At 41.3% G+C, this 190,098-nt stretch carries 179 protein-coding genes, 2 tRNA genes and 2 pseudogenes (1 of these 183 running past the window's edge); 14 read left to right on the forward strand and 169 right to left on the reverse strand.

Annotated features, from left to right (window positions below):
* From DWY07_RS08625 to DWY07_RS08635, 3 genes are all read right to left on the reverse strand, one after another.
* Positions 1 to 27, reverse strand: the 5' end (the start) of a protein-coding gene (locus tag DWY07_RS08625; protein WP_117822711.1) for a tubulin-like doman-containing protein. It extends 2,547 nt beyond the left edge of the window; only the first 27 of its 2,574 coding nucleotides appear in the window; it begins with the start codon at positions 25 to 27; its stop codon lies off the left edge, out of view.
* Positions 28 to 404: 377 nt separating this feature from the next.
* Positions 405 to 2,057 (reverse strand): alpha-amylase family glycosyl hydrolase, encoded by a 1,653-nt coding sequence (locus DWY07_RS08630; RefSeq protein ID WP_117822714.1) that lies wholly within the window; start codon positions 2,055 to 2,057, stop codon positions 405 to 407.
* A gap of 120 nt (positions 2,058 to 2,177) precedes the next feature.
* Complete coding sequence (locus tag DWY07_RS08635) at positions 2,178 to 3,086, reverse strand: LysR family transcriptional regulator (protein ID WP_117822716.1); 909 nt, start codon at positions 3,084 to 3,086, stop codon at positions 2,178 to 2,180.
* A 282-nt stretch (positions 3,087 to 3,368) separates the two neighbouring features.
* Between DWY07_RS08635 and DWY07_RS08640 the strand changes: the two genes are divergently transcribed.
* On the forward strand, positions 3,369 to 4,070 hold the full coding sequence (locus DWY07_RS08640; protein WP_226801001.1) for a DUF6198 family protein: 702 nt from the start codon (positions 3,369 to 3,371) through the stop codon (positions 4,068 to 4,070).
* A 113-nt stretch (positions 4,071 to 4,183) separates the two neighbouring features.
* Here DWY07_RS08640 and DWY07_RS08645 read toward each other — a convergent pair whose 3' ends face one another.
* The 13 genes from DWY07_RS08645 to DWY07_RS08710 all read right to left on the reverse strand — a co-directional run bounded on the left by DWY07_RS08645 (position 4,184) and on the right by DWY07_RS08710 (position 24,319).
* Complete coding sequence (locus DWY07_RS08645; RefSeq protein ID WP_117822718.1) at positions 4,184 to 11,824, reverse strand: fibronectin type III domain-containing protein; 7,641 nt, start codon at positions 11,822 to 11,824, stop codon at positions 4,184 to 4,186.
* 516 nt (positions 11,825 to 12,340) lie between these two features.
* On the reverse strand, positions 12,341 to 13,243 hold the full coding sequence (locus DWY07_RS08650; protein ID WP_117822720.1) for an SGNH/GDSL hydrolase family protein: 903 nt from the start codon (positions 13,241 to 13,243) through the stop codon (positions 12,341 to 12,343).
* Positions 13,244 to 13,291: 48 nt separating this feature from the next.
* On the reverse strand, positions 13,292 to 14,236 hold the full coding sequence (locus DWY07_RS08655) for a cation diffusion facilitator family transporter (protein ID WP_117822722.1): 945 nt from the start codon (positions 14,234 to 14,236) through the stop codon (positions 13,292 to 13,294).
* A gap of 209 nt (positions 14,237 to 14,445) precedes the next feature.
* A complete protein-coding gene (locus DWY07_RS08660) occupies positions 14,446 to 16,290 on the reverse strand; it encodes a recombinase family protein (RefSeq protein ID WP_242997329.1) in 1,845 nt (614 codons plus the stop codon).
* A 45-nt stretch (positions 16,291 to 16,335) separates the two neighbouring features.
* On the reverse strand, positions 16,336 to 16,473 hold the full coding sequence (locus tag DWY07_RS13210; RefSeq protein ID WP_158563395.1) for a hypothetical protein: 138 nt from the start codon (positions 16,471 to 16,473) through the stop codon (positions 16,336 to 16,338).
* Positions 16,466 to 16,831, reverse strand: a complete 366-nt coding sequence (locus DWY07_RS08665; protein WP_025577701.1) for a type II toxin-antitoxin system PemK/MazF family toxin — start codon at positions 16,829 to 16,831, stop codon at positions 16,466 to 16,468. The genes DWY07_RS13210 and DWY07_RS08665 overlap by 8 nt, the downstream gene beginning before the upstream one ends.
* A 590-nt stretch (positions 16,832 to 17,421) precedes the next feature.
* Positions 17,422 to 17,898, reverse strand: a complete 477-nt coding sequence (locus DWY07_RS08675; protein ID WP_025577699.1) for a sigma-70 family RNA polymerase sigma factor — start codon at positions 17,896 to 17,898, stop codon at positions 17,422 to 17,424.
* A gap of 490 nt (positions 17,899 to 18,388) precedes the next feature.
* A complete protein-coding gene (locus tag DWY07_RS08685) occupies positions 18,389 to 18,559 on the reverse strand; it encodes a cysteine-rich KTR domain-containing protein (RefSeq protein ID WP_011527997.1) in 171 nt (56 codons plus the stop codon).
* A 104-nt stretch (positions 18,560 to 18,663) separates the two neighbouring features.
* Positions 18,664 to 19,680 (reverse strand): HAMP domain-containing sensor histidine kinase, encoded by a 1,017-nt coding sequence (locus DWY07_RS08690; RefSeq protein ID WP_025577697.1) that lies wholly within the window; start codon positions 19,678 to 19,680, stop codon positions 18,664 to 18,666.
* A 2-nt stretch (positions 19,681 to 19,682) separates the two neighbouring features.
* Complete coding sequence (locus tag DWY07_RS08695) at positions 19,683 to 20,348, reverse strand: response regulator transcription factor (RefSeq protein ID WP_025577695.1); 666 nt, start codon at positions 20,346 to 20,348, stop codon at positions 19,683 to 19,685.
* Between the two features lie 82 nt (positions 20,349 to 20,430).
* Positions 20,431 to 22,992, reverse strand: a complete 2,562-nt coding sequence (locus DWY07_RS08700; protein WP_025577694.1) for an ABC transporter permease — start codon at positions 22,990 to 22,992, stop codon at positions 20,431 to 20,433.
* Positions 22,982 to 23,668, reverse strand: coding sequence for an ABC transporter ATP-binding protein (locus DWY07_RS08705; protein WP_117822724.1), 687 nt, complete (start codon positions 23,666 to 23,668; stop codon positions 22,982 to 22,984). Before DWY07_RS08705 ends, DWY07_RS08700 begins: the two co-directional genes overlap by 11 nt.
* Positions 23,669 to 23,788: 120 nt before the next feature.
* Positions 23,789 to 24,319, reverse strand: coding sequence for a PadR family transcriptional regulator (locus tag DWY07_RS08710; protein ID WP_009320282.1), 531 nt, complete (start codon positions 24,317 to 24,319; stop codon positions 23,789 to 23,791).
* 128 nt (positions 24,320 to 24,447) lie between these two features.
* Between DWY07_RS08710 and DWY07_RS08715 the strand changes: the two genes are divergently transcribed.
* Positions 24,448 to 25,839: an MATE family efflux transporter gene (locus DWY07_RS08715; RefSeq protein WP_025577690.1), complete on the forward strand. Its 1,392-nt coding sequence runs from the start codon at positions 24,448 to 24,450 to the stop codon at positions 25,837 to 25,839.
* Positions 25,840 to 25,893: 54 nt separating this feature from the next.
* On the opposite strand, the gene DWY07_RS08720 is transcribed toward DWY07_RS08715, so the two are convergent.
* The 3 genes from DWY07_RS08720 to DWY07_RS08730 are packed head-to-tail and all read right to left on the reverse strand — an operon-like array spanning position 25,894 to position 28,008.
* A complete protein-coding gene (locus DWY07_RS08720; protein ID WP_081703188.1) occupies positions 25,894 to 26,088 on the reverse strand; it encodes a cysteine-rich KTR domain-containing protein in 195 nt (64 codons plus the stop codon).
* A gap of 1 nt (position 26,089) precedes the next feature.
* The gene (locus DWY07_RS08725) at positions 26,090 to 27,139 is read right to left on the reverse strand and encodes an acyl-CoA--6-aminopenicillanic acid acyl-transferase (RefSeq protein WP_025577688.1); all 1,050 of its coding nucleotides are present in this window, start codon (positions 27,137 to 27,139) and stop codon (positions 26,090 to 26,092) included.
* A gap of 2 nt (positions 27,140 to 27,141) precedes the next feature.
* Positions 27,142 to 28,008: an AraC family transcriptional regulator gene (locus DWY07_RS08730; RefSeq protein WP_025577687.1), complete on the reverse strand. Its 867-nt coding sequence runs from the start codon at positions 28,006 to 28,008 to the stop codon at positions 27,142 to 27,144.
* Positions 28,009 to 28,256: 248 nt separating this feature from the next.
* On the opposite strand from DWY07_RS08730, the gene DWY07_RS08735 reads away from it, so the two are divergent.
* Positions 28,257 to 28,616: a helix-turn-helix transcriptional regulator gene (locus DWY07_RS08735; RefSeq protein WP_025577685.1), complete on the forward strand. Its 360-nt coding sequence runs from the start codon at positions 28,257 to 28,259 to the stop codon at positions 28,614 to 28,616.
* A 26-nt stretch (positions 28,617 to 28,642) separates the two neighbouring features.
* On the opposite strand, the gene DWY07_RS08740 is transcribed toward DWY07_RS08735, so the two are convergent.
* The 73 genes from DWY07_RS08740 to DWY07_RS09115 all read right to left on the reverse strand — a co-directional run bounded on the left by DWY07_RS08740 (position 28,643) and on the right by DWY07_RS09115 (position 102,315).
* Positions 28,643 to 30,418 carry a lysozyme family protein gene (locus DWY07_RS08740; protein WP_117822726.1) on the reverse strand — a complete coding sequence of 592 codons (1,776 nt, stop codon included), beginning with the start codon at positions 30,416 to 30,418 and terminating at the stop codon, positions 28,643 to 28,645.
* 35 nt (positions 30,419 to 30,453) lie between these two features.
* Positions 30,454 to 31,227 carry a class B sortase gene (gene srtB / locus DWY07_RS08745; protein ID WP_117822728.1) on the reverse strand — a complete coding sequence of 258 codons (774 nt, stop codon included), beginning with the start codon at positions 31,225 to 31,227 and terminating at the stop codon, positions 30,454 to 30,456.
* A gap of 14 nt (positions 31,228 to 31,241) precedes the next feature.
* Entirely contained in the window at positions 31,242 to 31,646 is a 405-nt protein-coding gene (locus tag DWY07_RS08750; RefSeq protein ID WP_015560136.1) for a DUF6075 family protein, read from the reverse strand.
* Between the two features lie 15 nt (positions 31,647 to 31,661).
* Positions 31,662 to 33,995: a VirB4-like conjugal transfer ATPase, CD1110 family gene (locus DWY07_RS08755; RefSeq protein ID WP_117822730.1), complete on the reverse strand. Its 2,334-nt coding sequence runs from the start codon at positions 33,993 to 33,995 to the stop codon at positions 31,662 to 31,664.
* Positions 33,979 to 34,431, reverse strand: coding sequence for a PrgI family protein (locus DWY07_RS08760; RefSeq protein WP_117822732.1), 453 nt, complete (start codon positions 34,429 to 34,431; stop codon positions 33,979 to 33,981). The genes DWY07_RS08755 and DWY07_RS08760 overlap by 17 nt, the downstream gene beginning before the upstream one ends.
* 14 nt (positions 34,432 to 34,445) lie before the next feature.
* Positions 34,446 to 35,282, reverse strand: a complete 837-nt coding sequence (locus DWY07_RS08765; protein WP_008703427.1) for a hypothetical protein — start codon at positions 35,280 to 35,282, stop codon at positions 34,446 to 34,448.
* 91 nt (positions 35,283 to 35,373) lie between these two features.
* Complete coding sequence (locus DWY07_RS08770; RefSeq protein WP_008703428.1) at positions 35,374 to 35,730, reverse strand: glutamyl-tRNA amidotransferase subunit A; 357 nt, start codon at positions 35,728 to 35,730, stop codon at positions 35,374 to 35,376.
* A 14-nt stretch (positions 35,731 to 35,744) separates the two neighbouring features.
* Positions 35,745 to 37,535, reverse strand: coding sequence for a VirD4-like conjugal transfer protein, CD1115 family (locus DWY07_RS08775; RefSeq protein ID WP_025577674.1), 1,791 nt, complete (start codon positions 37,533 to 37,535; stop codon positions 35,745 to 35,747).
* On the reverse strand, positions 37,522 to 37,719 hold the full coding sequence (locus DWY07_RS08780) for a hypothetical protein (RefSeq protein WP_025577673.1): 198 nt from the start codon (positions 37,717 to 37,719) through the stop codon (positions 37,522 to 37,524). The genes DWY07_RS08775 and DWY07_RS08780 overlap by 14 nt, the downstream gene beginning before the upstream one ends.
* Positions 37,720 to 37,734: 15 nt before the next feature.
* Positions 37,735 to 38,598 (reverse strand): hypothetical protein, encoded by an 864-nt coding sequence (locus DWY07_RS08785; RefSeq protein WP_025577671.1) that lies wholly within the window; start codon positions 38,596 to 38,598, stop codon positions 37,735 to 37,737.
* Between the two features lie 6 nt (positions 38,599 to 38,604).
* Positions 38,605 to 39,417, reverse strand: coding sequence for a PcfB family protein (locus tag DWY07_RS08790; RefSeq protein WP_029676847.1), 813 nt, complete (start codon positions 39,415 to 39,417; stop codon positions 38,605 to 38,607).
* Positions 39,359 to 40,765 carry a relaxase/mobilization nuclease domain-containing protein gene (locus tag DWY07_RS08795; RefSeq protein WP_025577665.1) on the reverse strand — a complete coding sequence of 469 codons (1,407 nt, stop codon included), beginning with the start codon at positions 40,763 to 40,765 and terminating at the stop codon, positions 39,359 to 39,361. Before DWY07_RS08795 ends, DWY07_RS08790 begins: the two co-directional genes overlap by 59 nt.
* Complete coding sequence (locus DWY07_RS08800; protein ID WP_008703437.1) at positions 40,765 to 41,094, reverse strand: ribbon-helix-helix protein, CopG family; 330 nt, start codon at positions 41,092 to 41,094, stop codon at positions 40,765 to 40,767. Before DWY07_RS08800 ends, DWY07_RS08795 begins: the two co-directional genes overlap by 1 nt.
* Positions 41,054 to 41,206: a DUF3789 domain-containing protein gene (locus tag DWY07_RS08805; RefSeq protein ID WP_081703190.1), complete on the reverse strand. Its 153-nt coding sequence runs from the start codon at positions 41,204 to 41,206 to the stop codon at positions 41,054 to 41,056. The genes DWY07_RS08800 and DWY07_RS08805 overlap by 41 nt, the downstream gene beginning before the upstream one ends.
* A gap of 91 nt (positions 41,207 to 41,297) precedes the next feature.
* A complete protein-coding gene (locus DWY07_RS08810; RefSeq protein WP_025577661.1) occupies positions 41,298 to 41,591 on the reverse strand; it encodes a hypothetical protein in 294 nt (97 codons plus the stop codon).
* Positions 41,592 to 41,665: 74 nt separating this feature from the next.
* Complete coding sequence (locus tag DWY07_RS08815) at positions 41,666 to 42,655, reverse strand: DUF3991 and TOPRIM domain-containing protein (protein WP_025577659.1); 990 nt, start codon at positions 42,653 to 42,655, stop codon at positions 41,666 to 41,668.
* An 84-nt stretch (positions 42,656 to 42,739) separates the two neighbouring features.
* On the reverse strand, positions 42,740 to 43,327 hold the full coding sequence (locus tag DWY07_RS08820; RefSeq protein ID WP_015560128.1) for a proteasome subunit: 588 nt from the start codon (positions 43,325 to 43,327) through the stop codon (positions 42,740 to 42,742).
* 112 nt (positions 43,328 to 43,439) lie between these two features.
* On the reverse strand, positions 43,440 to 43,787 hold the full coding sequence (locus DWY07_RS08825; RefSeq protein ID WP_029676846.1) for a DUF6664 family protein: 348 nt from the start codon (positions 43,785 to 43,787) through the stop codon (positions 43,440 to 43,442).
* Between the two features lie 59 nt (positions 43,788 to 43,846).
* On the reverse strand, positions 43,847 to 50,359 hold the full coding sequence (locus DWY07_RS08830) for an LPD25 domain-containing protein (protein WP_347465440.1): 6,513 nt from the start codon (positions 50,357 to 50,359) through the stop codon (positions 43,847 to 43,849).
* A gap of 59 nt (positions 50,360 to 50,418) precedes the next feature.
* Positions 50,419 to 50,871 carry a TnpV protein gene (locus DWY07_RS13390; protein WP_347465399.1) on the reverse strand — a complete coding sequence of 151 codons (453 nt, stop codon included), beginning with the start codon at positions 50,869 to 50,871 and terminating at the stop codon, positions 50,419 to 50,421.
* A 786-nt stretch (positions 50,872 to 51,657) separates the two neighbouring features.
* Positions 51,658 to 51,864 (reverse strand): hypothetical protein, encoded by a 207-nt coding sequence (locus DWY07_RS08835; protein WP_006857236.1) that lies wholly within the window; start codon positions 51,862 to 51,864, stop codon positions 51,658 to 51,660.
* Between the two features lie 14 nt (positions 51,865 to 51,878).
* Positions 51,879 to 52,586 (reverse strand): hypothetical protein, encoded by a 708-nt coding sequence (locus tag DWY07_RS08840; RefSeq protein ID WP_117822736.1) that lies wholly within the window; start codon positions 52,584 to 52,586, stop codon positions 51,879 to 51,881.
* 128 nt (positions 52,587 to 52,714) lie between these two features.
* A complete protein-coding gene (locus tag DWY07_RS08850; protein ID WP_006857235.1) occupies positions 52,715 to 53,011 on the reverse strand; it encodes a hypothetical protein in 297 nt (98 codons plus the stop codon).
* Complete coding sequence (locus DWY07_RS08855; protein WP_055232873.1) at positions 52,998 to 53,300, reverse strand: hypothetical protein; 303 nt, start codon at positions 53,298 to 53,300, stop codon at positions 52,998 to 53,000. The genes DWY07_RS08850 and DWY07_RS08855 overlap by 14 nt, the downstream gene beginning before the upstream one ends.
* 145 nt (positions 53,301 to 53,445) lie before the next feature.
* The gene (locus DWY07_RS08860) at positions 53,446 to 57,588 is read right to left on the reverse strand and encodes a SpaA isopeptide-forming pilin-related protein (protein ID WP_117822740.1); all 4,143 of its coding nucleotides are present in this window, start codon (positions 57,586 to 57,588) and stop codon (positions 53,446 to 53,448) included.
* A 189-nt stretch (positions 57,589 to 57,777) separates the two neighbouring features.
* A complete protein-coding gene (locus DWY07_RS08865) occupies positions 57,778 to 58,725 on the reverse strand; it encodes a ParB/RepB/Spo0J family partition protein (RefSeq protein ID WP_117822742.1) in 948 nt (315 codons plus the stop codon).
* Positions 58,679 to 59,506, reverse strand: coding sequence for an AAA family ATPase (locus DWY07_RS08870; protein ID WP_025577641.1), 828 nt, complete (start codon positions 59,504 to 59,506; stop codon positions 58,679 to 58,681). Before DWY07_RS08870 ends, DWY07_RS08865 begins: the two co-directional genes overlap by 47 nt.
* Positions 59,507 to 59,631: 125 nt before the next feature.
* Positions 59,632 to 59,811 carry a hypothetical protein gene (locus DWY07_RS08875; protein WP_025577639.1) on the reverse strand — a complete coding sequence of 60 codons (180 nt, stop codon included), beginning with the start codon at positions 59,809 to 59,811 and terminating at the stop codon, positions 59,632 to 59,634.
* Between the two features lie 252 nt (positions 59,812 to 60,063).
* Complete coding sequence (ppdK, locus tag DWY07_RS08880; protein WP_117822744.1) at positions 60,064 to 62,700, reverse strand: pyruvate, phosphate dikinase; 2,637 nt, start codon at positions 62,698 to 62,700, stop codon at positions 60,064 to 60,066.
* A 279-nt stretch (positions 62,701 to 62,979) separates the two neighbouring features.
* On the reverse strand, positions 62,980 to 64,377 hold the full coding sequence (locus tag DWY07_RS08885) for a glycine--tRNA ligase (RefSeq protein WP_117822746.1): 1,398 nt from the start codon (positions 64,375 to 64,377) through the stop codon (positions 62,980 to 62,982).
* A gap of 65 nt (positions 64,378 to 64,442) precedes the next feature.
* Positions 64,443 to 65,186 carry a DNA repair protein RecO gene (gene recO / locus DWY07_RS08890; RefSeq protein WP_117822748.1) on the reverse strand — a complete coding sequence of 248 codons (744 nt, stop codon included), beginning with the start codon at positions 65,184 to 65,186 and terminating at the stop codon, positions 64,443 to 64,445.
* Positions 65,183 to 66,088 carry a GTPase Era gene (gene era, locus DWY07_RS08895; protein ID WP_117822750.1) on the reverse strand — a complete coding sequence of 302 codons (906 nt, stop codon included), beginning with the start codon at positions 66,086 to 66,088 and terminating at the stop codon, positions 65,183 to 65,185. Before era ends, recO begins: the two co-directional genes overlap by 4 nt.
* 121 nt (positions 66,089 to 66,209) lie before the next feature.
* Complete coding sequence (locus DWY07_RS08900) at positions 66,210 to 69,140, reverse strand: insulinase family protein (protein ID WP_117822752.1); 2,931 nt, start codon at positions 69,138 to 69,140, stop codon at positions 66,210 to 66,212.
* Between the two features lie 13 nt (positions 69,141 to 69,153).
* Positions 69,154 to 69,570 (reverse strand): cytidine deaminase, encoded by a 417-nt coding sequence (locus DWY07_RS08905; protein WP_021943733.1) that lies wholly within the window; start codon positions 69,568 to 69,570, stop codon positions 69,154 to 69,156.
* Between the two features lie 340 nt (positions 69,571 to 69,910).
* A complete protein-coding gene (locus tag DWY07_RS08910; RefSeq protein WP_173783589.1) occupies positions 69,911 to 71,470 on the reverse strand; it encodes a histidine kinase dimerization/phospho-acceptor domain-containing protein in 1,560 nt (519 codons plus the stop codon).
* On the reverse strand, positions 71,448 to 72,152 hold the full coding sequence (locus tag DWY07_RS08915) for a response regulator transcription factor (protein ID WP_117807659.1): 705 nt from the start codon (positions 72,150 to 72,152) through the stop codon (positions 71,448 to 71,450). Before DWY07_RS08915 ends, DWY07_RS08910 begins: the two co-directional genes overlap by 23 nt.
* Positions 72,153 to 72,259: 107 nt before the next feature.
* Positions 72,260 to 73,525 carry a glycerate kinase gene (locus DWY07_RS08920; protein WP_226801000.1) on the reverse strand — a complete coding sequence of 422 codons (1,266 nt, stop codon included), beginning with the start codon at positions 73,523 to 73,525 and terminating at the stop codon, positions 72,260 to 72,262.
* 33 nt (positions 73,526 to 73,558) lie between these two features.
* Entirely contained in the window at positions 73,559 to 74,122 is a 564-nt protein-coding gene (locus tag DWY07_RS08925; RefSeq protein ID WP_117807660.1) for a rhomboid family intramembrane serine protease, read from the reverse strand.
* A 295-nt stretch (positions 74,123 to 74,417) separates the two neighbouring features.
* Positions 74,418 to 75,770, reverse strand: a complete 1,353-nt coding sequence (locus tag DWY07_RS08930) for a putrescine aminotransferase (protein ID WP_008402829.1) — start codon at positions 75,768 to 75,770, stop codon at positions 74,418 to 74,420.
* A gap of 435 nt (positions 75,771 to 76,205) precedes the next feature.
* Positions 76,206 to 77,684: an aldehyde dehydrogenase family protein gene (locus tag DWY07_RS08935; protein ID WP_117822756.1), complete on the reverse strand. Its 1,479-nt coding sequence runs from the start codon at positions 77,682 to 77,684 to the stop codon at positions 76,206 to 76,208.
* Between the two features lie 51 nt (positions 77,685 to 77,735).
* Positions 77,736 to 78,800 (reverse strand): spermidine/putrescine ABC transporter substrate-binding protein, encoded by a 1,065-nt coding sequence (locus DWY07_RS08940; RefSeq protein WP_117807662.1) that lies wholly within the window; start codon positions 78,798 to 78,800, stop codon positions 77,736 to 77,738.
* Between the two features lie 74 nt (positions 78,801 to 78,874).
* Positions 78,875 to 79,675, reverse strand: coding sequence for an ABC transporter permease (locus DWY07_RS08945; protein ID WP_117807663.1), 801 nt, complete (start codon positions 79,673 to 79,675; stop codon positions 78,875 to 78,877).
* A 3-nt stretch (positions 79,676 to 79,678) separates the two neighbouring features.
* On the reverse strand, positions 79,679 to 80,545 hold the full coding sequence (locus DWY07_RS08950) for an ABC transporter permease (RefSeq protein WP_117822758.1): 867 nt from the start codon (positions 80,543 to 80,545) through the stop codon (positions 79,679 to 79,681).
* A 13-nt stretch (positions 80,546 to 80,558) separates the two neighbouring features.
* On the reverse strand, positions 80,559 to 81,695 hold the full coding sequence (locus DWY07_RS08955) for an ABC transporter ATP-binding protein (RefSeq protein WP_117807664.1): 1,137 nt from the start codon (positions 81,693 to 81,695) through the stop codon (positions 80,559 to 80,561).
* 27 nt (positions 81,696 to 81,722) lie between these two features.
* On the reverse strand, positions 81,723 to 82,070 hold the full coding sequence (locus DWY07_RS08960) for a P-II family nitrogen regulator (RefSeq protein WP_008402823.1): 348 nt from the start codon (positions 82,068 to 82,070) through the stop codon (positions 81,723 to 81,725).
* 157 nt (positions 82,071 to 82,227) lie between these two features.
* Entirely contained in the window at positions 82,228 to 82,977 is a 750-nt protein-coding gene (locus DWY07_RS08965; protein WP_117807665.1) for a helix-turn-helix transcriptional regulator, read from the reverse strand.
* A 180-nt stretch (positions 82,978 to 83,157) separates the two neighbouring features.
* Positions 83,158 to 83,889, reverse strand: coding sequence for a hypothetical protein (locus DWY07_RS08970; protein WP_117807666.1), 732 nt, complete (start codon positions 83,887 to 83,889; stop codon positions 83,158 to 83,160).
* Between the two features lie 144 nt (positions 83,890 to 84,033).
* The gene (locus DWY07_RS08975) at positions 84,034 to 85,257 is read right to left on the reverse strand and encodes an ATP-binding protein (protein WP_173783587.1); all 1,224 of its coding nucleotides are present in this window, start codon (positions 85,255 to 85,257) and stop codon (positions 84,034 to 84,036) included.
* Between the two features lie 75 nt (positions 85,258 to 85,332).
* Entirely contained in the window at positions 85,333 to 85,743 is a 411-nt protein-coding gene (locus tag DWY07_RS08980; protein ID WP_117807668.1) for a peptide deformylase, read from the reverse strand.
* 20 nt (positions 85,744 to 85,763) lie between these two features.
* Positions 85,764 to 86,426, reverse strand: a complete 663-nt coding sequence (locus DWY07_RS08985) for an alpha/beta hydrolase (protein ID WP_117807669.1) — start codon at positions 86,424 to 86,426, stop codon at positions 85,764 to 85,766.
* A 71-nt stretch (positions 86,427 to 86,497) separates the two neighbouring features.
* Positions 86,498 to 87,256: an EFR1 family ferrodoxin gene (locus DWY07_RS08990; RefSeq protein WP_117807670.1), complete on the reverse strand. Its 759-nt coding sequence runs from the start codon at positions 87,254 to 87,256 to the stop codon at positions 86,498 to 86,500.
* 74 nt (positions 87,257 to 87,330) lie between these two features.
* Positions 87,331 to 87,840 (reverse strand): hypothetical protein, encoded by a 510-nt coding sequence (locus DWY07_RS08995; protein ID WP_117807671.1) that lies wholly within the window; start codon positions 87,838 to 87,840, stop codon positions 87,331 to 87,333.
* Between the two features lie 80 nt (positions 87,841 to 87,920).
* Positions 87,921 to 88,358 (reverse strand): GNAT family N-acetyltransferase, encoded by a 438-nt coding sequence (locus DWY07_RS09000; protein WP_117807672.1) that lies wholly within the window; start codon positions 88,356 to 88,358, stop codon positions 87,921 to 87,923.
* A 56-nt stretch (positions 88,359 to 88,414) separates the two neighbouring features.
* Positions 88,415 to 88,867, reverse strand: coding sequence for a GNAT family N-acetyltransferase (locus DWY07_RS09005; protein WP_117807673.1), 453 nt, complete (start codon positions 88,865 to 88,867; stop codon positions 88,415 to 88,417).
* 29 nt (positions 88,868 to 88,896) lie between these two features.
* On the reverse strand, positions 88,897 to 89,217 hold the full coding sequence (locus DWY07_RS13395; RefSeq protein WP_242996030.1) for a DUF4143 domain-containing protein: 321 nt from the start codon (positions 89,215 to 89,217) through the stop codon (positions 88,897 to 88,899).
* 19 nt (positions 89,218 to 89,236) lie between these two features.
* Positions 89,237 to 89,458, reverse strand: coding sequence for a DUF4143 domain-containing protein (locus DWY07_RS13400; RefSeq protein WP_117807675.1), 222 nt, complete (start codon positions 89,456 to 89,458; stop codon positions 89,237 to 89,239).
* Positions 89,459 to 89,526: 68 nt separating this feature from the next.
* Positions 89,527 to 90,351 (reverse strand): YwqG family protein, encoded by an 825-nt coding sequence (locus DWY07_RS09020; protein WP_117822760.1) that lies wholly within the window; start codon positions 90,349 to 90,351, stop codon positions 89,527 to 89,529.
* Positions 90,352 to 90,387: 36 nt separating this feature from the next.
* The gene (locus tag DWY07_RS09025; RefSeq protein ID WP_117807677.1) at positions 90,388 to 90,624 is read right to left on the reverse strand and encodes a hypothetical protein; all 237 of its coding nucleotides are present in this window, start codon (positions 90,622 to 90,624) and stop codon (positions 90,388 to 90,390) included.
* Entirely contained in the window at positions 90,612 to 91,178 is a 567-nt protein-coding gene (locus DWY07_RS09030; RefSeq protein WP_117807678.1) for a DUF3990 domain-containing protein, read from the reverse strand. Before DWY07_RS09030 ends, DWY07_RS09025 begins: the two co-directional genes overlap by 13 nt.
* Positions 91,171 to 91,395 (reverse strand): DUF3791 domain-containing protein, encoded by a 225-nt coding sequence (locus DWY07_RS09035; protein WP_117807679.1) that lies wholly within the window; start codon positions 91,393 to 91,395, stop codon positions 91,171 to 91,173. Before DWY07_RS09035 ends, DWY07_RS09030 begins: the two co-directional genes overlap by 8 nt.
* 550 nt (positions 91,396 to 91,945) lie before the next feature.
* On the reverse strand, positions 91,946 to 92,743 hold the full coding sequence (locus DWY07_RS09045; RefSeq protein ID WP_021943277.1) for a PfkB family carbohydrate kinase: 798 nt from the start codon (positions 92,741 to 92,743) through the stop codon (positions 91,946 to 91,948).
* 82 nt (positions 92,744 to 92,825) lie between these two features.
* Positions 92,826 to 93,065, reverse strand: a complete 240-nt coding sequence (locus DWY07_RS09050) for a hypothetical protein (protein ID WP_226801116.1) — start codon at positions 93,063 to 93,065, stop codon at positions 92,826 to 92,828.
* Between the two features lie 51 nt (positions 93,066 to 93,116).
* Positions 93,117 to 93,545, reverse strand: coding sequence for a PPC domain-containing DNA-binding protein (locus DWY07_RS09055; RefSeq protein WP_117822762.1), 429 nt, complete (start codon positions 93,543 to 93,545; stop codon positions 93,117 to 93,119).
* A gap of 100 nt (positions 93,546 to 93,645) precedes the next feature.
* Entirely contained in the window at positions 93,646 to 94,062 is a 417-nt protein-coding gene (locus DWY07_RS09065; RefSeq protein WP_117807683.1) for a GNAT family N-acetyltransferase, read from the reverse strand.
* A gap of 199 nt (positions 94,063 to 94,261) precedes the next feature.
* Complete coding sequence (locus DWY07_RS09075; RefSeq protein WP_117807684.1) at positions 94,262 to 94,726, reverse strand: GNAT family N-acetyltransferase; 465 nt, start codon at positions 94,724 to 94,726, stop codon at positions 94,262 to 94,264.
* A 137-nt stretch (positions 94,727 to 94,863) separates the two neighbouring features.
* Positions 94,864 to 96,264, reverse strand: coding sequence for an MATE family efflux transporter (locus tag DWY07_RS09080; protein WP_330584409.1), 1,401 nt, complete (start codon positions 96,262 to 96,264; stop codon positions 94,864 to 94,866).
* A gap of 6 nt (positions 96,265 to 96,270) precedes the next feature.
* Positions 96,271 to 97,140: an AraC family transcriptional regulator gene (locus tag DWY07_RS09085; RefSeq protein ID WP_117807686.1), complete on the reverse strand. Its 870-nt coding sequence runs from the start codon at positions 97,138 to 97,140 to the stop codon at positions 96,271 to 96,273.
* An 8-nt stretch (positions 97,141 to 97,148) separates the two neighbouring features.
* A complete protein-coding gene (locus DWY07_RS09090) occupies positions 97,149 to 98,468 on the reverse strand; it encodes an MATE family efflux transporter (protein WP_330584408.1) in 1,320 nt (439 codons plus the stop codon).
* Positions 98,469 to 98,665: 197 nt separating this feature from the next.
* Positions 98,666 to 99,358, reverse strand: coding sequence for a TMEM165/GDT1 family protein (locus DWY07_RS09095; protein ID WP_117822766.1), 693 nt, complete (start codon positions 99,356 to 99,358; stop codon positions 98,666 to 98,668).
* 15 nt (positions 99,359 to 99,373) lie between these two features.
* Complete coding sequence (locus DWY07_RS09100) at positions 99,374 to 100,375, reverse strand: calcium/sodium antiporter (RefSeq protein WP_117822768.1); 1,002 nt, start codon at positions 100,373 to 100,375, stop codon at positions 99,374 to 99,376.
* A 312-nt stretch (positions 100,376 to 100,687) separates the two neighbouring features.
* Complete coding sequence (locus DWY07_RS09105) at positions 100,688 to 101,560, reverse strand: acyl-CoA thioester hydrolase/BAAT C-terminal domain-containing protein (protein WP_117822770.1); 873 nt, start codon at positions 101,558 to 101,560, stop codon at positions 100,688 to 100,690.
* A 23-nt stretch (positions 101,561 to 101,583) separates the two neighbouring features.
* Positions 101,584 to 101,943 (reverse strand): hypothetical protein, encoded by a 360-nt coding sequence (locus DWY07_RS09110; protein ID WP_226801115.1) that lies wholly within the window; start codon positions 101,941 to 101,943, stop codon positions 101,584 to 101,586.
* Positions 101,944 to 102,129: 186 nt separating this feature from the next.
* Positions 102,130 to 102,315 carry a hypothetical protein gene (locus DWY07_RS09115; protein WP_117807690.1) on the reverse strand — a complete coding sequence of 62 codons (186 nt, stop codon included), beginning with the start codon at positions 102,313 to 102,315 and terminating at the stop codon, positions 102,130 to 102,132.
* A 153-nt stretch (positions 102,316 to 102,468) separates the two neighbouring features.
* Here DWY07_RS09115 and DWY07_RS09120 point away from each other — a divergent pair, with 153 nt between their 5' ends.
* The gene (locus DWY07_RS09120) at positions 102,469 to 102,993 is read left to right on the forward strand and encodes a hypothetical protein (protein ID WP_117822772.1); all 525 of its coding nucleotides are present in this window, start codon (positions 102,469 to 102,471) and stop codon (positions 102,991 to 102,993) included.
* 37 nt (positions 102,994 to 103,030) lie between these two features.
* On the opposite strand, the gene DWY07_RS13405 is transcribed toward DWY07_RS09120, so the two are convergent.
* The 7 genes and pseudogenes from DWY07_RS13405 to DWY07_RS09150 all read right to left on the reverse strand — a co-directional run bounded on the left by DWY07_RS13405 (position 103,031) and on the right by DWY07_RS09150 (position 110,702).
* Entirely contained in the window at positions 103,031 to 105,754 is a 2,724-nt protein-coding gene (locus DWY07_RS13405; RefSeq protein WP_226801114.1) for a leucine-rich repeat protein, read from the reverse strand.
* 176 nt (positions 105,755 to 105,930) lie between these two features.
* Positions 105,931 to 106,233, reverse strand: a complete 303-nt coding sequence (locus tag DWY07_RS09130) for a hypothetical protein (RefSeq protein WP_117822774.1) — start codon at positions 106,231 to 106,233, stop codon at positions 105,931 to 105,933.
* A 249-nt stretch (positions 106,234 to 106,482) separates the two neighbouring features.
* Positions 106,483 to 106,965: an Ig-like domain-containing protein gene (locus DWY07_RS13590; protein WP_347465442.1), complete on the reverse strand. Its 483-nt coding sequence runs from the start codon at positions 106,963 to 106,965 to the stop codon at positions 106,483 to 106,485.
* 153 nt (positions 106,966 to 107,118) lie between these two features.
* A pseudogene (locus DWY07_RS13595) lies at positions 107,119 to 107,244 on the reverse strand (InlB B-repeat-containing protein); the annotation flags it as partial.
* Positions 107,245 to 107,260: 16 nt separating this feature from the next.
* Positions 107,261 to 108,430: an InlB B-repeat-containing protein gene (locus tag DWY07_RS09140; protein WP_117822778.1), complete on the reverse strand. Its 1,170-nt coding sequence runs from the start codon at positions 108,428 to 108,430 to the stop codon at positions 107,261 to 107,263.
* Between the two features lie 317 nt (positions 108,431 to 108,747).
* Positions 108,748 to 110,379 (reverse strand): chaperonin GroEL, encoded by a 1,632-nt coding sequence (gene groL, locus DWY07_RS09145; RefSeq protein WP_117807695.1) that lies wholly within the window; start codon positions 110,377 to 110,379, stop codon positions 108,748 to 108,750.
* 35 nt (positions 110,380 to 110,414) lie between these two features.
* On the reverse strand, positions 110,415 to 110,702 hold the full coding sequence (locus tag DWY07_RS09150; protein ID WP_117822870.1) for a co-chaperone GroES: 288 nt from the start codon (positions 110,700 to 110,702) through the stop codon (positions 110,415 to 110,417).
* A gap of 347 nt (positions 110,703 to 111,049) precedes the next feature.
* Between DWY07_RS09150 and DWY07_RS09155 the strand changes: the two genes are divergently transcribed.
* Positions 111,050 to 111,769, forward strand: coding sequence for a DUF6062 family protein (locus DWY07_RS09155; RefSeq protein ID WP_044946144.1), 720 nt, complete (start codon positions 111,050 to 111,052; stop codon positions 111,767 to 111,769).
* Between the two features lie 240 nt (positions 111,770 to 112,009).
* Here the strand turns inward: DWY07_RS09155 and DWY07_RS09160 are convergent, their stop codons facing one another.
* Both DWY07_RS09160 and DWY07_RS09165 read right to left on the reverse strand, forming a co-directional pair.
* On the reverse strand, positions 112,010 to 112,624 hold the full coding sequence (locus tag DWY07_RS09160; protein ID WP_117822780.1) for a hypothetical protein: 615 nt from the start codon (positions 112,622 to 112,624) through the stop codon (positions 112,010 to 112,012).
* A gap of 19 nt (positions 112,625 to 112,643) precedes the next feature.
* Positions 112,644 to 114,308, reverse strand: a complete 1,665-nt coding sequence (locus DWY07_RS09165) for a glutamine--tRNA ligase/YqeY domain fusion protein (RefSeq protein WP_117822782.1) — start codon at positions 114,306 to 114,308, stop codon at positions 112,644 to 112,646.
* A 171-nt stretch (positions 114,309 to 114,479) separates the two neighbouring features.
* On the opposite strand from DWY07_RS09165, the gene DWY07_RS09170 reads away from it, so the two are divergent.
* A tRNA-Thr gene (locus DWY07_RS09170) sits at positions 114,480 to 114,552 on the forward strand.
* A 5-nt stretch (positions 114,553 to 114,557) separates the two neighbouring features.
* Here the strand turns inward: DWY07_RS09170 and DWY07_RS13600 are convergent.
* The 17 genes from DWY07_RS13600 to DWY07_RS09255 all read right to left on the reverse strand — a co-directional run bounded on the left by DWY07_RS13600 (position 114,558) and on the right by DWY07_RS09255 (position 133,912).
* Positions 114,558 to 115,508 (reverse strand): cysteine-rich small domain-containing protein, encoded by a 951-nt coding sequence (locus tag DWY07_RS13600; RefSeq protein ID WP_117822784.1) that lies wholly within the window; start codon positions 115,506 to 115,508, stop codon positions 114,558 to 114,560.
* A 30-nt stretch (positions 115,509 to 115,538) separates the two neighbouring features.
* A complete protein-coding gene (locus tag DWY07_RS09180) occupies positions 115,539 to 116,813 on the reverse strand; it encodes a ComEC/Rec2 family competence protein (protein WP_117822786.1) in 1,275 nt (424 codons plus the stop codon).
* A 25-nt stretch (positions 116,814 to 116,838) separates the two neighbouring features.
* A complete protein-coding gene (locus DWY07_RS09185) occupies positions 116,839 to 117,441 on the reverse strand; it encodes a sigma-70 family RNA polymerase sigma factor (RefSeq protein ID WP_021943261.1) in 603 nt (200 codons plus the stop codon).
* 15 nt (positions 117,442 to 117,456) lie between these two features.
* Positions 117,457 to 118,212, reverse strand: a complete 756-nt coding sequence (gene rlmB / locus DWY07_RS09190; RefSeq protein ID WP_008401609.1) for a 23S rRNA (guanosine(2251)-2'-O)-methyltransferase RlmB — start codon at positions 118,210 to 118,212, stop codon at positions 117,457 to 117,459.
* A gap of 15 nt (positions 118,213 to 118,227) precedes the next feature.
* Positions 118,228 to 118,686, reverse strand: coding sequence for a ribonuclease III domain-containing protein (locus tag DWY07_RS09195; RefSeq protein ID WP_008401608.1), 459 nt, complete (start codon positions 118,684 to 118,686; stop codon positions 118,228 to 118,230).
* Entirely contained in the window at positions 118,671 to 120,077 is a 1,407-nt protein-coding gene (gene cysS, locus DWY07_RS09200; protein WP_117822788.1) for a cysteine--tRNA ligase, read from the reverse strand. The genes DWY07_RS09195 and cysS overlap by 16 nt, the downstream gene beginning before the upstream one ends.
* Positions 120,078 to 120,202: 125 nt before the next feature.
* Positions 120,203 to 120,274: transfer RNA gene (locus DWY07_RS09205), tRNA-Glu, on the reverse strand.
* Between the two features lie 425 nt (positions 120,275 to 120,699).
* On the reverse strand, positions 120,700 to 125,244 hold the full coding sequence (locus DWY07_RS09210) for a PolC-type DNA polymerase III (RefSeq protein ID WP_117822790.1): 4,545 nt from the start codon (positions 125,242 to 125,244) through the stop codon (positions 120,700 to 120,702).
* Between the two features lie 3 nt (positions 125,245 to 125,247).
* Positions 125,248 to 126,306, reverse strand: a complete 1,059-nt coding sequence (ispG, locus tag DWY07_RS09215) for a flavodoxin-dependent (E)-4-hydroxy-3-methylbut-2-enyl-diphosphate synthase (protein ID WP_008401604.1) — start codon at positions 126,304 to 126,306, stop codon at positions 125,248 to 125,250.
* Between the two features lie 16 nt (positions 126,307 to 126,322).
* Positions 126,323 to 127,420 carry a M50 family metallopeptidase gene (locus DWY07_RS09220; protein ID WP_021943257.1) on the reverse strand — a complete coding sequence of 366 codons (1,098 nt, stop codon included), beginning with the start codon at positions 127,418 to 127,420 and terminating at the stop codon, positions 126,323 to 126,325.
* Positions 127,421 to 127,423: 3 nt separating this feature from the next.
* Positions 127,424 to 128,566, reverse strand: a complete 1,143-nt coding sequence (locus DWY07_RS09225; RefSeq protein WP_117822791.1) for a 1-deoxy-D-xylulose-5-phosphate reductoisomerase — start codon at positions 128,564 to 128,566, stop codon at positions 127,424 to 127,426.
* A 141-nt stretch (positions 128,567 to 128,707) separates the two neighbouring features.
* Positions 128,708 to 129,505, reverse strand: a complete 798-nt coding sequence (locus DWY07_RS09230) for a phosphatidate cytidylyltransferase (protein ID WP_008401601.1) — start codon at positions 129,503 to 129,505, stop codon at positions 128,708 to 128,710.
* A gap of 12 nt (positions 129,506 to 129,517) precedes the next feature.
* The gene (locus DWY07_RS09235; protein WP_117822793.1) at positions 129,518 to 130,246 is read right to left on the reverse strand and encodes an isoprenyl transferase; all 729 of its coding nucleotides are present in this window, start codon (positions 130,244 to 130,246) and stop codon (positions 129,518 to 129,520) included.
* Between the two features lie 12 nt (positions 130,247 to 130,258).
* Complete coding sequence (frr, locus tag DWY07_RS09240; RefSeq protein WP_021943254.1) at positions 130,259 to 130,804, reverse strand: ribosome recycling factor; 546 nt, start codon at positions 130,802 to 130,804, stop codon at positions 130,259 to 130,261.
* A 23-nt stretch (positions 130,805 to 130,827) separates the two neighbouring features.
* A complete protein-coding gene (pyrH, locus tag DWY07_RS09245) occupies positions 130,828 to 131,529 on the reverse strand; it encodes a UMP kinase (RefSeq protein ID WP_021943253.1) in 702 nt (233 codons plus the stop codon).
* 193 nt (positions 131,530 to 131,722) lie between these two features.
* Positions 131,723 to 132,940, reverse strand: coding sequence for an LCP family protein (locus DWY07_RS09250; RefSeq protein WP_021943252.1), 1,218 nt, complete (start codon positions 132,938 to 132,940; stop codon positions 131,723 to 131,725).
* Between the two features lie 162 nt (positions 132,941 to 133,102).
* Positions 133,103 to 133,912 carry a Cof-type HAD-IIB family hydrolase gene (locus DWY07_RS09255; protein ID WP_117807706.1) on the reverse strand — a complete coding sequence of 270 codons (810 nt, stop codon included), beginning with the start codon at positions 133,910 to 133,912 and terminating at the stop codon, positions 133,103 to 133,105.
* Positions 133,913 to 134,091: 179 nt separating this feature from the next.
* Between DWY07_RS09255 and DWY07_RS09260 the strand changes: the two genes are divergently transcribed.
* Positions 134,092 to 134,505: a 23S rRNA (pseudouridine(1915)-N(3))-methyltransferase RlmH gene (locus DWY07_RS09260; protein ID WP_117822795.1), complete on the forward strand. Its 414-nt coding sequence runs from the start codon at positions 134,092 to 134,094 to the stop codon at positions 134,503 to 134,505.
* On the opposite strand, the gene DWY07_RS09265 is transcribed toward DWY07_RS09260, so the two are convergent.
* Both DWY07_RS09265 and DWY07_RS13415 read right to left on the reverse strand, forming a co-directional pair.
* A complete protein-coding gene (locus tag DWY07_RS09265) occupies positions 134,489 to 134,944 on the reverse strand; it encodes a 23S rRNA (pseudouridine(1915)-N(3))-methyltransferase RlmH (protein WP_117807708.1) in 456 nt (151 codons plus the stop codon). The two genes, DWY07_RS09260 and DWY07_RS09265, sit on opposite strands and share 17 nt — an antisense overlap.
* A gap of 16 nt (positions 134,945 to 134,960) precedes the next feature.
* Positions 134,961 to 136,409 (reverse strand): hypothetical protein, encoded by a 1,449-nt coding sequence (locus tag DWY07_RS13415; RefSeq protein WP_242997331.1) that lies wholly within the window; start codon positions 136,407 to 136,409, stop codon positions 134,961 to 134,963.
* Positions 136,410 to 136,686: 277 nt separating this feature from the next.
* On the opposite strand from DWY07_RS13415, the gene DWY07_RS09275 reads away from it, so the two are divergent.
* The gene (locus tag DWY07_RS09275; RefSeq protein ID WP_117807710.1) at positions 136,687 to 138,684 is read left to right on the forward strand and encodes a Na/Pi cotransporter family protein; all 1,998 of its coding nucleotides are present in this window, start codon (positions 136,687 to 136,689) and stop codon (positions 138,682 to 138,684) included.
* Between the two features lie 166 nt (positions 138,685 to 138,850).
* Here the strand turns inward: DWY07_RS09275 and DWY07_RS09280 are convergent, their stop codons facing one another.
* The 16 genes from DWY07_RS09280 to glgA all read right to left on the reverse strand — a co-directional run bounded on the left by DWY07_RS09280 (position 138,851) and on the right by glgA (position 156,978).
* Positions 138,851 to 139,498: a thiamine diphosphokinase gene (locus tag DWY07_RS09280; protein ID WP_117807711.1), complete on the reverse strand. Its 648-nt coding sequence runs from the start codon at positions 139,496 to 139,498 to the stop codon at positions 138,851 to 138,853.
* A 58-nt stretch (positions 139,499 to 139,556) separates the two neighbouring features.
* Positions 139,557 to 140,216: a ribulose-phosphate 3-epimerase gene (gene rpe / locus DWY07_RS09285; RefSeq protein ID WP_117784975.1), complete on the reverse strand. Its 660-nt coding sequence runs from the start codon at positions 140,214 to 140,216 to the stop codon at positions 139,557 to 139,559.
* On the reverse strand, positions 140,216 to 141,094 hold the full coding sequence (gene rsgA / locus DWY07_RS09290; RefSeq protein ID WP_117822797.1) for a ribosome small subunit-dependent GTPase A: 879 nt from the start codon (positions 141,092 to 141,094) through the stop codon (positions 140,216 to 140,218). The genes rpe and rsgA overlap by 1 nt, the downstream gene beginning before the upstream one ends.
* A gap of 8 nt (positions 141,095 to 141,102) precedes the next feature.
* On the reverse strand, positions 141,103 to 143,328 hold the full coding sequence (gene pknB / locus DWY07_RS09295; protein WP_117822799.1) for a Stk1 family PASTA domain-containing Ser/Thr kinase: 2,226 nt from the start codon (positions 143,326 to 143,328) through the stop codon (positions 141,103 to 141,105).
* A gap of 14 nt (positions 143,329 to 143,342) precedes the next feature.
* The gene (locus tag DWY07_RS09300) at positions 143,343 to 144,065 is read right to left on the reverse strand and encodes a Stp1/IreP family PP2C-type Ser/Thr phosphatase (protein WP_117822801.1); all 723 of its coding nucleotides are present in this window, start codon (positions 144,063 to 144,065) and stop codon (positions 143,343 to 143,345) included.
* A gap of 14 nt (positions 144,066 to 144,079) precedes the next feature.
* Complete coding sequence (gene rlmN / locus DWY07_RS09305; protein ID WP_226801112.1) at positions 144,080 to 145,144, reverse strand: 23S rRNA (adenine(2503)-C(2))-methyltransferase RlmN; 1,065 nt, start codon at positions 145,142 to 145,144, stop codon at positions 144,080 to 144,082.
* A 70-nt stretch (positions 145,145 to 145,214) separates the two neighbouring features.
* Complete coding sequence (gene rsmB, locus DWY07_RS09310) at positions 145,215 to 146,564, reverse strand: 16S rRNA (cytosine(967)-C(5))-methyltransferase RsmB (RefSeq protein ID WP_117822805.1); 1,350 nt, start codon at positions 146,562 to 146,564, stop codon at positions 145,215 to 145,217.
* Positions 146,557 to 147,510 carry a methionyl-tRNA formyltransferase gene (gene fmt / locus DWY07_RS09315; protein ID WP_117822807.1) on the reverse strand — a complete coding sequence of 318 codons (954 nt, stop codon included), beginning with the start codon at positions 147,508 to 147,510 and terminating at the stop codon, positions 146,557 to 146,559. The genes rsmB and fmt overlap by 8 nt, the downstream gene beginning before the upstream one ends.
* Before the next feature lie 40 nt (positions 147,511 to 147,550).
* Positions 147,551 to 148,012, reverse strand: a complete 462-nt coding sequence (def, locus tag DWY07_RS09320; RefSeq protein ID WP_117822809.1) for a peptide deformylase — start codon at positions 148,010 to 148,012, stop codon at positions 147,551 to 147,553.
* 14 nt (positions 148,013 to 148,026) lie between these two features.
* Complete coding sequence (gene priA / locus DWY07_RS09325; protein ID WP_117822811.1) at positions 148,027 to 150,279, reverse strand: primosomal protein N'; 2,253 nt, start codon at positions 150,277 to 150,279, stop codon at positions 148,027 to 148,029.
* Positions 150,236 to 151,735, reverse strand: a complete 1,500-nt coding sequence (locus tag DWY07_RS09330) for a UDP-N-acetylmuramoyl-L-alanyl-D-glutamate--2,6-diaminopimelate ligase (protein WP_117807719.1) — start codon at positions 151,733 to 151,735, stop codon at positions 150,236 to 150,238. The genes priA and DWY07_RS09330 overlap by 44 nt, the downstream gene beginning before the upstream one ends.
* A gap of 62 nt (positions 151,736 to 151,797) precedes the next feature.
* Positions 151,798 to 152,040, reverse strand: coding sequence for a DNA-directed RNA polymerase subunit omega (gene rpoZ, locus DWY07_RS09335; protein ID WP_021943235.1), 243 nt, complete (start codon positions 152,038 to 152,040; stop codon positions 151,798 to 151,800).
* Between the two features lie 29 nt (positions 152,041 to 152,069).
* Entirely contained in the window at positions 152,070 to 152,690 is a 621-nt protein-coding gene (gene gmk / locus DWY07_RS09340) for a guanylate kinase (RefSeq protein WP_021943234.1), read from the reverse strand.
* A gap of 6 nt (positions 152,691 to 152,696) precedes the next feature.
* Positions 152,697 to 153,575: a YicC/YloC family endoribonuclease gene (locus tag DWY07_RS09345; RefSeq protein WP_117822813.1), complete on the reverse strand. Its 879-nt coding sequence runs from the start codon at positions 153,573 to 153,575 to the stop codon at positions 152,697 to 152,699.
* Between the two features lie 69 nt (positions 153,576 to 153,644).
* The gene (locus tag DWY07_RS09350; RefSeq protein ID WP_117822814.1) at positions 153,645 to 155,393 is read right to left on the reverse strand and encodes an NFACT RNA binding domain-containing protein; all 1,749 of its coding nucleotides are present in this window, start codon (positions 155,391 to 155,393) and stop codon (positions 153,645 to 153,647) included.
* 148 nt (positions 155,394 to 155,541) lie between these two features.
* On the reverse strand, positions 155,542 to 156,978 hold the full coding sequence (gene glgA, locus DWY07_RS09355) for a glycogen synthase GlgA (protein WP_021943231.1): 1,437 nt from the start codon (positions 156,976 to 156,978) through the stop codon (positions 155,542 to 155,544).
* A 230-nt stretch (positions 156,979 to 157,208) separates the two neighbouring features.
* Here glgA and DWY07_RS09360 point away from each other — a divergent pair, with 230 nt between their 5' ends.
* Positions 157,209 to 157,523 carry a DUF1292 domain-containing protein gene (locus DWY07_RS09360; protein ID WP_021943230.1) on the forward strand — a complete coding sequence of 105 codons (315 nt, stop codon included), beginning with the start codon at positions 157,209 to 157,211 and terminating at the stop codon, positions 157,521 to 157,523.
* On the opposite strand, the gene DWY07_RS09365 is transcribed toward DWY07_RS09360, so the two are convergent.
* From DWY07_RS09365 to DWY07_RS09455, 21 genes are all read right to left on the reverse strand, one after another.
* A complete protein-coding gene (locus DWY07_RS09365; RefSeq protein WP_117807722.1) occupies positions 157,520 to 159,538 on the reverse strand; it encodes an ATP-dependent helicase in 2,019 nt (672 codons plus the stop codon). The genes DWY07_RS09360 and DWY07_RS09365 overlap by 4 nt on opposite strands.
* A gap of 105 nt (positions 159,539 to 159,643) precedes the next feature.
* The gene (locus tag DWY07_RS09370; protein ID WP_021943228.1) at positions 159,644 to 160,147 is read right to left on the reverse strand and encodes an SEC-C metal-binding domain-containing protein; all 504 of its coding nucleotides are present in this window, start codon (positions 160,145 to 160,147) and stop codon (positions 159,644 to 159,646) included.
* 54 nt (positions 160,148 to 160,201) lie between these two features.
* Positions 160,202 to 160,450, reverse strand: coding sequence for a hypothetical protein (locus tag DWY07_RS09375; RefSeq protein ID WP_117822816.1), 249 nt, complete (start codon positions 160,448 to 160,450; stop codon positions 160,202 to 160,204).
* Positions 160,450 to 161,766 (reverse strand): replication-associated recombination protein A, encoded by a 1,317-nt coding sequence (locus DWY07_RS09380; protein ID WP_117822818.1) that lies wholly within the window; start codon positions 161,764 to 161,766, stop codon positions 160,450 to 160,452. Before DWY07_RS09380 ends, DWY07_RS09375 begins: the two co-directional genes overlap by 1 nt.
* Before the next feature lie 11 nt (positions 161,767 to 161,777).
* Positions 161,778 to 162,170 (reverse strand): response regulator, encoded by a 393-nt coding sequence (locus DWY07_RS09385; RefSeq protein WP_021943225.1) that lies wholly within the window; start codon positions 162,168 to 162,170, stop codon positions 161,778 to 161,780.
* A gap of 18 nt (positions 162,171 to 162,188) precedes the next feature.
* The gene (locus tag DWY07_RS09390) at positions 162,189 to 162,776 is read right to left on the reverse strand and encodes a TetR/AcrR family transcriptional regulator (protein ID WP_117807723.1); all 588 of its coding nucleotides are present in this window, start codon (positions 162,774 to 162,776) and stop codon (positions 162,189 to 162,191) included.
* A 184-nt stretch (positions 162,777 to 162,960) separates the two neighbouring features.
* On the reverse strand, positions 162,961 to 163,872 hold the full coding sequence (locus tag DWY07_RS09395) for a DUF5688 family protein (protein ID WP_117822820.1): 912 nt from the start codon (positions 163,870 to 163,872) through the stop codon (positions 162,961 to 162,963).
* 306 nt (positions 163,873 to 164,178) lie between these two features.
* Positions 164,179 to 165,237: a histidinol-phosphate transaminase gene (gene hisC / locus DWY07_RS09400; RefSeq protein ID WP_117822822.1), complete on the reverse strand. Its 1,059-nt coding sequence runs from the start codon at positions 165,235 to 165,237 to the stop codon at positions 164,179 to 164,181.
* Positions 165,238 to 165,344: 107 nt separating this feature from the next.
* Positions 165,345 to 165,674, reverse strand: a complete 330-nt coding sequence (locus DWY07_RS09405; protein WP_117822824.1) for a hypothetical protein — start codon at positions 165,672 to 165,674, stop codon at positions 165,345 to 165,347.
* A 128-nt stretch (positions 165,675 to 165,802) separates the two neighbouring features.
* On the reverse strand, positions 165,803 to 167,152 hold the full coding sequence (locus tag DWY07_RS09410) for an MATE family efflux transporter (RefSeq protein WP_117822826.1): 1,350 nt from the start codon (positions 167,150 to 167,152) through the stop codon (positions 165,803 to 165,805).
* 65 nt (positions 167,153 to 167,217) lie between these two features.
* Positions 167,218 to 167,682 carry a CatB-related O-acetyltransferase gene (locus DWY07_RS09415; protein WP_117822828.1) on the reverse strand — a complete coding sequence of 155 codons (465 nt, stop codon included), beginning with the start codon at positions 167,680 to 167,682 and terminating at the stop codon, positions 167,218 to 167,220.
* Positions 167,683 to 167,766: 84 nt separating this feature from the next.
* A complete protein-coding gene (locus DWY07_RS09420; protein ID WP_117822830.1) occupies positions 167,767 to 168,390 on the reverse strand; it encodes a TetR/AcrR family transcriptional regulator in 624 nt (207 codons plus the stop codon).
* Between the two features lie 84 nt (positions 168,391 to 168,474).
* The gene (locus tag DWY07_RS13420; protein WP_226801111.1) at positions 168,475 to 168,750 is read right to left on the reverse strand and encodes a hypothetical protein; all 276 of its coding nucleotides are present in this window, start codon (positions 168,748 to 168,750) and stop codon (positions 168,475 to 168,477) included.
* A complete protein-coding gene (locus DWY07_RS13425; RefSeq protein WP_242997332.1) occupies positions 168,747 to 168,920 on the reverse strand; it encodes a helix-turn-helix domain-containing protein in 174 nt (57 codons plus the stop codon). Before DWY07_RS13425 ends, DWY07_RS13420 begins: the two co-directional genes overlap by 4 nt.
* Positions 168,921 to 169,127: 207 nt before the next feature.
* Complete coding sequence (locus DWY07_RS09430) at positions 169,128 to 169,985, reverse strand: DUF6591 domain-containing protein (RefSeq protein ID WP_117822832.1); 858 nt, start codon at positions 169,983 to 169,985, stop codon at positions 169,128 to 169,130.
* Positions 169,975 to 170,343 carry a MerR family transcriptional regulator gene (locus DWY07_RS09435; protein WP_161117288.1) on the reverse strand — a complete coding sequence of 123 codons (369 nt, stop codon included), beginning with the start codon at positions 170,341 to 170,343 and terminating at the stop codon, positions 169,975 to 169,977. The genes DWY07_RS09430 and DWY07_RS09435 overlap by 11 nt, the downstream gene beginning before the upstream one ends.
* Positions 170,344 to 170,455: 112 nt before the next feature.
* Complete coding sequence (locus DWY07_RS13215; RefSeq protein WP_173784089.1) at positions 170,456 to 170,623, reverse strand: hypothetical protein; 168 nt, start codon at positions 170,621 to 170,623, stop codon at positions 170,456 to 170,458.
* Between the two features lie 235 nt (positions 170,624 to 170,858).
* The gene (locus DWY07_RS09440; protein ID WP_147340247.1) at positions 170,859 to 171,143 is read right to left on the reverse strand and encodes a hypothetical protein; all 285 of its coding nucleotides are present in this window, start codon (positions 171,141 to 171,143) and stop codon (positions 170,859 to 170,861) included.
* Between the two features lie 126 nt (positions 171,144 to 171,269).
* Complete coding sequence (locus DWY07_RS13430; protein WP_226801109.1) at positions 171,270 to 171,737, reverse strand: DUF2829 domain-containing protein; 468 nt, start codon at positions 171,735 to 171,737, stop codon at positions 171,270 to 171,272.
* Positions 171,738 to 171,817: 80 nt separating this feature from the next.
* Complete coding sequence (locus DWY07_RS09450) at positions 171,818 to 172,024, reverse strand: hypothetical protein (protein WP_117822836.1); 207 nt, start codon at positions 172,022 to 172,024, stop codon at positions 171,818 to 171,820.
* Positions 172,021 to 172,926 carry a hypothetical protein gene (locus tag DWY07_RS09455; RefSeq protein ID WP_173784088.1) on the reverse strand — a complete coding sequence of 302 codons (906 nt, stop codon included), beginning with the start codon at positions 172,924 to 172,926 and terminating at the stop codon, positions 172,021 to 172,023. The genes DWY07_RS09450 and DWY07_RS09455 overlap by 4 nt, the downstream gene beginning before the upstream one ends.
* 63 nt (positions 172,927 to 172,989) lie before the next feature.
* Here DWY07_RS09455 and DWY07_RS13220 point away from each other — a divergent pair, with 63 nt between their 5' ends.
* Positions 172,990 to 173,280: a tyrosine-type recombinase/integrase gene (locus DWY07_RS13220; protein ID WP_173784087.1), complete on the forward strand. Its 291-nt coding sequence runs from the start codon at positions 172,990 to 172,992 to the stop codon at positions 173,278 to 173,280.
* A gap of 557 nt (positions 173,281 to 173,837) precedes the next feature.
* Here the strand turns inward: DWY07_RS13220 and DWY07_RS09465 are convergent.
* Positions 173,838 to 174,260, reverse strand: coding sequence for a nucleotidyl transferase AbiEii/AbiGii toxin family protein (locus DWY07_RS09465; RefSeq protein WP_021943448.1), 423 nt, complete (start codon positions 174,258 to 174,260; stop codon positions 173,838 to 173,840).
* A 26-nt stretch (positions 174,261 to 174,286) separates the two neighbouring features.
* Here DWY07_RS09465 and DWY07_RS09470 point away from each other — a divergent pair.
* Positions 174,287 to 174,523: pseudogene (locus tag DWY07_RS09470) on the forward strand (tyrosine-type recombinase/integrase); the annotation flags it as partial.
* 132 nt (positions 174,524 to 174,655) lie between these two features.
* Here the strand turns inward: DWY07_RS09470 and DWY07_RS09475 are convergent.
* From DWY07_RS09475 to DWY07_RS09500, 5 genes are all read right to left on the reverse strand, one after another.
* The gene (locus DWY07_RS09475; protein ID WP_021943450.1) at positions 174,656 to 176,065 is read right to left on the reverse strand and encodes an ATP-binding protein; all 1,410 of its coding nucleotides are present in this window, start codon (positions 176,063 to 176,065) and stop codon (positions 174,656 to 174,658) included.
* Between the two features lie 130 nt (positions 176,066 to 176,195).
* Positions 176,196 to 176,702, reverse strand: coding sequence for a hypothetical protein (locus tag DWY07_RS09480; RefSeq protein WP_021943451.1), 507 nt, complete (start codon positions 176,700 to 176,702; stop codon positions 176,196 to 176,198).
* Between the two features lie 488 nt (positions 176,703 to 177,190).
* Complete coding sequence (locus tag DWY07_RS09490; RefSeq protein WP_117822842.1) at positions 177,191 to 177,376, reverse strand: hypothetical protein; 186 nt, start codon at positions 177,374 to 177,376, stop codon at positions 177,191 to 177,193.
* A 383-nt stretch (positions 177,377 to 177,759) separates the two neighbouring features.
* Positions 177,760 to 178,770, reverse strand: a complete 1,011-nt coding sequence (locus DWY07_RS09495; RefSeq protein ID WP_008401547.1) for a GGGtGRT protein — start codon at positions 178,768 to 178,770, stop codon at positions 177,760 to 177,762.
* 20 nt (positions 178,771 to 178,790) lie between these two features.
* On the reverse strand, positions 178,791 to 179,498 hold the full coding sequence (locus DWY07_RS09500) for a nitrogen-fixing protein NifU (protein ID WP_008401546.1): 708 nt from the start codon (positions 179,496 to 179,498) through the stop codon (positions 178,791 to 178,793).
* A gap of 251 nt (positions 179,499 to 179,749) precedes the next feature.
* Between DWY07_RS09500 and DWY07_RS09505 the strand changes: the two genes are divergently transcribed.
* Positions 179,750 to 180,622, forward strand: a complete 873-nt coding sequence (locus DWY07_RS09505) for a PHP domain-containing protein (protein WP_008401545.1) — start codon at positions 179,750 to 179,752, stop codon at positions 180,620 to 180,622.
* Positions 180,623 to 180,710: 88 nt separating this feature from the next.
* Here DWY07_RS09505 and yajC read toward each other — a convergent pair whose 3' ends face one another.
* On the reverse strand, positions 180,711 to 181,067 hold the full coding sequence (gene yajC / locus DWY07_RS09510) for a preprotein translocase subunit YajC (RefSeq protein WP_008401544.1): 357 nt from the start codon (positions 181,065 to 181,067) through the stop codon (positions 180,711 to 180,713).
* A gap of 12 nt (positions 181,068 to 181,079) precedes the next feature.
* Positions 181,080 to 182,213: a tRNA guanosine(34) transglycosylase Tgt gene (tgt, locus tag DWY07_RS09515; protein ID WP_008401543.1), complete on the reverse strand. Its 1,134-nt coding sequence runs from the start codon at positions 182,211 to 182,213 to the stop codon at positions 181,080 to 181,082.
* Between the two features lie 334 nt (positions 182,214 to 182,547).
* Here tgt and DWY07_RS09520 point away from each other — a divergent pair, with 334 nt between their 5' ends.
* Together DWY07_RS09520 and DWY07_RS09525 are read left to right on the forward strand one after the other, a co-directional pair.
* Positions 182,548 to 183,909 carry an SLC13 family permease gene (locus DWY07_RS09520; protein WP_117807737.1) on the forward strand — a complete coding sequence of 454 codons (1,362 nt, stop codon included), beginning with the start codon at positions 182,548 to 182,550 and terminating at the stop codon, positions 183,907 to 183,909.
* A gap of 33 nt (positions 183,910 to 183,942) precedes the next feature.
* Positions 183,943 to 184,539, forward strand: a complete 597-nt coding sequence (locus DWY07_RS09525) for a cytidylate kinase-like family protein (RefSeq protein ID WP_117807739.1) — start codon at positions 183,943 to 183,945, stop codon at positions 184,537 to 184,539.
* A 59-nt stretch (positions 184,540 to 184,598) separates the two neighbouring features.
* On the opposite strand, the gene DWY07_RS09530 is transcribed toward DWY07_RS09525, so the two are convergent.
* The 4 genes from DWY07_RS09530 to proA are packed head-to-tail and all read right to left on the reverse strand — an operon-like array spanning position 184,599 to position 189,625.
* Positions 184,599 to 185,834 carry a phenylacetate--CoA ligase gene (locus DWY07_RS09530; protein WP_117807740.1) on the reverse strand — a complete coding sequence of 412 codons (1,236 nt, stop codon included), beginning with the start codon at positions 185,832 to 185,834 and terminating at the stop codon, positions 184,599 to 184,601.
* 37 nt (positions 185,835 to 185,871) lie between these two features.
* Positions 185,872 to 186,444, reverse strand: coding sequence for an indolepyruvate oxidoreductase subunit beta (locus tag DWY07_RS09535; protein WP_117807742.1), 573 nt, complete (start codon positions 186,442 to 186,444; stop codon positions 185,872 to 185,874).
* Positions 186,444 to 188,312, reverse strand: coding sequence for an indolepyruvate ferredoxin oxidoreductase subunit alpha (gene iorA / locus DWY07_RS09540; RefSeq protein ID WP_117807744.1), 1,869 nt, complete (start codon positions 188,310 to 188,312; stop codon positions 186,444 to 186,446). The genes DWY07_RS09535 and iorA overlap by 1 nt, the downstream gene beginning before the upstream one ends.
* Positions 188,313 to 188,350: 38 nt before the next feature.
* The gene (gene proA, locus DWY07_RS09545) at positions 188,351 to 189,625 is read right to left on the reverse strand and encodes a glutamate-5-semialdehyde dehydrogenase (RefSeq protein WP_117822844.1); all 1,275 of its coding nucleotides are present in this window, start codon (positions 189,623 to 189,625) and stop codon (positions 188,351 to 188,353) included.
* Between the last annotated feature and the right edge of the window lie 473 nt (positions 189,626 to 190,098).

Below are 190,098 nucleotides of genomic sequence, written 5' to 3' on the forward strand. Positions count from 1 at the left end.
TTCTTTTTGCGTATCAATAAGTATCATATACAATCTCCTTAATTATAACCATTCCCCCGGCACAGAAGCGGTTTCCGTCAATTCTGTGCAGTCTCGTTACAAATATACTAACATATATATTTATGCTAACACTATTTTATGTGATTTTCAACAAAAAACTGCATATTTTTTAGAGGTTTTGCATTCTTTTTTCTATGCAATCTTAATATTCTACGCATAGTTCTTATTCTTTATGCATAAATTTTTGCGACAAAAAAGTCCATCAGACTTGCTCATTCAGAAAACAAGTCTGATGGACTTTTTCTGTCTATAAATTTCTCTAATAAAATATTATACAAAATACTTAATACCATCTTCTCATAGTAATTTTCATTACTATAAGTAAAATGTAGGCAAATTATATATTATTCATTGGTTAAATATACGACAACACCCTTGTTTGCCGGAAGGTCTACGATCAGCTTCCCATCGCGGATCTCAAGGCTTTCTCCGCCTGTACAGTCACCGCCTGCGGCTACAGAGTTTCTCTCCTGCTTATGCATTGTCTGTTCAAATTCACCGATCACACGATGCATGTTATTCATGGTATCATTCAGATTTCCAAACAGATTCCATACTGCCTGGCCGAAGTCTGCGCCTGTTTCCAGTGCTTCTAATGCCTTACGGATATCTTCTGCCTTATAGCGGATTTCACCGGAGGCTCCGACCAACTGACCGGCTTTATCAAGCAACTCATTTCGTGCATTTCCCCATGCCTTTGCTGTTGCATCATCGGTACAGGTATCCTCCTGCGCTTCTGCTGTCTGATCAATCGTCAGGAGGTTGACTGCTTTATTTGCACCAATCGGCAGATTAATCTCCATGTGTGCACCGTTATCTGCATTATTCAATGCCGTTACAACCGCACGTCCATCCAGGCATCTTGCAAATGCAAACTGTCCGGTCGTCAGATACAATTCCCGGTAGTCTCCATAGGTCAGTTCCGGAAATCTCTGTTTCAGATGTCCAAGCGTTGTATATAATGCAGGAAGCTCATCTTTTTCATCAAAATCAGCCAGATTCAGATCCGGACGCAGATTCCAGTCTGAACCATTCTCCTTATTGCCCGGTATACCGAATTCAGAACCGTAATAGATCGATGGAATTCCCGGTACGGTATATACAAGGATCGCTACATTGTACATATGCGCCTTGTTATTTAATTTACTGTAAATTCTTGCTACATCGTGGTTATCACAGAAAGTATATAACTTCTTGTCGCCTACAATGCCATTTAAACGCTTGATCGTATGCGCAATCTCAAAATAATTATGATCGTTATGTCCGGAATATAAGCCCTTATGCAGTTCATAATTTGTTACGGAATGGAGCATATCGTTATTTGCCCATCTCGAATAATCTCCATGAATAACCTCGCCCATCAGCCAGAAATCCGGTTTCACACCATTGCAGAAGGAACGTAATTCTTTCATAAAGCCAAAATCAAGTACATCCGCAGCATCCAGACGAATTCCATCAATATCAAATTCTTCAACCCAGAACTTTACGGTTTCAAGATGATAATTCCTCACTTCCGGATTCCAGAGGTTTAATTTCGCAAGCAGATTATATCCGCCCCAGTTATCATAGGAAAATCCATCGTTATATTCGTTATTACCCCAGAAATTCACATTACAGTACCAGTCCTTGTACCTGGAATTCTCCCGGTTCTTCTTTATATCCTGAAATGCAAAAAAATCTCTGCCTGTATGATTAAAAACACCATCTACGATGACCTTTACATCATTTGCATGACAGTTCTTTACGAACTGCTTGAAGTCATCATTTGTTCCAAGTCGTCTGTCTACCAGGCGATAATCGGTTGTATCATATCCATGAGAACCGGATTCAAATAACGGTCCTATATAAATCGCATTGCATCCAATCCGCTTCGCATGCTCCGCCCATTCATTTAACTTGTCAAAATGCGCTCCTGTCTCTCCATTGTTATCATGTGGACATCCACACAATCCAAGTGGGTAAATATGATAAAATACTGCGCTGTCATACCATGCCATAGTCTTTATCTCCTTTTATCATTTTTGTATACATATTGCAAAAAGCCATACATATCACTCATGTAAAATTATACCACAAACCTGTCGTATACGCGAAACTTTTATGCAAATTCCGATTTTCTATATATTCCATATAAATTTATCTTCCTGCATTTCATTTTTTTCCGACACATAATCATAAAAACGCTGTACACAGGGAGGCTTATAAGCAGTCGCGTCACAGACCATATAATACATCCGGTCTGCCCGGGGCTTTCTTAGCTTCAGGATTTTTACCGTAAGCCGTTCTAAGAGCTTCATATAAGGAACAACAGCAATTCCAAAGTTATGCGCTACAAGGCCGGCAATTACTTCATCTTCTTCTGTCTCATAAGCAATCTGCGGTGTCTCACCTATCAAGCTATATAATTCGTTTATCACATCCCGCATACCAGAACCTTCCGCAAAATAAATCTGCGGATATTTTAATGTGTCCGCAAGATCTACATTTTTCTCTTCTGCGAGCGGGTGTTCCTCCGGGGTGATCACGACAAGATCCTGTCTGCCAACCGGAAGAACAGACAGACCGCTTTCATCCACCGGTCTGGAACAGAATATAATATCGTACTGTTTCTCCTTCAGTCCATTTATTAACTCATGTGTTGTTCCTGTATGAAATGAAAACTGAACCGTTTCATCCTGTAACCTTTTCCTATAATCATCAGCCAGTCCCGGAACAAAGTCCATACCAAGCGGTCGGACAAACCCTAATCTTATGACACCTTCTCCATGTGCTGCCTTCTGCATCAGGCGGATGCCCTGATCAAGCGTCCGGATCGTATTCTCCGCATAGACCAGAAATTCTTCTCCATACCTCGTAAGTACAGTGTTACGTCCTGTCTTTTCAAATAATAATACCCCAAGTTCTTCTTCTAACTGGTGAATCGCATGGCTTAAGCTCGGCTGTGTGATGTTCAGATTCTTTGCTGCCTTCGTGTACTGCTGTTCCTTTGCCAGTTCCACGAAATACCGTATGTAAAATAAATTCATTCGTTTACCTCTTTCTATCTGACTTTTGATGTTCGATCCATTTTCCCTGTTCTCGTACAAAATTATTTATATCTCTCATTTCTCTCTATTATACTCGCAAATCATATATAGACAATATCTATAGAATTATAAAAACTATTTATTTGTTATCATTTGCATGGAGTGCTACAATACGGAACCGTGAAAGATAAATAAAATGAAGTAAATACACTTACATATGATATCAAAATCTTCTATTACAGATATCTATGATAAGCGCAAATGAAAGGATGTCACTTTAAAATGAATACATATGCACAAAAACAGATCATTCCTGAAACGGACGCTCATATGACACAACGGATCATGTATGGAGAGATCGCCCTGATCGTTGCCGTATGCATAAACAGCTTTGCAGTCGTTCTGATGTTATATTCCGGTGCAGGAATTTCTGCGATTTCCAGTGTTCCTTACGCCTTTTCCGAGGTGCTCCCAAAGCTCAGCTTAGGTACTTGGACCTACATCTTTCAGGGACTTCTGGTTCTCACCCTGATGATTTTACGGAAGAAATTTGTCCCTCAATATCTGTGCAGTTTTATCGTTGGTTTTTTCTTCGGGAAACTGCTTGATGTCCATGAAATGTGGATCAACATTCTTCCAACCGCTATCGGATACCGGATTCTTTATTTTATAATTAGTTATGTGCTGATCTGTATCGGTATCGCACTTTCCAACCGTTGCGGTCTGCCAATCGTTCCTACCGACCTTTTTCCACGCGAGCTGTCGCAGATCATAAAGAAGAAATATTCAATCGTTAAGATTTCTTTTGACGTTATCTGTCTGCTTACAACTGCCTGTATGACAGGCTTCTTTCTCGGTCATATCAAAGGTCTTGGGATCGGAACTATATTGGCAGCTTTTACAATGGGAAAAGGTATTGCTATCGCCGGACAGATCATTGATAAATATATGATCTTTGTCACCTATCTGTCCAGAAAGAAATAGATTTTTATATAAATATTTTGAACAAAAATAAAATTCCATGAATGGGATAACAGGGAGCCGGAAAGCTCCTGTGTTACCCCACCATGGAATTTTTTTAACTTAAATTTGCAGTTTTATTTTACTGTGACCTTCACCCGTTTATTTACTCCATTTAATGCAGTAACATAGATATAACAGGTTCCTTTTTTCTTTGCACGGATCGTACCCTTTGCCGTTACAACAGCAACCGCTTTATTGGTACTGCTGTAGCGAAGTTTAGCACCATGCCCTTTGGATAACAGTTTCTTTTTGTTATCCTGTAAGATAAGCTTAGTTGTTATCTTTGCTGTTTTACCTTTCTTTAAGGTATACTCTGTCTTCTTGCACTGAATCTTCTTTACATTTGTATATGTCTTGTTCTTCGGCCCTGCGATATGAAGTGTCAGTCCTGTAGCAATATACTGCTTCTTCCCATTCACAATACGATATGCCTTGACACGGACTCTGTATGACTGTTTCCGGTTCAGCTTCTTGCCTTTATACTTACTCAGTACTGTTGCGTTCTTCTTTGCACCTGAAATCTTCTTAACAACAGTCAGCTTCTTTCTGTTACATGGAGCTGCATAGACATCATATCCCTGTGCCCCCTTAACAGCTTTCCAGGTCAGTTGAATTTCCTTCTGTGTCCATGCAACCTTCTGTTTGCTGGAAAGTGTCTGTGAATTCTTCTCGATCTGCTTCCTGGTCAGTTTCTCTACAACCGGTTTTTCCGGTTCTGCCGGAGGCTCCGGCGTCTTAACAACCGTTACAGTGATCTTAATCGGTACATTCTGCAACAGCTTCTCATCAACGGTACATACCAGTTTGCTCAGATCTGTATTGTTCGTCCGGACATCTGCTGTGATATCTGTACCATTCATACTCCATGCATTGATCTCGTAGCCAGCGATCACCGATGCTGTCATTGTAACCGTGCTGTCCCGGTATACTTCAAGGCTGCCTGATCCGGAGGATACATTCTGCACAAGATCATTCTGTTTTTTACGATCCACATGAACAGCTATTGTTCCTGCCTTTGCTCCATCTGCCGATACCAGCTCATACTGAAACTCAGCTTTTGGAATCTCCTTATAAGTAACTGTCACCTCTACATTCTTCTCAAAGCCTGTATCTGGTGCCTGAATCCTGATCTGCTTATTGTCTGTATTTTCTATATCAGAAACCGTCATATCACTGTAAGCTGCACCATCCATCATTACTGTGATCTGATCCACTTCATATCCAGTCTTCGGTACTGCTGTCATAACAATATCTTCTATACGGTATCTGTCGATATAACCGCCGGATACAACATCATTACATCCCACTGTTCCCTTGCTGTCACAGCTATATGTGACAGTTGGCCGATCAAGCAGAACGAGTACAACACGCATGGATTTGTTTACACTGTTAAATGAACTTTCCTTCGCATCCTTTCCGGTTGCGATCGTCTGTTCTTCTGAACCGATAAACAACTTCCACGCAGAGATCTGATACTGCTCCGGTACATCTGCTTTCATAACAACCGGCAGATTCTTTACGATCTTTGTATCATTGCTGATCTGCACTGAATCGCTCCATGCCGTAACAACATCATCTACCTGCTGTCCCTGTTCATTTACCGCTTCAAAATGAAGTGTTTCCATCTGGAACATATTGACAACCAACTTGATCTTCATGTTCTTCTGGACGTTGGATACTACATACTGATCTCCTCCGGTTGCTGCAACTGTATAATGTATATCATCTGTATAGATTCTCCATTCTGATACCGTAACTGATTCCGGAAGATCTGCCGTAAGGGTTACTGTTGATCCCTTTGCCGCCTTACCATCCTGAACCTGTTCTGAGACATTGATCTTACAGCCTGCAACCGATGTATCTGGATCTTCTGCGATCACTTCTGTCTCAAATAAATATGTCTCTACCGGTTCAAATTCAACGGCCACAACAGTATCTGTCTCCACATTATCGAGTGTGATCTCTGTTCCGGCAAAGATACTTCCGTCAGTATTTTTCTGGATCTTTGCTGAACCACCATGAGAAACCGTCCACTGTTTTACGACATAATTCTCATCTGGAACCGCCTGAAGCAGGATACTCTTTCCCGTAAGGACGGTCTCACCTGTATCGATCTTGCTTCCATAGCTTCCGGCCTTTACATAATATGCCTGAAGACTTCCGTTTTCCGGCTGATCGTAATTCAACTGGTAGGTCTTTGCTGCAAAGGATACACTGACATGAACACTGCTGCTCAATGCTGAAATAATCAATGTATCTCCATTTACCATATAATCAGTTCCGAGAACCAGATCATTTCCATCACTTCCTGTTACCTTCCATGCTTTGACCTTATAATTATCCTTTGGAATTGCTTTAAAGGATACCTTGCTCTGATCTGCTAATCCGGCTCCGGATGCAAATGGCTCTTTGGAGTCTCCACAATATCCTTTTATCGTTCCCTTGCCATCAGACTCATATCGGACTGTATACTGGTTCGATACGATCTGATATTTTCCTCTGTTCAGAGTGACGTTATATTTCTTCAGGAATTCTTTTACCAAATCTATATACTCACTGTCTTCTTCGGTTCCAACTGTAAGCCATGCGATTCCGGTCTGGTAAACACCTGCTGTCGAATTTTCATCTAACTTCGGCTCAGCCTCTATTGTCATCAAATCCGACAGTTTATATTTAGCTGCATCTGAATCCAGGATACCGGATTCTGTGTCATCACCCGAATATTTTACAACAACATCTGACAGGCTTAATACTTTATCTGCCGTGTCATCCTCTGATATACCATCCTTTGATGGAGCAGTAATAACGATCGGCCGTTTGCTTACGGTAAGCATCTTCATCGCATATGATTTGGCCTGACTGGTACCGTTCTGTCTGGTTATCGTCGCAACAAATGTATGCTGTCCCGGCCATTTTGGAGTAAATGTATTGCTGGCTATATTTTCCGTTACAACCTTATCATCTCCATCCACATAGGATACCTGATAAGATACAGAAGCATCTGCTGCAAGCGGTTCTGTCGTTATATTGCCGGATGTATCGTTTTCCCGTTTTCCCTGTCTGACTTCTAACTTAATGGTATTGCCATATTCCGCATTGTTTCCGGAAAGAACGTATACCGTATTATCCGTACGATCTACTACATAATAAACAGTCTGTGTATCAGTAGGATATAATGATGTATTTCCGCCATAAGATACAGTCACCGTATAATCTCCGGCTTCTTCCGGATTCCATACAACAGAAGCATTACCATTCTTATCTACATCGGTTGATATATCACGAATAGAACCGGTCCGGTTATTGAAGAAGTTTACATTTACAATTCCTGTTTTATCGATATTGACAGAAGATGTAACTGCCTCTGCAACATGGATCTGAACCGTTGTCTGATCTCCCTTTATGATATCTTCAACCTGTGTATCATATGTTTCATTTACGGTAACAACCTCACCAGGGGTAACACCATACTGCTTAGATGCTCCACTTCCCATAAGAGAAAAGGCATCATCCGTAGCGATCTTTAATTCATTAAATGTTGTAATGATCTGCTCCTGCTGGTTCTCATCTGTTACCGTCTGCTCAGTCTTGTAATAATAGGTCTCATCCGCAGTCCGATCTGCTTCGGCGGATTTTGAATACATGATATAAGCATTATTTCCTTCGTATGCCTCCGGCCAGTACAGATACCAGGTTGTTCCATCAACCTCGATATACTGCTGATTTGTAGTGCCAGCAGATTCTTCTTTATATCCGGCATAAGCAGGCACATAGGACTGAACAGTACCGGCATACGCTTTTGCTGTAATTGCTCCATCTGTACCCTGTTCCAACTGATACCACTGTGTAACTGCTTCTGACATAGCATCTGTGCTGTACAACAATATCTCACCATCGGCTGTTACTGCTGTATATGCATAATAAGTCTTGCCCGCTGCAGTCTCTGTCACCTGTTCTGTCACAGGCTTTATTGTATCTGCATCAACTCCATTCCAGAGAGCGGCTGCATCACCGGTTGTTCCACTCTGGAATACATTTGGTATTACTTCATTTAATTTCACCTTTGCAGTTGCTGTTCCTGCTGTCTCATTATATCCTTCCAGTACATACCATTCATTTGTCTGGCTGTCAAAATAGATAAATTCCGGTATTACTGCATCCGGATATACAGCGGATACCACTGCACCATTCTTATACTGGACAAATGTCTCCTTCTGTGTTCCGATTGTAACCGCTACAGTCTTCGATACCGTACGTTCATTCGTAACCGTCCGTGTCTGTGTGTACTGTCCAAATGCTGTATTAGTTCCCTTATTTGCACTATCGGACTGTGTATTGCTGATCGTTGCTGTCACCATACTGTCAGCCCTTCCGACATGCAGGATGCCGGGTGCTCCATATGCGTATAACCGCACACCCTTTATCAGCTCAGAAAGAACGCATCGATAAGAATTGCCATCCATATCCTCTGTGATACCATTTAACTTCAATGTACTTCCATTTATACCGGAAGCTTCTTTGTCCGTCAGGTTTACCCAATTGACCGAACCTGCTTTTCGAACCTGCCATGCATAGGACAGACCGCCTTTTGCATTTGCAGATGGAAGTGCATCGATCACAAAGCTTGCATTACCGCCGACAACAACTCTCTGTACACTTGTCATGCTTAAGATATCCGGTTTCTCACTGTCAGCCAGTGTATGAACGGATACCTCCGGTGTGTATTCGGAGTATACAGTCTCACCTCCGCTGTTTGTTCCAACTGAACGAAGTGCAAATTCATATTCCGTCGATGGTTTCAATCCATCATAGGTGTAAGAAGCACTGTCACCGCTGATCGTATCTAACAGACTGTATTTATTGGTTGTGATACCATCATTAAATACCTGATAGATCTCATATTTCTCTGCCTTCTTATAACCACTTTCCCATGCAAGCGTTACGGAATCTGCAGTCACGGTATCCACACTGATATCTTCCGGTGGAGATGGCGGCTGTTCGACATTTTTTACAACAAAGCCAAGGATTGGAACATTGCTGTCGCCAAGTTTTGCCTGCCAGATACCAAATTTTGTACTGAAGCTGTACTGGGAATCCGTCGCCGGCGGGTAAGCTACCACGCCTTCCTTCGATACTGATGAATAATCAAATGTTGTCTTACCGGAGCCCCAGCCACCGCCAAGCTTGACACCACCGCCATAATTCATCTTCACCACTTTGGCATCTATCTCACCTTCTACACCAAGTGTCAGTTCGAAGCTGTTCGTCTGGGTCATTGTCTTACTGCTCTGTGTACTATCCGTGATATTCATCGCTACCGTTGTCTGGTCATTGACCTTATTATTGATCTCTACCCAGTTCGGATAGCCAACAAACCCCTTCATTCCAAGTGAACTGGTCGCATAGGTATCCGGACATCCCGGCGTACTGGACAGAATATCCTTCGTGATCACCTTATTCTGCAGAGTTTCATCGCTTGCTGCAAACCGATTAAAGGAATCTACATCCATGGTCGAATAGACCGGCTGCTGCTGCACTCCGACCTCCATGGTATACGACGCACTTCCGTCGGCCGGCGTGATGACGTATTCATACAAAATAACCGGTGTTCGATAAAGCACTACCTGATTCTTCGTACCATCATTTTCAAAACTGATCGAATACTCATGGGAAAGCTCATCCTCGTATGACCACTCCCAGTCATGGGTATAGGACGCCTCCGTATGGAACTGCAATGCTGAAGAACCGATGGAAAATGATGCATATGCTCCAATGGATGCCATCTTCGTTTTACTGGTTACCGTTCCTTTTCCAGATACTTTACCGTATAAGGTTTCTCCGATATTTCCATTATAATAATTATCCTGAAGCTCGCCAAAATATGGAGCAGCCTGTAATACAGCCAGAATATCTACATTACTGTATGTATATTTCTTGCTCTTAAAGGTAAATACATCCGTATCTTTATCCGCATCAACTGCTGCGATCGCCAGACATGGGAAATCACTCATGCCGACATGCCGCACCAGCTCGTTTGAAGTCGAATCAAAATAACTGCCCGGTGTACAGATACCGGTCGATGAATCCTTGTTCTGTTCCTTACCGGACATGTTCACCCGGTAAAAGTACCGGTTAAAGCTCTGTTGCTTATATCCGGTGGTATATAAGACCTGTTCAATTCCCAGATCATTTTCATCAAAGTTTCCTGCCACACAGCCATCTACCCAGGTATCGGATATGATATAACCGCCGATTCCTTTATCACTGCTCTGACATACCTTGGCTGTATAGTCCTTTTTCCATGATTCATTTTCAAACTTCCAGAAAACACCATCTAAGAAAACCTGCTCCGCATCATTTCTTCCGTTTACTGCCGCACAGGTCAATGCAGGAAGCGGATGCACATTATCATCTTTATCAAAGCCTGCATTTACAAAATTACACATATCCATTACATTTCCGCCGGATGGAATTAATGTCTCCACCTCTTCATTTGGATCGTATTTCAATGTTACCAGCATATACTTTTTATTGGAACCGGATTTATCTCCATCCGGGCCATCATTATCACTGTATACACCGGCAACTACAACTTCCGGGAAGCCATCAAAATCAATATCACCTGCTGCTACAGATGCGTAACGCATATATACACTGCATGTATCCTTATCCATTACATACTTATTCATCTGCTGTGGTTTCTTGTTCTCTACCTTATAACAGGCAAATACAGAGCTTCTCTGCTGCAGCTTCTTTCCATCACTGTCATCATGGATATTCGAATAGGAACCAACCAGAAGGATCTCATCTTTGCCATCCCGGTTGATATCCGAAGTTTCTATCGACATGTTGATCGTTGCTCTTGCCGTCTTTCCATTATTGGTAAATTTACCTGCCATATCCGCTCCGGTATTTCCCATAAAATTACGAACCGGAATATTATCACTGATCGGCGATAAGGTGATTCCATCGAGGATCATTATATACGGATCTCCACGTTTTGGAACATAGACTGCGATATCTTCATCTCCATCACCATCAAAATCTCCTGCCTTTAATGTAAAATAATTCTTATAGGCACTGTATTTTTCCAACTGATTATCCCGAAGCCAGTCATTATCATCACCCGATCCAAGGCTGAAGGTCTTTCTTAATTCCTGACCTTTACCGGATGCACTGTATCTTGCTACAACAAGCTGCGGATCTTTTCCCAGTGATGCGCCAACAAGTGCAACCATATTATCACGGCCGGTTCCATACGGATCATAACCGTCTACATTTACATACTTGACATCAGCTGCGCCGGATGCTGTACGGCTCTGCATAAATCCATTGTTGTTCCGTTTCGAATCCGGTCCAACATAATAGCCCTTGATATCCGAGCTTTTCGTATAGTTATACGTCTCAGCATTTCGGTTCTTTCCACTGGATCGATACCATAAAAATGCTTCCATCTTTTCATTAAATGCAGAATAGCCGGAACCATATGGATTTTCACCGTCATTTGCATTAAATGAACTTGGTGTCGTCAGATTAAATCCATATTTATCCTTTCCGCTGTTATCTGCATTTGAGGTATCTGCCTGCGTGACCGCCTGCCCCGGCGGCTCATCCGCAAGAACTCTGACCGGATTTCCAACCCCAGGAAACATACCGATCACCATCGAAATTGAAAGCATTGCTGCCATCCATTTCTTTCCCCAATTTCTGTTCATGTTCTCACCATCCCTTTCTTACATAAACGTTATTCTTGTTTCTGAATGCTGTCTCTGCATCCAAACCTCCAGTTACATAATAATTATATCGAAATTTTTTCTAAAAAGAAAGAAAAATAGATGCATTTTATAAATATATTCATCTTACAAACACAATATGTGTATTTATTCTGACAATTTGCGTTAGTTTATTAGAAGCGAATACAATTTAAAACGCATAATGTTATGCAAATATTGTTGGATCAAATCATAAATTATACCCCTCTTGCTTCAAAAAAAGACATTTTCATATGATATCCTTATAAAAATATATCCCAAATTCCGGACATATCTTAAACTGTAACATCATACGAAAATGTCTTATTCTGTACTCTAAATATTCTATTTGTTTTTAATTCATTAAACTTGCTGTTCTATTATGAATAAATGCTATTCTATTTCCATTTTACCTGGTAAATAAATGCTGCCTTCTGATCGCATCTTACTTTGTAAGTAAATACTGTGTCTGATTACATCTTACTTTGTAAACAATGCTTCTACAAACACATCTGCGATTAACTGCTGTCCCACTGCAGTCGGATGATCATCTGGATCTATATAATTTTCTGCATTCTGATTATTAAGCACAATATCATTTGAGGAAGCAAATGCTTCATAGCAATCTGCCAGTACAATATTCTTTTCTTTACATACTGTACGAATGATTGTATTTGCCTGACTGATCTTTTCTTCTGCATACTGGCCGATATTGACCGTTATCCCTCCTGCCGATATTTCATAATCCATATTACGATATGGATTATATAATGTCATGATTGCAATCCGGCAATCCGGCGAAGCCTTACGGATCAGATCTATACTATCTGAAAGATTATTATAAAACCGATTCAGATTATCTTCCGCAGACCGGTCTGCCTCCTCAAAGTCCCGGACAAATGTCTTTTTATTAATTTTTTTCCAAAGCAAAGAATCATCTCCTGCACCGGAATATCCATAAAAATAATCTTCATACTGCATAACAAAGAATTCAAACGGAAGAAGTGCATCATTCGTACCAATGCAAAATGTCACATAATCAGCATGGTCTAACAGATCTACCTTGCCTTTCTTGATATTTTGCCACATGTCGCCACTGAGCTGACCATTTACACCTTGATTACATTCGACAACCTGCATCCCCTGTTGTTTCATATAAGCAGCAATCCTTGCAGAAAATCGTTCATTCTCAGCATGTTCTAATGAATATCCATATGTAATCGAATCTCCCAATGCAACATATATAACAGAATCATCCGATACCTGCTCATCTAACTGCAACAATTTTGCATTATTCTTTGTACGACCATGCAATCCCCAGACGATTGCAATAACACATGCCCCGGCTACTGTGATCAGTCCGGCAGCCTTCCATTTCTTCATATCGATCACCTCTGTCTTATATAATAACTTTAAGCCTTTCGTATTATCCTAATCCGGTATAATCTCTATATATACCTGATCGTATTTGTATTTCAGTTCTTGCTTGATCTCATCCCGGACACGATGCAGAATGCTGATATGTATAACGTCTGTTTTATTTCCAATATATACTTCAACCCAAAGCTTCCGTCCGGTCTGGATAACATCTAAGAATGTAACCTCATAGGGATAATCATTCATATGTTTATCCACGATTCCACGTATCTGATTTAAGACATCTTCCTCCGGCGCAAATAAAATCAGATTTTTAATGCTCTGGAAAATCTCCTTTACCGGTTCTTTTATAAGGAGCAGTGCCATAATTACAGCTACTGCAGGATCAATATATGGCGTCAGAAACCGAAATCTCGTTGTAAACAATATCATCTGAACTGCAAATGCTACGGCTACTCCCATACTGCTTATAACATCAAGCTTCCACATATAAAGCTCAGCTTTGATCGTCGTAGACTCATACTTTTTACTGTAATGACCAAGCAACAGATACATGCCTGCACAGCCAAGACATACAAGCAATTCAAATATAGCAATACTGCCGGCATCAACTTCATGTCCACCATGTAATAACAGCTTTATATTTTCAACCATTAGATTGCAGGTAAGTGCTAATAATACACTGTACTTTACCAGTAAAAACAACGATTCTACCTGCGCATATCCATATGGATGCTTCTCTGTCACCGGTTTATAAAGCAGGGGCACAAGCACCAGAAACGGTCCGATCATCACTAAATCCGCTGCATCAAACAAACAATCAGTCCACAAAGAATGGGAATGGGTAAACCATGCCATCACACCTTCCGCTACTATAAACAATACACTTCCAAAAAATGATAGTTGTAATATTCTCTTTTCAATCGTCAGTTTCTCTTTCTTTTCCCTACGTTCTTTCTTTACACTGTTCACTTTTTTCGCACTATTATCTGTCTTCATCTGTTTTCTCTTTCTTGTTTTCTCTTTCTTGTTTTCATCTTTTTCTATTCTTTAATCTCACAACTACCACTATAACACAAAAATCCCGCCCGGCATACACCAAATGGAATTCTTTGTACCGTTCACAATTATATGCAAACATATAATTTTAATTATTAACTGACAAAAAGCCCCTGTTACTGCAATATAACAGTAACAGAGACTTTTTATTATTGACTATTATAATTCACGTTTTCGTGCAGTCTATTATTTGTTAGCGATTGCAGCCTGTGCAGATAGGTAAAAATATGGGGGTTTTTAATGAAATGAGCATTGTCCTCATTCTTTTCCCTATGTACCGAGGAAATCTTTTCGATTTCCTCCAATTTGATAATGCAGTTTTTCTTTCTGCCTTCCGCTGTAAAGGTTGCTTTCACATCTGCTGTCCCATTCAGATTAACATACCAATCAAATGTAGTATCCGATGTCGGTGTTATCAGATATACAAACTGATTGACAACATCGTGGCTGATAGTGCTACCACTAAAATCAATAAAGCTGTTCAGAGTGGAACGGATACCCTCTATATCCAATCCTTTCGGATTGCTTTTTTCCTGTGGAATTTCATCAAGTGCTTTTTGAAGTTTCTTGATTTCTTCATCGACAGGACTTCTCATTGCTTGATACTCGTCCTTGGAAATCTCTCCATCAGCTCTCATAGCAATCAAGTTAGTCAGTCTGCTATTTGCCTTATCCAATTTCGCCTGTATCGTTACCGTATCGGATTGAGTTTCGTTAGATTTTTCTTCCTTATAATAATACTTAATAAGGTCTAACGCAATCAGTACAGACTCTTTTCTCTCCGTCCAGAGATGCTCTAACAAAGCTTTTGCCATAAAATCGAGTTTCCAATCGGTTATCATTCTGCTGTCACAATATCCCTCAGTATCTAAACCGATTTCAGCTCTTTTCCGTTTAATTCCGTTGTTAAGCTGATTGTAGCATTGATAACCGTAAGAGGTTTTTCCGTCCAATTTCGTATGCCATTTATTTTTACGGTATGATGAGCCGCAGGAACAACGTAGCTTATTGACCCATATATCTCGTGAATCACGCTTACTATGTGTGTTTTTCCCTGCCGATACACATACCGGTTTTACTCTACTTTCCCTTATCGCCTGTGCTTTATCCCATATCTCTTGAGAAATAATAGAAGGGAAATCACCCTCAACATATTCATAAGTGGACATATCAAGATTGTTTATTCGCTTCTGCTCTAAAAAGTTATTGCTTCTGGATTTGTTGTAACACTTTGTTCCTGTGTAAGTGGCATTTTTAATCGCTCTCATAATATTTGAAACGCTCCACTTTATAAGTCCAGAAGCTGTTTTCCTTTTTCGCTCCGTCAAAATCTTTGCGATTTTCATCGAGCCATAACCTTGCAGATACAAATCATATATCATTCTGACCGTTTCTGCCTGTTCCTCATTGATAACATAGGTATCTCCAACACGGTCATAACCTAAAATATTACCGTTTCCATAGAGAACACCATTATCACGGCTGATTTTCTGACCTGCTTTTACACGCTCGGAAGTCTTGCGACTTTCTTCCTGTGCCAATGTTGCCATAAGAGATAGCCGCAGTTCTCCATCTCCGTCCATTGTCCAAATATTATCGTCGATAAAAAACACCTCAACGCCTATGCCTTTTAACTCTCTTGTAACAACAAGGGTATCCACAACATTTCGTGCAAAACGGCATACCTCTCTGGTAACAATTAAATCAAATTTACCTTGCTTGGCATCTTCAATCATTTTCAAAAAGGCAGGGCGTTTTTTTGCCTGTGTTCCCGTGATACCTTCATCAATATATCGTTCACAGACCGTCCAGTTCGGATGATATTTTACTTGGTCATCATACCATTGTAACTGATTTTCCAATGCAGATAACTGTGCTTCGTGTTCTGTTGAAACACGACCATAAATAGCAACTTTTCTGGCTCTGTTTCTGTCAAACAGAGAATAATCTGTGAGCTTAAATCTGTAATTATATTCATTTACTGCTGTGTTCATTAAGCATACCTCCAATTCATTTTTCTGAATATATTGTACTGATTATCAAGCCGCCTGTGAAATGTGCGAATTTGCGTGTTTCACGATATTTGTATATGTGGCTTGATTTATCATTCCTTTTTCAAGAAGTATCTCAATGAGTTTCAGAGCCGCTACATTTTTATCTACCTTAATTTCATTCATTATTGACCTCCCTCAAAGAAATACTAATGGCAAGAGCTTTATCGGCTCTTGCCATTATGACTGTGGATAGCATACCAACATATTTACGCAGGCGTTGTTTGTCTATGGTGCGGATTTGTTCAAACAGGATAATTGAGTTCTTATCCAAACCTTCAAAATCATTGATTAAAGTGTGTGTCGGCAATTTTGCTTTAGTGTGTATTCGGCTTGTGATGGGTGCGACAATGACCGTAGGGCTATGCTTATTGCCGACATCGTTTGAAATGATAAGTACAGGTCTTGTTCCGCCTTGCTCCGAGCCGATAACAGGATTTAGATTTGCGTAGTAAATATCTCCACGCTTGATTTTTCTTTCCATTATGTTTGACCTCCCAGATTTATTTAGGCAGGTATGTTCTGCCTATGTAGGCAGCCAAACAAAAGGAAGTATTTAAGGTCGGGAGAGTATAAGCAAAATTTCTGTTCCTATGACTACCTTTTATCTGGCTTTATGATAGGAGCATTTCAATTTGTCCTCGACACCCCGAAATGCTATGGGAAGTCGCCAAACGGTCAGTAGCGAACTGACACCACGGGAGTTCCACCCCTCTGACGGTCTGCCAGAGCCGCCCTCATTGCCTGCGACGGTTTGATCACGCTCGGACTGTGACTGGACGGGAGTACCATTATTCTCTTTGTGGGTTATGGCGAAATCGGAAGCAATCCGATATTTTCAGTCGGTAATGAATGAGATCACCCCCTTTCATCGCTCGCTGCTTCTTAACAGGTCTTGGCGTACCGCTGCACACGCTTATGCTCATCACAATCACAAAGAGGAAGTATTTGGCGAATGGATATTCGGTTGTCAAGGATCACTCCCGTTTTCGCCACACAAAGCAAAACAGGTGGAAGGAATTTAATCCCTCTCACCTGTTTGCTCACTTAAAAGCGGTTTCGTATAGGCTAAAATTAAAATTTTTCAAAAAGTTTTTTTAACTTCTTTAGTGCAATGTCAACGCTTCCTTTAACCGCCATTTTGGTGCATCCCTCCAACTTGGCAATCTGCTCATAGGACAACTCTCCGAAAAAGTACAACAGCAGCCTGCGTCTTTGTGTTTCGGGCAGTTTTGATATTGCCTTATGTAGCAGTTCGTATTCGATGCACCTTGAAACGGTTTCCTCAAGACTTTCTTCCTTATAAAAAACTCGGTCATTCAAGGAGTTTTCTGTCAACTCGGAGTGTTCAATGTGCCTGCTCACCCGATTAAGATAGGAAATATCCTCAAGCTCAAAACGGTTAAACAGGTCATACAGCACTTTCTCTATTTCAATATTTTGCATAACACCCCGCCCATCTTTAAAAGAGAGGTAATATCTGCCCTCTACAATCATCAGCGTATAAGGGTTATGCTTGTCCTTTTTTCGGTTAGGATGTTTTTCATTCATTCTTTGTTCCTCCAATCAATCTGAATTTTTGAAATTTCAGATTGATCGGCGGTGAACGACACCCTACGCCACAAACAGGCTTACGACTTAATTCAACAAAAAACGACAAAAGAAAAACCGCAAAGGCTGTCAAACCCTTACGGTTATAAGAAATAACAATTCTATTATATAGATATTTAACATCTACTTTTGGAACATAATTTCCCCAAATGGAGATAAGAATTTTTTTAACAGATTATTCTCATCTCTATCGAACGGTATGTAAATAACTGCTGCTTAAAATCAGCAGCACAGTGTTATCAGACCAACACATAAGAAATCCCTCCAAACTTGAAACAGGTCTGGAGGGATAAAATAGCCATCTGAGCATGACAAAATTGCCCACCAAAACACCGTTTTTTTTATTTGGCGGACTTGTCAAATTCTATATTCATGTAAAAAAAGAGCCGATGACTTATGAGGTTATCTCACAAGTTCATCGGCTCTGCGTCTATGCGTCTGGCTCTTTGATGACGGTTATATGTAATTTCTTTGCATTTATTAAAGTTTCTTTCTTACATTTCGGACAGTAAAGAGGATAATTCTTTAAAACAGTATCTTCTCTAACTCTATCACGGGTTTTGTTGCCACAAATCGGGCAAATTATCCATTCTGAAATCATAAATTATCCATCTCCATTTATCATGTTTTATTTAATCTTTCTATTTTATATTTACTATCTTGACAAATTCATATCGTACACTTATCTGGAATTACTATTATTCTCTAAACTTTTTTCAAGAATAAAGAAAATATCGTACCTTTTTCATCGGATGCCACCTTGATATACCCGTTCTGCTTATTCACAATATCACGGGTAAGATATAAACCGATCCCTACACCGTCAACTCCTGCTGACTGCTTTCCACGGTAAAATCTGCCGAAGATTTTTGCCTGTTCTTCTTCAGGAATGCCAATTCCGTTATCGGATACATCCAATCGCAAATACGATGGATATTCGGTGATTTTCAAGTCCACAACTCCTCCGCTTGGTGTATATTTCACAGCATTGTCAAGTACATTGGTAACAGCTTCTGCCGTCCAGTTAAAATCAAGCAGGGCTTCAAAGGTCTGCCCACAATCAAAGGTAATCGTAATATTTTTATCCCTTGCTTTGGCATAAACCGTTTTTACCGCTTGCATAACAATATCATTTAAACTGCTTTGTTCAGGTTTTAATCGGATAATGCCACTTTCCAAACGGGACATTTTAATCAAACTGTTTGTCAAAAAAGTCAGCTTTTCAAGGGACATCTGCAAGGTGGCAATATATTCCCTTCTCTCCTCATCGGATAACCCTGTATCACCTAATAACTGTGCAAAGGTGTTTGCCGCTGCTACGGGCGTTTTAATTTGATGCGAAATATCGGAGATTAAAGTTTTAATCTGTTCTTTCTCCTGTGTCAGCATTTGATTCTGTGCCTTTAAAATATTGCGGAGTTTTAGAAGTTGATGCTGCAGCCGTGCGGTCAGGGTATCCTCAGCTTCTGAAAAGACCGTCCGTTCCTGCTGTTCTACCAATGCTTCAATGAGCAGCGTAATCTCCTCTAACAGATTATCATTATAGCGGTTGTGCAGAAAGTCCAGCAGGAACAACAGACCCCCAAAAAATACAAATGCAAAAGAGATAAAAAGCGTACGGAAAAGGATGTCCTCCATAAAAAAGAACACACCAACAGATACCACCGCTGTAGCAGTACCTATAATTAAAATCAGTTTTCTATAAATCACAAAATGCTTCATCGTCATTCTCCAAAAGAGTAGCCCATGCCAAAAACTGTTACAATGTATTCCTGCTTTTCATCATTCAGTTTCTGCCTTAGCCGCTTAATATTCACACGCACGGTATTATCATCAACAAAGTTTCCATCTATATCCCAAAGCTGTTCCAAAAGCATTGCCTTTGTAACAACCCTTCCCCTGTTTTCCATTAGATAAAGGAGCAATTTGTATTCTGTTGAGGTCAAATGTATTTCCTGTCCCTTCATCAAAACAAGACACTTTTCTTTATCTAACTCTAAATCTCTGTATTTCATACGAAATTTTCCTACGCCACTTCGTTTTAGAACTGCCAATACTTTTTTCCGTAAAACTTCGATAGAAAAAGGCTTTGATATATAATCATCACAACCCACGCCAAACCCTTCCAACATATCTTCTTCCGTATCATTAGCAGTTAGAAATAATACGGGTGTTTCCGATGTTTCACGAATTTTTTCACAAAATTCCAAACCATTGCCGTCAGGCAGGTTAATATCAAGCAGAAACAAATCATACTTTTGTTTTTGGTATTGCTTCAATGCTTCCAAATACCCATAGACTGCTGTGACCATATGCTCGTCTTTTTTTAGGGCGATAGAAATACCCTTGCTCAGAATTTTGTCATCTTCAAGTAGAAAAATATTTGCCATAGCCGCAAAACGCACCACCTTCCTCAATATACAAAATTGCAGGAACAGACGCAGCAATGCTGCGTCCGTCCCACAACCTCATTTAACTATCAAAATTGTGCAGTCTTTCAATGACCGTTTCATCAGAAGTTGCCTTGTAAACAATGGCAGGAACGCTTAAGCAAATTACAAAGATTGCTGCGATCAAACCGATGACAAGTGCAACAGGGTATTTAAATACTGCATAGTTTGCCATATGCGGAACTGCATCTGCCACCAACATTAGGAACGCATTACCAAAAGTCATAATCAGCAGAGTAGAAATCAGAGCATAAATACCGCCTTCTAAGGTCAATATCTTCCTGATCTGCTTTTTCGTTGTTCCGATACTTTCCATAATGGCAAATTCATTTTTCCTTGCCACCACACCCGTCAACATAACATTTACAAAGTTAATCAAGCCGATGACAATGAGCAGAATTGCAGCACCGTTTCCCAGCAAGCTCAAAGAGTAGTTCATCTGGTTATATAGTTCTTTCTGATTCACGGAAGATTTCAGCTGCCACTCCGATGTGGTCAAGGTACTGTTGATCGCCTGTAATTCGCTGTCAATTCGCTCTAAATCGTTGAAATTCTTAATGTCAACGCCGATTGCGGAAATTATTGGTTCTTTTGTCAGGCGTTCCATACCCGCTTCGCTGACAAAGATAACATCTGGCACCATATTTATTTCTTTGCGTCTGCCAATACCTTCTGAAAGAGTATTATCATAATCGTCATAGTAAAAAGCTCCGCCAATTTTGAAATCAGTTGCCTTGCCGTCTGTACTGTCGGCAGTTAGTGTCAATGTTTCACCCACTAAAGCGGTATTAGGAGCGTTATATTCGGTATCTTTTCCTGCAATCGCTGTTTCGCCACGCTTAAATGCTTCCATGTCAATAGGCGTATCAGGATGCTCTGCATTGTATTCTTCCAGTACCCTGTCGTCTGGAAGCGTTGTAATATAGCAGCCATAGTCACCAGATTCAGCGTACCCTTTCAGTGTTTCTATCGTCTGTTCATAGGACTGCCCCTTTGCTTTATATTTGCTGTCCTCATATTTGATTTTCATAAAGCCTTCTAAATCGTTTTCATTAAAGTCAATACCTGCCCAGACTGTTTTTTGAACATCTATATTTTTAATACCGTCAAGCTGCTTGATTTGTTCTACAAAGTGTTCGTCAAACTGCGGTACTTCTTTATTGAGCTGTTCATACTGCTCAAACTGAATATCAGTGTATTCAAAGTTATAGTCCATATATTCCTTAATAAAGTTCTCAGCCGACATACTGCTTATAACCCCATTTACGCCTAAAATCATAGTAATTCCCATAAACAAGGACATAAACACAAGGGCAGCACGCTTTTTGTCACGGAATACATTATGAAATGCCATCACATGCAGCTTGCCACCATTGGTGGAATTTCTGCTTTTTGTTTTCTTCGGTGCAAAATTCTGAAACTTCAATGCTTCTATTGGCGAAATTTTTGCAGCCGCTTTTGCGGGAGCATTGCAGGCAATCCAAACGGTTACTGCTGAAAAGATTACGGACAAAATATAGATAGATGGATGGAAAAACACTTCGGCATCCATCATCGACTTGCCCTGTTCAAAACCCTCGTTCAACACAAATGGAACAATTCCAAAGGAAACAGCGGTGGCTAACAAAATACCAATCGGGATACCAATGCAAGCAAACTTAACTGCCTGATTTTTTACCAGTGATTTAATCTGTTTTTGCGTTGTTCCAAGCGTTTTCATCAAACCGTAAAAACGGGTATCATTTGAAATGGATATATACAAAACATTGTAAATAAGGAGATACCCGCTGCCAATAATAAAGAATACCAATAGGATTACCATTGCAATCACTGAACCGCTTGATGATTTCATGGAAACCGCACCGCCGAAAGATTGATTTTCGTTAAGCTCCACATCTTTTTGAATACGATAAAAATCATCAGGCATTTTATTCAACGACAAAGAAAGAACGCCGTCCTCTGCCATTGTATAGCCTGCATTTTTGCAATACGCTTCGGAAACAAAGCCCATTCCCGTGCCTGTATAGGAATGAAACCATCCGCTTAAAGTGAAATTTTTTTCCTGCTGACCGTTTTTATCATAATAGGACAGAGGGATTTCCATATTCAGCTTCGGCTCTTTCATTCCAAGCTGTGAAAGAGCATCCTTTGACAGCATAATTTCATTTTCATTTGAGGGATATTTCCCTTCTATATCTTTGATTGTTTCTTTATAGTGTTTATCCCATTCAGTAGTGTCGTAATACGAAAGTGCGATAGAAAGATCACGCCCCTCATCGTTCTTCTCGGCAACCGAGCCGACCATATACTGCGTACCGACGGTTTTAACATATTCCAAATTCTTAATCTGCTGTTCCTGCTTTTCTGTCGGCATCGCAAGGGAAGCATTAGCGGTCGTGCCTGCGGTACGCACCTGCATTAACTTCATATTTTCCATATAGTTAATGCCCAAACTAAACACGGTAGTAATCATAAATGTAGTGAGAACGATCGCAAACACCGCAAACAGGTTACGAATACGGTTTGCTTTCATCATTCCCTTTTCTACTCGCTTAACTGCTTTTTTATTTCGGTTAGCGTGCATATCTGACACCTCCCGAAACAACCTTGCCATCCTCAATGCGGATTGTGCGGTCTGCCATTTGAGCGATTTCCTCATTGTGCGTGATCATAATGGTGGTTTGGTGGAACTGACGGCTAATCGACTGCATCAGCAAAATAACATCCATACTTGTTTTTGAGTCCAAATTTCCAGTCGGCTCATCGGCAAGGATAATGGCAGGCTTTGTCGCAAGGGCACGGGCAATCGCAACCCTCTGCTGCTGACCACCTGAAAGACTATTCGGCATATTCTTAAGCTTTTGTTCCAAGCCAAGAGTATGGATAATCTCTTTTACAAATCTTGTATCGGTCTTGCCACCATCGATCTCAATAGGGTACACAATGTTCTCATACACATTAAGAACAGGAAGCAGATTATAATTCTGAAAAACAAAGCCAATGTTTCGACGCCTAAAAATCGTCAGTTCCTCGTCTTTCATTTTCAACAGTTCTTTTCCTCGGATAGTAACACTACCAGAAGTAGGACGGTCTAACCCACCAATCATGTTGAGTAGTGTAGATTTACCGCTGCCCGATGTACCGATAACAGCAACAAATTCGCCTTCCTCTACGGAAATGGATACCCCATCCAAAGCATGGACTTCGTTTTCTCCGCTTCCGTATATCTTTCGTAAATCTTTTGTTTCAAGTATTGCCATATTAAAACCTCCAAATTTCTGTTTTTATTTTGTAAATTCAGTATAGCAACCACTTCTTACAATCTCATTACAATCCAAACTAAAAAATAACAGCATTTCTTTTGTTCCTACCATGCACTTTTACGAATTGATTTCTTTTTTTAATGAAGCAATCCACTCCTCTATTGCCTCTGCCAATGTGTATTGTTGCCGTAAAACTGCCATACCCGTAACAGGAATATCTTCTTTACTCTTTTTCAAAGCAATATTTTCTTCCAGATATTTTTTCAATACCTCCATACTGCTCTCAATATTATCCAGACATTCTTGCTGTCTTTCTCTGGACATACTGTCCAGATTTACAATGACAGCATTAAAATCCAAAAAAATGTTTATCGGCTTACAGGATATTTCAAGCATCAATTTTTCAAACTGCTGTTTCCCTTTTTCAGTTAAAGAATACACTGATTTTTCTGGCATTTTACCCTCTTTTTCTATATGACTTGAAATATATCCTTTTTCCTCCAACTGGATAACCTTTTTATAAATAGACGGGGTACTAATTTTTACCCATTTTGAAATATTGCGGTACTCTACCAACTTTTGAAGGTCATACGCACTCAGAGGTTCTTTCTTTAACATTCCCAAAACAATTAAGTCAATGGTCGCCATATCAATTTCCTCCTTTACTCTCTTGACAACTACTATAAATTATAGTAGAATACCACTTGCGTTTCAACTGCTATAATTTATAGTAGTATATTTTATTCTATTTGTCAAGTGAAAGGAGAAAGAACACTATGGACAATCAAAACAGAAAATTGGAGTTATTGGGCAATGCTCCAATTCCAAAAGCCCTTTTAGCTATGGGTATTCCAACAATGATTGGTATGCTCATCAACGCCTTGTACAATCTTGTTGATGCCTATTTTGTAGGTGGCTTAGGCGAAAGTCAAATGGCTGCCATCTCGGTTGTGTATCCTCTCGGTCAAGTAGTCGTCGGCTTAGGATTACTTTTTGGCAATGGGGCAGCATCCTACATTTCTCGACTGTTAGGACAAAGAAATAAGGATCAGGCAAACAAAGTGGCAAGCACTGCACTATATAGCAGTCTTGTTGTCGGTGCAATTATGATTGTTTTATCAATCCTCTTTTTGAACCCCATTCTAAGACTTTTAGGTGCAACAGAAAGTGTCCTTCCTTATGCGGCTACCTATGCCGGTATTTACATTGTTTCTTGCATTTTCAATGTTTTTAATGTCACAATGAACAATATCGTGACAAGTGAAGGAGCAGCAAAAACTACAATGTGTGCCTTGTTGTTAGGTGCAGTCCTCAATATCGGGTTAGATCCATTATTTATATACACTTTTAATTTTGGTGTTGCAGGAGCTGCTATTGCCACAGCAATTTCTCAGGTAGTATCTACTCTTGTGTATCTGTTTTATATTTTCAGACAAAAAAGTGCTTTTCAGTTTAGAATAAAGGACTGTACCTTTTCTAAAGAAATTCTATCTGAAATTTTCAAAATTGGCGTTCCGACACTTGTATTTCAATTATTAACAAGTATTTCTATCTCTCTAATAAACAATGCCGCTGGTAATTACGGCGATTCAGCCATAGCGGGAATGGGCGTTGTTACCCGTCTTATATCTATGGGCAGCTTAACAGTATTTGGTTTTATCAAAGGTTTTCAACCGATTGCAGGTTACAGTTATGGGGCGAAAAAATTTGATCGTCTGCGTACTGCAATCAAAATTTCCATCTTATGGTCAACTATTTTTTGTGTGATCGTAGGTTTATTATTCAGTCTGTTTTCTACGACCATTGTTTCACAGTTTACAACTGGAAACACAGAAATGATTCACATTGGAGCTTCCTCTTTAAGAGTAAACGGTATTACATTTATGCTGTTTGGATACTACACGGTATATTCCTCTTTATTCCTTGCTCTTGGAAAAGGAAAAGAAGGGTTTATTCTTGGAGCTTGCCGACAAGGTATCTGCTTCATTCCCGTTATCTTAATTTTTCCATTTATATGGGGATTAAACGGTATTTTATATGCACAGCCGATTGCCGATGTTCTCTCTGCACTTATTACAGTATTTATGGCAATCCCTTTGCATAGAAGTTTAGCTGTTGCCGAACAGAAAATGAAGATAACAGCTTCTATCCCCTGTGACAGGCAATAAAATCAAGCATAAAAGTAGTAACAGAGCCGATGAACTGTGAAAGCTTTCTCAAGTTCATCGGCTCTGCGTCTGTGCGTCTGGCTCTTTGATGACGGTTACTTGTAAATTCTCGACTTCAATTAAAGTTTCCTGTCTACATTTCGGGCAGTAAAGAGGATAGTTTTTCAAAACTGTGTCTTCTCTGATTTTGTTTCGGGTTTTGTTCCCACAAAGAGGACATAAAATCCATTGGGAATTTATACTCAGCATATTATCCTCGCCTTATAAGGTCATGTAACCGATTATCTGTAACAAATTTCTTTTTTCTGGGGTCACCCTCTGCACGATAGATTACTAAGCTGTCTAAATCAAATATTGAACTCCAAACTGTTTCAAAATCTGGCTCATCATCATATTGGCACATAAACCCATAATCACCTTTTAAGAGATGTTCGGTAGTTTCAATGTATTCATCTTTTATGCGTTCCGAAGAAAAGCTGTCTAATACTGTCCTGTAACGCCTGTGCGAGTCATAATCATTTCCTTTTGCATCGTCATATGGTTTCATCTCATCAGATGTAAAACTATTAACAGTACAAACAATACTGCCATTTTCAAAAATTTCTGCCGCCCGAACTTTTTTGAGAATTGGCGTACATTCAACCACTACCATATTGCCTTTTTTATCTGCAAGTAAAATATTGCAGTTAGAAGATACTGGCAAGCCCATAAGAAGGGAAACCGCCTGTTCGGTATTATCTGCCTTTTCAAGCAAATATCTTACAATAAAGCAAGAATTGAAACCTGCTTTTATCTTTTCAAGGTCGGTCATTACAAAAGTCATTGCTACAGCAAATCCGTGTTCATTCACTCCTTCTTCGCCGTTAATGAAAGAGGAAGTAGTGATATTGAACCTGTTTCCATTTTTCGGTGCATAGATTTCACTTTTGCTTCCTTCACGCAGATAAGGTGGTAAGTCATTATTTCTACCGTATATTGTTCTGCCATTGCTTGAATATGCAAAAGCAGTACAGCCCCTAACCTCAACGGGGATGTTGTTCTCCAAGTTATACATACAGCAGCCCATACACAACATCCAAGAAATGAAGTGTAGATAATCTGTGCCAATGGCGTCACTTACGCCTCTTACTTCCTCACATATCTCTGGGAAAAACTTTCTTAAAATTTCTTCGCTTTGTTTCCCGTGTTCCAATTGAAAATTATCCAACTGGAGTGGAAAGGAAATATGAGCTTTTTGAAATATGTTTCCTCTTTTTACGCCCATCTGATAATGGTCGCCTTTTAATCTTAAATGATACATACTTAAATCTCCTTTGCTTTTTTGATTGCAATCCACACCTCGGAATGTCCTTTGGATGGCTGTCCTTTGCAGACTGGATATATTTCAACATCTGGAAGTCCTGCATATTCATAACCAGAAAACGGTAGAAATTCTGTCAAAAATCTGCGAAAAACACTCTGCACATCTTCCTTAAATACTCCGTCGTTTTCAAAAACAACCCACATACCCTCTGGTATCATGTATTCTACCATTCCCTCTGGCACGGGAATGTTGCTCGAAACAGCGATATAATAATATATATCCTCTGGATTATTATAAACGCTGACTCCTAAAATGCCGTCTGGATTTTTGTTTGATAGCTCTGCTAATTTGGAGATACTGCCATCCAATACTGCCTTTTTCCAGAACGCAGGAACATTCCGCATATTTTCCTCTGCATCTTCAACAAGAGGTATTCTAATTCCTATAATGCGAATACTTTTCTTTTCTTCAATGTGATATGCCATTGCACTGCCTCCCAAAACTATTATAGAAAATTGGATTGATGGATATGCACACAAGGTACATCCCATACTTTTTGCCGCTATAGGTGCTATCCCGTGTACGCTTTGAAAAGCACGGTTAAAGGATGTTGGAGATGAATACCCGTATTTGTGAGCAACATCAATAACCTTATTATCTGTTCTTTGTAACTCAAATGCAGCCTGTGTCATTTTACGGCGGCGTATGTACTCTGATAGTGACACTCCTGATACATAAGAAAAAATCCGTTGAAAATAATATGTTGAACAACAAGCTATATGAGCTGCTTCATCATAGGATATTTCCTTGTCTAAGTTTTCCTCTATGTAATCAATGGCTGCTCCAAGTCTTTTCAACCATTCCATTTACTTACCTCCTCATATATAAGCATACAAGAATACGAGCATATTTTCCTCGCTTTTCATGTCCGCTTTTGTAAACTTATCTATAGTTTATCCGAATAAAAAATTAGTTTCAAGTATGTCAAGCGTGCTTTAATCTCTTGTTACAAGAGATTAAACTTCCTATGCCAAGAGATTTCACATTGTTTAACTGGAAGCCGCATCTCTGTAAAATATAAGAGTAAAATTTTCAGAGAATAGGTGGTGAGCTAATGGACGAAAGGAACAATAATTTTGACTTCGATTTTACTCCGATAGGACAGGCTATCAAAAAAGCCCGTGAAGCCAGAGGGATGACAAGGGAGCAACTATCTGGAATAATCGGCTATGCTCCCAGACATATTCAGTCTATCGAAAACGAGGGGCAGTATCCAAGTATCGAGCTATTTATCCAACTTATTACGATGTTCGATGTGTCGGTTGACGAGTACATATTCCCAGATAATGAGGTCAAGAAAAGTTCCGTCCGCAGACGCTTAGACGCACAGCTCGACAATTTAGACGATAAAGAACTGTCCGTTATAGAAGCAACTGTTATCGGACTATGTAAGGCAAAAGAGCCAGAGGAATAAACCTCTGGTTTTTCTTTTGCCCATTCTTAATAGGCAGGAACGCCGTAGCCATAGATGGAGCTGCTTCCAACCGTATATTGCTTTTGCCTGCAAGCGTCGCCAGAGTTACCCTCCACGGTGTAAACGACACCGTTTTCGCATTTCTCTACAATTCCTACATGGTCAGTTTCTCCATCGCCTTCCCAATCAAAAAAGATAATATCGCCCGCCTGCGGGTCGTAGTTTCTGTCTTGCCATTGTCCGTTACCCTTAAACCAATTTGAGCCGTCCACGCAGCCAGAAAATTTAGGGATAATCCCGCTCTCAATATATCCGCATTGGTCGGCACACCATGACACAAAGCAGGCACACCATTCCACACGCCCATCAAAGCCATACCAACTCCAATAAGGCTGACCGCCCTCATTGCCGAGCTGTGTCAAAGCGACTTCCACAATCGCCTGGTTACCGCCGCTTGTGAATGCCCGCCCGTATGGATAATACCGCAGCACATGGGCGGGATACTGCGTGTCGCCATAGCTGTCCCAACCTAACCGTGCCGCCTGCATGGTGGAGAACTCTACCGCATTGGCATAGGAATAGCCGCCATAGTTGGTCTTAGCCCACGAGATATATCCATTGCCGAAATTGTAACCCTGCAAGGCAAGTTTGATATGCTCCATATCAATCGGATTTTCCACCTCGGCAGAGATAAGGGCAGCCTTTAATTCCTGCACCCCGCACTCAATCGAATATTCTGGGTCTTGTATCCCATTCGGCTCGTGTGGATACCTTGTGTTAAAGCTGCCTTCCGCCGCCTGCATCGGGTCAAGTCCACGCCCGCCAGATTCCTGCATCATTACTGCCTTGATAAGCTCCACATATTCGGGAATACCATACTGTTTGGCATATTTCTGTATCAAAGGCTCATAGGCTTCCACCTCTGCACTGACAGGGGTATAGGCGTTGCTCCCGCTTCCGCCGCCAAACAGGGAAACAGCACAGCCGAGCAGGACAACAATGAGAATAATCACAACTGTAATCCAACCACCTGCAATTAAAGCGGAAATCAGAGCTTTTGTTCCTGCAATAATCGCCTTGACCGCAGCTATGGTGGCTCTGACCGTCGCTTTGGTTGCTTCGGCGGTTGCCTTTGCGGTGGCTTTTGCCGCCTGTGCCGCCTTTTGAACAGTTTTCGCAGAAGCCTTTGCCGCTGCCTGTGCTGTTTTTACCGAGGTTTCCGTCGTTTTGATTGCCGCCTTAGAAGTTGCCTGTGCGGTTTTAATTCCCTTTTCGGTTGTCTTGACCGTTCCCTTAGCAGTTGCTTTCACCGCTTTTTCTGTATTTCGGGCTGTGGTCTTAATCATTTTTTGCCCCTGCTGTCGGGTCTTTATCAACTGCGATTTTGCTGTCTGGGAAACATCGGGGGCAGAAGAACGGCTTGCAGCCCCGTGACGGATCTGCAAGCCGTGTTGTTCTGACATATTCTGTGCTGCTTTCTGTTCTGCGGCTTTGACAGCCCGACTTTTCTTGAAATCGCTTATTTTATCTTTTGCCTTACCGATATTCTTCTGCGTTGTCTTGACTGCCTTTTGCCCCTGCTTATTGAACTGGTGGATACCTTCGTCTTTTACACGGTCTGCCGCATAAGAAATCCTATCCGCAGCATATTCTGTGGCAGAGTTTTCATCAGCGTAATATCCCTGTTCCGCTTTTTCCTTTATCCCTACATAGGCAGACTTCATACGCTCACTGGCTATGGCGGCTTTATCTATGGTCTTTATCGTGCCTTTAACCGCATCTCTGGTTTTAATATCAGCCATAGAAAACCTCCTTTCCCAGAGAATTTGCGTTCAAATCAGCCGACCATTTTTGCCACTACAACGAGCCTGCCGTTCTGTGCGGAGTATTCGCAGGTGGAAAGGGTAATGAGCCTGTCGCCGTATTCAGCGGTCACACCTGTATCATACAAAGCAAGTTCCTTGCACTTCCCGACATAGGAATTAAATTCTTCCTCATTCTCTGCATCAACAAAGTCGTAGTATCGAAAGCCATCAGAACTGTACGCCACAGTCTTAAATACAGCGACGATTTCATACTCTGCCTGCTCTGTAAGGGTATCAAACTGAACACTCTTGTGTTCCTCATAAAAGCTCTTGGACTTGTAATCCTCCAATGCTCCAAACATCTTGCCACCCTTGATGTGATGACCGTAGATAACCAGATTGTCACTTTCGGCAATATCACAATTCTCCTGCACATAAGGCGTACCTAAGTCGCTGTACTCTTTTTCAAAATTGTGCTTCAGATAGAAATTCGGATTGTTCCTGCTCTGCATCACAGGATAATTGATTGTCGTGCCGGCAATGGAAATCCAACCGACCATATCCTCATTCTGTAAATACAATTCCTGATACTTGGCAAGCACATCTTCTCCCTCGCTAATGGGGATATCGTCTGGCATGGTTTCCTCCGTGGAAGCTTGCTCTACTATTTTGGCAATCTCCTCAAAGGCTTCCGTCTGTTCGTCCACCTGTGCATAGTGATGGTAAATACGGAAGCCGCAAAAAGCCGCCGTACCTAACAGGCACACGGCGGCGGCAACACAGATAATAGATTTATAATTCTTCATAGGCTTTTCCTTTCTTATCTTGAAATTTCCGTCTGTTTTCTGGGAGCAGGAAGCTCCCTGCAATATTCGGGGTATCTGACCTTGATACCCTCCATAAAGTAGGGAGCAAACTCACAGCAAAACAACTCCTCTGGCGTGAAATACCGTTCCCGCCCTTCCTCTGCATACCCGTTCCAAAGGTTAAAAGCAAGATGGCAGACCTTGACTGTTCCGCTTGTCTGCCAGCCGCCGTGCATACCCTCTGGCTCGATGCAGTCCTCCTTGAAATTGAACATCTGGTTGATGTTCGCCCTCGTTTCCGAAGCGATACCCATCACATAGAAAAATGCCCTGTGATAACAGTCGTTCACTCTGCATTTCATCATATTTTCCAGAAAGAAATCACGGTGAGCCGTATCACGGAATTTAATATCAGCCATAAAAGACCTCCTTTCTTAGACCTCACCGAACTTGGTCGTCATCAACTTGTAAAGCTCGGTATTGCGTGGGAACTTGTTTACAAACGGCACAAGGGAGCTGCCAACTTTGAGTAATCCCTGTCCTGCACCGACATTCGTGATATAACTCATCTGAAGGTCGGAGATATTAAGGAGCTTGGCAAGCTCAAGTCTGTCCGTAGATGCTTGGTTAAGCATAATGATAAATTCGCTGTTAGCAAGCATCGTCCTTGCCGTATGGCTCTGCAAAAGGTCGTCTACATTCTGCGTAATACCCGTACAGTACGCACCGTATTTACGCACACGCTTCCAGAGGGTAAAGAGGAAGTTTGCAGAGTATTCGTGCTGAAAGAGCAAATAGATTTCATCAATGAAAATAAAGGTATTTCTGCCTTTGGCTCTGTTCTGCGTGATACGATTTAAGATACTGTCAAGCACCACAAGCATACCGATAGGCTGTAATTGCTTACCCAAATCCAGAATGTCATAGCAGATAAGGCGGCTGTGGGTATCCACATTGGTATGCTTGGCAAAGGTGTTGAGAGAGCCATCTGTAAATAATTCGATAGCAAGGGCGATTTCCTGTGCTTCTGGCTCATTCTGCTTTAACAGCTCCTCACGGAAGTCCTGCAAGGTGGGCGGCGTTCCCATATAGTTGCCCTGCTGATAGTAGCGGTACACGCTTGCCGTACATCGGTCAATAATGGATTTCTGCTTTGCTCCCAAGTTCGTGCCGCCAATGAGCTGTTCGCAAAGGGATAAAATAAACTCGGATTTCAGAATGACAGGATTTGCACCGTCACCGTAATCGGAGTTCATATCCATAGCATTGATGTGATTTTCACTTGTCGCAGAGATATGAATAACCTCTCCCTGCATTGCTTTAACAAGCGGGGAATATTCACGCTCTGGGTCAATGATGATTATATCGGCATTAGGGTCGGTCAGAATGATATTCGTCATTTCTTCCTTTGCAGTAAAAGATTTTCCTGCACCCGACACACCGAGAATAAAGGAATTGCCGTTAAGAAGCTGCCTGCGGTTGGCGATAATCATATTTTTGCTGATGACATTCTGACCGTAATACACACCATTTTCGTGGTAGATTTCCTGCACTCGGAATGGGATAAACACTGCAAGGCTCTCTGTTGTGAGGGTACGCAGGGCATCTATCTTCCGTACACCAAATGGCAGAGCTGTATTCAATCCGTCCATCTGCTGATATTTCAGCACCGCAAACTGGCACAAATGCTTTCTTGCGGTAGTCAAGAGAGCTTCTGTATCATTGTCGAGCTGCTCTTTGGAATCTGCCGTATGCACCATCGTCAGCACGGCAAACATCATTCTCTGGTCACGGGTCGTCAAATCGTCCAGAAATTCCTTGCTTTCTTTTCTCTGCTGTTCCAAATCATATGGGATAACGGCAGAAAAATTGTTGTTCTGGTTCTGCTTCCTCTGCCAATTCGTAATGTTAGTTTCCACACCAAGCAGACGGTTTTCCACCTCCCGCACGGCTTCATCTGTGGGAACGGGGATAATGTCAACGGACAGCATCATATTCCTGTTCAACTCACAAAGCTCCGCCACCATACTGTCCTTGATATATGCCGCATACTCTCTGAGAAAAATCACACGCCCATATCTGTCACCCATTCTGAAGCAGTCGCTCTCAAATTCAAAGGTATCAGGGCAGATAAAATCCTTGAAATCGTGACCTTTCCGCATCGTCTGGGTAATATCGAAGTGGAACGCTGTTTCTTCTCCTGTACGGTAGAAGTCGTGGAAGATACGCAGCTTGTCGCCTGCGTCCAGTTCCACACACTTCGACCCCAGACGGTTAAAGTGGGCGATAAGGTCAGCACCCACACGGGCAAAGTAGTTTCGGGCTTCCTCGATATTCTTCTTGCAGACAGATACGGTTACATACTTATCCTGTACGATGGAATTAGCCCCTGTCGCCTTATCCAAAAGCATTTTGTTGTATTCCTTGCGGTACTTATCCAGACCGTCATCAGCCATTGGGATTAAAATGGTCTGTTCAAAATCAGCTTTGTTCAAGCGACGGTTGTTGATAGTGATTTTCGTGGTCGCACCGCTGTCAAGGGAATTAAGAAGCTCCGAGTATTCAAGGAACATTGCTTCCTTATCCTCACGGCTTGCCACGGCATAGTTTATATCCTCAAACTTAAAGGTCTTTGCGTACTTGTTCCTGCCTACAAGAAATATGCCGTCCTCCCAGATTGTCTTAATCTGGATAACATTTTGTACCGACTTCGGCACAACAAACTTTTCCCTGTCCTGCTTGAACAGATTTTTAAGAGTTCTCAGCATTGTTTACCTCCTTGCTGCATTTCGCTTTTTTCTTTTTCGATTTCTTTGGTTTTGGTGTCCTGCCTTTCTGCTTTTTCCGTACTGTCGTCAACCCTTTTTCATAGGCTTCAATGGTTGGCTTCACCGTTTCATAATAAAGATTATCTGGCAGGAACATCAGCTTTTTCGGCATCAGAAATTCTGATTTAAGCCACGCCCAGACAAACTGCTCTGCGGTCATACCGTTGTATTTGATAAAGCCCATAGCCGCAAAGGGGAATGCACCTAAGATACAAACCCAACTGAGTGTTTCCGTTCCAAACCGTGAACGGAGAAGAAAATACAAACCCATCGCCACGCCGCAGGCAAGGACAGAAAAAATGAACTGTCTGAGTGACAGTCCAAAAAACATACTCTCCGTATAATTACGGATTTCCTTATTTATCTTTACTTCCAATCATAGCACCTCCCTTACAAGCCCATCATTTCTCTTACAACACGGTCTGCCATTTTGACCGCACCGACAAGGACGAGCATATTGAATACAAGTTCCCCGATATAGCTCCATACCATTGTAACCGCCGCCGCATCGGGATTGACCACAGGCGGAGAAGAAGCAAATAGGGAAAAGATAATGCAGGCAAGCACGATAACCGCACCTTCAAGGCATACAGCGGCATAGCTCTTAATGAAGCTCTTGCCGACGCTTTGGCTCGGCTCTCCCGCAAAAGCGGAAAGGGGTACGGGTGCTATGGCAGTATAGATATACAGCTTGAAAAACCTGCCATATACCGACATAATCATTATGAATGACAGCACCGTAATAAACAGTCCGCCTATCAGCGTGACCGCCCATAGCGGGATACTCTCAAAAAATCCGCAATCTTCAACGGCTGTCACGATTTCCTGCGGCAACACCGTCTGCTGTGCCGAGCCAAATCCTGCGGCATTCATAATCGTGGAAATCATACCCTGCACAATCTTAAACAGTGCCATCATCAGTTCTAATCCGTAGGTCACTGCACCTTTGGCAATGGCAAAGCGGATAAACAGCTTCAAAGCCTGCTCTGGTCGCTTGACTTCTGCAAAATTTCCGCAGGTACGCATCACACCCACAACAAAGAACAGCACGAGCAGGGCAAGTCCAATAGCCTGCACCGCACCGTGAATATCCACGATGACATTCCATATCGTGCCTCCCTTAAAGTTCTCTGGGGATTGGGTAATGAGCTGCCATATCTCGGCTAATTTCTCATTCCAAGTGTTTAGGGCGTTCTCTAAATTCTGTACCACCCAGTTATCAGACATTTGACCACCTCCTTGATGATATTAGATAACGGGAGCGAGTTCCGCACTCGGCGGATCTGCTCCCGTTATCTTTTTGTGTCAGTCTGTTATCTTAGCCTGTGATAAGAGTCAAGATTTCTTTTGCGAAGGTAATGACAACGCCGCCTGCAAGGGTCAAAAATCCGTTAGCTCTCTGGGACGGGTCATGGGATTTGAGGGAAAGACCAATCTGCACGATACCAAAGCCGAGCATAATCATACCAACAGCCCTCACCAGACCGAAAATGAAATCGGACAGATTGTTGACTACCTGAATGGGGTCATTGGCAGCAAAGGCGGTTACGGAAGTACCAAGCACAAAGGTCATTGCCATAACAGCCATACAGTAATATCGGAAGCCTTTCTTAACCTTTTTAGTCATCGGCAGCTTCGTGGTTTTCTTGTTCTCGTTCTTCTTAAAAAGTTTCATAGGGTAAATCCTCCTTATAAATTGAATATTTCTTCCAAGTCCTCATCGGACAGAAGCTCATAGGAAGTGCTGACAGCTTTCACGCTCACGGCGTTATCTGGAATATCACTGTCAAACACAAGGGTTGCGACAGCCTGCGTAGGCTCTCCGTGGATATACGGCGGTTGCCCTCCGTCAGCCGTCAGCTTCACATTCGGGTGCTTCAAAATGTCATACTTGAAGTCCATAACGGGGCGTTCTCCACGCACAAAAAGAAGTGCGTAACGGTTATCAAGCATACGCACTTCGTCTGGGGTCATCAGCTCACGCCCCGAAATCTGATAATTTGTTGAATAGTTACCACTCCGCCCAGAGCTTTTCCCGTAGGTGTTGGTATCAATGGTTTCCTTGCCCAAAAGCTCTGACACATATTTGTGGGTGCTTTGCTCGTTGCCGCCCAGATACAGAAACTCATCGCAGTTGCCGACAATGCTTTCCCATTGCTTTTCAAAAAGGGCTTTGAGCTGTGCCAGATTTTGCAGGATAATGGATACCGATACCCCTCTGGAACGCATAACGGACAGGATTTTATCAAAGTCGTCGGGCAATGAAACATTCGCAAATTCGTCCATTATGAAATGGCAATGCACAGGCAGGCTTCCGCCGTACTTGTGGTCTGCTAGATAAAAAAGCTGCTGAAAGAGTTGGGTATAAAGGATACTGACAAGGAAGTTAAAACTCGTGTCGTTGTCTGGTATCAGAGCGAACAGAGCGACCTTCTTTTCGCCCAGACTTGGCAGGTTAAGCTCATCGGTGGCAGTAAGCCCTGCAAGGCTCTCCAGATTGAATTTTTCAAGCCTTGCGGCAAGAGTTATCTGGATACTCTTTAAGGTCTTTGCACTACCAGAGTGGTAATCCCTGTAATACTTGAGGGCGATATGCTCTGGGTTTACCATTTCCAGACGGTCAAACAGCTCGTCTAGAGGGCTTACATAGCTGTCATCGTCCTCTCGGACTTCGCCTGCACGGAGCAGCTCCATAACCATCGGGAAATTCTGTTCGTCTGGCGGTGCTTCATATTTCAGATAGAACACCAGAGCCAGAAGCAGCATACTCGCCGCCGTATCCCAGAACGGGTCTTGCGACTGTGAGCCTTTCGGCGTGGTCGCCTTAAACAAGTTTGTTACCAACCTCTGAACATCGTTATCGTTCCGCAGATAGACAAAGGGATTGTAACAATGGCTGCGGTGCATATTGATAAGGTCAAGCACACGCACCTCATAGCCTTTGTTTTCCAACAGACCGCCGATGTCACGGACGATTTCGCCCTTTGGGTCGAGTATTACAAAAGATGTGTTGCACTGCATAGCATTTGGCTTGCAGAAAAACCTCGTTTTTCCCGCACCAGAACCGCCGCAGACTAAAATATTCAGATTCCTGCGGTGCTTTTTCCCGTCCAACCCGATACGGACATTCTGGGTCAAAAGCTTATTAGCTGACGGGTCTTTATCTCGGTACTTCTTATTCAAAGCACCTGCGTTGCCCCATTTCGCAGAGCCGTGTTCCTCACGCCTGCGGTAATTCCTGCGTGTAGAGAAATAAACGCCGATGCCCATAGCGTAGGCAAGTAAAAAAATGAGGACAGTCTTTACGCTGTCCTCACATACCATTATTTCAAACGGATTGCCCATCGCCACAGGCAGACCTCGGATAATCTCTACAAGACCACCGCTGACATAGGGTGCTGTCAGCAGGGCAAGCCATACGACAGGAAGTATGCCGCAGACAGAAAGGATTAGGCTCGTTTTCTGGTCATCGTTCCTCATTGCACCTGCAATGCACGACCTTAACCTTTTTTGTCGGAGCGTGTGCCACCTTGCTTATCAGCTCGTCAACAGGCTCGGTGGGGCGTTCCTCCTGTAACTGCCTTGTACGCAGGGTGTTTAAGGCGTTGATGACGATATTCTTATCGTACTTATCAAGTGCGATATGGTATCGTTTCTCTCTCATAGTCTGCACCTCCGATTAGCGTTCCTGCTCTTTGTTCTTTGCAGGCTTGTTCTTCTCCATACTCTTATACATATCGCTCTGGATTTCGCCCAGAACATCACGCATCGTGCCAAGCTCTCCTTTGAATGCCTGTGTATCCATTTCCGCATACTCTCTGGGAAGTCTGGAAAAGTCAAAACCTCTGGTATCCACGCCATAACGGGAGCTTACCATATAGGCAACGCAGAAGGATTTGAAATCGGAAGCATCACGGCTCTCGTTGTGCTTAAAGTCATAGACCGCCGCCGACACTTCTTTTGCCATACTCACGAACAGCACTTCCTCGGAAAGCCCCTTCTTGACAAAAATGGTCTGCTGAGAGCTGTCATAATAGGCAGGCAGTTCAAGCTCACCGACAGGAACACAGGGTACAGGGCTTGCATCAATCAGAGCCGACACAAGCTCACGCATGGATTTCGGCTCCTGTTCCTGCTGCCTGTCCTTTGCCGAGGTTTCGGAAATATCATAAACCACTTTGGCATTGTAAGAGACGCCCTTTGTCCCGTCCTCACGGGTGTATTCCTTGCTCGGCTCAAGGATAATGATTTTCTGTGCGTCCTTGTTCACATAGACACGGTTCGCTTTCCATTTGCTGTACTCTTTAAGCTGCGTTGCTTCGGGCATCTGTGCTGATACCAGAATAGCGTTAGCCACGGAGTAACGGTCAAAGCGACCCTGCACATCAAGATACTGACGGAAGCTGTCGCCGCTTGCCACCATTTCAGAGCAGGTATTGTCAATCAGCTCATAGGCTTCTTTCCGCTGTGCCTGCTTTGCGGCAGCCCATTCCTCTTTATCAAAAGGTCTGTTGCCGCCGCTGAATACATCGTAAATACTCATAGCTGTTTACCTCGTTTCTTTGGATTTTGGTTTCTTTTTCTTTCTTGTGGGCTGTTTATGCTCCGTTTTCCTGTTAGCACTTTTCGCCCTGTCGGAAGCACCGCTTTTGTCCAGGTCGGAAGTGCCAATCTCTGCTTCCTGCTCCTTGCGGCTCTCCTTGATTTTCCGCAGTTCCTCTCTGACAGAAGGTTTCTCCTTAGTCATAGTAGCCCCCTCTGCGGACTTCTTTGGCTGCTCTAAGGTAGGCTCGGACTGAGGGGATTTTTCTGTCTTTGCCACCGAGGGGTTTGGGGCGTTTTCCTCCTTCTGGACAGGCTTGCCCATAAGCTCGTCAAGCAGCTTGTCTTTCTCCGCCTTTTCTTGCACACCAATATCTGGCTCTGGCTGACCGTCCTTTGCATCTTTGGATTTCTCGGCTTCCGTCACAATAGAAGCGGTATCCACCGAAGCAAGATTAAAGCGTTCCACGATACGACTGATTTTCGATGCGTCCTCGGCACGGGCGATGACATCGACCTCCGCATTGGGGTCTTTGTTTTTCCTGTCCGTGAGGACACAGTAAAGCACACCGTATTTTTTCGCTTCCTGCGTGAACTTCTTTAAGTCGCCGTTTTTGACGGTAAAGACTTTCAGCTCCTTACCAGAACGGAGCATACTCGTCAGCCTTGCTTTGCCTTTGGTTTTCTTTTCTTCTTTGAGAATGGAATACAACAGGATAGCGATGTTCTTCGCACCTGCACCTGTAATTTTGGCAGCGACCTCAAAGCCCTCCAAGCTCATTCGGACGATTTGTTCTGCCGCTTCGCCGCCTGTGTTCATTCTTCATCAGCTCCTTTCTTTGCTGTTCGTGTTCGTCTGCCCGTATCGTCTGCAATTTTTCCTTGAGGGTATCACTACGGGCGGCGATGCCCTCGCACAGTCTGACCTCCTTTCGGATAATTTTCAGCCGCCCCGAAATATCGGAAAGCTCTGCCTTGACCGCTTCCTTTTCTTCGCCGCTTGTCCTGCGGGATTTGGAGTAAAGCTCCTTTCGCTTCTGAAGCAGGGCAGACATCTCCGTTTCCAGAGAGCCTTTATATGAACAAAGCTGCTCCGCCGTATCAATGTGATTGCGGCAAAGCAGCCTTGTTTCCTGTGTGATGGCTTCCATCTTCATAAGGTCGTCCTTTAAGAGATAATGAAGCCGTGCATAATTTTGTTTTCTGCCTTTTGGCAGGATACCGAGCTTGTAGCAGTAATGGAGATACAGCCCACGCAAGCCGCCGATTTTCCTGGCATTCTTCAATGAGCCTTTGACCCGATAGACCTTGACCTGTGGCTCTGAGAAGCTCTGGAATTTGACAGCATAGGAATTTTCGCTGATACGCTCCATAATCCTGTCATTGGTGTATTCCTCTCCGAGCTTATAAAGCCGCTTGGGTCTTTGCCAGCCCTTGCCTATAATCGTCCAATACTTGCGGTTGGGGTCAAAGTTTATGCGATAGCCCATTTCTGCCAACTGGCGGTCAAAGTCTTTCAGCGTAAATGATTTGCTGATAGCTTCATCCACCGCCTGTCTGGCAACATTATCCCTCGTGGGTCGCCCCTGCTTTTCGGCTTGGTAAAGGGCGTAGGGCTTTTTCTTACCGCTTGGGTGTTCGATGACAGACAGAGCATACTCACGGCAAAGCTCATCGGAACGCTGACGGAGCAGCCGCAGATTTGCTTTGTTGTCGTGGTAGTGCATACCGTCCGCAAAAGAAACAGAGTTCACGACAAAGTGATTATGCAGGCAATCGGTATTTAGGTGAGTGGCAACGATGACTTGAAATCTGTCGCCCCACATTCGCTCGGCAAGTTTAACGCCGACCTCGTGAGCCTGCTCTGGCGTAACCTCACCGTGCTTGAAGCTCTGGAAGCCGTGATAGCAGACAATCTCACTCGTGTCGCTCCATCCCGCTTTGGTAATCATCATTTCATCTCTGGCGGTGGTCGGGTCACAATTTACACCTGTGACAAAGAAACGCTGCTCGGTCTTATCCTTATTAGTAGCGTACTCCATTACATCGACCATCGCCTGCAGGTCGTCTTCGGTGTATTTGGGGTTGGCGGTCTTTTCGGGATTTTCGGCATAGTCGATTGGATGGTCGAGCCTGCCACGCACATCCCATATCTCGCAGACCGCCATTACGATGACCTGCGTGGAAGCAGATACCTTTTGCGAATGTCAATCTGAAACTCGTGCCATTTCCTTGCTTCCTCACGGAGCATCGGGGTATCCACAAAGCCGAGGGCGTTTGCCTTAACCGCAAGCTGATTGATACGGTTGCCAATGGCGGACAGCTCACGCATCATTTTATAGAACTCTGGGTCGGGCTTTTCGCAGAGCTGATAGCCCCTTACCATTTCTCTTAAAAAGGCTTCTTTTGAGCGACCCGATTTCCGCACAAGCTCATTAAGGTGTTCGGCTTCCTCCTCAGTCAGACGGAAAAGTATCTGCACATTTCTTTTTCGCATTGTCCACTTCCTTTCTCTCGGAAAGTCTGCTTATCTGCAAGCAACACATACACGCAACACCGAACAGACCGCCGAGCATTGTGCCAATAATGAAAAATAAGAACTCACTCATTTTTAAACTCCTTTCTGTTCTCACGGGGTATTAGGGGCTGACCCCTAACAAGCGAATTTGGCTAACCAAATTCAGTGCTTGGTAAGACATCTCATTCTTCGCAGTCCTCCTCATACATACACTCACCGCACACGGGGCAGAAGTACGGACAGTCCGAACAATCCGTATTTTCCTGTAGTGTATTCTCGCCCGCACCGTCAAGACCGTCCTCGCTCTGCTCGGTAATATCGGCTTCGCCGCAGACAAAACCATCATCGGTAAAGTTGATAAGGTCGGTATCGAACAGGATAATTTTTGTCTTTTCCTTTGCCTGTTCGGGGCTTTCCGCATAGACGGAAACGGTCTTTCGGTAATGGGCAGTAAGGGTTACATCATACTTTTTCAATAGTTCATTCCTCGCTTTCAGCATTAAATTTTGATTTGGTTTCGGTGTCTTTCTGGGCAAAAACTGCTACACAATCAACGGACATCACTCCTTTCACGCTTAAGCTTTGGTCTTGCAATTTTCAGATAGGACAACAAAAAATCGTTGAAGTCCTTGCCGACAGGCGGAGGATCATCAACGATTTTGTAGTCTTTCTGCAACAGTTCCTTCAAAGTAGCGGTACAAAGCCTGCCTACCTTATCATTATCCAGATGCAGAACTATGGTCTTAATTTGTGGATTGGCACTCAAAAAAGTTGTGAGAGCTATGGGGATTTTGCTGTCCTTCATCTCTTTCTTTGGCTGATACACGCCCGATAAAGAAAGCAGATTTTCCGATTTATAGTCCTTTCCCTCACACTTTAGATAGGTGGCGTAGGACAGTAAATCAATGGCGGCTTCAAATAAATGCACGGTATCCGCAGGCTTCTTTGCCAGAAGTCGGAACGAATACTGCTTGTCGCTGCCCGATGCGTCCTGCTTGAAAGTGCTGCCGAGAGTGCCTCGCAGGGCAGCATATTTCGGTGTTCCGCTTTCATCTTTGCCGATAAAAACAGCATTGTGATAATCGGCACTCTCATAAAGCGTGCCGTCTGAGATACACTCCTGTATGAGCTGATAGTCAATACCACGCCCGAAAAGATACTGTATCACTCGGTTACAATCCTTATTTTTTGGCGGCAGGAGCAGGACTTTCGGTTTATCTTTCTTGGGAGCAGGGGGTGGCTTCCAGTCCGCCATCGTCTGTCCCGTGAGAATTTCCACGGCTTCTACGAAGTCATATTCCTTGACCTTGATGAGATAGTCGAGGGCAGAATAGCCGCCGAAACCTCTCGACCACCAATACCATTTGCCGTTGGAAATCTTTAAGCTGTCGTGTTCTGCTGTACAGTACACATTGCTTGTGCCTTTGACCTTAACGAGATTGCTCGGCTCAAACTCACGCAGATAGGATAACAGGTCAATCTGGCGTACCCGTTCAAGCACATCTGGGTCAATCTGCACGTAGGGTCGGTTAGTTCTCAATGGATAAAATCACCTCCAGAAATAGAAAAAGCCGAGGGGATTTCGTTAAATGAAAACCTCTCGGCTATGTAAAATATAGTTCTTTTAGAATGAAAAAAGCATCCCTTTTTCTGTTGCGATATTATAAATCCATTTGTTACCCGTAGGGCTTACCAAATTACTAATATTCGCAATTTCCTTAATTGTTTTTTCTACAAACTCTGAATTATGCAACTTATAATTTTTTGCAAAGCAATCGCAGCACTCCTGCATTTTTGCATCGGCAGGTGGAAAAAGAGCCATTGGAACATCTTTTGCATCTAAACGACCCTTGATATTACCTCCCGATATTAGGCTTGCATTACCGTCACGCCCTTTACCTGCTATGAGAAAATAGAACGGCAAGGCTAATATAGCATCACAATTTGTATCGGCTACTCGCTTATAAAATGCTTTTATAATATCAAGTAAATCATCGGTAGTTAGGCAATCTTTATTTGTCGCCTTGTTCAAATCTATTGAAATAGCCTTTTCAATAGCTGCGTTACCTGCACTTGAAAAAGCTAAATGGTCATTTATCATAAGGACTTTGTCTAAATCATCTGACAAAGTTTTCCCGTCAATACTTGACCCTCGCTTATCGCCTGCAATAATTATACGGTTATTTTCTTTTATTCCAAAGATAACACTCATAAACTGTCACCTCCTTACTGATTTAAAAATCATACCACATTTTTATGAATTTTTCCACCTCTGCGGCTATGTAAAAGCGGCATCAGCTCCACGCCAATGCCGCCGTTCTCGGTTATAAAATTCCTGCCTTTTTGAGATACCCAACGCTGTCATAGCACCCTCTGAAATAGATTGCTTCCTGCTGCATATCGCTGAGCCTGTTCCGAAGCTCCAAAACTTCTATCAAAGCCTTACACTCCTGCTCGGATAAATCACTCGGCTTTTCCGTATCCAAAACTGCCATCACTTTGGGATACTCCTTGTAGAGTTCCTCTATCCTTTCCTCTGTGGAACGGTATTCTGGATTTTCTTTGGGCAGCTTTGCGATAACGGAGCTTAGATATTCAGCAAAGATGTTGCTATGCACATCAACAAAGGTTTCAAATCTGAAATTATCAAGCACACCTTTCACCTCCGACATTTACTAATCTACACCTATTATACTTCCCAGAAATCAGCAATACAAATATGCAAACCACATTATCTCTCCCGACTTGCACATTTTCTTTCGGGCTGTTCTTCTGCCTGCTCTGGCTCGGTATCCATAACGGAAGTATCTTTTTCATTCAGATTCAGCTCAATGTTAAGAGCGTTCAGCCGTTCTGTTTTTTCTTTCAGCTCATCTTCAAAGGCAAAGGGCTTCTTGATTTCCTCCTTTGCGGTTTCAAGCTGTGCGATAGTTTCCGCCTTTTTGGTCTTGGCAGCTTCCAGTCTGGCGGGGAGCTTTGACAGCTCGTTCTCAATTCGGGTCAGATTTCCGAGGGCATCAGCACCTAAATCCATCTTATGCTTTGCCTTTCCGCAGAGGTTCATACAGTAATGGGCATTGACGGTATCATAATAAATCTCCATTCGGAAACCTCGGTAGCTGCCGATTTCGGTAGGTGCGGACATCGGATAATCCTTGCAGATTGCAAGAAGCATTTCGCCTGCGTCTGCCTTTTCGGTGTAGGTCACGCCTTTTAGAGTCATCGGGCAGAACTTATCCTCGCCCTGCGGCTTGTGCTGCTCGGCAAGAGCTACATCATTTTCATAGCCTGCAATGCGTCCCTCATACTCCTTAATGGTCTGAGGATAGTATTTCAGCACTCTATCCTCAAGGTCGTAATGCTCGGAAAGATAACTCTGCTTTAACACTCGGAGCTTGGAAACCTGTATATCCAAATCCATCTTTTCCTTAAAACGGGCATCGCCTGTAGCAAGCATTTTAACCTCCGCAAAGGACAGGGCAACCTCGTCCACATCTTCGGCAGAGCGGACAGGGCTTTTACTCGTCATTATCTGGCTGATAAATTTCTGTTTGCTCTCCACCAACTGATAGAGGTAGGCATCAAAAGTCTGCTCGGTCACATAGCGGTAAACCTCCACCTCTGGGAACATATTGCCCTGCCGTTCGATACGCCCCTGCCTTTGTTCAAGGTCGGAAGGACGCCATGGACAATCAAGGTTATGGATTGCTATGAGCCTGTCCTGCACGTTCGTACCTGCTCCCATCTTCGGAGTAGAACCGAACAGCACACGAACTTCGCCGCTTCTGACCTTGCCGAACAACTCTTTTTTCTGTGCATCGGTGGTCGCTTCGTGAATAAAGCGTACCTGCTCCGCAGGGATACCACGGGCTATCAGCTTCTCCCTCATATCGTCGTAGACATTGAAAGTACCGTCATTTTTCGGGGTGGACAGGTCGCAGAACACAAGCTGTGTCGCTTTGGTATCGGCGTGTTCCTCCCAGATACGGTACACATTATCCACGCAGGCATTGACTTTACTGTCTGGGTCATCTGGCAGCATCGGGTCAATCATCCTCTGGTCAAGAGCCAGTTTCCGCCCGTCATTGGTTATCTTGAGCATATTGTCGATGTTCGGCTCGACAAGCCTTGCCCTGACTTTCTCAGCCCGCTTCGCAAGGGAAGCTACCATCTCGGTCTGTATCTCGCTCGGCTTGGTCTTAATATTGTGGTAATTGACCTTTGGCACGGGGAGCTTTAGCATATCGGCGGTCTGAATATCCGCCACCTCACGGAACATCTGCATCAGCTCTGGCAGGTTATAGAACTTGGCAAACCTCGTCTTGGCTCGGTAATTTGTGCCTTCGGGTGCTAATTCCAGAGCTGTAACCGTTTCTCCAAAGGTAGAAGCCCAACTGTCAAAATGCTGCAAACCATTCTGTGCAAGGGTGTCATACTGCAAGTACCTCTGAACGGAGTACAGCTCAACCATTGAATTGCTGACAGGCGTACCCGTTGCGAAAACCGTGCCACGGTTGCCCGTGATTTCGTCCAGATAGCGGCATTTCATAAAGAGGTCGCTTGATTTCTGGGCTTCGGTCTGGGCGATACCGCCTACATTTCGCATCTTGGTGTAGAGGTACAAATTCTTATAAAAATGGCTCTCATCAATGAAAAGCCTGTCAATGCCGAGCTGTTCAAAGTCGATAACCGTATCCTTACGCTTGGTGTCGTTAAGCTTTTCGAGCTTCGTCTTGATTGCCTTTCGGGTTTTCATTAGCTGTTTGACCGTGAACTGCTCGCCTTTGGAAGCCTGCACATCATCAATGCCACGCTCAATATCATCAAGCTGCTTTTCCAACTGCTCCCTCTGGCGTTCTATGCTCATCGGAATTTTTTCAAACTGAGAATGCCCAATAATGACTGCATCATAGTCGCCTGTGGCAATCCTACCGCAGAACTTCTTGCGGTTTCCTGTTTCAAAATCCTGCTTTGTTGTAACAAGGATATTTGCACTCGGATAGAGCCGCAGATACTCAGAAGCCCACTGACCGACAAGATGATTCGGCACAACAAACATAGATTTCTGACATAAACCGAGCCGTTTGCTTTCCTGTGCGGCGGCTACCATTTCAAAGGTTTTGCCTGCTCCCACCTTATGGGCAAGGAGCGTATTGCCGCCATAAAGGATATGGGCGATGGCGTTGACTTGATGTGGTCTTAGTGTGATTTCTGGACTGATACCTCCGAAAGTGATATGGCTTCCGTCATATTCACGGGGTCGCACAGAGTTAAAAGTGTCGTTGTAATAACGGACAAGACGGTTTCGCCGTTCTGGGTCTTTCCATATCCAATCCTGAAATGCCTGCTTGATGACTTCCTGCTTCGCCTGTGCCGCCGTAGTTTCCTTTGCATTGAACACCGCTTTTTTATTGCCGTGTTCGTCATACATATAATCAAAGATACGGGTGTCACGCAGATTTAAGGTGTCCTCAATAATGCGATAGGCGGAAGCTCTTTTCGTACCATAGGTGCTGTCCGCCTTTACATTCCCCATATCGGAGCTTTTATTCTCTATGAACCAGTCTCCGTTTATCGGGGTGTATCGTACCTTTAATCTGCCTGCGGCATAACTTGACGGAGTTAAAAGCTCCATCACAAACCGCTGTATATCTTCCTGCGGTATCCAAGTTGCACCCAGACGGACAGAGATTTCCGCCGCCGAGAGGTCTTTGGGAATGACCTTTTCCAAGGCTTCCACATTAACTGCAAGCTCTGGGTCATTCTTCGCAGCAAGCTCCGCAACCGTCAGCTTGTTTCGGACATTTCCTGACAGATACTCGTCTGCGGCTACATAGGAAACAGGCTCACAGTTCGGTACTTTGAAGATAATACCTTGTAAATCCTGTACAAGCTCAGCCTGCGTTTTGCCTGTGAGCTGCTCCATATAAGGCAAATCAACACGGGCTTTCTCTCCGATAGAGAGGGCAAGGGCTTCGCTTGCAGTTTCAACCGAAGTTACTTCTCGGTGGGGTTTGATAGTCCGCTTTGTGAACATATCTGCCTTCCGTTTGAAGTTGCCCTCATCATCAAGCACCTCCAGAGAACATAGAAGGAAGTAGCTCTCATCTGAAGCAAAAGCAAGATAGTTTCCTCGGCTGTTGATTAGACCGTATTTTGCGGTATAAACATCATACAGACGGTTGAGGTTTTCCTGCTCGGTGCGTATCATTTCCTCTGGGTAATCATCGGTCTGATACTCAATGAGCTTACGCACACAGTCACGAATTTGGATAAGCCCTTTGATACGGTTTTCTGCGGTCATCGACACAGAAGCAAGTTGCATACGGTCATTCTCTCGGAAGTAAACACTTCCGTCCACCAGAGTAAAAGAGAAGTTACGCACATTCGGGTCAGCAGGAACGGAAAGCTCCTGCTCATCGGAGATTTCATCAACCCCATTATCAAGCTCTGGGATTTCGCCGTTTATCCTCTGAACTGCATTGGACAGAAGCTCGGAAAGTGGTATATCCTTACGGGCTTTACAAACAGGCTCAAAAGTACCAAAGCGTGTGCTTTCCATCTTTATTTCGCCCAACACCATTTCGGGGTGTTCGATAAAATATCTGTTCATCGTAACACCGTTGTCGTCCGTATCAAGGTGTACCCAGTCTGGCTCTATATCCATCACTCGGTCACGCTTTTGCAGGATAAGAATATCGCTCGTGACCTCCGTGCCTGCGTTTGCCTTAAAGGTGTTGTCAGGCAGACGGATAGCACCTAAAAGCTCGGCTCTCTGGGCGATATACTTGCGTACCTCTGGACTTGCTTTATCCATCGTACCCTTTGAGGTAATGAACATCACAACGCCGCCGGCACGGACTTTATCCAGAGCCTTTGCGAAAAAGTAGTCGTGTATGAGGAACTTCTGGGCGTTGTATCGGCTGTCATTGACCCTTATCTCCCCAAACGGCACATTGCCGATGACTACATCAAAATGGTCGTCTGGGAGATTCGTTTTCTCAAAGCCCTCAATGGCAATGTTCGCTTTTTGGTAGAGCTGCTTTGCAATCCTGCCTGTAAGAGAGTCGATTTCCACGCCGTGGAGCTTGCTGTTTTGCATACTTTCGGGAAGCAGACCAAAGAAATTGCCTGTGCCGCAGGACGGCTCCAAGATATTTCCCTGTGAAAAGCCCAGGCGGTCAAGTGCGTCATACATCGCCTTGATAACAACAGGCGGCGTATAAAAAGCGGTCAGCGTTGACTCCATAGCGGCACGGTATTCCTCTGGGGATAGGCTGGCATATAGCTCCTTAAATTCCTCCGCCCACGCTGCATTGTGTTCATCAAATGCCATAGAAAGACCGCCCCAACCGACATACCGAGATAGGACTTCCTGTTCTTCAGGTGTGGCAAGGCGGTTTTCAATTTCAAGCTCGTGCAGCAGGTTGATTGCCGCCATATTGTTACGGAATTTTTCTTTTGCCCCGCCGACACCGATGGCGTCATCAGTAATACGGAAATTATGACGGTCTATGGCAAGAGTTTCCGTTTTTTCTTCGGGTGGTAATTCGGTTTTTTCCTGTTCCAATAGCTTTTGGATATAGCCGATTTTCTCCACTCGGTTTATCGGAAAGCCCACATTGTTCTGGAATGTGATGTCACGCAGGGACACATCACCGCTGATTTTCCCGATGCTCTCAATGAGATATTTACGGTTATCTATGATGATTTCCCTGCCTATGAGGTCATCTGTGGATTGCTCCATTTCAATGACAGGAGCTTCTGAGCCATTCACTTTATCGGCATTCGCCTGTGGTTTTTCTTCGGCTTCCTCGGCTGTCCTGTACCAATCACTTTCGGTAGCCATAATCTCATCAAGGAGCTTTTCGTCCTCTTGGGTCAGCTCGGTGTGCTGTTCCAAGAATGGGATAAACTCATCTCTGCCACGGAGCAGGCTTTCTCGGTCATCTCCATATAGCTGTTCGCCCTTTGGCGATAAGGCATAATCGTAAAAATTCTTAATGTGGGCAATTAAATCGCCCTCACCATCGCCAATATCAAACCGCCCTTCATAGTTAAATTCCTCGCCGCCGATAACAGCCTTGATAACAAAATCGGTCTTGTGATACCACCCGATATTTTTATCGCCCTCACGCTCACGGTGCTGTTTCTCGTCCAAAATACCAAGCAGCTTATTCCCCAGAGCAAAGCTCAAATCTGTATAGCGGTCATTAAGCTGTCTGTCATAAAAGGCAGGGTGTTCGGAAAAACCGATAGAAAACTGTATTCCGTCCTGCTTTTTCTCGGACGGTGTTTCTGTCCTCTGTTTCTCGGTTACGACCACTTTCAGATGGTCATTTGCAGGATTTTCCGTTAGCTTTTCTTCAAAGTCGGCTCGGCTGTATTCCTGTCCCAAGATAGGGAACTCGGCATTTTGCAGATAAACCTTTTCCTCGGTAAGTGTTGCAATCTCATATTTATCCGCACCGATATACACCACATCGCCCTCATTGTAGAGGTAGCGGAGTGGGTGCAGCTCCCTTAATTCCTCGGTAAACTTCCACCCATTACTGCGGCTGAAAACTGAGGTCGTTTTCCATTGTACCTGTGCAAGAAAGTCTATGAGCTGTTGAACGGTTGAGGGGTCGGATAAGTGCTGTTCCATTTGCTCGGCGGTAACATCTGCAAGGTCGCTTCGTTCCACAACAGATAACAAGTCTTTTTCGTACCTGTCCAAGTCACGGATAAAGTCAGATAGCCGCAAAGCAAGGGTATCCCGTTTGTCGGCAGGCGGCAGGTCACGGTGGGCGTCAATAAAACGCTGCCTTGCTATTTTCCTCTGGGTGTCAATCTCATATTTGGGAGCTGACATACTCTCCAGATAATCGGCATAATGGTCTTTTTCTTTCGGATTGAGATAGCGGTTATCCTTAATCATCTCACGCAGACGCTTTTCAACCTGTGACCATTTCAACACAAGGTCGTGATTGGTATAAGTGCCGTTTCGGTCAATGGCAAGACCTTTGCTGTCATGCCAAGAATGACCGCTGAAACCATCGGGGAAGATGTGCGTACCGCCGCCCGTTCCATACTCATTTTTAAGGAACTCAATATTTTTCTGTCTGTCCACGCCCTTTTGGAATTGGCGGTAGATGCGGTATTTTCCGTCCGCAACACCGCTGCCTTTCTGAAGCACGGAGTCAATATCTTCTTTGGAAATAGCAAAAGCAGAGGCTTTTTCGTCCTCTGCTTTTGCTATCATTTCGATTTGTTCATCTACGGTTGGAAGATTGACTCTAACCTCATCCTCTTTGGCAACGCTTACTTGTAAATCAGTTCGGTCAGTATCACTTCCTCCGCTTGGCTGCGGATGTTGTTCATCAGTCCGACCCACTGCATCGGTGCTTTCTCTTTCAGTTCCTCTGTCACGCCCTGCTCGGCTGAGAGCTGCTTCGTCATAAGCTCCAACCTCTGGAGTGCTGTCTGCTCTACCTCGTGCAGATGCCCGTTCAGCCTGCCCGATGTCAGCAGATTGAGATAGGTCACTCGCTTGTGCTTCTCCAGATAATCCCTGTGCATCAAAGCGTACCTGCCAAGCGGAAGCTCTGGCTCTGTCGGTAATGTTAGGTCGGGAATAAGATAATCCCCCTGTCTGCTGTAAGTGATTTTGCTCATTGTATTCGCTCCTTTCGGGTTGTTGTCTGCCTTTATCATACTGAGCCTGCGTTCTTTGTGCAAAGGTGTGATTCTGGTCTTTTTCCGCCATTTGCACATTTCGGATAGACTGTGAGATTTCCCGTAACGCCATTTCCGCAATATCGCTCGTGGCAATGCCGATGGCGTTTATCGTTGCAGGGGTATTGAAATTTACAATATCCGCAAAATCCTCTCGGTCAAAAAACTCATTCGTATCCAGACCGCAGCGGCTGATCAGCATAAAAGCAACGCTGTTTGCTGCCAGCCGCCTGTAAATGACTTCTATATTAAAGTCGTCCAGTTCTTCCAAAAAGCTGTCTTTCGTGCAGTCCTTTAACTGAGAAAAATAGTCTTGCAGATTGTCCTCCACGGCGTTCTTTGCCGTTTCCATTAAGGCAGAAGCAAGGTCAGTGCTTTCCACATCTCCAAACCTGTCCGAGAGCCTTTCCATAACAGCCTGCTCGTATCGCTCATCCATCTGCCATATCGGAACAGGGCGGCTGCCATAATAGCCCTCGTGGGTGTCGGACACATCAAAATAGTATTTCAGCGTATTCCTGCGACCTTTCGGGTCAAATACGGCAATACCCTTGCTGTCCTTATTGACCCAACGCTTGAACTGCCTGTTCCAAGTTTCGAGCTTCGCAACGGCGACAGCATCGGGGCGTTGGGCGTATATTAAAAGCTGTTCGTCAAAACGGCATTTATAGTTGCGGCAGGCAGAGGACAGAAAGCCCTGCCACGCCTGCGGATTTTTTGCAACTGCAACGCCTGTACGCCGATACAGCTCTGTGATTAGCTGATACTTCGCAGCCATTCAACCTACACCTCCTTATCGTTTCTGTTTCAAATATTCCTGTTTACTCACTCCGCACCACCGCCAAGAAAAGAAATGACCTTGTTCGATTTAATGCTCTTTTGCAGGTCATTGATGAGGGTAATATCCGCAACCGTAATGCCCTGCATAGAAAGAATATCGTCCATAGTCATAGCGGCAATCGCTTTTTCATCGGTAAAGCCTGCTTCCAAGACTTTATTCAAGACCTTGACGGCTTTCTGATTAACAGCCATATTCTAAATCCTCCTTATCGTTCCAAATCCTTGTGCTTCGGTGTTTTCTGCGGCGTTTGTTCCGCAGGTTTCGGCTCATAGGTCGCCCCGTTTTTCTGCATACGCTCGGCAAACTCGCAGATGTGGTACAGATTGCTGCCGACTTCGGTATGGTATTCATCAATAAAGCGGCAGGGATACTCCCGTTTCTCTCCCCAAGAGGTCGTGACAATGACCTTTCCGCCGTCGGGGATACGGAACAGTTCTTTATATTGAGGGTCAATAAAGCGGATACCTTGTTCCGCTTTCTGGATATGCTTATCAAGCCATTCCTTCACATAACAATAGCAGTAAAAATTATAGTCGCCTTTGGTGGGATTGCACCGAAGCAGAAAAGCGTGTTTCTCCGTATCCACACGGAAACCGTACTCAGTACAATAGTTGCCCTTTATCGCACTTTCGGGAAAATGCCTTGCAAACGCACTCATATCATAGCGGTTATGCAAAAGCCCTTTATCCTCCCGTAAAGCATTGATGACCGTATCAAGGTCTGCCTTAAATTCGTCAGATTTCCATTGGGGTCTGGTATCAAACCAAGTGGTGTAAAAGCCATAGCCCGTTGTGGCAAAGTCTCCACGCAGATGCCCGATAGTGCCTGTCTGCCCCTCAAGCTGCATACTTTGGGCATAGGTGTATTTCTGTTCTGTCGGGGTTAAAGATCTTGTCTTTATTTCATTACTCATTCTGCTGCTCCTTTCTTTCCTTTTTCTCCTTTTGCTCGTCTAAAATCTTGCGGATACAGACATCGCAGAAAATAACTGACCCGTCCTTATATCGGGGATAAGGACAGGTCGTGCAGTCATATTTTATTTTATCGCTCACGGTCATCACCGTTTTTCTGCTTCTGGGCAGGCTGATTATAGGGCATACGGCACTCTGACTGGTATCGTTCATTCAGCTTTTGCCGTGCAGCATCAAGCTCATTCGTGTAATAACCCCAGAAATAATTTGAGCCGCCCTTGCAGTACCAACACACATAAGGGTTGGGTGCGTTGGGATTGTGACCGATGACAAGCTCTGTACTCCCGATAGTACAGCTCTCAATGATTTCATAGTTCTGATTGGAGCGTTTTTCTTCGTCCATAAGCACCTCTCTATTCTTTGGCATAACGCCGATAGGCTTTTTCGCCCGTGGCTCTCATTTTTTGAACAGGGCGGCTCCCTGCAAGCTCTGGATGCTGTGCCTGCAGCTTGCGGCGTGTCCTGCTGACGCTCTCAAAGCTCGGCAGACCAAGATATTTGTGCTGCGTCATTATCTCTGCAAGCGGCATTGCCCCTGCATCCTTCAGACAGGCATTACAAAGTGCAAGATACAGCACCATATCGTCATTTCTGGCATCTTCATTCTTTTCCAGAACAGCTCTGACTTTCTTTTCAATGGTTTTAAGGTTTCTCATTGTTACCTCCATAAAAGAAAGGGCGGCATCTTTCAGCCGCCCAAACCACTTACTTATTCTTTCTGTTACGGATATTCAGCCATACCGCCGCACCCACAATGAACACGACAAGCACGATTGCGATAATGGTTTTAGCGTCCATCAATTAGTCCTCCTTTTTCTTCTTTCTGTTCTTATAGCCGACAAATCCGAGAACGCCCGCACCGACAACAGACAAAACCGAAAGGCTTACCCATAAGCCCAGATTGAAATCATCGCCTGTTTTCGGGGTATCCCTGAACTCATTGTGCATCTGCACGATAGCCGTAGCGTCCACCTTTACCGTTACCTGTTTATCGGCAGGAAGGATATATCCTGCGGAAGCCTTGTCGTTTACTTCGGATACGGTATAGTCGCCAATCCGCAAGCCCTCAATCACGATTTCTCCGTTCTTATCTGTCTTAAAGGTCTTGTCATAGTCCACGCCTGTCACACGGAAAGAGAAGTCCTCCACCTTACCGTCAGAGGAAGTCTTTACGATTTTAAGAGAGCCTTTCTGTGCTGCATTGATAAAGCCAACACCCGCCTTGTTTTCCACGGTGTAGGTCTTGCCGTTCTCTTCGATGGATACGGCATAAACATCTTCATCAAGCACAAAGCCTGTCGGAGCTTTGCTTTCCTTTACCAGATATTTGCCGTAGCGGAGTTCACTCATCTGGTAAACGCCGCCGTCAAGTTCTTTCATTTCGCCAAGCAGCGTATCGTCTTTATCCAGTTTCCCATCGCCATTAGTATCGGAGTAAACCTCAAATACCGCACCAGACAGCTTGTTGTCGGGATAATCCTCATCAACCTTTGTCAAAGCGATATTGCCCTTAATGAAGTAGTTGACAAGTTCAATTTCCACAACTTCGTCCACCTTGCCGATTGTCACGGCGATTTCTTCCTCGGAGAGTACATATCCCTTCGGGCTTTCGATTTCACAGATTATCCAAGTTCCATACGGCACTTTGGCAAAAGAAAAACTACCATCATCTTTTGATGTGGTAGCTGCAATCGCATTTTCCTTTGTAAACTCGGTAGTTCCTGTCTTAAAGATACCGATAACTGCACCGCCCAGAGCTTTTCCATCCTCATCAGATTTCTTACCGCTTACAGAGCCGTAAATAATGTCATTTGTGATAGCTTCGCCCTCGTTGGCTGTAATGCGGACAGTTTCGGTATCCTGTCCTGCGTATTCAAAAATAACAGGGTATTTTGCATCGCTGACAATATATGCGGAGTTGGTCGAGATTTCCTGCACATAATAGCTGCCCATCGGCAGGTCGCTGATAGCTTTCCCGTGACCGCTTTCATCAAGGGAAATGACCTCAATCAGACCGTCCGCAGGAATGGTCTTTCCATCTGCGGCTGTGAGTTCCTCCGCCGCATACAAGCCAAAGGTCACATCAAAGATTTCTCCATTCTTGCCAATGCCGTAGGCTTCATCAATGGCAAGGCTCTTGATGAGGTCGATTTCAACATGCTGTCTTTCATTATAGAAAGAAGTAGCCGTTTCCGTTACATCAACATTCTGTCCTGCATACACAAGCTCAACAGAATGGACTTCCTCATTCAGCACCATTCCATACGGAGCTGTAATTTCCTTAACCTCATATTTTCCGAGATACAGTTCTTTGGATTTTGCTGTACCGTCCTTTCCTGTCGTAACGGTATCCACAACCTCGCCCTTTTTGGCTCTGACCGTTCCGTCCAGAGTGACAATATCCTCGGCTGCGGTAATCTCATAGACTGCACCCTCAAGACCGCTGACAGAGAAAATCGGCTGATACAATCCCTTATCGCCTGCCACGGAGCTGAATACCTCGCCAGACTTTTCTACGGTAATTGTACCTTTCTGTGCCATATTGGAGCGTACTACCTCAATAACGGTAATGCCGCTTTCTTCCTCGGAATTTTCCTGCACCACATCAAAATAAACAGGCTCGGAATTTAAGACATACCCATACGGGGCTTGTACTTCCACAAGGGAATAGCCTTTGCCGTATTCCAATGTCTGCGGTGTGATAAGGTCGCCGTCTGCCGTAGTATAGAAGGTGTCAATGGTCGTCACTTCGGGATAAGTGAAAGTCATAGTCACAAGCTTTCCATTCGGGTCGTAAATCTGGAAGCCTGCACCTGCATACGGGATTGTATTGCCTGTTTCTGCATCTTTCTTTACGATTTTGATATAGCTCTCAAAGTTAGCGTTGTTGATAAGGTAGCGGTAGGTCTGACCGTCCTTGCTAATAAACACATCAAAGTCTTTCATCAGTTCACGCCCCTCCCAACCAGAGGTCTGGCGGACGGTATAAATGCCATACGGCATATCCTTTGTCTGGGCAAAACCGTTCTCGTCACATGTCAGCACATCACGCTCGGTTTCCTTTGCATTTTCATAGCTGCCTGCGGATTTGAGGAACACTTCAAATACCGCACCTTCTTCGGGTGTTTCAATCTGGGTTTCCCCGTTATCCGTATGCTTGATGAGTGCGATATTGCCTTTGATGACCTGTTCATTCACATCGTTTGCGGTACTGTTCAGCTCTACCGTGTATAGCTCTGGTTCTGCACCTACCTTGTGGATTGCGGTATCCAGAAGATACCCCTCGGACGGGCTGATTTCACGGACAGTCCAATCATTGTCACAGATATAATACTTGGTCGTAAACTGACCGTTTTCATCAGTCGTGTAGGTGTCAATCAGTTCCTCACCCTTATAGATGGCGTAAACCGCACCTGCAAGGGAAGCGTCGCCCTGCGGAGAACCTGTTTCTGCATCGGTCTTTGTCACAGTCACTTGGAATTTCTTCAATACATTGTCGAAGCTGCGTTTTGTGACCTTGTTCCATTCAATCGGAGCTGTCTGGGAAGCAGGAACGACATAGCGGACTGCGGTATCCACTTCCTCAACCACATACGGGGTATCGCCGCTGATAAGGACATTTTCAAACTTAGCCAGACCGTTTTTATCAGTCACGGCATACTCGTCAACAGGCAAGCCGCTTAAAGATGTGCCGTAAAGGTGGAATTTCATTCCCTCCACCAGATTGTCCTCGGAAGTCTTGACGATTTCCAGACTGCCACGCTTCAAAGTATTGCTGAAGGTCACAGTAGAGGTTTTTCCTCCAATAAGGGTCACGGTCTGGGTTTTCTGCGGCTCATAACGGTCAATGGACTGTTCTGTGACGGTATAAGTGCCAGGGAATAATCCCTCCACGGAGACAGAGCCGTCCTTTCCTGTCTTAACTGTCTTATTGAAGTTATCACCTTTGATTGTAAAAGAGATGCCCTCCACAACTCCGTCCTCCGAAGTCTTTTTGAGGGCAATCGTGCCTGTCGGCGTTTCGATATTGATATATGCAGACACGGTATCAGCATTCTCCACACCTGTTACCAAATCCTGCAAGTTCGGGTCGCCATAGGCAATGAGCTTTGCACTGTTGCTGACAGTCGGCACATTGTTCCTCTTTGCCGTAATGCGGACAGAACCGCTGATAGCTACGGTGGAGCTGATTGTCAGCTTATTTCCAGACTTCGATACACTCACATTGCTGTCAGAGCTTGAAAAGCTGTAATCGGAAAGGACGCCGTTGCTGTCCGTCAATGTGATGCTGTACTTTCCGTCCTTGTAGGCAAGCTCCTTTGTGATGTCATTCTTACCGCCCGACATAAAGCTCGGAATGGTGTTATGCTCACGCAGCATTGCAACAATCTGGTCATACACTGCCCTTGCTCCGCTGTTGGCATAATTTGAACCGAAGTGCAGGCTGTAAACGGTAGTGCTTGTCTGGTTATATGAGCCTGTGGCTTCACGGCAGCCTGTGACAAACTCCCAAACGAGTGTCTGCGTGGCAAGCCATTTTTCATCATCACTTCCCGACAGATTATTTCGGTTGCCCTGATACCCATAGAGCAGGGCAAGCCCAACCGCCTTTTTCTGATTGGCTGAAAGGGCGTTCCAAGTATCGGAGGAAGCCTTTTTCAAGGTATTTCCTGTTTTCAGCGGTACTCCCGGCTGAATACAAAACGCATTCTCACCGTCTACAAACATACGGTACTTATAATTTCCCGTTCCGCCTGCGGTATAGCCGCCGATATTCGCACTGGAATTGTACCTCATCGCATTACCGTTGCTGTCATAGGTGTGGGAAAAGGAAATCGTCCCGATGTCACCCGCAGCAAACGCCGTCGCAGGCATTATGGATAATGCCGTGACTGCAGCCATTACAAAAGCCGCAGCCTTTTTGAACAATTTAGGGATTTTCATAGTTACCTCCTGTAATTTGGATTGAATATTTTGCCTTACTGACCGAAAAAAGCTGCCCGTTATGGACAGCCTAAAGTATTTCTTTTCTCGGATAGTTACTGGCAGTAGTTAGGGGGTGAGGTGTGGAGAGGGGGAAGCCACAATAATGGCTATCCACTCAAATGGGCAGAACTCGCCCTCGGTGTGTGGCTATCTCTCGTGAGCCTTGTTCCGCTGCAAGTGTCGGTTATAAAACTCCAACGCCTTGACAACAAAATTCGTTTCCTGCCCTCTGGGAACAGTCTTTGGAATGAGCTTGGTTATCCTCTCGTCACGGAAAGCAGGTTTTTCCTTCTGATTGGGCTTTTCTTCCTCCATAATGGACTGGATAACCTCGGAAGTGAGCTTGCCATCTTGGTTATACTTCTTCATTTTGATAGCCTGTGCCAATGACGGGGTAGCATCGTTGTACTCCATTGCTTCAAGCAGGGTGTATTGCTGTTCCTCGGTCAGATAAGAAACCTCAACCGCAGGACGAAAAGCAATCTGCCTTTCATCTACCATTTGCAGGATTTCGGGAACAAGCTCCGTTAGACGGATATAGCGGCGTATCTGGTCTTTGCTTTCTCCAACAAGTTCTCCTAATTCCTCATCAGAACGCCCTTTTGATAAATTAGTCGCCAATGGCGACGCATTTTCTTTTGGGGGTCTGCCTGCCTGTCGTTTCATAGCTTCCAACCGCATTTTATACGCAAACGCTTTCTCACTCGGCAAAATAACAGAGCGTTGGAGATTACTTTCCACCATAACAATAATGGCTTCATCACGGGTAAGCTCTTTGACCTCGCATTTCAGCGTTTCAAGTCCTGCAAGTTCACAAGCCTTTTTTCGCCTGTGACCACTGATAAGCTCATACCGTCCGTCCTCTTTTAAGCGAACTGTCGCTGGGGTCATTACACCGTTTCGCTTGATACTCTCAACAAGTTGTTCCATATCTTCGTCCATCAAAACCTTGAACGGGTGGTCTGGAAACTCGTCAATCTCCGATATGGGAATATCCCGTATCTTGCTTAGCTTTGCTTCCTCACGGCTTTCGTCCGTCTGAAAAAGGTCATCGTATGCGGTCAGCTCGATTTTGGTTTCTCTGCTTCTCGCCAATCTCTGCCACCTCCTTTCCTAACTGCTCATAGGCTGCGGCAACCTTGCCGCTTTTGTCGTAAGCAAAAATACTTTTGCCTTCTGCGGTAGCTTCCACCGCACGGATAGAATGAGGTATCTCGGTATCAAATACCTTGATTTTCTTACCGTATGCACTTTTGACCGTTGCCGTAATTTCCTTAGAAATGTTGGTACGGGGCATTACCATAGTCATTAAGATACCGTCTATCCGCAGCTTTGGGTTGATTTGCCGCTTGACCATTGATACGGAGCGAAGCAAAAGCTCCAGACCTTTAGCCGAGAGATAGTGGGGCTGTGTCGGGATAATCACGCTGTCAGCCGCCGCCAGAGCATTGATGGTTATCATGCCTAAACTCGGCATACAATCAATAAGCACATAGTCGTAATTCTTTTTAACCTCATTGACATAGGTTTTCAGCACACGCTCACGGCTCATTGCATTGATTAGCCTTACTTCAAAGCCCGACATCTCAATGTTTGACGGAAGCAGGTCGACGCCCTCGCTATGGTGGATAATACCCTGTGAAACATCAAGCGTTTTATCGTCTATGATGTTCTGCATCACAGTAGAAAGCGTTATGGGAATATCGTCTGGTCTGTTATAACCCAGAGCCATCGTGAGATTTGCCTGTGCATCGGCATCAATCAGCAGGACTTTTTTACCCTGCTGCACCAGACTTACACCCAGATTGACCGCTGTGGTTGTTTTTCCGACACCGCCTTTCTGGTTAGTCAGAGCAATCACTTTGCAATTTGACATAGATGCGTCCTCCTTTCGCATAGATTTAGCCACTTTGTCAAGGTGGCTATGTAAACAGTACCAGAGAACGCAAAAAAGCCGCCTACTCTTAAAATCAATAAGAATAAGCGGCTTTGTAATTTGCCTTAGACATATTCAATTTTCATTCTCTTGGTCGGTGCATTTATGACCTTAAAAATAAGCTCGTCAACACAATCCGTATATCTGCCTTGCTGAATGAGCTGATTTTTTAACTCTACAAGGCTATGTATCAAAAGTTTTCTTTCGTGGCTATCCAAATACAGATGATTAAATTTCTCTCTCATAAGCACACCTCCACTTCTTTAGCTTCATTATATTGGAAAGTAGGGGAAAGGACAAATCTGCAAAAAGGGACAAAAAATAAGCGTACCACTATTTCTAATGATACGCTTATCGTATTTAACTGTTAATCAAGGTCTATGAATACCCTTACAGTGGTATCTCTCCACTGATTTTTCCTTACATACTGTCCGTTAGCCTTTCGATAGGCTGCTGCCTGCTCGAAACTAAGCGGCAATTCAAAGGAAAGAGAACTCCTACCTATTTGCAATAGCAGCCTGAGCAGCAGCAAGTCTAGCGATAGGTACACGGAATGGTGAACATGATACATAATCAAGACCAATCTTGTGGCAGAATTCAACGGATGAAGGATCTCCACCGTGCTCACCACAGATACCGATATGAAGCTTTGGATTAACTGGCTTGCCAAGTTTAACAGCCATATCCATGAGCTTACCAACACCAGTCTGGTCAAGCTTAGCAAACGGATCATTCTCAAAGATCTTAGCATCATAGTAAGCATTTAAGAACTTACCTGCATCATCTCTTGAGAAACCAAATGTCATCTGTGTAAGGTCGTTAGTACCGAAGCAGAAGAAGTCAGCTTCCTTAGCGATCTCATCAGCTGTAAGAGCTGCTCTAGGGATCTCGATCATTGTACCAACTTCGTACTTCAGATCTACGCCTGCAGCAGCGATCTCTGCATCAGCTGTCTCAACTACTACCTTCTTAACATACTTAAGCTCTTTAACTTCACATACAAGTGGGATCATGATTTCTGGCTCAACATTCCAATCTGGATGCTCTTTCTGAACTTCGATAGCTGCACGGATAACAGCCTTTGTCTGCATCTTAGCGATTTCTGGATATGTTACAGCAAGACGACATCCTCTGTGACCCATCATAGGGTTGAACTCATGAAGTGAGTTGCAAAGTGCCTTGATCTCTTCTACTGACTTATTCTTAGCCTTTGCAAGCTTCTCAATATCTGCTTCCTCTGTAGGAACGAACTCATGAAGAGGTGGATCCAGGAATCTGATAGTAACCGGGTTACCTTCAAGTGCTTCGTAAAGAGCCTTGAAATCTCCCTGCTGATATGGAAGGATCTTATTAAGAGCTTCTTCTCTTTCTTCTACTGTATCTGAGCAGATCATCTCACGGAAGGCTGCGATTCTTTCTGGATCAAAGAACATATGCTCTGTACGGCAAAGACCGATACCTTCTGCACCAAGCTCACGAGCCTTCTTAGCATCTGCTGGTGTATCAGCATTTGTTCTAACCTTAAGTGTTCTGTACTTATCAGCCCATGCCATAACACGACCGAATGTACCTGCGATTGAAGCATCAACTGTCTTAATAACTCCATCGTAAATGTTACCTGTTGTACCATCGATTGAGATGAAATCTCCCTCATGGAACTCTTTGCCTGCAAGTGTGAACTTCTTGTTCTCTTCATCCATAATGATATCGCCACAACCTGATACACAACAAGTACCCATACCACGAGCAACTACAGCAGCATGTGATGTCATACCACCACGAACTGTTAAGATACCCTGTGCTGACTTCATACCTGTGATATCTTCCGGTGATGTCTCAAGACGTACAAGAACAACCTTCTCGCCCTTAGCTGCCCATGATTCTGCATCGTCAGCTGTAAATACGATCTTACCACAAGCAGCACCCGGTGAAGCACCAAGTCCCTTGCCCATTGGTGTAGCTGCCTTAAGAGCTGCTGCATCAAACTGTGGGTGAAGAAGTGTATCAAGGTTACGAGGATCGATCATTGCAACTGCTTCTTCCTCTGTCTTATGTCCTTCATCAACAAGGTCACAAGCGATCTGAAGAGCTGCCTGAGCTGTTCTCTTACCATTACGACACTGTAACATGTACAGCTTCTTGTTCTCAACTGTGAACTCCATATCCTGCATATCATGGTAGTGATTCTCAAGAGTCTCACATACCTTAAGGAATTCTGCATATGCTTCTGGGAATTCCTGCTCCATCTGAGCGATTGGCATTGGTGTACGAACACCGGCAACTACGTCTTCGCCCTGTGCATTGATAAGGAACTCACCCATAAGCTTCTTCTCACCTGTTGCAGGGTCACGAGTAAATGCAACACCTGTACCAGATTCATTATTTAAGTTACCGAATACCATAGGCATTACGTTAACTGCTGTACCCCATGAATAAGGGATATCGTTATCTCTTCTGTATACGTTTGCACGTGGGTTGTCCCATGAACGGAATACAGCTTCGATAGCTAACTTTAACTGCTCAACTGGGTCTGAAGGGAAATCTGTTCCTAACTGGTTCTTGTATTCAGCCTTGAACTGCTCTGCAAGAGTCTTAAGATCAGCTGCTGTAAGTTCTACGTCGAACTTAACACCCTTCTCTTCTTTCATCTTATCGATGAGCTGCTCAAAGTACTTCTTACCAACTTCCATAACAACGTCTGAGAACATCTGAATGAAACGTCTGTAAGAATCATATACGAAACGCTCGAATGCTGGATCTGGGTTGTGTGCGATCATTGCAGCAACAACTTCGTCATTTAAACCAAGGTTAAGGATTGTATCCATCATACCCGGCATAGATGCTCTAGCACCTGAACGAACTGATACTAATAATGGATTCTCAAGATCTCCGAACTTCTTGCCGTTGATCTCCTCCATCTTCTTAACACCTTCCATAGCCTGTGCCATGATCTCGTCGTTGATCTTACGACCATCTTCATAGTACTGAGTACAAGCCTCTGTTGTGATTGTGAAACCCTGTGGAACTGGAAGACCAATTGTTGTCATCTCTGCAAGGTTTGCACCCTTACCACCGAGAAGATTACGCATGGTCATGTCGCCTTCGCTAAACATATAAACCCACTTGTTTGCCATTTGTTTATTACCTCCTACGTATCTAATTAAATATATGCTGAAAAAAGCCTGCTTTAGGGCAGAATTTTCCCACCACTCTGACGTGATTATATCATATGACCTAATAATATTAAACCACTTTTTTCAATTTTTTTCTCTTTTTAACCGCATGTTCCGGAATCTTTTTCAAAAAGAAAGAGACATCCGCCAGATAATGTTCTTTTCCGACAAATGTCCCTTTTATTTTACAGATTCGATCAACCGGATACTCTATCTGAGATATTGATTCATTTCGTCTGATTAATATTCGAATTTCTTCTCAAAATATGCCTTCAGATCTTCGATCTTTACTCTTTCCTGCTCCATGGTATCTCTGTCACGGACAGTTACAGCACCATCTTCTTCTGAATCAAAATCATAAGTTACACAGAACGGAGTTCCGATCTCATCCTGTCTTCTGTAACGCTTACCGATATTTCCTCTGTCGTCGTATTCACAGTTGTAGTATTTGCATAATTCAGCATATACCTTTTCTGCTCCCTCGCCGAGTTTCTTGCTCAGTGGAAGGACACCGATCTTAACAGGTGCAAGTGCAGGATGGAAATGTAATACAGTTCTTACATCCGGCTTCTCCTCGGTTCCGATATTTTCTTCATCATATGCAGCACAAAGGAATGCAAGTGTTACACGATCAGCACCAAGTGATGGTTCGATAACATATGGAATGTATTTCTCTTTCTTCTCATCATCAAAGTAATCCATTGGTTCGCCGGATACAGTCTGATGCTGAGTCAGATCATAATCCGTTCTGTCTGCGATACCCCAAAGTTCACCCCATCCAAATGGGAATAAGAACTCGATATCTGTTGTTCCCTTGCTGTAGAAGCAAAGCTCTTCCGGTGAATGATCACGGGCACGCATCTCTTCATCCTTGATACCAAGGTCTTTTAGCCAGTTGATACAGAAGCTTCTCCAGTAATCAAACCATTCAAGGTCTGTTCCCGGTTCACAGAAGAATTCCAGCTCCATCTGCTCAAACTCTCTGGTACGGAACGTAAAGTTACCCGGTGTGATCTCATTACGGAATGACTTACCGATCTGTCCGATACCAAACGGGATCTTCTTTCTGGATGTTCTCTGTACATTCTTGAAGTTTACAAAGATACCCTGTGCTGTCTCAGGTCTTAAATATACTGTGTTCTTTGCATCCTCTGTTACACCCTGGAATGTCTTGAACATCAGGTTGAACTGTCTGATACCTGTAAAATTATGTTTTCCGCATGAAGGACAGCAGATATTCTTTTCTTCGATAAAGCTCTCCATTTCTTCATTTGACCAGCCATCAACGGAACCTTCGATCTCCAGGTTATTCTCTGCCATGTAGTCTTCGATCAGTTTATCTGCACGAAATCTTTCATGGCACTCTTTACAGTCCATCAAAGGATCTGCAAAACCGCCAAGATGTCCGGATGCTACCCATGTCTGTGGGTTCATCAGGATCGCACAGTCAACGCCTACATTATATGGATTCTCCTGTATGAACTTTTTCCACCAAGCCTTTTTTACATTGTTCTTTAACTCAACACCAAGGTTACCGTAATCCCATGTATTTGCAAGTCCACCATAAATCTCTGAACCCGGATATACAAAACCTCTGTTTTTTGCTAAAGCAACGATCTTGTCTAATGTCTTTTCCATAATGTCCTCCATTTATATTTCATCTTTATATTTGTACGTTATTGTACCTTCTCTCCCTGTTTTTTTCAAGACAGGGATTCAATTATTTCTACAGAATTGAATTTTCGGTCTACATATACCGCTAGAAATTCCTTTGCGATCATCATAAGTTCTTCCAGCACGCTGTCTGAAACCGTGAAATTATACAGATTTCCAAGCATTGCTCCATTAATATACTGAAGCACATATCTGGCGTCCTCTGATATATGGATACTTTTCTTAGCCTTGCTCCGGCAGTTCTCACACAGGATTCCACCGGATAAGGGATCAAATATCCGTGTCAGCCTATCGCTTCCACAGATCGGGCAATGAAAGCTCTGCAGTCCCTGTCCAAAGATATCCATGATCTTCAGTTCATATACACAACGGATCAGTTTCACCGGCAGCAGTCCTTTTTTTAATGCATTCAGGCTGACAAACAGCAGATTCAGATAATCTGCCGACCGGTCACCTTCTCTTGTAAAATATGACATCATCTCACAAAAGTAAGATCCGTAACAGTATTTGTTCACATCAAAGGTCAGTTCATGAAAATATTCCTTTGCATCTACGTTGATAAGTGTATATGCATTTCTTCCCGGATATACAGTAAATGCTCCCATGACAAACAGCTGCGTCTTTGAGATCAACTGGCTGCTTGGTCGTCGGACTCCCTTTGCAAATGCTGTGATCTTCCCCTGCTCTCTGGTCAGTATAACAAGCCGTCTGTCATATTCTCCCTGAAGACCGGAGGAAAGCACGATTCCGTTTAATACTATCTCATCCTTCATGATTCATCCATCTTATAACCATAATTTCGAAGAAGGGTATCGGTATCCCGCCAATCCTTCTTCACCTTTACCCAAAGCTTCAGATTCACATGTGTATCTAATAGCTGTTCAATGCCATACCTTGCATTGCTGCCGATCTTTTTCAGCATTGCGCCCTGTTTTCCGATAATAATACCCTTATGGGAATCCCGCTCACAGATGATTGTTGCATCTATATCCATAAGTCGTCCATTCGGACGTTCCTTCATCGAATCAATAACAACCGCGATTCCGTGTGGAATCTCTTTATCCAGAAGTCTTAAAGCCTGCTCCCGGATCAGTTCGGATACGATCTGTCGCTCCGGCTGATCGGTGATCGTGTCTTCATCATAGAACTGTGGTCCGTATGGAAGGTATTTGAACAGCGTCTTTATCAGTTCATCTTTGTTCTTTCCCTTTAATGCCGATACCGGAACGATCTCCGCATGACTGCAGGCATCCTTATAGGTCGAGATCGCCTTGAATACTTCTTCTTCACTTACCGCATCGATCTTATTTACCACAATGATGATCGGTGTCTTAACATGTTCTAACTGTTCAATGATATACCGTTCTCCTGCTCCGATAAATGTCGTTGCTTCAACGATCCACATAACGACATCTACTTCATTTAATGTTCCCTCTGCCACCTTTAACATATATTCACCAAGCTTGTTCTTGGCCCTGTTGATTCCAGGTGTATCGAGGAAAACAATCTGTCCTTCATCCGAGGTATACACGGTCTGAATACGGTTTCTTGTTGTCTGCGCCTTACTGCTCGTTATAGCGATCTTCTGTCCGATCAACTGATTCATCAGTGTGGATTTACCTACATTTGGTCTTCCTATGATCGCAACAAATCCTGATTTGTATGTATCGTTCATACTTCTCCTTCCATACTCTGTATGTATTCATGTTCTCCATTCGGCACAGAATTCTGTAACCTGCCGGAGAACTATTTACAAATCTATATACTTCTATCTTCTTTCGTTACTTCTGTAAAAACTATAGATCTTTTACTTCTTTAAACTTTGCCCGATTCTGTTCGATCTTATCTTCCCCACCGATTGCACAGATAACCCCGCCATCTGTGATCGCCCGGATCACAGGTGCCAGTGAACGGATCGTTTCTACATTTGCAGTAAGCACCTGATCACGTTCTTTCTGAAGCTGCTCATCTGTAATACCTGCAAAGTAACAGGTCTGGCTGAATGCTCCTTCTGCTGATGGTGTCATTGGAGAATCTAACTTCGCGATCGCACCGATCAGATATTTGGTCATATCTCTGTCGCTTGCATCAAAGCCTGCCACATAGTCTGCTGCCTTCTTATAGATATCATATGTCTCCATCAGGTTCGGATCTCTGTAGGATGTAAAATACCCCATTCCTGATCTGGCAAATGAACACATAGCTCCATATGCCCCACCCTTTACACGGATATTCTCCCAGAGATATCCATAGGAGAAGATCACCTGTAGGACTTCCAGTGCTCCGGTATATTCAAATCCTTTTTCCTTATAATTTCCTGTGAGAGCCGCATACTGTACCTGGCTTGCTGTCTTAAAGGCTTCGTTCTTAACAGCTTTTTTCATCACACGTTTTTCTGCAAAAGCAGGTCTGGTCGACAACTTTCTTGCAAACGCTTCAATATCTGCGCCCAATAATTCCTTGATATCATTGTCACCTGTATAAGAGATTGTTACCGCTCCTTTTCTGAGGATCTCGGCAAGCGTTGTCTGCAGCTTCTCAATGATCGCATCTGCATTCTGCTCAAAATCCTGATCCAGCTCCTGTAAGAAATCATAATATCCGATTCCCTCTGTCATATCCTTAAATGCCATCACATCTGAGACATACGACATCGCGCGTGTTGCAGATGTGATATGCCCTGAAGATATCAGATCAGTCTTAAGTCCGGCCTTTTCTTCCGATATAATCTCTTTCAATCTCTTCTTATCCGAAAGCTTCGATGTGAACAGGATCTCCTCGATCAGCTTCAGACCTTCTCCAAGCTTGTCATACATGGCCTTTGTCTTAACGGAGAAGAATGAAAGATGATCCTTCCCGCCATCCTTATACATGGCTCCTGTAGAAAATCCGATACCACCGGTATGGAAATTGATCTGATTGGACAGTTCACCATATGTGTAATGCTCTGTATCCACATATTTGAAAATGTTAGTGAGCAGCTCTGCATATGGAACAAACTCTGCATCCAGATCATTGATATCAAATATAAACTCCAGATAACCGATTCCGTTAGTAAAGATATCATGACTTATTAATGGCATACCATAAATGCTGTCCTCACGGTTCTTTAACGGATGGATCTCTTTTCTGATATCAGAAATATTAAGCAACGGAACCTTCTCCATATCCTCTGCCGGAGATGGTGTCTCCTGATATAATTTTAATTCCTTTGTATCTGATACAACCTGTTCAAGCTCATTTTCCGTAAGAGAGGCCTTATAGTCCGCAAGCTTCTGCTTCTCTGCTGCATCATTCTCCTTATCAAGCCCCTTCTTCGGCTTCATAACAAAAATCATACCAAAGGTATTCTGAACCAGCTTTTCCCAGATCAGTTCTTCAAAATATCCGGTTTTCAGACTTTCTTTCAATTCATCATATACTTCATTTAACTTAAACATTTCAAGTGCAGATGCATCATCATACAGCCATGTATTAAATGCATCCAGACCCATCATAAGCCCCTTCGGAAATCTGCCGAAGTTTGCTTCCTTATGTTTGAACTCAAAATTATTGATCGCAGCCTCGATCGAAGTCCGATCGATCGCCTTTCCTTCTTCTCCATGCCCGGAAAGATCAGTCAGTGTATCCCTGATCACTGACACAAAACGTTCCTTATCGGACATATTTGCATTTCTTGCTACGATTGAAAAGATTGTCTGCCGGATCCCATCATCAAAGGAAGCAAAGACATCCTCTCCGATCCCTGCATCTACTAATGCTTTCTTCAAAGGTGCGCCCGGAGCGTCCATAATTGCGTATTCCAGTATATTCATGGCAACGGACTGCTTCTTATCAAGGCTGCTGCCAACTACCATATTATAGGTTAAAAATGTCTGATTTTCTTCGCTCTCATTTTCTGCGATTGAATAAAAGCAGCTCTCATCCTTCATCTGTTCATAGGCTGTCTGCACAGCGATCGTAGAATCAATCTCTCTATAATCAAAGCTCGAGAGATACTCCTTATCGATATAGTCCAATTCCTTATACATATCAAGATCACCATACAGATAAATATAACTGTTTGACGGATGATAATACTTTCTGTGAAAATCAAGAAAACGTTCCTGACTTAATGTTGGAATCGCTGCAGGATCACCACCGGATTCATTCTTGTATGGTGTGTCAGCAAGAAGAAGTTTTTCAATCTTTGAATACATCTGCTGTTCCGGAGATGAAAATGCACCCTTCATCTCATTAAACACAACACCATTATAGATCAGTTCCCCTTCTACAGTTTCAAGTTCATAATGCCAGCCTTCCTGACGCATGATCTCTGTATGTTCATAAATATTCGGATAGAATACCGCATCCAGATAGACATCCATAAGATTTTCAAAATCCTTTTCGTTACAGCTTGCAATCGGATATACCGTCTTATCAGAATATGTCATTGCATTTAAAAACGTATTTAATGAACCCTTTGCCAGTTCTACAAACGGGTCTTTTACCGGATATTTTCTGGAACCGCATAATACCGAATGTTCCAGAATATGCGGAATACCGGAATCATCATACGGCGGTGTCCGGAATCCGATATTAAACACCTTGTTCTCATCATCATTAGCAATTACAAGCACTCTGGCCTTTGTCTTCTTGTGGCTTAAGATATAACCTGTTCCATTTACTTCAGGGATCTTTTCTTCTGTTATGATGTCATACCCTGTTAATTCTTTTAAGTCTCTCAATCTGATGTCTCCTTTATTCTTCTTTATTCAAATGAAATGTCTCCGGAAGCAGCTCTTCTACCGAATACATCCTATATTCCTGTTTGTTCTTTGCTACAACGATCACGCAGCCTTGTTCGGCAAATTCGGCAATGACCTGTCTGCATATCCCACATGGATAAGTATAGTCACATTCTCCGTTCTTTAGTCCGCCAACGATCGCGATCGCAGACAGCTTTCTGCACCCTTCACTGACTGCCTTAAAAACAGCCGTCCGTTCCGCACAGTTTGTTGCCCCATAGGAAGCATTCTCTATGTTGCATCCTGTATAATAACTTCCATTCTCCATCTTTACACAGGCTCCCACCTGAAAATTCGAATATGGCGCATATGCCTTTGTTCTTGCCTGCATCGCAAGCTCGATCATCTCTGAAATCTCGTTTTCATTCATACAAATTTCCTCTTACTTCCTGTTACATGGAACTAACAGTACCACCCATAAATATAGCCTATTTTCCATGTGTTTGCAATGCGATTCTGGCGTATTCTAACTGCAAACTATACAAAACAGATTGACAGTGGTCTTACCTATTATTACACAAGACATTCTCATTCTATCCTCATGTAGCGGTACATAAGGCAGCAAAATACGCTGCCCAAGTACCGACATTCGTAACTGAGACCTTAGCTCGACTTAATCGAGGTTAGTTCGAAGTTACACAGAGTGGATAGGCTTGTTACATAATAGTAAGACCACTGTCAATCTACTATTTAAAATTTCTACTCTCTATTTAAAAATAAATCATTATTTCAAATTCACCGTCTTCTGTTTTTAAACTTCCGTGGTAGCCAAATATCTGCATGATCTCCTGCACGATGCTCAATCCGATTCCGCTTCCGTTTCTGCCGGTTCTTGCTTCGTCTCCCTTTACAAATGGCTTCCATAACTCCTCCGGATCGGTTGTAATCGGCTGTTCCATCGGATTGCTAAGGATCAGATGATCTTCCTTTAATACCAGCCGGATCACACTTCCTTTCAGTGAATACTTAATTGCATTTACAAACAGATTCTCTAACATATGGGAAAGCATCAGCGGATCACCTTTTACCGTACAGTTTCCTGACATTCTTACCTCCAGACCTTTTTCATCCAGAAGATTCTGATACCGTTCCTGTAACGGCTCCCATATCTGTTCGATGCTTACAGACTCTGTCTGTAACGCTTCCATTTTACCAAGCTTGATATACTCGCTTAACTGACATAAAAGTTCATTCATGTAAGATGTATTTTCCAAAATAACATCTATGTAATGCCGGCACTCTCCTGTCTGGTTTAACTGTTTCAGATTCTCTGCATACCCGGAAATTGCCATCAATGGACTTTTTACATCATGTGCAAGTGCTGTAATAACCGTTTCTTTTCTCTCTGCATCTTCCATCTGTGAAAATGTCCGTCTACAGGATATAAACGCAGTCAAGATCGTTGCAATTATAATGAGAAATACAACTGCAAGCCCTCCATAAAATAACCAGATACCTTCTGTATGCCAGCCAAATGGATCTGCATACATAGCGGATACGATATAATATATATCATTGTCAAAAACAACATACTGGCTTTTAAAATAATAGTTTCCACCCAAACAACCACTTATACTCTCTGTTATATCTGCGGGATGTGCTCCATAAGTCTCCATCTTAGCCAGCAAATACCTGCTCGTCTTACTATACTGATTGGCATCATCTACTCTGCCATGAAGACTCCATGCAAATTCCCCTGCATCAGCATTTTGAACCACCTGCCGGAAAGAAGGCATAATCGGTGAATACATCTGTACTTCGGACTGCATCTGCTCCATATCATCCTCTATATCCTGTACCTGTTGTTCTAATTTTTCTGTATCATTTTCGTCTGTATGCTTCGTAGTTTCTGTTTCTTGATTTTCATCTGCAGCATTTACATCGTCTTTTTCTTCTATATTGTCTACTGCATCTGAGCTTTCCAAATGCCGCCTGTAAACTGCTGTCAAAAAATATGGTGTATTTTCCTCCGCAAAGATCTCCTGTATTCTATTACGGACTTCCTCTATATCTGTCATACCTGCAATATCTTCCTGACATTCAGCCAAACTTGCACTGACACTATTTGTTGATACCTGAAAATATTCTTTTAATTCCAGATTGACCTGATTTCTGTAATAACCGATCACCAGCAGATACAATATTATGCTGACTGCTATAATGCCAGATGAAATCCATATCCATTTTCTTTTTATCTTTTGTCTTTTTCTTTTCTGCCGCTCCGACAATAATGCATTTCTTTTTTTATCATTCTTTTTGTTCTTTTTCATCGTCGTCACCCCGTATCTGATATCCATTTCCTATCACTGTTTTAATCTGCTTTCCTGCACTTCCAAGATGTTTTCGAATCTTTCGAATGTGATTATCCACACAACGATCACTGCCTTCATAATCATAACCCCATACACCGATCAGCAGCCGTTCTCTTGCCACAGTCTTATTTTTGTTCTCAAGCAACATCCGCAACAATGCAAACTCTTTTGGCGCAAGTTCTATTTCCTGAGAATCCACAAGAACCCTATACTCCGATGGCTTCATATGTATCCTGCCACAGACCAGCTCTCCGGTTCTGCTAAGATCCTTTGACCGTCTGATCAGTGCCTTGCATTTCGCATATAAGGTCACAAGAGAAAATGGTTTGATGATATAATCGTCACAGCCGAGATCATAGCCAAGCAGGATATCCCGTTCGGAACTTCTGGCTGTTAAAAACAGGATCGGAACCATGCTCGTCCTGCGCATCTCCCGGCAGATCGCAAAGCCATCCATTCCCGGAAGCATGATGTCTAACAATACAAGATCCACCCGTTCCGTCTCAAATAAATCCAGCCCATCCTGTCCGTTCTGTGCCGTCCGTACTACAATCTCATTTTCGCTTTCTCTGGTAAAATAATCTTTCACTACTTCGCAGATCTGTTCATCATCTTCAATCATCAGTATCTGATATGTCATATTTCTTACCTCCTTGCGCCTATCTTAACAGTGTCATATGACTTTTAAATGTTCTTACATAAAAAGCCTAAATAGAGTTTACTGCTCTATTCAGGCTTTCTTATTTGCTATAGTTTCTCCTCCACAGCTCGTTCCATATTCTGCATGGCACATTCTGTCTGCATGGCTCTCCCTCGTTCCTCTTCGGAAAGTCCGTCGGTTATGGAATAACATGCATCAAACAAGCCGCTCTCCATACATTGTTCGATGCCTTCCCCGAAGCAGCCTGCAAATGCAACCACTTTTTTCTTCTGTGCTTTTGCAAGTTTTGCTACGCCTGCCGGGGTTTTTCCCATTAACGTCTGCGCATCCATCCTGCCCTCTCCGGTAATAACCAGATCGACATTTTTTATTTTTTCTTTTAAATGGATCTCATCAAATACTATATCAATTCCCGGTCGTAATCTTGCATGCAGGAACATTAGAAATGCATATCCAAGACCGCCTGCTGCACCTGCTCCCGGTGTCATACGATTTATTATGCTGTCCATCTGACACTTCTCCGGGTCTGTATTCTTTTGCACTTTATCCTGCTTACAGCCTGACCAGTTCTGCTGTTCTACCAGATCTGCATAACGCACCATGGATTTCTCCATGTTCTCTACCATCTGAGCATCTGCTCCCTTTTGCGGTGCAAAGATATGGCTGCATCCATTCTCTCCAACCAGCGGATTTGTAACGTCACAGGCAATCTGAAATGAACATACTGAAAGCTCCGGTAACATATCTTCTATGTGAATCCCGCATACTTTGGAAAGTCCTTCTGCTCCAAAGCAAACTTCATTCCCATGTTCGTCAAGGAAATGGCATCCAAGTGCCTGCAGCATTCCGATCCCGGCATCATTTGTTGCACTTCCGCCAATCCCTATAATAAAGCTCCGGCATCCATGCAGCATGGCATCCTTTATCATCTCGCCTACTCCATATGTAGTTGTATGCAGCGGATTTCTGGCAGACTCCGGTACAAGCGGAAGTCCTGCTGCCTCTGCCATCTCGATCAATGCTACTTTTTCTCCTGCTTCATCATAACTGATATAAGAAGCCTTTACGACCTGTCCAAGCGGTCCTGTTACATTAACTGTATGACGTTTCATGTTCGATTTTCCATAGGCGATCGCATCCATGGTTCCCTCTCCGCCATCTGCAACCGGAACCACTTCGATCTCACGATTCTTATAATTTTTCTCCAGACCTTTTTTAACTGCCATGCCTGCCTGAACAGATGTCATACTGCCCTTAAAAGAATCAACAGCCGCCAGAACCTTAAGCGGTCTTTCTCTCAATTTCAGATCATCCTGCAATATGGTGTCATGTATTTCACATGTTCGATTCATTTGAGAAGTCCTCCCTTGCAAATATCACACCGTTTATTTCCGGTTCAGATTATATCCGACAACTGCACCCACAATACCGCCAACGATATGTGCCATATTCGAGATATTGTCCTGTACTGCGATACCTTCATATACCTGCTGTCCGATAAAGATGATCGCAACCAGAATAAAGGATAACGGAATTTCGCCTGCTCGGAATCCGGTAAAGGACGCCAGCACGATAAATGCAAATACGACACCACTCGCTCCACAAAGTGCTACATTCCAGAAAAAGATGTAATTCACAATACCGGTCGCAAGTGCTGTTACACCGATCACTTCCAACATTTCTTTCGAACCATATTTTTCTTCTAACATCGGTCCAAGCAATAACAGATAGGAGGCATTTCCGATAAAATGACTCCATCCTGCATGCCCGAATACATGTGTAAAGAATCGCAGATATGTGAGTGGATTTGTAAGCGATGAATGATACGTCATAAATAATAACCGGGTACTTCCGCCACCGGTCAGAACCCCAAGCAGAGTTACAACAAAACAAATAAATACAAAGCCCAGCGTCACCGGCGCGTTAAATGTGATCTTTAATTTTCTCATCTGTATATACCTCCCCATATAGAATGAATAGCTTTATTATACCCTATTTATGTATAAATACAAAGAGCCGCTTCGACTCTTTTACCCCCAGAACAAAATTGCTTTACAGGATAAATATTTCTATAAAACAAAACTACCGTCCATCCGGCAGTCTGATCATAACAGTTTCAACTGACGATCAAATCTGTATCCGAATAAACGGTAGTCTTATATGTACTTTGCCCATTCTATTCATCCGAAAAATCATTGCCTATACTATGGTCAGATGATTTTCCATCACGATATACCGATGAATTTACAGATTATATTCTTTCTTTGTATCAGCAAGTGCTGCATCCATACGCTCGATAACGGCTGCGATCTGTTCCTCAGTAATAACCGCTGTCGGCTCGAAACGGATACACTTGGAGTTTACAAGTGTTCCGGCTGTCATAACACCTCTTGAGAACAAGCCCTTTGCGATGCTGTAACCGATATCAGATGTAACAAACTCAACAGCAAGCATCAGACCTACGCCTCTGACATCATCGATGATCTCAGGATATTTTGCCTTCAGACTTTCAAGTCCTGCCTTTAAGATCTTACCTTTGCTTGCACACTGTCCTGGAATATCATTATCAATCATGTATTTGATCGTTGCGATCGCTGCCGAACAACATACAGGGTTACCACCAAATGTAGGAGAACCAAGTAACCATGGGTTGTCGATCAACTGCTGTACCCACATGGATGGCTTACAGATAATACCTGTGATTGGCATGATACCACCACCAAATGCTTTACCGAATGTCATGATATCCGGTGTTACGCCTTCTGCTTCGCATCTCCACATTGTACCGGTACGACCCATACCTGTCTGGATCTCATCAAAGATCAACGCTACACCATACTCATCACAGATCTGTCTTAACTCTGTCAGATATCCTTCCGGTGGAACGATAACACCAGCCTCGCCCTGAATTGGTTCAACGATCATGGCTGCAACCTTTTCACCAACAGCGATCAGGTTACGGATTGCCTTTCTTGCATCCTCTGCATTACCATATTCTACATGCTGTACCTGCTGTACCATAGGTGTATATGGAACTCTGTATGTATTCTTACCACCCATTGAGATTGCACCCATTGATTTACCATGGAATGCACCAACGGTTGAGATATACCATCTTCCGCCTGTTGCGATTCTGGCAAGCTTCAATGCCATTTCGACTGCCTCTGCACCACCATTTGTAAAGAAACAATACTGAAGATCACCCGGTGTGATATCTGCAACTGCCTTTGCAAGATATCCACGAAGCGGATCCAACAGCTCCTGTGAATGAAGCGCCTGATGATCAAGCTGTGCCTTTACGGTATCAAGGATCTCCGGATTTCTATGACCACATGTATAAATACCGAAACCACCAAGACAGTCAATGAATTCTTCACCATATAAACCATCACATACGCCGTCATGATCTTTCCACTCAAGCACTGCTGAGTTGGTAGATACTGACTTTCTGTATTTTAACCAGCCCGGGCTTACATAATTATCAAAATAATCTAATGTCTGTTCTGTCATTAATTTCTTTTCATCATCTGTTAATTCATCTGAATGGATATAACCAATTACCTTTTCCAAATCCTTACTTACCTGTTCATAACTCATATTAAAATCCTCCTTAAAATATATTCGTGTTATAATGTGTCTGTCTGATCCTGTATGTTACCTAACACAACCTTTCCATGAACATTTACAATCATTGATTGAAGTATAAATTTTACGGCCATTAAACTGAAAAAAAGGAGCCTGTGACCTGTTCACAAGCTCCTTTGCTTCTATGTCTGTATATTATCGTATCTCATGCTCTTTTTCAATTACTAATTTATACCATTTATCTACCATTTATCTATTATATATAATTAAATATAAGTATATTTAGCTCATATAACTGACTTGTAATTCCATCGTCATACCTCTATCGAAGTATCATTTTCTACCCTATTTCTGTTATTCGCCAAATCAGTCGGTATTTGAAACGCATTAAAAAGCAATAAAAAACCGCCCACCTTCATTTTTCAGAAAGTGAACGGTCTGTTTTATCTAGTGTTCATACCAGCCTACAATACCCGGGTTCAAATTGATATTGATCTGCTTAACCTCCTGATATTCCTCGATACCATGAACGCCAAGCTCTCTGCCGATACCGCTCATCTTATAGCCGCCCCAAGGTGCTTCATTAAAGGTTGGGTTGTAGCAGTTGATCCATGTGATACCTGCGCGAAGCTCACTGATCACACGATGTGCTCTGGTTATATCGGAAGTAAATACAGCTCCGGCAAGACCATATACGGTATCATTGGCCATCGCAATCGCTTCTTCCTCTGTCTTAAAGGTCTGGATACTGACAACCGGACCAAAGATCTCCTCACGGACGATCTTCATATCCGAAGTACAATTATCAAAGATCGTTGGACGTACAAAGTAGCCCTTTGCACATTCTCCTTCTGTATAGCGCTCACCACCTGTTACAAGTGTTGCGCCTTCCTCGATACCACTCTTTATGTAAGACAGAACTTTCTCCATATCCTTTTCCGTAATGACTGGTCCGATATCCGGATTGTTCACCGGATTGCCGATCGTCATGGCTTCCGCCTTTTTCTTTAATCTGGCAACAAATTCATCATGGATGCTTTCTTCTATGATGATTCTGGATCCTGCGGCGCATACCTCGCCCTGATTGAAGAAAATACCGATCATTGCCCACTCTACAGCGCCATCCAGATCTGCATCTGTGAAAATGACATTTGGTGATTTACCACCAAGCTCCAGTCCGATCTTCTTCACATTTGTAGCGGCTGCTTTCATCAGGCTCTGACCGACTCTGGTACTTCCTGTAAATGTGATCATATCAACATCGGTATTCTCGCCCATTTCCGTTCCGACCTCAGCATCACCCTGTAACAGATTGACGCAGCCCTTCGGAAGTCCTGCTTCTTCAAAGATCTCGAATAACCGGATTGTTGAAAGCGGAGCCTTTGGACTTGGTTTAAACACGATACTGTTTCCTGCTGCAAGTGCAGGCGCCAGCTTCCAGACAGACATCAAAAACGGATAATTCCATGGAGTGATCTGCGCACAGACACCGACCGGCTCTCTGGTCTCATATGAATGCATCTTGCCAAATCCATCATTTACCTCATATACACCACCATGCGGAGTCTTGCAAAGACCTGCGTAATAACGGAAGCAATGAATACCATCACTGATATCTCCTTCTGCTTCACGAAGCGGCTTACCATTATCCAGAGTATCCAGCATTGCCAGTTCATCGGCATATTTGTCGATCAGATCTGCGATCTTTAGAATCATATCACTTCTGGTCTGGGAATCCATATCACGCCACTCTCTTGTCTGGTAAAATGATTTCTTTGCCGCAGCGATCGCACGTCTGGCATCTTCTACACTGCTTTCATAGACCTGCGCGAGCACTTCTCCGGTCGCCGGATTGATAACGTCAAACGGCTTTTCCATACTTCCTGTTACCCACTCACCATCAATATACATCTTTTTTGGTTCCATATATCTTACTCCTCCTAATCAACTTTTTTGTCTGCCTTTTTCCGTTTTGTATTACTGCTTTAATTTGTTCCATATATCGTTGTAAACAGTCAATGTATCTGTATCAAGATTTCCAACAAATTCACCTTTTTCAAATACCTCAGCCGGTATATTCTTTGCTTCATTGTTCCTGTAATCTTCATTTGCCTCCACTGCAGTTGCATTCGCATTCAGATATGGGTATTCCGCCATAACCTTTGTAGCAACATCCGGATCACACATATAGTTGATGAATTTCATTGCATTATCATAGTTCTTGGCACCCTTTGCGATTGCCCAGTTATCAATGAATTTATATGCGCCCTCTTCAGGGAATACAATCTTGATTGATGGGTTCTCATCCATAGCAAGCGCTACTTCAGCAGCCCAGCAGTAACCAACATTACAATCTCCGCTGATCAGAGATGACTTTGGACTGTCACTGTCATATACTGCGATATTATCCTTTAATGTCAGAAGCTTCGTTTCAACCTCGGCAAGCTTTGCTGTATCTGTTTCATTCATGCTGAGTCCCATGCTTCTCTCCGTCATACCGATAACTGCTCTATAGTCATCCAGTGCTACGATCTGTCCTTTTAATGAAGGATCAAAGAGATCTGCGTATCCCTTAATATCTGTTGATACCTTGTCGGTGTTGACTGCGATCGCTGCCACACCACCCTGATAAGGAACGGAGTAGACATTGCCCGGATCATATGTAGGATCCAGATACTGACTACCAATATTTGACAGATTGGTAAGTGCATCCTGATCCAACTTCTCAAGCATTCCCTGAGCGATCATGGATTCTACCATATAGTCACTCGGCTGTACGATATCATAAGTTCCTTCATCCTCTGATTTTACCTTTGCAAGCATATCCTCATTGGATGAGAATGTTGATACATTTACTTTAATTCCATATTCTTTTTCAAAATCCTTAATTACTTCATCCGGTACATACTCTGTCCAGATGAACAGGTTTAACTCTCCGTTTGTACTGTCTGCTTTCTTACCACAGCCTGTGATATTTACTGCTGTCATTGCAAGAACAAGTGATAATGCAATACTTACTGCTCTTTTTCTGTTTTTCTTCATAATTATGTCTCCCTTCTACTCTTGAACCTTGTTCGGTTACTTCTATAAATTGTTTACTGTTTCATTCTATACAGCTACTGTTTTTTCTTCTTAAACAGATTGCCCTGAGTCAGGACAACAAAGATGATCGTGCCTGCTAAGATCAGTGCTGATAATGCATTTACATCAGGTGCTACTCCACTCTTAATACTTGCCATAACCTGTAACGGATAAGTCATCGTATTACCATTTACAAAGTAGCTTATGATAACGTCATCAAGCGATAACGTAAATGCCAGTAATGCACCGGCTGTAATGCCGGGTCTTAAAACCGGAAGTGTGATCTCCCAGAATGTACGGATGCGGTTAGCTCCCAGATCCATACTTGCTTCTTCAATCGAAATATCATAGCCGGATAATCTTGCCCTGACATTGAAGATAACATATGGCACACAGAAGGTGATATGTGCAATGATCAATGTAAGCATACCTCTTGGGATCGAGACCTTTGCGAATACCGTAAGTAAGGATATACCCATTACAATCTCAGGAATAACGACCGGGATATATAAAAGTCCGTCTATGATCCCTTTTCCTTTGAATTTATATTTGTACATTCCGATCGCACCGAGCGTACCTATAATCGTTGAAAGTACAGTTGTGACCAATGCTATGATCATCGTATTGCCAAAGGATGTAAGAAGCGACTGATTTTCAAACAATTTCACATACCAGTCAAATGTAAACCCCTTCCAGGTCAGATATGGTTTTGATGTCGTTGCATTAAAGGAATTCACTACAACAACTGCAATCGGCATAAACAATACAATATAAATCAGAGAACAAAAGATCTTTGAAAGAATACTCTTTGTTCTTACTTTTGCTTTTCTGCTCATCGTTTACACCCCCAGACTATCCATATCGCCGCCTGTCTTCTGGTACAGTTTGACGAGGATCAATGTGACAACAATTAATATGATGGATAAGGCTGCACCAAGAGGCCAGTTATTTCCACTCTTGAACTGGCGCTCGATCAGGTTACCAATAACATCTGCATTTCCACCACCTAAGATATTCGATACAAAGAAATATCCAAGACATGGGATAAATACCATGATACAGCCGGAGAAAATTCCGCTGGCTGTCAGCGGCAGGATCACTTCAAAGAAAGTCCGCCAGCCCTTAGCTCCAAGATCAGAGGAAGCCTCCAATAAAGTATGATCTAGCTTACCGATCGCAGTATAAAGCGGAAGTACCATAAATGGGAACAGGCAGTACACCATACCAAATACAGTAGTTCCCTGGTTATATAAGAGGTTCAATGGCTCTGATATCAGATGCAGCTTCATAAGCACGGTATTCAACCAACCGGCCGAACCAAGGAATGTCTTCCATCCATAGATACGGATCAGTGAATTCGTCCAGAATGGAATAATAACCAGCATATATAACAGGTTCTTTGATCTGCTCTTTGTCCTTGCAATAATATAGGTAAACGGATATGCAAGCACGATACAGATCACGGTTGTAAGCAATGCAATCACAAGTGACTGAACATAGATCTTAATATAAGAACTGTCCACCAGATGTTTGTAATTATCGAATGTGAACTGAAATGTTACATTGTAATACTGATCAATACTGCAAAAACTCATGACCAGTATATAGATGAGTGGAACTGCTACCAACAGGATCAGCCATAAGGTCACCGGCCCTACCATGATCGTTGCCGGAAGTGTCTTTTCTCTGAATCTCTTTTTATTCATATCAAACACCTCCTTATGCCAGTGTTATATTTTCCATACTCTGATAGAAGCTGTTATCCAGACTGTGGATCAATACCGCATCCTCCGGATTCCAGCAGATAAATACTTTGTCACCGGATTTTGGAAGTTCTTCGCCTGCCAGACGTTCCATCTTTACTTCATTTCCATTTGGAAGAACCGCCAGACACTTGACGACTGAGCCAACATAAATATAATCCTTGACCAGTGCCGGTACGCTGAAGCCCTCTACCGGTTCTGCCGAAAAATGAAGCTTTTCCGGTCGAACAGAAACGGTTACAAATTCACCAACTGAAAATCCGGTGTTCTTTTCCTCTGTCTCGGTCACGGAGCCGGAGGTTGTTACATCTCCATTTTCAATTCCAATAACCGCTTTTCCGTTTGCGATCAATTTGATCGTTCCGTCAAATACATTTGTCTCTCCGATGAAGGTTGCTACGAACTTGGTTGCCGGTCTTTCATAGATGTCTGTCGGTGATCCGATCTGATCCATGACACCATCATGCATAATGGCTATCCTATCGCTCATCGTAAGCGCTTCTTCCTGATCATGTGTAACATAGATAAATGTGATATGTAATTTCTTCTGCAGCCGTTTCAGTTCCAGCTGCATCTGTTTTCTAAGCTTCAGATCCAATGCACCAAGCGGCTCATCCAACAGCAGAACCTTCGGACGATTGATCAACGCTCTTGCAATCGCAACTCGCTGCTTCTGTCCACCGGACAACTGACTTGGATACCGCTTCTCAAATCCGGATAACTGAACCATCTCTAACATCTCCGTTACCCGTTCTTTGATCTCTTTCTTTGGAACCTTTTTCATCTTAAGACCATATGCTACGTTGTCATATATGGTCTTATGTGGAAATAAAGCGTAACTCTGAAAGACAGTGTTTACATTTCTCTCAAATGGCTCTTTATCTTCAATCGGCTTCCCTTCTACCTGAATGGAGCCTGTCGTCGGTTCTTCAAATCCTGCGATCATACGAAGCGTTGTCGTCTTGCCGCATCCGGATGATCCAAGCAATGTCAGGAACTCGCCTTCCTCTACCTGCAGATTCAGATCTTTTACAACATGATTTGTTCCGTATATTTTATTTACGTCTTTGATATCAACTATAACATTTGCCAAATCATATCACCTCTTTTTCAAATTTCTCTATAATGCTTTTTCTCCTCGTTCACCGGTACGGATTCGTATAGCCTCTTCGATATTTCGAATGAAGATCTTACCATCTCCGACATGTCCGGTAGCTACCTTTTCTCTGACATCCAGAATAATCTGTTCTACCTTGGAATCTTCAACTACTACTTCAACTCTTACTTTTGGAAGAAGGTTGATCGTAGTTTTAAAGCCTTTAATCTCATTTACGCCCTCAACAGTTCCTTTCTGTGTTCCGCATCCCATAACGGTTGAGATCGTCATACCACCACAATTCTTCTCATCCAATATGCTTTTTAATACTTCCAGCTTTTCCGGTCTGATTATTAATATGATTTCTTTCATTCTTTCTTCCTCCAATCTGCAACATACAACTAATATAACAAAAAAGAGCCGTTCATCTCTGAACAGCTTCTTTGCTTGTTAACGAAAATATACTACTTTCAAATTAATTCTTCAATAGAACAGGATTACCATTTTTTTACTACTTTTATGGTATTAACTACTCTTTTTCTTTAATCAGTTTAAACATCTGAACACGGTTTCGGATTCCCAGTTTCCTGTAAATATTTAAAATATGCTTCTTTAGTGTATTTACCGTTATGGATAAACGGTCACAGATCTCCGTATTCTCCATTCCCTGCAGCAAAAGCTGCAATATGGTCTGCTCCCGCTTCGTCAGATCATAGGTCTTTACTGCCTGTGTCAGCGTCAGTTTCTCCTGACTGGTCATCTGATTGTTTCTGTCCTGTGACAACCGGTATGCCATATGATCCTTAAGCATATCCATCAGGAATACATCTTCATATGTAAAGTCCTCTTTACCAATCGTCCTATATAATGTCACCACGCCCAGAAAATGTTTGTTCCTTCCAAATATCATTTGTAACGCGTAATGCCAGTTATTTGGCTTATATACTCTTTGATAATATTCAGTTTGAACTCTTTTCTCATCCGATATAATATCAGTTTCCCGATATACCATACTCCTGCCGCTGAACATAATACCACGGCTGTAATCCATATTCTCATAAATATCTGACAAGTCTTCATCACAGTTGAGGAATACCGGACGTTCCAGATTTTCTTTTTCATTTGATGATGCCAGATAAAAATCTGCACTGTCAAAATCTATGACGGTCTTGATCTGTTCCAGAAACTGTGTCCGCATGGCATCAAAATCACCGATTGTGTAGATCTTGTATATGATACTGTTCATGACCAGCCAGTCATTTGTTTCAAGGGTCTTCACCAGTTTCACCTCCCTTGTATTTCATAAAACAAAAAAAGTACGCAACCGATGTAACACACCCTTGCGTACTTATTTTTTACTATTCTGTTGGTATGAAGTATAGCACAAAAAGATGATTTGTCAAGCAAGAAAATTCATCAGGCTATTTACTGAAATATCATCAGATTATTAACCTTGAATCTATTTCAAAAGCTTTTTTATCTGCATATCTGTTGCGATCGGATAAATATCATGCATATGCCGGATGATCATATTCCAGGACTCCTGCGGATCATCCTTGTAACAGGATGTTACATAATCATACCCATAGATATGTTCCAAGGACGAGTAAACCGCTACATCCCAGCCATACTCCAGTCCTTTTTTATTTACACGTTTTCTGAAGTCGCAATTACAAAGGTACATCTGCATCATAAGATTTGTGACAGCTCCATCAAATCCCTTTTCGCCGTCTTTTCCATATCCTGCCATTTTCTTCAGTTCGTTGGAATACAGTTCTGCATCCACATGTTCTTCCATGAAATGATCCATGATCTTTTTATTCTTATTCGGAGCTTTTCCATCTTCATACAGTGCTTCAAAATCATATCCATCCCGCCGGTAATTAGCAAATACCGGAAGCCATTTTCTCGATATAAAACCTGCCTTTTTATTAAAAAACTTGCCATATACGATATCATGTCTTCTGGCGATAACCGCCCGCCACATCCATGGATCTCTGTCAACATTCTCACACCACCAGTACTCCGGCACGGTTCGCTCTTCCAGCGAAAATCCCGGTATATCGTTTCTAAAAAGCGGCAGGAAGCCAATCTCATTTATATACTCTATTGCCTCATCTATTGTGTGAATACATTCCGGATCATCCCAGGCTACACCATACATGATCCATTTGCCTGATTCTTTTTCCATGTTTATCTCCTGTTATATCACTACCCCATTACAGTGATCTACCTCTACTTATGTCAAGTAAAAGGCAAAAATTACTTTGACAATAATTGATAATAGCTTTTTATTTTAGTGCCACAATTTAATTTTTTTTATTGATTTGTGGCACTAACTTAAATTAATATTTACTTTTCCTAATAGAAAATCAACAATATTTATATGTGAAATACCATCTCTGGAATAATCGAATCTATCTAATGAAAATACATATTTAGGTGACGCATCGCTTATAGGCTTAAATGCTCCAAACTCCCGTTCAATCGTTTCCCTGCTTCCAAGATAATATGCTACTTGTATGAAACATTTTTTACGACCATAAATTGCAACAAAATCTATTTCACCCTTATATGTTTTTCCTGTAAACACCTCATAATCCCTTGAAACCAGTTCATTATAAATGATATTTTCTAAGAAAAATGTATCTTCAAAATTTACCAAATTCGTATTTATCATACGAAAACCCGTATCAACAGCATACTGTTTTTCAATATATGACATTGCTTGCTTTCCAACAATATTGAATCTTTTCACCCGATCTATGAGGCATGCTTTGTCCATCTTGTCAAGATATCTGTATATTGTTTTACGGTCGAGACCTTCTTCATTTTGATTCTCGAAATAGCTTTGTATATTTTTACTGGAAAATTCTTTTCCAGCATTTGCCATAATATACCCTGCTATCTTTTCAAAATTCTGTCTATTTATTTTTGATTTATCAGTTATTATATCTCTATCAAGGATGCCCAAATATGTTTGTTCCAAATATCTTTTAATATCGCTTTCTTTGGAAAATGAAAATCTCAATGGAAATCCACCCCAATTGATATAATCAATAATAAATTCATCAGGGGGCTGATTTTTTCCTATTACTTTAATATATTCATAACTTTCAGCAAAAGAAAACGGCATTATCCTAAATTCAATACATCGCCCCACCAAAAGTGTTGCCATCTTGCCTGACAACAGTTTGGAATTACTGCCTGTAATGAAAATATCACAATTAATTGTAGCTCTCAGAGAAGCCAATACTTTTTCAAAACTTCTCACATGCTGAATTTCATCAAGAAATATCAGATATTTATCCATATCTTTGATTTGTTTTGTTATATAACTATTCAGCTTTTCAGCTGTACGAATTTTTTCAAACTGTAAATCTTCAAAATTAATCCTTATAATATGTGTCTTATCAAAACCATTTGAAACAAACTCTTCTTCAATCTGTTCAAGCAGAATAGATTTTCCACAACGTCTTACACCAGTTAAAACTTTTATCAGATCAACATTATAATATGGACGAATTTTTTGTAAATATCTTTCACGTTTAATATACATACACATTTACTCCTAAAAAAGATCACTATTATTATGCCACAAATTTAAAAATTTTCAAGATTTGTGGCACATATATTAAATCACTACCCCATTACAGTGATCTACCTCATGCTGAATAATCTGTGCCACAAATCCTTCAAATGCCATCTTTCGTTTTACGAAACCAGCATCCTGAAACTCTACCTCTATCTTCTTATACCTTGTTGTTTTTCGTTTTCCCTCTAATGACAGACAGCCTTCTTCTGTTTCGTAACGTCCGCTCTTTGAACAGATCACCGGATTGATCATAATCATATCTACAGGTCCGGCACTTACAATAATCATATTTTTCTTATACCCGATCATATTTGCTGCCATTCCGACACAGCGCTCACGATTCGCAGCTAATGTATCCCAAAGATCATTTACCACATTCATATCAAGTGGTGTTGCCAGAACGGATTTCTGCCCCAGAAAAAGAATATCTTTTACAATAGGTTTAACCATTTTCTATCCTCCATAAGGTCTCATTTATTTCTTCTATATCGTAAAGATTTGTCACTGATTTGCAAATTATCATAAAATTTCTGCAACACGATCGCCAACTCTTCCGGAGCTTCTATGTTTGCTTCATGACCTGTTTTCACAAGTTCATGGAAACAGGCGTTGTTCAAATATTGGCAAAGTTCTTTTGAAGTTTTTTTGTTTGCAGTGTCCTTCTCTCCACAAATGAGCAATACTGGGCAAGACACCTTATGCAGGGAGTCACTGAAATCCAATTCAGCCATCGTCCCGCACAGGCTGATAACATCCGCTTTTTTGAAACCCATTTTACTGAATGCCGAATTCGGCATAAGATGAAACAATATATTCTGAACTTTCAATAAGTTTTTTGGCATTTTATATTGTGCTGCAATTAATACGAGCGCCTTTACTTTATCTGGGTGGTCTATCGCATAATTAAGTGCCAAAACAGCGCCTAGAGAAAGCCCACATAAGACAATTTCATCGTTCACCTTGTCACATTCTGATGAGAATGCCGAATATAATTCCTTATATGTAGCAGATTTTCCTTCTAACATCTCTGCCAAACTCAATTTAACACTACTTTCCGATACCTTCGTTTCTTTTATTACTTTATTCCAACTGTCCGGTTTTTGTCCTAGTCCATGCAAATATAAATACTTCATATATTGTCGCTCCTTCAAACTGGAAATTATTCAAATTATCAATTCCTAATTTCCGTACAGAGATTTATAAATCATCTGCTCTCTAATTGTTCGAAATGATAACGCGGTTTTCCAACACTCTTTTTTCCATACTCAATAGCTTCTGTAGGGCAATAACAAATACAAGCCATACAATGAGTGCATTGCTTTCCCCATACAGGCTTTCTGTCCTTAAGCGTAATGTTGTTCAATGGACAGTTCTTAACACATTGACCACAACCGACACAGGTAGCATCCGTACGAAATGCATCAGATTTCACAAAGAAATGATAAAAAATCGGATTTACCGGACCACTCATTAACCGGTCATAAAGATTGTTTCTTGGTACAGCGAACGGCTGCTCTGCCTTAATGTGCGCAATTATATCCATAATAGCAGGTTCCGCATTTCTAACAATCTTTCTTGCTTCTTCTGCTTTCGGTGCACCAAACATAGCAATATAATTTTCCGGCATAATAACCTGAGCTGTACCCATATACCATAAATGTTTTTGCTCCGCAAGGTGCCGATTATATTTCGCTGCATTCCCAATCTCGCCTCCACAGTCCATCACGAACCAAATGCGTTCTGCAGAAAGCAGTTCCGTTTTACAAAGCCACTCCGATACAATTTGTGGAATACGCCACGCATAAGTTGGAACCACTACGATTATATTTCTGCCTGTTTTCATTGGCGAATAATCTGTTGCCTTGATTTTTGCATTCATATCTACAATCTCGTCCTGCAATTCATCTGCAATTTTCTTTGCTATATAACGACTATTACCAGTTCCGGAAAAGCACAAGATCATAATAACATTACCTCCGTATTTGCCTCAAAGCCAAGCTTTTCATAAAAGCTTTTTCTCCAACACTCTTTTTGAAATCATCTCACAATATCGTCATTTTTCTCGTATGGCATCGGCTCCCCATTTTCTTTATGTAGGTGTCCTATTTTATCGCAGATCCTATCGTACAAATTATCATTCACATATGCAATCTTCTCCATATCCACATTGTTCTCTGATTTTTTTCCGCTGTAGAATTTTTGGGCGTATGTTCCACATTCTTTTATGTAAGCCATTATTAAATTAATTTCTTGTTTCTCGACTTCTGAAAAAATAGGTTGTTCCGTTAATTTTCCACTGATAAAATCACAAAAATAGGAATAGTCATCATCCCAGTTAATATTTCCATTGTCCTGGGCTTCACATCGGATCTTTTCTATTTCTCTTAATAATTCTCCCTGCAGATTATGTGCTTGTCCAGCTTGCGGAACATAATTTTTCCAAATATATTTACATTCATCAAAATACTGCTGCTCGTACTCTTCGCCTATGATCGCATCAATCGTCAAATTGCTTTTTCCTCTTTTTAATTTATCAAACAATCCCATAATTCACCTTAATATCTCTTTCTGGAAATATTTCTCTCGTAAAATTGTTCCAACTATCTCATAGTGTTCTTTAACTGTTATTATTCAAGCCACTGGATAAAAGCAGTTTTATCAGAACTATTATATCCTGCATTCTCATAAAATCTTAATGTACTTTCCTTTTTTGATCCTGTCAGAAGCATCATCTTATAGCAGTTATTCTGCTCCGCTATGTACTTTGCATATTCCAAGCATTCCGTAGCATAACCGTGTCCTCTATAATCTGAATGTGTCACAACATTTTCAATAAACGCATATGGTCTTACCCCTCTTGTAAGGTTTGGAATGATTACACAAACACAAGAAGACACTATTTTATCATCTATCTCAAAAACTATTATATGATGATTCATGTCATTCATAATAATATTCCAAGTCTCTTTCAAGCTTTCTGTCATTTCCGGAATCGAATCTTCATGAAGATACAAATATAACTCTAATAATTCATTAAGTTCTGTCTTATTTATTTCCCTAACCATAATTTTATCCCAACCTCTCTGTTTTCTGCCCGTTTTAATCAAAAATACTATAACCGTTAAAGTTTATATTGCATGAAGTTACCATTATGTACAAATCCAAAATCTGTATATAATTTAACTCCCATATCAGACGCTGTAATCTGTATTGTTCCACAACCATATTCCCTGGCATCATCTATAACACGGGATAGCAGCTCCTTTGCAATACCTCTTCTTCTATATTCCGGATCAGTAAACATACTGGATAACAATCCTATCTTTCCACTTGGGCATCCAAAATAGGGAGGCTTCTCCACAAATGACATCCCGCTTGTTCCAATAATATTTTCCTCATCAATGGCAAGCCAAGATACAAATGTTCCGTCCGCCATATGTCGAGTATAATATTCCTTCAATGCAGGAACCAAATCCATCTCTTCTTTAGCCCCTTCTTCTCTAAGCTGGTTTATCCTCATGTGAATAAACGTATTCAGTTCTTTTTCTGTAAGTCTTTTATATCTAATATCCATTTTCACGATCCCCTTATACAAACTGATATTTATAAATTACATACCGCATACAATGGTATATTTACCATCCATTCCTGATCCATATACTTTAGAGTCGAAAAACGTACAGCTTTCTCGGGATGGAATTTATCATAATACGCTTTTAAACTCTGCGACCTTATATTCGTTTCTGCTTTTACTTCAATAGGTATAATTGCATCTTCTTTCTGGATCAAAAAATCCTGTTCAAACGTAGCTTTCTCAGTTCCATAATAATATGGTGTGTACGGCGTATCTGAAATCAGCTGCTGCAATACATATTGCTCTGTGAGAGCACCCTTGAATTCTATAAAAATATCATTTCCTTCCAATATAGATTTCGCCGGCAACTCACTTAATGCCCCCCAGCAATCCGACATCCAGCATAAACACTTTATACGCATTCATACTTTGATATGCTTTCAGAGGCATATGTGGTTCATTTACACGATTAACTTTATAAATCAGTCCACAATCAATCAGCCATTGAATTGCTATTTCAAACTCGCTGCTACGAGCCCCCTTTTTTATTTGAGCAAAAAAGAATTTTTTATTTTCTTTTGCCAACTGCATTGCTTTATTTCTTTATTATTTTTAATCTCGGAAGTTCGACAAATTGAAATTAAACTGATAAATAGCAATCAGTCCAAATCGTAAGCAAAAACCGCTTTGTCGAAATTGCGGTTCTTTAAATCTTCATCTGAAATAATCCAAAAGATATTCCACAGACAGCCAACATTGTAATCGTATTGAAGCAATAGATGTGTTTTTTCGTCTACATTCGGAATATTGCCCCCCGTAGGATAACCGAATAATTTGTTTCCGTTATTCGAAAGGTATTCAATATCATAATCTGGAGCGGCTTCTGCAAGACGGTCAAATTGGTTATCGTCAAGCACATATCCAAGGGACTGATAATCTGTGGTGAGTTCAAACTCAACAGCTTTTTCCTCGAAAGCTTCTGTAAAATACTTTGAATAATATGGAACAGGCGGCACAGTTCTCTTTAAATTCGACAGGTCGCCGTTGTACCAAATTACCTTATGAGAATCTGAATTTTCGAGGTCGTCAGCAACGCTTTCAACCCATTTGTTGGTTTGGTGAATTGAGTCGATTTCTCCGCTCCAGAAAAAATACAAAATACCCGTGTGCGGAAGCCTGTTTTCAATATCCAAGTCAGCAATGTCCGCAAGATTGATTTGAGCAACAAGCTGCATTGCTGATTTTTCGTACCGCTCAGTGTCATTTCCACGCTTGCAAGAATAGCCCGACATTGTGGGATATGGAATTTCAGGCGGGAGATCGGGAAAGCCACCGATTTTACTTGTGCCTTTTGCAATTACATTTTCCCCGTTCTTCTCACACATTTTAATAGTATTTTTTCGGTAGTCTTTAATGTCTTCTGCAATATCTGTGTGTCCTTCTTTAATAAGGAATTCAATCAAATCAATTTCGTGCATTTTCATCTCATACCTCCAAATTCCGATTTGTTCTGCGCTTTTTCATGCTCTAACATTCTTTCGTTCTTCCATATATAATTCAGCTATATATGATGGTCCATTGCACCATAGCCTTGTTTCCTCATCATATAATGCTTTCCCTGTCTTGGAACATAAAAAATCTGTTAACACTTCTTTTCTATCCTTGCCTGTTTCCTCAGCAATTTCATCTGTTACCATAGTAATAAGAAGATCTATTGTATAATCCATTTTTTCTTTTGAAATTGTTACTTCAGCCATACCTTCTCACCTTCCACAAATTTCAGACATTCAATAGCCGCTTTTGTTTTGAAACAATACTGATCTTTTAATTTATTAGGCAATAATTGCTTGATACAAAAAGCATCTGCTTCCTTACCCCCTATGGTTCCAAAAGCACCAGCAAGATAGGCAGTAAGTGTAGCATTGGTTGCATCATCCGCAATCTTACCTGCAATAACATCATATTTTTCCATGTCATGTTCAACTTCAACAAATAACTTTTTCTTTCGATGGGCAGCAATACAATGCAACCAATCAACATCCGCTTTTTCAAAAATATGTATTTCAAGTTTTCTGGAAAGTTGTAACTCAAAAGTTGAAATATACCCATAATTCTGATTTTCCTGAATTTTACCTGCTGCCACCGCCTTAACGATTGCAGTTTTTAAAAAATTTGCTGCCTGTTCCTTTGATGTAGTTAAATAGAATCCCTGACCAAAATCTTTTCTTTTAGCACATTGGGTAAGATCTGGTTCTTTTACCTCACAATAGCTTCCATGATAAAAAATAAATCCGTCTTTCAACTCAAGCATTAATTTTTATCCCCTTCCTATCAAGAAATTCTACGATATCTTCAAGTACAGCCTCATCACCTTCACAATGGAAAATACCATAGCCTTTTTCTATATATCCAAGAACATCTACTTTTTTAAATAAGTCAATAATTTGCTCAATTGATAAATGCCATTCTTCTGAAGCAAGTCTAATTAATCTTGTCTGCATAAAGGTAATTTCTGCTTTCTCGCTCATTACGGCCGCCTCCTAACTTACGAATATAGTATCCTTTTTCTTTTCCCTAGTATATCATACCCATATAGAGGTTTTCCATATCATTCATAAATATAAGACTATAACAGATTCGGTTTCGAATCACACAATTGTATATGAAAACAGAATTTCTGAAACAATCTTTATTGCAAATATCCCATTTTATATTTTCATTGTCCTGAGCTTCACATCGTTTTTTTTCTATTTCTCTTAATAATTCTACCTGCAGCTTATCTGCTTGTCCAGCTTGCGGAACATAATTTTTCCAAATATATTTACATTCATCAAAATACTGCTGCTCGTCCTCTTCGCCTATGATCGCATCAATCGTCAAATTGCTTTTTCCTCTTTTGCAATTGAAACAATTATAAATATTCCTCTTCGACTTCTGGTTTCCATCATATTATCCTACTCCTATGGTGCTAAGCCCAACCTCGCTGTTTTCTCATAACAATTCTTTTCACCGTAACAGATTATCCAATACTGTTCCAACCATCATTGAAATTCAGGAACTCCAAAAACTCTCTTCCTCTTAAAATCCACCATAATGAGACAGCGTCTCTGTTGCCAATTCTGTCCCAACTCTCATAGCCTCATAAATATTCCCATTTATCAAATGTGAACATACAAAGCCTGCATGGTAACTATCTCCACAACCTGTAGTATCAATTACTTCTTTAACTTCATTAGCTTGAACAAAATACTTTTCACCATTATGATATGTAACACTTCCTTTATCAGCTAAAGACACATTAAATAGCCCTTTATACTTCTTTGAAAACGCTTCAAATATTGGGAGAATTGATTTCTCTCCACTAATCATGAAATAATCTATATATGGTGCATATTTTTCCATTTCTTTAAAATTACGATATTCTACAAAATCCACTGCCAATCTGAAATTGTTATTCTTTTTTAAATCTATAATTTGTCCAAAACAGCCTGCCCAAAAATGTACAAATACAACATCTGATTTTTTGATAAACTCTAATTCATCATGGTTCAATATCATTTTATCAACAATATCACCCGTCCATGAATCATCTTTGTAATATCTGTCACCGCCGGCTGTAAGATATGTACGATTATTCGCTGTTACTTTATCCTTTTCTACTCTTACGTGGCTTACATCTATTCTCTTATCAGAAATAGAATCCATAATAAATTTTGCGTAAGAATCCTGTCCAACCGCACCCAATATTGAAACATTGAACTCCTCAAATTTTGATGCATGGGCTGCAAAATTAAGGGCTTCACCGCCAGCATATAGTTCATCAGTTCCATCAAAAACATCTACACATAAACACGGAAGTGCTACTAAATTTATCATTCTTTATACCTCTAAAATTTCTAATTTTTCTGTTTTATCAACTTAATTCTATCATAATATAAAATGACTTCCGGCAGGGTTGTCAAAATTTAAAAAACCAGAAAAGCTTCCCCCCATATGGATTTTTCTTACTGAGCAACCATGCTGAAACTGCATGTAATAATAAAAATGCACCGCTTATGATCGTCATTACCAGTTCAAACTGTGATAAGACCGACATAGAATTATCATTCTTCGGCATACCGGCCGCAAAGAAAATCAAAGCATCTACAAGTGCTAAAATCTCAGCCGTATAGAACGCATTCACCGATTTGTTTTTCATTTTTATCTCCTTATCACTACTCCATGGTTTATTACTGAAAATGCGAATTGTTCAACTTTGTTCAAACTCAAATACATTAAGTCCTGTTTCTCCATCATAAACTCTTTCAACTTTTCCATTAATTATCGTAATTACCAGCTCACAGATTGCACTGACAACCGCTCTGTTCAAATGTCCTCCAAACACTGCGCCTTTCTCGTTTCCGGCACTCATATGAAGGTGTGCACAATATTCGCCATTCATTGTACTGATCGTACCTGTCAGCGATGTGATTTCATAATATCCTTTAAAGCTGTTTGAGAAATATTTCTTCTCATCCGTCTTATATACTCCGACCGTGAAATCATTGACAGCTCCAATCGCATTAATACTGGCAAGTTTTATATTCTCATTTATGGCAATTGCTTTCAGTTGTTCTAATATCTCCTCCCCTTTGTCAATCCTTGCTATTATTATATTGTCAAATTTTTTGTATTCCATTTTATTTCTCCATTCTACTTCAAATATGTATCCATAAGTACAACAATTGCAGGTTCATCATCAAATGCTCCTAAATGCATTATTCTTTTCATATTTATCTTTACTCTACATGATGATAAATTTTCAATCTTTGTGCCTCATTTGCCTCAAATCCAAACTTTTCATAAAATGGAATCTTATCAGGGACTGCACATAATTCCACAAAAATGTCTGTACCTTTAACTCCATTGTCATTTATGAATCTTCTTAATTCATTTATTAACATCTTTCCGATACCTTTTCCCTGATATTCAGGTCTGACAACAACATCCTTAATATAGTAATTAAGTCCCATATCACCATTCATTCTTGCCATAGCAACAATGAAATCTCCATCCCATACAGAAACTCTGAATAAAGTATGTTTCATTGCTAACCTTGTCTGTTCAAGAGACGGTCCATCTCCCCATACCGTTTCCCACAATTCAATAAATTGTTCTGCTGTTAATTCATTATATTTCACTATTAAATTTAACATAAGATATTTCCCTCCAATACTGTTCTTTAACTATTGTTATTCACAACTAGGGAATTATCTTAATTTTTCCCACTTCGCAAATATATCATATCCACCAATTGTACGCCATCTTCATATATTGGATGGTCGTAATTATCTGTAAAAAAATGTGGTACGCTATGCGAACAGGCAAAACCACACTCTATGATCTTCATCAATATCACCCCTCCAAATCCATCACCATACACGAATCAGATGCTTTAAACCCTAACGATTCATACAACGGTCTTCCCATCTCTGTTGCATCCAGGCTTATTTCTGTCACACCATTTTCTTTTGCCTCATCAATCAAAATCTCAACCATTTTCTTAGAAATTCCTCTTCTTCTATAATCTGCACGAGTATAGACATTCATTAAATGCGCCCGATTACCTGTTGGATGCGAAAAGGTTGGCATAATCCATGTATAGGATAAGCTTGCACATCCTACAAGAGTTTCTCCATCAGACGCAATAACCGTAGTCTGTTCCCCTGACTCAAAATATCTTCTGCTCTCAAAGATAAAATTCTCGTCATATTCATACTCACCGGACAAGCCATTCACTTCTCTAAACATTTCAAGTCTCAGCTTCATCAGAATTTTCATATCAGCTTTTGTAGTCTTTCTGTATATAATCTTGTTCATTTCCTACCTCCCTTAACAATCTATCCAACAGCATCTACCGATTATTTATAAACATTTTAAAATTTCATCTCTTACAAACGTGTAAATTGATTTTAATCACTCAAATTCTTTTATATCATTCCAACTTCTTTCCTTTATTAATTGCTGTATAATTTTAGTTGAATTCTCCAGCTTTTTCTAAGTGCCACATACGAAATCAGAAAGTTTGCAAGCCAGCCGGCCGGTACAGCAAGCCAGACAAACGCAATACCGAAACGGGGTGCAAAAATCAATGCAACCGACAAGCGTATCGCAAGGTTTACCATATTTGCAATGAGAAACGGACGCATAATTCCAAGTCCGCGAAGGACTCCGTCAGTTGCCATCTTAATACCCATAAAAATGAAAAAATAACCAAGCCATCTCATATAATCACCAGACACCTGATACGCCAAAGCAGTTCCATCTTTACCAAGAAATAGCGAAGAAATTTGTGTGTGCAGTGTTTCAATGACTACAAAAGCAAGCACTGCAAAACATACATCCAACACCAACGCAGCATGATATCCTTTTTTGATACGTTCAATTTTCTTTGCACCATAGTTCTGGGAAACGTATGGTGAAACTGCATTACCAATGGATACGAATATCAATGAAAAAACATTCTCTACTCTCATCGTTGCTGCATAACCTGCAAGCGCCTGCGTGCCGAATGGATTTACAACAGCCTGTACGATCATCATACCAATTGACACTGTAGACTGCTGCAGAACAGACGGAACGGCAATTTGAAGCATAGAAGATAGTTCCTGCCTGTCAAACCAGTTAAAGGGACTTTTATATCGACGCATCCGGCTAAAGAAAATCAAAAGCGAGAACACGGCGGAAATTCCCTGTGCAATAAGAGTTGCGAGAGCGGCCCCGAACACACCCAGACCAAGACCGGCCACCAGCCAAATGTCCATAAAAATATTCAAAATAGAAGAAACTATCAAAAGGCCTAACGGAATCTTCGATTCACCGATTGAGTTAAACATCGTTGAAAGAATGTTATACATAAACAGAAACGGAAATCCCACAAAATAAACGCGAAGATACAACACTGCTTCCTCCAGTATATCAGCAGGTGTTTGTAATGCAGTCATCATAAAGCGAGAAAAACAAAAACCGAAGATACCCAAAAGTACGCTTAAAATCAAAAAGCTGATCAAGGATGTTGATACAATTGTTTTCATTTTGCTATAATCTTGGGCACCAAAATAGCGACTTACGAGCACCCCCGCCCCTACCCCGGCACCGAGTGCTATACAGATAAAAACATTTGTCAGTGCGGCACATGCGCCAACTGCCGCAAGTGCAGGAGCACCGACATACTGACCAACAATGATTGAATCTGCCATATTGTATACCTGTTGAAAGAAGCTGCCCAGAATCATAGGCATTGCAAATACAGTCAGTGCTTTAATAGGGGCATCTGTAATTAAATATTCATCTTTTGACATTATCATTTTCCTCCATAAAACGTAAAACGTTACAAAATCAGAGCTAACGCGGCCAATACAATGTTATTGCATACAGTCAACTTGCTTTTTTCTGTATTTTAACGGAGAAACTCCGTATGTTTTTTTAAAACTTCTGATAAAATAGCTTATATTTTGATAACCGCTCCGCATTGCTGCCTCTGTAACAGAAATATCGGTGTCTTGCAACAGCTGTTTTGCATACTCTAACCGTAAATACACCACATATTGTGAAAGTGTAATATGAAAATGCTCCTTAAAATATCTGGATATATATTTTTCAGAAAGATGAAATTGCTCCCCAAATTCCCTTAATGATATTTTTCCTGTAAAATTCTGCTGTATATACGAGACCATTTCTTTTTCTACAATATTTCTACCACTTGTGTTATTTTCTACTATAAATCCCTTTTCCCACATTTCAAGAATAAATTGTAAAAGAATTATTTTGGTCTTTATCTGCGTCGTTATGTTCAACTCTCTTTCACTCTTTTTGGCTTCATATATCTCAATTAACTGCTCACACAATTCTTTTATCGTATCTTTTACACTGGGACTTATCATCAGACGACCACTGTCTAATGGTTCAAGTAATCTATCATCTAGTATATCATCTGTATAAAAAGATATATATTTCAATGGGAAAAGAAAAGTAAAATAATCTACAGTACCGGTCTTTGAACCCATAAAATGCAGATTGCCCGGTGATACAACGAAGGCATCCCCGGGTTTCCCGATATAGTTCTCTCCTGATATATTTACAGTCAAAAAGCCACTTTTTACATATATAATTTCGAATTCATCATGCCAATGTACCGGTATCTGAAAGGACTGACCCGCATTCTCTATGTGATATGTACTGAACGGATCATCCTTTGTACCATGTGGTTTATTTTCCTTTAATTCAAAATACATAATCGCTCCTATAATTCTATAAGACTCTTACTTTTCCATTTTCCGCTTTTCCATCGAAGCACCATTCCAACAGCTCTCGCACATTCATCACCTGCCATGGCAATATATGCTCCTACCGCCAGAAAGCCCATATGTATTCCAAGAAAATATGTACCGCCAACCGCAAACAGATACATGAAAATTGCACCCATTATAACCGGAAAAACTGCATCTCCACTGGTTTTTAACGCCTGACTATACACAAGATTTGTCACCCTTCCAAGTTCAAGGAATATATCTATTATTAACAATTTTACAACAAGACTTATCATCTGTGCATCATCCGTAAATATATGCACTATAATGTGTCCGGACAGTGCAAATGTCACAGAGAAGCATGTGGCTATTACAAGGCCATATATCTCTGCTTTTTTTATACCCCTGTCACATTCTTCAAACTCCTTTGCTCCGATTCTCCAGCCTGTCATAATAGCATTAGCCTGTGCCAGTGCAGCTCCTGCACAATATGAGAAATTTGCTATCTGCATAGCATACGAACGAGCTGTGACATTCATTCCGTTCGCATCCATCTGATTCATAAAACGCACTATAAATGTCATTGCTATATTATAAAGTGTTGTTTCAAATGCAGAAGGAAAACCTATTTTAACAATCTGCGCAAGTATCTTTCGCGGCAAAATACGATCAGGACTTTGTTTTGCTTTTATAAGTACAGCGCCCATCACCGCTACAATAACAAGATTTACAACCCTTGAAATAACCGTGGCAATGGCAACTCCCATTACTCCCCAGTTAAATACAAATAAGAATACCGAATTTAGTATTATATTAAGAACATTTCCAACAATAGTTCCTATCAGGGAATGCTTTGTATATCCAAATACTCTCAAATAACTGGAAAAAATAGGAATAATCGCATTTAAAAAACATGTTCCACCAACAATTTTGAGGTATGTTTCAGCCGGTTCAAACAAAGCAGGAGCAATACTTACTATTCTAAGTATTCTACCGGAAAAAATTGCAAGAACAACAGACATCAGAATACCTATGAACGCATTAAACATAAGTCCAAGCTGTCTGGCCTGATATGCTATCCCGGGTCTTCCCGCTCCGATATTTTGTGACATAACAGCTATCATACCCGATGATATCACTCCAAACATAACAATGAAAACACCTATATAAGTATTTGCTGTTCCCACTGCTCCCACAGCCTGATCACTTACAGATGATAACATAAGTGTATCAACCATCCCTGAAAGCATATAGAATAAAGTTTCCAGGCATATTGGCACAGATAATTGCGATAATGTTTTCCTTTCAACCATCATGTTTTCTCCTTACATACAAATATAACATATATTATCAATAATACGATATATCTTTCTGTGTTTCTTGTATAATATCAAACAAAAATGGCACTATTTCTACTATTTCACGCAATAATCTATCAAAATTGTTAATCGAATCGTTGACATTAAGACTATTTATTTTAACGAAACGAGATTTGTATTCTATTCGTTTCCTATATTTTTTCCTCTTTTTTCTTTTTTTGCCTTACGAAAAGGAATGCGCATAAGCCTGCAAATATAACGACTACAGCTATAAGTATCAGCAATACCGGAATCCGGCAGACGCTCGAAGAGATAAGCTTAAGTCCCTGATAAAGTGTATACACACCAAATGTCGAGAATATCACAAATGCCAGTGTATTAAGTAGTCCATCCGGAGTTTTGCTCTTTAAGAGATAACCGACCAGCATACCAAGAATGTCCGCTGCAAATAGTCCGAGGGAACAACCGATCCATACAATAAGTGCTGCCCCCATACCTTCATTCGCACCAAATGTTATAGCGGTAAGCTGAGTCTTATCTCCAAGCTCAGCTACAAAAAAAGTACAGAAAACAGCCAATGGCGCAAACTTGATCTTTGATCTTCCGTTTTCTTCTTCCTCTTCGTCGCCATCGGAAATCGTTGATGCTGCGAAGTAAAGAAATGCAAGTGCTGCAATATTCTTAATGAGCCATTCCGGAACAAATTCGCTGACAAGTCCACCTGCAAGAACCGCCAGACCATTCAGTACAAGAATTGCGGCAGCAGTTCCTATTATGATATCTTTTAATTTGTACTTAGACGTAAGAGCAATCAACATAAGCTGTGTCTTGTCTCCCATCTCCGCTATGAATTCCGTAAAAAATACCTTTAAAAATAATATCATTTGTTATACCCACATTTATCTTATAACAATATAAACTGCATATACTGCATAGAGCGCAACCATACACAAACCTTCGATTCTTCCGATTTTCTTCTTTGTCCCTGCGAATATCCATACACACACAGTAAATGCAACCAGTACACACAGATCAATAATATTCTCTCTGATTATACTGATCGGACTGATCACTGATGCAATACCAAGTACCATAAGTATGTTAAAAATATTTGAACCGATCGCGTTACCAAGTGCCATATCAACTTCATTCTTTCTGGCTGCAACAATTGAGGTCACAAGCTCCGGGAGTGACGTGCCTATCGAAACGATTGTAAGTCCAATCAGTGTCTGACTCATTCCAAGATCACTTGCGATTCTGGATGCAGCGTCAACGGTCACATCCCCTCCGACTGCAATCGCTATTGCTCCGCCAACGATAAACAGAATACTGACCGGAACGGATACAAGCTTAATATCCTCATCCGAGCCACCTTCAATCTCAACTTTCTTTCCTTCTTTGTTGGCCTTTAATGCAATCCTGATCATGTAAAAAATGTATCCTGCAAATAAACCAACAAATATAGCACCATCCATATGTCCCAGCGTCATGCCTGTTTTGTCTCCAAGACCGATTATTCCTAAAAGCATTAAGAGTCCGGCACATATAAGCGAAAGTGGGATATCTCTCTTTATCGTTTCTCCGGCCACATTTACTGTAGCTAATATTGCACATACTCCGATAACAACCATCAGATTAAAAATATTAGAACCAACTACATTACTAACTGCAAGTTCATTATTACCTGCTATTGATGCTGATACACTGACCGCTGTCTCCGGAAGTGATGTTCCCATCGCAACGATTGTAAGTCCAATAATTATAGATGGAACATGCAGTCTCTTTGCTACACTCGAGCTTCCCTCGACAAAAAAATCCGCTCCTTTGATCAGCAGTACAAAACCGATCACAAGAATTACAATTACAAGAGCAAACGGGGCGTTGTTAATGAATTTTTCCATGTTTTTCTCCTTTTTTCTCGATCCATACCAGTGCCGTCAGCCGAACTGTCTGCCACTATAAAGTATGTCCAACAGATTAAAAAAGACTCATGTATATCAATTATCTGCCAGTGTGTATTACACAAGCTGTTAATCGATATACATGAGTCTCATTATTTAAGATTTGCCAGATTATACTCTCTTATTATAATCAGAATGTTGACAAATCACACTTTCGCGCTAACTACTCCCTCATGGAATATTAAGTTACTCGATAAATATTATCAAATGTAACCATGTGTGTCAACATCTTATTCTAGAAATATTTTTTCTTTACAAATCAGCTACGCTCCACGCATTTAATGTCTTTAAAATGATTTCAAGTGTATCTTCTCTTGCTTTCTGACATTCCTGTGGATATTTCTTCTCTCTTGGGAGCGCACCATTATTTACCGGAAAATATCCGAGATTATGACTGCCAGTCTCTGAATTGATGTGTTTGAAGCCGTAGCTGAAGTTCTCCCGCTTTAACCGTGCTGTCAATAATTCTGCATCATGCTTTGCCGGAACAGATTCATCATGTGTAGAGGTAAGAAAAAGAATATCTCCACAGATCTTTTCTACCGGTATCTCATTCTCAATCGTTCCCTCTTTCTCCCATTCCTCAAAAAAGTACAACAGCCGCACATGATGTTCCTTTATACATTTTTTCAGGAAGTTGGAGAACATATGCTTATTTGAAACATAAGGGAAATCATTTCCACGATATGAAACCATAGCCTTACATGGATCTGCATCTGCCTTACCACTGCCCTGCATAATATGTCCAAAGGAAGATGCAGCTATAACAAGACTGATATCCGGAACAACTGATGCAGCAAGCAACGCCATTCCTGCGCCTTTGGAATTACCATACATACCAAAATGCCTAAATCTGCCATCTCCATACTCTTTCATACGGTCAACCGCAGTCTGAAACATCTCCAAAGGAATTGCCCGCATCTGATCCGGCTGTCCGGGTGCACCATAATAAGTCATGGCAAGAACTGAATACCCTTTCCCTGAAAATAACTCCGCGTACTTCTCAGGCAGTTCCAATCCCTTAAGTCCCTGAATAACGATCAGTAGCCTGTCATCCTTGTTTTCTGCCTCATATAAAACTCCCTCAAATCCATCGTTCAGATATGTATATCTCTGTTTTTTCATAGCTGTCTAACTCCTCTCCTTTATTAAAGCACCTGTATCATTATCTCAAATAATTCCGGTTTCAGCAGAACCAGTCCTGCATAGCCTAATTTAGGCAGTACTTCAAATTCTGTCTGTGGAAATTGACGTTTCACATATTCAATATCCTTTTTTCTCTCTTTTTCCTCATCCTTTGTGTACCAGTAGTGAAGCTTCGTATCTATTTGAGGAACTGGTTCGGGAACTTTATAATTATTGCAGGAATCAAATGTCCGCCATAATGTCTTTCTGCTGCAATGCCTTAAAACATCTGGCACATACTGCAGATCTTCCTTCGTATAATCATCTGTTGCAAATGCCTTTTTCAATAAACCCACTCCGCCTGCTCTTCCGATCATCATCATAAGATAATCTTTCAATGCAATAAAACGTGTCACGATCCATGGAAGCTGACGACTTTGTATTTTTCACATTCATATGGCGCACAATTTCGCCAGAACACAAGAATTGAAAACATCAAGTTAGTCATTTCTAATCCATGTCATTATAGCACACTGCTCATAAAAGTGGAAAATAAATATTAACTCTCTCTATAGGCTTCTTTTCACCTCTGCGATCCAATCATTAATTTTGTTCTCTGCTGTTTGCAGTACCGGACCGCCTTGTGAGTCAAATTTGATCTCCATTGGCTTTATGATCTCTGCACCTTGACAGATCTTTCTGAGATCACGTTCACTGTTCCCAAGTCCGCTGCCCTCATGTGTCATAAGTGCCATTACCTTTTCTCTCACACCTGCCGGGGAACATTTCTATCGAAAAAAGTCTTGTCATTACCAGTGACATAGTCCAGATGCTCAGAGAAACAAAACGTATTGCTGCTAACGACAATAAACTATTAAGAATCGGCTATTATAAGGGATATAACGGAAATGAATTATCTGAAGCAATTTCTTTATTTTCAGAAAAATATCCCGGCTGTTGATGTTCAGATCTCTGTCGGAAGTCATGAAGAATTATATCACGCTATGGAAAATGGCGTAATCGATCTTTCTTTAAATGACAGGCGTCGTGCATTCTCCGATGCATATAACAATATGGTTCTTGCTGAGAGCACACTCTACATTGAAATATCCACGAAAAATCCACTCAGCAAATTGCCTGGCCTGGAAATCATCGATCTGAAAAAAACTCCATGCATCCTCGTCATGAATCAGACCAGTCAAAAGGAAGAACAGGAATACTATGAAACAATCATCGGACTGCATGGAGAATTTCTCTTTGCCGATACAATACAGGAAGCACGGCTCAAGATCGTAACCGGACAGGGTTATATGCCTGTAGATGTGATCGGTGAGCAGAGCTGGTTTGACACTACTGTATCCAGGTTTCCGCTCACCCGAAATGGCAAATCCGTAAAAAAGTGGAATATAAAGTGTGTAAATTGTTGCTTATAACCTACGCACTTTATATTCCATTAAAAAGCTCCCGTTTTTATTTCTTTACAATTTTAACCTTGTTTCCCTGTCCTTTATTTTTAAGGATCTTCTTATATGCTTTTAATTTCTTAGATGGCACTTTGATCTTTGCATTTGCTTTTATTCCCTTAAATGCATTCTTGCCGACACTCTTTAATTTTGTTGTCTTTACAGTTATCGTAGATAACTTCTTACATTTCTGGAATGCAGATGCTCCGATCGTCTTTACATTTCCTCCCATCGTTACGCTCTTTACTTTAGTCTTATTGTACAGCGCTTTCTTTGCGATCGAAGTTACCTTAAAGGTCTTTCCACCAAGCTTCACAGTCTTTGGAATCACTACTTTTGTGGTCTTTGTACTCTTTATACCTGCAAAGGCAACTTCAGAACCACTGGTAAACTTATACTTATATGCACCAGATGTTACTGTTGTTCCTTTCTTTGCATATATTATAAAGTTCCTGGTTATGCCTCCGGTATATTTGCCTTTTCCCTTGATGATCACGGATGCTTTTCCAATATTCTTATTCTTCTTATAGATAACTGTATAATCAGTTCCTGCCTTCAATTTCTTTCCAGCAAAAGTTACAGATTTTACCAAAGGCTTCTTCGCCTTTCCGTTATAAGCATATTTTGTTGCACCCAAAGTAACAGCTGTCTTTGCATTTGTCAGCTTATAGGAGCTCACTGGAACAGCGATCACTACCTTTATTGTCGGAGATGCCAGATAGTTCTCTGTCTCTGCATATCGTACATAATAATTACCTGCTGCAAGCCCACTCACCATTGTGCCTGATGTTACACTGACCCAATGGACCTCATCTGTACTGTATTCCATTACTGTCGTCAGCTTATCGATTGCTCCGTCCTTTGCCCCTGCCTTACTTACATTTATGGCAGTCAGCCTTGCTGGCGCTGCTTTGGCTACTTTCTCGATTTTAAACTGTACCTGTGTCTCATCATGATATATGCCCATACCTGTAATCGTAACAACTGCATTTCCGGCATTTATGTTATCTGCATAAGCAACCGTATAATCTTTATCTTTTGCCAGTGTCTGTCCGGCATAGGTCACAAATACCTCCGGCTCCTTTGCTTTTTTGTCATAGGTATATGTTGTCGGATTCAGTGTAACAGATACCTCTGTATCAGTCATTCTGCGATAACGAAGTTCTGCACTTTGAGCGATCTCTCCACTAGGGTCATTGATTGTATTTCTGTCTGCTGTATCTGTCGGATATTTTTTTCTCCGTACAAGTGAATAACCGTCTGGCAGAAATTCCTGAATGGAACCCAGACCCTCTTCCAGTGTATTCTGACCATAATTTTCGATTCCATCCCCCACATTGTTTAATACCAGTTTTGAAGTTTTATCCATTGTAAGCTTCTCCAACCAGCATTGCTCGGAACTGTTATTTCCTGCTACCGTAACTTCACTTTCTTCGAGCACTACTCCACTATTTGTCATCCATTGCAAATTTCCAAGTCTTGCCTTTACATTCTGGAAAGTCAATACTTTAGTAAGACTGGTACCAGTATTTTCAATCTTGCCTTTGTAGTTACCATTTATAATTGTAAGGTCATTTTCTGCGGCAAGTGTACCAATCGCTAACGTATGTCCATTCAGATCAAGTGTCACAGCTTTCGCCTCATCAATCGCCACATATCTTCCGTTTGCATACACATCCCGGATAAGTTTTATGGTATCTCCATCCTCTAAGTATCTCAGATCATTATATGCTCCCTCTCCGCCAAGATCACCATTCAGCATCCTCTTTGAAGTTCCATCTGCTCCTATCAGCTCTGCATATTCAATATTGGATGTTTCACACACCATACAGCGACCGGAATATCCTAATATAATCGGATGTTCACAATTATCTGCATAATATATCTGACCGGTTGCCGTCATCTGTACCCATTTTTTCTCTCCATCTTCATACGATACTGTATTATTCCGGGTCTGCAATGTCCCTCCAAGGAGCGGTATAGTATTGGAATCAGTACTTCCACTTCTGCTTATCGAAATCTCGTTTCCTGATGTATTCAGTATAATGGTGCTTCCCCCTATGACCGGATATCCCCCTGCTCCGGTAAGGGTAATCCCATATTGAGCTTGAAGCTCTGCATTACCAGCAATTACTGCATTATTTGCACTCATCATGGATATTCTTTCTGCATTGATCTTCGCATTTCCTTCGATTAAAGCAGCATTACCATTTGCCTGTAACAGAACAGTTGTCGCAGGTGCATTGATTTCTGTATTTCCGGTTGATACAACGCCCTCTTCACTGGTTACTTTTACATAACCGCTGCCTGTTGTATCTATCTTAAGATTACCATTTACTGCGGTCTTCTGGACATTCATCTCTACACCACTTTGGGTTTCTACCTTAAGATTACCTTCTGCTATTGCTTCTCCAATAAACAATATACTCCGATTCGAAGTAGTTCCATTTGATGACAGATAAATATCTTTTGCTTTGAAAAAGGCTTCTGATGCATTAATATTACTGCCATTAATTAAATCCAAATAATTACGGGTGTCTGTTTTTATCAAGCTGATTTCTCCGTTTTGTGCATCCGTTGCCTCTATCATATGCTTCACCGTTCCGTCCGACAGGTATAAGCCAAAATCATTTGCCTCAAGCTTAACAGAGCCGGCATATATGAATGCATCACCGACCATTGCATCATTACTATTAAGTGCTATTTCTCCGGTGGTTTTTAAATCTACCAAAGAAAGTCCTTTTATAAGAGCATTTCCGCCATATCCGTTAAGCACAATATTTCCAGTATACTCATCCGTTATAAGGGATGAATCCTCAGTTCCGGCAATCAATGCTTTCGTATCTTCACTGTTTGCTAAATAGAATCTGCCCGACCCTTTCAGCGTCAGGGTTCCGTTTTCAATTTTCAGATTTCTGTTGAACTTCCTCCATTTGAATATATCCTTACATTCCCATATACTTCTATAACGCCGGCATCATAATAGATATATACCTCAGGAAGCGAATCCGGGGCACACTCACTCATCGTTCCGCTTCCTCTGCTTCCTCCAAATTCATAATATTTACCATCCTGCAGTTCGGTTCCGTTTATGGATACCTTTAAAGTCTCCGCATGTACCAGACCCATACCCTGCGTTCCAATAAATACAACCGTCACCATCAGCAGTACTGCTGCCAACATTCCAAACACTTTCTTTTTTAATTTCATAGATTACCTCCCCATATTTGATTTTTAGATTTGAATTATGAAATTACCCACCTTTTTCTCTTTATAGCATTCTTGTTTAAACAGTGTCAACCCATACAGGCTAAATCACTGAAGAAATCCTGTTAAAAACGGCATAATTTCACGCAGGTTGACACTGTTATGTCGTTGTCTACTACAGAAAACGACAGTGGTCTCAGACTACTGTCCATCCAAGCCACTGCCGAATTTACAACTTCTTTCTATTTACTTTTATTTAACTGTTACCTTTACTTTCTTAGCGCATCCATTTACTGCATAGATATATACATAACAGGTGCCTTTTCCTTTTGCTGTGATCTTACCATCTTTGGATACAGTTGCTACCTTTTTATTTGATGTGTCATATCTGAATTTTGCTGTATGACCAAAGAGTGGAAGTTTATTATTCTTTTTAACAATAGTTGCTTTTATCTTAGCTGTTTTTCCCTTGTTCAGACTGTAAGCGGATTTCTTTGTCTGAATCTTCTTAGCATCTGTTACAGTCGTATTCTTCTTGCCAACCGCATGACCTGTAATGGATTTTCCGATGGTCACTTTCTTGCCGGCAACCTTCTTATATGCAACTACATAACATTTTACATTATCTTTCTGATTTACAGCCTTCTTATCCAGCTTATTGATCGTCACAGATAAGGTCTTTGCAGATTTTACAGACTTAACAACGGTGTATTTTCCCTTCTTACAATATGCCATATATACATCATATCCATCTGCTTTTGCAACCTTGCCCCATGTTACTTTAATCGACTTTCCCGTAGTGATACTGAACTTGGAACTTAATGCCTGATCGTTTGCTTTTGTACGTTTTGCTTTTACAACAGGGGACTGCTTCACCGTCCACTTAGCATAAAGAATTGTATTCCCTGTTAATGCTTTACCCGGCACAGCCGCCTTTGTGAGTGCCTCGTCTGTGTACCAGCCTGTAAATTCATATCCAGCTTTACTTGTTGTTGGAAGCACATCCGGGAGCTTCTTCTGATGTACGGCTTCAGTTCACTTCACTTCCGCCATTTGTGTTATATGTGATCTTATATCCAAGGTTATCATTTTCGATAACTGTATATGGAACATCTCTCTCTAATGGACTATTTGAATTTGTTGTATACCAATTAAAATCTGCATATCCAACATCATCTTTATGGTTTTTATGCTCATCCGTCTGCTTAACCTCATAACACTTCTGATCTCCATCACTGATTCCTACATCTATATTATCCGGATCAGAGTCAGCAGATGTGATCCAGATCATATGACATTTCCTACATACAGTGATCCATTTATTAGGCGATAACTGATTACCAAAATAAATCTTGTCTCCGACCTGCACTTCATCTGCTTTTAATACTGTATTTGACGCATCTACGATATCTGCCGCAGCTTTCTTGTCTGCATCTACATACTTACAGATTGAACATGTATATCTGGCTTCACCTGCAGTTCCATAAGAATGTTCCTGGAAATCTTCCTTCAAATCACTATGTTCACAGGTTGCCGCATGCCAATGACCATACTTATTACTTTCCCATAAATGAGAAAACTTATGCGTATGCTCTGTCCATTTCGCATACAGCGTTATGTCTTTAACCACTGTAGAACCTGCCCACACTTTTTCTGTAAGTGCTTCGTCCTTATACCAGCCTGCAAATTCATATCCCTCTTTAGTAGGAACCGGTAAGTCTTTTGGAATATTAGTCTGTTTTTCAGCCTTTGCAACCTCACTTCCACCATTTGTATTATATGTGATCGTATACCCAAGTGTTCCATTTTCCATAATCGTATATGGTGTATCAAATGAAACCGGAGTTTTTATATATGTTGTATTCGTTGTTGCAAAATACCAGTTAAACCAAGCCCAACCAACAGAACTTGCATGATCTTTATGTTCCTCTGTTTTCTTCATCTCTACACTTATATGGTCAGCATTATATGCAATCCAGACCATATGACATGTTGTACATACTGCTACCTCAGGATTTGATGTAGTCTGAACTCCTCTGTAAACCGTATCCCCTACCTGTAGAGTCGTAGGATCAATCGTTCCTGACCTGTATTCTGTTGCATTTACTTTCATTGTTCCCATGCCTACAAACATAACAATGCCAACCAGCAAGGCCGTCAGGATGCCTGTAACTTTGTTTTCTTTTAGTCGTCTTACCATATTTTCTTATCCCCTTTCATTCATCTGAATACAACACATAATACAACATATAGTATGATTATATCTGCATGTCTCATTATGTTGTTCCAAATAAGTTATTTTCTGGTATTGTACCATAATCATTTCCCCATACCGAATTCTGTGCACGAAATGTCTGAAAAACGGCATGAAATGTTTTACTGGGTTTGAAAATACAGTCTATGCGTATGCAAAAAAAAAGAAAGATAGCATGCCACTATCATGTATCTTACACGATAATAAACAATACTATCTTCCTTTTTATTCTCTATTTGAACTTTATGAATGATATTTTATTTTTACATCATACCCATTCCGCCGCCCATACCTGCACCTGCCGGCATAGCTGGAGCATCTTCCTTAATATCAGCTACAACAGATTCTGTTGTCAGTAATGTAGATGCTACGGATGTTGCGTTCTGTAAAGCACTTCTTGTAACCTTAACAGGATCGATGATACCTGCTTCGATCATATCTACATACTTCTCATTGTATGCATCAAAACCGATACCCGGCTGTGATTCTTTGATCTTATTGATGATAACAGAGCCTTCCAGACCGGCATTTGCTGAAATGTGGAATAACGGAGCTTCCATAGCCTTAAGAACTACCTTAGCACCTGTCTTCTCATCGCCTTCAAGTTCTGCAACCAGTTCTGCAACCTTCTTAGCTGCATGAATATATGCTGATCCACCACCTGCGATGATGCCTTCTTCAACAGCAGCTCTGGTAGCATTTAATGCATCTTCCATACGGAGCTTAGCTTCCTTCATCTCTGTCTCAGTAGCTGCACCAACACGGATAACTGCTACACCACCTGCAAGCTTTGCAAGTCTTTCCTGAAGCTTCTCTTTATCGAATTCAGATGTTGTCTCTTCAAGCTGAGCCTTGATAACATTTACTCTGCCCTGAATATCTTCCTTTGTTCCGAAACCATCTACGATAACCGTATTCTCTTTTGTTACCTTTACGCTCTTAGCACGACCAAGGTCATCTAATGTCGTATCCTTTAAGTCATAACCAAGTTCTTCTGAGATAACTTTACCATTTGTAAGGATAGCAATATCCTGTAACATTTCTTTTCTTCTGTCACCATAACCAGGAGCCTTAACAGCTACAACCTGGAATGTACCTCTTAACTTATTTACGATTAATGTTGTAAGTGCTTCGCCTTCTACATCTTCAGCAATGATCAAAAGCTTCTGACCACCCTGTACGATCTGCTCAAGTACCGGAAGGATATCCTGGATATTTGAAATCTTCTTATCTGTGATCAGGATGTATGGATTATCAAGCTCTGCAACCATCTTCTCCATATCAGTTGACATGTAAGCTGAAATATATCCTCTGTCGAACTGCATACCTTCTACGAGGTCAAGCTCTGTCTTCATGGACTTGGACTCTTCAATCGTGATAACACCATCATTTGATACCTTTTCCATAGCATCTGCAACCATCTGACCTACTTCATCATCACCGGCTGAAATAGATGCAACTCTTGCGATCTGCTCTTTGCCGTTGATTGTCTGGCTCATCTCTGAGATTGCTTCTACAGCCTTATCACAAGCCTTCTTCATACCCTTTCTGAGGATGATTGGATTTGCGCCTGCTGCAAGGTTTTTCATACCTTCATTGATCATTGCCTGAGCAAGAACAGTAGCTGTTGTAGTACCATCACCTGCAACATCATTTGTCTTTGTTGCTACTTCTTTAACGATCTGAGCACCCATGTTCTCAAATGCATCTTCCAGCTCTATATCCTTTGCAATTGTAACACCATCATTTGTGATAAGTGGTGAACCATATGACTTTGCAAGAACTACATTTCTTCCTTTTGGTCCAAGTGTTACTCTTACTGTATCTGCTAACTGATTTACGCCTGCTTCAAGAGCCTTTCTGGCTTCTGCTCCGTATTTAATTTCCTTTGCCATTTCTTTCTACCTCCAACTGTTTTTCTGCTATCTGATTATTCACTTACAACTGCAAGAATGTCACTCTGTTTTACGATGATATATTCATCATCACCGAGCTTAACTTCTGTTCCTGCGTATTTAGAATAAATAACTCTGTCTCCTGTCTTTACTTCCATAGGAACCTTAACGCCATCGACAACAGCTCCGGGACCAACTTCTACAACATCTGCATACTGTGGCTTCTCTTTTGCCTGCCCTGGTAATACAATACCTGATTTTGTTGTCTCTTCTGCTACGGACTGTTTTAATACAACTCTGTCTCCTAATGGTACTAATTTCATAATATATATTCCTCCTAACATATTAAATCCGTTCTTATCTGCCTTATGTGCTCCGGCAGTTCCTAGCACTCGCATCTCTTGAGTGCTAACACAATTATTATTGTATTCATTTTGTGGAAAAAATCAACCCCTAAAATGATAAAAAATATATTAAATGGACAAGGTCTCTTACATTATATGAAATATACCCTGAATTCAGAACGAAAACCGGCGATTTTGATTTGTAAATTCAGGTGTTGCATGATATGCTTCTAATACAGGAATCAAACCGATGATTTCTGACATGATACAGGATAACGCCTGTTCAAAGGCTGCTATCCAAATGATATATAGAAATGGAGAATACTATGGCTGAACAATTATACACAATACCTGTCAACGATGCCTTTCATGCAGACTGTGAATGTCCTCTCTGTCAGATGCAGAAAACGCTGGAGGAACATGCCATCGAATATACGATGGGACCAAGCTATATGGAAGACGATAATCGTGCTATGACAGATAAAATGGGCTTCTGCTCCCATCACATCGGCATGTTATATAAAGAAAAGAATCGTCTGGGACTTGCTCTGATGTTAAAAACACACACTGATAAAACGATCCGGGATCTGAAAGCTTTATCAGAAAAAGGAACTCCCGCAAAACCGGGACTTTTTTCCAAGCAGTCAAATTTTTCCGGTGTTGGTGCATATATCAAAGAACTGGAAAGCTCCTGCTTTATCTGTGACCGTATGAATCGTACCTTTGACCGCTATGTCGATACGATCTTTCATATGTGGAAAAAAGATCCTGAATTCAAGGATACCTTCAAAAGCAGCAAGGGCTTCTGTACTTATCACTACGGTATCCTCTACGATACCTCTGTCACAAAGCTGTCCAAAAACCAATGTGAAGAATTCATAGAAGCTTTGAATCACTTATATTTTGAAAACATGGAACGTGTCAACGGAGATATCGGATGGTTCATCGATAAATTCGACTATCGATTCAAGAATGAACCATGGAAGAACTCAAAGGATGCCTTACCTCGCGGCATAATCAAGGCTAATCATACATTTGTAGAATAAAAAGCAACAATATTCCTGCCCGATAAACATAGGATACACACAAAAATACTGTGTACATTGCACTTCACATATTATTCCGCAAAACGCTTTCGCTCTACCCTCAACGCAGCAGTACTAAGTTCGCCGTATTATACGGCTCACTAAGGACTGGCGTTCGGGCAGGTTTGCTTCATAATAGTGAGTGTAATGTACACAGTATTTTTTATATAGTATAAAATTCACAGCAATATTGTCACCTTTTTACATTGCCTGTTTGGTTACATGACCGCCAAATGCCTGTGCCAGATCATGTGTCCACAGGTATTCACGATATCTTCTGAGCAGGCCTTTGTAAATCACCTTAACATTACTGCTCTTCCGAAAATCATCCGGCCTTACAAGCCCCGGTTGTTTATCGAGAATATGTATACCAGAACGTTCTAACACACTTGCCACGAACTGGGAACAGAAATAATTATATTTCCTCTCAATCGCCTTATTTCGTACAACACCATAAAGTCCCCAGAAATTATACCGATAGCGATCAGCATTTGCTTTAAATGCCGCAAGCTCCTGCAGTACATGTCTGTACTGCTTATCTGTCACGGTCAGTTCCAGAACAACACAGCTTGTTTCAACATCTCTGCCAAATATTCCGGTATCAATATCTTCTATAATGAATCCACAGTTGAATGGATTATAGATTCCCTTTCTGGCGAAGCTGTACATCTCCCGAAGCTCCAGATCCAATGCAATGGATGCATGTGCATATGGCTCTTTTGTCCAGAATTTGATGATTCTTGCAGGAACTGTGTGTGTCTTAGAGATCAGGATATATAATTTTCTGTTTTCTAATTCTGATATATCATTTTTCATACTTTTAATAGACTAAATTTTATTTTCCCGGCTTATAGGAACTCTTTAATGAAACAATACGGTTATATACCGGATGCTCCTTAGTAGAGTCTTTGGAATCTACACAGAAGAATCCATTACGAAGGAACTGGAATGCTTCACCGGGTTTTGCATCTTCAAATGCTTTCTCGAGCTTACATCCCTGTAATACGGTCAACGAATTTGGGTTCAGATTCAAAGTACCATCCTCATTCAGCTTACCTTTTTCTTCATCCACAATATTCTCATATAAACGAACTTCAGCATCAATTGCGCTTTCTGCTGATACCCAGTGTATCGTTCCTTTTACCTTTCTTCCTTCGAATCCTGAACCACTCTTGGTCGCAGGATCATAAGTACAGTGTACAACTGTTACATTTCCATCTTCATCCTTCTCATATCCTGTACAGGTTACAAAATATGCATTCTTCAGACGTACCTCATTGCCAGGGAACAGACGGAAATATTTCTTAGGCGGTTCTTCCATGAAATCATCTCTTTCAATATAGAGATATTTGCTGAATGCAACTTCTCTGGAGCCTGCTTCCTCATTTTCCTGATTATTCTCAACCGGCAGATATTCTACCTGATCCTCCGGATAATTATCAATCACCAGCTTGATTGGATTCAGGACTGCCATATAACGGTTTGCTGTAAGCTTCAGATCATCACGCAGACAATACTCAAGCATCGCATAATCAACAGAGCTCTGGCTTTTTGAGATACCAACCAATTCCATAAACTTCTTAATAGAAGAAGCAGTGAATCCTCGTCTTCTGAGTGCTGCGATCGATACAAGTCTTGGATCATCCCAGCCATCTACGATACCATCCTCTACCAGCTTCTTAATATATCTCTTACCTGTAACTACATTTGTCAGATATAACTTTGCAAATTCGATCTGCTTTGGTGGGTTATCATATTCCAGTTCCCGTACTACCCAGTCATATAGAGGTCTGTGATCCTCAAATTCCAGTGTACAGATAGAATGCGTTACACCTTCAATCGCATCCTCAATCGGATGAGCAAAATCATACATTGGATAAATGCACCACTTATCCCCTGTATTATGATGTGTCATACGGGCAACACGATAGATAACAGGATCGCGCATATTAATATTCGGTGATGCCATATCGATCTTTGCACGAAGCACCTTGCTTCCATCCGGGAACTCTCCGTTCTTCATTGCTTCAAATAATGCAAGATTTTCTTCAATACTTCTGTCTCTGTATGGGCTGTTTTTACCCGGCTCTGTCAGAGTTCCTCTGTATTCGCGGATCTCATCTGCTGTCAGATCACATACAAATGCCTTGCCTTTCTTGATCAATTTGACTGCTGCTTCATACATCTGGTCAAAATAATTGGATGCAAAGAATACTCTGTCTCCGAAATCGGCACCCAGCCATCTTACATCATCTAATATGGATTCTACAAATTCTGTCTTTTCCTTTGTTGGATTCGTATCGTCAAATCTCAGATTAAACTGTCCGCCATATTCCTGTGCAAGACCATAGTTCAATAATATGGATTTGGCATGTCCTATATGCAAATATCCATTCGGTTCCGGAGGAAATCTTGTGACTACCTTCGTTACCTTGCCCTCCGCTATATCTTTATCAATAATCTGTTCAATAAAATTTTTCCCGATTGATTCTTCTGCCATCATTAATGCCTCCTTCATATAATTAGCATGACTTTTTTAAGTCTATCACATTTTACATAAAGCCTCAACTGCAAATTCTAAAACTCAGCAAAACTCAGTAATTTTCAATAACTTTCAGCAAATCTCTTATTGACAAATACGTCATTTTACTATATATTAACTAATGTTGTTGCTACTATAGCTCAGGTGGTAGAGCGCCACATTGGTAATGTGGAGGTCACGGGTCCGACTCCCGTTAGTAGCTCTTTTTTAATGTCCGGATTTATTTATACAGTATTCACATCCAACGGACTGTCCGATACAGTTTTCACAATCATTCCAGTTCTGTATCAGTGGTTCTTCACTGATCAGATAAATTCCTGCCAGACTCATCATTGGCTCCATCCGTTCTTTATGCCAACTGATTCCGATCTGTTCCGTATCCATCAGGCTGCAAAGAATTCCGGCAGCTTCCAATGGCATTCCATAATAACCGGGTCCAAAAGAAGGACTACAGTAATGCACCAACTCTACACTGTGCTTTCGTTCCAGGTATTTTCTTATCCATTTTCTTACAATATCCATACATGCGATCTGAAAGGTTTCCAGATAATAAGTTCCTAGTAATGAATCCATCTCCTCAATCCGGATCTCCGGGGCATGAAATGCATACAGATATCCCTGTGTAATCTTTGACGGATCTATTCGTTCCAGTATCCGGCATGAAATATTCTTTTTGCCGAGCATAAATCCATCAGACTTAATACAGTCTCTGGAAAATGGCTGCAAAAGTACAGGTACCAGATACCGGTTTCGATTATTGTATCTGGATAAAAAACGCATAATCGTTTTCTCGGCTTCATCCTTATGCTCTTTTCTGCTCTCCGGCTCCATCTGTTCCCATGAAGCAATCTCTGCGATCCGCGCCATGATTTCATCCTTCAGATCCCAAATACTGACGAATACCACACAGTCCTGCTTTTGAAACTGTGCAATCACTGTTTCATACATCTCCGGGCGATGTACGATCGTACAGTTACTGCAATCCCGGATTTTCTGTCCTTTCCCATTTAAGATATAATCAGGACTTCCAAGGCAGTTTTCCTTCAGATACAAGGGGCAATAACAGAACAGACAATTAAAGGAATCTTCATTTTCTATTTTATGGCATGGGAAAAATTCACAATCCCGATTCTGAAAAAATTTGTAATTGTTTTTCATATCCGTTTATCCTCCCATTCTTAACATACCCTATGGATTACAGATCTTACATGGCTCATACCCCTGCGTGATCAGATCATCCCGGCTTCCGATATATTCTTTCTTATTGCTGTCATTCATGCGCTTTACTGAACGGCAGGACAGCTCATGAAACTTTCCTGTATTTGTATTAATAATATAAGTATGCTCTGCTGCCTTTTCTGATTCTGCTTCTATTTCCGTCTGAACTTTCTCTGTCGTACTCTCTCTTGTTACATTATCTGTCTTCGTTGTATCATCCGACAGATTCTGATTTTCTCCCACCCCTGACATATCTGATTGCCGTTCCGGTATAAAAGTAATTGTTTTTCCATCACTGTACGCCTGAATCGTACCATTCAGATCCGTACGATACACCGTGCATCCTGCATTTGCCAAACGATCAAGCACTTCTTCGGTCGGATGTCCATATGAATTATCTGCCCCAACGCTGATTACCGCATAACTGGGCTTAACAGCCTCTAACATCTCTTTTGTTGTGGCATTTCTGCTGCCGTGATGACTGACCATCAGAACGTCACTGGAAAGTTCTTCTCCGGATGCGATCATTGCCTGCTCACCGGCTTCCTCTCCATCCCCATAGATCAGGAATGAAGTATCCCCATATGTCATACGAATTCCGACAGAATTATCATTTTCATTATCATCACTATAAGTAATCGGTGCTACTATTGTAAATACCGCATCACCAAAGGTATAAGAATCCCCTGTCTTTGGAAATGTAATAGTCAGGTTCTGCGCCGCAAGCTTATCAATCAACGAATCATAGATCTTTGTATCTGCAACATAATCCGGGCCGATAAAAGTCTCTGTGTCAAATACATTCAACACACCCACCAGACCATTTATATGATCGGAATCATAATGGCTCGCGATCACATAATCAAGTGACTCTATATTCTGTTTTTTCAGGTATGCCACGACAAATGAAGACGCTGACGACGGACCTCCATCCATCATCATGTAATGGTCATCACAGGAAAAAAACACCGCATTCCCCTGACCGACATCTAAGAAAGTAACTGTAAGTCCGGCAAGATCGTCTGTTGTTCCCCCGATATTCGCTTCCGAAGTTATCTGCTCATCTGACGTAGCTTCCGTACTGTCAATCGATTCTGTTATATTCTCTGTTGTATTTCCTGTCTGATTTTCGTTCATTTCATCCGATAAATCCAGACATCCTGAAAAAAGCCCAAGGACAAAGCACATGCCGACAATGATCATCACTTTCCTCAGGCCATTCTTTTTATTTATAGAATTTATCATAAGCTGCTCCCCCAGAATTATATCTTTAATCCTGTTCTATATCACGTAATTTCTTTCGTATTCGTTGGATCGCATTATCGATAGATTTATACGTCTTTCCAAATGCTTCTGCTAGCTCATCATAGCTTTTTCCGGCAAGATATCCTTCTAACACCTGTCTTTCAAATTTGCTGAGTTTTTTATCAATCGTCTCCGCAAGCTTCTGGGATTCCAGCTGCCCAAGCATCTGATTCTCCGGTTCAAATGCCTGATCTGCCTGCAGCTCATCCACAAGCGCAACATCATCGTCATTTTCCGTATAAAATGATACATAATAATTAAGCGGAGAATGCTTCTTCCTGTTCGACAGCTTCACCGCAGTGATCAACTGTCGCTTGATACACAGATTTGCAAATGTAGAAAAAGATGCCCCTTTGCTTCCGTCAAAGCTTCGGATAGCTTTAATGAGCCCTATCATTCCTTCCTGAATGATGTCCTCATTTTCTGCACCGATAATATACAGGGCACGACTCTCTTTCTTTACAATCCCCATATACTTTTTGATCAGATATTCAAAAGCGGCATTATCATTTTCTTCCCGGATCAACCGGATATTTTCTTCATCGGTATTTCTTTCATACACACACACGGCGTTGGTACTCCCCTATTTTACACCCATTCTCTGACGGACAACCTCATATCCCAATACTCCGGCCGCAACCGAAGCATTTAATGAATCGATATCACCACTCATCGGTATGGATACAACATAATCACATTTTTCTTTTACCAGACGACTGACACCTGTACCCTCATTTCCGATCACAAGTCCCATCGGTCCGGTCAGATTGCAGCGGTACATCAGTTCCCCATCCATATCGGCACAGGCAAACCACATACCACGTTTTTTCAATTCATCAATCGTCTTCGCCAGATTTGTTACCTTAACCACCGGTGTATATGCGATTGCACCGGCAGAAGCCTTAACAACTGTTGCTGTGATTCCGACTGCTCTTCGTTTCGGAATAATAACGCCATGTGCACCGCACAGATTCGCTGTACGAACGATTGCGCCAAGATTATGCGGATCTTCAATCTCATCCAAAATAAAGATAAATGGCGGCTGTCCTTTTTCCTCAGCCTTTGCAAAGATCTCATCGATCGCTGAATATTCATAGGCCGCCACATGAGCGATCACACCCTGATGTTTCCCGGTCGAAGACATCTGGTTCAGCTTCTCTTTCGAAACATAATTAATAATCGTCTCCTGCTTCTTTGCTTCACGCACGATTGAATTGATACTGCCATCATGACAGCCATCCTGCAGATATAACTTGTCAACTGTTTTACCGGAACGAAATGCTTCCATAACTGCATTTCTACCCTCTATCTCAAACTTTTCATTTCTGTTTTCTTCCATGCTTATGCTCCATTTCTAATCCACATCATCAGATTGTAAATGCTCAATCAATTGTTTTGATTCCAGGCAGTCTCTTGTTAACTCAAATAAACGGTCATATTCTTTATTCAGATAAAGATAGCCGATCAGCGCTTCAAAACCGGTAGCTTTCCTGTACTGTCCTACCGACGCATTCTTTGCCTTGGAATGTGTCTTTGTATTCCTTCCACGCTTATATATCGCCATTTCCTGCTCGGTCAGTTTCTCTTCCAACAGATCGATATAACCTGCCTGTGACTCTGCATTTACGATATGAATAGCTTCTTTATGATATTTGAATGCCTGTTTGTTATCCTTTGATACCAGAACGGTCTTTACTAAAAGGTCAAATACACTGTCCCCTATATAAGCAAGCGCCAGCCCGGAATATTCTGCCGGATTGGAATCTTCTACACCTAATATCGCAGTAAAATACTGATCTAAGCTCTTTTCCATTTTACTCCTTCTCTTGTATCCTCAAGAATAATGCCCTTATCACTGAGCATGTTACGGATCTCATCTGCTCTTGCAAAATTCTTTGCTTTTCTTGCTTCCTGACGTTCATTGATCAAAGCCTCGATATCAGAATCTAACAGTTCTTCTTCCCGCTCTGTAATGATACCAAGAATATCACACAGCTTCTCAATCGTCCGGATTGCCAGATCTACTGTTTTCTTTGGTGTATCATTTGAAATATTGATATTTGTATATTTTACTAATTCAAAGATAACTGAGATCGCATCTGCTGTATTCAGATCATCGTCCATAGCTGCTTCAAATCGTTTCGTATATCCATCTAATTCTGCCTCGACAGAAACATCGGAACCCACCACATCTACCGGCGCAAGTGACTTTAACTTGTCAACAGCAGTCAGGATACGTTCCAGACCATTCTTGGATGCCTCTACCAGATCAGCCGAGAAGTTCAATGGACTTCTGTAATGAGCAGACAGCATAAAGAAACGGATAACCTGAAGTGGATATTTGTCTGCGATCTCTCTTACTGTAAAGAAGTTGCCAAGTGACTTGGACATCTTCTCGTTGTTGATCTTTAAGAAACCGTTATGCATCCAGTATCTTGCAAATTCCTTATCATTTGCTGCTTCACTCTGTGCAATCTCATTTTCGTGGTGTGGGAAGATCAGATCCTCACCACCTGCATGGATATCAATGATATCACCGATATATTTCTTAGACATAACAGAACATTCCAGATGCCAGCCCGGTCTTCCTTCACCCCATGGTGACTCCCAGAACGGTTCTCCCTCTTTCTTTGGCTTCCAGAGAACGAAATCCAACGGATCTTCCTTCTCATCCTGACCGGAAACCTTAAGCCGATGATTCTCTGCTCTGTGTCCGGATTCCAGATCATCAATATTCTTATGAGATAATTTACCATAATCTGCAAAGCTTCTGGTACGGAAATATACAGTGCCATTTACTTCATATGCATGTCCTTTTTCAATCAGTGTCTTGATCATCTCGATCATATCCGGGATCTCTTCGGTAGCCTTTGGATGTGTCGTAGCTTCCTGTACATTCATCGCTGCCATATCCTTCTTTGTCTCTGCAATGAAGCGCTCAGAGATCACCTTGGAATCAACACCTTCTTCATTTGCACGTTTGATGATCTTATCATCAACATCTGTAAAATTGGATACGTAATTTACATCGTATCCCTTATATGTGAGATACCGTCTCAATGTGTCAAATACAATCATTGGTCTTGCGTTTCCGATGTGGATATAATCATATACGGTAGGTCCGCAGACATAGATTCCTACTTTACCTTCATTGATCGGTACAAATTCTTCTTTTGTTCTTGTAAGAGTATTAAAAATCTTCATGGGAATCCTCCAATAAATATAGTTTTTATTTTCGCCTGTCTTTCATGCAAAGCAGTTTTATCATGCGTTATAGATTATGCATAAAAAAGAAAAAACCTGGAAAAAACTTCCAGGTTATCAAATAGCAGTTCATAGGGGAATCGAACCCCTGTTTTCGCCGTGAGAGGGCGACGTCTTAACCGCTTGACCAATGAACCATATATCTTAGCGACTTGTTTAATATACCAGAAGCTACGATAAAATGCAAGCTTTTTTTTCAGTAAATTTACATTTTTTTGTACTGACCATATTTTAGCTTGTAATAAGGGCATTGTCAATCAAATACGCAAGTGTTTTGGTAATGAAAGGGATACAGGGCTGCTACATAGATCTTCCTTATATCTAAATACAACTTAGCATATTTTTGCATTAATTTTATCATAGACAGAAACAATACCTTTTATCTGCCAAGTCCTGATTCTGTATTCTTTCATGCAGCAAACCTTTTTTCACGTCGGTACTTGGCAAACTGCTGTAAGCAGTGAGCTTAGTACCGCTACGTGAAAAACAGAACGCAAGTGTTTTGCGTAATGAAAGGGATACAGTGTCAGGGCTTACAGAATAAAGATATTGTTTCGTCCGTTTATACAAAGTCAAAGGTAAGCTGGTTGGTATCCGGCATACCGTCTAAGATGCCAAGCTCTGACAGCTTGTCGATCGCACTCTTTCCAATCTTAGAATGAGCCTGCAGATCTTCCTTTGAGATAAATTTGCCTTTGCCGGCTGCATCCTTCAACTGCTTTGCAGCCTTCTCTCCCATTCCTTCAATGGAAGCCAGTGAAGGCATGATCTTACCGTCTATTACCTGAAAACGGATATCATCCGCCACATAGATATCGATCGGCATGAACTCAAAACCTCTCGCATACATCTCAAGAACCAGCTTCAGATCCTTTAACTTATCTTCATCCTTTGCGGTTCGTTTATTCTTATCAATACTCTGTATCATATTGATATGATACAGTACCTTTTCTTTTCCAAAGCACATCATCTCATAACTGAAGGCTGATGCACGAATACTGAAAAACGCTGCATAATACTGAAGCGGATAATTCACCTTAAAATATGCAATTCTCCACGCCATCATAACGTAAGCCGCCGCATGGGCTTTCGGGAACATGTACTTGATCTTCTGGCACGACCAGATATACCAGTCCGGTACACCATGTGCCTTCATATCCTCTTTCCATTCTTCCCATTTTGCACATTTGCCTTTAGCTACGTTACCTTTTCGGACATTCTCCATGATCTGAAACGCTGTACCGGATTCCAGGCCCATATGGATCAGATATACCATGATATCATCTCGACAACAGATTGCGGTCGAGATCGTACACTGACCGGATTTGATCAGCTCCTGTGCATTTCCAAGCCATACATCCGTACCATGCGCCAGACCTGCGATTCGCACCAGATCCGAGAAGTTCTGTGGATTTGCATCAATTAACATCTGCATGGCGAAATCCGTACCGAACTCCGGCACACCCAGACTGCCAAGCGGAATGCCATTGATATCCTCCGGTGTAATATGAAGACTTTCTGTTCCATGGAACAATGCCATAACATCAGGATCATCTAACCGGATCGTGGTTGCATCAAGACCGGTCAGATCCTCCAGTCTTCGGATCATCGTAGGATCATCATGACCGAGAATATCAAGCTTCAACAGGTTATGATCGATCGAATGGTACTCGAAATGAGATGTTACGACATCCGTCGTCATATCATTTGCCGGCTTCTGGATCGGTGTGAAGGAATAGATCTCCTCATGCCTTGGAAGAACGATCATACCACCCGGATGCTGTCCGGTCGAACGCTTAACGCCGGTACATCCGATTGCCAGACGTTCCATCTCACAGCTTCGTTTAGTGACGATAGCCTTTTCATCGACATATTTCTCGATCTCCTTCTGGGTCAGATCTCCCATTGCCGTAGCTTCTGCTCTCGCTTCATCCTTTGCAAGATCTTTGAAGTAATTATATACATAACCATACGCTGTCTTGTCTGCTACCGTTGTTACAGTTCCTGCACGGAATGCCTTACCCTTACCGAATAATACTTCTGTGTAAGCATGTGCACATGACTGATATTCACCGGAGAAGTTCAGATCGATATCCGGCTCCTTATCTCCTTTGAATCCAAGGAAGGTTTCAAATGGGATATCGTGTCCCTCTTTGATCAGTGGATGACCGCATCGAGGGCAGTCACGATCCGGCATATCACATCCCGACATACCGGAATATGATTTCACAATGTCGGAATCAAAATCAACAAAATGACACTCCGGACAAATATAATGTGCCGACAACGGATTTACCTCTGTGATACCTGCCATCGTTGCTACGAAGGAAGAACCTACAGATCCTCTGGAACCAACCAGATAGCCATGATCGTTGGAATCCCACACAAGCTTCTGTGCAATGATATACATAACGGCAAATCCATTTGATATAATGGAATGTAACTCACGTTCCAGTCGTTCTACAACGACCTCCGGCAGATCCGGTCCATAGATCTTATGAGCCTTTTCATAACAGATATTCGTAAGTGTCTCATCTGAATTCTCGATGATAGGCGGTGCTTTATCCGGTCGAACCGGGTCCATATATTCCACCATATCCGCGATCAGATTTGTATTTGTGATAACAACCTCTCTGGCTTTCTCACTTCCCAGATATTCGAATTCCGCCAACATTTCTTCCGTCGTTCTGAAATAAAGCGGAGGCTGATTAACTGCATCCTCAAAACCTTTACTTTTCATGATGATCGCACGATAGATACTGTCTTCCGGATCAAGGAAATGGACATCACAGGTTGCAACGACCGGCTTATTAAATAATCGTCCAAGCTCCACGATACGCTTATTATAATTCTGAAGATCCTCGATCGTACAAGGATTCTCCTTCTTTCTGGTCATAAACTCGTTATTTCCGATCGGCTGTATCTCCAGATAATCAAAGAAATTAACAAGTCTTGCAATTTCTTCATCCGGTGCATCATCTACGACCGCACGGAACAGCTCACCTGCTTCACAGGCAGAACCTAAGATCAAGCCTTCTCTGTATTTATTGATCATGCTCATTGGCATACGCGGTCTGCGGTTGAAATATCTGACATGCGCTTCAGAAATCAGACGATACAGATTCACACGGCCGATCTCATTTTTTGCCAGAATGATGCCATGATATGTTCTGCCTTTTTTGATCGTATCATCCGATGCAGAACCTAATTCATTTACATCCTCCACCGTCTTTACGCCACGTTCCACTAACATCTCATATAATTTTACGAAAATTTTTGCGGTTGCATTTGCATCATCAACAGCACGGTGATGATGTTCATTTTTTACATTTAACGCCTTACAGACACGATCCAGTGTAAACTTACCAAGCTCCGGCAATAACACATGGCTGAGCGTCATGGTATCCATGATCGTATTATCGAATTTCATTCCTAGATCTCTGGCATTTTTCTTGATAAATCCGGTATCAAATGCTGCATTATGTGCAACAACGATATCATCACCACAGAATTCCAAAAACTTCGGCAGGATCACGTCGACGGTCGGTGCATGCATAACCATCTCATCTGTAATGGAAGTCAACTGCTCTATACTATAAGGGATCGGTTCTTCCGGATTGATAAATTCCGAGAAACGATCGATCTCCTCTCCATCTTTTACCTTTACAGCTCCGATCTCTATGATCTTATTCTTCTTCTGACTAAGACCGGTCGTCTCGATATCGAATACGATATATTCTGTATTCAGATCCTGTCCTTTGGGATTGATAACCAGATTCTTCAGGTCATCGACAAAATATCCCTCACAGCCAAAGATCAGTTTAAAGCCATCCTTCATACCCTTTGCATGTGCTGCGATCGGGAATGCCTGTGCAACGCCGTGATCCGTGATTGCAATCGCCGGGTGTCCCCAGTCATTTGCACGTTTCACAATCTTCTCGATATCAACAACACTGTCCATCTCGCTCATAACCGTATGCATATGTAATTCCACACGTTTTTCAAGCGATGTGTCAACTCTTGGCACACGGAAATCCGGTATATGCTTGATACCACGCACAGATGCAATATTTAACTCCTTGGAAAAAGTATCGTATAACGGCACACCCTTTAACCGATAGAAGCTTCCTTCTTTTAACTCATCCTTATAAACCGGCGCATCATCCTCTGATGCAAATATCTTAAATGCGATCGTATCTTCAAAATCCGTAATATTACAGATGAATAAAGTCTTACCATTTCGGAGAACCTTTTCTTCCATCTTGATCAACTGGCCATGAATACAGACTTCACCGATACCATCTACTAATGTAGAAATCTTTACCAGTTCCCCTTCGCAGTCTCTGCCATAGAATACATCCGGATCATTCGAGGTATATTTCTTCCTTCTGGCGGCAAATGTCTCCTTCGGCTTTTCGTCCTGTGCAGGTGCTTTCTTTTCAGCCGGAGCATCCTTCTTGCCTTCTCCGACCAGCTTCTTTTTATCTACTGATTTACCATCCAAGGTCAGATCCGCATCCTCATGTACATTACTTAAGATTGCCTCAATCTCAAGCTTCATCTTCTGTTCATTTGCACGGCGGAGCATCTCTTTATCAGATTCCGTATAATCAAAGCCGACCTTGATATCCATACCGAACCGTTTCTTATAGGTCTCCTCCAGATATTTTTTGATCCCGATCGAATGGCTCTTTGAAAGCTTACTGTCTTCCATCGCAAGCGTGATAATATCATCTGCATAATACCATTCTGCCCGCTTTAATAAACGATATCCAACATGACTGATCTTCTCGACATCATACAAGATACTGTCCTTATATACCTCTGTTAAGGTTCTGGTATTGTACTGGGAAGACAGCTCATAACGGTCATCAATGATGACCTTATAACCACGTCCACGAAATAAATGTCCGCAAATGATATCTTCCACCTGTACAATCTTCGGACGGCTGATCAGGTGCTTCGACAGCAGGCTGATAATAAGCTGGCGTTCTGCCTGCTTCATTACTACCTTTTCGATCATCGTATCCTCAAACAGGGAAGACAGCTCTTTATCCATATTCAGTTCAGGAAATACTTCAAAAAATAATTTTGCTTCTACCGGCACGTTCTATTCACTCCAGTTATCTAACTCGTACTTTAATGTTGATAATATATCTTTCTCGTCGATCTTCTTTATGATCTGGCCTTTTTTGATCAGGATACCGCAGCCTTTTCCGCCCGCAATTCCAAGATCTGCTTCCTTGGCTTCACCCGGTCCGTTTACAACACAGCCCATAACAGCAACCTTGATATTCAGATGATCATAATCGGCAACCAGCTTTTCTACCTGTTCTGCCAGTCCGATCAGATCAATCTCCGTTCTTCCACATGTTGGACAGGACACAAGTTCGATTCCTCCTGTACGGAGTCCAAGCGTCTTTAAGATCATCTTTGCTGTCATGATCTCATTGACCGGATCCCCTGTTAAAGATACACGGATCGTATCTCCGATTCCCTCATGCAGGATAATACCAAGTCCTACAGAGGATTTGATATTACCGCTCATAACCGTACCGGATTCCGTGATACCCACATGCAGCGGATAATTCGTCTGATCTGCGATCAGCTCATGTGCTTTTACACACATCATAACATCGGAAGATTTAATACTGATGACCATATTGTCATATCCGCAGTCTTCGATCATATGAACCTTATCCAATGCACTCTCAACGATTCCTTCTGCTGTCACGCCGTGGTATTTTTCAACTAATTCTTTTTCAAGGGAACCGCTGTTTACACCAACACGGATCGGTATATTCCGTTCCTTACATACCGCTACTACCTGTGCCAGCTTATCCTTACCACCGATATTACCCGGATTGATACGGATCTTATCTGCTCCCGCCTCAGCCGCTGCGATCGCCAGACGGTAATCAAAATGAATGTCTGCAACCAGCGGAATATGGATCTGTTTCTTGATCGCAGGGATTGCCGCCGCTGCCGCATCATCATTTACGGTGCTTCTGATGATGTCACAGCCTGCCTTTTCAAGTTTTAAGATCTGTGCAACTGTAGCATCTATATCACTGGTTTTTGTATTTGTCATCGACTGGATCAGGATCGGATTTCCACCACCGATCACCCGGTCTCCTATCTTTATAACTTTTGTATGATCTCTGTACATATTAACTCCTGTTCATCTAATGAAAGAATACATTCTTGATATCGTTAAATAATATCACAACCATCAACAGCATAACCAGAACAAATCCGATCAGCGTCACGATATTCTCCTTATCCTTCGGAACCTTCTTTCTCGTTACTGCTTCAATTAACAGGAAGATAAATCGTCCTCCATCCAAGCCCGGTATCGGCAGCAGGTTCATAACGCCAAGGTTTGCCGACAGCAGTACGATATAATTCATCCAGTTTAAGAACAGATCAAGCACACTGCTCTTTGCTGCCTCATTGAAGGTATCGTTCATGTTCTTCGCTACTCCGACCGGACCGGATACTTCATCCGAACTTACCTGACGGGTAACGATCAGCTTCAGGCTTAAGAAGGTTGCTTTTACCCAGTATCTGGTCTCATAAGCAGAATATTTACAAAGCTCTCCGAAGTTCTTCGGGAGCTGATAACCGACACTCATTATTCCGATCTTATAGCCATCCGGTGTCTTTGCCGGATGTACCGTCGTATCATAGACCGTTCCGTCTTCTTTCTCAAGTGTCAGATCAATCGGTGAACCATCTCCATAGATCTGAAGATAGATCTGTAACTCACGGAAATTTTTAACTGTACTTCCCTCAATCTTTAATACCCGATCGCCATCTGATATCCCGGCTTCTTCCGCCGGATATACACCATTAAAATATTCCTCGGCATTTTCGATCTGGTATTTTTCAATATTATCTTTATTGTATACTGCTCCTATGATCGCAGGATCACTTCCACAGAAATGAATGATCACCATGGAAAATAAAAATGCGATCACAAAGTTCATGGCAGGTCCTGCAAGTACAACCGCCATTCTTGCCCAGATGGATTTCTTCTCAAAGGAATTCTCATCATTTTCGTTTTCTTCATCATCTTCGCTGAGCATCATACAATAGCCGCCAAGCGGAATCAGCCGCAGCGTATACTGTGTTTCTTTCTTATGAAACTGAAACAGCTTCGGTCCGAATCCCATCGAAAACTCTTTTACTGTGATATGATTGATCTTTGCTACGATAAAATGTCCCAGCTCATGAAAGAAAATGATGACACCAAAAACAAGTATGATCAATATGATATTCAAAAACTAACACCCACTTTCAATAAATTCATATACTTCCTGCTCGGTTGCAAGAATCTCATCTATATCAGGATTTTCAATCAATTTATGATGATCCATGGATGCACGGATGATATCATAGATATCAAGAAAATCGATTTTTCTATCTAAGAACTGCTTTACTGCATATTCATTTGCAGCATTGAATACTGTAGGCATCGAACCACCGATCCCGATTGCCTCATATGCGTATCGTAACCCAAGAAAGGTATTCATATCCGGTGTCTCGATCACAATCGATGAAAGCTTCGTAAAGTCAAGACGATCTCCCGGCATGTATCTTCGTTCCGGATAGAACAGCGCATACTGGATCGGCAGCTTCATATCCGGCGTACCGAGCTGTGCGATCACTGCTCCATCTTTATATTCTACCATTGAATGAATGATACTCTGCGGCTGGATCACAACCTGAATATTTTCCGGTGCTACATCAAATAACCATTTTGCTTCAATAACTTCCAGACCTTTATTTACCATCGTTGCTGAATCAATGGTGATCTTTCTTCCCATGCTCCAGTTTGGATGCTTTAATGCGTCCTCTAATTTCACATGCTTTAAAAACTCTCTGCTCTTGCCACGAAATGGTCCACCGGATGCTGTCAACAGAATTTTTTCAATGGAATCATGTGTATTTCCCTGCAATGACTGGAAGATTGCCGAATGTTCACTGTCAACCGGAAGGATCGATACTCCTTTTTCCTTTGCAAGCGGCATAATAATATGTCCCGCTGTAACCAGAGTTTCTTTATTTGCAAGGGCAATGTCTTTTCCCGCTTTAATCGCTGCCACAGTCGGGCGGATACCGATCATTCCTACAATAGCGGTAACTAATATATCCGATGTCTTGTATTCTGCAATCTCGATCAGCCCATCCATGCCTGATACGACACGGATATCCATATCCTTCAGACGATCTTTTAATTCATCTGCCAGCTTCTCATCCCACAGACCAACGATCTCCGGTCGGAACTCTCTCGCCTGCTTCTCTAATAAGTCTATGTTTCTTCCTGCTGATAAAGCACAGATTTTTATATCCTGATTCCATCTTGCGATCTCAAGTGTCTGTGTTCCTATAGATCCTGTGGATCCAATGATAGCTACATGTTTCATATTTGTTCTCCTTTACCCATTTCAAACATCTGTATCTAACATTTTTTATCTGTCTGCACTATTTCCAATGCGACATAAAGGAAAAGCAGCGTAATTATGAGCACAGTTCATCTGTACGCTCTCCCACACTGCTTTTTCTGATTACAACAAATATAATATAAGATAATACATAATTGGTGCTGTAAATATAATGCTGTCAAACCGGTCAAGGATTCCGCCATGCCCCGGTATCAGCTTGCCATAATCTTTGATATCATTATTTCTCTTGATTGCAGAAGCCGCCAGATCCCCGATAACTGCAGGCAGCGCACATACAGCTCCGATCAATGCAAATATCCATACAGAATGTGCAACCTGCATGAAATGATTATAAATCAAACCAAATACAACACCTAATATTCCTGCTCCAACAATTCCGCCGATCAGACCCTCGATACTCTTCTTCGGGCTTAAGATCGGTGACATCTTGTGCTTACCGATTGCGCGTCCGACCAGATAGGCACAGGTATCATTACCCCAGGAGCTGACAAAGATCAGCAGAACAAGAATCAGTCCATGTTTCATATCTCGTATGAGATACACATACGACAACATTACACCTACATATACAAATGCAAAGAATGCCGCCATGATCTCTTTATCTTTGTAATTCGGATACGTGAGCACATAGATTGCAAGGATGACAAGCATATAGACCGCGATCAACGGTAATATAAACTGATGCAGGTCAAAATACAACAATGCATAATAAAAAACCGTTGCACCGTAAGCTGCATATCCAAGTCCTTTCTTGTTCAGCCCATATATACGAAGTAACTCCATCACACCGATCAGCGAAACCGCACACATTACCAGACATGTAAGTGCTCCGCCAAAATAAAGTGTGATTGCTGCAATGATCACCAGGATCACTGCACTGATTGCCCGTTGTTTAAACATATTATTTCCTCTTTATTTTACCCCGCCATACCGACGGTCTCTATGACTGTAATACCGACATGCATTAACCAGCTCGTCCATATCAAAGTCCGGCCATAACACATCCGTAAAATAAAATTCTGAATATGCGATCTGCCATGGAAGAAAATTCGATGTCCGAAGCTCTCCGCTGGTACGAATCAACAGATCCGGATCCGTCAGTTCCTTTGTATCAAGGTAGGCACTGACTGTATCCTCTGTAACCGCATCCGGTGATAACTTTCCAGCCATACAGTCGGATGCAATCTGTCTGACCGCTCTTGTGATCTCATCCCGTCCGCCATAGTTAATTGCTACAGAAAACTGAAGTCCTGTATTATTTGCTGTAGCTTTCTCCAGATTATACATCTTCTCTACGATATCCTTCGGAAGGTCCTCACGCTTACCAATGATCCTTACACGCATGTTATTCCGGTTGGATCGCTCGATGCTGTCAACCAGATACTTACGGAAAATATTCATGATCGTAGATACTTCCTCTACTGACCGTTTCCAGTTCTCGGTAGAAAATGCGTATACAGTCAGGTATTTAATACCAAGTTCATCTGCATTCTCGCATGTTCGCTCGATTGCCTTTGCGCCCTCTGAATGTCCATAGGTTCTTGGCATCAGTCGTTTCTTCGCCCATCTTCCGTTTCCATCCATGATGATCGCAACATGCTCCGGAATATTGATCATTTCTCCATTTATTTCTTTATTCATACTTACTCCAAATTAAACAGTTAAGATCTCTGTTGATTTCTTCTCAATAGCCTTATCGATCAGACCAACATATTTGTCTGTCATCTTCTGGATCTTATCCTCGTTTGTCTTTAATTCATCCTCTGATATATCTCCGGCTTTCTCCATCTTCTTGATTGCGTCATTTGCATCTCTTCTGATATTACGGATAGCAACTTTTGCATTCTCACCTTTTTTCTTAATATCCTTAACGATCTCTTTTCTTCTTTCCTCTGTCAGTTCAGGGAAATTCAGGATGATGTTCTTACCGTCATTGTTTGGTGTCAGCCCAAGATCTGAATTCAGGATCGCCTTCTCGATCGCCTTTACCAGTGATGGCTCCCATGGTGCGATCATCAGCGTTCTTGCTTCCGGTACGGTGATATTTGCAAGCTGCTGCATCGGTGTCGGTACACCATAATATTCTACCTTGATCTTATTTAAAATGTTAGGGTTGGCACGTCCTGCACGGATCGTAGCATATTCCCCTTCCAGGTTTTCAACTGTCTTCGTCATTTTCTCTTCGTACTGTGTCAACATATCTTTTTGTTCCTCCTGTTTATTTATACGTTCACATATGTTCCTGTAAAGCCACCGGTAACGGCCTTTACAATACTGTCTTCACCATTTAAGCCGAATAACATCATCGGCATTTTGTTTTCCATTGCAAGAACTGCAGATGCAAGATCGATAACTCCAAGCTTATTATCAACAATGTCTTTCATCTGCATGCTGTCATATTTCTTTGCATTTGGATTTGTCTTAGGGTCACTGTCATATACGCCGTCAATTGCTTTTGCAGATAAGACTACATCTGCCTTTACTTCAACCGCCATAAGAACAGTTGCCATATCTGTTGAGAAATACGGATGTCCGATTCCTCCGGCAAAGAAAACAACTTCTCCCTGCTCCATATATTCTACAGCTTTATCACGGTTGAACAGCTCTGTCATTGTTCCGCATGCAAATGGTGTCATGATATGTGATTTGATTCCAAATACACGAAAAGCATCTGCGGTATAGATACAGTTCATAACAGTTGCAAGCATGCCGATTGAATCTGCTTTTACACGATCCATATTTTCTGAGGTTCTGCCACGCCAGAAATTACCACCACCGATTACTACACAAAGCTGGATTCCTTTATCCAGGATCTTCTTTACCTGTCCGGCAACATCATATACAGTCTTTTCATCAAAGCCCTGCTTTTTTTCTCCAGCAAGTGCTTCTCCACTAAGTTTCAATAACACTCTGTTCATTTCCATAATTGTAACCTCTTATGTTTTCTCAAAATTTTTCTATCCTAGTATAGCACAATATAACTATATTTCAAACAGGAAGTTGGAAAGATTTTATTCAAATTATCGAAGCCCCGGATCTGTTCTCCATAACAAAAAGAACACCACAAAATCTGACTGGTTTCATGATGTTCTTTCGTTTCCGGTATGTTTCTATATACTATTTATTAACGATTGAATCCGGATCATCATCTACTGTAAACGTATCCAGATCGATCTGGTTATAATATCCTGTATCGTTGATAATATTTGCACTGATATTTTTAACTGTCTGGGATGGAACATAATCATAATCGTTAAACAGATATCTGTGAAGAACGACTACATTGTTCTCCAGATCTCCTGCTACAACCAGACTTCCCTTACTTCCAAGTGTTGGTGTTGACCATGTAAATGGGAAACCGGTTGAGGATTCCAGTTTGTAATTGAAGCAGTTCGTTGCAAGATCCATAATCTCTTTCTTTGTAAGGCTGGAGCTGATATCATCTACAACTGCATTCAGGCAGTCATTTAACTTGGAGATTCCGGCACTCTTTGCCTTTTCGATCATAAGGCTGATAACCTTTCTCTGTCTCCATGCTCTGGTGATATCACCCTGGTCTGTACTTCGGATTCTTGCATATGCGGTAGCCTGAACACCATCAAGATGTACAACACCTGTATCATATACATACGTAGACTGGATGCCATTGACTCTCTGCTGTTCATCGATACACTGATTCAGCTTGTCAAGCTCGCTGGACTTCAATTCGATATCAAGACCGCCAAGTGCATCGATTGCTTCTGTCAATGCCTTGAAGTTTACAGTTACATAAGCTGTAATATTCAGGTCAAGGTTCTTGTTCAATGTATTGATCGCCTCTGAAGCTCCGCCATAAGCATAAGCATGTGTGGCCTTCTCATAGCTCTTGGAATCATTTGCAAGCTCCAGATATGTGTCACGATATACGGAAGACATCTTAACCTCCTGTGTATCATTGTTAATGCTTACAATGATGATTGCATCGGATCGTGCTCCGCTTTCTACCATATCAATATCACGGCTATCTACACCGAATAATGCGATCGTTGTATAACCGGTCATCTTCTTTACGGTTTCTTCTGCAAGGTCATCATTCACCTTAACGTCTTTTAACTCTTCAAAATTCATTTTATTAAATGCTGAATTGATATAAGCATTTACAAAAAGGACACCTCCAAGAATGATCACCAGTATTTCTGCTATAAGTGCAATGATCCATGGTTTGTTTTTGCTCTTTTTCTTCTTTTTCCCGGAAGATCTGCGCTCAGCAGATTTTTTCTGTGCCCGCTTTGCTGCTGTATCTTCCATATCATCATAATCGTCGAAATCTTCATCGCTAAAAATATTATCGCTCATTATTCATTCTCCTATACGTTTGTGTATATGTTTCATCTCAACAGAACTATTTTTCGTACAAAATGTCAATTTTCCACGAACAAACAAGGTGTATTCTACTACAAATAATATTCAAATTCAACCTGTTCATAAAAATATAACATTTACGCCGGACTGTCTTCTTTATTCGCCCAGGATAAATTTGTCAATAACCGGAACCAGACCATCTTCATCATTTGAGAGTGTAACATAATCTGCATGTTCCTTTACGATCTCCTGTGCATTTGCCATCGCCACACCGACACCCGCATATTCGATCATCGTCAGATCGTTATATCCATCTCCGCAGGCAACCAGATCCTTTACATCCATGTGCAGATATTCCAGAAGCTTTTCAAGGGATGTTGCCTTATGCACACCCTTTGGCATGATCTCAACAAAGAAAGGCTCGGAACGGAAAACAGTAACCGAATCTCCATACAGGGCTGCCAGCTCCTGCTCCACCTGCTCTGCAACATCAGGTTCTGCTGTCAGCAGGCACTTATTGATCGGGAAGTCAATAAAGGAACGAAAATCCTCCACCTGTACGATCTCCATACGATTGATTCTTGCCTCAAGACTCATATAATCATCAACCGGGGTTCCTGTTACAACGATGTCATCCTTATAAGTCACCATCCCAATCTTTTTCTCAACACAGTAATCATATATTTTTCTTGCAATCTCATTATCTACACATGCCTGATATGCGATCTCACCTGTTTTATAATTCACGATACGTCCGCCATTGAATGCCAGCACATATCCACCATACTGATTCAGTTCCAGTTCATCCGCAATCTTCCGGATTCCAGGCAGCGGCCGTCCGGATGCAATTGCCACAACATGTCCTTTTTTCTGGATCTCCATGATCTTATCCAGTGTAGGCTTTGTGATCTCTTTTTTCGAATTAGTCAATGTACCATCAATATCAAGTGCTATTATCTTCTTCATCTTATTATCTCCACGTTTATCTTCAATTTGTAATGATCAAGTTGATAATATATAGTAGTTTCACCTCTTTGTCCAGTAGTTTACCCGAAAAAATGCGATTCTATTGTAATTGACGGTGCGATTGTATTATAATAATCAATCATAAATGCATCTTTTTTATTAAATTTCGGAGTTTTGGCATGAATTATACGATCTATATAAAAGAAAAGAATCTGGCAACAAATATAAAAGCGGCTGTTCATGAATATATCAAGCGGCTATCACCTTTCTGTAAAGCTACAGTCTGCTGTGCAGGCAAAAAAAAAGTTGCCTTTGCAAGTAGCGATATCAATATCCTGATCACCCCTGACCAGACAGGCAAGCACACGATCTCTTCCGAAGCCTTTGCCCGAATGATCTCTGACTATGCCCTGGGCGGATATTCAAAAATCAGTTATTTTATTGGATTTTCTCCGGATGATCTTCCGATTTTATCCGATCAGACCTTTTTCGTTTCCAGTATGACATTATCTAACGAGATCTGCCTGATTGCCTTTACGGAACAGCTCTATCGTGCCTATACCATCAATAACAACATTACTTATCACAAATAATACGAATCTGGTCAAGCAACATGACACGCATCAACTGATGTGGGAATGTCATATCCGAAAAACTCATTTTCACATCTGCACATCTGACCAGTTCGTTTGAAGTTCCCAGAGAACCACCGATCAGAAAGGATACTGCTTCATATTCTCGCTCTTCTGCCTGACGGATAATTGCCGCGAACTGTTCGGTTGTATATTTTTTACCTTCTATGCAAAGAGCGATCACAAAATCATTTTTACCGATACTTGCAAGACTGTTTCTGCTTTCTGTTTCAATAATCTTCTGCTTTACAGCATCGGATGCATTCTTCGGTATTTTTTCATCCTCACTCTGAATGATCTCTACCCGGTTCTTTTTATTGATCTGTTTACAGAGTTCCTGTATCTGACTGCTATAATATTCTTCTTTTATCTTTCCAACACATATGATCTTAAACAGCATCATGCATCTCCATTTTCTATCTCTGATCCAGCTTTATCTGGTCAAACAATTTCTTTTCCGCTTCATTTTTCTTATGCGTAAACATACTGACAATGATCGTTACCGCCAAAGCAAATACAAAGGATGCAGTTCCCGCACTCAGTTCTGTTGATACCGCCAGTGTATTTCCTTCTATCATCGGTACAAAATACCAGACAGAACAAACCGCAAGCCCTGTAAACAGTCCTGCAAAAATTCCCGGTCTGCTTGCTGCTCGCCAGACAACTGCCAATATACATGGAGCTGCCATTGCAGATGCATACTCCCATGAAACCGTGATCAGTTTCTGATACTCCGGCTTCCATATACCGACAATCACCAGTAATGCGCCTGAAAGAATAACCAGCAGGCCTATATCTGCCACATTCTGCTGCTTTTCATCCCTGATCCATTTCATTTTTGGCAGAAGTCCCCGAGCTACCTCCATACTCATTGCAAATATACGCTCGGTCAGACACAACAGCGTAATAACCAAAACTCCAAGTATAACATATCGGATCTCTGTCGGAACTTCCAGCTTATGACATAAGGCTGCAACATAAGTCCGGAGCAGTTCGTCAATTCCAGAATCAAGCGTCACCTTTAACGGATAGATACATACTGCATTTAACAATGACCAGACACTGATCACAACAATCATCACGCCTGTATACAGGATTGACAACACCCGTCCACGATCCAGCTCATGACTGTCCTTTGCTTCAAATGCTCCATTAAATAAAAATGGAAGTCCAAGACAGCCAAGTCCCATACCGACCATGGATATAATATATGTAACACCGGTCTGTGTGCCGTTATAATACAGAATATTCAGATATACACTGGTTCCGCCCTTCATATGCAGCTTTCCATAAATATCGAGAAGCTCCGATGGTTTATTTACCATAAACAAACTGATGACCAGAACAAAGAATACCAACAACAATATTATATAGAAGATACTCCTTATTACACTTCTTACTTTATTTCCAAGTATGCACATATAAATGCTTAAGATCACCACGATCCCTACAGCAACCCAGTGATATTCCATGCCAACCGTCTTGCTGATCACCTTACTCCCATATTCCAACAATGCTGCAGTCATAGACAGAAGGATCAGCAGCCATACAACAAGAAAGCTGTCCTTTAATATAACCGACCGGTATCTGTCATATAAAAATTCCCACATACTTCCGATGGTCTTCCGGGAAAGATCCCGATAAGAACGGAGCCGCTTTACCAGAAACAACCAGGCAAATGTTGTACCGACAAACAGACCAATATTGATAAAACACACACCGGCTCCATATACTCCGATCACCGGTGGCAGCAGGACCAATGACCAGAGCAGCATCTCTGCCATTGAATTATTTCCAGCCAGCAGTGCCCCGTTTAATGTATTTTGATCATTCTGAAATAAATATTTTCTTTTGCTTCTGCTCATATCAAAGACTCCTTCAAACCCACCCGGGTTCCGATCATTTTTTACTGCTTTATGTTCTCACTATCCGCTTCCTCGTGTCAAGTCTCTTTTTATATAATTTTTCTATATTTCTTTTTTATTTCTATTATATTATTACAAATTTGTAAGCATCCTAATAAAAAATATAGAACAAGAAAACTATCTATGTTATAATATCCAAGCATGTAAATTTTGTTTTACATGGTCATTACATGATTTTGACATTTATTCAGAAGGTAATTTTTATTCACAGGAGGATATGGAAGTGGACTTTTTTTCAATTCTGACTTTACTTGGAGGCGTAGGACTGTTCCTGTTTGGAATGAACATGATGGGCGATTCCCTGAAGAATCTGGCAGGAGGAAGTCTGGAACGGATACTTGAAAAACTGACAACCGGTAAGAGTCAGGCAACCGGCGCGATTAAGGGCTTTGGTCTTGGTACCGGTGTAACAGCGATCATTCAGAGTTCTGCAGCAACTACGATCATGCTGATCGGTTTTGTAAATGCCGGCATCATGAAGCTTGGTCAGGCGATCCCTGTTGTATTTGGTGCCAATGTCGGTAGTACCGCAACCGCACAGATTTTACGTCTTGGTGATCTTGGCGAAGATATGTTTATCCTCAAATTATTAAAACCGTCTTCTTTTGCACCCGTTCTGATCGGTATTGGTGCTTTTATCATTCTGTTTGCCCATAAGAAAAAACATAAAGATATCGCCGGTATCTTAGTCGGTCTTGGTATCTTATTCCTTGGTATGAATACAATGGAAGCTGTGTTCGCTCCTTTAAAAGAATCTGAAGCATTCCAGAATCTGTTCATTTCTTTCAGCAATCCACTCCTTGGTATCCTGATTGGTCTTGTCTTAACAGCGATCATCCAGAGCTCCTCTGCTTCAGTCGGTATCCTTCAGGCATTATCCTCAACAGGAGTTGTTTCCTATGGTTCTTCGATCCCTATTATTATCGGTATTAATATAGGAAAATGTTTCGCCATCCTGCTCGGCAGTATCGGTGCAAACAAAAAGGCAAAACGTGTTGCCATGTCCTATCTGTTATTTAATATTATCGGTGCGATTTTCTTCGTTGTTGTGATCTATGGACTTCAGTTGTTTATCACCTTCCCATTCATAGATAAGATCATCAACCGTGGTGTAATCGCAAACCTACATTTTATGTTTAACTTTATCATTGCGATCCTGCTGCTTCCATTCGCAAATAAGATCGCAGATCTGACCGGTAAGATCATCGGCGACGATAAAGAATCCAAAATTGACAAAGAGCTTGCATCTCTCGATCCAATGCTTCTTGATACACCAAACATTGCTCTTACCCAGGCGCAGAAGGTAATGTTCTCCATGACAGACTCCATCAAGGAAAACTTCGAACTTGGAAGTCAGTTATTATCGGAATATAATGAAGAAACTGCTGGAAAACTTCTGGAAAATGAGATGTTCATTGATAAATGTGAAAGTGCGTTAAACGAATATCTGTTAAAGATCACCTCCAAGCGGCTGCATTCATCCGAACGAAAGCTGGCATCTGAATTATTAAACAGTGTCAGTGACCTGGAACGAATCGGTGACCACTGTGAAAATCTTCTGATCGTCGGCAGAAAGATCACCGATGAAAAAATCTCCTTCTCCACACAGGGAACCATGGAGATCAATACGCTCTTACAGGCTACAGCCAATATCATTGATACAACCTTTATGGCATTCAAAAACGATGATTTAACGGCTGTCTCCCGTATCGAGCCACTTGCTCAGTCAATCACAGAGGTAAAAGAGATCATCAAAGATCACCATGTTATCCGTTTACAGACCGGAGACTGCGATATCGACGGTGGTTTTGCTCTTGTAGATATCCTGACCAGTCTGGATCGTATCGGAAGTCACTGTTCTAATATCGGACTTCATATTGCAAAGAAATTAACTACAGATTCCTTTGACGAAATGCACGGTCATATCTACACAAATGGATATAAGACCTCCGAAGAATATAAAGCACTCTACTGCTACTACATGTCTCTGTACTCTGATCCGATCACCGAAAAGTATAAGGCGAGCCTGCCAGAGCTGGAACATAAGATCTCGCAATCAGATGCAAATAAATCTTCTGCTTCGAAATCTGTGGATCTGAACACAGCTAAGGCAGATAAAAACGAACAGCAGGCAAAAAAAGAGCCTAAATTAAAAGAGATCAAGAAGACAAAGATTGAAAAAGTAAAACAGAAGAAAGACTCTAAGAAAAAATAAAGATTATTCTGATAATAAGCATTATAAAAAGATACTCTGATCACGGGATCATACAGGTCCTTTGCTTTCAGAGTATCTTTTTTATTTCCTTTTATTCTTTAATACTGCATTTTATTATTATTTGATCTTGTATCTCGTTTAGACAGATATACATAATGACTCTATCTCAATCACGGCTTTCAATTACAATTAATAATCCGGATTCAAATTCGATTAGACCGCACTCTGCAATCAGCTCATTGCTGACGCCGATGCTTTCTCCAAGCTTCAATGTAAGCCCCTGTGCATTATAATAAAAACCCTGAAGTGTTACACCGGTCACCTGTTCCGTATATGGAAGCAGTGACACATATCTGTATGCATCGGTACGCTTCACGATATGTTGGTGTGCTGTCATCGTGATCCTGTTATGCTCGTCGATCAGATATGCCGATATTTCGGTCTCTGCAAACTGCTTTAATAAGCCAATATTGGCAAGAGTATGATCCATACGGGTTCCGGTTGCTCCAACCAGAATTACTTCATCCGGTCTGATCTCCTGCTCCAGTATATAAGAGATTGCAACATGGGTATCTGTAAAATCCTTATGTGTATCCAGATCCAGAAATTCTGTCTTTTCCCGATATGATGCTACAATATCTGTCTTTGCCGAATCAAAATCTCCAATAACCAGATCCGGAAGTATGTCACATTCCTGACAGATTTCAAGTCCTTTATCACATGCTATTATTTTTTGAAAATCATAATCGGAAAGAACCGTTTCAAGCACTTTTTTTGAAACGGTTCCTCCTGTAACAACTAAATATCGATTCATATATCCTGTTACCTGTTCCGGCAGACAGCAGATCTGCTTTCTGCCTTTTTATTACTTTCTATTGTATTTCTGAAAAAATCTTATGGAAGGCTTTTACATTCTCAACCTTATCTCCCTTGAATACTGCAGATCCGGCAACTAATACATTTGCACCTGCCTGAATGATCTCAGCCACATTAGAAAGAGTGACACCGCCGTCTACCTGAATATCTGTCTGAAGTCCACGGCTGTTTAACAGTGCTCTGGTCTCTGTAATCTTCCGAAGGGAAGATGGAATAAACTTCTGTCCTCCAAAGCCCGGATTTACTGACATGATCAGAATCATATCTACATCCTCTAATACATAATCAAGTACCGATAATGGTGTTGCAGGATTTAATGCAACTCCGGCTTTCATTCCCAGCTCTTTTATGGCTGCGATGGTTCTGTGAAGGTGCTTGCAGGCTTCTGCATGTACTGTTACGATATCTGCTCCACAATTCTTATAATCCTGTAAGAAACGCACCGGTTCATCAATCATAAGATGAACATCAAACACCTTATCAGATACCGGACGAACACTCTTGATAACCGGTGCTCCAAATGAAATATTCGGCACAAAGGACCCATCCATAACATCCAGATGAATATATTCACTTCCTGCCTGATCTATGATCTGTATATCTTCTGCCAGATGTCCAAAATCCGCAGACAATACTGATGGGGACAGCTTTAACATTACCATTTCCTCTTTTCCTTTAATTCGTTGTATATCATAACATAATCATCATACCGCATCTTACTGATTCTGCCATCGCTGACAGCTTTCTTTACCAGGCATCCCGGTTCACTAATGTGATTACACATGTTAAATTTACAGGTTCCTGTATATGCTGCAATCTCAGGAAAATACAGCTTCAGATCTTCTGCTTCGATTCCTTCTGTATATAACGAACTGAAACCCGGTGTATCCATAATATAAGTATCATCATCTACAAACATCAGCTCTGAATGTCTCGTTGTATGTTTTCCACGCTGGATCTTTTCACTTAAACCTCCCGTCTGCACATTGGCATCCGGAAATAATGAATTCAGTGTCGATGACTTGCCTACACCTGAAGGTCCTGCAAATACCGTTGTTTTTCCTTTTATAACTGCTTCCAACACATCAATCCCATAGCCGCTTTCGGCACTGATAAACAATACCTCATAGCCACTCTTTGTATAAGATCTGCATATATCTTCACTCTGACGAAAGCCCTCCAGATCCACTTTATTAAAGCAGATCACTGTAGAAACCTCATGCTGCTCCATATTGATCAGAAAACGGTCAAGCAGATTGAAGTTAGGTGCTGGTGCAGACACTGCAAAAATAATTACAGTCTGATCTACGTTTGCAACTGCAGGTCTGTTTAACCAGTTAAATCTGGGCAATATATCTTCAATATTGCCCAGATTCTTCTCTTCATCTAATATCTCTATCTCAACATTATCGCCTACCAAAGGTTTAATCTTTCGATTCCGGAAGACACCCTTTGCTTTACATTCATATGTGATGCCGTTTTCACAGACAACATAGTAGAAACCACCAATGCCTTTTATGATCTTACCTGTCATACCTGCACCTATTCCTTTGTAAAGGATGCTGACAAGCCACTGGTGTTAAAGCTTGATGTTACATCCTGTCCTTCTGAATCTGTGATCATAACCGTAAATGTACCGGAATCCTCTGATAAACCGCTGATGGAATCTGCTCCGCCGATATCCAGTGGGAAGGACTCCTCTCCGGCTGCTCCGGAATATATCTTATAAGTTGCATCTCCGATCGTATAAGATACGGTCACTGATACATTACCTGCTGCCTCAAAATCATATCCTGCATTTGTGATAGCACCTGTAAATTTAACTGTATAGGAAACTGTTTCCGGTCCGTCACTGATCACATACTTGATCGTTGAACCTTCTTCTACCTTACTGTCTGCATCAATTTCCTGGCTGATCACCTTTCCTGCTTTTACATCATTACTGTATGCATGGCTTGGATTTCCAACCAATCCTGCATCACTCAGCAGAGATTCTGCTTCCTTCTCTGTCTTACCTACCAGATTTGGCACCGGTACATCCTGTACCTCTTTACCATTGCTGACAATGATCTTAACAGTAGAACCCTCCGGCTGCATTGTCTTTGCTTCCGGCGACTGATTGATTACATAATTTTTCTCTACTGTATCGTCATATTCATAACCATGGGTAACCGTAAAGCCTGCTTCTGTAAGCAAGGTTGTTGCCTGGTCATCGGAATATCCTCTGACATCCGGAACTTCTTTATCTTCCTTGCCTTCTGAAACCGTTACAACAATCTCCTCATCTGCTGAGACCGCCGTTCCTTCGTCTACGCTCTGACTGATTACATAGCCCTCCTGAACGTCATTGTCCTTCTTTGTTTCAAATGTATAATTTGTGAATCCTGCTTTTTTCAGTTCTTCTTCTGCTGCTGTTTTATACAGACCTACTACATTGACCATTGGAATCGTTGCCTGTTCACTTGTAGTAACATCATCTGTACTGGCATCACTGTTCTCATCTGTATCGTCAGTACTTTCTGTTGCTTCCGTAGTCGTCGGTGTATCTGTCGTATCCTTCTTTCCGGAGAATAGCTTGAAACCGGCAATCTTCGAAATCAATAATGCAACAAGGATTGCAATGATAACTACAACTGCAATACTTGATATCATAATGATCTTTTTCAGTTTTGGATCCAGCTCATCCAGTTCTGCATCGTCATCATCTTCCGGCTGTCTGAGTTCTTCCTCGTCCTCCTCCTCATCGTCGTCATCATCAAACAGATTATCAAATTTGGAAGGTGGTATGATCGGTGTGTCTTCCGGATGCTCTTCCGGTTCCAAATCTTCCTCATCCAACACAGGCTCATTCATCTGCCTTCCTTCTTTGATTGCTTTCATTTCATCCGAGGTCATTTCAACCGTTGGCGAACTTGGCACGATTGGAGGCACAACAACACAGTCAATATCCGGATTTGCCTGCACGCGCTTCAGATCTGCGATCAAAGCACTTGCTGTCAGATATCTGCGCTCTGCCTTCTTCTGTGTGCATTTCAAAATAATCTTTTCCAGACTCGTCGGTATGTCCGGATAATATTCTCTAGGGGAGATCATCTCACCCTGTATATGCATCAATGCAACCGCAACATTATTCTCTCCCTCAAATGGCACATGTCCGGTTACCATTTCATACATAGTGATACCAAGCGAATAAATATCACTTCTTTCATCACTGAAGCCGCCTCTTGCCTGCTCCGGGGAAATATAATGAACACTTCCCATGGCATTTGCTGTCATAGTATTGGAAGAAGCTGCTCTTGCAATACCAAAATCTGTAACTTTGATTCCGCCATTTTTTGACACAATAATATTCTGTGGCTTTATATCTCTGTGGATCGTATGATTCTGATGGGCTACTTCCAGTCCCTGTGCGATCTGGATCGCAATATTAATTGCCTCATCTGATTTCAGTCTTCCCTTTTCCTGAATATATTCCTTTAAGGTAATTCCTTCTACCAGTTCCATTACGATATAGTAAATGCCATTGTCCTCCCCGACATCATATACATTTACGATATTCGGATGGGATAATCCGGCTGCTGACTGCGCCTCGATCCTGAATTTTGTTACAAAATTCACATCGGAACTGAATTCCGGCTTTAAAACTTTTATTGCTACATATCGGTTCAGCACATGGCATTTTGCCTTATAAACCTCAGACATTCCGCCCGTACCGATCAATTCTATTATCTCATAACGATTACTGAGTATCATTCCTGGATTTAACATGTTTACACCTCTCACTATTTTACAGCAACCACAACGGAGATATTATCTTTTCCTCCGTAATAGTTCGCTCTGTCAATCAATTTTTCAACCGCTGCTGTAATATCCCCGCTGTCTTCCATCACGATTTCTTTTATCTCATCATCCTCGATCATATTGGTCAAGCCATCTGAACATAACAAAATCCTGTCATTTTCCTTCATATCTAACTCAAAGAAATCGATCATGACCTTATCTGATATTCCCAGTGCTCTGGTTATTATATTTTTTTCGGGGTGATTTCTGCCTTTATTTCTGTCTAACTGTCCGGATCGTATCAATTCCTCCACAAGGGAATGATCCAGAGTTACCTGTCTGATATCATTATCTATAAAATACAGCCGGCTGTCCCCGATGTTTGCAACATACAGGGCATCTTCCTCACATACAGCCGCCACAAGGGTCGTTCCCATCCCTTTCAGATCTTCGTTCTCCCTTGCCATTCTGTATATCTTATCATTTGCATAAACAATCGCTCTTTTTAGAACGGATACCGAATTGTTCAACGTGCTTTCTTTTATATATTCTGTTACACATTCAATCGCAGTCCTTGATGCAACATCACCAGCTTTATGACCACCCATACCGTCTGCTACTATGTACAGATTTGGCAGTGGCCCAATTGGCTCATCACAAAAGAAAATGCTGTCCTGATTCTGGGCTCGTTTCTTACCGATGTCTGTTCTACCATCCGATCTCATCTGATGCCTCCCGTCTAAAAAGTCTCTTTTGCCTCTTCATATTTTCTTCGAAGCTGTCCACAGGCAGCATCAATATCTCTGCCCATACTTCTTCTTATTGTAACATTTATATCTTTCTTTTCAAGTATATATTTGAATTTTTCAACAGAATCACCGAGTGAACGACAATACTCACGCTCTTTGATCGGATTTACCGGAATCAGATTCACATGTCCATGCATATTTTTTAGAAGCTCCGCCAGCTTATATGCATGCTCCGGTGTATCATTTTCATCCTTCACCAATGAATATTCAAAGGTTACCCTTCTGCCTGTTTTTTCAAAATAATACCTGCATACTTCCATCAGTTCTGCGATCGAATACTTATTTGCAATCGGCAACAGTTTTCTTCTGTCTTCATCCGTCGGACTATGAAGAGACAAAGCAAATGTAATAGAAAGTTCCTCATCTGCCAGTTTTTTTATTTGTGGAACCAGTCCGCAGCTTGAAACCGTAATATTTCTCTGGCTGATATTTTTGCCCCGCTCGTCATTGATGATCCGGATGAAACGGATCAGATTATCATAATTATCCAGAGGCTCTCCGGTTCCCATTACAACAATATTTGACACGCGTTCTCCTGTGATCCGTTCGATTGCATAGATCTGATCAAGCATCTCTGATGCTTCCAGATTCCGAATCAGACCGCCTATTGTAGAGGCGCAGAACCGGCATCCCATACGGCATCCGACCTGAGAAGAGATACAGACGGAGTTGCCATGCTTATACCGCATAAGCACACTTTCCAATACATTTCCATCCTGTAAACGGAACAGAAATTTATTGGTTCCATCCTGTTTTGATACCAGTCTGGTCACCTCTTCTACACCATGCATGCCCTGCTTTTTTATCTCCTCGATCAGTTTCTTTGGAACATTTGTCATTTCTTCCGCATCTGCAATTCCTTTTTCATGCACCCATTCAAATATCTGTTTTGCACGGAATGCCGGCTGTCCGACTGCCTGTACCCAGACTGCCAGTTCATCAAACATCATGGAGCGGATATCCAGTTTTTTTATATCTTCTATCTCTGTAAACATATCTTTCTCTTCCTGAACCATAGAATAACCGGAAAAGTGCTCTGCTCTCCGGTATCAATTTTCTTATCTGCTATTTCCGTCTGCGCAATCTTGAAATAAAAAATCCATCGCAGTGATCCACTCCCTGCAGCAAAGTGATATACCCTTTTTCTGCACGTTTTTTTAAACATTCCGGCATATAGTCAGAAAGGCTTTCCAGTTCGTACTCTTCATGTGCCTTTAAAAATGCTGTCACGTTTTCTTCATTCTCGATCCGGTCGATCGTACAGGTGGAATAGATCAGTGTTCCTCCCGGTTTTACATAGGCGGCACAGACATCCAGAATCGTCTTTTGTATTGCTGCAAGTTCTCTTACCATATCCTCTGTTACATGATATTTAATATCATTTTTTCTCGCCATAACACCAAGTCCGGAACAGGGAAGATCTGCAAGAACAACATCTGCTTTCTCAATCATATCCGGATCCGGAATCGCTGCATCCCATACCTTTGTTGATACGTTATGAAGCTCTAACCGTTCCAAATTCTCATCGATCTTATCAACCTTTTCTTCTGAGATATCACGCGCATATACATGTCCCTGTTCTCCGGTCTGTTCTGCCGCATACATGGTCTTTCCGCCGGGAGCTGCACAGACATCAAGAATCACATCACCCGATCTGATCCCTGCTGCAAGCACCTGCAGGCTGGAGCTCTCATCCTGAACCGTAAACAAGCCTTCATGGAATCCCGGAACCGTACGGATATAATCATATCCTGAAATAATCAGGGACGTCTGATTATAATATCCTTTTTCTACTTTTATGCCTTTTTCGATCAGAATATTCCGAAATTTCTCAGTTGTCGTCTGCATCGTATTTACACGGATCGTTGTGCCACGCTCCTGTTCGCCTGCCTGTAGGATCTGCTCTAACTGGTCTGTACTGTATTCCTTTAACAGAAATCCCACCAGCTCCTCCGGAACTGAATATTTCACAGACAGATATGATTCTACACCATCCTCCATGGAAGGATAAGTAATTGCAGCTTTGTTCCTGCATACACTCCGGAGCACGCCATTTACATACCCTTTTAATGTCCGGAACCCTCTTTTTCCTGTCAGGTTCACATATTCATTACAGGCAGCTTCATCCGGTACTGCATCCATATAAAAGATCTCATATGCTGCCATCCGTAAAATACAGCGGATGACCGGCTTACATTTTTTAATTTTTGTTTTTGAAAATTGATTAAGAATATAATCCAATCTGATCTTCTGCTCTGTTACACCCTCCGTCAACCGGCTGATGTAAGCACGTTCTTTTTTATTCATAAATTGATTTGCCCGGAGTGCTCCACCTAGAGCATCCCCTGCAAATCGATCATTACGGTCAATATCAAGCAGAATATCCAGAACGATCTCTCTTGAAGTTTTACTCATATATCATCTGACCTGTCTTAAGTTTATTTCCTGCAAGAAATGCTGCACAATCCATCGGCTTCTTGCCTTCCGGCTGAAGCTTTCTTATCATTAATGCTCCATTTCCACATGCAACCGTAAAGTTTTTCTTCGTCACACGAACGATCATTCCCGGAACGATCTGTGTTCCATCCTCCAATGCCTCCTCCGGTTGTTCACAAACGGAAGCCTCATAGATCCGTACAGTCTTCTGATTCATCTTCGTATAAGCAACCGGCCATGGCTGTAACCCACGGATCAGTCGTTCCAGAGAAGCTGCATCTTTTGTAAAATCAAGCTCTCCCATTTCTTTCTTCAGCATGGATGCGTAACAGCTTAACGAATCATCCTGTGGTGTCCGTATAGCTGTATGGTTTTCAAGCTTTGAAAGTGTAGACAGGATCAGCTCTGCACCTGCGTCTGCAAGTTTATCGTGAAGCGTAACTCCGGTATCGGTATCTTTGATCGGAACAACCGTCTTTTCGATCATATCTCCGGTATCTAATCCCTTTGCCATATACATCGTAGTAACACCGGATTCTGTCTCACCATTAATGATCGTCCACTCAATCGGAGCTGCTCCTCTGTATTTTGGAAGCAGTGACGCATGGATATTGATGCATCCGTACTGTGGAATATTTAAGATAGATTCCGGAAGGATCTGTCCATAGGCTGCTACAACGATAGCATCCGGCTGATAATCCCGGATAATCTGAACATTTTCTTCCTCCCTGAGTTTTATCGGCTGATAAACTGGTATATCAAGGGAAAGTGCCTTTTCCTTAACAGGTGTCGGCTGAAGTGTTTTTCCTCTTCCCTTCGGTTTATCCGGCTGCGTAAAACATGCAAGAACCTTGTGTCCTGCATCTACGATTGCCTGCAAAGGCTTTACAGCAAATTCAGGGGTTCCCATATATATAATATTCATACGATTGTATCTGCCTCCTTATAGTCATCTGGTAATTCTTTTATTCTGTCTCGTATAAGCCATCTTCTACTTTATCTTTATATAAGATCCCATCCAGATGGTCAGTCTCATGGCAAATTGCCCGTGCCAGAAGTCCTTCCCCTGTTACTGTGATCTCATTCATATCTCGATCCAGAGCTTTGCACACAACATGCATAGGTCTTGTCACCTGACCAACCTTACCCGGAAGGCTCAGACAGCCCTCATCTCCGGTCTGTTCGCCGGAAGTCTCTATGATTTCCGGATTAATGAGCGTCAACGGATTCTTATCTCCGATATCAATTACAACGATTCTTTTTACAATTCCTACCTGTGGCGCTGCAAGCCCGACACCATTTGCCTCATACATGGTATCAAACATATCATCGATCAACTGAGATAACCGTGGAGTCATCTCCTTAACAGGCTTACATATCTTTCTTAAAATACTGTCGCCATCGATTCTTATCTTTCTTGTTGCCATCTCACGTTCTCTCCTTAATACATATTTAAAGGATTAAAGTCAAATTGAAGACTTAAATCCTGAACTTCTTTTTTCTCTGATATATATTGTTCTATCCGATCTTTTAAAACCACCAGCTCATTATACCGATAATTCTTAATATAGACAACCCTTCTGTAAATATCACGGATTTTTGCAATTACCGGAGCTGACGGTCCGATTATCTTCATGTTCCGATCATCTACCGAACAGCTTCTGATATAATCACAGATATCTTCCGCCATCTGATCCAGAAAAGCTTCATCTGAACTTACCATCAATACCACCATCATATTCCATTCCGGCGGATATTTCATCAGTCCCCGATATGCCTCTTCTTCTTTATAAAAATAAGAATAATCCTGTTCGGCTGCTGCTTTTATCGCATAATGCTCCGGCTTATAGGTCTGGATCACAACCTTTCCCGGCTGTTCCCCTCTTCCGGCTCTTCCTGCCGCCTGGGTGATCAGATCAAAGGTTCGTTCTCCTGCCCGGTAATCATTCTGAAACAGCGTAAGGTCTGCAAGAATGATCCCAACCAGTGTTACATTTGCAAAATCATGTCCTTTTACGATCATCTGTGTTCCGACCAGAATATCAGCTTCTCCGTTTCCAAACTTTTCCAGGATCTGTTCATGCGCATTCTTCGCAGTTGTTGTATCCTTATCCATACGAAGGATCCTCGCCTGTGGAAACAATCTCTGTACCTCTTCCTCCACCTTCTGAGTTCCGGTTCCATATCCGCCGATCAACCCTGAATGACAGGACGGACATACTTTTGGCTGAGGCATCTGGAATCCACAATAATGACAGATCATCCGGTTATTTTCATGCCTGGTCAGGCTGACATCACAGTGCGGACATTTAAGTGCCTCACCACAGTTTCTGCATGAAACGAAGCTGTTATATCCTCTTTTATTGATAAATAACATTACCTGCTGCCTGCGGGCAAGCCGATCCGCGATATCATCTGCAAGCTCCCTGCTTATGATAGATCGGTTTCCTGCTTTTAATTCCTTTCTCAGGTCAACGATCGAGGTCTTTGCGAGCTGTCCGCTTCCCGCTCGTTCATGCAGTTCAAGCAAACGATACGTCCCGTTAAGTGCCCTGTGATAACTCTCAACGGACGGAGTTGCCGAACCAAGCAGTACACTTGCATGTTCAAGCTCTGCCCGCTTTACTGCAGTCTCACGGGCATGATATTTTGGCGGATAATCACTCTTATAACTGGATTCGTGTTCCTCATCTATAATAATGATTCCCAGATTCTGAAATGGTGTAAATAATGCCGAACGTGGACCGATCACAACATCTACATCCCCGTTCTTTGCCCGCATGAACTGGTCATATTTTTCTCCATCACTCAATCTGGAATTCAGGATTGTCACCCGGTCTCCAAAGTAATTCCTGAAATACCGTACGGTCTGATATGTCAGTGCAATTTCCGGGATCAGAACGATCGCCTGTTTTCCCATCTCCACTGTTTTCTTTACAATATTCACATAGACTTCTGTCTTACCGCTGCCGGTAATTCCATGCAGCAGATAAGTCTGTTGATGTCCCTGTTCCATATCATGGGTTATCTCATCTACTACAATCTGCTGTTCTTTGTTTAAAGTGATCTGAAATCCCTCTTTATAGTCATAAATCCCCGCCGTCCGATATCGTTCTTTGCTGATGACTGCGATGATTTTTTCCTGCTGCATCGCTTTCAGTGTAACCGAAGAGATATTCAGTCTCTGTCTGACAATATCCATTGACAGATACCGTTCCGGCAATTCTTCCAGCGCCTGTAGCAGCCGCAGCTTCGCCTGTGCATGTTTTTTCTGATATCGTTCTCTGACCTGTGCTAACTGTTCTGCATCCATCTGATCCGTCAGCACAACCATCTGATCCGTCAACTGCCGGATCGTCTTCTTTACCGGCATTACCATGCGGATTGCATTGATCATTGTAGATCCATAGTTCTCCCGGATCCATGCAGCGAGCGCAAGCAGTCGTCCTTCCACCGGAACCGACCGATCACAAAGTTCTGCAATCTTCTTGATCCGATCCGGCTGATATTCCGTCTGATCCGAAAAACCGATCACATACCCTGTACGAAGGTGGTTGCCTCTGCCAAATGGGATTTTAACCATGCTTCCTATCTGGATTTTTTCCTGTAATTCATCCGGTATCCGGTATTGAAACGGCCGGTCAATGGCTTCATGCGAAATATCGATTATTATATCCGCATATCTTGGTAACATCTTCTTCCTCCAGTATCTCCCGGATCAGGTCTCTCTCATCCATGTGATATTTCACACCCTTGATCTCCTGATAATCCTCATGTCCTTTACCTGCAAGTACGATCACATCGCCCGGTTCCGCATGCATGATAGCATACCGAATTGCTTCCTTCCGGTCAATGATCTCTACATATTTTCCTGTTGTCTTATCGATTCCTGTTTTTATATCATTGATGATTGCCTGTGGATCTTCTGATCTTGGATTATCCGATGTTATGATCGTGAGATCTGCCATATTTCCGGAAACCTCGCCCATCTCAAATCTTCTCTCTTTGGAACGGTCTCCTCCACATCCAAACAGGCTGACCAGTCTGCCAGGATTATATTCACGCAATGTTTCCAAAATGCTTTCAAGACTGACTGCATTATGTGCATAGTCGATCATGATCGTGAATTTGTCTGAGATTGGGATCAGTTCTACTCTTCCCTTTACCTTAATTGTTTTCAGGATTGCCTGTATCTTGTCAAATGAAACGCCCATCAGATCTGCAACTGCAATCGCTGCCAGTGAATTATAAATACTGAAATTACCCGGAAGATTAACCAGAACATCACCATTTAATTTTCCAGACAAATGATAACCAATACCCAGATGTCCGTCTTTGTTATACAGATTATGATCGTTTGCCTTGTAATCATAATCGCCATGAATTCCATAAGTCACAATCTTGCAGGCTGCATGCTCTGTCATCGTATCTACATGTGCATCATCTGCATTGAAGATACCCGTTTTGCACATCGTGAATAATTTGCTTTTCCACATTGCATATTCTTCAAATGTCTTATGTTCATTTGGTCCGATATGATCTCTGGAAAGATTTGAGAAAATACCGTAATCAAAATCAACCCCTGCCACACGGTCAAGCATCAATCCCTGTGAAGACACTTCCATAACAACACTGTCTAAGCCATTGTCGAGCATGTCCTTTAACTTCTTATGCACGATCATGGATTCCGGTGTCGTATTGTTCGCCGGTATGACTTCTTTTCCATCCATGATCTCAATTGTACCAATCAGTCCGGTCTTGTGTCCTGCACTCATCAGCATCTCACGGATCATATATGTTGTTGTTGTCTTGCCCTTTGTTCCTGTAATGCCGATCACTGTCAGCTTGGACGAAGGATTTCCATAAAAATTGCTGCTGACGATTCCCATCGCATACCGGGTACTTTCAACCTTTACGATCAACACACCCGGAACTGGATTTACGTCCTTCTGGACGATCAGACAGACAGCTCCTTTTTCTGTTACATCTTTTATATATTCATGCCCATCAAACTTGGCTCCCACTATACAGAAAAACAATCCCTGTGCTCCAACTTTTCTGGAATCATTATAAATCTCTTTTATCTCAATATCTTCATCTCCGCAGATAACCGAATACTGCAGTCCCTTTAATAATTCGCTTGCTTTCATATGCTGCTCTCCTTTTTAGAAAAGAAAAAGGTTGCGCAAAAATGCAACAACCTCTTTTTTTATTAGTTATCTTCTTCGTCGTCACCGACAATCTTTACTTTGCCGCTGTAAAGCTCATCAACTGCTATGGATAAAGGCTTATTGCTTGCTGTATTTACAAGTGGCTCCTGTCCTGCTATTATCTCTCTTGCGCGCTTAGCAGTTGCAAGCACGATAGAATATCTGCTCTGAACTACCGGATGTTCTCCAGGTTCAACCTCTGAATTTACAACTGCCATTAAGTCTGTGTATGATGGATGTAACATAAAATTATATCCCCTTTCTATATTTTTTCTTACCAGATGCCTTTCAGGTCATCTCTTATTTCTTTTATATAAGCCTGATTATTTGATGTTCTGCATGCATAGCCTACGATCACTGAATTCACCGTCTGTATACATTCTTCCAGATCATCATTGATCACTATGTAGTCATATTTATCCATGTCTGCAGACTCTTCTGTTGCTTTCTTTAAACGCTTCAGAATTACATCCTCTGCTTCCGTTCCTCTGCCCCGCAGTCTGTCGCGCAGGCTGTCAATGCTCGGTGCACTGATAAAGATCAGCAATGCATCAGGGTACTGTTCTTTGATCTTCATAGCACCCATGACTTCTATCTCAAGGATAATATTTTTACCCTGATTCAGACTTTCTTCCACAAATTTTCTTGGTGTACCATAGTAATTCTCAACATATTGTGTCCACTCGATAAATCCGCCATAATCTATCAGATTCTCAAATTCGCTCTTATCCATGAAAAAGTATTCTCTTCCATGTTCTTCTCCGGTCCGTGGACTTCTGGTTGTTGCTGATATCGATAATTCATATCCATAATCAGACACCAGTCTCTTTACAACGGTACCTTTTCCGACTCCGGAAAAACCTGAAATTACAATTAATGAACCTCTGTTTCCCATCTTTGTTTACTCCAAATTCTGTATCTGTTCTCTGACTTTTTCAATGTCCGTCTTTAATTCGATTGCACGGTTTGATACATCCAGTGAGTTTGCCTTGGAAAGGATCGTATTCGCCTCTCTGTTCATCTCCTGCGCAATAAAATCAAGTTTTCTTCCAACACTTCCACCTGCCTCCAGAATCTTTCTGGTGCTGTCAATGTGGCTCTTCAGACGAACCGTTTCCTCATCTACACAGATTTTATCCGCATATATAACAACCTCGGTTGCAATCCGGTTCTCATCGATTGCTGAGCTATCAATCAGTTCTGAAATCTTGTCGATCAATTTCTGACGATAAGCTGTTATAAGCTCCGGTGATACTTCTTCAATATAATCGACTGCAGCCGTCATATTGTCAAGCTTCTCCAGCAGATTAACCTTCAGGTTCTCACCTTCCACCATTCTTGACTTCACAAACTTATCAGCCGCCTCGTCAAGTGCACCTTGTATCAGGCTCCATAACTCATCTTCATCTACTGTCTGCTCTTCCAGAACAAAAACCTCCGGAAGTCTGCATATAATCGATGGACTGATATCATTTGTAAGATTAAAATCTGCTGCCATCTGATTCATATAGCCAACATATTCCTCTGCCAACTCTTTATTATATTTTACTGAGACATTTGTCTCGGTCAGATCTTCATAAGTGATAAAGACATCTACCTTACCACGTTCTATATACTTCTTTAAATATGCTCTTATAGTTGTTTCAAAAAAACTCAGTTTCTTTGGTGTTTTTACATTGATCTCGCAAAACCTGTGATTAACAGCCTTAATCTCCACAACTATCTTACGGGCTCCGGAAACGACTTCGCTTCGTCCAAAACCTGTCATGCTCTTAATCATAAAAATCACATTCTCCTTAAAACAATGGATACTATATTATACTTCAACCGCCATAAAAAATCAAATATTTTATCTCGTTACTTCTTCTATTCCACGGATCACCGGTTCTGCTATCATTGAATAATTCGTATGATAGATGACAAATCCCGGTTTGGCTCCTGCCGGCTTCTTCAGATTCATCCGTTTTGTATAGTCGATCTCCACCTTTGGATTCTCTCTTCCAGACGAATAATATGCTGCAAGCCTTGCCGCCTCTTCATAGGTCTGATCCGGAAGTTCTTCTGCTCCCTCCATCCGTACGATCACATGCGAGCCCGGCATCTTCTTTGCATGGAACCACATGTCCCCGCCATTTGCGAACTTAAATGTCAGTTCATCATTCTGCAGATTATTCTTGCCGACATATATATGAAAACCATCAGATGATATATAGTGATATGGCTTGCTCTTGCTGGTATGCTTATCCCCTTTTTTGCCATATCTTCCCTTGATATATCCGCTGATCATCAGCTCTTCTTTTACCTGAGCTAACGCATTTTCATCCAGTGTCATATCGATAAATGTCTGAACCGATTGTAGATATTCCAATTCATGTCTGGTCTCAACAGTCAGCTTTTCTAACGCCTCATATGTCCGCTTCTGCTTGTTGTACTTTGCAAAATACCGTTTGGCATTCTCAAGCACCGATATTGTCGGATCGAGTGGAATCTCGATTTCTTCATTTGTGTAATAATTCAATGCACGGAAGCTCTTTGTTCCCTGCTCCACTCCATATCCATAGGTATTGATCAGCTCACCATATACCTTATATTTCTCCCGACCTTCGGTATCCTTCATCTGCTTTAACTGCAGATCATATTTCTTGCTGGCTCTTTCAATCGCAGTTGAGATGATTTTCCGCAGATCTGCTGATTTCTGCCGGATTCTTGTTACCTTGCTCTTCTTAAAGTAATACTCATCTAAAACCTTTGAAATTTCATCCTTATCTTCTACCTGATAATTCTGATACATACTGAGTCTTACTGATGAAAATTCAACCGGAATATACCCATCATATACAATATTCGGCACATAGTTTTCTGTCTTTATATCGGAAACCATTTTCTCAAATTCCTGATACAGTTTCTCTTTCTGAATATCCGTTAACGCTGCTGTTGACTGTCCGCCATCGATTCCCACACGATAACAAAGCTCATTTGCGATCAGGGGTGAAATACCTGTAACTGAGGTATAAATTGCCTTTGTAACAGTCACAGGCTTTGTATATACCGCAGATGCAAAATAATCCTGATCTGCATCATATGGAGAACGCTTATCACCGGACGGCGGATATACATAAGCTTTACCTGGAAGGACCTCTCTCACCGAGCTTACCAGATGGGATATATGCTTGATACTGTCAATGATCATTCCATCCGCATCCGTGAAGATAATATTACTGTGCTTACCCATGATTTCTATAATAAGCTTCTTTTTGCACAGATCTCCCATCTCATCGAGGTGCTCGATCGTGAATTCCACGATACGTTCAAAGCCCGGCTGGCAGACATCTACGATCCTGCCATTTCCGATATGCTTACGAAGCAGCATACAGAAATTCGGAGCTGTCATCGGATTCTCCTTAGGCCCCTGCAGCAGATAGATCAGAGGCAGACTTGCATCTGCAGATAACAGTAAGCGGTAATTCTCCCTGTTGTTTTTTATAATAATATTCAGTTCATCATTTTCCGGCTGGTAGATCTTATAGATCCTTCCATCCACTAATTTCTTTTTCAGATCACTTACAACATTTGATATTACAACTCCGTCAAAAGCCATATGAAACCACCTTTCCTGCACAGATCCACCTGTTTTCGTACGACCGCAGCCCCAGATCTGTATGTTCTGCGGTAAAAAGGCAGAAAATGTATCGCAACATCTTCTGCCTGATTTTTCATTTATGAAAAATGAGTTTAACCGTTTGTTTTTATAATGAATTGTAAAGATCGTTATAGATCTTTGCTGAATTGTACCAGGAGTAATCCATTCTCATGCCACGCTCCTGAATACCATACCATGCGTCTTTGTTGTTATAATAAACTTCCTTTGCATAGTTGATCGCATCTAACAGCTCATATGCATTATAATTTGCAAATGAGAAACCTGTACCTGTATTCTCAAACTGGTTATATGGTTCTACTGTATCTTTCAGACCACCAGTCTCTCTTACGATCGGAACTGTTCCATAACGAAGTGCCATTAACTGGGTCAGACCACATGGCTCAAATCTGGATGGAACAAGCATAACATCACAGCCCGCATACATCTTATGGGATCTTTCATCCGAATAATAAATATTCGCAGAAACCTTTGCAGGATGAATGCCCTGATAATAACGGAACATATCTTCATATCTGCTGTCACCGGTTCCAAGAACGATGAACTGGACACCATCACAACAGATATCATTCATAATGCGATCAACCAGATCAAGTCCCTTCTGGTCTGTCAGTCTGGATATAATACCGATCACAAACTGTTTATCATCCTGTGGAAGTCCACATTCCTTCTGAAGTTCAACCTTGTTGATCTTCTTCAGTTCACGGAAATTGTCGACACTGTAATTCTTGTACACCTGTGAGTCTGTAGCAGGATTCCATACATCGTAATCAATTCCGTTTACAATTCCCCAGAGTGACTGCCATCTTGCACTCAGAAGCCCATCCAAGCCTTCACCGTAATATGGTGTCTGAATCTCTCTGGCATATGTGTTACTTACTGTTGTGATCTTGTCTGCATATACAAGACCACCCTTTAACATACTTGCATCTTTTCTGACTTCCAGCTTATCCGGTGTGAACACATAATCCGGAAGACCGGAATCTGCCTTGAGCGTATCGATATCCCACTTACCCTGGAACTGTAAATTGTGGATTGTCATAACAGACTTCATGCCACTGAAAAACGGATTTCCGGCAAATAACGTTTTCAAGTATACCGGAACCAGACCAGCCTGCCAGTCATGGCAGTGCAGAATATCCGGCTGGAATCCTACTGCCGGCAGAATACATAATGCTGCCTTTGAAAAGAAGCTGAACTTTTCAATATCCCACTTTACATCTCCGTATGGGGTAAATCCATTGAAGTAATATTCATTATCAATAAAATATACTTTTACTCCTTCGTATTCCAGATACATAACCCCGACATAATCATTCTTATATCCGATATCCATATAGAAATGGGTCAGATACTGCATTTTTTCTCTGTATTTATTTGGAATACAAAGATAGTTCGGCATGATAACCCGAACATCATATTCATTTCTGTCAAATATTTTTGGAAGTGTTCCTACAACATCCGCCAGACCACCCGTTTTGATAAATGGTACACACTCTGAAGCAATATAAGCAACTTTCTTCATCTTCTCTTATTTCCTCCCATGGAATAACTCCAAAATAATATTAATTTTATCATATTTATACATATAATTCAATGAATAAAGGTGCTGCATTTTATTGCAATTATAAAATTTGGCTGTAGACTTTTGGTCACTTTTCCATTATGATGAAAATGATCGGTCAACACAGTTTTGAATGGTATCCGGCATACCCGGAAATGACCGTCAATTTTATTTTAATAAGGAGACCAAACATGGCAAAACAGAATGATGATGAATTAGATGATATCGAAATGATGTCACTTGAACTCGACGACGGAACAAACCTCGAATGTGAGATTGTTGCTACCTTTGATGTTGAGGATACCTCTTATATTGCTTTGCTTCCTGTCGAAGCACCGGAAGGTTATGATGATGACGAGGTTCTTGTATACCGTTATATTGAACTTCCAAACGATGAATTCACACTGGAACCAATTGATGATGAAGAAGAATTCGATATGGTTGCTGATGCTTTTGATGAAATTCTGGATGAGATGGAATTCAATTCCATGTCTGAAGATGACTAATCATCTTCAGACACAGTAACCAGATTATTTTTTATCGTATATTCGATACTTAATGTTTTTGTAATCTGATCTTTTTCAAAATACACACAGATTTTTTTATCATCCACAAATGTTATGACACCTTTGCCATATCGTTTGTGGATGATTTTATTTCCAACCTGCAGCATATCATAGTCGATCACCATTTCTGTTACAAACCGGGAAATCTGTCCCGTCTTTCCATACACCACCTTCGGTACATAGATATACAGACCATATCGTGCCCTGGTAACGGCAACATAGAACATTCTCCGTTCTTCCTCCAGTTCCGCATCTGTGACCGATTTCTTATGGGGCGTCATTCCTTCTACTGCATTCATGATAAATACCTGATCAAACTCCAGTCCTTTTGCCCCATGCATCGTCGCAAGTACAACTGCATCCTTTGCGTGTTCCGCTGTTTTCCCCTGTTCCTTCAGTTTTATCCTGTATTCATTTAACAGGTTAAACCACTCAATAAAGGAATCGGCACCTCTTGCCATCTCCTGAAATTCATCCGCAATATCCATATACTCCTGTGGATCGATTCCTCTATATGAAGCATATTCCTTCAGATATTCATCATACCCAACCGCTTTCCTGATATAATTAACGGCTGCATATGGTTTTAATTCTGCGATTCTCCTGAAATCCGTTTCCAGGGTTACCAGATTCTGCACTATCCTGTGATTGTCCTTATAGAATTCCTGCATCCGCTCCAGATCTACCGGATCAGTTTCCAGACACTCCCGGCTTATATACCGGTTCGGTCGATTTATGATCCGTAAAAATAATGCCCGTTCTCGGTTTCCAAGTGCTGCCTTAATATAATCAAGGATATTCACAACGACAAAATGGGAAAACAGATCCGGCATATTATCCTTCATCCGGAATGGAATATTATTCTGCATCAGCTTCATTGCAAGTCCGGATGGTTCCGAATTGGTACGATAAAGAATAGCAATATCCAAATATGGGATACCCTGCTGATTCATCTCCCGGATTTTCTGTATGATACCATCTGTTTCCTGCCGCATTCCCTCGACTTCAATCACATGCACACGCTCACACTGACTTTTCTCAAATGCAGACCGGATCTCCTTCTGATACCGCTTCTTATTGTTCTTAATGATACGTCCTGCCGATTCCACGATTGCACTGCTGCATCTGTAATTTATACTTAAGCAGACCATCCGGGTATCCGGGAAATCATCCGGGAAGCCAAGCATGATCCTCGTATCTGCGCCACGGAATCCATAAACAGACTGGTCGTCGTCTCCCACCGCAAATATATTATGTTCTTTTCCTAACAGCAGCTTCACAGTCTGATACTGGATCCTGTTAATATCCTGAAACTCATCAATCAGAATATACCGGAACCTCTGCTGCCACATTCTCCGGATATCCGGTCTATCCCGAAGCAATTCATATGTAAATACGAGCATATCATCAAAATCAATCTTATTATTCGCCCGAAGTACCTCTTCATACTCCCTGTAAGCGATCCGGAAATCTTCCGGCTTCATGTTCATCGAATGATACTGTCCGATCGGTGTCAGTTCACTTTTTACCAGACCGATCTCTGCAATTACATTTTTTGCAAAATCATCCTGTCCATTGTATTCCATATTATGTTTTTCAATAATACTGCGAATGATCTGATATTTCTCCGATTCCAGTATGATATTGCTTCCATTATATCCATAGGCTTGACGTAAGATCATAAAGAATACCGAATGAAAGGTTCCAAAAGTAACACCACTCGAATATCCCATTATTTTCTCAAACCGGCTTTTCATCTCACCTGCTGCTGCCTTGGTAAAAGTGATCACCAGGATCTGACTTCCATTTACCCGACCATGCTCCAACATATATTTCACCCGGTGCGTGATCACCGTCGTTTTTCCACTTCCCGGTCCCGCCAGAACTAGCATTGGCCCTTTTTCATGCCGGATCGCTTCTAATTGTTCCTTACTGAATTGCTGTTTTTCTTCCAATCGTTCTTCCCTTCAACAGAAAAGAGAACAGGACGGATACAACCATCTGTCTGTTCTCTTTCTCTTTCCTGTTATAAAATTCTGCTGTAGTTCTTCTTTATCAGATTATCTACCGCAGCATTTCTTATACTTCTTACCACTACCACAAGGGCATGGATCATTTCTTCCAACCTTTGGAGGCTTTACAAGTGTTCTGGATGTCTTCTCTTTCTTATAGAGTTCATCTCTCTTTTCCTGTGTAAGGATCTTGTCCCATGCAGGTAATGTATATAACCATTCTGCATTGCATCCAACCATATTCATATACAGCTTCTCATAATCAATACCAAGTGTTACTTCTGAATCCTCTGTAACCTCGTCGAGATTATTCGATGTGATCAGACTGTCATCAATTCCATCCAGGAAACCGATCATGGTCTGGATACTTACTTCAAACTTCTCTGCAAGTGCCTTTACTGTTCCTTTTACAGGATCTGCCTTTGGATTTGCAAGAATTATTTCATAAATACCTTTTTCTGCCTGAAAATAATCAAACCAGAACTGCTTTCCTTCTGGTGTTCTGTCATCAAAACCATACGCATAATCGCGCCACTGTGATAATAAACTCATGTTACATACCTCGTTTCAATTTTTAAAACTTTATAGAGTATATCAGATAATCCCTTATTTTTCAACATTATTCTTTTTTGTTTCATCTGACGACACAGCCTGATCTGCCAGTTCTTTTCCTTTTGCTGTAAGCAGCTTTGTGATCAGACTGATTCCATAAAATAATACCGGGACCAGAATGCACAGAAATAATGCCGCTGAAAAATATTCACTGCCTGTTATTCCCAAGATAAATGCCCAGACAACCAGTCCAAGAATCACAAGGACCATAAGAAAGGCTGCTATCCGCTTCATTTTCTCCATTAAAGTTCTTCCTTTATCTTCTTAAAATATTGTTTTATGTTCTGCTCATATCCATTATCCGTCGGTTCATAAAACTGTCTGTCTGCGATCTCATCAGGCAGATACTGCTGCTTTACATAATGATTTGGATAATCGTGTGCATATTTATAACCTGTATGTCCAAGCTTCTTTGCTCCGCCATAATGTGCATCCCGCAGATAGACCGGAACCTGTCCTGTCTGCTCATGTTCCACAACATTTTTTGCAGAAAAGATTGCATTCACGATCGCATTACTCTTTGGAGCGCACGCCACGTAGATCGCCGCATGTGCAAGTATGATCTGAGCCTCCGGCATACCGACCCGCTCTACCGCCTGCGCACATGCTGTTGCAACACAGATTGCATTTGGATCCGCATTTCCAACATCCTCACAGGCACATATCATGATCCGTCTTGCTATAAATGTAATGCTTTCTCCACCGCACAGCATCTTTGCCAGATAAAATACGGCAGCATCCGGATCGGAACCACGCATACTCTTGATAAATGCAGAAATGATATCATAATGATTGTCTCCGTCCTTATCATATCGGAATGCTCTTCTCTGAATACATTCCTCTGCCACCGACAGCGTAATATGAATCTGCCCATCTGCTTCCGGTTCAGAAGAAAGAACTCCAAGCTCTACTGCATTTAGTGCACTTCTGGCATCACCTTCTGACATATCACTTAAGAATTCCACGGCATCATCATCTATACATGCATTAAAGGCTCCCATGCCCTTCTGGTCATAAACAGCCTTTAATATGATCTCTTTTATATTTTCTTTTGACAACGGTTTTAATTCAAAAATATTAGATCTTGAAATTAAAGCCCCATTCACTTCAAAGTAAGGATTCTCTGTCGTTGCTCCGATCAGGATGATCGTTCCATCCTCCACAAATGGAAGCAGATAATCCTGCTGTGATTTATTAAAGCGATGAATCTCATCAATAAAAAGTATGGTTCGTTTTTCATACATTGCCTTCATATTCTTCGCTTCTTCTATGATCTGCTCCATATCCTTCTTACCGGAGGTTGTTGCATTGATCTGCTTGAAATCCGCCTTTGTCGTATGTGCGATCACCATGGCAAGCGTCGTTTTTCCGGTTCCCGGCGGTCCGTAAAAAATCAGCGAGCTAAGCTTATCCGCCTTTATCGCACGATAGAGTAATTTCTCTTTTCCGATAATATGCTCCTGCCCGATCACCTCATCCAAGCTCTCAGGTCGCATTCGTTTTGCCAGAGGAGAATCATCATCCTTCTGGTTTTCTCTCATATAATCAAATAAATCCATTCTTATTCATCCTAAATAACATCAAGCTTCTTAAGGATCTCGTTGAATTTCATAATATCAATCGGTTTGCAGATGTAATCATCATAATCATCACTGGCCTGATTGCTGTCAAAGCTGGTTTCATCCAGTGCACTTGTCATAATAACCTTTGACCGTAACATTCTGGATACGCCATGCTTTCTCTCTGCATTTCGAATCGATGCAAGTACCTTATATCCATCGATCTTCGGCATCATGATATCCAGACAGACAAGTTCAAAATTTTCGCCCTTTTCCAAATGATTTACAAATTCATCAACAGCTGCAATTCCATCTGGTGTAATTACAACTTCTCCAAATTTACTTAAATATTTTGATAAAAACTTTGCATTTGCAACATCGTCCTCAGCAATTAATATTCTCATGACAAACTTCCTCCTACTTTAAAATCTAAGCATCTTTTCAATCTGGTTCAGCATCTCTTTTACTTCAACACGAAATGTTTTCTTGGAATATTTGGTTCTTCGCTCTAAAAGACCCTCTGTAAATATACCGTTAAACATCAATGTCAATTCCCGTGGGGTAAATACCTCCCGAATCTCTCTGTCTGCTATAGCGTCTTCAAACAGCTTACAGACAAATTCATTTCTCTTCAGAATACATTCAGAAATAACCTCTCGTGTCTCACTCAGATGCAATAATTCCTCATAATGCAGCATAATCGCACCCATACCGATATAATTATCATAATAGGTTGCATATGTATCTGCATAAAACCGTAACTTATCCATATTCGATCCGGTCTGGTGATCCACGGTCATCTGGATATTCTTATCAAATGCCGCATACTGTACGACCACTTCCGTCAATACTTCATCAATACCCCCGAAGTATTTATAGATCAAAGTTTCGGATATATTTTCCTTACGAGCCAGATTCTTGGTTGTCAGAGCATTCAATCCCAGATCGCCTATTAATTCAACTGCCGATGCAACGATCTTATCCCTTCTTGAAACGTAATTCTCAGCCACACCGTTCTCCTCTCAACACATAAACTTACACCCAATATATACTATATAATTCTATGTCATGCTCTTTCGTTTGTCAATCAAAAAAGCTTCAAATTAATATACGCAGAACACAGTTGTAAACTTCTCTTTTTTCTTTTGTTTTCAAGGTGCTTTTATGCCTGTGTTTCTGATGAAACACCTGTTTTTATACAGTTACAGTCGTCAGCATATGCTTTTTCCGGTCGTAATAATAAACATTATAAGAAAGGATATCCTGTCGGTGAAGCACACTGTCATTTGCTTCTTTCACAATATCTGCCAGCATCTTTGGCTCCGACACTTTTCCAGCCTCCACAAACATACACTCATGAATACTGGACGGCATAATATAGATACTGTCCCCGGCAAGCTCCGTACACATATCAAGGATTCCCCGGTACAACATAGCTCCGGCTCCGTTTAATCCCATTTCATTTGATATTACATACAGTTCTCCGCACTCGCCCGAAAACTCATCTTCCACAAATGCTGGAAGACAGTTTCTCGCCTTCAGATATGCTGTGATCCGGTCGATCACTGGAGGGAAATATCTTGGAGTATTCTTTTCTGCCAGTTGGTAAAGTGTCTTCGTATCTGTATGCCATCGTTTCAGATCATCCTCTGATACCGTTGAGGATGCCAGACCATTTTCACCTTTATGAAAGACACATCGAAATATGATCGCCAGATCATGAAACGGAATATACGGAACATGCTCCAGATATTCTTCATTCATACTTTGATTCACAACCGTATAGATCAGCCGGTTCTTCACCCAGTTAAAATCCATATAGTTCTGAATTTCATTGTCGGATGATACTTTGGTACATCGTTCCGTAAAGATATCCTTTATCCTCAAAACAACAGTATGTATCTCCTCCTTTTGAATATCCTCTCTGTAAAAATCATCAATATATATCGTTGGTGTTATCATGGAATTTCTGTCCCTTATATTGATTCCTGTAAGGATCAGCCCATTATTTTTTACAACTCTGGTAACCGCAACCTCCATATTGTCCGGTTCAAATAAAACCGCCAGCCCATCTCTGACTGTTTCTGTAAATTCATTAAATTTCATTTTATCTCTCCTTCGCAGCTTCTTTGTCTGAAACATTTCGAAAAAATGATAAAATCCGGATTCTATTACTGAAATATTTCTTCCATCATGATAAAGAATTTCCTATGTACCGTCAACATTTTGCGTGTGTTTATTTGTAACAGCTTGTGCGTTTCTGTAACAGTTTTTCTTCCGAACAAGCAAAAACGGATGTGTATTTCGCATCTTTCTTATCAAAATCTGCAAAAAACACATCCGCTCTTATATTTTTTTATCGATGGATAACAATGCTTTTATCCGCCTGCTCACAGGCAAAACCAGCCATCCCTATTTATATTCTTTTACACATTTTGTCAAAAAACTGACAAATGCGTCCATCTCTGCATCCGTTCCGATCGAGATTCTCAGATAATTGTCAATCCTTGGCTTATCAAAATAACGCACATAGATATTATTCTCTTTTGCCGCAGCAAAGATCTCCTTTGCAGGAATACTCTCATGTGTTGCAAATACAAAGTTTGCAGATGATGGCAGACAGGTAAATCCAAGCTCTGCTATCTCTTTCACAAATCTTTCTCTGGTTGCAATGATCTGTCCAACCTTCTCCCTGAAATATGCATCATCATGAATGGATTCTACACCGAGCACCAGAGACGGTCGGTTCATCGTATATGAATTATAGGAGTATTTCACATCATTTAAGGCTTTGATCAGTTCAGGGTTGCTGATCGCATAACCGATTCGAAGTCCCGCCATGGAACGTGATTTTGAAAAGGTTCTGACTACCACAAGATTGTCGTATTTGTCGATCAGCGGAAGTGCTGTTTCTCCTCCAAAATCAATATATGCCTCATCTACGATCACGATCACGTCCGGATTGTTCTTTATGATCTCCTCTACATGATCCAACGATTCGTAGATACCGGTCGGTGCGTTTGGATTCGGGAATACGATTCCACCGTTTTCGCCCTTATAATCATCTATCTTCAGACGGAAGTTCTCATCAAGTGGCATCTGCTTATATGGAATCCGGAACAGTTCTGCCCATACATCATAAAAAGAATATGTGATATCCGGAAACAGAATCGGTTTATCCGAATTAAAGAAGGTCAAAAATGACATTGCAAGTACATCATCGGAACCTACACCTACAAATACCTGTGATGCATCCACACCATGATACTCCGCCAGTGCATCCACCAGTGCGCCTGCTGTCGGATCCGGATATAACCGTAACAGATCCTCATTATCCTGAACCGCTTTTACTCTTGGAGACGGTCCATACGGATTCTCATTTGTATTTAATTTGATCACATTTGTATTTTTTGGCTGCTCACCAGGTACATATGGCTCAACCTGACGAATATTATCTCTCCATGATGCCATGATTTATCCTCCATGTTTTCTCTGCTAATCAGCAGGTTATCGTTTTCAGTTGTCTATTCTATCATTTTGCAGGATGAGATACAAGATAAGAATCATCTGACACTTATTTATAAAAGGACTCTCCAGTTATTCTCACATTTTCCCTGCACGACCAGATTTTCATCTCCGATCAACTGGTAATTATCATACCCCATTGTGACATCTGCAATTACATCAACTGCATTTTTTCCAATGCTTTTTTCATTATTAATCTGCTGCCTATTTCCTTGTGCAACCAGGTTAACAACCTTATTCTGCATCTCGTTTGAAGATTTTCTTGTTATTATAAATGAAACAACCCCTACTGTTATCGTGATCACAATAAAAAACAGCAGTATTGTCTTTGCCTTAAATTTTCGTATCTGAATTTCTGTTTTTGTATTTTCTGAAAATGCCATTTTCCGCTCCATATTCAAACCGACATACTACAACCTTCGTTCTATGCCGGGGATAGGTACATTCTATATCTGTACTGCCCGGATAGAAATGTTATACTCAATTTTTCAGATATGACAAATAAATCCTTTTATAACAGAATGTGTGTTTTCCAAATTCCGGCTTTGTAAAATAAAAATGATATTATAGCTCCAACAGCTGTCGCGATCGGTATAGATATCGCAATTCCTCTTACACCAAGTTCACAAAGGAACGCCAGAACATATGCTAACGGAATACGAACGATAAATGCAGATATCATATTTGTAACCAGCGTAATCCATCCATTTCCAGTTGCGGTTGAAACCGTATTAAATGACATGATAAATGGAAGTCCCACATATTCAAACGAAAAAGCAAAGATATATGGCAGACCATAGGCCAGGACATCTTCTTTTACGCCAAACAGATGAAATATCTGCTCCGGGAATATGTGCATCAACGTAAACACGACCAAAGACACACCAATACAGAGAACCAGACAACAGTGCATAGTCTTTGATGATCGTTTCACATCTTTCTTTCCCATATTCTGTGCGATCATAGCTGATGCAGCCGAGCTGATCGCTGCTTCCGGAAGAATAGCAAATCCATTAAAATTATTTACTATTCCTGCTGCAGCCGATGCCGCTACGCCCCCCGCCCTGTTAATGAATGTAGTCAAGATCAAAAACGAAAAATTTGTACCAACCATTTGAATACTAAGCGGCAATCCGGTACGAAACAGAGTGTGGAATTCCTCTTTTATAAAATGGAAAGAAGATGGTTTGAAATCAAACATAAAATCATGATGTTTTAAATATATTATACAAAATAACATCGAACAGCCCTGTGCAAATACAGTTGCAACAGCGGCACCACCGGCTCCTAAATGAAATCCGGCAACCAGCACCAGATCCAGAATAATGTTGATCACACATGCAATCATAACAAAGATCATCGGTGTCCGGCTGTCACCAAGTCCACGCATAATTGCACTTAATGCATTATAACCATAAATAAATAATAAGCCCAAAGTGCAAATAAACAAATACTGTTCTGCCTGTGAAAATGCCTCTTCAGGTGTATCAAGTAATCGAAGTAACGGCTGTTTTAATATAAATAACAGTACCATAAATACTGCTGCCATAACTGTCAATGTTATGAGTAATGTACTGATTGCTCCATTGATCTTATCCTTACGCTTTGATCCAAGATAATTTCCAAGCATCACAGTTCCTCCGCCTGACAGTCCCGCGGCAAGATTTGTCAGGATCACAAGCACCTGTCCTCCGATATTCGCTGCCGATATGGAATTTGTTCCGCCAAAATGTCCTAAAATGATCAGATCTATCAGACTGTATAAGGACTGGATCAAATTACTGATAAAAAACGGCACAGCAAACCATACAAGCTGCTTCCAGATATTCCCTTTTGTAAGATCATGTTCAAATGTACTCATGTCTGCATTCACCTCTTTTGTAATTAAAATGGTATATATTCTTTATTAAATCCATGTTTTTACTTCTAATTTATATACTCTAACATATTTATATCGCCAGACTGTATTGCCTGAATATTCTTTTTAATTCGTTCTTCTTTCCAGTCCCACCATCTGATTTCTTTAAATTTCTGAATTGTTTCTTCATCAAATCGTTTACGGATTGGTTTTGCCGGTACTCCTCCAACTATCGTATATGACGGCACATCTTTTGTTACTACTGCACGAGTGCCTATAATTGCGCCATCACCGATTGTTACACCAGACAAAATAACTGCTTCATATCCAATCCACACATCATTTCCAATTTTTAGTTTATCCTTATTAACAGGATAATGATACAAAACATTATTTTTTTCAAAATCAATCGGATCATGTACAAAATCGTTGTACATTGTATAATCCCCTACCTCTATATCAGGGGTATTTATTGCATTTTTCAGATAAACGATCTGTTTATCGAATGTTCTTGGGAAAATATTATCTTTCATTTTCGGCCTCCTGTTGTCGAAAATATCTGTATAATTCTCGAAATCTCCATAACTGCAACCTTCAGCATCACGCCACCGGACATTTTAGTTTGATGTATTTTTCTGCATTTCCTGTAGAAAATGATCCATGTGATCTTCCAGAAGCCTTATCACCCGACTCTTGTCATCTACTCCATCATATATGCTGTAAAGCAAAAAAATAGGTCCATAAAAATCAAGTGCTGTCTGCCTGGCTTTTCTTGCATCCCCCAGCATATTCGAGAACAAAGCTTCTATATAAGTTAATGGTCCACCTGCAAGATAATTCTGATATAACTGTGCCATCTGCGGCTCCCTGTACTGTTCCAATGTCAGCATCTTACGGAAACAGGATGAGAATTCTTCTTCTGTCCAGTGAAGAAACTGCACCTTTGTAAACTGCTTAATTTTATTATATGCTGTTTCTTTGTACTCAGCTGTAACCTTTTCCAGATCGCCCTCCGGCATTTCATACCGCTTTACTCTCTCCATATCCAGTTCATTCATTTTGTCAATAATACTGTCCAATATCTCCTGCTTGCTTTTATAATGCTTATACAATGCAGCCTTGGTTACTCCAAGGTTTGAAGCAATATCATTCATGGATGTTCCCATATATCCACTCTGTGCAAATAATTTTAAAGCTTCTTCCAGTATTTTGTCCTTTGTATTCTTTTCTTTAATCTCCACACTTGTCTCCTAAATCGGCCTCATCAATCGGTTACCTTTTGGCCACCTTATTATAGTTACCTATCGGTTACTTGTCAACAGCTATTATTTGAAAATAGAAAAGAACATCGTTAACTGCCTATCAAACTCTTCCACTTCCTGCTCGTCAACCAGATAGCCCTCCGGCAATCCGTGATAACGGATACCATACTCGCTTGCCTGTCTGAAACCACTCTTACCATAAAAATCAATATTTTCCTTCATGATATTATATTTTACAAAATCATCCAATGACACCGTCTCATACTTTTCAGGCATTCTCTCTTTATCATCCTCCGGCATATCATGATCTGATGCCTGCTCACTTTCCTGTTGCTTCATCTGCTCCACAATACAGTTAAAAATATCTTTTTTGCTCTTATAACGACGGTATAATCTCCCTTTGTCATACCAAGTTCTCCTGCTATCTGGCTGACTGAGACAGCCTCGTAACCATCCCTGGCGAAAAGATTAAGTGCCGCAATTAATATTTCTTCTTTCCTATTACTCATACTAATAACCTCCGGGCAAAAAATAAACGACCGTTTACACTTTTATTTTAGTAAACGTTCGTTTATTTGCCAAGGCTTCATTTTTTAACATTTAAGCAAAACCTGAAATGTTCTCATATCGGCTTTTACACAAAACAAATAAACTATAGCCGAACGGTATATTTGTTTGCATAATATACCATTCGGCTATGCCTATCATAAATAAATTTACTTACTAACAGAAACATCCATAATACAATCTGTCTGATCATAATCTATAGAAACACTATATCCATCATCCCGCTCCGCATCATAAGAATCCTCATCTTTATCTGCGTCCTTTGTATATCCCCTTTTCTTGCATAAATCCATATATTCCTCAAATTGTGACTCTGATACTCCATACACATCAAAGCATAGATAATCATCCAGATCTAATGTTACTTTTATAACTTCTGCTTCCGGCTTATCAATCTCTGTTCCAATCTCTTTTTCTGTCCATTGTACGGTCTCTTCACTATCAGATTCCAAGGAGTATTTCTGTGATTTGAAATCATAATATTCTGTATATAATCTACCATTACTTACGAATTCTATTGTTGCAATATCCGGCTGCATAAGTTCCAGATGTGCTTTATCCTTTAAATAATAAATTCCAGAAAAATAGTGACATGGTACGTTAGATACTTCATCTCCTTCTTTCACCAATCTTTCTACACTTGTATTCATTCCAATTGTTTCTTCTTTTATTTTAATCATATCGTCATCACTCAAATTAAATTTCCTCTCTATGTCCGAATAAAACTTTTGTTTTTCTTCTTCCGTTATTTCCTCTTTTTCAGTATAGTCCAGGCCGAAATAAACAATGTCCAACTTTGAATTATTTACATAATTCATCACAATATGTCTGTCTCCATCTATTATTCCTTCTCCTACATTCCAATCAATATCCTCAATTTTTACAGTTTCAGAGTCTGTTTTTTTATTATCTTTTTGCTCTTGATCTGTTCCTACACTGTGACAACCTGCTAGCAACATGATTGCCCCAATAAATGTTGTGATTATAATTTTCTTTTTACTTCTCATTTGTCTTCCCTCCATTTTCAGATTTTCCATTAATGCTATTAATATAAACTCTCGCCTGTTGAATAAGTTCCGTCATTTTTTCTGTTTCACATTCAAGCATTCTCACATGTACTTCCATCGCATCTTTTCTTACATTATCAGGTGCATCTATAATTTCTTTTACCTCCTCCAGTTTAAACCCAAGCTGTTGTAAGAAACGAATCATTTGTGCTCTCTGAAACGCCTGCTCATCATATAGCAAATGACCATATTTATTTTTTGCCGAAGGCTTCAATAAACCAGCCTGCTCATAACATTGAATACTTCTTCTTGAAACATTCAATCGTTCACACATTGTTCTTAAAGTCATTAGTTCCATATACATCCTCCTTCAGCCTAAATCTGCACGTTACGTGCTGTCAAAGGCTTTTATGATTTTTTATTTCATAAAAGAGAATGTTTTTTTCGCGAACCATTTCCCATGCTACAAATTATTCGGTTATGTCCCTCTTTGTATCTTCAATTAATTCATTCAGTTTTTTCATAGCACTCTCAGGTTTATTTCTAACCAGAAGATTTCTCAGTTCCTCTAAATCTCTTAACAATTTTCTGTTAAATGCTGTAAATATAATTGTATTATCTTCCGATTCTCTATACATATCATTTATCTCCTATTCAAATTCTAATTTTACTTTTCCGTTTGTTATGATCTTTCTGATGCTATTTCCAGATTAAATCTGCACGTTACGTGCTGTCAAAAAATTTTTCTCTTATAAAAGAAATTGTATTTTTCGCGAATATGAGAAGCTCTGAAAGATATTCATGAATTTGAAATCTGTCAGGCATGGGACAAAATGCCACATCTGGTTGAATTTACAAAGAACTCGAAGATCGTCATAAGTTTCCAAATTCAAGTAATCCATCTTCTGTCACTATTCCAGAAGAATCATTTGCTAATATTCTTGTATTGACTTTAGAAGATGCATCGTGATATGTTCGTTGTTTCTCCTTGCTGACGTACTTGCCCTCGGACAGATCTGTGTATCTTACATGCTTGAGCTTGTCTGTCTCTGTGCTGTTCTTCTCGTCAATCTTCGCCTGTACCTGCTTATACAGGTCATCTCCTAGCAGTTCCTTTAATTCCATTGTTCCATCCTTTCTGGCTTTAATCGTAGCCACACATGGCAGTTATCACTCTTGCCGGAGTTATTCTTTGTCGGTCACAGTTTTACTGCCTTGAGCCGATTTTGGGCATAAAAAAAGACCATGGTAAAAACACGGTCTGAATTATCTGCTATTCCGTTTCTACTCCACTATTACCCAGTCTTCAGCAAGACAATCGTTTATACTCGGCACCCACATGGAGTGTGAACCATCAACACATCTGATCTGCAGATATGGGTTACACTTGAATAAGTCACCCTCGCTGATTCCCCAGGCTTCTGCGGTCTGCTTGTTACATGGTATGCCATCAGGATATCCCTTCTGGAATACAACAAACATTCCTTTGCCATTCCAACCCTTTCTTGCAACTCTGAAGCCCTTCTTGAGCATTTCAAGAGCAATTCCAAACGTCATGTTGTCACATGGTCTGTATGCTTCGTTAAACTGCTTCTCCGGCGACCAGCTCTCATATCCATCTGAATATCTTACGAGATAGCCTTCATCTGCTGGATTTTCTTCCGCTGGAATCTGCCATCCTCTGTAATTGTTATAGTCGCCTCTTGTCATCGGTCTTGCCTCAATCTGTTTTGTTCCAATGTACTTCTGCATTCTTTCATCCTCCTATTTTTTGCATAAAAAAAACACCATACATCTCTGTACAGTGCTCGTAATCCATCTAGCATTATTTTCTATTCTTCTCCTATGTGTCTTTTGCCGGGTTTATATAGTTCTTCTATAACTCCATTGGCTATATCTCCGCCTACGTATCCTGGACCATACAACTTGTCTAAATGAGATAAAAATTCTGCATCACGAGGCAAAGTACCAAACTTTTCTCTTTGTTTATCATATTCTTCATACGATGTAATATTTAAAAATTCTTCTTTTAAATTCATTTTAAAGACTCCTCTACTAACCCGATTTCATATGTACTAAGGATTGTTTTATCTTTTTGATACACTCTGAAAAGCTCTGAGGTGGATTCCAATAAAAATTCAGTTTTTATACTTCCATCCGGATTAACAGCATCAGATATGCGGCTAACATATAACCTGCCTTGATATTCGCTAATAAATTTATCGCCATGCAAAATATATATTGCAAATTTTTGCCCTGCATCATTTTCGTATATTTCCGTAGTAATATTTTTATCGCTTAATCCCTCAGTTAAATATTTCTTATACTTTTCCACAACTTTAGGATCCAGCATACGTTCTTCTATCAGATGTCCAAATTCATGGTCTATATCCTCTTTCTCAGCGCCTTTGGCAACGTTAATAATGCCTTTTTTCACATCACAACTACTGCCGTTCTGCCCCATATTAAAGGTTACATCAGCCATTGCTTTCTGAACTTTATCCGGTAACTGTGAATATGCGTCAACAACAGCTTTTTCATCTCTAATAATGCCAGCATCAGACTTTGATGCCTTGAACATTATATCTCTTATATTATCACCGTTTTGGGTATTTGCAACATCTTTTTCATGCTCAATCTCAAACGACACCTTAAAGTACTTTGTCTGGTACTCTTCAAAATCCTTTGTCTTATCCAACCCGAAGTATTCCGCTCGCTTTCTCAGAGTCTGAAGCTCTTCATCATCCAGCGCCCATCTGGCACGCTGCAAGAGACAACACCAGCAGTTGCAGTCTTCCGCCGGATCTCCAAACATCCCCGGAGCATCTACTTGTACACCACCAGCTTCAAAAGGTTCATCTATTTCACGAATCTGTCCGTCAAGCAGTCTATGCAGATCTCTTGTATTGCCATCAAAAGTGGAAAGCCTCAGATCATCCATGTTCCATTCACGCCGAAGGAAATAGATCTACTCTGGAAGAACATAAACTATGGTGTTGTTGATATGATTCTAATTGGTATATACAGCGGATGGCGGCCACAAGAACTGTCTATCTTGAAAATAGCTGATATTGATCTGGAAAATAATACCATGTTCGGCGGTCTTAAGACTGATGCAGGGCGCAACAGGTGCGTTCCTATTCATTCAAAAATAAGAGATCTGATCATAAAACGAGTAGATCAGGCTAAAGAATTGGAATCCGATTATTTATTCAATGATCCAGATAGTCAGTCTGGTATGCGCATGACATACGACAAATACAGAAGCCGTTGGAATAAGGTCATGGGAAAATAAAAACTCTCCCACCGTCCTCACGATACAAGACATACATTTATTACATTGGCAAAAAATGCTGGCATGGATGAATACATCATAAAGCTGATAGTTGGTCATTCTATCGAGGATGTGACTGAGAAAGTGTACACCCACAGAACTTTAGATCAATTAAAAGAAGAAATAGAACTGATACAATAATAGCAAAAACCCCGGGAGCATATAATCTCCCGGGGCAATTATTTGTGTTCTACGACTGTGTTCTACCTGTGTCTTATTTGTGTCTTACGCACTAATTTTGGCACATTCTAGCAGAACCAGGAACCGCATAAATACTAGCTTTTTTAGAACTTACCAGCCTTTGCAGCTTCCTCGACAGAATCAATGCACCTAGTAAATTCAAGATAAGTCAAGCATGTGTGGCTTTCGGTGTGGCTTTTCGTTCAATAGCTACAGCAAGGCTAAACAATTTTCCTTCTATAATAAATGTGATACTATCCAGTCTACAATGATGAATTTTTCCCACTATAGCATCTAATATGACCAAATGCAAGCAAGTCACTTATACAACAATTTCATTATGCTAATTTACTTAGCTTCTCTATCTTTTCCTCAATTTCCTCTTGTAACTCTTTGTTATTAACAGAATTTCTGAATGCCTTCCTACACCACTCCAAACTTCTATTAATATCTTTTTCTTTTTCATAAATCTCTGCTATTCTTGCTATAATATTTGATATAATTGTCTCCACATCTGTTAAACTAACGTTAGCATCTTTTATGGTTGCATCCAAATCCATAGTAGCTCTGGCATCCAGACCAACCATTGCTGCCACCAGCATTCCATCTTTTAATATAAATTTGTCTTTATACTCTGATAAAGAAATTCGTTTCAAAAATCGTTCCATCATATAATTCCGCATCAAAATTTGCGCATCAGCAGATTTTTTCTTTGACAGATTCCGAATCAGATCTTTTAATTGCCTTGCTGTTGTTATCATCTAAAGTAGCACCTCCAAATATGGTCTTAAGACCGAATGGAAGTCTGGAACTGCCAAGTACATTAGGAATTGTTTGCAGGAAGATTGCACAGAAGCTGGATGGATTTGAAGGCTTTCACTTTCACCAGTTGCGTCACACCTACACAAGTAACCTTCTGGCAAACGGAGCAGCACCAAAGGATGTGCAGGAACTGTTAGGGCACTCAGATGTCAGTACCACAATGAATGTCTATGCTCACTCCACAAGAAAAGCCAAGCGGTAATCCGCAATGGTTGCTTTAATTATTCACCCTATCATACACCTTAATCATTTTCCCTGATCGTTCACCTTAATTGTTCACCTTTTTGTCCGAATGGAATAATTGGGGTTGTTCGGAGTAGTCCATTTGATAAAATCAATTTACTTTCCAATAACCTTTTCTCGAAGATCCAACTCTTTCAATATATCCTTTATCCTTCAGTTTTTTCAATCTCGCTGCTATTGTTTTTCTGCTTACCTCAAAATGTTCTGCGAATTGAGTAACCGTATAATCAGGATGCAGTTTTAAATAATTCAGCAGTTTGTTCACCTCATCATTCACCCCATCATTCACCTGTTGGCATGTTTGATCACCTGTTTTTGTATTAGTATCTCTTTTACGATACATATTAACTCTGAAATCACCATCAAAATCAATCAGCTCCGGCTTAGGTAATCCATACTCCTCACAGGCTGCGAATAACCTCGGTATTCCGGTTCCCCATTTTTCAATAATTTTCATGTACGCAAAGGCTCTTGCGATTGCAGGATTTCTCGGTCTTGAGTAACCTTCTATCATTTTTTCGATCGTAACATTATTCAGCAGCATGCCCGGCGAAGTAATCTCTAGCCTGTCATCATACAATGCCACTTGTATATTCCCCGGCTCAAGATAACTACGATGAGCTACTGCATTTGCAATCAACTCTCTTATGCTGTCTGTAGGAAGTTCATATACATCTTGTCTGTACATTCCCTTTATTGTCATTCCCATGTTAATTTTTTCAAGAACATACTGGTATGCAGCATCCATTTGTTCCTGAATGGAACCCTCAAACTCTCTCCGGTCAACAAAATGCGCCCGATTGGTTCCCTTGAACACACCGCACTGAATAACCGGCTGCCCCACCATCCGTCCGGTCAAAAGTGCATATGCATTGGTCGGATATACCTTTCCGCATTCCTCCTTCAGAACGCCCCATGAAATCAGTATATTTCTGGTGACATCCTTAATCTTCGCTTTTTCACTATCCTGCCATGTATTTCGCATAGCTGTCTCCTTCAAGCTCTTGCAAAGCTCCTCAATCTCACTGTCTGATATATCCATATTCTGACATATTTCACTGTCAAAATAACGGTTCTTCCCCTCCAGCATCAACTCTCTTAACATGTAATCCTCAACATGCCTAGTCGTACCTGCAACACGCACATAAGTACCATCAAACACGCCTTGTGATTTTATATAGTATGGACGCTCTGCCCCCGGAAATATCTCTATCACAATCACTGTCTTATCCTTAATTGTCTGCATCGCCACATCCGGCCTGATTACAGGTTCGCAAGAATCTGAAATAGCATTGGTAATGTCATCCATTGTCTTATAGATACTATCTTCATCCATTCCCACAACTTCTAAGGTCTTGTCCTCTATTCCGAAAACAATTTTTCCTCCCCTACCATTGGCAAAAGCTACAACAGTTTTCATATATTTTTCGCTTTTATCCGGTACTGCAACCTTATATTCAATATTTTTTGATTCGCCGGAAAACAGTGTCTCCTCTGCCATATTACTACCTCCAATATCAAAAATCTCGTTTCATCTCATTATTCATTTGCCAATACCTTATACATCTCCAGAATCCCAAATATTATTATAACATTTCATAGATATATGTGCCAGAAATGCCATGCATATTCTAATCTCCTTCGTATTTATTATTGAAGTTGTAATATACTTTCTCATTTGGAAGCACTGCCTTAATCGGATAAACTGACATCCCAAAAGAATCTGTAAAAATAACATCTTCTCCAATATGTTTTTCAAGAAACTCATCAGAAAAATCAGCTATTAAACCAATGCTAATAGCTCCATTCCTTGTAAAATTCAATCCTTCAATTTGTATACTCTTTTCAATCAAAGAACAATCTGAAGTGTGAAAAAAATTCAACAGCATTTTTTTAATATCTCGTTCGATTTGAATCTGATTATCAAGATAATATCTGATTGCTTTTTCTTGTTCAAATGAAATTACAGCATCTTTTTGATTTGAGTATATACACAGATACAAGTCAAAAGTTTTATCCCATAATGTAATGATAAAACTCTTCTTTGTGTACCAATCTGTTTTTTTAATCAAAGTTCCTAATACAGGATGCTCAATTATAGTTGGTTTATTTTTTTCTTTGTCTTTCCAAAAAAACATAATCTCTCCTTTAATGTGCCCAAGCGTAGAATTGATTACCAAGATTCCATACAATGTCTGGAACAATCCTAGTAAATCCTTCTATAGCAAGGCGTTTTTCTGTTTGAGCAAATGTACCTGAATTTATCGTATTAATTATATTTGCCGCATGGCTTACACCGCCATTATGTCCAAATACGCGTCTACTATGAAGAACTTCATCCATAATCGTAACGGTGATTTTTTGCTTTCTTGGTCTGTTCCTGCTAGGTTTCAACCTTAGCAGCAACTGTAGCTATATCAATTTTGGGCTTTAGCGTTCCAAGTGCTTCACTAAGCCCTTTTGAAGATTGTGTCACAAATTCATTTTAACCATTTTGAAAGGATTTTATAATCTTCTTCAAAACTAACCCTGTCTCAATTATAGCAAGACAGGATTAATCACTCAATTACTTTTTCCAAAAAGTTCCTTGGCTTTCTGCATTTCAATCTTCTCATGCAAGTTGGTGTTATACGACTTCACCTACCCTCACAAATTTACGTTGAATTAATTCTTCCTTTTCTCCCTGTGTACGAATCGAATGATCGAAAGGATCCACCACAAAAGTTTCCGTAATCCTAACTCTATAAGGATTGTTTCTCTTTCCTGACATTTTGGTGATACCCCCTGTGCCGTTCTTTCTTCGATAACTCATATGAATTACCTCCTATTCATAATTAATATTATTTCGCATAAAAAATTTGCGATATCCAATACAATCTGCCTTGCTGTTTATCTGATTTCTAACATTTTTTACATGTCTCACCAAAACAACTCAGACATTTATTCATTTCAGACACTGCAAATAAATTTTGCGATATTAAGAATTCATCAACTGAGTAATCACCTTATACTGAACATAACAACACAGGAACTACCCCCCCAACTCACACAGTCTACAGGGTTTGTGACTTGTGTGACTTGTTGCTTGTGACTTGCTTGCGACTTTTACGTGTCTTATGGACATAAAAATAGGGCTATCCAGACCGAATTACCTAGTCTGAATAGCCCGAAAAGTCTAGCTTTTAAGCCTTTTATTTAGAATTTACCAGCCTTTGCTGCTTCCTCTACAGAAACAGCTACAGCAACTGTCATACCAACCATAGGGTTGTTACCAGCACCGATCAGACCCATCATTTCTACGTGAGCAGGTACGGATGATGAACCAGCGAACTGAGCGTCACTGTGCATACGTCCAAGTGTATCTGTCATACCGTAGGAAGCAGGACCTGCTGCCATGTTATCTGGGTGAAGTGTACGACCTGTACCACCACCTGAAGCAACTGAGAAGTACTTCTTTCCTAACTCGTTACATTCCTTCTTGTAAGTACCAGCTACCGGATGCTGGAAACGAGTTGGGTTTGTTGAGTTACCAGTGATAGATACATCAACACCCTCTTTGTGCATGATAGCAACACCTTCTGGTACAGAGTTCGCACCATAGCAGTTAACCTTTGCACGAAGTCCTTCTGAGTAAGACTTTCTGAATACTTCTTTAACTGTGTTTGTATATGGATCATACTCAGTCTCAACAAATGTGAAACCGTTAATTCTTGAAATAATCTGAGCAGCGTCCTTACCAAGACCGTTTAAGATAACACGAAGTGGCTCTTTACGAACTTTGTTAGCTTTCTCTGCGATACCGATCGCACCTTCTGCTGCTGCGAATGACTCATGTCCTGCTAAGAAACAGAAGCACTTTGTCTCTTCTTCCAGTAACATCTTACCAAGGTTACCATGTCCAAGACCAACCTTACGTGTATCAGCAACTGAACCTGGGATACAGAATGACTGAAGGCCTTCACCGATTGCTGCTGCAGCTTCTGAAGCCTTTCTGCAGTTCTTCTTGATTGCGATTGCTGCACCTACTGTGTATGCCCAGCATGCATTCTCAAAACAAATAGGCTGAATGCTCTTTACCTGATTGTATACGTCTAAACCAGCATCCTTTGTGATCTTCTCTGCCTCTTCGATTGAGGAGATACCGTAGCTGTTTAATACTTCATTGATCTGTTTGATTCTTCTTTCATATGATTCAAATAATGCCATTATATCGTTACCTCCTTCTATTATTTCTCAATCTCTTTGTCTGTACGTGGGTCGATGAGTTTAACTGCATCTGCAACACGTCCATACTGTCCACATGACTTCTCATAAGCTGTGTTAGGGTCATCACCCTTCTTAATGAAATCAGTCATCTTACCAAGGTTAACGAATTTATATCCAATGATCATACCCTCTTCATCAAGAGCGATAGCATTTACATATCCTTCAGCCATCTCAAGGTATCTAGGACCCTTCTTTAATGTACCGTACATAGTACCAACCTGTGAACGAAGTCCCTTACCAAGATCTTCAAGACCAGCACCGATAGCAAGTCCATCCTCTGAGAATGCACTCTGTGAACGACCATATACGATCTGTAAGAATAACTCTCTCATAGCTGTGTTAATAGCATCACAAACAAGGTCTGTGTTAAGAGCTTCCATAACTGTAAGTCCCGGAAGGATCTCTGCTGCCATAGCTGCTGAATGAGTCATACCTGAACATCCAACTGTCTCAACTAATGCTTCCTGAATAATTCCTTCCTTAACATTTAATGTCAGCTTGCAGGCACCCTGCTGTGGTGCACACCAGCCAATACCATGTGTAAAGCCTGAAATATCCTTTACTTCTTTTGCCTGTACCCATTTTGCTTCTTCTGGAATTGGAGCACATCCATGATGTACGCCCTGTCCAACTGGGCACATGTTTTCAACTTCCTGTGAATAAATCATTGTGAATCTCCTTTCGAAATATGAAAATCTGCTTAAAGCGGTTATGAATATCTATTCTTTTTTCGTAACCATCAGACATATTTTCTCATAAACCGTCAATTAAGTCTATACCAATTAATAAAAAATATCAATAAGTTTGTCTAAAAATTTGCCATGTTTTTAGATTCATATTATAATTATTTTGGTTTGCTTTTATCTTTTTAGATTTCGGTAAACCAATCCTACATTGTATAAAGAAAAGAGGAATATATATGCGTTTTATAGATCTACATGTCCATACAACTGCTTCGGATGGTTCTTTTACTCCATCTGAAGTGTGCCAGATGGCTCTTGATAAGGGACTTGCCGCTCTGGCGATCACCGACCACGATACGGTTGATGGAGTCCCGGAAGCAATCCGGTTCATGGAAAATCATCAGCCGGCCCCGGATACACAGGATTCTCTCCCTATGGAATTGATTCCCGGTATCGAACTTTCGTGCAACTATGGTTCACGCGAGATCCATATTCTGGGCTTCTATATGGACTATACCAATCCCGGACTTCTTGCTGAATTGAACGCTTTAAAAGATGCACGTTTTAATCGAAATGTGGAAATGTGCAAGCTGTTTCAGCGTGACGGCATCGATATGACCATCGAAAAACTTCAAGAGGGAAATCCGGATACAGTCATTACCCGTGCACATTTTGCAAGAGTTCTGATTGAGGACGGCATTGTCAAGAACAAGGATCAGGCGTTTAAAAAATACCTTGGCGAAAAATGCAGATACTATCTTCCGAAACCGGAGGTCACATGTGAACGTGCTCTCTCGATCATCAACCAATATGGCAAATGTGCAGTTCTAGCACATCCATTACTCTATAAGCTTGGTTATAACCAGATTGAGGAATTACTGGACTATCTGAAACCACTTGGGTTAAAGGGCTTAGAAGCTTATCATTCTTCTAATAATTCCTATGAGAGCGGAAAGCTCCGGGCGATTGCAGACAGACATGACTTGTTTGTCTCCGGCGGTACGGATTTCCACGGTGTGATCAAACCGGACATCTCTCTCGGAACCGGTCGCGGCGGTATGCGGATCACCACAGGAATTCTGGACAATATTAAAGCGCATCTTTTTTGAAGAACAGAAAAAAATCTCCATATTCAGATTTTCTACTGAACATGGAGATTTTTCTGTTCTGACATCTTCTTATTTAAAAAGATATTCTTTATTTCTTTTCCTTATCTTCTTCCACTACTGCTGCATTCTTCTTTTCAAGCTCAGCAACTGCATTCTTATGCATTGGAATACGACAGTTCTTGTTATTACCAAACTCAACAATGATAGTTGTGTCATCTACAATATCAAGGATTGTGCCATAGAAACCACTGGTTGTCATAATATTGTCACCCGGTTCCATCTGGTTATGCATTTCTTCTGTCTTAGCCTTCTGCTTCTTCTGTGGACGGATCATCATGAAGTAGATAATTGCAGCAAAGATCAGGATATATACAACGATAAACATTGTGCTGCTACCTGTATTTGCTGGTGTACTACCGCTTAAAACCATTCCTAATGTGTTCATAATATTCTCCTTCTAAACTTCATTTGATGTTAAACTCTCTATCATAGACTTTTTATACGATGCATATGAGCCTTCTTCGATAGCCTGTCTAATCTCTTTCATCATATTATTATAAAAATACAAATTATGCAAGACGCAAAATCTCATACCAAGCATTTCATTTGCCTTTAACAGATGTCTGATATAACCTCTGCTGTAATGCTGACATGCCGGACATCCGCAACCTTCTTCAATCGGTCTGTCATCTGTCTCATATTTTGCATTCTTCAGATTCAGTTTTCCATGTTTTGTGTATACATGTGCATGTCGTCCGTTTCTGGATGGATATACACAGTCAAAGAAATCCACACCACGGTCAACTGCTTCGAGTATATTGATCGGCGTTCCGACACCCATCAGATAAACCGGCTTATTCTCAGGAAGATATGGCACGGTTACATCCAGAATATGATACATTTCCTCCGCTGTCTCTCCAACAGCCAATCCACCAATAGCATACCCCGGCAGATCCAGCTCTGCAATTCTTTTTGCATGGTCAATACGAATATCCTCATATACTGCGCCCTGATTGATTCCGAATAGCATCTGTTCCTTATTGATCGTATCCGGCAGGCTGTTTAAACGTGTCATCTCTGCCTTACAGCGCTCCAGCCAACGATAGGTTCTGGCAACCGAATTCTCCACATAAGAACGTTCCGCCTTTGCAGGTGCACACTCGTCAAACGCCATTGCGATCGTAGATGCAAGATTAGACTGGATCTGCATACTTTCCTCCGGTCCCATGAATATCTTGCGTCCATCTACATGCGAGTTAAATGTAACGCCTTCTTCTTTAATCTTTCGAAGTCCTGCAAGCGAGAACACCTGAAATCCGCCAGAATCCGTAAGAATTGGACGATCCCAATACATAAACTTATGTAAACCGCCCATTTTCTTCACAACCTCATCACCCGGTCTTACATGTAAATGATAGGTGTTTGATAATTCAATCTGACAGCCGATTTCTTTCAGATCTGTCGTAGCAACTGCGCCTTTGATCGCAGCAGCAGTTCCCACATTCATAAATACAGGAGTTTCCACTGTACCATGAACAGTCGTAAAGGTAGCTCTTTTTGCTCTGCCATCTTTACAAATAATTTTATACATAATTACTCATTCTCCTTTAATATTCTTTCTCTATAATGCCCCAGTCTGAACGGAAATGCAACAGTTTCTTCTTATTAATTTTGTTTCTATCCACAATACGATTGAAAACTGTAACATTTGTACCAAATATAATGACTATTTTTTATTTACTCACTCTATTTTTAGTCATATTTACTTGTTTTTTATCAATTTTCATCGTCCTTTACCGAACCTTTACCGAAAAATATTGACTTTTTGTGCAATCTTCCTATAATGATAAACGGAAAAAAAATATTATAAATAAGAAGAGATACTACCATTATGATTTTCAGGTATCTCTCAAGAAGGAGGAAACATGTTAGCATCCATCTTAGCAGTAACCATCTTCCTGGCTATGTTTGTGCTGATCGTTCTTGATAAGATCGAACATTATCTTATAACGCTGGGCTGTGGATTACTCACCATCATCTTTGTCCTTGGTATCTGTCTGCACAGTGGACAGGCTATCATGGAAGTGTTAAACGTTAAAAGCATTTTTACAACCAGCTTCTGGCATACAGTTGGACAAGCATCTGAAGATTCCAGCGGTATCAGCTGGGCGACCATTATTTTTATTGCCGGTATGATGGTCATGGTTGAAGGTATGAAACGTGCAGGTTTCTTTACATGGCTCTGCATGCTGATTGCAAAGCTTGTACGATACAGAATTGTTCCAATTCTGATCACCTTTATGATCCTGTCAGCATTTCTTTCCATGTTCATTGCAAGTATCACGGTTATTCTGTTCCTTGCAGCTGTAACAGTAGAACTCTCACAATTATTAAAATTCAATCCGGTTCCAATGATCTTGGCAGAAGTCTTCTGCTCCAACCTCGGTGGAACTGCTACCGTCTGTGGTGATCCACCAAACATCATCATCGGTACCTCACTTGGATTTTCATTCTTTGATTTTCTGACAAATACCGGTGTGTTTGTTCTTATTTCACTGGTTATTATGATTGTCTATTTTTATCTTGCTTTTCGTAAGGAATTAAAGCAAAATGAAGGTGGGGTTGATACCTCAACAATACCAAGTCCTTCAGAAGCAATTACAGACAAATCCGGATTTATCTTCAGCTGTGTTATTTTCCTGCTTTCTGTTGTTCTGCTTCTTACACAGACACAGACAGGGCTGACAGTTGCTGCGATTGGTGTTATAATAGCTATAATCACACTGATCTGTTCCGGCAGACATGTACTGGAACTTTTAAAGAAGATTGATTACAAGACACTCTTATTCTTTATTGGTTTATTTGTTGTCGTTGGTGGTTTGGAGCAGACCGGTATTCTGGAAGTCATTGCAAAATTCATCAAAAACGTCAGCGGTGGAAATATGTATATCATGGTTGCTATTATCATCTGGCTCTCAGCTATCTGCAGTGCCTTTATCGATAATGTTCCATTTGCTGCTACTATGGTTCCTGTTATCAAAGAACTTGCAGCAGGTAATGGTGGGGTTCTTGCCGTCCTTGCCTATTCATTAGCCATTGGTACAGATATTGGTGGAAATGCAACACCTATCGGTGCTTCCGCAAATGTTGTTGGTACTTCAGTAGCTGCTAAAGCAGGTCATCCGGTCGGATGGGGCGAATATTGTAAGAAGATGGCTCCTGCTACTATTCTTGTTATGATCATTTGTACACTCGGTGTATTTATTCGATATAACAGCGTCTTCTAAGAAACTTACATATTTTTAGGGAGGTTATAAAATATGGACAAACAGGTTATTATCACGATCGGTCGTGAATATGGAAGTGGCGGACATGTAATTGCTCAGGACATTGCAAAACGTTTTAATGTCCCATATTACAATCGTAATCTAATTGAAGAAGTTGCAAAACAGAATAATTTTGATACAGATAATATTAAAGACTATGATGAGTCACCTAGAAAATATCTGTTCTCTCGTACCGTTCAGGGATACAGCAATTCTCCGGAAGAGATTCTTGCCGGTCTTCAGTTCGATTTTATAAAAGAAAAGGCAGCATCCGGAGAATCCTTTGTAATTGTTGGCAGATGTGCCGACTATGTATTAAAGGATATGGATTGTGTAGCTTCATTCTTTATTGTCGCTGATGCCGAAGCGAAGTTACAGCGTACTATGGAAACCAAGCAGTTATCCCAACGTGATGCTGAAGCTACGATCAAACGTCATGACCGTAACAGAAAAACATATTACAAGGATCACACTGATATGGAATGGGGCAACAGTAAGAACTATGATATGACGATCAATTCAACCGTCCTGGGCTTCAAAAAGACCGCCGATATCATTGAAGATTTTGTAAAAACAAAATTTGATCTGTAATTCATAATTTACTGACAGAAACAAAGCCGGGTATGAAATGTCATATCCGGCTTTCTGCTTTATTCATATCTCTCGTCAATTACACGTTTTGTCTTCTTCTCACTTCTTGGAAGCACCCCAATCTCTACAACCTTAACAAGTGGGGTAAATCCAATCCGACTCTTTACTCTCTCTGCAATACGCTTAGATAACTCTACGAAATCTACGCTTCCATCCGTCTCTACATAGATTCTCATTGTGTCTTTTCCATCCAGATGGGAGATACGAATCTGATATTCACTTGATAATTCAGGGAATTCCTTCAATACTTCTTCAATCTGGCTTGGGAATACATTTACACCCTTAATTTTCATCATATCATCCGTTCTTCCCATAATCACACCTAACCTTGGATGCTTGCATCCACATGGGCAATCTCCCGGAATAATTCTTGAAAGATCATGTGTACGATAACGAATCAGAGGTGCACCCTCTTTTACAAGCGTTGTTATAACAATCTCACCCATTTCGCCATCCGGAACCGGCTCTAAGGTTACAGGATCAAGAATCTCGATATAGACATAATCATCCCAGTAATGCATACCGTTGTCATATTTACAGCTGATTCCGATACCCGGTCCATAAATCTCTGTCAAACCATAGATGTCATATAATTCAATTCCCAGTTCCTCTGAGATACGTTTTCTCATCTTTTCGCCCCAGCGTTCAGAACCGATCACACCCTTCTTCAGGCAAATCTTATCTTTGATACCACGTTTCTCGATCTCCTCTGCAAGAAGAAGTGCATAGGAAGACGTCGAACAAAGGACAGTAGATTTCATGTCCTGCATCATCTGAAGCTGTTTATCCGTATTTCCTGGTCCCATAGGTATGACCATAGCACCTAACTTCTCTGCTCCGTTCTGGAAGCCGATTCCTGCCGTCCAGAGTCCATATCCCGGTGTGATCTGAATACGATCCATATTCGTGATACCTGCAAGCTCATAACAACGCTTGAACATAATCGCCCAGTCATCTACATCCTTTGCTGTGTATGGAATAATAACCGGAAGTCCTGTTGTTCCTGATGATGAATGGATACGAACGATCTCACTTTCCGGCGCTGTCATTAAACCAAGTGGATATGCATCTCTCAGGTCTTTTTTTTCTGAAAATGGAAGCTTCTTAAAATCCTCCGGTGTCGAAATTCTTGTAATTCCTGCTTCCTCCAGCTTCTTTCCATAAAAACTTTCAGCCTTAATCAATGCTTCGATCTGTTTATTGACCTGACTGATCTGTAACTCTGAAATCTCCATTATTTATCCTCCAAACTTTCTATTTTATAAAATATTTTTATTGTATATAATCAAGTGCTCTGAAATTCAGCTCATGTAATTTTTCCGGCAATCTTTTTATCAAAGCCTGTTTGATATCTTCTTTTTCAAGTCCAAGCATACCGGTCGAGATTGCGGCTCCAAGCATCAGGACATTTAACACCTTTGCAGACCCAAGAGTTTCACATGCCTGATCTGTATCGATCACCAGAACCTGATCTACCTGTGTCTTCAAATAATCAATCATAGATGCTCCGTTATAACCGGTCTTCGCCAGCGATGCTGTAACCGGCATAACCGCACGATTGCTGACGACTACTGCTCCGTTTTTTTTCAGATAAGGAAGCATCCGCACCGTTTCTCCCGGTTCAAATCCCAGGATCATATCTGCTGTTCCTTTTGCTATCATTGGTGAATACAGATTTTCACCCATTCTTACATGGCTGAATACGCTTCCTCCGCGCTGTGCCATACCGATCGTTTCCGCACTCATAACCGGGATTCCTTTCTCCATAGCTGCGGCTGCGATCAGCTTGGATGCAAGCACTGTTCCCTGTCCACCGACACCACACAGAATAATATTCTTATTCATTATGCCTGCCCCCTTTCTTCTTGTCCGTCCCCGATTGCATGTACCGGGCAGAGTTGGCTGCACAAAGTACATCCTGTACAGAGACTTTCATCGATACAAACCTTGCCTTCAAATGTGTAAAGTGCCGGACAACCGATCTCTCTGATACATTTCTGGCAACCTATACATGCATCTGTATCTATATGCATACATCTGGACGACTTCGTAATGGCTATACATGGAGATTTGAAAATAATTGCCTTCACACCCGGTTCTGCTGCAACACGCGCAACTGTCTGTACCGCTGCTTCATGCTCAAATGGATTGATCGTCTCTACTGTCTTAAGACCAATTCCCTTTAAGATACCAACAATATCAATCTTATTTACAATATCTCCCATCATCGTATGTCCGGTTCCAGGATGTGGCTGGTGTCCTGTCATAGCCGTCGTGGAATTATCAAGAACGATCAATGTCATATCTGCCTGATTATAAACCGCATTTACGACGCCGGGAATTGCTGACGCGAAGAATGTAGAATCTCCAACAAATGCAAAACATGTCGTATCCGGTTCTGTATGATAAACACCCTGCGCAATTCCAAGCCCTGCGCCCATACACAGACAAGTGTCAACCATATCAAGCGGCATGGCATTTCCAAGTGTATAACATCCGATATCTCCGCAAAAGATTGTCTTCTTTCCCTTCATAGCGCATTTTACATCATAAAAGGAAGCACGATGAGGACAACCTGCACATAATACAGGTGGACGTACTGGAAGCTCCGGCATCTCTGCCAACTCTTCCGACTGATTGTTCTTTTCACCTGCGGTAAGCGCCTTGTACCGGTCTACTGCAATACCCTGATCCAATAAGAACTGTGTGATACTGTCCTTTACACTGTCAATCGTGTTCTCACCTGAGGCTGCTACATGACCGGTCAGCTTACCATAGATCTTTACCGGGAGATGATATTTGCCCGCTATATAGGTAAGCGCACGTTCGATCACCGGATCTAATTCTTCCACACATAAAACCGCATCTAACTGTTCCAGATATTCAACTGCTTTTCGTTCCGGGAACGGAAACGGGGTCGCTACTTTAAATATCGCTATTTTTTCTGCATCGTCTCCCAGGGCTTCCATTGTATATGTATAATTGATTCCACCGGTTGCAATACCAAATCTTGTCTCTGTCTTCCTGCTCACAACATTTCTGTCATATTCAGAAAAGGCATCCCCCAGCTCGACATTTCGCTTTTCAATATTCCGATGTGCCTGAAAGGACAGCTTCGGGAAAATAACCCACCGTTTGGAATCTTTCACAAATCCCTCCGATTCATTCTTTTTGTATTCTGCTGCATCCTTTACTTCAATCGTTGCATATCCATGACACACTCTTGTTGTCGGTCTTAAGAATACAGGTGTTTTATATTTTTCCGAGTACTCAAAAGCCTCCTGTACCATTTCATAAGCTTCCTGTGCCGATGTAGGATCAAAGCATGGAACCTTTGAAAATGCTGCAAATGTCCGCGTATCCTGTTCTGTCTGTGATGAGATTGGCCCCGGATCGTCGGCAACCAGAATCACCATACCGCCTTTTACTCCCACATACTCCAGACTCATCAACGGATCAGATGCCACATTTAATCCGACCTGCTTCATTGTTACCATAACTCTCGCGCCTGAATAAGCAGCACCGGCTGCTACCTCCATGGCAACCTTCTCGTTAACCGACCATTCTACATAACAGTCATTTGTTCTGTTCTTTGCAACCGTCTCAAGTACCTCTGTCGATGGCGTTCCCGGATATCCGGAAATCAAATTTACCCCGGCAGCAATTGCCCCAAGCGCAATTGCTTCATTTCCCATTCGAAATTCCTTATGCATCTTTCTAACTCCTGTAATAATCTTGTGAATGATTTTTATTATAAATCTTTAAAATGAAATTCTTTCTTTCCTGTTGCATAATCATCTACAATCTGTCCACATCCAAACAGTTTGTATTTATAAGTAACAAGCCCTTCCAGACCAACCGGACCTCTTGCGTGGATCTTTCCTGTACTGATTCCAACCTCTGCACCAAAACCATAACGGAAACCATCCGCAAACCTAGTTGAACAATTCTGATAAACTCCGGCAGAATCTACCATCTGCATAAATAATTCTGCAGTTTCCGCATTTTCGGTAATGATACTGTCTGTATGATGGGAACCGTATTTATTGATATGTGCGATCGCATCATTTACCGTATCTACAATCTTAACAGAAACAATCAGATCCAGATATTCTTTGAACTCCTGTTCACCGATTGTCTCTCCGCCAATCAGATCTGTTACTTCCTTTGTTCCACGAAGCGTAATTCCATTTTCCTTTAATGCTTTTGCAAGAACCGGAAGAAATTTTCCAGCTATATCTCTATGGATCAACAAAGTTTCCACTGCATTACATGCTGCTGTATACTGGGTCTTTGCATCGATAATAATCGGAATCGCTTTATTTGGATCATAATCTCTATCTACATAAATATGACAGATTCCATCTGCATGTCCCATAACAGGAATCTTTGTATGATTCATAATATACTGAACGAAACTGTTCGATCCTCTCGGTATCAGAAGGTCAACCGTCTCGTGACACGACAGAAGTTCATCAATCTCACTGTGCTGCTCTGCCTGAAGCATACAATCTGCCGGCAACCCTGCATCTATTATACTATCATGTATAATCTGAAACAGGATACGATTGGTATATGTTGTCTCCCTACCACCCTTTAGTATCGCACAATTTCCACTCTTAATACAAAGAGATGATATCTGAACAAGTGCATCCGGTCTTGCTTCAAAAATAACTCCGATAACACCAATCGGACAGGTGACACGATTCAGAACTAATCCCTCATCCAACTGGCGTTTTAATGTCACCTTTCCTAATGGATCAGGCAGAGCAACTAACTGCTCAATTCCTTTTATAACATCTCTTAGTTTTCCCTCATCAAACTTCAAGCGTTTCATTACTGCCTGTGCAATATGATCTTCTTCTGCCGCTGCCAGATCTCGTTTATTCTCTTCAAAAATCTTTGCCGCATTTGCCCTTAAATTCTCTGCAACCAGTAGAAGTGCTTTATTTCTCTGTTCTACCGAAGAAGCTGCCAGATAAGGTGCTGCCGCTTTCATTTTTATTGTTTCTTCTTTTATTCCCATACCTTTTTCAATAGCTGCCTGCTATTATATTTCCTTTCTATTACAATACATCTGTAATTATTGTTCTTGTTTATCTGATATAATATATCAGATATATACCCTTTTTCGCACTGTTTATGTATGATTCACCATATCTATTTTATAGATTTATGTATGTAATTGCAATAAAAATACATAATCTTTTACCATTATATTAGTTTTTAAATACCATAACAGCCTTCAATATCCGGCTATCTAAGAATAACATGCCGTTGCTTTTTAATTTTTATATTTTACAATCTTTTATGAGGTACAGAATGATTATTTCATATTTCAAATTAATATTTATACACAAAAAAAGAAAGCGTTTTTTGACGCTTTCTTTTTTTAAACTATTTCATGTACCTTCAGAATTTCATACAGAAAGTCTTGCGACTTCACTCTCTCCAATCTCTTCCGCTTATCTTTCGAACCTCTCAGGATAAGTCTTCGAC

Source organism: Clostridium sp. AF23-6LB (assembly GCF_003461085.1).
Classification (GTDB): Bacteria; Bacillota; Clostridia; order Lachnospirales; family Lachnospiraceae; genus Coprococcus; species Coprococcus ammoniilyticus.

What these genes read in the sequence shown, in the direction of transcription:
- DWY07_RS08935 (WP_117822756.1), bottom strand. Translation starts at nt 77,684, where the DNA reads ATGGAACCAAAAAAGATGTATATTGATGGTGAGTGGGTAACAGGAAGT.
- DWY07_RS09415 (WP_117822828.1), bottom strand. Translation starts at nt 167,682, where the DNA reads ATGAAAGATAATATTTTCCCAAGAACATTCGATAAACAGATCGTTTAT.
- DWY07_RS09035 (WP_117807679.1), bottom strand. Translation starts at nt 91,395, where the DNA reads ATGAGCGAGAAAGCAGAAATTACCTTTATGCAGACAAGATTAATTAGA.
- DWY07_RS09505 (WP_008401545.1), top strand. Translation starts at nt 179,750, where the DNA reads ATGCGTTTTATAGATCTACATGTCCATACAACTGCTTCGGATGGTTCT.
- DWY07_RS09250 (WP_021943252.1), bottom strand. Translation starts at nt 132,940, where the DNA reads ATGAGCGATAATATTTTTAGCGATGAAGATTTCGACGATTATGATGAT.
- DWY07_RS09115 (WP_117807690.1), bottom strand. Translation starts at nt 102,315, where the DNA reads ATGGCACTTATGACACATGAGGGCAGCGGACTTGGGAACAGTGAACGT.
- DWY07_RS08655 (WP_117822722.1), bottom strand. Translation starts at nt 14,236, where the DNA reads ATGAAGACAGATAATAGTGCGAAAAAAGTGAACAGTGTAAAGAAAGAA.
- DWY07_RS09490 (WP_117822842.1), bottom strand. Translation starts at nt 177,376, where the DNA reads ATGAGTTATCGAAGAAAGAACGGCACAGGGGGTATCACCAAAATGTCA.
- DWY07_RS08975 (WP_173783587.1), bottom strand. Translation starts at nt 85,257, where the DNA reads ATGTATATTAAACGTGAAAGATATTTACAAAAAATTCGTCCATATTAT.
- DWY07_RS08695 (WP_025577695.1), bottom strand. Translation starts at nt 20,348, where the DNA reads ATGGCAAATATTTTTCTACTTGAAGATGACAAAATTCTGAGCAAGGGT.
- pyrH (WP_021943253.1), bottom strand. Translation starts at nt 131,529, where the DNA reads ATGGAAATGAACAGAGTGTTATTGAAACTTAGTGGAGAAGCACTTGCT.
- DWY07_RS08785 (WP_025577671.1), bottom strand. Translation starts at nt 38,598, where the DNA reads ATGAGTATTTACGATGTATTCAGCGGCGGCAACAGACCTTTTGATAAA.
- DWY07_RS08825 (WP_029676846.1), bottom strand. Translation starts at nt 43,787, where the DNA reads ATGTCGGAGGTGAAAGGTGTGCTTGATAATTTCAGATTTGAAACCTTT.
- DWY07_RS08855 (WP_055232873.1), bottom strand. Translation starts at nt 53,300, where the DNA reads ATGAGAAACCTTAAAACCATTGAAAAGAAAGTCAGAGCTGTTCTGGAA.
- DWY07_RS09410 (WP_117822826.1), bottom strand. Translation starts at nt 167,152, where the DNA reads ATGAGTACATTTGAACATGATCTTACAAAAGGGAATATCTGGAAGCAG.
- DWY07_RS08775 (WP_025577674.1), bottom strand. Translation starts at nt 37,535, where the DNA reads ATGAGGAACGATGACCAGAAAACGAGCCTAATCCTTTCTGTCTGCGGC.
- DWY07_RS08790 (WP_029676847.1), bottom strand. Translation starts at nt 39,417, where the DNA reads ATGAACACAGGCGGCGAAGCGGCAGAACAAATCGTCCGAATGAGCTTG.
- rsgA (WP_117822797.1), bottom strand. Translation starts at nt 141,094, where the DNA reads ATGACAGGTAAGATCATAAAAGGCATTGGTGGTTTCTACTATGTTGTC.
- DWY07_RS08660 (WP_242997329.1), bottom strand. Translation starts at nt 16,290, where the DNA reads ATGAACACAGCAGTAAATGAATATAATTACAGATTTAAGCTCACAGAT.
- DWY07_RS09430 (WP_117822832.1), bottom strand. Translation starts at nt 169,985, where the DNA reads ATGAGAAGTAAAAAGAAAATTATAATCACAACATTTATTGGGGCAATC.
- DWY07_RS08650 (WP_117822720.1), bottom strand. Translation starts at nt 13,243, where the DNA reads ATGAAGAAATGGAAGGCTGCCGGACTGATCACAGTAGCCGGGGCATGT.
- DWY07_RS13390 (WP_347465399.1), bottom strand. Translation starts at nt 50,871, where the DNA reads ATGTGCAAATGGCGGAAAAAGACCAGAATCACACCTTTGCACAAAGAA.
- DWY07_RS13430 (WP_226801109.1), bottom strand. Translation starts at nt 171,737, where the DNA reads ATGCAGAAGTACATTGGAACAAAACAGATTGAGGCAAGACCGATGACA.
- DWY07_RS09405 (WP_117822824.1), bottom strand. Translation starts at nt 165,674, where the DNA reads ATGGCATTTTCAGAAAATACAAAAACAGAAATTCAGATACGAAAATTT.
- ppdK (WP_117822744.1), bottom strand. Translation starts at nt 62,700, where the DNA reads ATGGCAAACAAGTGGGTTTATATGTTTAGCGAAGGCGACATGACCATG.
- DWY07_RS08945 (WP_117807663.1), bottom strand. Translation starts at nt 79,675, where the DNA reads ATGAGCAGAAAAGCAAAAGTAAGAACAAAGAGTATTCTTTCAAAGATC.
- DWY07_RS09375 (WP_117822816.1), bottom strand. Translation starts at nt 160,450, where the DNA reads ATGGAGAAAATGAAGCGGATAGCAGCCTTTCTTATGGTCCTTGTGATT.
- DWY07_RS09075 (WP_117807684.1), bottom strand. Translation starts at nt 94,726, where the DNA reads ATGAACAAGATTATATACAGAAAGACTACAAAAGCTGATATGAAAATT.
- DWY07_RS08885 (WP_117822746.1), bottom strand. Translation starts at nt 64,377, where the DNA reads ATGGAAAAGACATTAGACAAGATCGTTGCTTTAGCAAAAAACAGAGGT.
- DWY07_RS08725 (WP_025577688.1), bottom strand. Translation starts at nt 27,139, where the DNA reads ATGTATCATTTAAGATTAAAAGGCGACCATTATCAGATGGGCGTAAAA.
- DWY07_RS08630 (WP_117822714.1), bottom strand. Translation starts at nt 2,057, where the DNA reads ATGGCATGGTATGACAGCGCAGTATTTTATCATATTTACCCACTTGGA.
- fmt (WP_117822807.1), bottom strand. Translation starts at nt 147,510, where the DNA reads ATGAATATTATATATATGGGAACCCCTGAATTTGCTGTAAAGCCTTTG.
- DWY07_RS09235 (WP_117822793.1), bottom strand. Translation starts at nt 130,246, where the DNA reads ATGAATAAAGAAATAAATGGAGAAATGATCAATATTCCGGAGCATGTT.
- DWY07_RS08990 (WP_117807670.1), bottom strand. Translation starts at nt 87,256, where the DNA reads ATGATCTTGTGCTTTTCCGGAACTGGTAATAGTCGTTATATAGCAAAG.
- DWY07_RS08700 (WP_025577694.1), bottom strand. Translation starts at nt 22,992, where the DNA reads ATGCACGCTAACCGAAATAAAAAAGCAGTTAAGCGAGTAGAAAAGGGA.
- DWY07_RS09110 (WP_226801115.1), bottom strand. Translation starts at nt 101,943, where the DNA reads ATGATGATGATCGGAAGAGCAGGCGGAGTGGGTTTATTGAAAAAGGCA.
- DWY07_RS09395 (WP_117822820.1), bottom strand. Translation starts at nt 163,872, where the DNA reads ATGAAATTTAATGAATTTACAGAAACAGTCAGAGATGGGCTGGCGGTT.
- DWY07_RS08735 (WP_025577685.1), top strand. Translation starts at nt 28,257, where the DNA reads ATGGACGAAAGGAACAATAATTTTGACTTCGATTTTACTCCGATAGGA.
- DWY07_RS09165 (WP_117822782.1), bottom strand. Translation starts at nt 114,308, where the DNA reads ATGGCAGAAGAATCAATCGGGAAAAATTTTATTGAACAGATTATTGAT.
- DWY07_RS09380 (WP_117822818.1), bottom strand. Translation starts at nt 161,766, where the DNA reads ATGGATTTATTTGATTATATGAGAGAAAACCAGAAGGATGATGATTCT.
- DWY07_RS08870 (WP_025577641.1), bottom strand. Translation starts at nt 59,506, where the DNA reads ATGTCAAATTGCAAAGTGATTGCTCTGACTAACCAGAAAGGCGGTGTC.
- DWY07_RS13590 (WP_347465442.1), bottom strand. Translation starts at nt 106,965, where the DNA reads ATGGCATATTGTAAGAAGGGAAAATACACCGTTGTTAAGTCTGTAAAA.
- DWY07_RS08755 (WP_117822730.1), bottom strand. Translation starts at nt 33,995, where the DNA reads ATGCTGAGAACTCTTAAAAATCTGTTCAAGCAGGACAGGGAAAAGTTT.
- DWY07_RS09005 (WP_117807673.1), bottom strand. Translation starts at nt 88,867, where the DNA reads ATGGATATTAGATATAAAAGACTTACAGAAAAAGAACTGAATACGTTT.
- DWY07_RS09480 (WP_021943451.1), bottom strand. Translation starts at nt 176,702, where the DNA reads ATGTTTTTTTGGAAAGACAAAGAAAAAAATAAACCAACTATAATTGAG.
- DWY07_RS09345 (WP_117822813.1), bottom strand. Translation starts at nt 153,575, where the DNA reads ATGATTAAGAGCATGACAGGTTTTGGACGAAGCGAAGTCGTTTCCGGA.
- DWY07_RS13420 (WP_226801111.1), bottom strand. Translation starts at nt 168,750, where the DNA reads ATGAAGCAACAGGAAAGTGAGCAGGCATCAGATCATGATATGCCGGAG.
- DWY07_RS08940 (WP_117807662.1), bottom strand. Translation starts at nt 78,800, where the DNA reads ATGAAGAAAAACAGAAAAAGAGCAGTAAGTATTGCATTATCACTTGTT.
- DWY07_RS08835 (WP_006857236.1), bottom strand. Translation starts at nt 51,864, where the DNA reads ATGGCTGTTAATCAGAAAGCCGTCAAGGTCTTGAATAAAGTCTTGGAA.
- DWY07_RS09525 (WP_117807739.1), top strand. Translation starts at nt 183,943, where the DNA reads ATGGACAAACAGGTTATTATCACGATCGGTCGTGAATATGGAAGTGGC.
- DWY07_RS08675 (WP_025577699.1), bottom strand. Translation starts at nt 17,898, where the DNA reads ATGAATGAAAAACATCCTAACCGAAAAAAGGACAAGCATAACCCTTAT.
- gmk (WP_021943234.1), bottom strand. Translation starts at nt 152,690, where the DNA reads ATGGGAAACAGAGGTTCATTAATTGTAATTTCAGGTTTTTCCGGAGTC.
- DWY07_RS08770 (WP_008703428.1), bottom strand. Translation starts at nt 35,730, where the DNA reads ATGAAACTTTTTAAGAAGAACGAGAACAAGAAAACCACGAAGCTGCCG.
- DWY07_RS08685 (WP_011527997.1), bottom strand. Translation starts at nt 18,559, where the DNA reads ATGATTTCAGAATGGATAATTTGCCCGATTTGTGGCAACAAAACCCGT.
- DWY07_RS13415 (WP_242997331.1), bottom strand. Translation starts at nt 136,409, where the DNA reads ATGAGCAGAAGCAAAAGAAAATATTTATTTCAGAATGATCAAAATACA.
- DWY07_RS08690 (WP_025577697.1), bottom strand. Translation starts at nt 19,680, where the DNA reads ATGAAGCATTTTGTGATTTATAGAAAACTGATTTTAATTATAGGTACT.
- DWY07_RS08715 (WP_025577690.1), top strand. Translation starts at nt 24,448, where the DNA reads ATGGACAATCAAAACAGAAAATTGGAGTTATTGGGCAATGCTCCAATT.
- DWY07_RS09300 (WP_117822801.1), bottom strand. Translation starts at nt 144,065, where the DNA reads ATGAGATCGGATGGTAGAACAGACATCGGTAAGAAACGAGCCCAGAAT.
- DWY07_RS08710 (WP_009320282.1), bottom strand. Translation starts at nt 24,319, where the DNA reads ATGGCGACCATTGACTTAATTGTTTTGGGAATGTTAAAGAAAGAACCT.
- DWY07_RS08640 (WP_226801001.1), top strand. Translation starts at nt 3,369, where the DNA reads ATGAATACATATGCACAAAAACAGATCATTCCTGAAACGGACGCTCAT.
- rpe (WP_117784975.1), bottom strand. Translation starts at nt 140,216, where the DNA reads ATGTTAAAGCTGTCCCCATCAGTATTGTCTGCGGATTTTGGACATCTG.
- srtB (WP_117822728.1), bottom strand. Translation starts at nt 31,227, where the DNA reads ATGAAGAATTATAAATCTATTATCTGTGTTGCCGCCGCCGTGTGCCTG.
- DWY07_RS09450 (WP_117822836.1), bottom strand. Translation starts at nt 172,024, where the DNA reads ATGAATTTAAAAGAAGAATTTTTAAATATTACATCGTATGAAGAATAT.
- DWY07_RS08995 (WP_117807671.1), bottom strand. Translation starts at nt 87,840, where the DNA reads ATGGGATTGTTTGATAAATTAAAAAGAGGAAAAAGCAATTTGACGATT.
- DWY07_RS09195 (WP_008401608.1), bottom strand. Translation starts at nt 118,686, where the DNA reads ATGGAAAAGAGCTTAGATCAGTATTTTACTGCGATATTAGGTGTAGAA.
- DWY07_RS08800 (WP_008703437.1), bottom strand. Translation starts at nt 41,094, where the DNA reads ATGCGAAAAAGAAATGTGCAGATACTTTTCCGTCTGACTGAGGAGGAA.
- ispG (WP_008401604.1), bottom strand. Translation starts at nt 126,306, where the DNA reads ATGTACAGAGATCATACAAAAGTTATAAAGATAGGAGACCGGGTGATC.
- DWY07_RS08720 (WP_081703188.1), bottom strand. Translation starts at nt 26,088, where the DNA reads ATGCTGAGTATAAATTCCCAATGGATTTTATGTCCTCTTTGTGGGAAC.
- DWY07_RS09530 (WP_117807740.1), bottom strand. Translation starts at nt 185,834, where the DNA reads ATGGAGATTTCAGAGTTACAGATCAGTCAGGTCAATAAACAGATCGAA.
- DWY07_RS08830 (WP_347465440.1), bottom strand. Translation starts at nt 50,359, where the DNA reads ATGATAGCAAAAGCAGAGGACGAAAAAGCCTCTGCTTTTGCTATTTCC.
- DWY07_RS09020 (WP_117822760.1), bottom strand. Translation starts at nt 90,351, where the DNA reads ATGAAAATGCACGAAATTGATTTGATTGAATTCCTTATTAAAGAAGGA.
- frr (WP_021943254.1), bottom strand. Translation starts at nt 130,804, where the DNA reads ATGTTGACACAGTACGAAGAGAAAATGACGAAGACAGTTGAAAACCTG.
- DWY07_RS09500 (WP_008401546.1), bottom strand. Translation starts at nt 179,498, where the DNA reads ATGATTTATTCACAGGAAGTTGAAAACATGTGCCCAGTTGGACAGGGC.
- DWY07_RS09155 (WP_044946144.1), top strand. Translation starts at nt 111,050, where the DNA reads ATGGCTGAACAATTATACACAATACCTGTCAACGATGCCTTTCATGCA.
- DWY07_RS08665 (WP_025577701.1), bottom strand. Translation starts at nt 16,831, where the DNA reads ATGGAAAGAAAAATCAAGCGTGGAGATATTTACTACGCAAATCTAAAT.
- DWY07_RS08905 (WP_021943733.1), bottom strand. Translation starts at nt 69,570, where the DNA reads ATGAATGAAAACGAGATTTCAGAGATGATCGAGCTTGCGATGCAGGCA.
- DWY07_RS08930 (WP_008402829.1), bottom strand. Translation starts at nt 75,770, where the DNA reads ATGAGTTATGAACAGGTAAGTAAGGATTTGGAAAAGGTAATTGGTTAT.
- DWY07_RS09100 (WP_117822768.1), bottom strand. Translation starts at nt 100,375, where the DNA reads ATGGAAAAATTCATTAACAACGCCCCGTTTGCTCTTGTAATTGTAATT.
- DWY07_RS08950 (WP_117822758.1), bottom strand. Translation starts at nt 80,545, where the DNA reads ATGAATAAAAAGAGATTCAGAGAAAAGACACTTCCGGCAACGATCATG.
- def (WP_117822809.1), bottom strand. Translation starts at nt 148,012, where the DNA reads ATGGCAACAAGAAAGATAAGAATCGATGGCGACAGTATTTTAAGAAAG.
- DWY07_RS09360 (WP_021943230.1), top strand. Translation starts at nt 157,209, where the DNA reads ATGGCAAAACAGAATGATGATGAATTAGATGATATCGAAATGATGTCA.
- DWY07_RS09055 (WP_117822762.1), bottom strand. Translation starts at nt 93,545, where the DNA reads ATGGAATACAAAAAATTTGACAATATAATAATAGCAAGGATTGACAAA.
- DWY07_RS09050 (WP_226801116.1), bottom strand. Translation starts at nt 93,065, where the DNA reads ATGAAAAACAAATCGGTGAATGCGTTCTATACGGCTGAGATTTTAGCA.
- DWY07_RS08780 (WP_025577673.1), bottom strand. Translation starts at nt 37,719, where the DNA reads ATGAGAGAGAAACGATACCATATCGCACTTGATAAGTACGATAAGAAT.
- rpoZ (WP_021943235.1), bottom strand. Translation starts at nt 152,040, where the DNA reads ATGTTACATCCATCATACACAGACTTAATGGCAGTTGTAAATTCAGAG.
- DWY07_RS08635 (WP_117822716.1), bottom strand. Translation starts at nt 3,086, where the DNA reads ATGAATTTATTTTACATACGGTATTTCGTGGAACTGGCAAAGGAACAG.
- DWY07_RS09045 (WP_021943277.1), bottom strand. Translation starts at nt 92,743, where the DNA reads ATGATAAATTTAGTAGCACTTCCGTGTTTATGTGTAGATGTTTTTGAT.
- DWY07_RS09140 (WP_117822778.1), bottom strand. Translation starts at nt 108,430, where the DNA reads ATGGTAAGACGACTAAAAGAAAACAAAGTTACAGGCATCCTGACGGCC.
- DWY07_RS08985 (WP_117807669.1), bottom strand. Translation starts at nt 86,426, where the DNA reads ATGAAGTATTTATATTTGCATGGACTAGGACAAAAACCGGACAGTTGG.
- iorA (WP_117807744.1), bottom strand. Translation starts at nt 188,312, where the DNA reads ATGCATAAGGAATTTCGAATGGGAAATGAAGCAATTGCGCTTGGGGCA.
- DWY07_RS09535 (WP_117807742.1), bottom strand. Translation starts at nt 186,444, where the DNA reads ATGAATAAGAATATTATTCTGTGTGGTGTCGGTGGACAGGGAACAGTG.
- cysS (WP_117822788.1), bottom strand. Translation starts at nt 120,077, where the DNA reads ATGAAGATTTTTAATACTCTTACAAGAACAAAAGAAGAATTTGTACCG.
- DWY07_RS13215 (WP_173784089.1), bottom strand. Translation starts at nt 170,623, where the DNA reads ATGTATAGAGAATCGGAAGATAATACAATTATATTTACAGCATTTAAC.
- DWY07_RS09095 (WP_117822766.1), bottom strand. Translation starts at nt 99,358, where the DNA reads ATGATATTATTTTTAAAGGTATTTTTTACGGAATTCATAGCGGAGATG.
- DWY07_RS08840 (WP_117822736.1), bottom strand. Translation starts at nt 52,586, where the DNA reads ATGAGTAATGAAATAAAGACAAGATCTTTAACCCCGACAGAACAGAAA.
- pknB (WP_117822799.1), bottom strand. Translation starts at nt 143,328, where the DNA reads ATGTTAAATCCAGGAATGATACTCAGTAATCGTTATGAGATAATAGAA.
- glgA (WP_021943231.1), bottom strand. Translation starts at nt 156,978, where the DNA reads ATGAAGAAAGTTGCTTATATTGCTTCAGAGTGTGTACCATTTATCAAA.
- hisC (WP_117822822.1), bottom strand. Translation starts at nt 165,237, where the DNA reads ATGGCATCATGGAGAGATAATATTCGTCAGGTTGAGCCATATGTACCT.
- DWY07_RS09105 (WP_117822770.1), bottom strand. Translation starts at nt 101,560, where the DNA reads ATGAAAAAACAGAGATATACATATCTGAACGATGGATTTGAGGGAGTT.
- recO (WP_117822748.1), bottom strand. Translation starts at nt 65,186, where the DNA reads ATGAAGGATGAGATAGTATTAAACGGAATCGTGCTTTCCTCCGGTCTT.
- DWY07_RS08765 (WP_008703427.1), bottom strand. Translation starts at nt 35,282, where the DNA reads ATGTCTGATAACTGGGTGGTACAGAATTTAGAGAACGCCCTAAACACT.
- DWY07_RS09150 (WP_117822870.1), bottom strand. Translation starts at nt 110,702, where the DNA reads ATGAAATTAGTACCATTAGGAGACAGAGTTGTATTAAAACAGTCCGTA.
- DWY07_RS08795 (WP_025577665.1), bottom strand. Translation starts at nt 40,765, where the DNA reads ATGGCGGTCTGCGAGATATGGGATGTGCGTGGCAGGCTCGACCATCCA.
- DWY07_RS08730 (WP_025577687.1), bottom strand. Translation starts at nt 28,008, where the DNA reads ATGGAATGGTTGAAAAGACTTGGAGCAGCCATTGATTACATAGAGGAA.
- DWY07_RS09065 (WP_117807683.1), bottom strand. Translation starts at nt 94,062, where the DNA reads ATGTTAAATTTAATAGTGAAATATAATGAATTAACAGCAGAACAATTT.
- DWY07_RS08960 (WP_008402823.1), bottom strand. Translation starts at nt 82,070, where the DNA reads ATGAAAGAAATCATATTAATAATCAGACCGGAAAAGCTGGAAGTATTA.
- DWY07_RS09230 (WP_008401601.1), bottom strand. Translation starts at nt 129,505, where the DNA reads ATGTTTAAACAACGGGCAATCAGTGCAGTGATCCTGGTGATCATTGCA.
- DWY07_RS08750 (WP_015560136.1), bottom strand. Translation starts at nt 31,646, where the DNA reads ATGGCTGATATTAAATTCCGTGATACGGCTCACCGTGATTTCTTTCTG.
- DWY07_RS09160 (WP_117822780.1), bottom strand. Translation starts at nt 112,624, where the DNA reads ATGAAAAATGATATATCAGAATTAGAAAACAGAAAATTATATATCCTG.
- DWY07_RS09370 (WP_021943228.1), bottom strand. Translation starts at nt 160,147, where the DNA reads ATGAGTTTATTATCACAGTGGCGCGATTATGCGTATGGTTTTGATGAC.
- DWY07_RS13220 (WP_173784087.1), top strand. Translation starts at nt 172,990, where the DNA reads ATGATTCTAATTGGTATATACAGCGGATGGCGGCCACAAGAACTGTCT.
- DWY07_RS08740 (WP_117822726.1), bottom strand. Translation starts at nt 30,418, where the DNA reads ATGGCTGATATTAAAACCAGAGATGCGGTTAAAGGCACGATAAAGACC.
- proA (WP_117822844.1), bottom strand. Translation starts at nt 189,625, where the DNA reads ATGGGAATAAAAGAAGAAACAATAAAAATGAAAGCGGCAGCACCTTAT.
- DWY07_RS09385 (WP_021943225.1), bottom strand. Translation starts at nt 162,170, where the DNA reads ATGAGAATATTAATTGCTGAGGACGATGTTGCAAATGCAAAGTTTTTA.
- priA (WP_117822811.1), bottom strand. Translation starts at nt 150,279, where the DNA reads ATGTTACCAAGATATGCGGATATAATAATCGATATTTCGCATGAAGCC.
- DWY07_RS09000 (WP_117807672.1), bottom strand. Translation starts at nt 88,358, where the DNA reads ATGGTTAGGGAAATAAATAAGACAGAACTTAATGAATTATTAGAGTTA.
- DWY07_RS09255 (WP_117807706.1), bottom strand. Translation starts at nt 133,912, where the DNA reads ATGAAGAAGATAATAGCACTTGATATTGATGGTACATTGACTAATTCG.
- DWY07_RS09435 (WP_161117288.1), bottom strand. Translation starts at nt 170,343, where the DNA reads ATGGAACTAATGACTTTAAGAACAATGTGTGAACGATTGAATGTTTCA.
- DWY07_RS08820 (WP_015560128.1), bottom strand. Translation starts at nt 43,327, where the DNA reads ATGAGTGTTATCTTTGGAATAAAAGAAAATAACCGTATAATTATTGCA.
- DWY07_RS13425 (WP_242997332.1), bottom strand. Translation starts at nt 168,920, where the DNA reads ATGAGTAATAGGAAAGAAGAAATATTAATTGCGGCACTTAATCTTTTC.
- yajC (WP_008401544.1), bottom strand. Translation starts at nt 181,067, where the DNA reads ATGAACACATTAGGAATGGTTTTAAGCGGTAGTACACCAGCAAATACA.
- DWY07_RS08915 (WP_117807659.1), bottom strand. Translation starts at nt 72,152, where the DNA reads ATGACATATCAGATACTGATGATTGAAGATGATGAACAGATCTGCGAA.
- era (WP_117822750.1), bottom strand. Translation starts at nt 66,088, where the DNA reads ATGAACGATACATACAAATCAGGATTTGTTGCGATCATAGGAAGACCA.
- DWY07_RS13210 (WP_158563395.1), bottom strand. Translation starts at nt 16,473, where the DNA reads ATGAATGAAATTAAGGTAGATAAAAATGTAGCGGCTCTGAAACTCATT.
- DWY07_RS09025 (WP_117807677.1), bottom strand. Translation starts at nt 90,624, where the DNA reads ATGGCTGAAGTAACAATTTCAAAAGAAAAAATGGATTATACAATAGAT.
- DWY07_RS08910 (WP_173783589.1), bottom strand. Translation starts at nt 71,470, where the DNA reads ATGAAAAAGAACAAAAAGAATGATAAAAAAAGAAATGCATTATTGTCG.
- DWY07_RS09495 (WP_008401547.1), bottom strand. Translation starts at nt 178,770, where the DNA reads ATGGCATTATTTGAATCATATGAAAGAAGAATCAAACAGATCAATGAA.
- DWY07_RS09350 (WP_117822814.1), bottom strand. Translation starts at nt 155,393, where the DNA reads ATGGCTTTTGACGGAGTTGTAATATCAAATGTTGTAAGTGATCTGAAA.
- DWY07_RS08920 (WP_226801000.1), bottom strand. Translation starts at nt 73,525, where the DNA reads ATGAATCGAACATGTGAAATACATGACACCATATTGCAGGATGATCTG.
- DWY07_RS08645 (WP_117822718.1), bottom strand. Translation starts at nt 11,824, where the DNA reads ATGAACAGAAATTGGGGAAAGAAATGGATGGCAGCAATGCTTTCAATT.
- DWY07_RS08860 (WP_117822740.1), bottom strand. Translation starts at nt 57,588, where the DNA reads ATGAAAATCCCTAAATTGTTCAAAAAGGCTGCGGCTTTTGTAATGGCT.
- DWY07_RS09330 (WP_117807719.1), bottom strand. Translation starts at nt 151,735, where the DNA reads ATGAAAGCAAGCGAATTATTAAAGGGACTGCAGTATTCGGTTATCTGC.
- DWY07_RS08850 (WP_006857235.1), bottom strand. Translation starts at nt 53,011, where the DNA reads ATGCCAAAGAATAGAGAGGTGCTTATGGACGAAGAAAAACGCTCCAAT.
- tgt (WP_008401543.1), bottom strand. Translation starts at nt 182,213, where the DNA reads ATGTATAAAATTATTTGTAAAGATGGCAGAGCAAAAAGAGCTACCTTT.
- DWY07_RS09180 (WP_117822786.1), bottom strand. Translation starts at nt 116,813, where the DNA reads ATGATAAATTCTATAAATAAAAAGAATGGCCTGAGGAAAGTGATGATC.
- DWY07_RS09130 (WP_117822774.1), bottom strand. Translation starts at nt 106,233, where the DNA reads ATGAAATTAAAAAAGAAAGTGTTTGGAATGTTGGCAGCAGTACTGCTG.
- DWY07_RS08980 (WP_117807668.1), bottom strand. Translation starts at nt 85,743, where the DNA reads ATGGTTAAACCTATTGTAAAAGATATTCTTTTTCTGGGGCAGAAATCC.
- DWY07_RS08805 (WP_081703190.1), bottom strand. Translation starts at nt 41,206, where the DNA reads ATGAGTGAGTTCTTATTTTTCATTATTGGCACAATGCTCGGCGGTCTG.
- DWY07_RS09260 (WP_117822795.1), top strand. Translation starts at nt 134,092, where the DNA reads ATGAATTATACGATCTATATAAAAGAAAAGAATCTGGCAACAAATATA.
- DWY07_RS09225 (WP_117822791.1), bottom strand. Translation starts at nt 128,566, where the DNA reads ATGAAACATGTAGCTATCATTGGATCCACAGGATCTATAGGAACACAG.
- rsmB (WP_117822805.1), bottom strand. Translation starts at nt 146,564, where the DNA reads ATGAGTAAAACTTCAAGAGAGATCGTTCTGGATATTCTGCTTGATATT.
- DWY07_RS09030 (WP_117807678.1), bottom strand. Translation starts at nt 91,178, where the DNA reads ATGCTTGAGTTGAAAGACGGATTTATTTTTTATCATGGAAGCTATTGT.
- DWY07_RS09465 (WP_021943448.1), bottom strand. Translation starts at nt 174,260, where the DNA reads ATGATAACAACAGCAAGGCAATTAAAAGATCTGATTCGGAATCTGTCA.
- rlmB (WP_008401609.1), bottom strand. Translation starts at nt 118,212, where the DNA reads ATGGAAGAAAACAGAAATGAAAAGTTTGAGATAGAGGGTAGAAATGCA.
- DWY07_RS09265 (WP_117807708.1), bottom strand. Translation starts at nt 134,944, where the DNA reads ATGCTGTTTAAGATCATATGTGTTGGAAAGATAAAAGAAGAATATTAT.
- DWY07_RS08705 (WP_117822724.1), bottom strand. Translation starts at nt 23,668, where the DNA reads ATGGCAATACTTGAAACAAAAGATTTACGAAAGATATACGGAAGCGGA.
- DWY07_RS09090 (WP_330584408.1), bottom strand. Translation starts at nt 98,468, where the DNA reads ATGGTTGAAAGGAAAACATTATCGCAATTATCTGTGCCAATATGCCTG.
- DWY07_RS08970 (WP_117807666.1), bottom strand. Translation starts at nt 83,889, where the DNA reads ATGGAAAAAGAATCAGGCAAATGGATCATGTATGGTGTAGCCTGGGAT.
- rlmN (WP_226801112.1), bottom strand. Translation starts at nt 145,144, where the DNA reads ATGTTTACAGAGATAGAAGATATAAAAAAACTGGATATCCGCTCCATG.
- DWY07_RS09120 (WP_117822772.1), top strand. Translation starts at nt 102,469, where the DNA reads ATGAATTATCTGAAGCAATTTCTTTATTTTCAGAAAAATATCCCGGCT.
- DWY07_RS08875 (WP_025577639.1), bottom strand. Translation starts at nt 59,811, where the DNA reads ATGAGAGAGAAATTTAATCATCTGTATTTGGATAGCCACGAAAGAAAA.
- DWY07_RS09275 (WP_117807710.1), top strand. Translation starts at nt 136,687, where the DNA reads ATGGAAGTGGACTTTTTTTCAATTCTGACTTTACTTGGAGGCGTAGGA.
- DWY07_RS13600 (WP_117822784.1), bottom strand. Translation starts at nt 115,508, where the DNA reads ATGAAAAACAATTACAAATTTTTTCAGAATCGGGATTGTGAATTTTTC.
- DWY07_RS09475 (WP_021943450.1), bottom strand. Translation starts at nt 176,065, where the DNA reads ATGGCAGAGGAGACACTGTTTTCCGGCGAATCAAAAAATATTGAATAT.
- DWY07_RS09085 (WP_117807686.1), bottom strand. Translation starts at nt 97,140, where the DNA reads ATGTATTTTGAATTAAAGGAAAATAAACCACATGGTACAAAGGATGAT.
- DWY07_RS08925 (WP_117807660.1), bottom strand. Translation starts at nt 74,122, where the DNA reads ATGAGAAAATTAAAGATCACATTTAACGCGCCGGTGACGCTGGGCTTT.
- DWY07_RS09280 (WP_117807711.1), bottom strand. Translation starts at nt 139,498, where the DNA reads ATGAATCGATATTTAGTTGTTACAGGAGGAACCGTTTCAAAAAAAGTG.
- groL (WP_117807695.1), bottom strand. Translation starts at nt 110,379, where the DNA reads ATGGCAAAGGAAATTAAATACGGAGCAGAAGCCAGAAAGGCTCTTGAA.
- DWY07_RS09520 (WP_117807737.1), top strand. Translation starts at nt 182,548, where the DNA reads ATGTTAGCATCCATCTTAGCAGTAACCATCTTCCTGGCTATGTTTGTG.
- DWY07_RS09455 (WP_173784088.1), bottom strand. Translation starts at nt 172,926, where the DNA reads ATGGATGATCTGAGGCTTTCCACTTTTGATGGCAATACAAGAGATCTG.
- DWY07_RS13400 (WP_117807675.1), bottom strand. Translation starts at nt 89,458, where the DNA reads ATGCAGTTGGCAAAAGAAAATAAAAAATTCTTTTTTGCTCAAATAAAA.